We start from the raw sequence: 230,686 nt of genomic DNA, 5'->3' as shown, positions 1-230,686 counted from the left end.
TTTACGATCCAATCAAAAAAAGAATTATATCAAGTCGATGTCGATAAGCAAACGTTTAAGGTGCTTGAAGCAGAAAAGAAAAACCCGACCTCTAAAGAAAAGAAAATGACAAAAATCACGGTCGAAGAAGCCATCCGAATTGCAGTAAAAGAAGTCGGAGGGACAGTGGATGATGCCGATCTTGAAACATTTAGCGGTATGCTCGTATTTGAGGTGGAGCTGGATTTGCCTGATGGGCGAGAGGCAGAGGTGCTTGTGAACGCATATACAGGGGATATAGAAGGAATTACGTACGAAAACTAATCCTTTTCTCATGATTTTCTCATGTTTCTTTCCTTCCTTTATCATCTTGTTTCTTTAAGATAAAGGAGAAATCAAATAGAGGAGGACATGAACATGATGAAAAAAGTACTAGTAATTACAGCATTAACAGGAACTCTTGTCGCAGGTGGTTTCACACTTCAAGCGCAAAATACAAATCAAACAGCACACGCGGAGCAAGTGGTGCAAAAGAAATCTTCGTTTGTCTCAAAGAAACAAGCAGAAAAAGCAGCCCTAAAAGTGGTGAAAGGGTATGTGGACGATGTGGATCTTGAGCGTAAAAAAGGAAAATGGGTGTACGAGGTCGAGATTAAAAAAGGCGGCTTTGAATATAAAGTATATGTCGATGCCAAAACAGGAAAAGCGTTGAATGATCCAGTCAAAGAAAAGAAACAAAATGTGAAAATCACTAAAAAGCAGGCTGAACAAATTGCCCTTGCAAAAGTAAAAGGAACAGTCACAGATTCTGATTTAGATAAAGAAAATGGTGTGTACTTATATGAAGTCGAAATCACCACACCAAACGGCGAGGAAGTTGATTTTGAGATTTCCGCTAAAACAGGCAAAATCCTGAAGCAAGAATGGGATGATTAATACGCCAGCAATCCTAAGATAAATTTGTATGCGGTCTGAACCGATGGTTCAGACCGTTATTTTTGCCTAATTGATTGTATACAAGTACAAATGAATATCAAACTGAATAGCGTACTTCCATGTATCTGTACACCAAGCATGTTAATGCTTTCAGCGTGTAGACAAACCCTCGCATTCGGTGTCAGTCCTGCGTGCTGGTGCTCACGAATGTCAAATTCGCTCCGCTCCAGTACTCGTCCTTCCTAGACTTCAAAGGTTTTCTATCACGCTGAAAAGAAGACAAAGGGCTAAAATAAAGATCATTTTACCCTTTGTCAACAATCTGCAAGCATGTTAATGCTTTTTATATTGATTGCTTATCATTTCAGTTGTTCTTAAAAACGTCTCAATCTCTTGAATAGTATGACAATGGAGAGGTGATATTCTAATAGCCCCTTTCATTCCAAAGGAATCCAGCATCCTTTTAGAATAAATGCTTGTATTCAACCTTTCATATACGATCACACCGTGCTGTTCATATTGTCTTACTGCATCCTCATGGTTTGTTCCTTCTATCGATATGGCTACGATGAAATCTTTTTTTGATAAATCATGGTCATCAAGATGCACGGTAACTCCTTTGATTTCTCTTAGCCCTTTTACGTTGGGTGTCCCGTCTAGCATTATTTTTAATAAAGACCTTTCTTGTTTTCCGATAGCTTCCATACCTGCTGCGAATAACTGTCGTCTGGCATTCACTGTTGTAAAATGACCTCCAAGCCAGCACACATAATCAACAATTGCGCTAATAGCCGCATAATGAGCAGGTGCTGGAGTTCCTAGACCCCATTCAGTTTCTTTCTTTCCTTTTAACTTATGATGAGGGAGAAGAGCAGCTCTTTCCGATAAATAAGCAATCCCGCAGCCTCTAACACCAAAAAATTTATATGGGGCAAAATTTATCACATCCACAGGTGTTTTTTCAATATCAATTAAACCATGAGGTGCATGTTGAACGGCATCAACCATGATAAATAAGTTTGGTTTCTTTTTTCTTGCCTCTTGTACAATTTGTTCAATGTCTAAAATAGCACCAGAGATATTCGAAGCATAGATGACGCTTAGAAGAACAGTATCTTGATCGATTAATGCCAAGATGTCTTCTACGTTCACTCCACCTGTTAAAGGATTAGACTTGGCCACTCTCAGCTCTTTGTTTAATTTATTTGCATAAAAACTAGCTGCGTCATAGGCTGCTGGATGTTCTAAGGATGTTGTGACAATATTTGTTCCTTGAATATGTTCTGCAATGATACCCGTAGTTTGAAAGATAGCCTGTGATGCTGTCAGATATGTGGCGAAGCTTCCTTGTTTCACGTTAAAAATGGTTTGAAGATCAACAATCCCCTTTTTATGGATATCAATCAAGTGTTTTGCAGTTTTATGATTTCTTTCAGAACAATCTGGGATGCCATCAATGATTGAAAATATATGATTTGCCTGTTTTAAACGAAGAGAGCCACCTGCATTGTCAAAAAAAAGTCGTTCCTTTTTTAGGATAGGATCCTCATCAATATATAAAAATTGTTCTCTTACTTTTTTTAATAAATCATTTGAAAAGTGCATGTTCAGTGTAGTTTCGTTCATTATCATATCCCCCAATATTCAATTTTTATACTTAGTATTATACATTGTGTTATCAATCAATGGCTGTACCCTAATCAGAGAGATCTTTTTTTTGTAAACAATCATTCATTTTTAGCTATAGCGACGGTTATCAGTGCATTGCCAATGGTGACATTCGCCGCACCTTTATGAGTTCAGCCGTTTTGTACTAATCACTTCTTACACTTTCATGTGTAAGGTTTTTTCATTGGGACAAACTACGGGAAAGGAGGCGAGAGAATATGAAGAAAAAAGAAGAAGAGCAAACAATGGACCATGCGGAATATGTTCCGCATCCTGACGGAGAAGGATATGCTTTGTTTTTGCATGATTCCTTTCATCTCCTCTCCCAAGAGGATATGAATCAGCCAGAAGAGGAATAAAAGACATGAAAGGGCGATGGTCTACTTTGTCTATCGCTCTTTTTTTCAAAAGTAAGCGAATACATAAGGGAAATTGGCATCTTGCTTATTGACATCACTGCGCTTTTTCTGTAATCTCAGTGTGTCAACAATATGAGACTTCGTTAGGTGAGGCTCCTGTATGGAGATACGCTGCTGCCCAAAAATGTCCAAAGACGCCAATGGGTCAACAGAAATCATCGACATAAGGTGATTTTTAATGCAGCTGGATTTTTCCTATGCCATACAGTGCTAAAGCTCTACGATTGAAGGAGCAAGTGTTTATTTGTCATGCTTACAAAGCGCCTTCATTCGGTTGAAGGTGCTTTTTTATGAGAAAAGGAGGTGTGGGGATGGATCATCCCGATTCGAGACACATAGAGGATATGTCAAAAGATCAGATTGAGACATCAGATAGAGGAGATCCTGACCCCCGCACATTCTAAGGGATTCGGGTATCTCCTGACTTTGGGGAGGTAAGAGCGATGATACAAAATATTACGTATGATGAACTCATTTTACGCATCATTATTTTACTAAGAGATGGAAAACGAAAAGAATTTAAAAACATCATGGAAGAACTTCAGCCATATGATATGGCCTACTTATTTAAAGAACTTCCAGAGAAACACCGCGGCCGCTTCCTCAGCTTTTTACCAGTCGATGACGTGACAGAAATGATGGGTGAGCTGGAGCGGGAATATCAAGAAATTGTTCTTGAAAAAGTAGGGAAAGACAAAGCGACCTTCGTCACAAACAAAATGGATAACGATGATCTAGCCAACTTATTTGATGAGATGGAGGATGAGCTAAAGGATCAGCTTTTATCTAACATGGAAGCAGAGGAATCCAAGGCCGTCCAGCTTCTTATGAATTATCCTGCTGAGACAGCGGGACGGATCATGACCAACCGTTACGTTTGGATTCCTCAGCATTTTACAGTGCAGGATGCAGTTGTGAAGCTGAAAAGCTTTGCTGAAATTGCGGAATCAATCAACTATTTATATGTGATTAATGATCAAAAACAGCTTGTAGGCGTTCTCTCATACCGGGATCTCATTTTAGGTGAACCGGATGAAAAGGTACAGGATCTCATGTTTACAAGAGTCATTGCCGTTGGAGCCTTTCAGGATCAGGAGGAAATCGCAAAGCTGATTGAACGATATGATTTCCTTGCGATTCCTGTTGTGGAAGAGAACAATGTTCTAGTCGGAATTGTTACAGTCGATGATATCATTGATGTTGTGATTCAAGAGGCGGGCGAAGACTATGAAAAGTTTGCTGCCTCTGGTAAAGATATCACGTTCGATACGCCGGCATTTGTGGCGGCATACCGCCGTCTTCCGTGGCTCATTTTACTCTTGTTCATTGGGCTGATTTCAGGCAGTATTTTAAATTATTTTGAAGGTACCCTTCAGCAAGTCGTTGCTTTAGCGTTCTTCATGCCGATGATTGCCGGGATGACAGGGAATACAGGGACACAGTCTCTTGCCGTCGTCATTAGAGGGCTTTCAAAAGAAGAATTAACGAAAAAAACCATCATGCGTCTTATTTTTAGAGAGCTGAGAACGAGTATTTACATTGGGATTGTCTGTTCCATTATTATTACAGTCGTCGCAATGGTGTGGCAGGGCAATATGATTTTAGGTTTTGTTGTTGGTTCCTCGCTGCTTGCAACACTGATTATTGGGACTATGGCAGGTACGGTCGTACCGATTATTTTACACAGATTAAACGTGGACCCAGCTATTGCATCTGGGCCGCTGATCACAACATTGAATGATATTTTATCCTTACTGATCTATTTTGGAATTGCAACAGCATTCCTTCATACACTGATGTAGCAAAAAGACTGTAAAACGTGACGTTTTACAGTCTTTTTTGAATAAAGATTGCATATAGCGCTTCCATCCTTTACATTTTAAGGAGAAGGTGGGAGAGAAAAATGAAGAAGTTTTTATTCATTTTAATGTGCATTTTATTGCTAGGTGCATGTTCAAGGGAAGACGAGGGGAAAGACAGAAGACTGGTGGCAGCAGAGCATATGATTGAAGCGATTACCGAAGGAAATAAACAAAAAATAGAAAACATCTATGTTGAAGGCGCTGTCCCAAGCCCAAAAGACATTCTAAAAATGAAAAAAGAATGGGGAATAGATACACTTTCTTATGAAGATTTTCAATTGGAAGAAGCCAGCATTCACGTCTTTCATGCGAATTACGAAGATGAAAAAACAGGGGAGAAAAAGGCACTAGCCATGCGTGTCATAGAAGATCCTGAAAAAGGCGGTGTACAGATTGACTTTGTAGGGCTCGTTGAAGGAACTGATGCTTCCTCTCAATGAAAGTTAAAATGATTTTATTTAAAAAGGATAGAAGAGCTGAAAGAACTTTGCTCTATCTATCCTCTTTTTTACCACAAATGACCCGATCACATATGAGTTATGCCCAATAATTCCATAAACCGTGAGAGGGCACTGGTCATGTACGAATCGCGGCGCCTTATAAACACAGTGGGCACGATTCTATGTGGTTCCGGTAAAGGATGACAAGTAAATTTGCCTTGCACCCGAGATTCGACCATAGATTTTGGTAATACGGTAACCCCTATCCCGTTTTCAACGCATTTAAGCACGCCCTCTAAAGTGCCATATTCCATTACATTCATCGGAGCAAAGCCATTGCTCTCTAACCATCGTTGCCAACGCCCCAAATAGATGCAATGCGCAAATGACGAAAGCAATGGTTCATGCAAAATTGATTCTACCTGGAATTCCTCCTGGGAGTAGCTTGTAATGAGAACAAGAGATTCTTCCAATACCGGATATTCAATAATGTCGGGATGAAGAATAGGCCCATCAACCAATGCACCATCTACCTTGTAGTTGAGAATAGCATGAACCTGATCTACAGTAGGTGCCATATACAAGCTCAATTCTACTTGTGAAAATGTCTTGTGATATGCTGCGAAAATGCTGGGCAATCTTGTCGAAGCAGTAGACTCTATAGATCCAATGTGCAAAGTTCCCCGCGGAGTAGAGGAAAGCTTTACGGCCTCTATCGCTTCTTCAAAATCGTAGAGTAATTTGTTTGCATATGGCAACAATTCACGCCCTGCAGGCGTTAAGGATATCTTTTTGTGATATCGATAGAAAAGAGGAACACCTAATTCTTGTTCAAGACGCTGGATTCGTGCAGTGACATTGGACTGCACATAATTTAATTTCTCAGCAGCTTTTGTAACGCTTTGTTCAATAGCTACTGCTTTAAATATCTCCAAAGATTTAATATCCAAAATAATGCTCCTTTTGCATCACAATTTGTGATGAACTATACACTATTTTTTGATTTTACGTGATCCAACAGAATAAGTAAACTTAATAATATAAGAGGTTGATGCTCATTGTGTCCCTTGGTGTCTGATCATGAGGAGGAGAATGTTTTAGCTTAGGAAAGATAAAAAGACGTTTTCAAGTAAATGAGGAGGGAATCTATTGATTTCAAAGGTTAATATCCAAGAGAAATTTTCGCAAATAAATGATTATTGGAATCCAAAAATAAGCGGAGAGTTGAACGACTCATACATGAAGATGGTAAAAATTAAGGGTGAATTCATTTGGCATCACCATGATGACGAGGATGAAATGTTCTTTGTATGGAAAGGAAATCTAGTCATCCGTTTTAGGGATAGAGAAATAGAGCTTAATGAAGGGGAGTTTCTTGTGATTCCAAAAGGAATTGAACATCAGCCAATTGCTGAAGAAGAAGTTCATTTGCTCTTAATTGAACCAAAAACGACTCTAAACACGGGGAATGTGATCAATGAACGAACTGTTTCGATTCCTGAACGAATGGATAAACGCTAGATCGCCTGCACTTAACAATATACCTAAACGCTATTTGATATAGTGTTGTTTCTTAGAATGAAATGTTGTTGAACGCCGCCTGAAAAAAGTAAATTTAAATTGATGTCCTTGCTAATAGGATTTGGCATTGAATTCAAATTAAGATAATGCTTGAAAGAGTGTTGGAATGAGTAATAAATAAGGGGATAAAGCAGTGAATGAATTTTATAACGCGTTAACATATGTAAATAAAATGTTTTATGAACCGAATCGACTGTCCTTGAAAGCTGTCCGAGAAGAAGTCCAAAATTCGGATTATGGAGCTGGTGTGTTTCAGCTAAATTCAAAGTCGATTAGATTTAGAGTGGCAAAAATAACGCCTACTAAGATAGGACAGTTTGTTGCTTTTTGGGAAAAGGATGAGGAAAATAAAAACCAACCTTTTTCATATGAAAAAGCTACGGATTTATTGGTGATCAATACCTTTACTAGTGAAAATGATTTTGGTCAATTCGTTTTTCCAAAAGAAGTTCTTGTAAAACAACATATTCTTAAAACAGATACGACTAAAGGAAAAATGGCCATGAGGGTTTATCCTAGCTGGGATAAACCTGCTAGCAAACAAGCTATCCAAACGCAGAAATGGCAATTAGAATATTTTGTTGCCACGAACAATACAAATCGTTTGCCAGCACAAGAACTATTAAAGCTATACTCTCACTAAAATAGCTCTAAGCTGTAATTGGTTTCCAAGGGCTTTGGTTTGATAACGGAGACAGCAAAAAAAGCTGTCTCTTTTTCATTAAGCCATGACCAAAAATCAATTGCGAACAAAGCCTAAAAGAGTCAGCGATACTTTATTTGTTTATCGATTTTTGTACCGGAAGTGTGCGTTAATTTGACCTTCCAGCATTTTTTTCTTATATTGTCCGCTTTTTAAGGCCTGTTCTTTTTTCTTCATGTCTTTCAAAATCTCCGCTGTTTGCACACCGTCTTCTCGTTTGTTGGCGATGTCCATTAAACGTTCTACATCAGAAAAAGAATATTTACGCGTGCCTCTTGTTGAGCGCTGGGGGTAGATGAGTCTGCGTTCCTCATAATATCGGATTTGCCTGACGGATAGCCCTGTTAATTCACTGACAATCCCGATTGAAATGACTTTTTTATCTTTATAAGATACATCTTCCTGCGTCATATACTCACCCCTGCAAGTCTTTTCTTCATATTATACAAAATGACAACGAAAAAAACCTATCGTTTGTTAGAAAATATAACACAAAAACATAAAAATGAAAAAACGATGGAAGGAAAGTTGACAACGTATGTGAAGTGATTGCTACGCACGCATATAATGATGATGAGTTGAAATAGGAGGAGGAGCATATGATGGAGAAAACACGGATCATCTGTATGGCAAAGGAAATTATCGCATTAGATATGAAGAGGGATGAATTACTGGAGCGATTCATGCAGGCTGCAGGTCAGAATGCGCATGCTCTTCTAAGAGCTGTACAAAATGATTTGTATAAAAGGTCTTCATAAGCACCTGCTCCAGATCAATTGATAGGAGGGGATAATCGGTGCGGCGTATCTTAACAGAAGTTTTAGCAAAGGAAAGACATTATTATACGAAGCAGCTCTGTTCATTGGGAGTGTACAGCCCTAGTGCGGCCAAGAACATGACAATTAGTGACTTAAAAAAAGAGTATCACTTCTATTTCAACAAAACAGAGCGTGATTTGTGAAAATCCCTTGAAATGTGCGTATGTCACATAAAGGGTTCTTTTTTTGTGCTCAATATTATAGCAATATTGAATTTTGTAGAAATTTGACGAATACAGTGTAAAGAAACATAGAGTCTTTACAGATTATGTTAAACTGTGTCGTATCTTGATGGTTTGCTAAAAAACCTTTTTTTCGAGATGATTGTGAAAAATAAGAAGGATTTTAAAAGTTTATATCGAAATCTTATACATAACACGAATGGAGTCACTTATGTGGTTGAAAGGGTTTTCAAAAACGTACTTCTATTTTTTACGAAAGGCTCCAACTGCACCGCAAGAAAGCCTTGAAGTTAAAAAAATATTATAAGAGGTAGATATGTGATGAGACTATCGTTTAATGAAGAAGAAGTAGAACGTTCAATGACACTTTACAAGGTATTTGCAAGAGCATTTAAAAGCGTTTCAGAACACAGCATTAGAGACAGCAAAGAGCATGGATTTAATCCAACTGAATTTGCGGTTCTTGAATTGCTGTATACGAGAGGTGCTCAAAAACTTCAGCAAATCGGCTCAAGACTCCTGCTTGTCAGCGGGAATGTGACGTACGTAATTGACAAATTAGAACGAAATGGTTTCATTGAAAGAGAGCAGGACCCAAAGGATAAACGGTCGGTTTATGCCCATTTAACGGATAAAGGGCGCAGTTATCTTGATAAGATTTACCCGATTCATTCTCTCCGGATTGCGCGTGCCTTCTCTGGCCTCTCGCGAGAAGAACAAGAACAATTGATTAGTCTATTGAAAAAAGCAGGTATTCACAGTCAACATTTATTATTTAGATAGAACGAAAAGGTGCCATGATTGGCACCTTTTTTATGTGTCCAGCTGATGCGCTGGATAGGCAATGAATTTTCCGATATCTTTTGCTGGAAGGGGCTTCGCATAATAAAAGCCTTGCAAGTCGTCACATCCTTGCGCAGATAAAAGCTGCGCCTGCGCAAAGGTTTCAACACCTTCTGCTATGACCTCGAGAGATAGTTGATGTCCCATCGCGATAATGGCACCTGTAATCTGTTCAGATTTCGAATCATTTAAAATATCTTCAATGAAGGACTTGTCGATTTTTAGTCGATGAATGGGCAAATCCTTTAAATAGCTTAAGGAGCTATGCCCTGTACCAAAGTCATCAATACTAATGCGAACGCCCAGATGTTTCAGTGAGGTCAGCACTTGTTTTGATTGCTTGATATTGTCCATTGTCATACTTTCTGTGACTTCAAGCTCGAGCAGTGACGGTGTCATATCGTATTTTTTCAATGTCAGCTTAATCAAATCAATTAAGTCTTCAGAATTGAATTGTTTTGCAGATAAATTGACAGCCACGGGAATTCTCAGCCCGTTGTCATACCACGTTTTAGCCTGCCTGCATGCGGTATCAATCACCCATCTGCCAATATCAATGATCAGTCCTGATTCCTCTGCCAGCTCAATAAAAGCCTCGGGTGATTTTAACGAACCATCTGGTGCTTTCATTCTTAGAAGAGCTTCTACGCCAGTCATCTGTCTTGTTTTCGCACTCACTTGCGGCTGGTAGTGAAGCACAAACTGTTCTCTTTGAATGGCATCCCGTAACTCAATCTCTCGGTTCAACCTGTCTTCACTTGATCTTTCCATTGATTCGGTGAAAAACTCATAACGGCTTTGCTTATGTTTTTTGGATAAATACATCGCCATATCGGCTTTCCTCATTAACTCCATTCCATCTTTTCCATTTTGAGGTGAGATAGCGATTCCAATACTGATAGAAGTAATGAGCTGATGATTCTGGATGAAAAAAGGACGCTCAAATTGCCGAATGATATTTTGAGAAAGCTGTTCAATTTTCTGTGTGTCATGCCCCATGTCAGGGAAGGTCATTAAAAATTCATCCCCGCCTAGTCTGGCTATAAAGCCGTTGCCTGGTAAACATTGCGTTAGTCTGTTTGCAGCTGCTTTAAGAAGTAAGTCCCCTATGTTATGACCAAGTGCATCATTAATAATTTTAAAACGATTCAAATCAAGAAACAGAACAGCCGTCGATGTTCCTGTCTCTTCTTGAGCGGAGAGAACATCACTTAAATGGTTGATGGCGTGGCGCCGATTAGGAAGCTCAGTTAACGCATCATAATGTGCCATGACATGAATTTCTTTTTCTGCAATCCGCTGCTGCGTTAAATCTTTTAAGACAAGATAAATACTGTCAAGCGTATTGTTGACATGAACAGGTATGTAAGTGACATGATAATAATAAAAGCGATCTGCTGTTTTTAGTTCTGCTTCACGTGTGATGGCTTTTTTTGACTCGTAAATAAATTCTTCCCACATGTCAGTCGGCATGACGTATTGGCTGACATCATCACCAATCCAAGAATTGCACATTTTTAGGATTTGTTTACCTGAGTCGTTCGCAGAAAGCACCTTTCGATTGACCGATAACACGATAATGCCATCGATATTATGTTTGATGAGTGATTGGAACCGCTGTTCATTTTCCTTTAGCTTATCTGCCTGCTTCATGATTCGGTGATCTATATAGGCACCAAAAATCATCAGTGTTTGGACAATCAGTGTCATTAAGCCGATGAAAATCGACAAACTGAATGGTGATAATTCAAGAGAACCACCCCCAGAAGACTGTCCGTCTGAATGAAAAAACATAGTAGAAGCAGCCATACCGGTATAATGCATGCCAGAAACAGCTCCGCCCATCATGAGTGCACCAGCTATTTTTAACAGATGATTCGCCTGCTTTTTCCCGGTTCGATGGAGCCGAAAAAAGAGATGAAGCGAAAAGAAAGACGCTATCGCAGCAATGAAAAACGAAAGAAAAAAGAGGCCTGGATCATAGCTGATTGAGACATTGGCCATTGATTCCATTCCAAGATAATGCATGCTGCAAATAGCCGAGCCCATCGTGATTGAACTAATGAGCAGCCGCCTTGTGGAGAGCTGCTCTTGAATGCATATTGTGAATGCGATCAAGGACCCAACAAAAGATGCCAAAATCGATAAAATGAGCAAGGGTGTTTCATATGTGATACCAGCACGCACGTGAAATGCCATCATGCTGATAAAATGCATCGACCATATCCCCATTCCCATGATCAAGGCACCAACGATCAGCCATACCTTTTTCTTTGCACCGCTTGACTGTGCCACTCGGCTGGCTAAATGAAGAGCTGAGTAGGAGGCGACAGCGGCGACTGCGATTGACAGAAAGACAAGCCATCCATTGTAGCTTCCTGTTAAATGGGTCATGTAAGAAAACCTCCAGTATCTTAAAACAGACGTATACCTAATATATCGGATCGAATGGCTTCTGTGTTCACTTTTCCTTCACTTAAATACCACAATCAACTTTTTTTTCACCTGTCTTTTATAGTAAAATCAAATTTAATGTAAAAAAACGACGAAAAGTGAATCGTTTCTTCGGTTTTATTCGTTTAATATATGTGCGATTCTAAAAGAGATAGAATCAGTTAAACGATTATGTGTGAAAGGGATTGATAAACATCGAAGATTTTATTATTTCTTTAGCTGATGCCTTTAAGAACTTGTCGTACTTTGGCATCTTCCTTGCATTATGTATTGAATTTGTTCCTGCTGAAGTGGTTCTGCCTCTTGCGGGATACTGGGTCTCAGAAGGGGATATGGCCTTCATTGGTGTTGTGGCAGCCGGCTCTATTGGCGGCGTGGCTGGCCCTTTGACCTTGTACTGGTTAGGACGTTATGGCGGTAGACCCTTTTTAAATAAATATGGGAAGTACTTTTTTGTTAAACCGGAGTCGCTTGATAAATCGGATGCCTTCTTTGAAAAGCATGGTGGATTCGTCGCTTTTAGCGGCCGGTTTATTCCAGGAGTCAGAACGCTTATTTCCATCCCGTGCGGTATTGCCAAGATGAATGTGTGGGTCTTTTGCCTGTACACGTTTTTAGCGATTACGCCTATTACATTTGTATATGTGTATCTCGGATTTGTGCTCGGGGAGAACTGGAAAGAGGTTGGCGCAATGTTAGATCCATATCTTCTGCCGATTGGGATCGGGATTGTGTTGTTGTTCGTGATGTATATATGGCTGAAACGTAGAAAAAGAAAAGCAGAAACACCAACTGCCTAATCACTGAATCTAAGTGAAAGTCACCTGTTGACAATACAGTGTCTATTGATTATGATATAAGTAATCTAAATATTCTTAAATCCCACCAAAGGGGAGTAGCGTCCGGTTTTTACCGGAAACAAAGTCGTCATTACATGGACTTAAGTTCCATCGGCTTTGTTGGCATGATTCTACATATCACATGTCTAGCAAGACCTTTGCCATTACAGGCAAAGGTCTTTTTTGCATTCATAAGCCTTTGTCTGTTGTGGGACAATAGATAAAACAAGGAGGAATGATGATGGATGCAGCAATTATTTTAGAGTACGGGTGGGTTCTTCTCGTACTGATTGGATTAGAAGGGATTTTAGCCGCTGATAATGCGCTGGTCATGGCTGTGATGGTGAAACACCTTCCAGAAAAGCAAAGGAAAAAAGCATTGTTTTACGGACTTGCGGGTGCGTTTGTCATGCGATTTGGTTCCCTGTTTCTTATTTCGTTTTTAGTGGATGTGTGGCAAGTTCAAGCCATTGGTGCAATTTATCTTCTTTATATTTCCATTCACCATATTTTAAAATCGCACGTATTTAAGAAAAAGGAATCAGACACAAACATGAAGCAAAGCGGCTTCTGGGCAACAGTCGTAAAAGTCGAGCTTGCTGACATCGCTTTTGCTGTCGATTCCATCTTAGCGGCGGTCGCATTAGCCGTAACTTTGCCAACAACAAGTCTTCCGCAAATCGGTGGACTTGATGGCGGTCAATTTATTGTCATTCTTTTAGGTGGTATCATCGGTCTGATCATCATGAGATTTGCAGCGACTGTCTTTGTGAAACTGCTCAAAACAAGACCGAGCCTAGAAACAGCAGCCTTTGTCATTGTCGGATGGGTTGGTGTGAAGCTCACGCTTTACACACTGTCACATCCAGCCATTGGTATCGTGTCCTCTCATTTTATTCATTCAACATTATGGAAAGTGATTTTCTGGACAGTGCTTCTCGCAATTGCAGCATTTGGTTGGTTTTTATCAAGTCCATCAAGAAATGGCGGGCAACAAAACAAGGAAAAACAAGAGGGACGCCTAGAAGAGTAGGTTTTTTGAAAGAAATATCATTTCATTTTCATAACACGTATATTACAAATAAGGGGGAGATACCCCCTTATTTCTTTGCTTTTAGACGAAACATTGTAAAGTAGATGATGATATACATGTCATAATTGAGTAACAGGAAATGAATTCCTCATTTCTTCCTTTGCGCTTCCCTCATAAATTAGCTATCATAAATGAGTAATATAGGGAGAACTGAGGTGAAACCATTGCTTAGCCTTTTGTTTAAAAAAGGAAAGAAAAAGCAAACATTAGAGCAGTCGGCTATCAGTATTCAACAAGGTGATACCGAACTGCAAAATGCATTAATAGAGCAATACAAACCATTTGTCGCTAAGACGGTTTCATCCGTTTGTAAACGATATATAGATGAAAAAGATGATGAATTCAGCATAGGCTTAATTGCCTTTAATGAAGCGATAGAAAAATACTCTGCCGAAAAAGGAAACTCACTCCTTGCTTTCGCAGAATTAATTATTAAAAGAAAAGTGATCGACTATATTCGAAAAGAAGCAAGAAATGCGCCAACGGTTCAAATGGACCTGCAAGAAAGTGAAAATGGCGAGTACTCTCAAAGCATGATTGAAGCAGAGCTGTCTACAAATGAATATAGACGTTTAATTGAACAAGAACACAGAAGAGAAGAAATTGAACATTTTAAAGAACGATTGAAAGTATACGGCCTCACGTTTCAAGAGCTGCTTGAACATTCACCAAAGCATGCAGATGCAAGGCAAAATGCCATTAAAGTAGCTCACACACTCGTTGAACACGATGAGCTCAGAACCATTTTATTTCAGAAAAAACAATTGCCAGTCAAACAGCTTGAAAAGCTAGTGGAAGTCAGCCGCAAAACGATTGAGAGAAATAGAAAATATATCATTGCGATGGCGATCATTATGACGGGTGATTATGTGTATTTGAAAGATTACCTTAAAGGGGTGCTTAATTCATGAGAAGAGGCATTATAGTAGAGAAAAACAAAAAATATGTCACGCTGCTGACCCCTGATGGACAATTTCTGCGGACAAAATATGAACAGCAAGATTATGAAGTCGGTCAAGAAGTGACATTTCCGAATGAATCACGTCTCGAAAGAAAAAAAGCCGGTTTTTTTGACTTGCTTCGTTTACGTCCATTAAATGCAGGAATCCTATCAATCGCAGCGATTATTGTCGTGATTTTTACTATGATGCCATCTTTCTCAAGTCAAAAAGCATATGCATATATGACGATTGACATTAATCCAAGCTTTGAACTGAAGCTTGATCACAATTATCAAGTGATCGGTGTCACACCACTGAATAAAGATGCGAGACAAATACTGGCTAGTATGAAGGATTTAGAAAAAAACGACATGACCAAAGTCGTGCAGGAAATCATAGATGACTGTGACAAAAAAGGTTATGTGAACAACTCTAAGAGCATTTATATTTCAACGGTTTATGAAAACAAGCAGGATCATACATATAAAACCAACGTCAAAAGTAAAATTAACACCATCTCTGGTGAATATCAAAAGCGCGATTACAAGCTAGAGACTGTAGAAAGTGACCTGGAAACAAGAGAAAAAGCTCAAAAGGCAGGCATTTCAACAGGCACATATATCAGAAATCAAGAAATGCAAGATAAAGAACAAGAAGACATTCAAAAGGATGAAGACGCAGCAGAGAGTGACGCTGTTAAAGAAGAAGAGCCTAAAAAAGATGATGTAGATCAAGCAGACAAAGACAAACAAGAAGAAGTCAAGACAGAAGATAGCGAAGAGATGAAGCTAGATCAAGAGGCTCCTGAAGCTGAAGACAAAGAGCAGAAGGATCAAGAGAGGGAAGAGCAAGGATCTATTCAAAAGCCTCACCAAACAAAACCTGATGATAAAAACAAAGACAATCAAATAAAGGAAGAAAAGGATCGTTCTATCGATAAAGAACAAAAAAAAAATCACTCAACGGAACCTGGTGACAAAAGGAATCCAAACGGCACATCACGTGGTGGTGCTGAAAAGCACGCAAAAAAAAACGCCAGGGATCAGAAACAGCCGTTCACTGAACGAAAAAAAGACCATATGAAGAAGCAAGGAAAAGGTGCACCGTCCCCGTATCGTGAGAACCGGTATGAGCACACATATGAACAATAAAAAAACGCCAGAATAGCTCCGGCGTATTTCACCATGTTTTTATTTAGATTGATTGCCCATTTGTGATTGAGCCTGTTGAACGAGTCTTTTTGTAATTTCACCGCCAACAGAACCATTTGCACGTGCGACTGTATCTGAACCGAGAGTCACGCCAAATTCTTGAGCGATCTCGTATTTAAATTGATCTAATGCTTGTTCTACTCCAGGAACAAGAAGCTGATTTCGATTTGCCATGTCCATATTCCTCCTTTCACCTCATCTTTGTTGCGCCTTCTTATTTTGAAGAAAACGGCGTACAATTATGCTGGCAATTGCTGCACAAAAAAACCGAGGTGACCTCATCACCTCGGTTTTCTTTTATCCTTATTTAGCTACCTGCAGCGTATTAAACATCATTTCTTGCGCTGTACTTTGCAAGTGGGAAGTGAACACAGAGAAGACGGTAGAACTGATAATGCCTTTAATCAAATTCCATTGATTCTTCGTTAATTCTGTAAACTCTTCATGGAGCATGTCTATCTGCTCCTCAGTCATTTCTCGTAAATTAGTTTCCTTTAACGGGAAATGTGTATGGTGATAAATAAAATCTAGGACGTGCGCATATGCTTCATAAAAACGGATTGGACTAATAATATCATCTGTTCGATCTGTGATCGTGTTAAATAAGGCAGATAAGATCATGCGAATGGCATCAAAGTCAAAAACTGATTTTAAATCCCTGACAATTAATAAAATAACGACCTGATCAATGGAGTACTTCTTGCCAAGCTCTGGATGACCAATCATATCTTTAATATCACGCTTGATCCAATTTTGAATCGCCGTCGATTTAAGAGACGTTAGCTCACACAAGTTGCCAAGCTCAACAATTTCATTTGTAGAAAGACCGTGCTCTGATTTTTGCTTCCGCCGTTCGAGCTTTTCAAAAAACGAAGGGATCTTTAACTCATCATATTCATGATCCTTATCGCCCTTTACAGATAGATTCAAAAGCTGAAGCGGAGTCAGATCTCCCTCTCCTTTTAGAGAATATAGAAGTCTCGTCATGTCAATTCTCGTTAATTTAAAAGTCACCATGTTCCACCTCATTTGTACGTCAAAAACGTGATTATTGATCTAATTCAACATCATAATCTCTTTTTGATGAAAATGCAAAATAAACTAAAATCCAGAACGTAGCGTCACAATTTGTTCACTTTTCAGCTGTGACAAAGTCGTAAATATTGAAGTGACGGGGCTTAAGCCGTTATGATAAACAGAAGGAATGATTCCTTTTTCCTTGCAATTTAAGGCGTTTATTTTTATAATTTTATTAATAAGTTCAAATGAACTTAATATGACAGCGGAGGTTATGTATGGGTAAAAGAATATTTCTGTTTATATTAACGAACATTCTTGTTATCACTACGATTGGTATTGTACTATCGGTTATTAGTGCAGCAACTGGTGTTGGTTCTTATATAGGAGCAGACGGTGGAATTAATTTTGTGGCACTGCTAGTATTCAGTGCAGTTGTTGGTTTTGTTGGCTCGTTCATGTCACTAGCAATGTCTCGCTGGATGGCAAAAATGATGATGGGTGTGCGTGTGTTAAACCCTGAAAAGGATTCATTAACATATGATGAGCAGCAGCTTGTTGACCGCGTGCACAGGTTATCAAGAGCAGCAGGCCTTTCTAAAATGCCTGAGGTTGGTATTTATCAATCATCTGAAGTAAATGCTTTTGCGACAGGTCCTTCTAAGAGAAGATCACTTGTTGCCGTTTCAACTGGATTGCTTCATGAAATGGATGATGCAGCAGTTGAAGGTGTCATCGCTCATGAAGTTGCTCACGTTGCGAATGGTGATATGGTGACAATGACGCTGCTTCAAGGGATTGTCAACACGTTCGTTGTCTTCCTTTCAAGAATTGCGGCATGGATCGCAAGCCGCTTTGTTTCGCGTGAAGAGCTTGTTCCGATTGTTCATTTTATTGCAGTGATTGTTTTCCAAATCATTTTCTCTGTCCTAGGAAGCCTTGTCGTGTTTGCATATTCTAGACACCGTGAATTCCATGCAGACCGCGGCGGAGCTGACCTTGCCGGTAAAGATAAAATGGTTCATGCGCTTCGCTCACTTGAGGCGTATACGTCAAGAATCAAAGATGATGATCAAACAGCAGTTGCTACCCTTAAAATCAGTGGTAAACGAAAAGCTTCTCTTTTCTCAACACACCCTGATTTAAACGAAAGAATTAGAAGACTAGAAGCAAAATAAGAGAGACGAAAAGACATTCTGTTACAGGATGTCTTTTCTTTTTTGATGAAAAAGTAAATAAAGCATAAAATATCTTTAAAATCATGTCTCTTTTCATTAAAATGATAAAGTATTCGAAAAGATAGATAAAAGAAGGAATGACAATGAATCCTATCAAAAAGCTAATTGACCGGCTGTCAGCATTTCAGCTGATAGCCCTCTATTATTTTCTTGCTGTAACCGTATCACTTATTCTTCTCAGCCTCCCAGTGGCTCATCAAGAGGGAGTGAAATGGACATTTATTGATGCTTTATTTACGGCGGTGAGTGCGGTAAGTGTCACAGGACTCACTGTTGTTGATACCTCGCAAACATTTAGTGTGGCAGGTATGTGGATCCTTGCGTTTGTCCTGCAAATCGGAGGTATCGGCATTATGACGCTCGGTACCTTTGTGTGGATTGTCATGCGAAAAAGGATTGGGATTAAAGAAAGAAAGCTCATCATGGCAGATCAAAACCAGAGCAATTTATCAGGTATTGTGAAATTAATGAAGCAGGTCTTATATTTAATTTTGCTCATTGAGTTTGTAGGCGGTCTGATTTTAAGCATGTATTTTCTCAAATATTACGATGTGCAAGGAGCATTCTTACATGGCTTCTTCTCAAGTATTAGTGCGACCACCAATGGGGGCTTCGATATTACAGGGAACTCGCTCATCCCATACAAAGATGATTATTTCGTCCAATTTATTACGATGCTGCTAATCATCTTTGGAGCGATTGGCTTTCCTGTGCTCGTGGAAGTGAAGGATTATTTATTTAATCAGGACCGAAAGCACGCATCGTTCTCATTGTTTACAAAAATCACAACGATTACGTTTGGCGGTCTTGTCGTTGTTGGAGCGATTGGCATATATGCACTTGAAGCCGGGTTCAGTTTCCTAGGGAAAAGCTGGCACGAAATCTTGTTTTATTCTTTTTTCCAATCGACCGCAACAAGAAGTGGGGGTTTAACAACATTAGATATTACCCAGCTGACAGAACCGACCCTTTTATTTCTATGTATGCTTATGTTTATCGGGGCTTCCCCGAGCTCTGTGGGAGGCGGAATTCGAACAACTACGTTTGCCCTTAATTTACTCGCACTGTTTCATTTTGCTAGGGGAAATAAGTCCATTAAAATCTTCAAAAGAGAGCTTCATCAAGCGGATATTAACAAATCCTTGATGGTGACAATGATGGCCTTTATTTTGGTGTTTGGCGCTACGTTCCTGTTATCCTTATCTGAGCATAATACACTTCTAGAAAATTTATTTGAAGTTTGCTCTGCATTCGGAACAACAGGGCTATCGCTAGGAATCACCTCGGACCTTACGGTGTTCGGTAAGTGTATCATTATGATGGTCATGTTTATTGGGCGAATCGGCATTCCAAGCTTCTTATATTTAATTGGCCGAAGAGAAAGCGAAGCGAATTATCATTATCCGAAAGAGCGCGTCATCATCGGCTAAACAGCATTCCGAGCGAATGCTGTTTTTTTATTTCCATTATCTAACTGGCTAAATTATATGGGATGTTCGCAATCTATAGGTAAGAGGTGAACGAGACGTGCTGGATGTAATATGGAAAGCAATTGTCATGCTGCTAGTTGGTACCTTGCTGCTGAGAATAGCAGGGCCTAAATCCATTAGTCAATTAACTGTTCAACAAACAGTGATCATGATTTCAATCGGATCGATTATTATCCAACCCTTTATTGAGCACAATTTACTTGAAACGATTTATGCCGCCGCTACATTTATCATTGCACTCGTCATCATGGAAAAATTGTCTATCCAATCTGATTTCTTTGAAAAATTGGTTTCAGGGAAATCTGTGGTCATTTTGCAGGATGGAGAAATGCTTGATCACAAGCTGAAGAAAACGAGGCTCACAAGGGATGAATTCAAAATGCGCTTAAAGCAGCAAGGCATTACAGAGATCAGCAGTCTCAAAAAAGCCACCCTAGAAGCCAATGGACAAATCGGCTATGAGTTAAAGCCAGAGGAAAAGCCCGTGACGGTCAAACAAATGAAGGAACTCCTAGACCAATTAAGAGAAGAACTAAATATGTTAAAAAAGGACTGATTTCAGATGAAAAGAAAAGCAGCGAAAAATGAAGCACTGACAAATAATATGACACCGACAGAAAGCATGGCACATGATCAAGGACAAACGCAATTTGATGAACAATCAAGAGATCGTCAGGCAAACCGAAATTCTCATAAAGGGAAACAAGGGGGAGGATCTCGTGACTAAGAAGCATGTAAAAAGCAAGGACATGAAAGACCATAAAAAGCCAATGGACCCAGATATCTTAGAAGAGGAATTTGGCAGTGAGCTTGGAGATATCAACAGCAGCAAATGGATTGATACGCTTGTAAAGCCTAAGAAAGATGCTGAATGTGACAATGGACACATGAATGAAAAATAGAAAAAACGATCCGCGCGGGATCGTTTTTTATTTGCTATAACTGCCTTGTCTGCCGGTGATTGTACGCATGAGATTGGTCATTTTGAGCTCAATCACTGGCTGTGCAACGGTTTGAACAAAGGTGCTAGACAGGGTAAAGGTTAACAGAATGGTTAGCAGCAATAACATGAGCACACTTGCTGCATTCAGGGCCCAGTCATCAAACCAAGTCGTTCTAAGCAGCTTAATTACAAAGCCATGTAATAAATACACATATAACGTTCTTGTGCCCCATTTTGTAAAGAAGAAATGGCGTGTTGGCACTAAAGCAAAGAAGCTGAATGTAGCGCCAAATGCAAGCAGATACCATGCCATTCGTTTCATTGGCGCAATCACTCCCTCATCACCAAGAGAAGCATATGACTGTGATCCAAATAAGAAGGAATAATCAAATTCATAGAAATAGCAAAACAAGAATACAGCCATTAATACAAGAAGTGCTGCCAGCTTTCCTTTACTTGTACGGATGAATTCAAAATGCTGCTTTTTTAAATAGAAGCCTGCTAAAAACATTGGCAAAAAGACAAACGTACGTGATAAGCTCAGCGTATTGCTAATATTGTCCACGTAACCGACAAGTAACGCAATCGATAAACTGACGATCATCGCCCAGTGAAATGGCAGTTTAGAAAAAGGAATGAGCAGCAAATTCCAAAAGAATAAACTAATTAAGAACCATAAAGACCATTGCGGATCAATTGGATTTAAATTGGCCATGCTTTGATCCTGCAAGAGATAATAGTAAACGGAATAGATCACCTGAAAAATGAAATATGGGATGATCAGCTTAACAGCAACTTTTTTCATAAAACCTGGCTTTCTAAACCCTTTTGCAAAGAAACCGGAAACTAAAATAAAGGCAGGCATATGAAAAGTATAAATAAACTTGTATAAATAAAGCATCCAATCATTATCATGAATGAATGATCGTAACAAATGACCAAAAACAACTAGAAAAATCAGAAGAAACTTCGCATTATCAAAATAACTATCTCGTGAAGATGCCATAACATCACCTTTCCTGTTTGATTTCAAACATAAATGCTCTAAGTGCACTGTTCCCGTATTTGCCCCATTTTAAAATACATTTTGGCTCATTTCGCTATTTGATTTGAAATTGTAGAACGGCTGTAAAAGAAGCGTAAGAAAAGAGAATCGAAGTTCAATCCTGTCATCCAAATGAAATAAATGAGACAGTCTTCGTGCAAGAAGTTATCTTTTTTTATGAGTCGAATGAAGGAACAATGAAAATATTGTAGAAATATTGTAGAGGAATGAGGCTGGAAAAGGAGTGTAAGAAAATGACTGAAACGCTCGATGGCGCAGAAAATATCAGAAAATTAGAAAAAGAGAACGAATATTTGCGAACAGAGTTGATGCAGCAAAAAATGCTGTTAAATAAGACGTTAGATGCCATTTTCATATTTGATCAACACCTCAATATAATCCAAGCCAACGAAGCGACATGCAGGCTTGTACAGACATCGAAAGAAGACCTCCTCAATAAATCCGTTCTAGATTTCCTATATGGCATCCCGAAAGACAGAATTGAATGCTCCCTCGATTTATTTTTTCGAAAAGGAACGTTAAGAAGAGAAATTTCCATTCAGCTTGAAAACGGCGAAACAAAATACATTGAATTTGTTGCAGAGCATGACGTTTTGAATCAGCAATATATTGTCGTCATGCGAGATATTTCCTCAAAGAAAATACTAGAACGAGAAAGATCCATGAATGAGCAGCTGTTCAAAGATTTGTTTGACCGAGCCATTGACGGAATGGTCATTTTTGATCAGGATGGCTGCATGATCGACGCCAATCATTCTTTTTGTCAGAGCTTTGAGCTGCAAAAGACTGATTTAACCGATCGTTATTTAAATGAATTTGTCGAAGATGAAAATCTTCCAGCCTTGCAGCACCTTTTAACGTCACTTAAAGAAACAGGGAAAGCCAAGGGAGAACTTCCCGTTACCCTTCAATCTGGCCAGTACAAATTATTCGAGCTCACCATTACATCAAATGTGATGAGCGGTTTTTATATGTCCATCATGCGGGATATTACAGAAAAAAGGTTAATGGAAGAAAAGCTGTTAAAAAGTGAGGAACGCTTTAGAGAAATTTTTGAAAATGCAATGGATGCAATCATCATATGGGCAGATGATGGAGAGATTGTGAGGGCCAATGAATCAGCCTGTCGCATTTTTGAATTGCCTATGCACTCACTGATTGGCAAAAAACTCACAGACTTTCTCGTGAAATCTGATCAGAGATATAGACCGACTAGAAGACGATATATTCGGAATCATGAAATAAGGGAAGAGCTTTTGTTCAGAATGGCAAATGGTCAGTTTAAAGAGCTCGAGTTTACATCAAAGCATGCGGTATTAGAAGGACAGCACTTAACCATTTTACGTAATGTGAGTGATCGAAAAAGGATGGAGGAGGAGCTGCGCGAAAGTGAGCTCAAATTCCGTAAAGTATTTAATGGATCAATGGACGGCATTGTTCTTTTTGATAACCAATACCGCATTATTGAAGTCAATCCATCCGCAAGCGAGCTGCTCGGATTGAAAGATGATCATTTAACGGAAATGAACCTTTTCCATATCCTTGCGCCTTATCAAATTGAACATTTGGCACAGCCTGCCCAGGCGATGTCATTAGATGAAATGGACAATGAAGTGCCGTTTGTGCTGAACCACCCAGATCAGCGTATATTGGAATTCTCTTTTAAACGCAACATCATTCATAATATGAATTTGGCGATCTTTAGAGATGTGACAGAGCGGAAGGAATTAGAAGAGCGGGTGAGAAAATCAGATACCCTTCATGTGGTCGGAGAGCTTGCCGCTGGAATTGCGCATGAAATCAGAAACCCGATGACAGCATTAAAAGGCTTTATTCAGCTGTTAAAAGGAAATATAGAAGGGGAATATTCGCTCTATTTCAATGTCATCACTTCAGAGCTAAAAAGAATTGAATCGATCATCACCGAATTTTTGATTTTAGCGAAGCCGCAAGCCATCGTATATGAAGAAAAAAATGTGGTGCAAATTGTGAAGGACACGATGGATCTGCTGCACGCACAGGCGAATCTTGGCAACGTTCAAATGCATCTCAATGTGATGGATGAGATTCCGCTCATTTATTGTGAACAAAACCAATTAAAACAAGTCTTTATTAACATTTTAAAAAATGCAATTGAAGTCATGCCGAGAAAAGGAAATGTCTATGTGAGCATTCAGCGGAAGGGCGAAGAGCATATTGTCATTTCACTGCGGGATGAAGGCTGCGGAATGGCAGAGGACAAGCTAAGGCGTCTAGGGGAACCATTTTATACGACAAAAGAAAGAGGAACTGGACTTGGCTTAATGGTTAGTTATAAAATTATTGAAGAGCATCAAGGAACCATTGAGGTAGAAAGTGAGGAAGGGGTAGGAACTGTCTTCCATCTCACGCTGCCACTGAGGCAGAAGAAACAAGAAGGAGAGCATTAACGTGTATTATACCGTCTATCACGCACCAATTGGGGCATTATACATACTAGAAAAAGACGATGCCATCATCGAAGTGATGTTTGATGATGAGCCGTTTTTAGCAAAAAAGCAAGAATCTAATCTAAAAGAAGAAGAAACGTCAGTATTACAAGAAGCGAAAAAGCAGCTAGATGAATATTTCAAGGGGGAGCGCCAAGTATTCGATCTCCCGCTCAAGCAAAAGGGAACTTCGTTTCAAGAGCAAGTGTGGGAAGCACTTTCGACTATTCCGTATGGTGAATCAAAAAGCTATGCAGACATTGCAAAAGCGATTGGTCACCCAAAGGCAGTGAGGGCGATTGGACAAGCCAATAGACGCAATGCATTACCTATTTTTATTCCCTGTCACAGAGTGATTGGAAAAGACCGCTCTCTGACAGGCTATGCAGGAACGAAGACAGATATGAAAGCGGTTCTGCTTGAATTAGAAGGTATCCCATTTGTTCAAAAATAAATCGATTGACCTGTTCCAAATGTTTTCCAAGCGACATATCCTTTTATTAAGCTAAAAAAGTTGGTTGAGGGAAAAAGGAGGGCGCTAGGAAATGTTTTGGGACAAAAAGAATAAAATGTATGCCGTCACATCACTATGTGTCAAAATGAAGGTGTTGACAGAAGAACAGAAAAAAGAAATTTTAGCAAAAACGAATGAAATAAAAAAGCGCGGTGCTCTTAAATAATAAGTACACGGCGCTTTTTTTATGATCAGAGTGAGATGCTGTCAGTGAACAGAGCATCAATCTCTTCTGTATAGTTCGACGTAATAATCCCTTTCTCTGTAATGATCCCTGAAATGAGATGGTGAGGAGTGACATCAAAGGCGGGATTGAATACCTGAACATCAGGTGGTGCAATTTGGACGCCGTTTAATTCCTTTACTTCCAGCGGGTCGCGCTCTTCAATTGGAATATCTGCCCCGTCTTTGGTTGAGATATCAAAGGTAGAAAGCGGTGCAGCTATAAAAAACGGAATTTGAAAATGCTTGGCTAAAATGGCAAGACTTAACGTGCCAATCTTATTCGCCGCATCTCCATTACGGGCAATGCGATCAGCTCCAACAATGACAGCAGAAATTTGCTTTTCTTTCATCGTATGGGCTGCCATGTTATCTGTAATGAGCGTCACATCTACTCCGCCTTGCATGAGTTCCCATGTTGTCAGCCTAGCCCCTTGGAGAACAGGGCGTGTTTCACAGGCGTAAATGTGAAGATCGAGATTTTTCTTTTTGGCTAAATAAAATGGAGCAAGGGCTGTTCCGTACCGGCTCGTGGCGATGGAGCCTGCATTGCAAATGGTCATAATCCGATCACCCGATTTAAAGAGCTGGAGTGCATTTTGACCGATTTGTCTGCATGTTTCTTCATCTTCAATTTGAATTTGAATGGCCTCATGGACAAGGTCTGTTTTGGCTGCATTGACCGAAGCTGCACGATCAATGCGCTGCAACAATCGCTCTAATGCCCAGGCTAGATTCACAGCAGTTGGACGAGCACTGTTTAAATATTCTTTTATTTGAATGACTTCTTGTTTAAACACATCGATCTCTTCTGTCTCAATGTCTTGGGCACTGAGCGCCAGTCCAAAAGCTGCTGTGATGCCAATGGCAGGTGCTCCCCGCACTTTTAATGTGACAATGGCATCATACACGTCTTCTTTTGTATATAGATGCTCAAACACGGATTCTGCCGGTAATTTTTGCTGATTCAAAATGTTAATATGGTTTTCTTCCCATTCGACAGAACGGGGGACTTCAAATTCTTTAGACAAAACCCGTCACTCCTTTACAGATTGCTGGAATAATGCGACGAGGTCAGACGCTGTTTCCACTGCATGATATTGTTTGATGAATGTTTTTCCGAGCGTAAGTGCTGCTTTTTTCTGCTGAATCCGTTTAGATGGTGATGGAATCGCATCGAGATCAGCGGCATGAGCAAGGCCAATCGTTCGGCGGACAAGTTCACAGCCCGCAAAGCCTGTCGCTTCTTTTAAAATACGGTCAAAGGTTGTTTCTAAAAAGCTGTCAGATACACTAAACGCTTCAATGCTGTCTTCTTTCCAAGCTTTTGCGAACACTTCTTTGAAGGTCGCCCATACATTGACGACATGGTCAAAAAGGTGCTGCTGATCATGTTCATTCTCACGGGACAAAGCATTCAGGAACAGATTAGCGATAAAGTGACCGATATCGAATCCGAAGGGACCATAAAAAGCGAATTCTGGATCAATGATTTTTGTTTCCGTCTCACTTGCAAAAATACTACCTGTATGAAGATCTCCATGAACAAGTGTTTCGGCAGATGTCAGGAAAATACGCTTCAATTCAGCTGCTTTTGCCTGCACTCCAAGATCTGCCCAAAGCGCTTCGGCAGCTTCTCTTAATTCTTCTTCGAAATCATTTGTGCCGCTATCAAAGAAAGGATCTGTGAAGACGAGCTTTTCGGTAATGTCACAAAGGTCCGGATTCGTAAATTGCTTCACAAATTGTTTTTTGATTTTAGGATTTGTGGCAAAGTCAGAAGTGTAGAAAAGTGTTTTCCCTAAAAATTCTCCGACATGATCGGATAAATGCGGATATTGTTTTCCGGCAATTAGCCCTTTTCTGACGATTTCTAGGTGTGATAAATCCTCCATTGCCGTCACAGCAAGAGCTGTATCTGAATAATAGACTGCTGGTACGAGATGCGGTGTATACTCTGACTGCTTGATCAGGGCAGCACTTTCGATTCTCGCACGGTCTAATGTAAGCGGCCAGCTCTCTCCGACCACCTTGGCGTAAGGCAGTGCCTGCTTGATGATCAAACCTTTTTCTTGTTTATGATCAAAAATATGAAAGACGTAATTTAAATTCCCGTCACCGATTTCCGTACATGTCAAATGACGGCTTTCTTGGATCAAGCCAAGTCTAATTGCGAGTGCAACTGCCGAGCTTTCTGTTAATTCTTCATATGATGACGTAAGTGTAACCAATTGCTTCCCCTCCAAATCATATAAAAAAACCTCTTTCTCCTGAGAGAAAGAGGCTTGATGGTGTGTATGCTCAAAGCCTCTCTTATCTCTCAGCACATACGTCTGATGGAATTAGCACCGTGCCCTATAAGACAGTTGTCTTGGCGCTTACTTGCTGCGCCCCACTTCACAGTGGTATTAACGGTCGGTTGCTGTTGGGGTCAAAAGGCCAAATCCCTCGCCCAACTCTCGATAAGAGAAATCAATATGTAATTGTCTCGTGTCTGTTTGCATTTCTTAATTCAAGATATTATCAGAGCTGCGCTTTACATGTCAATCCTTTTTCGAAATTGCTTTACAATTCATAAAACAATCCATTACAGTGTTTGTATTGCTACGTAACTTGAATAGAAGGTGAAGATAAATGGAATTCCAGCAATCAGATGTATTGAAACAATTACCGACACAATTTTTTGCAACTCTTGTCCAAAAGGTGCAGAAAAAAGTGCAGGAAGGCGCAGATATTATTAATTTAGGGCAGGGAAATCCTGACCAGCCAACTCCCGCGCACATTGTAAAAGCCATGCAGGAAGCGGTATTAAAACCTGAAAATCATCAATACTCGTCATTCCGCGGAACAGCGAAATTAAAAAAGGCTGCCGCTGCCTTTTATGAAAGAGAATATGGTGTCACGCTTGATCCGATGACGGAAATTGCGATTTTATTTGGCGGAAAAGCGGGGCTTGTTGAGCTGCCGCAATGCCTGCTGAATCCGGGTGATACACTCCTTGTTCCAGACCCAGGTTATCCTGATTATTGGTCAGGTGCCGTGCTTGCTGGAGCTCAGATGGTGACGCTGCCGCTTCTTGAACAAAATGATTTTTTACCTGACTATGACCGGTTGCCTGAGGATGTTAAGAAAAAAGCAAAGTTGATGTATTTAAATTATCCCAACAATCCGACAGGTGCTACGGCAAGCCGTACATTTTTTGAAGAAACCGTTACATTCGCAAAAAATCACAAGCTCTGTGTTGTCCATGATTTTGCCTATGGCGGCATTGGGTTTGATGGTGAAAAGCCAATCAGCTTTTTGCAAACAGATGGAGCGAAAGAGACAGGAATTGAAATATACACATTGTCTAAAACGTATAATATGGCAGGCTGGAGAGTAGGTTTTGCAGCAGGAAATCCGTCTGTTATTGAAGCGATTGAGCTTTATCAGGATCACCTGTTTGTTTCACTGTTCAAAGCCACTCAAGATGCGGCAGCGGAAGCTTTGTTAAGCGACCAAACGTGCGTACAGGTGCAAAATGATCGATATGAGAATCGGCGAAATGTGTGGATTGCTGCCTGCAAGGAGATTGGCTGGGAGGTCACTGCACCAAAGGGGTCGTTTTTTGCTTGGCTAAAGGTGCCAGAAGGATATACATCTGAATCTTTTGCTGGCGTATTATTAGAGAGAGCACATGTGGTTGTGGCGCCAGGGAATGGGTTTGGTACTCACGGTGAAGGATACGTGAGAGTAGGACTTTTAACAAATGAGGAACGGTTAAAAGAAGCCGCTCGGCGAATCGATGCCTTGAATCTGTTTGAAAATAAGCCATTGACAACATGAATAAACGGTGCGATAATTCAGACAATATTTAAGAAAATTGAATATTCTTATCAAGAGTAGGCAGAGGGACTAGCCCAATGAAGCCCGGCAACCGACTTCCATGAAGCACGGTGCTAATTCTTGCAGCAAGCGCTGAGAGATAAGATTCGGATGAATGACACGAAACAACCTCTTTAAGGCGCTGATAAAGCACTTGAAGAGGTTTTTTTATTGACCATATGCATGACGCAATCGAAAGGGGATCCCTAGTGAGTGAATTACTGGCAACATACGTATTAACACATCGAGAGGATGAACAAGTGAATCAAAAAGCGGAGCAGATCGCGCTTGGTTTAACAGTTGGATCATGGACGGATTTGCCGCAGCTCAAAAAAGAGCAGCTTCAAAAGCATAAAGGCCGGGTGGAAAAGGTATCAGAAAAGTTTGCTCCAGCCGAAAATGGCCTATATCAATCTGAGGTGACCATTGCTTATCCTGAGGCTAACTTTTCAGCGGATATACCGGCTGTTTTGACGACGATCTTTGGAAAGCTTTCACTAGATGGAAAAGTGAAGCTAGTCGACATTCAATTCTCAGATAGATTTAAAAGAAGTCTGCCAGGACCGGTATTTGGAATTGATGGCATACGAAAAAAAGCAGGCGTGTTTGATCGACCTTTGTTGATGAGTATTTTTAAAGGTGTCATTGGCCGTGATATGGCAGATTTAAAAGAACAGCTCCGTTTACAAGCATTAGGCGGCGTTGACTTTATCAAAGACGATGAAATTTTATTTGAGAGCCCACTAGCCCCTTTTGAAGAACGAATCAAAGAAGGAAAAAAGATATTAAAAGAAACATATGAAGAGATAGGGCACCGCACGCTATATGCCGTTAATTTAACAGGCAGAACCTTTGAACTAAAGGATCGAGCAAGAAAGGCAGCTGAACTTGGAGCGGATGCACTCTTATTCAATGTCTTTGCCTATGGGCTAGATGTCATGCAAAGCTTAGCTGAGGATCCAGATATTCGATTGCCTATTATGGCCCATCCCGCAGTAAGCGGTGCTTTAACATCATCGCACGAATATGGATTCTCCCATTCTCTTCTTTTAGGTAAATTAAATCGATATGCTGGTGCTGATTTGAGTCTTTTTCCCTCACCGTATGGGTCGGTCGCACTTCCGAAAAAAGATGCCTTTGGAATCTATGAAGCTTGTGTAAAAGAGGATTCGGTTCAAAAAACGTTCCCTGTTCCGTCAGCAGGCATTCATCCTGGAATGGTACCAGTTTTGATGAAAGATTTTGGACTCGATCATGTGATAAATGCTGGTGGAGGAATTCACGGACATCCGCATGGAGCCATCGGGGGAGGGAAAGCATTTCGATCGATCATTGATGCGGTGACACATGGAGAGTCGATCCAAGAGAAGGCAGCTTCTTGCCAAGATTTAAAAGCAGCACTTGAACTATGGGGAAGGGTAGCAGAATAAATGAAAAAACCAATTGTATGTTGTGATTTTGATGGAACCATTACGAAAAATGATAATATCATTCGCATCATGAAACACTTTGCACCAAGTGAATGGACGGAGCTAAAGGACGATGTTCTCGCAAAGGAGATCACCATTCAAGAAGGCGTCGGGCAGATGTTTCAATTACTGACGAGTGATCAAAAAGAAGCCATTCAATCGTTTATTTTAGAAGATACAGAGATTCGAGAAGGATTCAAGCAATTTGTTGATCATGTGAAAAAGGCTGATATTCCCTTCTATGTGCTAAGCGGCGGGATGGACTTTTTTGTTCATCCCATACTCGAGGGCATTGTGGATCGAGCCGATATTTACTGCAATCATGCGTCATTTGGGGAAGAGCATATTCAGATTGAATGGCCGCATGCCTGCGATTCGCAATGTCAAAATGGCTGCGGATGCTGCAAGCCGTCAATCATTCGAGAGCTGACCTGTGAGAATGACTTCATTATCATGATTGGAGATTCAGTCACCGATGTGGAGGCGGCAAAGCATGCGGGTCTCACATTTGCGCGTGACTACTTACTAAACGAATGTAAAGAGCTCGGGCTTGTCCATCTAGAGTATGAAACATTTATTGATCTTAAAGCACAATTTGATCAAATAAAGGAAGTGAAGGAATGGCAGACGCAAAGAACAAGCGCTGGCAGGAGCTAGCAGACGTCAAACGTGAACTGGCACAAAGAGACTGGTTTTACGGAACAAGCGGCAATTTATCGATCAAGGTGTCGGATGATCCAATCACGTTTTTGGTGACGGCAAGCGGCAAAGATAAACGAAAAGAAACAGATGAAGACTTTGTTTTAGTAAATGCGGCAGGTAAGCCTGTTGATCTGAATGAACCGCTTAGACCATCAGCTGAAACACTGCTTCACAACTACGTGTATGAGCAGACGAATGCAGGCTGCTGTCTCCATGTCCATACAATCGATAATAATGTGATCTCTGAACTGTATGGGGATAAAGGCGAGGTTCGTTTCAAAGGAAACGAAATCATCAAAGCGCTTGGTTACTGGGAAGAGGATGCAGAAGTGTCGTTACCGATTATTGAAAATCCAGCCCATATCCCGCATCTTGCAGCACAATTTGCAAAGCATCTCACTGAAGAGTCGGAATCAGGTGCTGTGCTCATTCGGAATCACGGCATCACAGTCTGGGGAAAAACAGCCTCTGAAGCAAAACGAGTATTAGAGGCGTATGAATTTTTGTTTAGCTATCACTTAAAATTAACGCTTTATCAAAAGCAGCTTGTCACATAAAAAGGAGGAAAAGCACATGGCGACGATTTTGATTCATAATGAAGAGAACACATTACTTGAAAGCGAGCAAGAGGTGGCAACCTATTTAGAAAACCAAGGGGTCATTTATGAACATTGGGATATTGCAAAGCTGCCAAACCGTTTATCAGAAAAGTATGACTTAACAGATGAGGAAAAGAAAGAGATTTTGACTGTTTTCCAAAAGGAAATTGAGAGTATATCTGAAAAACGAGGATACAAAGCGCAGGACGTGATTTCATTATCTGATGCGACACCAAATCTTGACGACCTGCTCCAAAACTTTCAGCGTGAGCATCACCATACAGATGATGAAGTACGTTTTATTGTAAGCGGACATGGAATCTTTGCCATTCAAGGTAAGGATGGCGTCTTTTTTGATGTGAGACTGAATCCAGGCGATTTAATTTCTGTTCCGCCACATATTCGTCACTATTTTACACTTCAAGAGGATCGAAAAGTGGTTGCCGTTCGCATATTTGTCACAACAGAGGGCTGGGTGCCAATTTACGATGAAGAAAAGGTTTAATGACAAAAGCTGATCATTCCGCATGAGGCGGAAGATCAGCTTTTTTTTAGGGAAATAGACATAAAACGAGAAAGAAAATAGTTGATTTTGATCTTCTACATAGGATAAAATTCTGTTTAATCCATGTGTCAGTCCTGTCCAAATTTGAAGTTTACCCCCAAATATGATTGGGTAAGAGGTCTTTAGGCTGTAAAAAATTAAATAAAATTAGCATATTTAATTTAATTTACAAATAAAGTATAATTTTGGTGTCGGATCATTTTGAGCATAGACAGTCGAATTCATTGCGGGAGCTGAGATCATGAATAGTTATGTAAGGAAAGAACAATTGCTAATGTCAATTGATGAGAAGAGAAAACAGATGGTAGAAGCTGCTCAAGCAGAAGGCTACACTGGTGAGACGACAATTAAATATAGTCAAGAACTGGACAACCTGATGAATGAGTATCAGCATCTCCTTTTTCATGAGAAACAATCTGCCCCCTCTTTTCATGATCTTGTATCTCAAATGAATCTTCTATCTGTAAACCGTCCCTCTTATTGACATGAAAAAACCGGTCTTGCCTAAGCAAAACCGGCTGAATGTTTCAGCTATGCTGAGTGAGCAGAAGGAAGCATGATCATGACGGTTGTTCCTTTATTCACTTCGCTCTCGATATCAATTGTTCCGCCATACATCGAAATGATTCGTTTACACACGACAAGCCCAAGACCTGTCCCTTTTTCCTTCGACGTAATAAAAGGGAGGAAGATATGTTTTAACATTTCTTCTTGTATGCCTTCACCCGTATCTTTCACTTTAATAATGACATGTTCTTTTTCAGCCTCAATCAAAATCTTCAAATGACCGCCATTTGGCATCGCTTCTAATGAGTTCTTCGCTACATTTAATACGACTTGTTTAATGTGATCTTTTGTGCAATAAACACCAACATCTTGAATCGTATTAATTTGCAAATCAACCTCAACATTATAAAGGTTCGCCTCAGAGAAAACGATCGGCATGATCTCACTTACAATTTCTTTTACAGAGTTATTCTGCCATTTTTCTGCCGTTGGTTTCCCTAATACAAGAAACTCACTGACGATTTGGTTAATTCGTTTGATTTCTTCTTCAATGACAGAAAAATAGAGCTGATCTTCTTCAGAGTGATACTTCTTTTGCAAAAGCTGTATAAATCCACTAATCCCTGTTAATGGGTTGCGAATTTCATGTGCTGTACTTGCTGCGAGGGTCCCGATTAATTCAAGCTTTTGTGCCTCATTTTGATGACGCTCCTGCTGAGTTTGACGCCTTAAAATGACATATTGGACAAGTGTGAATAAAATATTTAATAAAATAAAAGCACTGGATAGAGGAACTAGCGTAACGGACAGTACTTCACTAGTTGAAGCACGCTGCGGAAAAACCTCTAGCTTCCAGCTATTTTCATCTAAATATGTAGACACGGTGCTATCATTTTCTGATGCTGGCTGCGGACCACTTGTAAACACGACATGTCCATTTTGATTCAGCATCTTAAAATGAAGATCAGGGTTCAATACATTCATAATATTTCTTAAATAATCAATTTGAATGGCGGCGACTAGCACATTGGTGACTTCTTCGTTTTCATCCAGCACAGGCACACAAATGGAAAGAATCCGTTGTTTTGTAATTCGGCTCACATAGTTATCTGTGATCACCGTCTGCTTGGTCACTTGAATGCGCTTAAAGTAATCTCTGAATGATAGGTTGATTTTTTCCTTTAACGGTGTCGTGCTTACTGTTACATTTCCTTTTTTGTCTAGGAGATACAGACCTGAAAAACGAGGTTCTTGTTTATAGATTTTCTCTAGGCTGTTTTGTACTTTTTTCGTCTCGAGAGGCTGGTCAAATCCCATGGCAAGTGAAGTTAATCTCGCTTCTGTTTCACTAATTAAATAATTCATTTGGTTTTTGTGAATATTTAACATAAGTGTAGCAGTTTGTTTGTTTTTTAAGTCGATTTTTTCCGTTTCTTTTTCGTAGATAAAATAACTAATGATTAGGGTTGGAATCATGACCAAAATAAGGTACAGCCTGATCTTCTTCCAAAACCCTTTCAATATACTCATCATTCATCGCTCCAACGTATTACCTAATAGACTTATTATAGCATTGAACCTATCTTTATTACGATGACTTGTGTGATTTTTAAAAAATTAGGTGATTCGTTCTGGTCTCATTTTCATGCTAAAGATGGATCAAGATGTTGACATTTTACTTATTGTTTATTAATGTCACATTAGTGGGTTGCATTTCATAAAGGATGATAAAAAAATGGAAAATCATAATGTTGAGAAATCTTTGAAATTATTTATTGTATTATCACGTGCCTATCGCTCGATTAATCATCACATGAACAAGCATATTGTGAAGCACGGGCTGAATCCGACTGAATTTGCAGTATTAGAATTGCTGTATCATAAAGGGGATCAGCCGCTTCAGCAAATCGGTGATAAGATTTTACTTGCAAGCGGCAGCATCACGTATGTGGTCGATAAATTGGAGAAGAAAGAACTCCTCAGTCGTAAGGCCTGTGCAGAAGACCGCAGGGTCACATTTGCGCATATTACCGAGCAGGGACGAGCTTTGCTTGATGATATCTTCCCAGATCATGCGAAAGAAATTCATGAGATGATCAGTGTCCTGAGCGAGGAAGAGAAGGATGCCTGCATTGACATGCTTAAACATGTGGGACTCCGTGCAAAACATTTATATGATCATAAAGAATAAATAAAAAAGGAAGCCGAGGGCTCCCTTTTTTATTTTGCTTTTTTCTCAATCGGTAAAATAAGTACTTCTACGCGTCGGTTTTTACTTCTGCCTTCTGCTGTATCATTTGAAGCGATTGGCTTAAATTCACCGAAACCTTTTGTACTAAAGTTCTCTTGGTTTAAATTGCTGTTCTCAAGAATAATACTCAAAAAGTTTACAGCACGTATGGCACTTAAATACCAGTTGGATTCAAATTCTGAATTTCTGATTGGTACATTATCAGTATGTCCGCTAATGACGATGTCACGAGCGGGATTAATGACGAGTAGTTTTGAGATTTCCTTTGCTAACGGGACATCTTGAGGGCGAATAACCGCCCGGCCAGAATCAAAGAAGATACTGTCTTCTATCGTAATGAGCAAACCTTCGTCCGTGAGCTTTGTTTCGAGCTTAGCTCCAAGTTTCTTATTGGCAATGAAGGAATCCACTTGCTTTTTGACCTTTGAGAGAACGGCATGATCTCGAGCTTTCGCTTTAGCTTCTTCATCTTCTTCTTCAGCAGCTTTCTTGGTCTGGTTGCTATTTTCAGTTTCTTCAGTGCTTTGCATGCTGGTCTGGTCCATGACACCAGTTCCGCCCGTAAAGACGACATTAAAAGACTTGGCCATCTGTTCATACTTTGCCGCATCAATCGAACTAGATGCAAAAAGCACAATGAAGAGAGCGAGTAGAAGCGTCAGAAGATCGGCATAAGGGATCAGCCAAGATTCATCTACATGGTCATCGTGATCATGTTTTTTACGTTTCCTAGCCATTTTGTTTTTCTCCTTCTTCAATGACAAGATTTGCACGTTCTTTCGCTGGTAAGTACATGAGAAGTTTTTGTTCAATCACTTTTGGAGATTGACCTTCAAGAACAGAAAGGATCCCTTCAATCATAATCAGACGAAGTTTTACTTCTTCCTTTGATTTACGCTTTAGCTTGTTGGCAAATGGATGCCATAACACATACCCGGTAAAAATCCCAAGCAGTGTGGCAACGAAGGCTGCACTGATTGCATGTCCAAGTGCTTCAATATCTCCCATGTTTGCCAGTGCGGCAATAAGTCCGACAACGGCGCCAAGTACACCAAGCGTCGGAGCGTATGTACCGGCTTGAGTAAAGATTAATGCGCCTGACTGATGTCTTTCAGACATGGCGTCAACCTCTTCTGTTAAGACGTCGCGAATAAATTCTGCACTTTGACCGTCAACCGCCATGCTTAAGCCGTTCTTAAGGAAATCGTCATCTACTTCCTCAATGCTAGCTTCTAATGCTAAAAGACCTTCACGACGCGCAATTTGTGCCCAGTTTGAAAAAAGAGGGATCATTTCTTGAATCGTTGGAAGCTTGTTGTCTTTGAAAATTTTGCCGAACAATTTTGGTGTTTTCTTAATTTCACTAGATGGGAATGCGATGACAACAGCTGCAATCGTCCCAACCACAATGATCAATATAGCCGCTGGGTTGATAAGAGCGGTTAGACTTACACCTTTCAGAACCATACCGACACTCAGTGCAATAAATGCTAAAATAATACCTATTAACGATGTTTTGTCCATTATCTCACCAAATCCTTTAACTATCTTTTTCTATAGTTAATATCGGTGTCTTCTAGAAGGGTTTTAGTCTGAATATCAAATTAAGGCAGTTTCTGTGAAGAATTTTTGACGAAAGCGCTTTCTATTACCTTAAAAAAGAAACTCCCTCTGATATAAAGGGAGTTTCTTTTTAATTTCTTTGAGCAGTTTCATTTAAAAGCAGCTCTTTTAATTTTTCTTCATACATGATTTTGACAAGATCATAGCTCCAATTCATCATGTGATCCACCTCTTTTTCTTTTATCTTAAAGGAAAAGAGGCGGGGGAGCGTCGGCGTGCAGATGGAACTTAGACACCGCAACATGATGGAGCTGTAGATCCTTCTTAAGATGTAACTATCCTTTTTTTACGACAATTTCGTTATCTTCAACATCTACAGTAAATCCTGAAAGCTTTTCTTCTTCAAGCAATATTTCCGTCATTTGATCTTCAACGTGCTCTTGAATGGTTCTTCGCAGTGGACGAGCACCAAATGCAGGGTGATATCCAAGTTCTGCAATTTTTTCTTTCGCTTCTTTTGTCACATGGACTGTTAAATTCTGCTCTTTTAATTGTTCTGACAGCTCATTGAGCAGAAGATCCACAATCTTCACTAAATCATCTCGATCTAATGAGTCAAACTGAATGATGCTGTCAAAACGGTTCAAAAATTCTGGTTTGAAATAGGCGCTGAGTGAATCAATGAGTGATTGTTCTTCAATCGCTTCTTCCTGATCAGACTGGAAGCCGACTTTGACCGTTTTATCTGTGCTGCCTGCGTTACTTGTCATGATGATGACTGTATCTTTAAAGCTGACGGTTCTGCCTTGGCTGTCTGTTAACCGGCCATCTTCCATGATTTGAAGGAACATATGCTGCACATCAGGATGTGCTTTTTCGATTTCATCCAGCAAAATGATGCTGTATGGTTTTCTGCGCACTTTTTCTGTCAGCTGGCCTGCTTCATCATGTCCAACGTAACCAGGAGGAGAACCGATGAGCTTAGATACTGAGTGTTTCTCCATGTACTCACTCATATCTAAACGGATGATCGCATCTCTTGAACCAAATAATTCTTCAGCTAGCGTTTTCGACAATTCGGTTTTCCCGACACCTGTTGGTCCAACGAAAAGGAAGGAGCCAGTTGGTCTATGTTTCGATTTTAAGCCGGCTCTGCTTCTTTTCACAGCTTTCGCTACCTTTTCAACCGCATGTTCCTGGCCGATTACTCGTGCTTTTAAGCGGACGTCAATTTCTTTCATTTTGGTTTGTTCGTCTGCTTGCAGTTTGCCGACAGGGATGCCTGTTTTTTGTTCCACAATGGCTTGAATGTCTTCTGCTGTGACGACATGTTCTTTGTCATTTGTTTTGTTTTGAAGTCTTGCTTCAATGGCTTCTTCTTCATCTCGAAGCTTCGCCGCTTTTTCATATTGTTCTTCTTTTAAAGCAGCTTGTTTTTCAGCAGCGATTTCTGTCAGACGATTCGTTAGTTCATCTTCACTTGCTGCATCAATGGAGAGGTTCGCTTTTGAACCTGCTTCATCCATTAAATCAATGGCTTTATCCGGCAAATGACGGTCTTGAATATACCGGGAAGATAATTGAACACACGCTTGAATGGCTTCCGCTGAATAGGTGACGCCATGATAGCTTTCGTACTTATCTTGAATGCCTTTTAAAATCTCGATCGCTTCAGCTTGTGTTGGCTCATCTACAATGACGGGCTGAAAGCGTCGTTCAAGTGCGGCATCTTTTTCAATTTGACGATATTCTTTTAATGTCGTCGCACCTACTAGCTGGAGCTCGCCTCGTGCAAGAGCTGGTTTTAAAATGTTGCCAGCATCCATTGACCCTTCAGCAGATCCTGCGCCTACGAGAAGATGGATTTCATCTACAAATAAGATAATATTTTTACGGCTTTGTAGTTCTTTAATTAACTGCTTCATTCTTTCCTCAAATTGACCACGTATCCCTGTATTCGCTACAAGGGAGGAGACATCTAATAAATAGATTTGTTTGTTCTTTAATTTATTTGGTACATCGCCACTTGCAATTTTCAGTGCAAGTCCTTCAGCGATCGCTGTTTTCCCAACACCTGGTTCACCAATGAGGACAGGATTGTTTTTATTTCTTCTATTTAAAATCTCGATGACTCTTGCGACTTCTTCATCACGGCCGATGACTGGATCAATTAAACCAGCATTTGCGCCATCTGTTAAATTGCGGCCAAGTTCATCGAGTAAGCCTTTTTGCTTTGGCTGCTCTACGTTTTGCGTATGTCCTGCTTGCTCTTGCCCAGAGAAGAATGAGCTTCCTCCGAACAATTGAGGTCCCATTTTCATTTTTGATTGCTCCATCAAAGAGGTGTAGCAGTCTTCACATAAAACCATTTGGCTCCGGGATGAATTCACTTGCATATTCAGGCGAATTGTTGCTTCATTTACTTGACAATGTTGACAACGCATTTGCCATGACCTCCTTATGATAAAAGTTTGACTTTATTTGACCAATGAATTTAAAGAAAATGGTCTGTTGTTTGACCATCTTTGACTATAGTATACTCTGACCTATTTTGACTTTCAACTGTTTTGCTCAAAGGCAGGTGAAAATCCTTTTTTGCATTTAATCATGGTTTGTCCTTCTTTTCAAGGAACTTGTCTCATAGGATAAAAAAAGACAATCGAAAGTGATGGGTGCGGAGGGGTCACATGAAACGTTCAAATGAATCCGCTTTTCAGCTTGCCTTTGTATATGTAGGAACAGTGGTTGGAGCTGGGTTTGCGACAGGAAAAGAAATCGTAGAATTTTTTGTTCGTTTTGGCTGGATTGGATTATTCGGAATCTTGATTAGCGGCGCTATTTTTACTGGACTTGGGGCAAAAATGATGCTCATTTCTAAACGAATTGAAGCGGAGTCTTATCAAGATATGAACCGGTTTCTATTTGGCGCAGCTGCAAGCAGGTATATTAATGTCGTCATGTTTTTTATTTTATTAGGCGTCACTTCAGTGATGATTTCTGGCGCAGGTGCTATATTTGAAGAACAGCTTGGCATATCGAAGGAATATGGGATTTTTTTAACGATCATTCTGAGCGTTATTGTGCTTTTGAAAGGATCAAAAGGGTTATTTGGTGTCAATGTTCTCGTCGTCCCAATGCTTATTTTCTTTTCATTGATCGTATTTCTTGATTCATTCGTATTTAGCAGTAGTGAAAGTTATGTTCTTGCGCTGCAAATGGGTGAGGGAGAGTGGATTTTATCAGCTATCTCATATGGTGCTTTTAATTTGGCACTTTCTCAAGCGGTATTAGTGCCCGTCGCAAATGAAATGACCTCTGAAGCGGTGATTAAAAAGGGAGCTGTGCTTGGGGGCGTCATGCTGACAGTTATTTTATTTGTATGCTTTTTATCTCTTTCTTCATTAGATATGCTGGAGGCGTTTGATATTCCAATGGCTCAGGTCGTGTATCAAGTAGCAAATTCCATTCACCTCATTTATTTATTTGTGATCTTCGGCGAAGTCTTTACATCCGTCATAGGCAATTTATATGGACTGGAGAGACAAGTGAGGGCGTATATACGAATGAACAGTGTCTTGACGATATCCCTTATTCTCTTATGCTGCTATGTGATTAGTAAAATTGGTTACGGTACATTGATATCAACGGTTTATCCTATTTTTGGATATGTGAGCATCTTTTTTATCCTTTTCCTTTGTCTAAAAAAAGTGCCCGCATCTTTTGATAAGTGAAGAAGGGATAGCCTGCATGAAAAATATGTGGTACACTATCCTCTGTGAAAATTGAACAAAAATCCGTGTAAACGGGAGAGGTTCTAGCAAAACCCTCTATAAAAAACTAAGGACTTGCCGTATCCTTGGATGTGGCATTTTTTATTTTTTATGGCTGGGACACCTCATACACATGTAAAGGTGTCTTTTCTTTTGAGAAAAATAGGGGTTTTCCAGAGCCTTTCAGATGCAGCTTTGTACGAGTGTATAGATCTGCAAAAGGAGGAGAACAGAAAATGAAAAATGAAAAAGCAGTTGTTGTCTTTAGCGGGGGACAAGATAGTACGACATGTTTATTATGGGCACTTCAACAATTCGAAGAGGTAGAAACTGTGACCTTTCATTATAATCAGCGTCATCAAGAAGAAATTGATGTCGCCAAAAGAATTGCTGACAAGTTAGGTGTGAAGAATCATCTATTAGATATGTCTCTTTTGAATCAGCTGGCACCAAATGCTTTAACAAGAGATGACATTGACATTGAGGAAAAAGAAGGAGAGCTGCCTTCCACATTTGTACCGGGAAGAAACTTAGTGTTCTTATCCTTCGCTTCTATTCTTGCGTATCAAATCGGTGCAAGACATATTATCACAGGTGTATGTGAAACAGACTTTAGCGGCTATCCAGATTGCCGTGACGAGTTTGTAAAGTCTTGTAATGTCACAGTGAATTTGGCGATGGAAAAACCATTTGTCATCCATACACCGCTCATGTGGCTCAATAAAGCAGAAACATGGAAGCTAGCGGACGAGCTGAATGCATTAGATTTTGTGAAAAATGAAACGCTCACTTGCTATAATGGCATCATTTCTGATGGCTGCGGGGAATGTCCTGCGTGTAAGCTTCGGAAAAATGGCTATGACACTTATATGGAAATGAAGGAGGCAAAATAAATGCTTTCTCAAATCTATCCACAAACGAATCATCCATACTCATTTGAATTGAACAAAGATATGCATATATCAGCTGCTCATTTCATTCCAAGAGAAGATGCAGGTGCTTGCAGCCGTGTACATGGTCACACGTACACCATCAATATAACCATTGCTGGAGATGACCTAGATGAATCGGGCTTCCTTGTCAATTTTAGTACACTGAAAAAACTTATTCATGGACAGTATGATCACACGCTGCTCAATGATCATGAGGAATTCTCATCAACTGATCCATACGCGATGCCTACTACAGAGGTTGTGGCAAAGACAGTCCATGACAAAGTCGCAGCATATTTATCGACTTTAGCAAATAAACCAGTATGTGTTCAGGTCTTTGTTAGGGAGACACCAACAAGCTACTGCATTTACCGGCCGAAACGAGTTGAACACAATGGCTAAGGCGATTCCTGTATTAGAAATTTTTGGTCCGACCATTCAAGGAGAAGGGATGGTCATTGGACAAAAAACCATGTTTGTCAGAACAGCTGGCTGTGACTACTCATGCAGCTGGTGTGATTCCTCCTTTACATGGGATGGCTCAGCAAAGCATGACATTCAGTGGCTTCACGCTGAAGACATTGTCAAAGAATTAAAAAGAATAGGTGGACAGGCTTTTTCCCATGTCACCATTTCAGGGGGAAACCCTGCGCTTTTAAAACAAATGGAATCACTTATTGATTTGCTTCACGAAGAAGGAATTGATACAGCGCTTGAAACACAAGGGACGATGTATCAGGACTGGTTTTTGAAAATTGATGATTTAACCATTTCTCCGAAGCCGCCAAGCTCTAATATGAAAACAGATTTTACGAAACTCACACGTATTATAGATGAGCTGAAAAACGGAAATAGATTACAGCATGCAAGCCTGAAGGTCGTGATTTTTGACGATCATGATCTAGCCTATGCAAAAGATGTTCATGCGAAATATCCAGAGCTTCCTTTTTATTTGCAGGTAGGAAATGATGACACGACGACAGGTGATGATGCGTACTTATTGACGCACTTATTAAAGAAGTATGAAGCGCTTGTCGATCAAGTAGCGCAAGACCCAGACTTAAATCGCGTAAGAGTGCTGCCGCAGCTGCACACATTATTGTGGGGAAATAAACGAGGCGTATAGAAAGGAAGAGACGACATGACGACAAGAAAACCAGAAGAATTAGAAGGTGTCACTTTACTAGGAAATCAAGGAACCAATTATTTGTTTGATTATGCACCACAAGTGCTTGAAACATTTCCGAATAAACATACAAATAGAGATTATTTTGTGAAATTTAACTGCCCAGAATTTACGTCACTTTGTCCGCAAACAGGTCAGCCGGATTTTGCGACAGTTTATATCAGCTATATCCCAAATGAAATCATGGTTGAAAGTAAATCATTAAAATTGTATTTGTTCAGCTTCCGTAACCATGGTGATTTCCATGAGGATTGTATGAATATTATTATGAATGATCTCATTGAATTGATGGACCCAAGATATATCGAAGTATGGGGCAAATTTACACCAAGAGGCGGTATTTCAATTGACCCGTACACGAACTACGGAAAACCTGGTACCAAATATGAAGAAATGGCTTCATATCGCATGATGAATCATGATATGTATCCTGAAACGATTGATAATCGCTAATAAAGGAAAAGACATGCCTAATGACATGTCTTTCAGCGTGTAGACAAACCCTCGCATTCTTTGTCAGTCCTGTGCGCTGGTGCTCACGAATTGCAAATTCGCTCTGCAAAAGTAGCTGGCCTTCCTAGACTTCAAAGGTTTTCAATCACGCTGAAAAGAAGACAAAGGGCTAAAATAAAGATCATTTTAGCCCTTTGTCAACAATCTGAAAGACATGCCTAATGACATGTCTTTTTTTATGGGTTTGAATGAGATGAATTAGACTAAAGTGATAAAAAAAGAGAAGAGTCATGTCGCTCTCCTCATACAAATGGGAATAGAACTTGCTAGGACGGCTGGGGGCTACCAGCTCGTAAATTTATTATACATGACAGAACGTATGTTTGTAAAGATAAATTGTGTTTTTTGCTTATCTTATTTGCTTTGAGATAAAATAGAGGCAATGAACGAATAACGGAGGCGTTTGAGTTGGCAAACAAAGAAGAAAAGACAGAGAAGCTGCTGATGGAGCTAAAAGAAGAGCTTCAAGTGCTCGAACATCAAAACAAAGAACGATATAAATGGAGTGCCTCCACATTGCTTGGAGTGATTGCACTTTTGATTGATAAAGGCGTTATCACCCCCGAGGAAGTGGACATGTACAAAACGAAAGCGGAAATGCAGACCTTTCATACGCAAAAAGACTGACACTTCTTCATATGGTGTCAGTCTTTTTCATATGTGATTGTCAAAGAGAGCTAAACTGTCAGAAAGTAGCTTTGCTTCGTATTTACGTATGTATCGATAGTCTGAATTGAGGATTGCAAATTAATGTACGGAGTCTTTGATGATTTTATAGTTTTTATGATTAACGACTGTTAGTGAATCCAGTTCTAAATCTCTATAGTTGTCCATAATGGTGACATCGACAATGACAGAGTTTTCATTCACTTTTTCAACTACACCTGTTAAACCATTTCTAAATTCGATCACATTTCCAATTTTTGCAATCTTCAACCGATCCCTCTCCTTTAAAAACAGATTTCATTCCCTATTAAAAAGTATTTTGCAATATTTTCATACCAATGTAAAGGATAAAGACGTTTTTGTTTTGTTTTCGTTGTATGCTTTCCTAACGGATGGTATATTTAATATTTGATGATGGCTGTAAAGGAGCGGTTTATTTGACGGAAGAACAAATCCTCACAATACTTGAATCGTTACGAAATGGGACAGAAAAGCAAGTGACCATTCAGAAAGATGATTTTTTAACGTTTCGTTCGATCTTAGTGAATCAAGATGATTTTAAGTATTTTCGCGGGATTGCGAAACATGGTGGAGATGTTATTTTTGAATATCTTACAGAAGCAAGAAGCTAAAGCTTTTTCTCATGAATGAGAGAAAGCTTTTTTATTTTAGTTCTTTTGTCACACTTCAAACGAGCTTGATACATCTGAAAAGAAAATGTAATAACCCATAATCAGGAGCATAAGGATGATGATAGGCGGAAAAGGAGCCTTTGTAAGCGCTAACAATTCCAGTTGATACGCAATTCAACTAGGACATGCCATTTAATGACGGAATTTGGACAAGCATGCAAATCTTTGTGCGTGAAAATAAAAGGAGCTCTTGTTAGAGTGGACAAGTATCTTACCGCCTATTTTGATAAAGGAGGAATGAGGCTAATGATGAAAATTCATACCGCTCTTTTTGTCATCCTTATGCTAATCGCAGCCATGAAGATGGACAACATACAAGAGCAGCAAGGCACACTAAGTCACGAACTTTCACAAGCACCTGTTAAGCATGAGCTTTCATATATAGATCAAGATGATCACGATCAAGTCATCCCAGCATTTTCAGAGGAGAAGCGTCAGCCGAAAGTCAAAATGCTAAGTACGTCTACAGAAAAAAAGTCTTCAAAAACGAAGCAAAAGAATAGAGTAAAATCAGAAACGACGAATGAGGAAAGCGCCAAACGCTATTCTAATGAGGAAATGGAGCTACTCTCACGATTGGTACATGCTGAAGCGAAAGGTGAATCTTACGCAGGTAAAAAAGCTGTGGCAAGCGTCGTCTTAAACAGGGTGGAGCATCGCTCTTTTCCTGACAGTGTCAAAGGTGTTATTTATCAGCGAAATGCTTTCCAGCCAGTATCGAATGGAAGTATTCACGATAAAGCAGATCAAGATTCTGTTAAAGCTGTGAAGCAAGTAGTGAAAGAACATGACAGAACAACAAAGGCCATTTATTTTTATAATCCCAAAACGGCAACAGATAACTGGATTCGTTCTCGCAAAATTGTAGAACGTATCGGTCGTCACGTATTTGCCGTATAAAGAAAGAAGCGATTTGATGGATCGCTTCTTTTTTTGTCTTCATTTATCAAAATATTTTCAGGACTTGTCTCATAGAATGTGAAAAGAATTTGCTTTAGATAAAGGGGAGGCTACATGAATCGATTTGTAAAAGGGGTCATTCTGCTATCTGTCGCAGCTTTCATTGCGGAGTGTATCGAGTTTTTAGTCAATATGATTTTAGCGAGAGAGCTTGGAGAACATGGAATGGGTCTATATATGAGTATCCTTCCAATCATTATGCTTGTCCTTGTGATTGCCAGCTTAGAGCTGCCAGTCTCCATTTCTAAATTCATTGCAGAATCGCATGAGCGGCTCCATAAAAGTATGCTCCGCCATGCGTTTAAAATGACGCTTGTGGTGACATGTACAACAACGGGGATTGCAGCGATTGTCCTGCCGTTCATTCCAGTGTTTCAGTCGTATCATCCGCTCATGAAAGGGCTTGTGCTGTCTCTTATTCCAATTATTGCGTTTACCTCGATCGCACGCGGCTATTTTATGGGAAAGCAGCAAATGGGCAGGATCGCTCTTGCCAATATGCTGAAGAAAACGATCCAGCTCATCTGCTTGTTTTTGTTCTTCCATTGGTATTCGTTTGATATTGAAACAGCGGTACTCATTGCCATCGGTGTCATTGTCGCGAGTGATCTCGTCGTCTTTATTTATTTATACTCCCAATACGTCATGGCGAAAAATGCTGTCAATGTCAGATCTGTTGAATTAAGAGGAATTGACGTGAGAAAGCGCCTATTAGCTGTCTCCATTCCGACAACGGGCATGCGGATTTTTCATGCGATCGCAAATGCCATAGAACCATTTTTAATCAAAGGAGCCCTTATTGCAGCAGGCATCTCTGGCACACTTGCTGTTGATCATTACGGCATGCTGGCTGGTGTCGCGATGTCGATCGGTTTTTTCCCTGCGTTTATCGCTCATTCCATCATGATTGTGATGATTCCGAGTGTATCTGAAGCCTATGCTTTACGTCAGTATGACCTTGTGAAAAAACGTGTCAGGCAGGCGATTCTCATTACATTTGGGTACGGGGTGCCGGCAGTGATGGTGATGTATTATTTTGCTTATCCGCTCACGCAGCTCTTTTTTGATTCACCGCAAGCTGCTGTCTACTTACAGCTGCTTTGGCCGTACTTTTTATGCCACCTGTTTGTGATGCCATTTCAAGCGTGCTTAATCGGTATGGGGCTCATTAAAGATGTGTTCCTACATAATATATGGGTGCATGTCGTCTCGTTTTCAATGGTGTATTTTCTCGGATCAATTGAAAGCTTAAATATGATGGGGGTTATATTAGGGATGAATACGGGCATGCTTCTGTTGACTGCACTGCATTATGCGACGATTTGTAAGGAGCTCGGCGTTTCCATGTTTCTTAGAGTGAAAAAAGCATGAATGTCCTCTTCGTCGAGCGGGCAAGCTATAAGAAAACTGGGAAGGAAGATCCTGATGAATCGTAAATATCTACCCGCCAGTCTTCTTATAATGACCTTGCTTCTATTACTCATAGGCAGCGAGGCTGAAGCGAAAGAGCCCGTTATGGCGCCAAAGATAGAGGCTCCTGCATTAACTGGTGAAACGCAGATGATTCCGGCTAAAGGAAAAAAGACCATTTTGCATTTTTGGACAACATGGTGCCCGTCCTGCAAAATGGAGCTGCCCGTATTTGACCAGATCGTGAAAGAAAATCAGAGTGATGTTGATATCTTAACGGTGAATTTACTAGGGGCAGAACAAAGTAAACATGCGGTTGCCCAATTTGTGAAAGACAGAAAGTTTACATTCCCGGTCATACTAGATGAGCGAGGGGAAATGATGAAGAAATACCAAATCATCACCATTCCAACCAGCTTTTTGATAAATGAAAAAGGGGAAATTGTGAAAAATCATGTAGGTCCACTGACGAAAAAACAAATCAAGGAGTGGACGGATTTTTAGAACGAAACATTATTTCAAGAACCAAGGATCATTCCTTTGGTTCTTTTTTGTGTTCAATTGCTTTTTATCTGAATAAACTGTGCTCAGAAGAGATGAAATGGTCTACATCAATAATGATAATTATTATCAAAAAGAAATTATAATAATTATTAATTGAAAATCGGTCAGAACCTGTTATAATGAATAACAGACCTATAAAAAGCTTGAAATAGCAGAAAATATAGATGAAAAAAGGAAACGGGCAACAATTGATGATGTGAAAATCATTATCAATTAGAGAGGAGAAAACAATCATGAATGAGAATACAGCACTTTATCAAACAACAAATCAAAAGGAATCGAAACGGTCCCTTCATCAATGGGCACAGCACGGAGAATTAATAGCAGCAGGTATCTCGGGGATTCTCATTTTGGTTGGATGGATGTTAAAGGATGAGAGCATGTGGAGTATTCCTTTATTTATCCTTGCGTTTATTATTGGAGGTTTTGCAAAGGCGAAGGAAGGAATTGAAGAAACCATTTCGTCTAAAAGCTTGAATGTTGAACTTTTAATGATTTTCGCAGCTATAGGCTCAGCAATCATTGGATATTGGGCAGAGGGCGCGATCTTAATTTTTATTTTCTCACTTAGTGGTGCGCTTGAAACGTATACTTCAAATAAAAGCAAGAAGGATTTAACAGCTTTAATGAGCATCGCACCAGATGAAGCGACTTTAATTGAAGAAGATGGCACGACCATTCAAGTCGCTGCTTCATCATTAACACCAGGTGACCGTATCATGATCAAAGCTGGGGAACGTATTGCAGCAGATGGTGTGATTCTAAGCGGCAGAACAAGTGTGGATGAATCTGCGCTTACGGGCGAGTCTGTGCCCCAGGAAAAAGGGCAAGGCGAAGATGTGTTTGCGGGAACAGTGAACTTAAATGGTTCCTTAACAGTAGAAGTGACAAAACATAATGAAGAAACGCTTTTCCATAAAATTATTAAACTTGTCGAATCGGCTCAAGAAAGTGTGTCACCAAGCCAGGCTTTTATTGAAAAATTCGAAGGTGTGTATGTAAAAGGTGTACTGATCACCGTTGCGATTTTAATGGTTCTGCCTCATTTTGTACTAGGCTGGAGTATGAGTGAAACCTTCTACCGGGCCATGGTGTTTATGGTTGTTGCATCACCTTGTGCGCTTGTTGCATCCATTATGCCAGCTGCTTTGTCACTGATCTCAAACGGCGCAAGAAACGGAATGCTCGTCAAAGGGAGCGTCTTTTTAGAAAAGCTAGGCACAAGCAGCATGATTGCTTTTGACAAAACGGGGACGATTACAAGCGGAAAGCCAGCTGTGGAGCAGGTGGTGATCGCTAAAGGACAAGAGGAAGCGGCCTTTTATCAGGCACTTTATCAAATTGAAAGTCAATCAAACCATCCGTTAGCGAAAGCGATCTCTGATATGGCGCAAGAGCAACAAATAGAAAGATCAGCTCATGTCACCATTGAAGAAACCTCTGGTTTTGGTGTAAAGGCACAATTGAATGGAGAAACGTGGCGGATTGGGAAGAAAGACTTTGCTGGCAAGGCTTCAATGGACCGCGAGATTGAAGAGGCAGGTGAGCATCTTTCTGAAAAAGGATATACAGTGGTGTATGTTCAGAAGGAGCAAGAAGTCGTTGGATGCCTTGGCCTTAAGGATCAAATTAGACCTGAAGCGAAGAAAATGATTCAAGAGCTGAATGATTTAGGCATCCAAACTGTCATGCTGACAGGAGATCAGCAAAAAACGGCTGAAGCCATTGCGCAGGAAGCCGGCATCCAAACGGTTGTTGCTGAGTGTCTGCCAGATGAAAAGGTCCATGAGGTCAATCAATTTAAAAAACAAGGGAACTCGATCATCATGGTAGGCGACGGAATCAATGATGCACCGGCACTCGCCACAGCAGATGTCGGGGTTGCGATGGGCGGAGGCACAGACGTAGCCTTAGAAACAGCAGATTTGATCTTAATGAAAAACAATTTAAATAACTTAACAAAGATGATCCGTCTTTCAAGAAAGATGAATCGAGTTATTAAGCAAAATATTATTTTCTCATTAACGGTGATTTGTTTGTTAATTTGTGCGAATTTCTTACAAGTGCTTGATTTGCCTTTTGGCGTCATCGGGCATGAAGGAAGTACGATTTTGGTCATTTTAAATGGATTGCGTCTGCTTCGTGCATCTTAAGCAAATCATCATAGCGCACTTGGCTTCTGCCAGTGCGCTTTTGTGCGAAATAAAGCAAAAACTGATACAATAGATCAGTAGTAAAACGTGTGAGGAGGATCACGATGAACCGAATGAAGAGCTTGTCTTCTTGGCTAAAGGAAAAAGACATCCAAGGTGCATTTATACATACAAAGGAAAATGTGTTTTATCTATCTGGATACTTCACAGAGCCGCATGAAAGAGTAATGGGGCTGTTTGTGTTTCAAGAGGCAGATCCATTTTTTATTTTGCCTAAAATGGAAGTGGAACAGGCGAAAAATGCTGGATGGTCAGGCGATATCATTGGTTATGAAGACCATGAGAATCCATTTGATTTCATTCAGTCAGCAGTAGAAAAACGCGGTGTAAGAGCAACTCGACTTGCAATTGAAAAAGAGTCGATTCCGCTTCAAAGAGCAGAACAGCTTCAAGCTGCCACTGGGGCAGAAACTTTTGTCCGGGCAGAAGAAGAGCTCAATCAGCTAAGGCTGATTAAAGATGAATCTGAAATTGCTACACTGAAAAAAGCAGCTCAATTGGCAGATGAAGGGGTAAAAATTGGGGTGAACGCCTTAAAAGAAGGAGTCACCGAAACAGAAGTGCTCGCTGTCATTGAATATGAGCTAAAGAAAAAAGGCATTCAAGGCATGTCCTTTTCGACGATGGTTCTCTTTGGCGAAAAATCAGGAGAGCCTCACGGAAATCCAGGACAGGCAGCCTTAAAAAAAGGCGACTTTGTGTTATTTGACCTTGGAGTCATTGTTGATGGGTACTGCTCAGACATTACAAGAACATTCATCTATCAGGAAGCTTCTGATCAGCAAAAGGACATCTATCAAACCGTTCTAAACGCAGAAATGGCAGCACTTGAAATGAGTAAGCCGGGTGTGAGAATTGGAGACCTGGACTTAAAAGCACGCGGGCTGATCACAGATGCTGGATATGGAGACTATTTCCCTCACCGCCTTGGACATGGTCTAGGGGTGTCTGTTCATGAGTTTCCTTCGATGAGCCAGGCAAATGATGATCTTCTCCAAGAAGGCATGGTGTATACGATCGAACCGGGGGTCTACGTCCCAGGAGTCGGCGGCGTCAGAATTGAAGATGATGTATTGATCACAGCAGACGGTCCAGTCACTTTAACTAATTATCCGAAAGAGCTGACGATCATCAAGTAATAAAAAAATCACGATGAACGTCCATGTCTTGGAAGTGTCATCGTGATTTTTTGTCACTCTTTTCGATCCTTATCAACAAAAAAATCATCAATTGATTCAAACGGTTTGATTTTATGTTCTTTTCCTAAAGGATGTAGTGCAAAACGAGCAGAAAACAAAACAGTCATACATAATATAATCCATATGATGAAACCCATCTTGAATTCCCCTTTCCATCCAGTGATTTGTTCAGCTCACATACATCTTAAAGTATGAAACGCTTACCATAGCAAGAGAAAGTAGGAGAAAAAATGGCAAACATAAGGGAGATTGCGAAAAGAGCGGGCGTATCTGTGACAACTGTATCACGTGTGTTGAATGATCATCCTTATGTCAAAGAGGAAAAACGAGAACGTGTTCTACATGCGATGAAAGAGCTTAAATATACGAGAAACATTCAAGCTGTCCATTTAGCAAAGGGCTATTCAAATATGCTTGGCATCGTTCTTCCGACGATTGAACACTCTTATTTCAGCGGACTTGTCACAGGTATTGCAGAAAAAGCACAGGCGTGCGGTATGCATTTTGCTTTATTTCAAACGGGGTATGATCCATTAAAAGAAAAAGAAGCGTTAATGAGTTTAAAAGAACGCCGTGTCGATGGTTTAATATTTTGTTCAAATGCGTTAAGTGATGGGCACCTTCTAAAGTGGCAGGAATCTGGGCCGATTATATTTTGTCATCCCACGCCGCATGATACATGCTCAACAGTGTCAATTGCGCATGATCAAGCATTTAAGGAAGGCCTGCATCATTTGGCAGCATGCGGCCATCAACGAATTGCGATTGTTCTCGCCAGAACAGAAGGAGCGAATAGCGAGTCGCGCCTTCAGGCTTATCAAGACATGATGAAATCGCTCGGGCAGGCCATTGATGAAGAGTGGATCATCGAAGGGAAGCTATCACTTCTTGATGGGAAACGATTGTTTGCAGAATGGAAGGAAATGAAAAATCGCCCAACGGCATTATTCATTACAAATGACGATGTCTCTGCAGGCTTTTTATTAGAGGCGCAGCGTCATGACATAAAAGTAGGAGAATTTCCAGCCATACTGAGCTTTCAATATAACCAATTAAGTGAGGCTTTGGGGATTTCCAGCATTGATATTCCGCTGAAACGAATGGGTCAGGAAGCGTTTGACTTGTTCGATCGGGCCATAAAGGGAGAGGTGCCAGAGAAAAGAATGCTGCCATTTCGCCTGATCGAGCGATCAACCACCGTTTTCAAAAACAATCGTTGACGCACGTTTCATCTGTTTTGTACGATAAGAGGGATTGAATAAGAAGGAGGTGGGGATGTTCATGGAATCCTTCACCGTTGATAAAGCGTTAAATAATAATGTCATCATTGCAAGACACCCTTCTTTGGGCGAAGTAGTTCTGATTGGGAAAGGAATCGGCTTCGGGAAAAAATCGGGTGATGTTCTCGATCAAGATACATTTGAAAAAATGTTTGTCCTTAAAAATACAAAGGAACAAACAGAATATAAACAACTGCTTCACCACATTGATGAGAACATGATCGAGCTTGCCAATGACGTCATTTATCATATACGAGAAAAAATGGGACACCGTTTGAATGAGCATATTCATATTGCCCTGACTGACCATATTGCCTTTAGTTTTAAGCGGGTGCAGCAAGGATATGATATCACCAATCCCTTTATGCTTGAGACGAAGTCGCTGTATCCGAAAGAATACGAGGTCGCAAAGGAAGTCGTTGAGCTAATTAACGAGCGTCCTGATGTCGAAACAAAGCTGCCAGAAGGAGAGATTGGCTTTATTGCGCTCCATATTCACTCAGCTTTAACGAATCGGCCATTATCTGAGGTGAACCGTCATTCGCAGCTCATCACTCAAATGGTCCAAGTCATAGAAGATTCATTTCATATGAAAGTAGACAGAGAAAGTATTCATTATTTACGCTTATTGCGCCATATTACGTTTTCGATTGAGCGTATTAAACGGGAAGAATCTTTAGAGGAGCCAGAAAAATTGCTTCATCTATTGAAAAATGAATATCCTTTATGCTACAATACTGCTTGGAAAATGATCAAAATATTACAACATGCATTGAAAAAGCCTGTACAAGATGCAGAGGCTGTCTACCTGACCCTTCATCTGTACAGATTGACAAATAAAATTTCATAGTTTCCTTGAAACGTGTAACTGATTCGATCAGGCATGAGTGACTTAAGGTAAATACAGGATAAGATCCTGTTATTTGCGCAACCTTATATCACCATGCCTTTTTTTGTGTTTGAAAGTGAAATGTAAACGGTTAACTATGAAATGTATGTCAGGGAGCGTCCCACATGTATGTTGTAAGGGAAAATAAAAGGAGGTTCAACTAGTGTTTAAATCACTTTTTGGTGTGTTGCAAAAAATTGGACGAGCACTTATGCTTCCAGTTGCGATCCTTCCTGCTGCTGGTATTTTACTAGCACTTGGGAATGCGATGCAAAATCCGCAGCTGATCGATGTGGCTCAATTTTTAAGCAATGATACAATTCAGCTTGTTGCAAGCGTCATGGAAAATGCGGGGAATATTGTCTTCTCGAATCTTCCGCTCTTATTTGCTGTAGGGGTTGCCATCGGTCTTGCTAATGGAGACGGTGTGGCAGGGATTGCCGCAATTATTGGTTATCTTGTCATGAACGTAACGATGAGTGCCGTATTAATGGCCAACGGATCCATTCCATCCGATTCAATCAAATTGGCTAAGTTCTTTAAGGAAAGCCATCCAGCATATGTTAATATGCTCGGCATACCGACCTTGTCTACCGGAGTTTTTGGCGGGATTATTGTCGGGGTATTAGCAGCTTATATGTTTAATAAATTTTACAAAATTGAGCTCCCGCAATATCTTGGCTTCTTTGCTGGTAAGCGTTTTGTTCCAATTGTTACATCTATTTCAGCACTTATTTTAGGGCTTTTGATGCTAGTCATTTGGCCGCCAATCCAAGGTGCACTGAACTCGTTCTCAACAGGACTGCTCGCAGCGAATGAGCCGCTTGCTGCCTTTGTATTCGGTGTCATTGAACGCTCATTAATTCCGTTTGGTCTGCACCACATATTCTACGCGCCATTCTGGTATGAGTTCTTTAGCTATAAGAGCTTATCAGGAGATATTATCCGTGGTGATCAGCGTATCTTCATGGCTCAAATCAAAGATGGTGTTCAGCTGACAGCTGGTACATTCATGACAGGGAAATATCCGTTCATGATGTTTGGTCTGCCAGCAGCAGCACTTGCGATTTACCATGAAGCAAAACCAAAGAATAAAAAGCTTGTCGCAGGAATTATGGGATCAGCAGCCCTGACTTCTTTCCTAACAGGGATTACTGAACCGCTTGAATTCTCATTCTTGTTTGTTGCACCAGTGTTATTTGCCATCCACTGTGTATTTGCTGGATTATCCTTTATGATAATGGATATTCTAAACGTGAAAATCGGTATGACCTTCTCAGGAGGATTAATCGATTTCTTCTTATTCGGTATCTTGCCAAACAGAACCGCTTGGTGGCTTGTGATTCCAGTTGGTCTCGCACTTGCTGCTATTTATTACTTCGGATTTAGATTCGCCATTCGCAAATTTAATCTGAAAACGCCAGGCCGTGAGGATGAAGCAGCTGACGGTGCAGATAGTGCTAAGTCTGAAAAGGGTAATGACTTACCTTATGAAATTCTTGAAGCAATGGGTGACCAAGAAAACATTAAACACCTTGATGCTTGTATTACGCGTTTACGTGTCACTGTTAACGATCAGAAGAAAGTGGACAAGGACCGCTTGAAAAAGCTTGGTGCTTCAGGAGTTCTCGAAGTAGGGAACAACATCCAGGCCATCTTCGGTCCTCGCTCTGATAATTTAAAAACACAAATGCAGGACATCATTGCAGGCCGCACGCCTCGTCCAGCGAAAGACCCTTCTGCAAAAGAAGAAGTCAGCCAGCAGGTCGAAGAAGTCATTGCAAAACCGCTTCAAAACGAACTAGGTGAAGAAATCTTTGCTTCACCAATTACAGGGGAGCTTCATCCGATTACAGATGTACCAGATCAAGTATTCTCAGGGAAAATGATGGGTGACGGTTTCGCCATCTTGCCAACAGATGGAACGGTGGTTTCACCGGTGAAAGGGAAGATCTTAAATGTATTCCCAACGAAACACGCAATTGGCCTGCAATCTGATGGTGGACTTGAAATTTTGATCCACTTCGGTATTGATACGGTCAGCCTCAAAGGAGAAGGATTTGAAGCATTTGTACAAGAGGGAGATCAAGTAGAAATCGGTCAAAAACTCTTAGAGGTTGATATTGATAAAATTAAGTCTGAAGTACCATCTTTGATGACACCAATTGTATTTACCAACTTAAGTGAAGGACAATTTATTGACCTTCAAGAATCCGGTGAAATCAAAGCTGGTCAAGAAAACATCATGAAAATTTCAAAATAATTTTCATAACTGCCGTTCTTGTTAGATGACAAGCTCGGCAGTATGATATAATATTGTGGATGTATTAATTGTATAAAAAGGAGATTGATAAAAATGGCTCAACAAACATTCAAAGTAACTGCAGATTCTGGAATTCACGCACGTCCTGCAACAGTACTTGTACAAACTGCTAGTAAATATGATGCTGATATCAACTTAGAATATAATGGTAAAACAGTGAACCTGAAATCTATTATGGGTGTAATGTCTCTAGGAATTGCGAAAGGTGCTACAATCACTATCTCTGCTTCTGGTTCTGATGAAAATGATGCACTTGCTGCGCTTAAAGACACAATGAAAAGTGAAGGCCTAGGCGAGTAATGCAACAACTGAAAGGAATCGGTGCTTCAGCAGGCGTTGCGATTGCAAAAGCATATCGTCTGGAAGAACCAGATTTAACAGTTCACCAAAAAGACATCAACGATCCAGAGACAGAAGTGAAGCGTTTTGAAGAAGCAATTCATGTTTCTAAACAAGAACTTGAAGCAATTAAAGAACATGCTCTAAAAGAGCTTGGCCAAGACAAAGCAGATATCTTTTCTGCACACCTTCTTGTGTTAAGTGATCCAGAGCTGCTAAACCCAGTAAAGGATAAAATCAACTCTGATAAAGTAAATGCTGAATTTGCTTTAAAAGAAACAGCGACAATGTTTGTTACGATGTTCGAAGCAATGGACAATGAATACATGAAGGAACGCGCAGCGGATATTCGCGACGTAACAAAACGTGTAACTGGACATTTGCTAGGCGTTGACATTCCGAATCCAAGCATGATTTCTGAAGAAGTGGTCATCATTGCTGAAGATTTAACTCCTTCTGATACTGCTCAGCTGAACAGACAATTCGTCAAAGGATTTGCGACAGATATCGGCGGTCGTACTTCTCACTCAGCGATTATGGCAAGATCAATGGAGATTCCAGCTGTTGTTGGAACAAAAGAAGCAACAAAAACGGTGAAAAACAATGATCTGATCATTGTTGATGGTATTAGCGGAGACGTCATCATTCAGCCTTCTGAAGATGAAGTGAAAGCGTATCAAAAAAAGCATGAAGACTATTTAGCTAAAAAAGTGGAATGGGCGAAACTGGTTGACCAGCCAACGGTCACAAAAGACGGCGTTCACGTAGAGCTAGCTGCAAATATCGGAACACCTGAAGATGTAAAAGGTGTGCTTGAAAATGGCGGCGAAGCAGTCGGATTGTACCGTACAGAATTTTTATACATGGGCAGAGATCAGCTTCCTACAGAAGAAGAGCAGTTCGATGCGTATAAAACTGTTTTAGAGAAAATGGAAGGCAAAGCAGTGGTTGTCCGCACACTAGATATTGGTGGGGATAAAGAACTCCCTTACTTGCAGCTTCCAAAAGAAATGAACCCGTTTCTTGGCTTTAGAGCGATCCGCCTTTGCCTCGAAGAACAGGAGATTTTCAGAACACAACTACGCGCCTTACTTCGTGCAAGTACATATGGAAACTTGAAAATCATGTTCCCTATGATCGCGACGTTATCAGAATTTAGAGAAGCAAAAGCCATTTTACTTGAAGAAAAAGAAGCATTGGTTGCCGCTGGTATAGACGTATCCGATTCCATTGAAATCGGTATAATGGTAGAAATTCCATCAACAGCTGTCATTGCAGACCAATTTGCAAAAGAAGTGGATTTCTTCAGTATTGGAACGAATGACTTGATTCAATACACAATGGCTGCTGATCGAATGAACGAACGAGTGTCTTATCTTTACCAGCCTTACAATCCAGCGATTTTACGTCTGATTACGCTTGTTATTGAAGCAGCGCATAAAGAAGGTAAATGGGTTGGCATGTGCGGAGAGATGGCAGGAGATGAAATCGCAATTCCTCTTCTTCTTGGATTAGGATTAGATGAATTCTCAATGAGTGCAACATCTATTCTTCCAGCAAGAACTCAGCTAAGCAAGCTTTCTAAGAAAGAAGCTGCATCATTTAAAGAGCATATTTTATCACTTAGCACTACAGAAGAAGTGGTTGATTTCGTGAAGAAAACGTTTCAACATCACTAAGTGAATTCAAACCAGACAGTAACCCTGTCTGGTTTTTTTGTCGAATTTTATCATATTGGGTCATATCCGTCAGAGAGAAGGGCATTCTATAAGAAAAATGGAGGTGTCCAGATTGCCTTTCTCAGACTATAAACCGGGTGATCAAGTATATGTGATTTATCGAAATCCACATGCAGCAAACGTAGCACAAATCAAAGAAGCAGAAATCGTTTCACATCCATACAACGAAGAGGAGCTTGCCCTATTTTTACTTGAAACGTACCATCCTTTAGCTCCAGATGATGCGGTCTTTCCGACATATGAAGAAGCAGAAGCTCTTTATCAAGATTTATTTGAATAAGGGAGATTTTAGAAAGGATAAAAGCCATCCTGCACGGTTAAAGTAACGGTATGAAAACCTATAAGGTAAGGATGTGCTAAATATGATCAAACCTTTTGTGCCCCAGCTTGTGTACATTGAACCACGGGCGTTAGAGTACCCGTTAGGACGAGAGCTGAAGGAAAAGTTCGAGGGGATGGGTATTGAAATAAGAGAAACGACTTCACATAACCAAGTAAGAAATATTCCGGGTAAAAATGACTTGCAAAAGTATCGTAATGCGAAATCAACGCTTGTCATTGGTGTGAGGAAAACGTTGAAGTTTGATACGTCTAAACCATCTGCGGAGTATGCGATCCCATTTGCAACAGGCTGTATGGGGCATTGCCATTATTGCTACCTGCAAACGACGATGGGAAGTAAGCCATACATTCGAACATATGTGAATGTTGAAGAAATATTAGATCAGGCGGAGCAGTACATGAACGAGCGTGCACCGGATATCACGAGATTCGAAGCTTCTTGTACGTCAGATATTGTAGGAATTGACCATTTGACACATACACTAAAGACAGCGATTGAATACTTCGGCCAGACTGATCTTGGTAAGCTTCGCTTTGTGACAAAATTTCATCATGTCGATCATTTACTTGATGCAAAACATAATGGCCGGACAAGATTCCGCTTTAGCATCAATGCGGATTATGTCATTAAATATTTCGAACCCGGTACATCACCGTTAGATCAGCGGGTTGAAGCGGCTGTCAAGGTTGCGAAAGCAGGTTATCCTCTTGGCTTTATTATTGCCCCAATCTACATTCATGAAGGCTGGCAGGAAGGATATAAAGTTCTTTTTGAAAAGCTCGATGCAGCTCTTCCTGAAGATGTGAGGCACGATATCACCTTTGAAATGATCCAGCATCGTTTTACAAAACCAGCGAAGCGTGTGATCCAAAAAAACTATCCGAAATCAAAATTAGAATTAGATGAAGAAAAAAGACGTTACAAGTGGGGTAGGTATGGAATTGGGAAATATATCTACCAAAAAGATGAGGAACAAGAACTAAGACAGACGTTAGAATCATATATTGATCAGTACTTTCCGTCTGCAAAAATTGAATATTTTACTTAAAGCAAGCCTTTTTGGCTTGTTTTTTTCTATTTAAATTTTCTTGCAACTATTGAATGCGGTACCAATTTTGCCGATATACAAAATAAGATACGAAAGTAGGATGTAGGGGTGATGAGATGTTTAAGAAACTTCAAGTGAGAATAGCTGTTTTTATCTCAGTTATTTTAATTTTAACCGTTGTGGCAGTTCAAGTGGGTTCCAACATAGTATTGACACCACTCATTGAACGGGATGCAAAAACGACTACAGCAGCAACAGCAGAAAGCATGAGAGATATTATTGCTCAAAAGCTTGATAATTACGGGGATACAATAAACAGACTGGCAACAAGTACACTGACAAAAGATTTTGCCCAAAAGCAAACAAAACAAACATTAACCTTTGAAAACGATGAACTAAAAGGCTTGCAGGAGCAGGATGAACTGATCTCACTTGCCTATATAGGAACAAGTGACGGCAAAATGTTTGCCTTCCCAGAATCTGATTTTGGCGAGGGATATGATCCAACAAAGAGAGATTGGTTTATTAATTCTGCTGAAAAGCCTGATGAAGTCATCTGGACAGATCCGTACATTGATAAAGCAACGAATGAAATGGTTGTCTCAGCCACCAAGGCAATTGTGCGAAATGGAAAAGTTGTTGGCGTCGCAGGACTTGATTTGAAGCTGTCTTCCATTCAATCATATATTAAGGAACAAAAGATTCCTTATATGGGAACTGCTTTCTTAGTTGATGGCAAAGGAACGATTTTGGCACATCCAACTGAGCAAGGAAAAAACATATCAAAAGTTGCTTCTGTAAAAAAAGCGATCGACAATTCCGGTATTGATGATAATAAAGAACTGACGGTCATTTCTAAAATCAAAGAGGCAGACTGGACAATAGGTGTCAGCTTTGAGAAAAAGAAACTGCTTTGGATCACAGAACAAATGAATCAGACGAGCATCATTATTTCAGTGATTGCCATTATTCTTGCGATCATTCTCAGTTTCTTATTAGCAAAAAGCATTACAACGCCAATCAAGCGTCTGATCGAGCATGTGCGTAAAGTATCTGAAGGTGATTTAACCAATTCACTTGAAACGAAATCTCAAGATGAGATTGGTATCCTCACAAAGAGCTTTAACCAAATGACTGAGGGAATCAGAGAGTTAATTGAAAAAGTGAAAGGGGCTTCAGACCAAGTAGTGACATCAACGGATGAAGTCACACAAATTTCAAATGAAACCTTGCTGTCGAGCGAACAGATTGCGACCGCCATTCAAGAGGTGGCAACAGGCGCGTCTAAACAGGCATCAGATGCAGAAACAATTAATGAGAAATCAGAGCAACTGTATGAGAAAGTGCGCCATATGGGTGAGCTTGCCACGCAAATGCAAACCAACTCAAAATCATCTGAAAATGCAAGCTATAAAGGGCTTGATGCACTTGGTGTGCTCGTTCAAAAATCAACACAAGCGAGCGAAGAATCGAAAAAGGTAGAGCAAATGCTGCTAGACCTTGAGCATAAAACGAAAAATATCGAAAACGTGGTGACAGCCATCTCTCAAATCTCGGATCAAACGAATTTACTTGCACTGAATGCAAGCATTGAAGCAGCGAGAGCTGGAGAAAGCGGACGAGGATTTGCTGTTGTTGCAGAAGAAGTCAGAAAGCTTGCTGAACAATCTGCGCAATCAACCAAACACATTAGTGAAACCGTCAAACTCATTCAAGATGAATCGAAGAAGGCGGCTGAAGCGATGACAGCAGCAAGCAAGATGAATGAGGAACAAGGTGACGCCATTAATGCAACAGGTGAGGCACTGAGCAGCATCACAATGGAAATGCAGGCACTTGTCGGTACAATTGACAGCATTCATACACAGATCAATGAAATGACAGAAGAACAGCAGAAGATGAGTGACTCTATTCAAAGCATTGCTGCAATTTCAGAAGAATCGGCGGCTTCAGCTGAGGAAGTGCATGCGTCTACAGATGAACAAGTCCAAGTTTTAGAAAGAACGAAAACCTCGACTGAAATGCTGAACGAATCAAGCAATGCATTACGTCAGGCAGTAGATCGGTTTAAGCTGTAATGAAGCGGAAAGGAACCTTGCGACGTGAGCAAGGTTCTTTTTGTATGATAAAATAAAGCAGAGGAGGTGTTGACATGAATGTCAATTTATCTGGAAAAAAAGCATTGGTCGCTGCAAGCAGTCAAGGTATCGGAAAAGCGATTGCCTTTGCTCTAGCAAAAGAGGGAGCAGATGTGATGCTTTCAGGAAGGCATGAGCACACGCTGAAAGAAACGGTGAAAGAATTATCTCCGCTTGTAAAAGGAAAGCTGACTTATCAAGTATGTGATGTGTCTGACGCGCAGCAAATCAAGGCGCTAGTTCAAGCGGCAGCTGGTGATGAGAAGTGTGTAGACATTCTTGTGAACAATACAGGCGGGCCTAAAACAGGGACGCTTGAAACCTTAACAGATGAAGACTGGATGGAATCATTTCAGCTTCATTTACTCAGCTATATTCGATTATTAAAAGAGGCCTTGCCTTATTTGAAAAAACACAGTGCACGCGTGTTAAACATTGCGTCTATGTCAGTAAAAGAACCGATCCCAGGCTTAATGCTGTCAAATACTTTTAGACCGGCTATTGCCGGCTGGACAAAAACAGCCGCTCAGGAGCTTGCAAAGGATGGTATTTTGATTAATACGTTAGCCCCAGGGAAAATTGAAACAGAGCGCGTCAAACAGCTAGATAAGCACCGCGCGCAGGTAGAGCACCAAACGGTTGAAGAAATCAAAGCACAGGCTGAACGTACGATTCCGCTTGGCCGTTATGGACAGCCAGAGGAATTTGCAGCATATGCAGCTTTTCTTTTATCTGAAGCCAATACATATATGACAGGTCAAACACTTATCATTGATGGTGGATTGACAAAGTCTCTTTAAGGAGGAACAAGTGATGACACAAATCAAAACAGTTGGTTTTATTGGAACTGGTGTAATGGGACGCAGTATGGCAGAACATTTAATGGATGCAGGTTATGAAGTTCTCGTTTATACAAGAACAAAAGCGAAAGCAGATGCACTCATTCAAAAAGGCGCATCATGGAAGCCGGAAGTGAAGGAAATTGCACAACATGCAGATGCTGTCATCACAATGGTAGGATATCCATCAGATGTAGAAGAAATCTATTTAGGTGAAGAGGGGCTTGTGGCACATGCTGCGCCTGGTACTTATCTGATAGATATGACGACATCGAAGCCTCAGCTGGCAAAAGAAATTGAAGTGAAAGCGAAAGAAAAAGGGCTGTTTGCATTAGATGCACCAGTTTCTGGCGGAGACGTAGGCGCAAAAAATGCAACGCTTGCGATCATGATTGGCGGAGAAAAATCAGCCTATGAAGCGTGTTTGCCCTTATTTGAGAAAATGGGCGAAAACATTCAATATCAAGGACCTGCAGGAAGCGGCCAGCATACCAAAATGTGTAACCAAATTGCGATTGCAGCAGGCATGGTAGGTGTCGCAGAGGCTATGGCCTATGCCGAAAAATCAGGACTTGATCCAGAGCACGTGCTCAAAAGCATCACAACGGGCGCGGCAGGAAGCTGGTCCTTGTCAAACCTTGCACCAAGAATGCTGAAAGGTGATTTCGAGCCAGGGTTCTACGTGAAGCATTTTATTAAAGATATGGGCATTGCACTTGAAGAAGCAGAGCTGATGGGAGAAGAAATGCCAGGACTCTCACTTGCAAAGTCACTTTATGAAAAGCTGAGTGAGCAGGGAGAAGAAAACAGCGGCACCCAAAGTATATATAAATTATGGATGAAATAAAAAATCTGTCCCATCTACGTGGGACAGATTGTAGCGTGTAAACAAACCCTCTCATTTTTTGAAGGTTTTCAATCACGCTAAAAAGAAGACAAATTGAAAACCTGCCCCAATGAGGGACAGGTTTTTTTGATATTATTTTCCAATAAATTGCTGCGTCCAGTAGTTGCCAGATTTCACATAACCAACACCGATATGTGTATAGTTTTTGTTTAAGATATTAGCTCTATGACCTTCACTGTTCATCCAAGCAGTCACCACTTCTTGAGGAGATCTTTGACCTTGGGCAATGTTTTCACCTGCTGTTTTGTAAGTGATCCCGAATTTCTTCATTTGATCAAATGGAGATCCGTAAGTTGGGCTTGTATGAGAGAAATAGTTTTTATCTTTCATATCTTGAGATTTTGCGCGAGCAGATTTGCTTAGCTTTGAATCAACAGAAAGTGCTTTTAATCCTTGCTTTGCACGCTCTTTGTTTGTAAGCTCAACGACTTCTTTTTCAAATGCATTCAAGCTGCTGTCTGCTTTTGCTGTCGTTGTGTCTTTTTGATCAGCTTTTGTATTGTTATTGTTGTTTGTATTTTGTTTTGCTGGCGCACTTGGTTTAGAAGCAGTAGGTTTTTTCACTGATTCTTGTTTTTGTTCATTTTTTGCTTTGTTTACTTCTTTCACCACTTTTGTGCCAGTAACAGGTTGACCGCTTTTAATCAGCTTGTTTAAAAGAGCTTCGATCTCTTTTTGATTCGACTTGCTTAGCTTGTTTACATCTGAAGAGATATGTAATTTTGTAGCTAATGTATGAAGATCAATGGTTTGATGCTGTACATGTATTACTTGTTTCAGGTTAAGCTCCTTCGCATCAGCTGAATGTCCCCCAGTGAATGTGATGAGTGCAGCAGCCGTTAGCGCTGAAAAAAAGAATGATTTCTTCTTCATATTGTAACTCCTCCTAAAATCTTTGTTTTGTTTTCTCACAGAAAATCATAACATGGACTTTTTGTTATAAACGTACCAGCATCCTCCATTGACAATGCCTGTTTGTCATTTTTGTTAAAGTGACAAAAAAACCCGCCTCATATCAAAGGATAGGGAATTCTTCCATTTAATGAAAACGACATAAACATACCAATATTTTAAAGTGTTAGTATATTTTTTTGCATAATAGGGATTGACAGCTTTTTTTCACTTGTTTCGCTGTAACAACTATTACAAAAGTGTTACAATAATGAGTGGTAATTGTAAAAGATTGAAAGGATGAGAGGAGCTACATAAGTGGGAGAGAAACAGCATCAAGGTGGTGCCGAGCAGAAAAAATTCAAGCGCCGGAACGCCTGGAGGATTAATCTCTTTTTCTTCGCTGTCTTTAGTTTGTTTGCTGTGCTTGTGATCAAGCTTGGTGTGCTGCAAATCGTCAATGGTGAGGATTATAAAAAGCAAGCAAACCGAACAGAGGTCAAAACAGCATCATACCCTTCTCCGAGAGGAAAAATGTATGACGCGAGAGGAAGAGTCGTCGTTGATAATGAAAGTGTACCTGCCATCGTTTATACATCAGAAAGCGGTGTGAAAGCGAAAGATAAGATTAAGGTAGTAAGGAAACTTGCAACTTATATAAAAATGGATACTGATTTTTTGAGAGAGCGTGACATTCGAGATTTTTGGCTGGCAAGCCATCCGAAAGAAGCGGATAAGCTCATTTCAAAAGCAGAGCAAAAGAATCTTAAAGCAAAAGATGTCTATCCGCTTCAAGTAGAGCGTGTGCCTAAGAAAGAAGTTAAGGCGATCGAAAAAGATGCAGAGGAAAAAGCAGTTGCAGCGATCTATCGTCGATTTACAGGCGGATATGCCTTTGAGCCTCAAATCGTGAAAGCAATGGACCCAAATGAAGAGAAAAAAGGGGACGAAAAAGTTGCTTTACTCGATGAAACAAAAGAGTCAAAGCAGACATCATCTGTGAGTTTGACCTATGAAGAGATTTCACTTGTGTCAGAGCATCTTGATGAACTGCCTGGTGTGAATGTCATCAATGATTGGACAAGAAAATATCCGTATGAGAAGACCCTTTATAATGTACTTGGCGGTGTGACCACACCAGAGCAAGGGATTATAAAAGAGCGTGAAGATTACTATATGGCAAGAGGCTACTCACGTAATGACCGAGTAGGGAAGAGCTATTTAGAGTATCAATACGAGGATTTTCTGAACCCGGAGAAAGCGACCGTTCAATATACTCAGGTTGGCGGGAAGCTGCTCGATGAAATCAAGCGGACAGAGGGACGAAGAGGACTTGATCTTGCACTGACATTTGATATGGAGCTGCAAAAGGAAGTCGACAAGATCGTCGAATCAGAGCTTAGATCCGCTAGTGCGAGAAACTATATGATGGACCGTGCATTTGTCGTGATGATGGACCCTAACACTGGGGATGTTCTTGCGATGTCTGGCAAGAAAATGGACGGCAGAGACGTCACTGATTATGCCATCGGAACATTTACGACCCAGTACGAAATGGGCTCTGTTGTCAAAGGAGCTACTGTCCTCTCTGGTTATCAAGACGGTATGTCGCACAACCAATCCTATATGGATACACCGCTCTATTTTGCAGGAAGTGGAAAGCCTAAGAAGTCTTACAACAATCTAGGATGGGTCAACGATCTGCGGGCACTCCAAAAAAGTTCGAACGTCTATATGTTTCATGTGGCGATGAGAATGGCAGGTATTAACTATCAAAAGAATGGTCCGTTACGAGCAAGACCTGAGCACTTGCAAAAAATGAGAAACTACTATGCGCAATTCGGTCTTGGTGTGAAAACAGGGATCGATTTGCCGCAGGAATCAAGCGGGATGCAGACACATCCGAAGACGGTCGGCGGACTTTTGCTCGATGAAGCAATTGGCCAGTATGACACGTATACACCGCTTCAAGTTGCCCAGTACATGTCGACGATCGCCAATGGAGGAAATCGCGTTCAGCCAAGAGTGGTGAAAAGCGTTCACCTTCCAACGAAGAAGAATGAAGTAGGCCCAGTCGTGAAAAAATATGAGCCGAAGGTGCTGAACACGATTAACAATTCAAAAGCAGATATTGACCGCGTCAAAATGGGGCTGAAAATGGTCACATCGACTGGCGGTACTGCCGCTGGCCGCTTTGGTCAGCATGATGTCGCAGGAAAAACAGGGACGGCCCAAACCTTTTACTATGGTGCTAACCGCAGCTGGTGGGGAAATGCCACGTACAATTTAACCTTTGGGGGATATTATCCATCGTCCAATCCGAAGGTGGCTTTTAGTGTCGTAACCCCTTATGTCTCAGACAAAGATTCCGTCATTAAAACCATCCCAAGTAAAATTATTGATAAGTACGTTGAATTACAAAAGAAATACGAAAAGCAGTAAACAGCAGAGAGCACAGCAAGAGAATGTGCTCTTTTTTGCTGAAAATATGGACGTTTCCCTCGATGACGGAAGGAAAATACGGGTTTTCTAGCGAATCTTTTTTATACATCAATCTAAGGACAACCCTAAAAAATGAAAAGGAGGGTCGGACGACGATGGAACAAAAAATGAAAGATTCGAATCAGCTTTATTCGAATATTGATTTACATGCCGTTCTTTCTTCTAATGGCCGCTTTCTCTACATTTCTTCTAACTGTAAGCAGCTTTTGCTCTATGAACAAAAGGATTTACTAGGGTGTTTTTTGAAAGACTTTGTTCATACCGAAGATCAATTTCTCGTCGAGAGTTATTTCTACAATCAGCACATGCTAGAGATTTCCCACTTTAGGCTGCTTAGAAGTGACCTAACAGCTGTATGGATTGAAGCTAGTATTGATTTTGTTGCTTGTGATGAGTTAGACAGTGAATTAAGTAGAGAAATGATCCTAAAAATGAGGGTGCTGGACGCTGAACCGCAAAAAGCAGCATTTCAAACAACATCAGAAGTGTCAGAACAGTCGTTAGGCAGTCTGCCGGCTTTCCAACATGTCAGTGAAGCTGAACAATTGATTGCCATGCTGCCAAATCCGTTATGTATTACGATTTTAGGGGAAATTGTTTATGCGAATGATGCGATGCTTCAATTAATGGGGGTAAGTACAAGAGATGACATGATCGGCAAAACTGCATTTGACTTTATTGCTGAGGAGTACCATGACATTGTGAGAAGTCGAATTACAAGGCTGCAGCAAGGTCTTCCAGTCGGAATGATTGAACAGATTTGGAAACGGAAAGATGGAAGCAGCATTCATATCGAAGTGAAGTCATCACCAACGATCTATCAAAATCAGCGGGCAGAGCTTTTGCTATTAGTAGACATCTCATCCCGTAAAAAATTTCAAACCGTTCTGCAAAAAAGCCGTGAGCGGTATCAGTTGCTCATCCAAAACTCCATTGATACGATTGCGGTTATTCATGATCACAAATGGGTGTTTATGAATGAATCAGGCATTAAATTATTTGAAGCCGAGCATTACGATAAATTAATAGGAAAAGATATTTTCCATCAAATCCATTCATGTGACCAGCAAAAAGTGAAAAAAAGCATATCACGTATTATTGAAAGAGCATCAGATTCTGAGATTGTCACGATGAGCTGTCATACGTTTAAACACAAGCTGATTTATACAGAAATGGTGTGTATCCCAACTACATTTTTTGGAGAAACAGCCGTTCAAATTATTTTAAGAGATATATCCGAACGTAAGCAGACAGAAGAGCTCATGCTCCGATCTGAAAAATTATCGATCGCAGGCCAATTGGCTGCGGGCATTGCACATGAGATCAGAAACCCATTGACTGCCATCAAAGGATTTTTACAGCTCATTAAACCGCAAACAAAAGATCGGGATCAATATTTCGAGATTGTTTTCTCTGAACTGAGCCGGATAGAAATTATTTTAAGTGAGCTGCTCATGCTGGCAAAACCGCAGCAAACGGCATCGATTCAGACACTAGATTTGAAAAAAATCATCAGCGAAGTCACGGCTTTATTAGAAACACAAGCGAACTTAAATGGCATTTTAATGAATACTAGTGAGATAGAAGAGGGTCTCCTGATGAACGGGGATCAAAATCAGCTCAAGCAGGTGTTTATCAATTTAATCAAAAATGCCGTAGAATCCATGCCGGACGGAGGGAAGGTTGACATTACGGCCAAAGCAGAAAGAGATGGAATCCACGTTACCATTCGTGATGAAGGGGTCGGTATTCCTGAATCGGTCATGAAGCGAATAGGAGAGCCCTTTTTAACGACAAAGGAAAAAGGGACTGGACTTGGCCTTATGGTGACATTTAATATTTTAGAAAATCACAACGGCACGATCCGTGTGGATAGTCATCCCGAAAAGGGCACCGCATTTCACATCATGTTTCCTGCAAAATAAAAACAACGGCAGGAGAGCCGTTGTTTCAGTCTGTTAAATGAATGGAACGTTTTTCAAGAACGAATTGTTCTAGGCGGTCAAGTCCTTCTTTCAGTGTTTCAAGTGAATAAGCATAGGATAGACGCACATACCCCTCGCCGAGTGGAGAGAAAGCAGACCCTGGTACGACAGCGAGTCTTGTACTTTCTAACAGCTCCATACAAAAATCAAAGGAACTCATCCCAAACGATTCAATGGATGGAAAAATATAAAAAGCGCCAGAAGGCTTAATGACCGGAAGCCCCATAGAAATGAGCCGATCATATACATAATCGAGCCTTTTCTTATATTGCTCTCTCATGATGAGTGCATCATCCACACCATTTGTCACAGCTTCAAGTGCCGCCTTTTGTGAGACAGCCGAGGCACAAGACACGTTATATTGATGTACTTTTAATACATGTTTAGCAATGGGAGCTGAAGCAAATAAAAAGCCAATTCTCCAACCGGTCATGCTATGAGACTTAGACAGTCCGTTAATCACAATGGTCTGTTCCTTTAAGAAAGAAGCGATTGAATGATGCGGCCGGTCAAATGTCAGCTCGCTATAGATTTCATCGGATAAAATAAAGATGTCTTTTCCTTCAAGGAGCTGGGCAATCTCTTTCAATTCTTCTTCTGAAAGCGTGACACCAGTTGGGTTTGAAGGATAAGGAAGCACAACACACTTTGTCTTTTCCGTTAATGCATCCTCAATCAGCTTGGCATTTAATTTAAAGCCAGCATTCGTTGTGTCGATATGTACGGGCTTCCCGCCACACATTCGAATGATCGGTTCATAGCCAGGGTAGACAGGTCCAGGTAAAATCACTTCATCACCCTCTGACAAAATGGTTCGAAACGCGGCATCAATCGCTTGACTTGCACCTGTCGTCACAATGATTTCTGACTCTGCATCATAATCAAGGTTGACTTTCTTCTTGATGTAGTGCTGGATTGCTTGTCTTAGCTCTAGGAAACCAGCATTATGAGTGTACGAAGTAAAATTCTCGTCAATGGCTGCTTTTGCAGCTGTTTTGACATGATGCGGCGTATAAAAATCGGGCTGGCCTATCGTCAAAGAAACGACATCCTCATATGACGATACGAGATTTGAAAATGTTCGAATGCCTGAAATTTCAATATCCTTTACTCTTGGATTCAGCAAATGCTCCATTTCTCATCACCTTAAAAATTTATGTTTTTATCCTATTTTACCATTCACTGCATAAATGTCACCTGCGAAAGGCACTGGATATCATTATCTGTAGTCTATTCTCCTATTCATCACAGCATGAGTGATATATTGAAGAAAGAGCAACATTTATTATAGCGTAACCTCACGAGAAAATACAGGCTGCGGTGAACATGATTAGAAAACGTCACAACTGCGTAAACTGAAAGAACGTGAGAATCAGGGTCATGGGAATTGCTTTCATAGACATACGATCTCCTAAAGGAGGACGATAAATGGAACAATCAGCGAAGACATCAAAAATAGCGTTTCTATCCGTGATAAGTAACACATTTGTTGTCATCTTAAAGATCATTGTGGGTCTGCTTACGGGATCTGTTGCGGTTTTATCAGAAGCCATTCATTCTTTTCTCGATTTAATGGCATCTTTTATTGCATTTATCTCTGTTCGTATTTCAAGAAAGCCAGCAGATTCTAAACATCCTTATGGACACGGAAAAGTCGAAAATATTTCTGGAACGATTGAGACCTTGCTGATTTTCGTTGCGGGCATTTGGATCATCTACGAATGTGTTCACAAACTAATGCATCCAGAGCCAGTCAAGCTGCCTGTGCTTGGCATTGTGGTGATGCTGATAGGCGCGCTCATCAATTTTATCGTATCGAAGGTTGTGAACAAAGAGGCAGAGCGAGTACATTCTGTCGCCATGAAATCGAATGCATTGCACCTGTTAACAGATGTGTATACGTCATTAGGGGTCGCATTCAGTTTATTGCTTGTCGCATTAACCGACTGGTATTTTTTAGATCCGATCATTGGAATGATACTTGCTCTCTTTATTATGCGTGAAGCATTTAAACTCATGAAAGAAGCCTTCCCGCCGCTCGTAGACGCCCGGCTAACGCCCGAGGAAGAACAATCGATCGAAGCAATCATTCAAGGATTCAGTCAAGAATTCATCGAATATCATGACTTTCGAACAAGACGATCCGGTGCAGAGGAATATATTGATTTTCATTTGATTGTAGATGGCAAGACAACGATAGAAGATGTTCATCAATTATGTGATCGAATTGAAGAGAAGATTTTGCAAGAATTTCCGCATGCACAAATCTTTATTCATGTAGAACCTGAAAGTGAAAGAAGCACGCAAACGTAAAAAGGCGATCAACCAACTTAGGTTGTATCGCCTTTTTTTTTCGCTTCATCTATGAAATGAAATCAATATCCATAAGCAGTATCGTAATCTTCATACCAAGAGATATAAGCTGCGTCATCATTTGACAAATCATGCTTCATGTCTAAAAAATCAGCTTCGCAAATATCTTCAATCACAGTCATTTCATTGTTATTTAATAGTACGACAGTTCCCATCATGAACACCTTTCTTTAAAAAATCCTTGACTATTGTACCATGTGAAGAACGATTGTCAACTGCAGAATGGAAACAAGACGAAAATATCACAAAATGTTAAAAAATCAGAGGTAAAAGAACTAGAAATGTCATGATTTTCACAAATTTTCAGTATTTATTCACATAAATCATTGAGGATGAACTGATCTAAAATATATGTAAAAATGTAAAGTTACATTGATCTTGCGATATTCATAAGATATAATAACGAATGATTATAAGAAATTTATAGAAAACATACATAATAAAGGAGAAATAGGATGGAAACAAACATAACAGAACCACACATTCAAGAAAAGAAACATCCTGAGCTAGCAGGCGTAGGCTATCGTTTTCTTGCACACCTTTTGGATGGTATCATCATCGGCGTACCATATTCTTTTATCATGTTTATTTTGGCAACACTCTTTTTTGTCTCAAGTCCAGAGGCAGCCTTGATGATGGATGACGACAGCTATTACTATTCAACAACCGTGATGACAGATGAAGAATGGGCAGTGATTATGGGACTTATCTTTTTCTATATAGGAGCGATCTTGATCGGTATCGTGGTGACATGGCTTTATTACGCCATTATGGAATCAACAAAACTGCAAGGAACGCTTGGTAAGATGGCTCTTGGGATTAAAGTGACAAGAGTAACGGGCGAAAAAGTGACATTCGGCCGTGCAACAGGCCGCTTCTTTGCAAAAGGCTTTTTGTCTCCAATCTTATATATTGGCTACATCATTGCCTTTTTCACAGAGAAAAAACAAGCACTTCACGATTTAATTGCAAGTACCATTGTTGTGAAGAAATAATGAAAAAAAGCACCTCTGCTCAATCGTAAGAGGTGCTTTTTGTATAGATTGCTTGTATGGAAGAGGGACGTATGACATAAAATAGAATGATAGTGAAAAATCAGGCAGGGAAGGGAGACAAACGATTGAAAACAGGGAAAAAGACCATGCAGAAAAAAGGGGCAGGCTTCGGGCTGTTTTTGACAGCACCCATTTTGGCCTGGGCATTGTATGACTTTGCAAATACGATATTTTCATCGAATATGATCACCATTTTCTTCCCGTTCTACTTGCAGGAAACGATCGGAGACAGTGCGAGAATGGATCAGATCGCTAGTACATTTATATCTTATGCAAACGCACTAGCTAGTTTTTTCCTCGTCATTTTCACACCATTATATGGAGTCCTGATTGATCGTACAGGAAAAAAGAAGCGCTACATCACAGTGTTTACTCTAATATGTATAGCTTGTACGTTTTTGATGGGGATCTTTGCTGGAATTGATTTCTCATCCGAATGGTTTGGGCTGCCTGTCTCTTTATTAGTAGTGGTCACCTTGTTTGTGATTGCAAAATTTTTCTATCACTCGAGCCTAGTGTTTTATGACACCATCCTGCCCGATCTTGGGACAAAGGATGAAATACCACTAATTTCTGGATTTGGCATTGCCGTTGGTTATTTAGGGACACTTGTTGGTCTCACAGTTTATTTACTTGTTGGCAATGACCAATTTCATGAAGCATTTATTCCGACAGCACTATTATTCTTTCTCTTTTTCCTGCCATTTCTCTTTTTTGTAAAAGACCCTCATCCACTGCCGCAGCCAGAGAAAAAGGCGTCATTTTTCAGCGGATATAAAGAAATTATTCGCACGTTTAAAGAGATGAAGCATTACAAGCCGGCTTTTATCTTTATGATTGCTTTCTTTTTTATGAATGATGCCTTACAGACAGCGATTGCGATGATGGCTGTGTATGCCAAAATCATCATTGGCTTTACTGCAGGACAATTTATTCTGCTTTATCTTGTGTCGACCATTTCAAGTATCATTGGCTCCTTTTTATTTGGATATATCACAAAAGCGATTGGGGCAAAGCGCTCAATTACAGTCGTGTATGTGATTTTGATCGTTGCCCTGATTCTGGCTGTGACAGCCACAACAGAATGGATCTTCTGGGTGGCTGGCAGTTTATTCGGTATTTCACTCGGCGCAAGCTGGGGGGCATCTCGAATATTGATTATTGAGCTGACACCAAAGGAAAAGAGAGGACAGTTTTTTGGTCTCTTTGCATTCTCAGGGAAGGTGTCTTCCATTATTGGACCCATCATTTATGGGTCAGTCACTCTGCTGTTTGCAGAGCACGGAAACCTCGCAAGCCGTCTTGCGCTAGGGTCTTTACTCATTCTCGCAGCGATAGGACTTGTGATTCATCAATTCGTACGAGAGAAAGCGTAAAGAAACGTCAACTTTTTACCTAGGCTGCCGATATAAAAAGTACAATCTTATATTGAAGAATAGAGGGATTTCCGTGGCTTTAAACAAACAAGAAATTTTACTTGATTCTGGTACAAATGAATTGGAAATTGTAAAGTTTGAAATTGGTTCAAATCAATTCGGCATTAACGTGATGAAAGTAAGAGAAATCATTCAGCCGGTAGAGTTGACTGTTGTACCGCACTCTCACAAAGACGTAGAAGGTATGATTAGTTTACGAGGCGAGATTTTGCCAGTCATCAATCTATTTTCCTTTTTTAATGTCGAGTCAGATCAGTCCGAACAAGAGAAGTATATCGTGACTGAATTCAACCAACGGAAATTTGTGTTCCATACAGGAACGGTTTCACAAATTCACCGCGTCAGCTGGGAAGAGATTGAAAAGCCAACTGCACTCAATCAAGGTATGGAACGTCATTTAACAGGCATTATTAAGCTTGATGGGAAAATGATGTTCCTTCCAGACTATGAAAAAATCATTTATGATATTGAATCGGCTTCTGGTGTAGAAACGTACCATATGTTTGACGGTGAGAAAGACGAAAGAAGAACAGGGAAGAAGCTATATGTCGTTGAAGATTCTCCGCTTCTCATGCGTTTATTATCAAATGAATTAACTGAAGCAGGCTATAAAAACATTGTGACCTTTGAAGATGGCAAACAGGCATATGATCACGTCATGGATCTTGTTAGCAAAGGAATCACTGTGACAGAAGAAATTGATATGATTATTACGGATATTGAAATGCCAAAAATGGATGGTCACCGATTAACAAAACTGCTAAAGGAAAACCCTTTAACGAGTTCCATACCGATTCTCATCTTCTCTTCGTTAATCACTGAAGATTTGCGGCATAAAGGGGAAACAATCGGTGCTGATGATCAAATTAGTAAACCAGAAATTCATCAGCTCATTGAAAAGGTTGATCATTTTATTATCTAAAGAAAAAACCACTCGTCATGAGTGGTTTTTTGTTTAAAAATAACTTTCCCCGAGTCGTTTGAAGACGGGCTTTGTATAATGTGATTTTTGTTTTGTGGCGGTAGGTTTTTCTTTTAAACCGACATACGTTTGAAGCAGTTGCTTTGCTCGGTTTAATGACATATTCGCTTTCGGATTGCGATATGATTGATTTAAATTTCCTAAGTGTGGCAAAAATTCGAAGTCTTCTTTGGTTGGTGGCAGGTGAAAATAATAATCTCCAATTTCAATCAGCACGTCGGACTGTTGTTGACTATATTTGGGATTGTTAGAGAAATGTAGGCCCACTTTTTTTCCTTTACCTTCTTGCAATAGTTTTTGCAGCGCACGTTTTTTCAAAAGATAAAGAAACTTGGGATTTGGTGCGGTTTTAGCATGACGGTTAACAGTATAAATGGCTTTTGCGATGTTTTCTGCTGTAGGTTCTATGTCTTTAGTATGAGCATAATCGTCCATTTTTTCTCTCCTTTGTCTTTCGTCTTCCTGTGCTTAGTATAAATTATACGTTTTTATTAGTAAATTGCAAATAGACTTATTGTAAAAAGAAAACCTTTGGTATAAAGGGATTAGGGGGGGTTAAAAATTTAATGTTTTAAAACCTCCCCCAATATCTCCCCCAATACTTCCTCAAATTATAAATTCATAACCTCTTCAAAAACTTCAACAGATTCTATTTCTAATTCTTCGAAAGTATGGCTATATATGTCATTAATCAATTTGAGGAGTATTTCCAAGACGATCAGCAATAACTTTGACTGGTATTCTTTTGCTTATCAGTATAGTCGCATGAGTATGTCTTAAACCATGAACGGTAATTTTCTTTAGTTTTTGTTTATCAGCAACAGCATTGACAGTGTAGTTAAGTGAGTTAGGTGATATAGGTTTTCCGTTAGTCCGACTAATTAGTATGAAATCTTCTTACGCCGTCAGTGCTAGGGGCACGTTTCCTCTAATTTTTCAAGTAAAGAATGGATTCTCCATAGGCGATTTCGATAATACCTAATGACTTCATCCTGCTGATCTAGTTCTCTTTGAATACGTTTAGACCAAATCCAAGCGTTGAATTTGCTGTATTTCACCACTGGAAGAATATCGTCCCACTCGAACATATCTAGCAACTTAGGACCCAATAATTCAATGGCTTCTTCTTTTGGCACTCCTGCCATAATCTCTTTCAAATTGGACTGCATGATTTTTTTAGCTCCGTGTGAATACATGCTTTCATACTTTTTAATAGCAGCGATTAAGAGCGGTTCAATTTCCTTTACCTCTCTGTAAACCTTCTTGAGTCTCTTATTCCATGTTGTGATTGTTGTCATTTGTCTTATCCTCCTGTTTAACAAATCCATTTTTGGATTGGTTCAATTTTTAGAAAATATTTCAATTCTATCTTTTTGCAAATCTATTACACTGGTATAATGTTCCTATCTGTTTAGATAGGGGGTGAAAAGATGAAATTCGACAAAAGTGATTTTGCATCATTTGAACAATTAGAAAATGATATGGAGATGATTCAAAAAGATGCTATGAATGCCGCAATAACTGCTTTACAAGATGGAATACAAAAGGTATTTGATGAAGCTGACAAGAAAAAATTATCCGATAAAGAGTACATCAAAGAAATTATTTCAGGTGCTTGTGGTTCTGCTCTTTTTGCTTCTTCTCTTCATACGACACATATGATTTCAAACTATTTTCCAATAATTTTGGAAATGGCTTATCAAACGACTGTTGAGCGTATTGAATCCCACCCAAATTTGGGGAATGAATATGACTACCATGTTGGTACTTGAGCACGGCTCAAATTTGAGCTATGCGATTAGATCAACGGTCTCCATGTGCCTATCCATGAAATAGCTTCCTCAAAGTCTAGCTTTCTTAAATCCTTGTATGTAGGCACTGCGAAAGCGTCCCTAAAATTTCGGTGAATGCTCGTGAACATACGACGTTTGACTTCTTCATCTTCTCCATATCGCTCGACAAGCTCATACACACGCTTGTTAATTCGTTTCTGAATGACTGTTTGTTGATACGCATTGATAGATAAATTGTTTTCTAGCTTACCGATCCGCTCATCTGTTTCGTTCTGTCTTTGCTCAAGTCGAATCATCTGTTGAAGCTGCGGGCTAAGATTAGAAAAGTTTTGTAGGTTCTGCTCCATTTCGTTGAACTGGGTCACATATGCAGCAGTGAATAATACGCCCTTCTCTCCTGTCATTTTGTTAGCAACCATGTCGCATCCTTTACGAGTAATAAAATAGCTAGGCTTATCTCGATTAAGTTTGTCTTTGTATGTGCTCGGGACAAAAAATCAGTTGGGCGGAAATTTCCGCCTATCAAATATTTCTCGTAACCTCTGATAGCCTCTAATAAATCCTTATGTCTTTTATCAACCATTTCAGCCACTTCTCGACTGTCTACCAAAAGTTGTCCGTTTTGTTCGATTACTTGTAAATTGTTATTCATATTGCTCCTCCTATTTTGACTCGGTGCCCCAGGCGGCTTTTTTTAATACTAATACAATTTTAAGGAGTAGATGAACAATGGTAAAAATCATTCAAGATTATATTTCAAAGAGTAACCGCAACAGACCAGGCAACTATATGAAGCCTTTATATATCACGGTTCATAACACCGCGAATACAGCCAAAGGCGCAAACGCAGCAAGTCACGCTAGTTTTGTGAAATGTTCAAACACAGCGGTAAGCTGGCATTACACTGTGGACGAAAATATGATCTATCAGCATTTACCGTTAAACAAAAACGGCTGGCACGCAGGGGATGGCAGAGGCACGGGAAACATGAAATCAATTGGAATTGAAATTTGTGAGAATGCTGACGGAAACTTTGAAAAGGCAATCGAGAACGCTCAATGGCTTATTAGACAGTTAATGCAGGAACAAGGCATTCCATTGTCAAACATTGTGCCGCATAAGCATTGGAGTGGAAAAGAATGTCCTCGTAAGTTGCTCAATCGTTGGGACAGCTTCAAAGCCGGGATCGCCGTTGCTAACACAAATAAAAAGCCGTCTGCTAAACCAACAAAAGCAGAACCATCCAAAACAGCAGCTTCCAAACCTCCTAAAAAGTCATATAGCTTGTCAATAGGTATTTTAAAAGTTACAAAGCCTCTTACAAAGGGGTCAGCAGTAAAAGCCGTACAAGAAGCCCTAGCCCCTGTGTATTACTACCCGGACAAAGGAGCGAAAAATAACGGTGTTGATGGTTATTATGGGCCAAAAACAGCGGATGCGGTCAAACGATTTCAGCTCATGCATGGGCTTGTTTCTGATTGCATTTATGGTCCAAAGACTAAAGCAGCTCTTCAAAAAGCATTAAAATAAGAAAGATCTCACATCAAATGAGGTCTTTTTCTATCCACAAGCATTAGAGGAGGTTTCCAGGTCATATTTTGCCCAAATCTCCTAGTGGTTATAACTCAAATTTGTAAATAATCACTTTTCCCATTCCACTTACATATAGTATACAGACCGCATGTTTACACCTTTGATGATTTAACCTCATATGGAAAAGAATCTTCTCCTATGGGGAGGTCTTTTCTTTTTTTTGTCTTTATCTTATTTTTCTTTTCTTTTGGAGGGGTATCATTTATTTTAATTTCCAACTATCGCTATTTTGAAAACTATATAAGAAAAAGAACATTATACATATTTATCAATAATAAAATGTCTAAATCAACATAATTAGGGTTAAATGATCAGAACCAAAATCAGATTATTGAATAGTATGTACTTGAGGTGATCTTATGAAAAGATGTAGACATTGTGGAAAATCATGTACATCTAATAAAAGAGGAAATTGGTATGACACGCATGAAGATTACGGCTGGGAGTGTGATAGCTGTAAGAGAGTAAGGAAAAACCCATGCTGTGGAAAGGATCCTTGTGTGTGTGTTATTCAAGGTCCGCCTGGAAGAAGAGGCCCAGCAGGCCCAGCAGGCCCAGCAGGTGCAGCAGGCCCAGCAGGTGCAGCAGGCCCAGCAGGTGCAGCAGGTGCAGCAGGCCCAGCAGGTCCAACAGGTGCAGCAGGTCCAGCAGGTGTCACAGGAGCGACCGGAGTAGGACTAACAGGAATTGTGCCATTCGATCCAGGAGCAGCACCAGGTTATCCAGTAGGTCAAGTGGTGACGAATAATGGTAGTACGTATATTGTAAACACGCCATCTCCAACTGGCACGCCAGGAACATCACCAGATTACACGTTGATAGCGGGTGCTGGTGCAACCGGAGTGACCGGTTCAAGCGGAGCGACAGGGGCCACCGGTTCTAATGGAGCGACTGGTGCAACAGGAGCAACGGGTCCAACCGGAGCGACCGGAGTAGGACTAACAGGAATTGTGCCATTCGATCCAGGAGCAGCACCAGGTTATCCAGTAGGTCAAGTGGTGACGAATAATGGTAGTACGTATATTGTAAACACGCCATCTCCAACTGGCACGCCAGGAACATCACCAGATTACACGTTGATAGCGGGTGCTGGTGCAACCGGAGTGACCGGTTCAAGCGGAGCGACAGGGGCCACCGGTTCTAATGGAGCGACTGGTGCAACAGGAGCAACGGGTCCAACCGGAGCGACCGGAGTAGGACTAACAGGAATTGTGCCATTCGATCCAGGAGCAGCACCAGGTTATCCAGTAGGTCAAGTGGTGACGAATAATGGTAGTACGTATATTGTAAACACGCCATCTCCAACTGGCACGCCAGGAACATCACCAGATTACACGTTGATAGCGGGTGCTGGTGCAACCGGAGTGACCGGTTCAAGCGGAGCGACAGGGGCCACCGGTTCTAATGGAGCGACTGGTGCAACAGGAGCAACGGGTCCAACCGGAGCGACCGGAGTAGGACTAACAGGAATTGTGCCATTCGATCCAGGAGCAGCACCAGGTTATCCAGTAGGTCAAGTGGTGACGAATAATGGTAGTACGTATATTGTAAACACGCCATCTCCAACTGGCACGCCAGGAACATCACCAGATTACACGTTGATAGCGGGTGCTGGTGCAACCGGAGTGACCGGTTCAAGCGGAGCGACAGGGGCCACCGGTTCTAATGGAGCGACTGGTGCAACAGGAGCAACGGGTCCAACCGGAGCGACCGGAGTAGGACTAACAGGAATTGTGCCATTCGATCCAGGAGCAGCACCAGGTTATCCAGTAGGTCAAGTGGTGACGAATAATGGTAGTACGTATATTGTAAACACGCCATCTCCAACTGGCACGCCAGGAACATCACCAGATTACACGTTGATAGCGGGTGCTGGTGCAACCGGAGTGACCGGTTCAAGCGGAGCGACAGGGGCCACCGGTTCTAATGGAGCGACTGGTGCAACAGGAGCAACGGGTCCAACCGGAGCGACCGGAGTAGGACTAACAGGAATTGTGCCATTCGATCCAGGAGCAGCACCAGGTTATCCAGTAGGTCAAGTGGTGACGAATAATGGTAGTACGTATATTGTAAACACGCCATCTCCAACTGGCACGCCAGGAACATCACCAGATTACACGTTGATAGCGGGTGCTGGTGCAACCGGAGTGACCGGTTCAAGCGGAGCGACAGGGGCCACCGGTTCTAATGGAGCGACTGGTGCAACAGGAGCAACGGGTCCAACCGGAGCGACCGGAGTAGGACTAACAGGAATTGTGCCATTCGATCCAGGAGCAGCACCAGGTTATCCAGTAGGTCAAGTGGTGACGAATAATGGTAGTACGTATATTGTAAACACGCCATCTCCAACTGGCACGCCAGGAACATCACCAGATTACACGTTGATAGCGGGTGCTGGTGCAACCGGAGTGACCGGTTCAAGCGGAGCGACAGGGGCCACCGGTTCTAATGGAGCGACTGGTGCAACAGGAGCAACGGGTCCAACCGGAGCGACCGGAGTAGGACTAACAGGAATTGTGCCATTCGATCCAGGAGCAGCACCAGGTTATCCAGTAGGTCAAGTGGTGACGAATAATGGTAGTACGTATATTGTAAACACGCCATCTCCAACTGGCACGCCAGGAACATCACCAGATTACACGTTGATAGCGGGTGCGGGAGCCACCGGAGCCACCGGTTCTAGTGGAGCAACAGGAGCCACGGGAGCCACGGGAGCCACGGGAGCCACGGGCGATGCAGGTGCAACGGGAGCCACGGGCGATGCAGGTGCAACGGGAGCCACGGGCGATGCAGGTGCAACCGGACCAACAGGAGCCACAGGCGCAACAGGAGCTACAGGTCCAACGGGAGCCACGGGCGATGCAGGTGCAACAGGAGCCACAGGAGCCACGGGAGCCACGGGAGCCACGGGAGCCACGGGAGCCACGGGAGCCACGGGAGCAACAGGAGTCACGGGAGCCACTGGGGGAACCGGAGCGACTGGAGCAACCGGAGCCACAGGAACAGGACCTTTTCTTAGTAGTGGAGTTATTGCAGCACAAGCCAACACTTCTGAAACTGTCCCAGCAGGTGGTTTAGTTAGTTTTGATTTAAATGGCATTATTGGAAATGACATTACCTTTAATGGAACAGATACTTTCACTCTTCAACCAGGTCTTTATCATGTGGAATATGATGTAAATACAGCAGAAAATACTGGGACTAGTGTTTTTAATTTGGTAGAAAATGGTGTAAGGATAACTGGTGTGGGTAATTCAGCAACAAGCGGAGGGAATATGGGAAGTGGGTCTATAATTAGAGTTCTTGAAGGAAGCACTACTACTATATCGCTGCAAAATAACTCAACTGGATCAAGGACTTTATCGTTAGTTCCGGGAAGAGTAGTTGGTGCTGATACTATACAAGGTGCTGCTGCTAATATACGATTTTCTAGATTTGCAGATGGTCCATCAGTTTAAAACATTATTGGAAATTAAATATAAAATAATTATTAGAGTTAATTCATTTAGTTTCCTATAAATAAAACTAGTATCTGTTTCGAAAAATCCATTAGAAAAAGCCCTTTTCGGGGGCTTCTTTTTTTATTTGAATATCTTTTTCATTAGCTTTCCGGATGCTTTACCCGCAGCACGTCGCATGATACGTTTGCCTATAGTACCCTTTTGAACGGCGTTTACGTCACCCAGGTATTTTGATGTTTTATAAAGGAATGATCTTATTTTGTTTATGTTCATTTTGCGCTCCTTTTACGTCTGTCCTTTTTAAACTTCCCCCAAATCCCCCCCAAACTTCCCTCAAAAGAATACTATCATATAGTTGACTTTAGAAAGGTGAAATTTAAGTGAATAAGAGGAAGACTGTCATATCAATGCTTAAATCGATTTGGAACGTACGTTTGGTAACCCGTTAGATTTTTATTAGTAAATTGCAAATAGACTTATTGTAAAAAGCGATAGGATTTACATTGTTCTTATTTACAATATACAATAGCCATTCATGACGGTTCTAAAACGTGTCTGTATATAAAAATACAGAATGGTGTGCAAAGACACTAGTATCTATCCATCATGATTTTTCTTCAATCTGTTTCAGTTACAAAGAATGCGGCGCTTTTAATTTTCTATATGCTAAAGGTGTCGTATTTTTTATTCTTTTAAACATACTAATAAAATAACTTGTGCTGTTGAAGCCGACTTTGTAAGCAATTTCTGTTATATTGAAGTCTGTTTCTTGAAGCAGGATGAGGCTTTGTTGAACTCTATATTCATTCACATAATGAAGAGGTGTCTTCTTTAGAATATCTTTGAAGTATCTGCAGCATTCAGATCGGCTTAGCTGACCTGCTCGAGCGATATCTTGAAGGTGCACCTTTTCATGATAATACTGGTGAATCCAATTCAGCATAGGTTTCATCCGTTCATTTTTATCATGCTGCCGTGCATCATATTTTATTTGAAAGCCATTTTGTAATAAACATTTCCACATGGTGATGAGTTGAATATTGAGTTCAAGCTCATAATATGCTGGAGTTTCATCAATTAATCGCTGAATGGTTTGAATACATTGATAGATATGATTTGGCCAGTGGTCTTTTCGGTTCAATAAAATATAAGGTGTCTGACTCGCATGCATATAAGGATGAACGAAAGTGGTAAATAATTCATTGGCTGTGATGAAATGTGGGGAAACGTTTAGACAAAGATATGTACATGTTGTCCCATTCGCATCTTTTGCCATATGCAGGCAGCCACTATTGATGAATACGCCATCTCCTTCCTTCAAACATATCGTCTCTTCATTGATGTGAAATTCAGCTTCCCCCTCTAAAATAAAAACAAATTGAAATTCGTCATGCCAGTGAAGAGGGATGTGGCCGCTTCTATGATCACAAATTTTCGTATGATAAAGAGCGATAGACCAGGTCGTAGTAGAATGCTCCGTTAATTCTTTCAAATTGTAGTCAATAAGAAAATGATGGTTGTTCATGTTTCTCCTCAATATTCTTTTATTTTTATGTTCAATTGATATATCAATATGTAACAAAGTGAACTACTATCAACTATATTATCATGATTGTTTGAGAGTTGAGGAGAATGAAATGGATAGAAATAAGGGAATTTTGCTTGTGCTGATTGGTGCCATCTGTTGGGGAGTAGGAGGAACTGTTTCACAAAAATTGTTTCAGCAATATGGGATTTATGTCAATTGGCTTGTGACTGTCAGGCTGCTTATTTCAGGTGGACTGCTTTTATTTGTTCATTTCATGACAAAAGAACGAGCGCAACTAATTGGTGTGTGGCAAAAGAAGAGGACGGCTATGCAAGTCCTTATATTTGGAGTAATGGGCATGCTAGCTGTTCAATATACTTATATGGCATCCATTCAACTTGGGAATGCAGCTGTGGCGACGCTTTTGCAGTATACGGCTCCTGTTATGATTATCATGTATTTAGTACTTCGCCGCCAATCTACTTTTACCAAAAGAGATATGTTGACGGTGTCATTGGCGTTCATGGGCATGTTTCTCTTATTGACGAATGGTTCTGTTTCAACATTAACCGTTCCATTTGTCGCAGTGGTTTGGGGAATACTGTCTGCTGTAGCGCTTTCGTTTTATACGCTATATCCAATCAATCTGTTAAAAGAATTTGATTCTCTAGTCGTTGTCGGCTGGGCGATGCTGATTGGGGGAACTGTCCTTAGCTTAGTCCATCCGCCATGGAAGATAAATCTGTCACATTTACCTGTTGAAGCGTATGTTTATTTATTGTTTGTTATCATATTTGGTACAATGATCGCTTTTTGGTTTTACATAGAAAGTTTGCAATATTTATCACCGAAAGAGTCAAGCTTAATTGGAAGTGTCGAGCCCCTTGCGGCAGTTGTCACGACTGTTTTTTGGTTAAAAGAGCCATTTGGTTTTTTTCAATGGGCTGGGACAGCTTGTATTGTATACATGATTTTATTCATGGCATTATATCAGCCGAAAAAATGAGAAGGAAGGGTGTTCAAAGAGAGATTTTCATTGCAAGAAGAATTGACTGGGTGAAATATATATGAAGTGAACTATTACTTCGTGATAACTACCTATTTTAAATAAATGGGTAGTTTCTCAATTTGTATTCATGTTGCGTTTGAAAATCTACCATATGCCAGACAACATGCCCGAACATATGGTTTAATCACATGGTCTATTTCTTATGACTTGAATAAGCGCAGTAGAAGCAACCATTAAAATCAGTTTCATTCGTCATTTGTTTAGCTTCATCAATGGCACTTTCGCCACTCATGTGCAGACCAATCAATTTACGGCTTGAAGCATCACCTAAAAATGCACAATCCTCTGTATGTACAACATACTGACCTTGATCATCTTTTGTATGAATAAAATAATAACTTTTTAGCATACCCCTCACCTCCAACCTGACTATACTACTATAAAACTTCCAGTGATGTAAATATTTTTAATTAAAAATATTGCGATTTTATACACATTCCTTTTATTTCATAAAAAGAAAAATATGTTATAAGATAAGAAGATCAAAGTGAATGAGAACAGAAAGGACTGTTTAGATTGAAAGAGATGTTAACTCCTTTATTGGTCGCATTTGTCGTTGGAGGCATTGTGTACGTGATAGATGATCGGTCGATACATCCTTTGCTTCTATTTCTCATCCTATTTATTAGCATTTATGCAGTTGAAAGAATCATTCATTTTGCTTCGAATCATTTCGATGAGCAGAAAAAATAAGCGCCGTTTCTGTTTCAGCCATGCAAAAAGGACTTTCTATAGAAGAAAGTCCTTTTTGCTTCATTTATTGCGCTCCCTGACCTTTTAGTTCACGCTGCACGTCTAAGTCGTCAGTTTCTCTGCTGAACTTTGGCAGTGTAAAGAAGTAAAAAAGGAAAACGAGTAAAATAATAACGCCCATTCCGTAATAAATATAAGAAACGTTTGTAATGAGTTTTGGAAATAGTACCGCAATCAAACCTAATGTCAAGGATTGAGCAAACATGGTAAGCGGATCAACCCATCCTGACACACGTCCCATCAGACGAGGATGGACGATTCTCGGCAGCCAGCCGCCAATGACAATGTTGACTGGGCCAATGCATGTACCAATGACAAATGATGTGACATAAAACAACCATAGTGTATGCGTGGAACCAAGTACAAAAATCAGAATGCCTGCAACCAAAATTGGAAGCGACATGAGATATTGCATCTTTACTTTTTTAGCGAGAACAGAGCCCATTAAGCTGCCAACAAGTAGACCGGCACCGATCGCGATTGTAAAGAATGAAGTATGCAGTTCAAAATGGTCCGGTGAAAGGCCATATTTCATTGTAAACATCGGAAGTACAGCAAATGCGCCATTGACTAGACCAAAAACAAAAAAGCCAAAAATTAAAGAAGCCAATAATTTATTTTTTATAATGTAAAGAATGCCTTCTTTAAAATCTTTTAGAGACGTTTTAATGGTCATGCCTCTCCAGCCTGCTTGTCCATTTGGCTGACGTGCTTCAATTGGAATGTTACATGTGCGAATCAGGATGCCTGACACAATAAAACTGATCAAATCAATGGTAATGGCACCGTGAAGTCCAATTGTCTTATACATAATCGCACCGATTCCAACACCAAATACCATGAATAAACTAAACAGCATTTGATTTAAGCCAGCGGCTTTTGCATATTGATCTTTATTTAAAATCGCCTGAACGAGAGAGGCTTCAGCTGGATAGAAGAACTTCGTAATGGCACTTCGTATAAACAAGATCAAGAAAATAAGTGGGAGTGAATTGAAATAAATAACAATGAATAAAACAATCGTCAGCCCAGCTCGTATCCAATCGCAATTCTCTGCGACTTTTTTACGATCAAAACGATCTGCTACGACACCGACCATAAAAAAGACAAAGATCGTTGGAAGTGAATACATGAGCTCTGCTAATGTGGCATAGGCGGGCTGATGACTAAAATGATCGAGCAAATAAAAGGCAAACGCCATATTGCCTACTGTTGTCCCCATTTGCGAAGCTAGTGCTGCAAAAAAGAGACGAACAAAATTTCTGTTTTTAAAAATATCCATAAATACGCTCCTTACCCTGAAGATCCCACTTTATATCATATAAAATTTTAAGCATTCATACAATTAATTTCTCCTACTGGCTAATGGTCACAGGTGTTCCATTTGGAACGATTGAAGCAAGTTCGATGACATTCTGATTATACATACGAATGCATCCCCTAGACACAGCTTTACCAATTGAAGACGGGTTATTCGTACCGTGGATGCCGTAATGAATTTTCGAGAGGCTCAGCCAATAGGCGCCAAAGGGACCTCCTGGGTTTGGCTGTCTGTTCACAATATAATAAGAACCTGTCGGTGTCATATTTAAAATTCTTCCTGTTGCAATCGGATACGACCGAATAAGCTCTGATCCAGAAAACAAGACGAGACGTTTCCTTGAAATCGAAACAGAGATGCGGTAAGGGATCGTATTAGGATCGGGCAGACCAGGAATGATGATGACCTCATTTTGTACCGGCTCTTGACCTTGAAGTGAAGGGTTTGCAGCCTTTAAAGCTTCTGTAGTTGTTCGAAAATCAAGCGCTATAGAAGCAAGCGTTTCTCCGCGTTTTACCGTATATCGCAGCATCAAAGGACACTCCTTTTGCTCAAATAAAAGAAGCCATGATGCCTGTCACTTGATATATATATGGACGGAATCAGGCTAAGGAAGGTTTCTCCTAACATTTGTCATGAGAAAGATCTTTGATTATACATATGCAAAAAGGAGCGGTTTGGCTTCTGTCTAAATGCGAGAAGAGAGGGTGAAAAAGGTTAATTCAGGTTTTGCTAAAAATCGAAGCGGCAGTCTTGTTGTCCCAAGTCCGCGGTTGACATAGATTCGGTGCTGATAACTTCCGTATAAACCTTCCACATATGTATGGCCAAAAGGTGCTGTGAGAATGGGTCCGTAGAAAGGAAGCTGCACCTGTCCGCCATGGGTATGTCCAGAAAGCTGCAAGTTAATGGGGGTTGTATCCAGCTCCAATGCTGCATCAGGCTCATGTACGAGCAGCAAGGTAAATAAATCAGATGATACTTCTCGCTTAATCAGGTCATAATCCGGCACACTCATCATCAGGTCATCCATTGTAGCAATCTGAATATGCGTCCCTTCTTTTTCTAATGGAAACACATCATTTTTACATATTGTAAAGCCGCAATCTTTCATCGTATTCTCATAAAGATCAATGCCAAATGGCCCGTAGTCATGATTACCGCATATCGCGAGCTTACCAAACGGGGCATGGAGCTTAGTCAAATAGGCTTTCGCTTTTTCATGCTCTTCAATCGATGCTTGAAAATCAACGAGATCACCTGTGAACACAATGAGGTCTGGAGACTCAGCGTTGATTTGCTGGACGACGGATTCTAATTCCTTCGCAGGAAATGTATCACTTAGATGAACATCACTAAATTGAGCGATTTTAAACTGGTCAAATGAAGCTGGAAGCTGAGCATCCCGAATGGTCATTGACACGGTATCGATCATGCGTGGTTCGATGTATCTGGCATATCCGTATCCACATGTTGTAGCTAAAAAACCGAGAATGCTCGCGCCAGCTGCTCCTTTTAAAAACTGTCTCCGAGAAAGTTGCTTCATATAAGACTCCTTTATAAATAAAATTAAGTATAGCATCATATTTAAAGAATCTCCCATATGGTGCATCTAGGGTCAATCATGATATGATAGAAAACAATGAATGAATAGTCATTCAAAACCAAAGAGGGGGAGAACAAATGACGAAACAAACAGTGATTGTCACAGGAGGATCAAGCGGAATGGGGAAGGCAATGGCTGTCCATTTGGCACATGAAGGCTGGAATGTCGTGATTACTGGAAGAACAGAAGAAACGTTAGAAAAGGTAGCAAATGAAATAAAACAAAATGGCGGCTCGATCGCTTACTTCCAAATGGATGTGCGAAACCCAAAAGATGCTGATCAAATGGTCAAATTTGCCGTAGATACATTTGGCGATGTGGATGCTCTGATTAACAATGCTGCAGGAAACTTTTTGGTTCCAGCAGAAAAACTATCTCCTAACGGCTGGAAGGCTGTCATTGATATTGTATTAAATGGAACATTTTTTTGCAGTCATGCAGTGGGCAATTACTGGATTCGTCAAAAGAAAAGGGGAAGTATGGTCAATATGGTGGCGACCTATGCATGGGGTGCTGGTGTAGGTGTGGCGCATTCAGCGGCAGCAAAGGCAGGTGTTTTATCTCTCACTCGAACGCTTGCAGTGGAATGGGGAAAGCAATATCGAATTCGCGTTAATGCCATCGCGCCAGGTCCAATCGAGAGAACAGGTGGTGCGGATAAACTATGGGAATCGGAAGAGGCAGCGCAAAGAACATTAGATAGTGTTCCTCTTGGCAGACTTGGCACACCAGAGGAAATTGCAAAGCTTGCAAGCTTTTTATTATCTGAACAAGCGTCTTATATAAATGGAGATTGTATCACAATGGATGGGGGGCAATGGCTCAACCAATCCCCATTTTGAATGACGATGTAAGACCTGCTTTTGATGTGTTATAATCACACAAAGAGAGAAGCAGGTGATGAAAATGGTCGATCCATTGGATATTTTAACGAATATTGAAGATGTTTTCCCGCACTATCAAGCGATATTCAGTGCGGAAGAGCAAAAAGTGATAGGCTATGAGATTTTAGGAAGAATGAAGCTTGAGTCTGAAACAGTTAGCCTAGGCTCCTTCTTTACGGATTCATCTATTCCTGACGAATATAAAGTGGAAGTAGATCATAAAGTACTGACGCAAGCACTCGATCTTTTCACAACAGCAGATGATGATTTGCTCATTTTTATTAATCATGATGCCAATATCCTGATGCTTGATCATGGTGAAAGCTTTTTAGAACTCTTGAAGCGATATGAAGCAAGGGGCATTCAGCTTAATCGGTTTGTTATCGAATTTACAGAGCATACGTTTAGCGGCGATATTGAACAGCTTTACCATACGTTAACGTATTTTCGTACATATGGTATTAAAATCGCCATCTCGAATATCGGAAAAGAAAGCAGCAATCTTGACCGGATTGCCTTGCTCTCACCCGATCTATTAAAAATAGATTTACACGCATTAAGGGCATCGGCGCCGTCTCCTTCCTATGAATATGTCTTGTACAGCATTTCATTGCTTGCGAGAAAAATAGGGGCGGCTTTAATTTATGAAGACATTGAAGCAAATTTTCAGCTGCAATATGCTTGGAGAAATGGTGGCAGATACTTTCAAGGGTTCTATCTTCACGAGCCGGCGGCGGAATTAATTGACCGCAATAAACGAAAAGATCAGCTGAGAGAAGAATTCCAGCAATTTATTGCCCATGAGAAAAAGAAACTTCAAACTGTCTACGAACATTCTGAAACATTTTATAAGCGAATTCACCAAGCTGTCACGCCCTTAAAAAAATCATGCAGTACAAATGATGAACTCATCCAAAAGCTGGCATTAGAATTAACGGATTGCAGCTTTCGAATTTATATGTGTAATGAAGAAGGCTTTCAAATCACTGGAAATGTGTTTAAAAAAGAAAAAGAATGGCTATTTCAGCCTGAATATATCGAGAAAAACTGGAGCTGGCGTCCTTATTTCCTAGCAAATATTCTCCAAATGAGAATGAGCGGGAAAGGATTTTTCAGTGATATATACAGCGATTTAGAAACTGGTGAGAGGATACGTACGTTTTCTTACCCGTTAGAGGGAGATATGTATTTATTTATAGATCTTCCGTATGCCTATTTATATGAGCAAGATGGATTAATTTAAAAGTAAAGTGTGAAGATCATATTATCCATTTATTAACAATCTGAGTAGCCTTTTAGGCTGCTTTTTTTGATTGAAAAAAAGAAATAAAAAATGGTTGACAATGAAACTGATAATCATTATCATTTAGTTATAGAGAGAAGCTACTCTCTGTTCCCCAACCCCTCTATCAGATCAAGATCCAAAAAACTTGGCGCTACCCCCGCCAAGTTTTTTTTGTGCTTTTCATCTTCGCCTCATGCATAGGACATCCCAATCCTTCCATACATCTTAAGTGATGACAGTTAGATAGTAGGAGGGAACGTCATGATCAAACGCGACAAGCGGCTGCTGATTGATTTGCCAAGACCAGATCACCCAGATGCAAATGGTGCTGCTGCTGTGCAAGAATTACTCGGCGGAAAATTCGGCGAAATGTCCACATTAAATAATTACATGTTTCAATCCTTTAACTTTCGAGGAAAACGAAAACTCAAGCCGTTTTATGACCTCGTATCCAGCATTACGGCTGAAGAATTCGGTCACGTAGAGCTAGTGACCACAGCTGTGAACCTCATGATTACAGGGACCACTCATGGTGGAGATCCAGATACGACACCGATGAAAGCGGCTGTCGATAAACGAAATACACAGCATTTTATTCAAACGGCTCAAACAGGCTATCCGTTTGATTCCATGGCAAAACCTTGGACTGGAGAGAACGTGTTTTCAAGCGGAAACCTGATTCTTGACCTCCTTCATAATTTCTTCCTTGAATGCGGGGCTCGTACGCACAAAATGCGCGTATATGAAATGACAGATCATCCTACAGCTAGAGAGATGATCGGTTATTTACTTGTGAGGGGCGGTGTGCATGTTGTGGCATATGCAAAGGCGCTTGAGGTAGCCACAGGAGTAGATGTAGGAAAGATGCTGCCGATCCCAAACCTCGACAACAAATACTTTGATTCAGCGAGGAAATTTGAAGACCAAAATGTTCATACAAAGCTGTACACATTTAGTGATACGGATTACAAGGATATCAATAAGATTTGGAAGGGCAGCCATCCGATTGATGGAAAGCCGCTGACAGTGATTGAGGGCACCCCGCAAGGAGCACCTGTGCCAGATTATAGAGAATTACCGGAAGAGTTTGCCCCAGGCATTTCCAAAGAGGATTTTGACGAAATTGCCAAACGGCTGATGAGATCTGCAGGTTTATAAAAACATGGTGCATGAGATCAGAAAAAAGACTCAAACTAAAAAAACAGATTCTTTTTCTTTTTTTGAATTCAAGAGGAAAAATATCATCTGAGAACACTTTATGGTATGATGCTTTGTAGGACTTGTGTATAATCAATACGGGTTCATCTTGAGTTGTTTTTTTGAAAGGAGTCTTTTTTTAGAATGTCACAATTAATGGGTATCATTACAAGGCTGCAAAGTCTTCAAGAGACAGCAGAAGCTGCAAACGAACCGGCACAGCGTTATTTCGAAGTGAACGGTGAGAAAATCTGCAGTGTTAAGTATTTCGAAAAGAATCAAACGTTTGAATTGACTGTTTTTCAACAAGGGGATAAGCCAAATACTTTCCCATTTGACAACATTGATATGATTTCGATTGAGATTTTTGAGCTTCTACAATCCTAAGCTGAATCGTATGAAATGTTTTTTCTAAGGATTCCTTCGTTTATTTGCGGCAATATACATGTGTCATTTTTGGCAGTGTAATGGAAGATGATCAATCAGCGCACATTTCGGATAAGAGACCATTAAAAAGGAGTTCCTTTCTGTGAGTGATTCTTTTTACTACAATCTTTCTGAAGATCATTTAGCGTTTTCTGATGTCGTCATGAGAATGAAAGACTTTATTCGAAAAGACCCTAGATCCGCCTATGTGTTATCAATTGGTACGGACTCTCAGGTCAATCAAAATGTCACAAGATTTATGACTGCAATTCATCTCCACCGGATTGGCAAAGGGGCTTGGGGTTGCCTCACGCAACAAGTGATCAGCAGGCCTGTGCAAAGCCTTAGAGAAAAAATTTCATTAGAGACAGCGTTTAGCCAAAAGGTATGTGCAGACATCCTTGAGGGGCCTTTAACAGAACTGATGGATTTGCTTCTTCCGTTTGCTGAGGAAGGGGCAGACCTCCGTTTTGAAGCCCATCTGGATATTGGCAAAAAAGGAAGTACAAAAGATCTGATTCAGGAAATGACCGGAATGATCACAGCTATGGGAATTGAAGCTAAAATAAAACCCGACTCATACGCAGCATTTTGCTATGCCAATCGATACACAAAATAAATTCCGTCATTTTTCTCCAAACCTTGTCGAAACGTGCGGTTGACGATTCGATTCTAGTTCCTTATTCTAGCTGTATAGAGAGGAAGCAGACATTCAAAAGCCTGCTAATCAATATAAAAGCATATATGAAACAGGGGGCCTGATGTTGGATGAGCGTCATCGAAAATCGTTTTAATGAAGAAGAGAAAAAGCTATTATTAAACGTATTGCTGAATCAGGAATATGCTGTCGAATTACTAAGCAGTGAGATCAATGATATAGAATGTGGAACAAAAAATGTCGATGACAATACGTATAAGCAATTGATCACATTGTATGACAGAGTAAGATTTGAGAATTAATATTGATTTAACATTCTATTAGATACTCGGGAGCTGAGTATCTTTTTTATGCAGAAAAAATCTTTCGACAAATTTCGTTTTAGTTTATGCTTAATGGTAAAGGGGAATGTATGATTGATGATTGATAGAAAAGGGGTCGAAGAAACATGATAGAGATAGAACCAACTCAATTGCTTGAGTCAACGGTAGCCGAGCATATGATTGATGCAGATAAAGTGGCACATGTTCAAATTGGAAATAACCTTGAGCATGCTCTATTGGTCCTTACAAAAACAGGATATACAGCCATCCCGGTATTAGATCCTTCTTATCACCTGCATGGGTTAATTGGAACGAATATGATCATGGATAAGATCTTTGGTTTAGAACGAATTGAATTCGAAAAGCTGGACCAACTGAAGGTAGAAGAGGTTATGCTTACTGATATCCCAAGGCTTAAAACGACGGATCCTGTGCTAAAAGGCGTTCACGCTGTAACGAATAATGGATTTGTTTGTGTCGTAAATGAGGAGCAAGTCTTTGAAGGAATATTTACACGACGTGTTGTATTAAAGCGCTTAAATGAAGTGATTCATGCCGCGAAAAAATGAGCTGAAACCCAGCTTATTTTTTTTTGCCTTCATAAGCTATAATTTATATAATGATCATATGGAATAAGAAAAACTTATAGAGAGAAGGGGGACGCCCATGCAGCTTCAGGAGTTACATATGCTTGTTGTGCTAAGTGAAGAATTGAATATGAGAAAGGCTTCGGAGCGGCTCTTTGTCTCTCAGCCTGCTTTATCTCAAAGATTGCAGACGATCGAAAAAGAGTGGGGAACCAAAATCTTTTTTCGTTCTCAGAAAGGGCTCACCGTAACTTCAGCAGGTGAACAGATCATTCAATTTGCAAAAGAGGTGACGGTTGAGCAAGATCGAGTGAGAGAACGAATCGATGAACTTGAAGGGGAAATTCACGGTACACTAAAGCTTGCGGTTGCATCCATTATTGGACAGCACTGGTTGCCAAAAGTGTTAAAGCGATATGTCGAAAAATACCCAAATGCGAAGGTATCACTTGTGACCGGCTGGAGTAGTGAAATGCTCAAAAGCTTATATGAGGACCATGTGCACATTGGGATCATTCGCGGAAACCCTGATTGGAAAGGAACAAAGGAATATTTGATGACAGATCATTTATATTTAGTCGATTCTGTTATCAAAGACGTGGACGAGTTAATCGAGACAGAACGCCCGTTTATTCAATTTAAAAGCGACAGCACGTATTATCAGGAAATCCAGCACTGGTGGCATCAAAAATTCAAAGTGTCTCCAAAGCAGACGATTCTAGTGGACCAGATTGAGACGTGTAAACAAATGGCCTACCACGGCATCGGCTACGCCATTTTGCCTTCGGTCACCTTATACGATCACGAAAAAAGTGTTCATAAAACACCGCTTGTTGACGTGAATGGAGAGCAAATCGGACGTGACACATGGCTGCTAGGCTATGAAGCTTCTTTTCAATTGAAACAGGTACAAGCATTTGTTGGTGTGGTCAAAGAAATGCTTGAAAGTGATGCGGTGTAAGCACCTTCTTGGAATAGGAGGTGCTTTTTTTAGTTGAATGATCATTTACTTATTGCACGATATCAAAGCAACAGATAGATGGAGCGAATCATAGAGGAGACTTCGATCTTATGAAAAACAATCAATTAATCAAAATCAACAAACCTGAATGGGGAGATCATTTGCGCGCGAGGTGGCGTGAACGTTTTGCTAGTCATCTTTCAATTAAAGAACAAAACGAGATATCAATAGATGATTTTTTATGGCATTTATGCAGTTTTGAAATGGTTACATGCCTTGAAAAGGCTGAAGCGATAGATGCATTTCTTCAACAATCAAAGGATAAATGTACTGTTTTTTATCAATTTGTTGACGATGCATATCTTTTCGAAAATGCCAGCTCTCTTTCCACCAATGATTTACCATATCAATCTCATAATATGGATTATAACGATATGTATGTGATGGATTGGAATGAAAAGTGGACATTTGTAATGACACACGAAACGGATTATGGACCATATTTTATTCGAATAGATGAAACGAACGAATGAGGAACCGATGATCTCTTCGATACGAAAAACCCGCCATCCAATTGGAATGAGCGGGTTTTTCATTGGGTTATAGTGTTGATTTGGTCAAAGCTTTTTTATGAAATCATTTGACAATGAAAATCATTATCATTTAAAGTGTACATATAATAATTGAAAATGATTATCATTTAGATGAGGTGACCGATAGATGAAAGCACTAATTGCATTTGCGAGTATGTCTGGTAATACAGAAGATATGGCAGCAATCATAAAGCAAACACTAGAAGGAAAAGGGATCGATACAGAGATGTTGGAATTTGATGATACAAGCGCAGAGGACCTTTCTTCATACGATTATGTGTTCATCGGTTCTTATACATGGGGCGATGGTGATTTACCTTATGAAGCTGAGGACTTTTATGAAGAGGTCTCCACGCTTGAACTAAATGACATCAAAGCAGCTGTGTTCGGATCTGGAGATTACAGCTACCCGAAGTTTTGTGAGGCTGTCCATACATTTCATGACATGCTTAAAGCAACCGGTGCAACTGTATTTCCTGAAACATTGAAAATGGAGCTTGCGCCTGATACCGATGAGGATGTGGCGTGCTGTCAGGAATTTGCGACAAGCTTTTTAACGTGGGCGGCGTTATCTGAGAAACGAGTTGAAAATCATGTTTCATAAAGGAGCGACAGCTGTTGCTGCATCTAAAAACGGTGGATACTTTGTTGCTGTAAAACGTGAAGGTATTTTTCACTACAGTGTGGAGCGCGGGTGACAGCAACTGTTTAAGCTCAAGCATAAAATTCATGCCATCAGCTATATTGGACCTTATTTATTCGGTGTTGGTGAAAATGGCACAGTGATTAGATCAGGAGATGAAGGCCATACATGGGCGCTATCATCATTTCCAACAAATGCAGTCGTTTGGTCTATTACAGGACGCAAAGATGGGTTTGTGTGTGCACATGGAAAACATAGTATTTATGTGTCAAATGATTTCGGGATTTCCTGGGAAATTACGAAGCCATTTGCTCACGTGAACCACCCGCCTGTCATTCGTTCTTTATGTGCTGCGGGTGATCACCTTTATATTGGAACACAGATTCATGAGGTTCACGGAGGAATATGGGTGTATGACTTGGAGAGTGAACAGGTTTTTCTCCTAAACAGAGAGGAACACCGAATGACAGCTTCTATGCTGCTCTGTCAGGAGCATCTACTTGTTTGCGCATTGGGGTCAAAAAAAGGTAAAAAGGGGTCTGTTCAAATTTTAGATTTACATACCAATATGCTGCATGATATTCAATCACAAGCCTTTGCTAGAGAGGAATCATTCTTGGATGTGTCAGAGGATAATGGCATTGTGTATGTGACGACTTCACAAGACGAACACGGGTTTTCTAAAGTGTATCAGCTTGATATTGAGCAAAAAGAGCTTAAATGGTTTGATACGATCAAAGGACACGGTTTTCGTGTAGCCAATCAAAATGAAAACTTTTTCTGTGCTGGTTTATATGAAAGCAAGTTTGTGAGGCCATATGAGGAGCCGGCATTGATTCATTGATAAGGAGGAAGAAAAAGTGACAGAAAAGGTTTTACTGGTGTATGCCACGATGTCTGGGAATACAGAAGCGATGGCAGATTTAATTGAAAAAGGAATAACAGAAGCAGGAGCTAGCGTGGACCGTCATGAAGCGATGGATATTGATGCAGAGCTTCTCAATGATTACACGCACATTATGTTAGGTGCGTACACATGGGGAGATGGTGACCTTCCTGATGATTTTATTGATTTATATGAAGAAATGGAAGAGCTTGATTTAACGGGAAAAGCATTTGCTGTATTCGGTTCCGGGGATACATCTTATGAGCATTTTTGCGGAGCTGTTGACCTAATCGAAGAAAAAGTGAAGGAGCTTGGCGGTGACATTGTCCTGCCATCCGTCAAGATCGAGCTAAATCCAGAAGGAGAAGAAGAGGAGAAATTGATTTCTTTTGGCAAGCAATTTGTTCATCTTCACCAGCAGGAAGCGGGGTAATCGGTCCCGCTTGTTTTATTTTCCATTGAAGAGTCAACTCTTTCACTTGTCATTAAAACTCTCCTTTGGTACAGTAATGAAGTATAAATTAAGAGGAGGACATACATACATGAAACAAATGGACGCTAATGAAATTATTTCATTTATTCAAAATAGTACAAAATCAACACCTGTCAAAGTCTACATTAAAGGTGATTTAGAAGGTATTGAGTTTGGTGAACATGCAAAAACGTTCATCACAGGAAACACTGGAGTTGTTTTCGGTGAGTGGAGCGACATTCAAGAAGCGCTAGAAACGAACAAAGACAAAATTGAAGATGTTGTCGTGGAAAATGACCGCCGCAACTCTGCAATCCCGATGTTAGATTTAAAGAATATTAAAGCACGTATTGAGCCAGGTGCGATCATTCGTGACCAAGTTGAAATCGGTGATAATGCAGTCATCATGATGGGGGCTTCTATTAATATCGGTTCTGTGATCGGCGAAGGTACGATGATTGACATGAACGTGGTGCTTGGTGGCCGTGCGACAGTAGGTAAGAACTGTCATATCGGTGCTGGATCTGTTCTTGCAGGTGTCATTGAGCCGCCGTCTGCTAAACCAGTTGTCGTAGAAGATGAAGTTGTCATCGGTGCGAACGCTGTTGTTCTAGAAGGTGTGACAATTGGTAAAGGTGCAGTCGTAGCTGCTGGTGCGATCGTTGTGAACGATGTAGAGCCTTACACAGTTGTAGCAGGTACACCTGCAAAGAAAATCAAAGACATTGATGAAAAAACAAAAGGTAAAACAGAAATTAAACAAGAACTGCGTCAGCTTTAATTCAAATAATTCGCAGCTGAAGACATAGACGTGGATGATATATCCACGTCTTATTCGTATAGAGGAAAGGAAGCGAGTTCACTTGTTAAATCGTGAGCAATTGATATCCATTCGAAGAGATTTACATCAAATCCCTGAGCTTGGTTTTAAGGAATTCAAAACACAAGCGTACCTCATCAATCATCTTGGTGCTTATTCAAAAGATCGAGTTGAGATAGAAACTTGGCGAACTGGACTTTTTGTCAAAGTAAAGGGAACAAATCCTGAGCGCGTATTTGCTTATCGTGCAGATATGGACGGTCTGTCTATTCCTGAGGACACAGGGTATCCATTTCAATCAGTACATGAAGGGAAGATGCATGCGTGTGGACATGACCTTCATATGACCATCGCACTTGGGGTCATTGATCATTTCGTTCATGAGCCAATCAAAGAAGATCTATTATTTATGTTCCAGCCGGCAGAAGAAGGTCCAGGCGGAGCTGAACCGATGCTTACAAGTGATGTGCTGAAAAAGTGGACGCCAGATTTTATTACAGCGCTGCATATTGCACCTGAGTATCCTGTCGGAACGATAGCCACAAAGCCAGGGCTGCTTTTTGCCAATACGAGTGAGCTTGTAATTGATCTTGAAGGAAAAGGCGGGCACGCTGCTTACCCTCATTTAGCGAATGATATGGTTGTGGCTGCGAGTGCACTTGTAGGTCAGCTGCAATCGGTTATTTCTCGTAATGTCGATCCTCTTGATAGTGCGGTCATTACGGTTGGCACGATTACAGGAGGAACGGCTCAAAATATCATTGCGCAGCATGCGAAGCTTGATGGCACCATTCGTACACTTTCACCAGAATCTATGGAAAAAGTGAGAAAGCGAATTGAAGCACTAGCAAAAGGGATTGAAATTGGCTACGAATGCAAGGCAACCGTGCGATATCCTTCATCTTATTACGAAGTGGACAATTCAAAGGAACTGACAGAGGAATTCATGTCATATGTTGCCGGAGAAGGGCTTGCGAATGTGGTTGAATGCAGAGAAGCCATGACAGGAGAAGATTTTGGCTACATGCTGAAAAAATACCCTGGATTCATGTTTTGGTTAGGGGTCGATTCAGAATATGGCCTGCATCATGCAAAGCTCATGCCTGATGAAAAAGCGATTGAAACAGCTGTAAACGTTATGACAGCTTATTTCAAAAAGCAAGCAGGGGAATGAATAATCAAGCTGCCTCCTGTACACCTTATGAACAGGAGGTGTTCTTGATTATGACAAGAATTGGTGTAGAACCATCTTTATCCGATGTAGAAGAACTACTGAAGCAAAAAGGATATGACGTCGTACGTATTCAAAATGAACAGCAAATGGATCAGTGTGACTGCTATGTTGTCACAGGACTAGATTCAAATGTTCTTGGCATCTCAGACACAACGACAAAAGCATCTGTGATTACCGCGTCAGGTATGACGGCTGATGAAATTTGTCAAGAAGTAGAACAGCGTGTTCAATAAAACAAATAAGAAAAAGAACCGGTAGATGATCATCCCGGTTCTTTTTGCTCTTTTTCTATATCGAGAACTTCTTTCATTTTTTTGCGCAAGATTCGTTCTACCCGCCATTGCTCCATTGTTTCGGTTTTTGCAATGATGCGCAGTACAAGGGAAGAGGATCCGAACGCCTCCACGCCGACAACTTGAGGGCCTTCGATAATTTGAGGAATGTCCTCCCGCACTTCATTACACGCAGCTTGAAGAGCTGTGATCATTTGATCCACATTCTCTTCTGGAGATAGCTCGATATCGACGAGTGCCTGCATAGTCCCTCTTGAATGATTGCTCACGTTCAATATGCTTCGATTTGGAATAAAATGAAGGGTGCCGTCAAAGCTTCGAAGCTGCGTGGTTCTAAGTCCAATTTGTTCTACGATCCCATCAAAGCCAGCAACTGTTATATATTCTCCCACATCGAATTGTTTCTCCAATAAGATAAAGAATCCTGTCACAATATCACTCACTAGCCCTTGAGCGCCAAAGCCGATTGCAAGCCCCACAACGCCTGCCCCAGCTAATAAAGCGGTCGGGTTATAATGAAATAAGTCGAGGATCATGACCACTAGAATAAAAACCAATAAGTAGGCGAAAATATTTAACGTAAGACTTTGCAGCGTTTGAGCTCTTGACAAAGAGACATCATGCTTTTCAGAGAATGTGGAATAGGCACGCTTAATCATCTTATTTCCGATGGCTCTAATGATAAAATAAATCGCGAAAATAGCGATTAGTTTTAGCAAAATCATACTGCTATTGAGGATAATGGAAACCCAATCTACTTGTTCAAATGCTTTCATGATCTTCAAAACCTTTCTATGTATGCTCTAATAGAGAAGCTAATCATTTGTTCCCTTCTGCAAGACATGTTAAACTTTTGTTAAGTGGAGTAAGAGATTGTGACAAATCGTTAATTAAATTTATTATTAATTAATATTGACTAAAAACCGCTTAAGTATTATAATTGTAATTGTGAAGTTATTAACTAAATGAGAATTTCAACTTTTGATTCTCATTTTATATACAGCTTAGAAGTCTGTATAAAGATATTATTTTTGGAGGGATTTACATATGGCAGAGCGTTTTGTAGGAAAACAAGCTCCACGTTTTGAAATGGAAGCAGTACTTGCTAACAAGGAATTTGGTAAAGTGAGTCTAGAAGAAAACATGAAGAATGACAAATGGACAGTTCTTTTCTTCTACCCAATGGATTTCACATTTGTTTGCCCAACTGAAATTACAGCAATGAGCGATCGTTATGATGAGTTCGAAGATTTAGATGCTGAAATCATTGGTGTATCTACTGATACAATCCATACGCATCTTGCTTGGATCAACACAGACCGTAAAGACAATGGTCTAGGTGAATTGAAATATCCGCTAGCTGCTGACACAAACCACACAGTATCTAGAGAATACGGCGTTTTAATTGAAGAAGAAGGAATTGCACTTCGCGGTTTATTCATTATCAACCCAGAAGGAGAACTTCAATATCAAACAGTATTCCACAACAATATCGGTCGTGATGTAGATGAGACATTACGTGTTCTTCAAGCATTACAAACTGGTGGACTTTGCCCAGCGAACTGGAAGCCTGGTCAAAAAACACTTTAATTGATAGCTGAAGAAACAGAAGGGTCTAACTAATGTTAGACCTTTTTGTTTCGACACATACAATGGATGGAGGCGCTTCATAATGAAATTACGTCAACCAATGCCAGAACTAACTGGTGCAAAAGAATGGTTAAATGGAGAAGTAACAAAAGAAGATCTAATTGGTGAGAAACCAACATTGATTCATTTCTGGTCAGTCAGCTGTCATCTTTGTAAAGAGGCAATGCCTCAAGTCAATCAATTCCGTGATGAATACAAGGATCAACTAAACGTGATAGCCGTTCATATGCCGCGTTCAGAGGATGACCTAGATCTGGATAAGATCAAGGAAGTTGCGAAAGAGCATGAAATCACGCAGCCAATTTTTGTGGACAGTGATCATAAATTAACAGAAGCCTTTGAAAATGAATATGTACCAGCATATTATGTATTTGATAAAACAGGTGCTCTGCGCCACTTCCAAGCTGGCGGAAGCGGAATGAAAATGCTTGAGAAACGTGTCAATCGAGTGCTTTCTGAGTCTGAAAAGGCTGCAGAATAGGCTTTCCCCCATAAATGGGGGTTTTTTCATGGACAAAAATAGGCGACCTATTGCACGGAATGGACTTCGCCTTCCTAAGAAAAGAGAAATTGAGGGAGTTTATAAAAAAATATTCCTGAAACAAAAAGGTATAACGACCTATTTACATTTTTGTTTTGAAATGAAAATGTAAAGATTTTAACTTTTTACTATTCAGAACGTTTTTGCACAAAAGAAATTTCAGTTTAGTAAATAACGATGTAAATCAAGTAGTATAAGTGTTTATTCAAATTTTTTACAATATTTTAAGGTTTGTCAAAAGCCTTTAGTGGCAATGAAATGGATGCCGATTGTTCCTCTTTGGCAAAATTTTAGTTGAAAATACCTATCTGATAACAAACTGTAAAATGATAAAAAAATAGTTGATAAAATTAGTTTTCTAATCTAATATTTACTATAGAATATTTTTTATATGATGAGGGGGAAATCCATTGTTTAATGAGAGGGAAGCGTTACGATTACGATTGGAACAATTAAACGAAGCAGAAGTAAAGGTCATCCGTGAATATCAAATTGAGCGAGATGCGATTTATGCAAAATTAAGAGAATTAGATCGTCAAGGAACAGGTCTAGTGTCAGATACAAAAAAAGAAGTGCGTACAGAAAGAAAAACGGATTCACTGCCTGTATTAGCTGAACTGGCTGCACAAGAAATGAGAAGCTACCAGCCGCCTGCACAATCACAATCAAATTCTGCATCAACTTTAGGAACAGGACAGCTAAACGGTGCACCTGTAGGTATTCCTGAAGGATCTACAAGACGCAGAAGAGGCACAGCCCGCCCTGGTTCAAAGGCAGCTAAGCTTCGTGAAGCTGCGATTAAAACGTTAAAGCGTCATAATGCAGCGATTAAAAGCTCTGAACTTCAAAAAGAAATTGAAAAAGAGAGCGGTCTTGAAATTCCAAATATGACAACGTTTATGCAAAGCTTAATTAAAATGTATCCTGAAGTGAAAAAGCCATATCGCGGACAGTATATTTTAGAAGGCGATATTCAAACAGAAGACGAATAAATAAAAAAGAAACTGCTGACGAAAAGCCAGCAGTTTTTTTATTGCGAGCATTACTTTTTTTGATCAACTGTATAGACAATTTTTCGTTCCTTTGACAGGTGATCACGCTGTTTTTTGAAGCCTTCAATCTTCACTGTCATGACTTCTCCATTTTGCTGCACCGCATCGACTTGTGCTTGGAGTGTTTGAACTTGTTCGTTCAGCTTTTTCAAGATGGGTTCGATTTCTTCCGTTGTTTGCAGGAGGCTGTCTCGAGAGAATGGCTGTGAATTTGTTTGGGCTGACTGGTCAATATCAGCAAAATGAGATGCGATCCATTCCTCACTTTCTGCTAACTGCTTTTGATAGCTTGTGAGTGTTTCATAAAAAATCGCTTCCTTTGCTTTTTCGATTTGCAGTAATTTCTCTTGTGTTTCAAAAAAACGCTCCTGCAGGTGTTTAACGCCTTCCTGTAATAGATTGAGCTCTGCGTTTTTATCACCTAATGTTTGCTGCAGTTTCTCAATCACAGCGGATAAAGTATTTCCTTTTTTCTCCTCTTTTGCAAGCCGTTTATCTTGATCCTGCATCCGTTCATTCAATTGTTGAGAGATTTCTTTATATTTGACTACTTTTAAATGCAGCCGGTGTTTTTCTTCCGTTTCTTTCCTTCTATGAAAGGTTTCCCTTTGGAGCATTTCATGAAGAAGGACTATTTTATGTAATAATTCAGATTTGCTTGAGGAGAGATCCTGTATTTTTGAGGCTGCATCGCCTTGATCAATGGTCATTTCATCCAATTGTTGTTTTAATTGCGTGTAATCCTTTTTCATCTCGTGATATTCTTGAGTTAACTTCTTATTTTTAGCATACGTATATGAGGACTGTAAATCAGAGATCATTTGTTGATATTTGGCTGTTTCCGCTTTTAAGTATAAATTCTCTTGAGATAGGTCATGGAATAGGGGAGAAGCATGGCGCCTTTTCATCGATAGACCCTCCTTATTCATGTTACCAATAAAGTATGCGAGATGAGTGCGATTAGAACAACCATATCAAAGGAGGGTGAGCGGATGGACGTAGTCAATGTCATTTTAGCTGGAGGAGCATCCAGACGTTTTGGAGAGCCAAAGGCAAGTTATATGTATCAAGGAAAACCACTATATGAGCATGTGAAAAAGCAGCTTTTGAAAGGACAGACAGTTATCATCAGCCATCCATCACTTCTGACTTTTTTTAAAGAAAGAGGTGAACGAGATGTGTGGTTGGATGATGATCAGGTACGCGGATGCGGGCCGCTTGCCGGCATGTATACGGCGATGCAAAAGCAAGAAGCAGCATGGTATTTAATGACGGCATGTGACATGCCTTTCATACGGAGGGAGGCCGCCGAAGCATTATCGTCCTATTGCAGCGATCATGCAGATGCTATCATCCCGCTTGTTCAGGGCAGATTACAGCCTTTATTTGCGCTTTATCACCGCCGCTGTCTGCCGTCCATTGATGCGTGTTTAAAAGAGAATCAATTAGCCATGAAAGAGTTGCTTCAAAGGCTTAAGGTGTGTATCGTCCCAGAGGAGGAACTGAACGCAACACCAAATGAATTTCGAAATATCAATAAAAGAAGCGATTTACCTGAAAACGGTATGATATGATACATAAAAATGGTGAGGAGAGAACAGCATTGAATGACCGATATTCAAGACAAATCTTGTTCCCTCCGGTTGGGGAAAAGGGTCAGCGTGCGCTTGCTGACAGTCATGTTCTAATTGTTGGAGCGGGTGCACTTGGAACGGCCTCTGCGGAAGGGCTTGTCCGGTCTGGGATCGGCAAGTTGACGATTGTTGATCGTGATTATGTAGAGTTTTCAAATTTACAGCGGCAGCAGCTGTACACAGAAGATGATGCAAAGGCACATGTGCCAAAAGCAGCTGCGGCAAAAAACGTCTCCAAGAGATCAATCATGAAGTGACCATACACGCCCTGATTGAAGATGCAGGGGTGGAGCTGTTAAGACCGTTATTTCAAAGCGCAAATATTGTCATTGATGCGACGGATAATTTTGAGACGAGAATGGTTATGAACGATTTATCGCAGGAAACGAAGACGCCGTGGATATATGGCGCTTGTGTGAGCAGTCAGGGGATGTATATGACCATTTTACCGGATAAAACGCCGTGTTTATCGTGTGTCTTTACAGAACTGCCTGTTGGCGGTTTGACGTGTGATACAGCGGGGATTATTTCTCCAGCAGTTCAGATGGTTTCTGCTTATCAGCAAACAGAGGCGCTAAAGTATTTAACAGGACATGAAGATCAAATCGAACGGAAATTTGTCACATTTGATCTTTGGCAGGCGACATCGTTTAAAATGGATTTGTCTCTTACTAAGCAGAAGGACTGTCCATCTTGCGGCAAAGATAGAACCTATCCTTATTTACACGAGCAGCGTAAAAAAACGACGATTCTTTGCGGGCGGGATACCGTACAAGTCGTATCTAAGGATTTAGCTAATCTATCATTTCAGCATGTGAAAGAGCGGCTGTCATCTATTTGTGAGGTGGAAGTGAATGACTTCTTAATCCATGTCCGCTATGAATCTTATCGTATTGTCTTTTTCAAAGGTGGACGTGCATTAATCCATGGGACAAATGATGAAAAAGCAGCCAATTCATTACTAGCAAAACTGCTAGGGATATAGGAGTGAAGTGTGATGGAAAGACGTCAGCCAATTCCAGTACAAGAAGCCATTCAGAAAGTCCATCAATATGAAAAGCATGGAGAAGCAGAATGGGTGCCCTTAAGAAATAGCCTTGAAAGGTTCATTGCAGAAGACATTTTGGCAGATCATGATGTGCCTGCATTTGATCGGTCCCCGTATGATGGTTTTGCACTTCGGGCAGAAGATACAAAAGAAGCGTCAAGCGAGCATCCGGTTGAATTTGAGGTCATTGATCATATTGGGGCAGGAGTGGTCTCAGCAAAAACCATCGGTCCCTTTCAAGCCATTCGTATCATGACAGGAGCAAAAATCCCGAATGGAGCAAATGTCGTCATCATGCTTGAGCTGACTAAAACCTTTGAAAAAGATGGAAAATCATACATGTCACTTAAAAGACCGCTGAAAAAAGGGGACAATATTTCTCGTCAAGGAGAAGAGGTACTTGAAGGGAATGTGATGCTCAAAAAAGGAACCAAAGTAACTCCGGGCGTTACGGCCTTATTGGCGACATTCGGATATGCGGTAGTTCCAGTTGTCAAAAAGCCAGTGATCGGCATCATCTCAACAGGTACAGAGCTTCTTCAAGTGAGTGATGCGATGGTGGACGGGAAGATTAGAAACAGTAACCTTAGTATGGTTTATGCCCAGATCCTTAAGGCTGGGGGAGAGCCGCTTGATTTAGGCGGTGTGTCCGATGAATTTGACAAAAGCTATCATGCAGTCAAAGCAGCCTTAAGCAAGGTAGACTTCTTAATCACAACAGGCGGAGTTTCTGTAGGTGATTTTGACTTTCTCCCCGCAATTTATGAAAAGCTGGGAGCTCAGGTGCTATTTAATAAAGTGGCCATGAGACCCGGCAGTGTGACGACGGTTGCTGTGATGCCAAATGGTCAACTGCTGTTTGGCCTGTCTGGAAATCCTGCTGCCTGTTTCGTTGGCTTTGAATTATTTGTGAAACCGATGATCTATAAATGGTCTTTCAAGACACAGTCGTTACCCGATTTTGCTGAGGCGAAGCTGACACACGATTTCCCAAAAGCCAATCCGTTTACTCGATTTGTTAGAGCGGCACTTGAGTTCACTGGCAGTCAGCTCAGTGTGACCCCAACAGGTCTCGATAAATCAAGTGCTGTGACCTCAATAGCAGAGGCTAACTGTTTCATTGTGCTGCCAGGTGGAACAAGAGGTTTTAAGGCTGGTGATCAGGTGCATGTTCTGCTGTTTCAGCACGAAGGTGAGGGTTCCCCATGCTGGATGACACATTAAGCATATTACAGGTGGTCGGTTATCAAAACAGCGGAAAGACGTCGTTGATTGAAAAGCTCTGTCAGCTGGCTGTACTTGATGGGCTGAAGCTAGGCTGTTTTAAACACCATGGACATGGCGGTAAACCAGATCGTCTTTTGAAAGAAAAAGACACCGATCGATATGTCGGGGCAGGTGCATTTGCCGCTGGCGTAGAAGGAGAGGGTGAATTTCACTTTTCAATGCAGCACATCACGTTAAAGCAATTGCTCAAAATGTGTAAGTATCTTCCATTAGACGCGGTCTTGATAGAAGGGTATAAACAGGCACCATACCGCAAAATCGTTTGTGTGAAGAATGAAGAGGAGCTCATTGATCTTTCAACACTTTCCGATATACAAGCAGCTATTTATTTTTCTCAAGAGTTTCAGTTAGCCAAAAATTACTCTTTTCCAGTGTTTTCAGCCTTTGAAAAGGATGCGCATACATTTTGTTATAACTTATTGAAGGGAGGTGGCTCTATTTGAGTGAACTTTTTAAAATAACAAAAGTGCCGATTGATGTGAATGAATTGATTCAGCATGTGACAAGGCGGAAGGCAGGGGCCATTACGACGTTTATCGGGACGGTCAGAGAGTGGACAAACGGTAAGAAAACGTTGTGCTTAACTTATGAAGCTTACATACCAATGGCTGAAAGCATGCTAAGTCAAATTGGACAAGAAATCAAGAAACGATGGCCTGATACTGAAGCAGCCATTGTGCACCGGATCGGGACACTTGATATAACGGATATTGCTGTTGCGATAGCCGTTTCATCTCCTCATAGGAAGGCTGCATACGAAGCGAACGAATATGCCATTGAGCGAATTAAGGAAATCGTTCCGATTTGGAAAAAAGAATATTGGGAAGACGGGGAAGCCTGGATAGGTGATCAGCTTGAAAAAGTTTCATATCCAGAGGGGAAACCTAGCGATCTTCAACTTGCAAAGAAAGAAGGTGATCAGCTTGATTAGTGTATTATTGTTCGCCGGCCTTGCTGAGAAGGCCGGTAAACAACAAATCATCATTCAAAAAGATCAAACAACGGTTGATGAGATTAAATTAGAATTACAGGAGGTATACGGTGTTGATGCTGCACAAAATGTGATGGTTGCAGTCAACGAACTATATACGAGGGGAAACGCTGAAGTGCGTAGCGGGGACACTGTTGCATTCATTCCTCCTGTAAGCGGTGGATAATAGATATTAGAGGATTTGGTTATGGCCAGCGGCTGTAACCAATTTTTTATGTGTGAAAAGATTGTAGAGGTATTTGGGTGTGATCTTCGTAAATAAAACATCCCCTTCGTGCTTTAGAAATGTGAGGATCGAGCTGCTGAATCAGATCATACAATTCACTAATTCGTCTCACATTGAAATCTGTCTGGGCTTGAAGCTGTTCTTTTAATTCTTTTGTGCTCACAATGCTACCCTTTTTCTCTTTAATAATATCTACACATCTGGCAGCGTAGTATATTTTGTCATTAGAGGGTCTGCTTTCTTTCATATCAAGTAATTTGAGCTCATGATAAATCAGTTCTCTTTCCTTTCGAAAGTATTGCCATGCTTCTTGTTCCTTTTCATAAAGTAAAATCAATTGCGTTTTCAATTTTTCTCTTAACATTCACTTGACTCCATTTCCACTATCATTTAACCTACCTCTATTTTACATTATATGAAAAAATAACTTTTGATCAAGTAAAATCATTATATTTTTAATTTTTTAATATGAAAGTATTGTTACTAAAGGCTCATTTGTTCTATAAAAGAAACCATTCGTAGTCCTATAAAGCCGGGATTTGTTGAAATTACTAGGATTATTTTAACAAAAAATTGTTGTGTCTCACGAAGACTATCCAAATTCAAAGGAAAAGGATATTTATTCCGAAAGACATGTGTTTTTTGATAAAATGTTTTTAGGTCAGTAAAACCTCTATTTTTTGATATGAATATGGTCTGGTCATGGTGTCATTTGGAGGTTGTCATTCATGATAATAGAATAATAGATCATTTTTTTCCGCAATGAAAATAAGAAAATCAAATCATCCATCACTTATTGGCAATCTTTTGATAAAATAGAAAGAATAAGAGAGAGCATGTGCGTTTGCATACTTGCATGACATAGAGAGGGTGACATTTGATGCAAGAAAATATGCAAAAGCCTACGATCATTGGAGTGAGCATAAGACCTTCAGAGCACCTGAAAAGAGTATGGGAAAATCCGGTGGTTTGGTGGCCTTTATCCTGTGTACTTCTTTTAACAGTGATTGTCACTTATTTGTCAGAGCTGGTGAATGAAGGAATGTGGGCAGATTTAAGCTTGCCGGTATCGGTCGTTTATGTGGTGACGCTAATTGGTCTACTTCTCGGGCTTGTGATTAATGCTGCAATATATAAGTTCATCGTATTTTTAGCAAAGGGTGATGCATCGTTTCAGCAGCTATTTTCAGCAGTCCTTTTTATTACACCAGTTACGATCGTTGGTACGATTATTTCTCATCTGTCCATCATTCTGTTCCATGTGCCAAAAAACATCACAATCACCTCATTAAATGCACTCATTCAAACGCCTGGTCCATGGCATGCTGTGCTTGCCAATATTGATCTATTTGTGATCTGGAACCTTGTTTTAACAGGCTTTTTATTGATGAAAGTTGGCCATATATCGCCAAGAATCGCTTGGACCATTATAGGAGTCTTTTATCTCTTATCTATCATTTTTCAATATGTAGGAACTGCAATCACCATATCAGTAAGCTGGGGGTAGAATGTCTTTATGAGAAAGAAAATCATCATCGGATCCATTTTTATTATTGTTATCGGTCTATTTATTGGCTTTAACATTGCGAAAAATCAATCAAAGCCTGCTTCGACAGCAGCTATCAAAACAGTAAAACCTACGCAAAAAGAAATCACCACTACGGTCATGACGCCAGGGACACTTTCATTCTCTGAAGAGCAGTTCATTTATGCAGAAGAGGAAAAGGGACACTTGAAGGGGATTTCTGTGAAAGAAGGAGAAAAGGTAAAGCCAGGAACGCCGCTTCTTACATATGAAAATAGAGAGCTGGAACTTGAAGAAGAGCAGCAAGCTCTTGCGGTTGAATCCAGTACGTTAAAACGCGAACAATTACAAAATAGATTGAGCGAATTAGAAAAAAAACAAGGAGGCGACTCCGCTGCCAATCCTAAAACCGAGCGAGACCAGCTTGAACTAGAGCTGAAAGCGGCTGAATTAGAACAAAAACAAGCAGAGATCAGCCAAGAAAAAGTAAAAACACAAATAGAAGATTTAATCGTACATAGTAAAATTGCCGGTACAGTCATTTCCATTGAGCAAGAAGGAGGGGCAGGAAAGCCGGAAGAAAGGCAGCCGATCATTCATATTGGCAATGAGAAAAAAATGATTGTGCGAGGATTGATTTCTGAGTATGACGCCATAAAAGTGAAAAAGAAACAAAAAGTAAAGATAACGTCTGATGTCATTCGCGGAAAGAGCTGGCAAGGGGTCGTGAAAAAAGTGGGGGTTGTACCTGCTCAGGCAGCATCTGAAACAACTGCAGGTGATCAAACGGTGCAATATCCAGTTGAAATCGAAATAAAGGGAAAAAAACCTGAAGCAAAACCTGGTTTTAAAATGATCATGGAAATTGAAACAGATAAGCGTCAAGCCCTAACGATTCCTGAATCAGCTGTAAAAAAAGAGGCTGATGGACAATATGTATATGTTGTCAAAAAGAATGTACTTAAAAAAGTAAAAGTGGAGCTAGGGGAAACGTCAGGTCATGATCTTGAAGTGACAAAAGGTGTCATAGCAGAGGATCAAATCATTTCTCATCCATCAGATGACATGTATGACGGAATGGAAGTGAATGCTGAATGATTCAGCTTTCAAACGTGACAAAAAGCTATGAGGTTGCCCAAGAATCATTTGATGTATTAAGTGAGGTGGATCTTGTCATCGAAAAAGGCGAGTATATGTCCATTATGGGCCCGTCCGGCTCTGGAAAATCGACGTTAATGAATATCATTGGCTGTTTAGACCGGCCAACTACAGGACAATATCATTTTCAAGGAAGAGAGCTGTCAGCAGCAAAGGATCAAGACCTCGCAGTGATTCGAAATCAATTCATTGGATTTGTCTTTCAGCAATTTCATCTGCTGCCGAGGTTAAATGCGAGGCGTAATGTTGAGCTTCCGATGATTTACGCTGGTATCAGTCAAAAGGAAAGAAAAGAACGCGCAGAGATGGCACTTGAAAAGGTTGGTTTGACAGACCGAATGAAACATATGCCAAGTGAGTTGTCGGGAGGACAAAAGCAAAGAGTGGCAATAGCCCGTGCAATTGTCAATAAGCCGCAGCTTATCTTAGCAGATGAACCGACAGGCGCTCTTGACTCAAAAACAAGCTTCTCAATCATGGAACAGTTTACTAAGCTGAATGAGGAAGGGACAACGATTGTGCTTGTCACCCATGAAGAAGAAATAGCTGCATATACAAATCGGACGGTCGTTGTAAGAGATGGCCGACTCGTTGAAGATAGATTGACACAAGGGGACGCTATGAATGAAACTCTTTGAAAATATCAAAATAGCGATGAATTCTGTTTTAGCTCATAAATTACGTTCTATTTTAACGATGCTTGGGATTATTATTGGTGTTGGATCAGTCATTGCGGTCGTGGCTATCGGTCAAGGCGGCGAGCAAATGCTAAAAGGGTCAATTTCAGGTCCAAACAATACCGTTGATATGACGTATACGCCGTCTGACGAAGAGTTAAATGCAAATCCCAACGCTTTATTCGATGCCACATTTACTGAGGAAGACATAAAAAGTATTAAGACAATCAATGGGGTGAATCAGGTTGCCTCTTCGACTGCGCAAGGAATGCAGCTGAGATTTCAAGATACAACAGTGGATGCGACAGTTAACGGTATAAATGAAGGGTATACGAATGTACATTCATTACAAATAGCAGAAGGGCAGAATTTAAGAGATATTGACTTTAGAAGCGGCAGAAGAGCCGCCCTCATCTCTGAAGGCTTACAAAAAGAATTATTTAATGGACAGAAGGCATTGGGCGAAATGATTTGGATGAACGGACAGCCGGTTGAAGTCATCGGTGTTTTAGCCAAACAAAAAGGGATGCTCTCATTCGATATGAATGAAATATATGTCCCTTTTGCAATGCTCACCTCCACATTTGGGATCAATGAATACGATAAGTTGTCAATTCAAGTCGCACATGCTGATCAAATGAAGGAAGTAGGAAAGAGTGCGGCTGCATTATTAAATGAAAATCATCATACAGAAGATGCTTATGAAATGATCAACATGGAAGAAATCGCAGAAGGCATCGGTCAAATCACGTCTGTTATGACCACAATCATTGGCTCAATAGCTGGAATTTCTTTACTTGTCGGCGGTATCGGCGTGATGAATATCATGCTTGTTTCTGTGACAGAGAGGACAAGGGAAATCGGTATTCGAAAAGCGATTGGAGCAACGAGGGCTCAAATACTCGTTCAATTTTTAATTGAGTCTGTCGTCTTAACCTTGATCGGCGGGTTGATGGGGATTGCACTAGGTATAGGCGGTGCCTCGTTAGTATCACTCATTGCCGGCTGGCCGTCCTTAGTATCTTGGCAAATCATCTGTGTAGGTGTGCTGTTTAGTATGTTTATTGGGATTGTTTTTGGGTTAATTCCTGCGAATAAAGCAGCAAGACTAGATCCGATTGATTCTCTTAGATATGAATAATTTCGAGAAGAACAAAAGTATACAAACAGTGTGAATTCCGCTGTAATCAAACATCAAAAGCTTTTATGCACATCGCATAAAAGCTTTTTTTAGTTCTATTGAATGAAATGAAAAATGATAGAAATGCTAAGATCATGACTTTCATCTTAATGTCACATATTTTTCAGTTTACAAATGGTACATATAAAGGTAAGATGACCATTGTGAAAGATTTTGATAGTTATTGAATGTATTTGATTGTTTTGTATTGATAATGTTGAAAAAAGCGATTACAATAAAGGTGCGCGCAAAATGAATGCGTTTTCAAAAGGGGGTGTTTTCATGTTAACACCGGAAAGACATCAACTCATTATCGACTGTTTAGAAGAAAATGATGTCATCAAAATACAGGACTTAACGATTATGACGGATGCGTCTGAATCTACTATTAGAAGAGATTTATCAGCCCTTGAAGAAAAAGGATTTCTTAAAAGAGTTCATGGGGGAGCAGCCAAGATATCAAGTATCCGTCTTGAACCAGATGTATTTGAGAAATCTGCCAAAAACCTTCAAGAAAAGTCATTGGTTGCAGAGGCAGCTGCTTCACTTTTAAAACAAGGTGATTGTATTTATTTAGACGCTGGTACGACCACACAGCAAATGATTGAATATATCGATCCAGAACAAGATATTGTTGTGGTGACAAACGGTGTTATGCACATTGAAGCACTCATGAGAAAAGGCATTTCTTTTTACCTGATAGGCGGATCAGTGAAACATCGAACAGGAGCCATGGTGGGAGCCGCAGCTTTGACGGCGATGGAAAATTACCGTTTTGACAAAAGCTTTGTTGGGACGAACGGCATTCATCCCGAGGCAGGGTTTACAACACCTGATCCAGAGGAAGCGCTCATGAAAAAAAGGGCCATGAAGCAGGCGAAAAAAACCTATATCTTAACAGATGCCTCTAAATTTGGCGAAATATCGTTTTCAACCTTTGCTAGTTTACAGGAAGCCACCATTATCACAAACGACGCAAAAGAGGATTCATTCGATAATTACCATGAAAAAACGGTTATAAAGGTAGTGAAAACATGATTTATACAGTTACTTTAAACCCATCAGTTGATTACATCGTACACGTGGAGGATTTCGCAGTCGGCGGTTTGAATCGTTCAACCTATGACAAAAAATATCCAGGCGGAAAAGGGATCAATGTCTCAAGGCTTTTAAAACGTCACGGTGTTGAATCAAAAGCGCTTGGATTCATAGGCGGATTTACAGGCAAATATATTCAAGACTTTTTACAAAACGAACAATTACAAACAGCCTTTCACGAGGTGTCAGAAGATACACGAATTAATGTGAAACTAAAAACAGGTGAAGAAACCGAAATCAACGGACTCGGCCCATTAATTACTGAAGCGCAATTTGAGTCGTTTCTGTCTCAATTTACCTCATTGATTGAAGGAGATGTCGTTGTGTTAGCTGGCAGCATTCCTTCTTCGTTGCCTCATAACACATATGAACGTATTGCTGAAGTGTGCGAAAAGCAAGGCGTTAGAGTTGTTCTTGATATTTCCGGGGAAGCCCTTAAAAAAGCAGCAGGCTTGAAACCGTTCTTAATGAAGCCAAACCATCATGAACTAGGTGAAATGTTTGAGACGAGCATCTCTACTGCAGAAGAAGCCATTCCTTATGGGAAGAAGCTGTTAGAACAAGGTGCTGAACATGTCATCGTATCCATGGCTGGAGATGGCGCTCTCTTATTCAGTAAGGAAGGGATTTATCAGTCCAATGTTCCAAAGGGTACGCTTGTTAATTCGGTTGGTGCAGGGGATTCAGTCGTTGCAGGATTTTTAGCCGGCGTTTCGAAAGGCCTTTCGATTGAAGAATCATTTAAGCTTGGCGTCACATCAGGCAGTGCTACAGCATTTTCTGAGGAGCTTGGGACAAAAGAGCTTGTCGACACACTATTACCACAAGTAAAAGTCACACGCATTTAAAGGAGGAGTCATCATGAAAATAACAGAACTACTCACAAAGCAGACCATTAAGCTTCAATTAGACAGCCAGCAGAAAGAAGCAGTCATTGAAGAACTAGTCACTGTTTTAGATACAGCTGGCAAGTTAAATGATAAAGAGGGCTACAAAGAAGCAGTGATCAACCGTGAAAAACAGAGCTCTACTGGTATTGGTGAAGGAATTGCTATCCCTCACGCTAAAACAGCAAGTGTCAAAGAGCCTGCCATTGCATTTGGCCGCTCGGTAGCTGGTGTAGATTATGAATCACTGGACGCGCAGCCGAGTCATCTTGTCTTTATGATTGCAGCAACTGAAGGCGCAAACAACACGCATTTAGAAGCACTTTCTCGTTTATCAACACTTCTGATGCGTGAAGAAATCAGAAAGCAGCTTCTTGAAGCGGCTACTGAAGATGAAATCATCGATATCATCAATACGCATGACAAGGACGATGAAGAAGAAGAGGAAGTTCAAGAGGAGCCGGCTGTATCAGGTAAACCAGCTAAGATTTTAGCAGTAACAGCTTGCCCAACAGGTATTGCACATACATTTATGGCAGCAGATGCTTTGAAAGAAAAAGCGAAAGAAATGGGCGTTGACATTAAAGTCGAAACAAACGGCTCTGGTGGTATTAAACACGCTCTTACGGCAAAAGAAATCGAAGAAGCACCAGCCATCATTGTGGCAGCGGACAAGCAAGTTGAAATGGAACGCTTTAAAGGCAAACATGTCATTGAAGTACCTGTGACAGCAGGAATTCGTCGTCCGCAGGAATTGATTGAAAAAGCAGTCAATCAAGATGCGCCGATCTATAAAGGCTCTGGCGGCAGTTCTTCAAAAGACGAACATGAGTCATCTGGCAAAGGGAGAAGTGGTTTCTACAAGCACTTAATGAGCGGTGTAAGCAACATGCTTCCATTTGTTGTCGGGGGCGGTATCCTTGTTGCAATTTCATTCTTCTGGGGCATTAAATCGGCTGACCCTAACGACCCTTCATTTAATTCATTTGCAGCTGTTTTAAAAGGAATTGGCGGAGATAATGCACTTGCCTTAATCGTGGCTGTATTAGCCGGATTTATTGCGATGAGTATTGCTGATCGTCCAGGTTTTGCGCCAGGTATGGTCGGTGGATTTATGGCGTCAGCAGCAGGTGCAGGATTCTTAGGCGGACTCATTGCTGGTTTCCTTGCTGGTTATGTCGTTGTGTTACTTAAAAAAGTATTCACATTCGTACCGCAGTCACTCGACGGAATTAAACCGGTTCTGCTCTATCCATTGTTCGGTATTTTCTTCACAGGTATCATTATGCATTACGTTGTTAACACACCAGTAAAAATGGTGATGGACGGATTAACTCATTGGCTTGAAACTTTAGGTACTGGAAACCTTGTCTTAATGGGCATTATTTTGGCAGGTATGATGGCGATTGATATGGGTGGGCCAATTAACAAAGCGGCTTACACATTTGGTCTTGCGATGATTGCTGCTGGAAATTATGCACCACACGCTGCCATTATGGCAGGCGGAATGGTACCACCATTAGGTATTGCACTTGCTACAACAATTTTTAGAAATAAATTCTCAAAACGTGACCGAGAAGCAGGGATTACATGTTACTTCATGGGAGCTGCCTTCATCACTGAAGGGGCGATCCCGTTTGCAGCGGCTGATCCTCTACGCGTGATTCCTTCAGCTGTCATTGGAGCAGCAGTGGCTGGCGGATTAACGGAATTCTTTAGAGTCACGCTTCCTGCACCGCACGGCGGACTATTCGTTTTCTGGGTAACAAATCATCCGATACTTTATATCATCAGCATCTTAATCGGTGCCGTTGTAACAGCGATTTTACTTGGTATTTTGAAAAAACCAGTGAAACTAGAAGCGTAAAGTAGAAGAGAAGCATCGTGAACAGCGGTGCTTCTTTTTGTTTAATTATGAACAAATTAGGAAAAAATATCTAATTGAATGGTTGTCTTGTGAATTTTTAAATGACATGTGATAAAGTAAAGTTATTCAATTCACGTTTCAAGTCTTTTAGCAGAAAGTCTTAGGAGGAAGCAGTATTTTGAACGAAGAAAACAAACAAAACGAAAATGATATTCAATCTGATGCAAAGCAAGCCAAAACAGAGAAGAAAAGTTCACTGTTTGAATGGATCAAAGCTATTTTAATTGCACTTGCACTCGTCTTGCTCATCCGTACGTTTATATTTGAGCCGTATGTGGTGGAAGGAGAGTCAATGGAACCGACCCTTCATGATGGGGAAAAGCTGTTTGTCAACAAAACCATTAACTATCTAGGTGGTGTCAAACGAGGTGACATCGTGATTATTAATGGAAAAGATGGCCAGAAAATTCATTATGTAAAACGATTGATCGGTCTTCCGGGAGACACGATTGAAATGAAGGATGATACGCTTTACATTAATGGTAAAAAAGTAGATGAGACTTATTTAAAAGAGAACAAGGCACATGCGAAAGAGTATGAAGTGCATTTGACAGGTGATTTTGGTCCAGTGAAAGTACCGAAAAACGATTACTTTGTGATGGGGGACAACAGACTCAATTCCATGGACAGCAGAAATGGACTTGGACTCATTGAAAAGGATCGGGTTGTCGGGACATCAGAATTTGTTTTCTTCCCATTTGGCGACATTCGGCAAACAAAATAAAAGCACCCTTCTCAGGTGTGTGAGAAAAGTGCTTGAATGGGCGACCCTTAAAAGAAGGGTCGCTTTTAATTTGGCGTGAGCACTGTAACAATGAGCACAATAGCCAACACAGAAGCGAAGACAGACCCAGTAATGGCTAAAACGGACCGAAACAATCCGATCTTATGATTTTCTTTCCCTCGCTTTTGTAAAAAGCGTTTCGAAAAGATGTGTACCAGTGTGTAAATAAGCACAAGCCCAATATAAAGGCCAAAATCCCTCGCATTAAAGCCTGTTGCAGATAAATAAATACCCATAAAGAAAATCAATAAACAGTATTCCATCAGTGTAAGTAATCTCAAATCGCACGAACTCCTTCAATAAATCATTCCCACTTATTATACCATATTGGACAATTTGCCTTCGTTCTTAGTGAGAGACGTTTCTATCAAACGTTATTCATGTTATACTTCATAATGATGAATGAGTGATGGAGGATTAATAAATGATTGCAGTAAATAATGTTAGTTTGCGATTTGCTGATCGTAAACTATTTGAAGAAGTAAATATTAAATTCACTCCTGGCAACTGCTACGGTTTAATTGGTGCCAATGGAGCTGGTAAATCAACGTTTCTAAAGATTCTTTCAGGTGAAATTGAGGCTCAGACGGGCGATATTCATATGAGCCCTGGTGAGCGTTTAGCGATTTTAAAACAGAACCACTTTGAATACGAAGAATTTGAAGTATTAAAAGTCGTCATGATGGGTCACAAGCGTTTATATGATGTGATGCAGGAGAAAGATGCGATCTATATGAAACCTGATTTCTCAGATGAAGACGGGATTCGTGCAGCAGAGCTTGAAGGTGAGTTTGCTGAGTTAAACGGCTGGGAAGCAGAAAGTGAAGCAGCGATCTTATTAAAAGGTCTTGGCATTCCAGAGAGCCTTCAATCGAAGAAAATGTCTGAGCTTGGTGGTTCTGAAAAGGTAAAAGTACTACTAGCCCAAGCGTTATTTGGCAAGCCTGACGTCCTTCTTCTGGATGAGCCAACGAACCACTTGGACTTACAAGCCATCCAGTGGCTAGAAGAGTTCCTTATTCATTTTGAAAATACCGTCATCGTCGTTTCGCATGACCGTCACTTCTTAAACAAAGTGTGTACACATATTGCGGACCTAGACTTCGGAAAAATTCAAGTATATGTCGGTAACTATGATTTCTGGTATGAGTCTAGCCAGCTAGCGCTGAAACTCAGCCAAGATGCAAATAAGAAAAAAGAAGAGCAAATTAAGCAGCTTCAAGAGTTCGTTGCCCGGTTCAGTGCGAACGCTTCTAAATCGAAGCAAGCGACCTCAAGAAAGAAATTGCTTGATAAAATCTCTTTAGACGATATTAAGCCCTCTTCACGTAAATATCCGTATGTTCATTTTGCGCCAGAGCGTGAAATCGGAAATGATGTCCTTCAAGTAGAAGGTCTATCGAAAACAATTGACGGTGTGAAAGTACTTGATAACGTCAGCTTTATCATGAATCGCGAGGATAAAATTGCGTTCCTAAGCCGTAATGAGCTTGCTGTGTCTACTTTATTTAAAATTCTTGCTGGTGAGATGGAGCCAGACAGCGGGACATATAAATGGGGCGTCACAACATCTCAAGCCTTTTTCCCGAAAGACAATAGTGAATACTTTGAAGGAAACGATGTCGATTTAGTGGATTGGCTTCGCCAATATTCTCCTAATGATCAAAGCGAAAGCTTCTTACGCGGATTCTTAGGACGTATGCTTTTCTCTGGGGAAGAAGTAAAGAAAAAAGCAAGCGTCTTATCAGGAGGAGAAAAGGTTCGTTGTATGTTATCGAAAATGATGCTGTCAGGAGCGAATGTACTGCTTCTGGATGAGCCGACGAACCACTTAGACCTAGAATCCATTACGGCGCTGAATAACGGTTTAATGAGCTTTAAAGGAGCGATGCTCTTCTCATCTCATGACCATCAGTTTGTTGAAACAGTGGCAAACCGTATTATCGAAGTGACGCCAAATGGCATCGTCGATAAACAAACAACATATGATGAGTTCTTATCAGATCAAGAGATTCAAAAGAGACTCGTTGAGCTTTATGCGTAAATAAGAAAAGACATCCAATTGTGGATGTCTTTTTTTTCGATTAAATCGCCCAATTCCCATTACGGAAGATCGGTTCACGTTTTCCGTCTTTTGTAATACCGTCAATATTCATTTCCTTTGAACCAATCATGAAATCGACGTGTGTGATACTGTTGTTTACACCAGCTGCATCCAATTCTTCACGATTCATCTCTTTTCCGCCTTCGATATTGAACGCATATCCGCTGCCGATGGCAAGGTGGTTCGATGCGTTTTCATCATAAAGGGTATTGTAATAGAGAATATTCGAGTTTGAGATTGGTGAATCATCTGGTACAAGAGCAACTTCACCTAGATAATGAGAGCCTTCATCTGTTTCAACGAGCGAAGTTAAAATGTCTTCGCCTTCCTTCGCTTTCACATCGACAATTCGGCCATTTTCAAATGTTAAAGTAAACTCATCAATGATATTTCCTGCATAGCTGAGCGGTTTTGTGCTTGAGACAGTCCCATTTACACCGTCTTTTTTAGGTACAGTAAAGACTTCTTCAGTCGGCATGTTAGCCATGAAAGAGACGCCGCGCTCACTCACGCTGCCGGCACCTACCCAAATGTGCTGCTCAGGGAGCTCAATCGTTAAATCAGTGCCAGGAGCATCATAATGAAGCTTCTGGTAGTGGCGCTCATTTAGGATTTTGACCTTTTCATTTAGCGACTCATCGTGCTTTTTCCAAGCCTCCACAGGATCTGCTTGATCAGCGCGAGCGACTTTAAAGATTTGATCCCATAATAAAGCGACAGCTTCTTCATTTGTCTGGTCAGGGAAAATCTTTTTCGCCCAATCTTTTGATGCAGCGCCTACAACCGTCCAAGCCACTTTGTCTGATTGAACGTATTGGCGATATGTATGAAGGGCGGATCCAGCGGCTTTTTGCTGTGCAGCGATTTTTTTCGAATCAATGCCTCGCAGAAGGTCAGGGCTTTCTGACAAGATCGTGATAAAAGCGCCGCCGCGTTTTGCGATGGTTTCCATCATCTGTGCTTCCCATTCTGGGAATTGCTCAAACACATCTTGCGGTGCATGTTCATATTTTAAACGAGCAAGAACACCGTCACTCCAGCGGATATGTATGTTTTTCGCCCCGCGCTCATACGCATGTTTCGCAACAAGACGAACAAGGTCTGCAGATTCAGTAGATGCAGATACGACGACTTCATGTTCTTTTTGAACATTCACACCGACTTCAACGATGGTCTTCGCATATTGATCTAGTTGTTTTTCAAATGAATTCATAAAAACCCTCCTTTAGTCATGTTCATCATATCAGATTTAAGACCGAAAAGGAAAATGGGGAGCACGCGAAAAGCCAAAATAAAAAAGCCGCTTTCATGCGGCTTTTTTAGCGGTTCAGTTGTTTCACAGGCTGTGCATTAGAAGGGGGCATATGTGAAAACGACAGGCTCATTCCTCCTAATATAATACCCGTTAAAATGACTGTGACAACGACCCGTTTACCTAAATCAAGCAACATGTTCTTCCTCCTTCACGTTTATCCATTCCTCACGATATGATCGAAATGATAAAAAAAGAAGTAGAACAAGAAGATTATTTTAATGTTTTTTGCAATTTATGAATGACTTCTAGTGAACGACCTGTTCCGATTGCGACAGATTCAAGTGGATTTGCTGCAATATGAACTGGAACGACAATCTCCTGTGAGAGCCATTCTTGAATCCCGTTTAACAAAGCGCCACCGCCAGTTAAGATCACGCCGCGGTCTACGATGTCACCACTAAGCTCTGGAGGGCTGTCCTCTAATGTGGCACGAATCGCCTCTAAAATATGAAGAAGTGACTCTCGCATGGCACCTTGAATTTCATGAGATTCAAGTGTGATCGTTTTTGGAAGACCTGTCACCAGATCACGTCCACGTACTTCTAATGACTCTGGCTCATGCTCAATGAGACCATAACCAATTTCCATTTTAACTTGCTCAGCTGTCCGCTCGCCGATTAATAGGTTATATTTCTTTCGCACAAATGTAATGATATCTTCATCCAGCTGATCTCCGCCAATTCGAATGGAATGACAAGAGACAACGCCGCCAAACGAAATGATGGCAACTTCCGTTGTTCCTCCGCCAATATCGACTACGACGTTTGCAACAGGCTCATCTACTGGGAGATCAGCGCCGATTGCGGCTGCAACTGGTTCTTCAATTAAATGCACGTGCTTTGCTCCGCAGTTTTTCACAGCATCACTGATGGCACGGCGCTCAACAGCTGTTGAACCAGAAGGTGTACATACGACGACCGTTGGTTTTCTGAAGGTAAACCCGATATTTTTTCCTGCTTTTTTCATGATTTGTTTGAGTAAATCTGTTGTCATATCATAATCAGCGATGACACCGTCTTTCATCGGACGGATCGCCACAATTTTCCCAGGTGTTTTCCCAATCATTTCTTTTGCTTCTGTTCCGACGGCAAGTACAGTTTTTGTTTCTGTATCGACTGCCACGACGGACGGTTCATTTAAAATAATTCCCTTATTTTTACTATAAACCAATATGTTAGCTGTTCCTAAATCAATTCCAATTTCGGCATTTTGAAACATATTTTCACCCAATCTCTATTTTTGCTGTTTTAAACAATTTTACATTTAAAAGTTCAGAGGGTTGAGGTCATTTGTGGGGGTTTGTGATGACCTTGAAATGAACTTGTAAAATTCAAGTATCATTTTGACAATCACAATAAATTTTCCCTTTGTTTTTTCTTTTGTGAAAAAAATTTTCAAGTTGGAGAAACCTTTCGTGAATCTCTTACGTCTACGATATATCAATTGGTGAAAAACAGATTGATCTTGAGCTAATGAAAGAAAGAGGGAACGAAATTGAAATCTATCGGAGTCGTAAGAAAAGTAGATGAACTAGGGCGTATTGTGATGCCAATCGAATTGAGAAGAGCACTTGATATTGCAATTAAAGACAGTATGGAATTTTTTATAGATGGAGATAAAATCGTCTTGAAAAAATATCAGCCTCAAGGTGTTTGTCTCATGACTGGTGAGATTACTTCTGAGAATCATGAATATGGAAATGGTAAAATTAATTTAAGCGCTGAAGGCGCAGAACTACTGCTAAAAGAGCTGCAAGAAGCCCTTCAACAGTAATGAAAATAGCCTGCTCTCTTTCTTTGTGCGGAGAACAGGCTATTTTTTATGAAAAAAGTTCCTTAAAAATGCCCCATCTCCCTCAAAAAATAAGTGGAAAATGGTACAATTGACAAAGAATCTCAGGGCGGCAGGTGGAATCATTTGAACAAAACATATCAAGTGCGGATCGTGTTATCTGTTCTTGCATTTATTTTAATATTAAGCTGGGGTTTCTTTTATTATCTAGGCGGCTATCAAATTAATTGGCCGCTCGATCTAGCCTTTACAGTCCTTGTTCTAACAGGGATCTGGGTTGTCTCAGGCTATGTAGACCGCTTAAATCTATTTGTGTCAGACTTAAATACGAGAGAGAAAGAAGCACACGAACTGACAGAGCGGCTGAATCGAATCACAGATAACTTGCAAGAAATCGTCTTTGAAACAAACGAAAAAGGTGAAATTATTTTTTTGAATCAAGCATGGACACAAATGACAGGCTATGACATTGATGAATGTCTAGGCACCATGTACAATCAGTACTTTGATCAAGAGGAACGCGTGGTGCAGCATTTGTTATCTGTGATCAAGGAGCATAAGGATGCGGGGCGGGTAGAACTGCAGCTTCTACATAAAGAGGGAAAGAAGGTATGGGGAGACGTTCATTACAAGCTCTATTTTGATGAGCATCACCAGTTTACCGGAGGAATTGGAACAGTAGCTGATATTACGAAACAAAAGCAGGCAAAGCTTGAGCTTGAAAGATCCAATCAGCAATTGCAAATGCAGGCGCAAAAGCTGGCCGTCGCTGGACAAATAGCCGCTGGAATCGCCCATGAAGTCAGAAATCCACTGACATCAGTAAATGGTTTTTTACAGCTGATGAAGACACAATATCCTGAAAGAACCGATTATTTTGACATTATCTTCTCTGAAATTAAACGAATTGATTTTGTTTTAAGTGAGCTACTTGTATTGGCTAAGCCTCAATCGGTCCATTTTCAAGAAGTTCAGCTTCATGAGCTTCTAGAACAAGTGATTACTTTATTAAAAACAAATGCCGTTCTTTCAAATATTGATCTCAAGCAGCCATTTAAAAGGCAGGATGCCGGCGCAATCCTAGCAGACGCTAACCAAATGAAGCAGCTGTTCATTAATTTAATCAAAAATGCGATTGAGGCAATGCCTGAAGGTGGCAGCATATACATATCTACAGAAAAAGTATTGAATGAATGGAAGATTACCATTCAAGATGAAGGAAAAGGGATGTCTGAAAAGGATATTCAAAAAATATATGATCCTTTCTTTTCAACGAAAAAAGAAGGGACAGGGCTTGGTCTGACCATCTGTGCGACGATTTTAAAAGATCATCACGGAACAATGGACGTATCCAGTGAGCTTGGAAAAGGCACAGCTTTTCATATTTATTTGCCTGTGTGTCAAAAAAGCAGACAGCAGCAAGTTGAGAGGACGTGAAGTCATGACGGTGAAAGCTTTATTTGTATATGGGACGCTATTGCAGCATGAAGAGCACCACGAAGCGTACATGAAAGAAAGCAGACTAATAGCTAAATCTGCTTGGATGAATGGAAGGATTTATGATACAAGTCAAGGATATCCAGCGTGTGTTCCCGCAGAAAAAGGCACTGTATACGGGGAATTGTACGAGGTAACCGCTGACACGTTGAATAAGATAGACGTACTAGAGGAAGGGTATGACAAGCAGGAAATCAATGTCATGACGGATCAAGGTCAGGTAGCAGCCGTGACATACACTTTGCCAGAGCAGAAGGCATCAGCGCTGAAAGAAATAAAGAGAGGGTGCTGGAAAGCTTATAAACTGTGGCAACAGAAGCCATCATCCTTCTATTATTTTGCCTATGGCTCCTGTATGGATGATGCTAGGTTTAAGCTAGCAGAAGTCGATCATCACTTCAGACAAATCATCGGCGGTGGTGTACTAAATGGTTTTACTACGAGATTTACATTGGTGAGGCCAGATGGATCAAGAGCTGATATGGTAGAAGACGGCGGCGAAACAGAGGGTGTATTATATGAAGTTCCTTTTGATGCCATTCGTTATTTGTATAAACGAGAGGGAGTATATGAAGGTACATATCGTCCAGCTTTTGTCGATGTCAAAATAGGTGATCAAATTTATGAGGACTGTTTAACCTTTCTTGTGCTTCAAAAGAGCGAAGAAATCGCTCCGCCAGCTCATTATCGAAGTGAAATCGAAAAAGGAGCAGACCTTTACTTAAGTGAAGCGTTCCGCAGAAAAATTCGTTCGCATATGGATTCATTAATCAAACCGTAGTAAAATGCATGGTAAGTGAGATAAAAGGAGTCTGAACATGAAAAAGGAATATGCAGTCATTGGTCTTGGACGCTTTGGCGGAAGTATTTGCAAGGCGCTGAGCGAAGAAGGACTTGAAGTCATGGCGATGGATATGAATGAAGATCGAGTAAACGAGTACGCGAAAATTGCCTCACATGCGGTCATTGGTGATTCGACGGACGAAAACGTTTTAAAAAATCTTGGTATTCGCAACTTTGATCATGTCATCGTTGCAATCGGTGAAAATATTCAGGCAAGTATTTTAACAACGATTATGTTGAAAGAGCTTGGCGTCAAAATGGTCACCGTGAAAGCGCAAAATGACTACCATGAAAAGGTGCTCAACAAAATTGGAGCGGATCGCATCGTTCATCCAGAGCGAGATATGGGCAGACGGATTGCACATAAAATCATTTCAAATAACGTGCTTGATTACCTCGAGCTGTCAGATGAGTACAGCCTGATTGAGATTGTGGCAAACAGCAGGCTTGCGGGACATTCTCTTTTAGATCTTGATATACGGGCAAGGTACGGCATCAACATCGTGGCCATTAAGCGCGGAAAAGAAGTCATTGTTTCCCCGCTGGCAGATGAAATGATTCAAAAAGAAGATATCCTCATTGTCATTGGGGCAGTAGCCGATATAGGACGCTTTGAAAAACGAGAAATGCAGAACGATTATTAAGCACTCCGATGACGGGGTGTTTTTTTTATATGAATGTGTTCATGGTAGGTGGACATTGAGACGGAAATATACACTGAAAAGGGTTGTTTTGTTCATGTATAACCGCAAAAATAAGTCATCCTATTTTTCATGCAATTATCACTATTCAGAAATAAAAATCAGTGTTTTGATATGGTTGATTTTCTCTAAATGTCATTGACTGGACAAACAGATTCGTTTACGATAAGAAACATTATATTGTTTACTTGGAGGAGGCAGTGTCGTTGGATAAGGAGCTTTTCAGACATCAAATTGAGGTAGCAGCAAAGAGAAAAAAAGCAGCCCTCGTGATTAAACATGCGAAAGTCATGGATGTGTTTAACCAGGAATGGATAGACGCAGATGTCGCTGTTGAAAATGGACAAATAGTCGGGATAGGAGAGTACGAGGGAGAACAGGAGCTTGATGCAGCAGGTCAAATGCTTGTGCCTGGTTTTATTGATGGCCACGTTCATATCGAGTCTTCTATGGTTACCCCTGCTGAATTCTCCAAAGCTGTCGTTCCGCGCGGTGTGACAACTGTCGTAACAGATCCTCATGAAATCGCCAATGTGTCAGGTATAACAGGCATCCGTTTTATGCTGGAAGAAGCGAGAAAAGCTGCCTTACATATTTATTTCATGCTGCCATCCTGTGTACCGGCAGTCAGTTTTGAACGATCAGGTGCTACATTAAAAGCGAAAGATTTAAAGCCTCTTTATCAAGAAAAGGAAGTGCTTGGTCTTGCTGAGGTGATGGACTATGTCGGTGTGGAGCAGGCAGAAGAAGATATGCTTCAAAAGCTGCTTGATGCTCAAAATGAGAATAAACTGATTGATGGCCATTTAGCAGGCTTAACAGATCGATTAATCAACGTCTACCGGACGGCCAATGTCCAAACAGACCATGAGGTGACAACTGCACAGGAAGCCCTTGAACGTGTGAAAAGGGGTATGTATGTGATGCTGAGAGAAGGATCTGTTGCCAAAAACGTGAAAAATGTTTTACCCGCTGTCAATGAAAAGAATGCGAGACGCTTTTTCTTTTGTACAGATGATAAACATTTGGATGATTTAATGGCACAGGGAAGTATTGATGAGCAAGTACGGATGTCCATAAAAGAAGGTTTAGATCCATTTTTAGCTTATCAAATGGGAAGCTTAAATGCCGCAGAGTGTTTTGGTCTTAAAACAAAGGGAGCCATTGCACCAGGCTATGATGCTGATTTTATGCTCGTTTCAGACTTTCATCATGTAGACATTACAAGCGTATTTATCGCAGGTGAATTGGTTGCACAGAACGGAGAGTACAAGCCGAGTGTCGAAAAGAGCGCACCGAGCCCAGCATTATTACAATCTGTTCATGCAGTAGATGTTCAAGAGGAAGACATTGCACTACCTATCACGGGCGATCAACATATGAATGTCATCCGTATTATTCCGAATCAGCTTGAAACAAAGTTAGAACAAGTCTCTCCTTCAGAAATGAACGGACAATTTACAAGTGATACAGGCAGAGATGTATTGAAAATGGTGCTTGTTGAACGTCATCAAGGTTTATCTGAAATGGGCGTAGGGATTGTCAGTGGCTTCGGCATCAAACAGGGCGCGATTGCAACAACGGTTGCACATGATTCACATAACTTAATTGCAGTTGGCACAAATGATGCTGATATCATCAAAGCGATTGAGGCGTTAAAAGAAGCAGGCGGCGGTTTGACTGTTGTTAAAGAAGGGCGTTCTCTTCATACGCTGCCATTACCGATCTCTGGTTTATTGTCAGATCAGCCGGCACATCTCGTCAATGAAAGCCTTCATACACTTCATGAAGCGCTTAAAGAAACAGGTTTTACCTTAGACTTTAATCCGTTTTTGACGCTGTCCTTCTTGGCACTTCCAGTCATTCCTGATGTGAAAATGACGACAAAGGGCTTGTTTGATGTCAGAAACTTTCAGCACCTCCCAATTCAATCATAAAAAGTGAGAAACCGCATGTGTACGATGTATATATGCGGCTTTTTTCAATACTTGATGAAAAAAAGAGACACAGCCAGTCGGCTCGTGTCTCTTTTTGTGATTACACTTCCATAATAATCGGTAAGATCATTGGGCGGCGTCTTGTTTTTTCGTAAAGGAAAGGTGCAAGTGTGTCCGTAATTTCGTTCTTAATTTCCGACCACTGAGTTGTCTTGCGTTCCATTACTTTTTCAAGATGCTTTGAAATGAGATCTTGTGCGTCGTTGATGAGATCTCCAGATTCTCTCATGTAGACAAAGCCTCTTGAGATGAGATCAGGACCAGCAGAGATTTTGAATTCTTTCATGTCCATGCTGACGACCACAATGACAAGACCTTCTTCTGAAAGAATGCGGCGGTCTCTTAAGACGATATTCCCGATATCGCCAATTCCGCTTCCGTCGATATACACGTTACCTGATGGAATTTTGCCAGCGACACTTGCTTCGTCACCTTTTAGTGCAAGTACTTCACCGTTATCCATGATAAAGCAGTTTTCCTCAGGAATTCCGCAATCATTCGCAAGTTTAATATGCGTTTTTTGCATGCGGTATTCGCCGTGAATCGGCATAAAGAATTTTGGTTTAATTAAACGGAGCATCAGCTTTTGTTCTTCTTGTCCGCCGTGACCAGATGTATGAATATTATTAAGTGAGCCATGAATGACCTCAGCGCCAGCACGGTAAAGCTGGTTAATGGTACGGCTTACGCTAATATTGTTACCCGGAATTGGTGAAGATGAGAAGACAACAGTGTCACCAGGATTAATCGAAATCTGGCGGTGAGTGCCGTTTGCAATACGAGAAAGAGCAGCCATCGGCTCACCTTGGCTCCCAGTACAAAGAATAGTCACTTTGTTTGCTGGTAGACGGTTGATTTCATTATGTTCAATGAACGTGTTTTTTGGACATTTAATGTAGCCAAGATCTTGTCCAATATCAATGGCAGACTCCATACTTCGTCCAAACACCGCAACTTTTCGGCCGTTGGCAACAGCGGACTCGATCACTTGCTGAAGTCTGTGAATGTTTGAAGCAAACGTAGCAAAGATGATACGTCCGTCGACTTTTCTAAAGATGTCATCAATGCTTTCGCCTACGCGTCTTTCAGACATCGTAAATTCTGGAATTTCACTGTTTGTACTATCGGATAAAAGACATAGAACGCCTTCTTTCCCGATTTCAGCCATTTTTGTTAAGTTGGCAGGTTCGCCAACAGGCGTAAAGTCAAACTTGAAATCACCTGTATGTACGATGTTACCAGGAGGTGTCTTCACGACAATTCCATAAGAATCTGGAATACTGTGTGTAGTTCTAAAGAAAGACACAGCTGTTTTTCTAAATTTAATGGTATCTTCTTCTTCATAAATGTGAAGTTTTGTTTGTCTCAAGAGACCGTGCTCTTCCAATTTATTACGAAGTAGGCCGATTGCGAGTTTGCCGCCGTAAACTGGAATATTCACTTGCTTGAGAAGGTAAGGGATACCGCCGATGTGGTCTTCATGTCCGTGAGTGATGAAAAGACCTTTGATTTTATCTTCGTTTTTAACTAAGTACGTATAGTCAGGGATGACGTAGTCAATTCCAAGAAGCTCATCTTCAGGGAACTTAATACCAGCATCAATTAAAATGATTTCATCTTGAAATTGAACGCCATACGTGTTTTTACCGATCTCGCCTAAACCGCCGAGCGCAAAAACTGCCGCCTGATCGTTTTTTACAAATTTCATTCCTCTCATAGCTCCAATACTTTAAAATTTTCACTTTCTCGTTCATAGTCTAAAAAAGCACCGTCTACAGGCTGAATGAATTCAATGTTGTAGCTATGTTTTTTCAACTTATCGCGTACGTCTCTTTCAGAAACCGCTTCAACGTATAGTGAATCTGTGTGTTCTCTTACAGGTACCTCAGTAGTACTTGCCTGAAAAAACACCTTATATATCATCCAAATCTCTCCTTAAATACCGTATGTTACACTCGCTATTTCTATTATATTAAAAAAACGCGCATAAGAAAAGTCTCTGAGAAAAAAGGACCTTCAGCAAATGTGCGGAAGATCCTTTTAAGCGATCGATTTTTTACGAAGCATGTCCTTCCATTGTCTTCTAATTTTCTTGCGCAGACGACGAAGCATCGCAGGTCGCCTCCTTTCGAATTGAAGTTAGATTAGACCTTGTATTCCGTTCTCTCTTTATACTTGTATTATATGACGTTTCCATTGAATGTTACATGGTTATATGTGGGAAATGGGCGTTTTCATAGGAAGTGGTTTCGAAAGCAGAAATCTTTCTGTATGATAAAAGGGAGTGGGTATACATAACAAGAGACAGGAGACGGGATATGAATAAAAAAGTCATCTTCTTTGATATCGACGGTACTTTATATGATCATGATAAAAAAATACCTGAATCAACAAAGCGAGCGGTTCGTTTATTAAAAGAAAAAGGCCATCATCTCTTCATTGCATCTGGGCGTTCGCCTTTTTTAATTAAGCCTATTTTAGAGGAATTGGGGCTTGACTCCTTTATAGCTTATAACGGTCAGTATGTCATGTATGAGGGAGAAGTCATTTACGGCAATCCGCTTAAACTGGAGCTAATGGAGCAAATTTATGAAACGGCGGATCGTCATGATCATCCGCTTGTTTTCATGGGGGAAAAAACGATGAAGGCTTCTGTGCCAAATCATCCGTTTATCCATGAGGGGATTGGGACTTTAAAAACAGAGCATCCTGAACATGATTTATCTTACTTTAAAGAAAATGAGATTTTTCAAATGCTGTTATTCTGTAAGGCAGAAGAGGAAGTCCAATACGAGGCGTTCCGCGAAGAAATTGATCTTGTCAGATGGCACGAGCTGTCAACAGATGTCTTGCCAAAAGGCGGATCGAAGGCTGAAGGCATTAAACGAGTTATCGAAAGACTGCCTTACGAGCAAAAGGATACCGTTGCCTTTGGAGACGGTCTGAACGATCGAGAGATGATTTCGTTTGCTGGTATAGGCGTCGCCATGGGAAATGCTGTGAATGAACTAAAAGATTTGGCTGATTTTGTGACAAAGCCGGTGGATGAAGACGGCATATTCCATGCAGTGACTCATTTAGGCTTGATTGAAGAATAGAAAAAAGAAGACCCTTAGGTGATTGGGTCTTCTCAGCGTGTAGACAAACCCTCGCATTCGTTGTCATGTCTGCGCGCTGGTGCTCACGAATGTTCAATTCGCTCCGCGCCAGTACTCGCCCTTCCTAGACTGCAAAGGTTTTCTATCACGCTGAAAAGAAGACAAAGTGCTAAAATAAACATCATTTTAGCACTTTGTCAACAATCTAAGAAGACCCTTAGGTTATTGGGTCTTCTTTTTATTTTATGATCTGCCGATCGCAACAGAGTTGTCAGGCTCAGCGAATGGCTGATCCTTTTGAATATGATCATAAAACATAATGCCGTTTAAATGGTCGATTTCATGCTGAAACACAATGGCCGGAAACCCTTTTAGGCGAATATCAATGTCTTCTCCTTCAAGCGTTGTGGCCTTCACCCTGATCTTTTGATATCGAGGGACAAATCCAGGAATGGCTTCATCAACAGATAAGCAGCCTTCACCAGTAGTTAAATAAGCTCTTTTGACGGAATGACTGACAATGCGCGGGTTGAAAAGGGCATAGCTGTATTCCTCTCCATCTTCATCCTCACAGTGAACAGCGATCATTCGCTTACTGACATTAATTTGCGGAGCCGCGAGTCCAACGCCGGGTCTGAGTCCATACGTTTCAGCTATGTCAGCATCCTGACTATTTTTAACGAATTCAATCATGTCAGCTAATTGCTGTTTTTCCTCTTCTGTCGGCGGGAGCTCGACCGCTTCAGCTGTTTGTCTTAAGACGGGATGTCCGTCCCGTACGATATCTTCCATGGTAATCACAAATCTTCACTCCTATTTCCTTTGTATGTAAAGTATATAAAATGATACACAACATATGCAATGAAATAAAGAAGACCGGTCCTATGAGACCGGTCAGAGGCTTAAACAGCCATTAGCAGCAGCCGCCACCGCCGCCTAAGAATGCTGCGCCAACGATGATTAATAGGATGAAAAGGACAACGATTAAAGCGAATGTCCGTCCACCGCCGTATCCGTATCCACCGCCATAACTTGGGTAACAACAGCCACCGCCATATCCACCACCGTGTCCATACCCGTAACCGCCGTATCCACCATACATACTTCCATGACTATAATTAGACATACTTTTGACCTCCTTTGGAAATACACTCGGCCTCTCATAAGTGAAGGCGAAGCGTGTAATATAAACTATGTATGAATGCACTATTTGTATAGTCATGCGCCTATCACTTGAAAAAAATCTTCTTTAGCTCATCAGAATGACCTCTTTCCTTGTCACAAACGCCTATAAAAATTATAGTGGTATGTGGAGATGTAAAGGGGGAACCTTGTGATGAAACAAATAAGAAGAAGCATGAAAGCAGGTGCTGCTTTAGCGGGGATATGTACCCTTTTGCTGGCGGGATGCGGAGGTCAAAGTTCATTTCATGACATGCAAGATGCGATGACGAAAATGAGCGAAAAAGAAGCATCCTTTGAAAAAGAGCAAGGCACACTGCAAAGCTATGAGAAAAAAGAGCAGCAGCTCTATAAAAAAATGATTCAAACCACAAAGGATCACACTAAAACAGTGACAAGCCTTTCTGATCAGGCGTTAGCATCTGCAGCGAAACGAGAAGAACATTTGAAAACAGAAAAAGACAGCATGGATGAATCGAAAAAAGAATTGAAAACGGTCAAGAAATCTGCGGGACGTATACAAGATACAGATTTAAAAGAAAAAGCAGATGAAACGGTCAAATCGCTTGAGAAAAGATATGCGTCGTATGACCAGCTTTACAAGGAGTATCAAAAGGCGTTGAAACAAGATCAGCATTTATATCAAACTTTAAAGAAAAAGGACTTAGGATATAAAGAGCTAAAGTCCAAGCTGAAGACGGTGAACCGTTCTTATAGCAAAGTCAGAAAAGAAGGTAAAAAGTTCAATCAATATACAAAGCAATTGAATGAGCATAAACAGGCTTTGTCTAAAGCGGCAGATCAAGAGTCCAAAAAGAGCTGAAAAAACAGCTCTTTTTTTATTTTTCGACAAAAACAAACATTTTCTATTGTAGTACAGTAGTATACTCTATACTAGTACAGTTCGATGTGTTTGTTAAACAGATTGATACAGCTCACCATAAAAAGTAAAGCGAATACATTTATTTAAATAAAGCCGTTAAATCAATTGACGGACTATTTTTCTTGTTGTAAACTAGTCCTTGTTAACAGAAGTTGTATTAGTTATTTGTGAACTATCGTTAATACAGTTAGAAGAACTCAAAAACGAGCGATCATCTCATGTTTCGACAACGATCCTAGTGGCTATTAAATACAGGAGTCATATGTGTATTTTGGGTTATCCTATATCTGTATGTATAAATGGATTCACGACAAATTGACTGTTAAAAGAAAGGAAGAGGTGACTTTAGAATGGCTGCAAAAACAAAAAAAGCAATTGTTGATAGCAAAAAGCAATTTGATGCCATCAAAAAGCAGTTTGAAACGTTTCAAATTTTAAACGAAAAAGGCGAAGTCGTAAACGAAGCGGCAATGCCAGATCTCTCAGATGACCAATTAAAAGAATTAATGCGCCGTATGGTGTTTACACGTGTATTAGATCAACGTTCAATTTCATTGAACCGTCAAGGACGTCTTGGTTTCTATGCGCCAACAGCTGGACAAGAGGCTTCTCAGCTTGCAACTCACTTTGCACTTGAGAAAGAAGATTTCATTCTTCCAGGATATCGTGATGTACCACAATTAATCTGGCATGGCCTGCCACTAACAAAAGCATTCTTGTTCTCTCGAGGACATTTTGTTGGTAACCAAATGCCTGAAGGTGTGAATGTACTTTCTCCACAAATCATTATCGGTGCACAAATCATTCAAGCTGCTGGTGTAGCTCTTGGTTTGAAAAAACGCGGTAAAAAAGCTGTTGCAATCACTTACACAGGTGATGGCGGAGCTTCACAAGGTGATTTCTACGAAGGTATTAACTTTGCAGGGGCTTACAAAGCGCCAGCGATTTTTGTTGTCCAAAACAACAGATATGCGATCTCTACACCTGTTGAAAAGCAATCTGCTGCGCAAACGATTGCACAAAAAGCAGCTGCAGCTGGTATCGTAGGCGTACAAGTTGACGGTATGGATGCATTAGCTGTATATGCAGTGACTGCTGAAGCTCGTGAGCGTGCTATAAATGGTGAAGGTCCAACATTAATCGAAACTCTTACATTCCGTTACGGCCCACATACAATGGCTGGTGACGATCCAACAAGATATCGTACAAAAGAAGATGAAAACGAGTGGGAGCAAAAAGATCCATTGGTACGCTACCGCAAATTCTTGGAAAACAAAGGCCTATGGTCTGAAGAAGAAGAGAATAAAGTCATCGAAGATGCAAAAGAACAAATCAAACAAGCAATCAAAGAAGCTGACGAACAGCCTAAGCAAAAAGTCACTGACTTGATTGAAAACATGTATGAAGTAAAACCATTCAACCTAGTTGAACAGCTTGAAATTTACAAACAGAAGGAGTCGAAGTAAGCCATGGCGCAAATGACAATGATTCAAGCGATCACTGATGCGTTACGCACAGAACTGAAAAATGACGAAAACGTTCTCGTTTTCGGAGAAGACGTTGGTAAAAACGGCGGCGTATTCCGTGCGACTGAAGGATTGCAAAAAGAGTTTGGTGAGGATCGCGTATTCGATACTCCACTTGCTGAATCTGGTATTGGCGGTCTTGCAATTGGCCTTGGACTACAAGAATTCCGCCCAGTAATGGAAATTCAATTCTTCGGATTCGTTTACGAAGTATTAGATTCTGTTTCTGGACAAATGGCTCGTATGCGCTACCGTTCTGGCGGACGCTGGCATTCTCCAGTGACAATCCGTTCTCCATTCGGCGGGGGAGTTCACACACCTGAGCTTCACGCTGACAGCTTAGAAGGTCTTATCGCACAACAGCCTGGTATCAAGGTGGTCATTCCTTCAACACCTTACGATGCAAAAGGACTATTAATTTCTGCAATCCGCGACAATGATCCGGTTGTATTCCTTGAGCATATGAAACTTTACCGCTCTTTCCGTCAGGAAGTTCCTGAAGAAGAGTACACAATTGAAATCGGTAAAGCTGACGTGAAACGTGAAGGTTCTGACCTTTCAATCATCACTTACGGTGCAATGGTTCACGAATCACTTAAAGCTGCTGAAGAACTTGAAAAAGAAGGCGTTTCTGCTGAAGTGATCGACCTTCGTACAGTAAGCCCGCTTGATATTGAAACAATCATCGCTTCTGTTGAAAAAACAGGCCGTGCGATCGTTGTTCAAGAAGCACAAAAACAAGCTGGTATTGCTGCAAACGTAGTAGCTGAAATCAATGACAGAGCAATCCTTAGCTTAGAAGCTCCAGTACTTCGTGTAGCTGCACCTGATACTGTATTTGCTTTCTCTCAAGCTGAAACTGTATGGCTTCCAAACCATAAAGACGTGCTTGAAACAGCTAAGAAAGTTCTTGAATTTTAATTAAATGACAAGGGGGGAAAAGAATTTATTTCTCTTCCCCTTTATCAATTACATGATCGTGTAATGTTTACACAACAAGGATTCAACAAAATCTAGGAGGCGAAAAACAGTGGCATTTGAATTTAAACTTCCGGACATCGGAGAAGGTATCCACGAAGGTGAGATCGTTAAGTGGTTTGTAAAACCAAACGACGAAATTAATGAAGATGACGTTTTAGCAGAGGTACAAAACGATAAAGCAGTTGTAGAAATTCCTTCACCTGTTAAAGGAAAAGTATTAGAATTAAAAGTTGAAGAGGGAACAGTTGCAACTGTAGGACAAACAATCATTACGTTTGATGCACCTGGTTACGAAAATCTTCAATTTAAAGGCAGTGAAGAAGAAGGCGAAGCAAAAACTGAAGCTCAAGTACAAGGTACTGCTGAAGCTGGTAACGAGCCAGAGAAGAAAGAAGTGGCACAAGAAGAAGCGGCAGCAGCAACTGGTGCAGGCGCACAAGAGCAAGTAGATGCTGATCCAAACAAACGCGTAATTGCTATGCCATCTGTACGTAAATATGCTCGTGAAAAAGGCATTGAAATTTACAAAGTTGCAGGTTCTGGTAAAAACGGTCGTGTGTTAAAAGAAGATATCGACAGCTTCGTTAATGGTGGTTCTGCAGCTCAAGAAGCAGCACCTCAAGCAGCTGAAAGTGCAAAAGAAGAAGCAGCTCCTAAAGCGGCAGCAGCTCCAGTTCTTGAAGGGGAATTCCCAGAAACTCGCGAGAAAATGAGCGGAATCCGCAAAGCGATCGCGAAAGCAATGGTGAACTCTAAGCATACAGCTCCTCACGTAACATTAATGGATGAAGTTGATGTAACGAACCTTGTTGCACATCGTAAACAATTCAAACAAGTTGCAGCTGATCAAGGAATCAAGTTAACTTACTTGCCTTACGTTGTAAAAGCTCTTACTTCTGCTTTGAAAAAGTACCCAGTACTTAACACTTCTATCGATGATAAAACAGATGAAGTTGTTCAAAAGCATTACTACAACATCGGAATTGCAGCTGATACTGAAAAAGGCCTGCTCGTTCCAGTTGTGAAAAATGCAGATCGCAAAGCAATTTTCGAAGTGTCTAACGAAATCAACGAGCTTGCAACAAAAGCACGTGATGGTAAATTGGCTCCAGCTGAAATGAAAGGTGCATCTTGCACAATCACAAACATCGGTTCTGCTGGTGGACAATGGTTTACTCCAGTCATCAACCACCCAGAAGTAGCGATCCTTGGTATTGGCCGTATCGCTGAAAAAGCGGTTGTTCGTGATGGCGAAATCGTTGCAGCTCCAGTCTTAGCTCTTTCCCTAAGCTTTGACCACCGTATGATCGACGGAGCTACTGCGCAAAATGCCCTTAACCACATCAAGCGTTTATTGAATGATCCACAATTAATTTTAATGGAGGCGTAATGTCATGGTAGTAGGAGATTTCCCAATCGAAACAGATACTCTTGTCATCGGTGCAGGTCCTGGTGGATATGTAGCTGCTATTCGTGCTGCACAGCTTGGACAAAAAGTAACAATTGTTGAAAAAGGAACTCTTGGCGGTGTATGTCTAAACGTTGGTTGTATTCCTTCCAAAGCATTAATCAATGCTGGCCATCGTTTCGAAAATGCTAAGCATTCTGAAGACATGGGTATCAAAGCTGAAAACGTAACAGTTGATTTCACAAAAGTTCAAGAGTGGAAAGCTTCTGTTGTAAACAAATTAACAGGTGGAGTTCAAGGTCTTCTTAAAGGAAATAAAGTAGACATCGTTAAAGGTGAAGCTTATTTCGTAGATAGCAACTCTGTACGTGTAATGGATGAAAATTCAGCACAGACTTACACTTTTAAAAATGCAATTCTTGCAACTGGATCTCGTCCAATTGAATTGCCTACTTTTAAATACACAGACCGCGTGATCAACTCAACTGGTGCTTTAGCGCTTAAAGAAGTACCTAAGAAGTTAGTTGTTATCGGTGGTGGATATATCGGTACTGAGCTTGGTACTGCTTATGCAAACTTTGGAACAGAAGTTGTCATCCTTGAAGGTGGAGACGAAATCCTTCCAGGTTTCGAAAAGCAAATGAGCTCATTGGTTAAACGTAACCTGAAGAAAAAAGGAAACGTTGAAATCCATACAAACGCTCTTGCTAAAGGCGTTGAAGAAAAATCTGATGGTGTCACTGTTACTTTCGAAGTAAAAGGTGAAGAAAAAACAGTTGATGCTGATTACGTACTTGTTACAGTTGGTCGTCGTCCAAACACAGATGAGCTTGGTCTTGAGCAAGTTGGTGTTGAATTGACTGACCGCGGAGTTGTCAAAACAGACAAACAATGCCGTACAAGCGTATCTAACATCTATGCAATTGGTGACATCGTTGATGGACCACCACTTGCACACAAAGCTTCTTACGAAGGTAAAATTGCAGCTGAAGCAATCGCTGGAGAGCCAGCTGAAATTGATTACCTTGGTATTCCTGCTGTTGTATTCTCTGAGCCAGAACTTGCAACTGTTGGATACACTGAAGCAGAAGCAAAAGAAGAAGGAATCGACATCGTTGCAGCGAAATTCCCATTCGCAGCAAACGGACGTGCACTTTCTCTTGACGCAACTGATGGCTTCATGAAGATGATCACTCGTAAAGAGGATGGTCTTGTGATTGGTGCACAAATCGCAGGTGTTGGCGCTTCTGATATGATTTCAGAGCTTAGCCTTGCAATCGAAGCTGGAGTGACTGCTGAAGATATCGCAATGACAATTCACGCTCACCCAACTTTAGGTGAAATTACAATGGAAACGGCTGAAGTAGCAATTGGAAGCCCAATCCATATCGTAAAATAATGAACTTATTAAAACCCTCTCCATCAAGGAGAGGGTTTTTTTGAGCGCTGCATGAGAAAGACCCCTCATGAAATGAGGGGCTTTTTCATATGGATATATAAGTGCAAGGTGAAGCCATTAATTTGTATTCACGCGGTCTAAAGCGTGGCATAAAGGCGATAAAATATCCTCTTTGCTGCTGACATTTCCTTCAACCTTCACAATGACTTTTTCATTATTTACAAGTAAAATAGCCGGTAATTCGTCTACTTCATTTTTCCAGCCTTTACGATCTTCTTTCACAATCATCTTTGACATTTCCTTCGGGTATTCATTCTTTAAATCGAGGACTGCATCATAATAAGGACTTTCTTTATCGAGATTTTCTGCATCTGTAAAAAAGAGAATTCTTGGTTTTTGAATATGACTGACTTGGTCTGTCTGATTCGGTATGATATACGCAAATGAGCATGAACTAAGTACAAAGAGCATGGGGAATATAATGAGAAGTGTCCTCATAAAATTCAATCTATTCACCTCAAAATCCTTTGGGGTTGTCCCAACATTTTTAGGAGCTGGTTACCTGTTAGTCACTCTAGTGTATCATGTCCTTTTTGACAATTTTCGATTGTTACTCAATTGTTACAGAATTGATATGAAGCAAAATACAATTGAAACGTTCTCTCAATATGATGAGAAAATAGCATATATTCATAAAAAATAATTAAATGTGTCATACAGTTAACCGTTGACAACTTAAATGTGACATCATATTATAGAAGTATGAAATAGATTAAACGCTTTCAAATATTGAATGAAGAAAAGGGGAATGTACGTGGGTACAATTATTTGTCAAGATTGCAATGAGACCATTGATCAATTTGAAAATGAAAAAGTGACAACACTATACGGAACGTGTGGTCACTGTCATTGCTGTGATGAAGCCTCTGAATAAATAAAAAAGCATGCAGCTCCATTTGGGGCTGCATGTTTCTTTTTTATAAAATTGCTTTCTGTTCTTTAATCACGCGGATCATTTCTAGCGTTGAATCTTCTGGTCCTTGGACAGGGAGACCAATTTCAATGTTTTTAAAGATATAGGAGATATTTTCTTCTGTGATAATCTCTCCTGGTATAAAAATAGGTATGCCTGGCGGGTACACCATGACAAACTCTGCGATGATGCGGCCAGCTGCTTCTTTTAACGGAACCACTTCAGTTGTGGAGTAAAAGGCATCACGCGGCGTCATGGCAAGCGATGGAATCTCAGGCAGCAGTACTTCTGTTACCGGTTGTGTGCCGCTCTCACTTGTAGAGGTTGCGGCAATGTCTTTCATAGCCGTTATAAGCGTATCGATTGTTTCATCAGAATCACCAGGGGTCACAATACATAAAATGTTGTAAAGGTCAGAAAGCTCCACTTCAATTCGGTAGCTTTCTCTCAACCATTTTTCGACATCATGGCCATTGAGGCCAAGGTCTTTAATTGAAATAATTAATTTCGTTGGATCATAATCATACGTAGAAGCTGAACTGAGTATTTCCTTGCCAATACACGTAATGCCATCAATTTGATTCAAACGGTTTCTCGCTGATTCAGCTAAACGGATGGCTTCATCTGCTAGTGCCTTTCCTTCAGTGGCTAATCGCTTTCGAGCGACATCAAGTGACGCCAAGAGCAAATAAGAAGTAGACGTTGTTGTCAGCATGCTCAAAATCGATTGCACGCGATCTTTTGAGATAAGCCCTTCCTTCATATTTAAAATAGAGCTTTGGGTCAGGGAACCGCCGAGTTTGTGGACACTTGTTGCTGCCATGTCGGCACCTGCCTGCATGGCAGATAGCGGGAGCTTATCGTGAAAATGAATATGCACGCCGTGTGCTTCATCGACAAGGACAGGCACATGAAATGAATGGGCAATGTCTACAATCGATTTTAAGTCTGCTGAAACGCCAAAATACGTCGGATTAATCACAAGCAGACCTTTTGCATCTGGGTGCTCCGTGAGTGCCTTTTTCGCTGATTCTGGTGTAATGCCGTGAGAGATGCCAAGCTCTTTGTCTATTTCTGGGTGAATAAAAACAGGAACTGCGCCAGAAAATACAATCGCGGACATAATCGATTTATGGACGTTACGCGGAACGATGATTTTATCCCCAGGTCCGCATACGGTCATCACCATTGTCATGATGGCGCCGCTTGTTCCTTGAATACAGAAAAACGTATGGTCAGCACCGAAGGCTTCAGCAGCTAAATCTTGTGCTTCTTTTATCATTCCTCGAGGTGAGTGTAAATCATCGAGAGGTTCTATATTAATGAGATCAATGCTGAGTGCATTGTCGCCAATGAATGCTCTAAATTCAGGGTCCATTCCGGCTCCTTTTTTATGGCCAGGAATGTGAAATTGAACTGGATTGGTTGCTGCGTGTTTTTTTAGTCCAGTGTATAAGGGTGTATCATGTTGTGACAATTGCTTTCCCACCTTCATCGAAATACCTGCTATTATTGTGCCAATAACGACAGATTTCATTGCATAAAACAAAAGAATTATATTATGAACTGATCGGAATGTAAAGCATAAAATCAATCGGTTTCTGATCGAACAGATGCTATAATAAAAGTTCAAATAAGAAATGAGTGTTAAAGTGAGGGACAAGTAAATGGAATATCAATATCCAATGGACGTCGACTGGACAACAGAGGAAAAAATTGCGGTTATTTCGTTTTTTCAAGCTGTTGAAAAAGCCTATGAAAAAGGAATAGCGAAACAGGAGTTATTAGATACTTATAAACGCTTTAAAGAGATTGTGCCATCAAAAGCAGAAGAAAAGACGCATTGTGCAGCGTTTGAAAAGGAAAGCGGGTATTCTCCTTATCGTACAGTGAAAACGGCAAGAGAGGCAGCAGAGTCCGCCATTATACGTATGTAAGAAAAAACGAGCCTAGATGGGCTCGTTTTTTTATACAGATTGTTTTTGTGTAAAGCGGTATAGATAAGTCAACGTGCGGAAGGCATCTTCGATTTTTGATAAAAATTCTTCATTATTCATTTGAACGACTTCTTCTCTAGGCAACTGAATGCCGCAAAGGAGCTCGGCTTTTTTCACCGTTTGGACACGTTCAAACAGCGTTTTCAACTGTTCTGCATCGAGCTCGCTGTGACGCATGACATCTGGTTTCATATGATCTTTAGACCAAACAAAATCTTGCGGTATTTTCTTCTGAATGGTGTCTAGTTCTTTTTCAAATAGCTGACCATATTCGCCTTTCACAGGAGATTCATAAATAAGAGCAAACCATACAAAGACATGTGTTTTCCAAAGCCCAATTTGAAAATGAGGGAGTTTTTTATACCCACGCTTGCTGTTTGCAAAAGCAACCCACGTATCATTTGGCGGATTGACTGATCTTCTAGCATGCTTTGCGACGTGTACAAACATTTCGTCTCCTGTAATAGAAGAAAGAAGTGGTGCAAAGTGTTCACCAAGCGCCTCAAGCTTTGGACGGACTCTTTCTTTTAATACGGCCATTCGTTCATCTAAACCGTCAACTGTAAATGTCTCAAAATCTTCATCTCTAAAACGCATTTCACTCATATTATGCCTCCTGTATTCTTTCGCTGATCATATTTTATCATAGCTTGGGTTAAGCTCAAAAAAAGATGCACCGTCGGATCAAAGATTGTAGAGGAAGAAGGGCAGCGTTTAAAAACAACGATTTTGTGGTACATAACAAATAGGTAAAAACACAATTTTCAGAATGTCGTTGCGGTTATGCGATCGCTTCATACGATATAAGCAAGAACCAATTCTCTTATCGATTGAATTCTTTATCAATGAAAACTGACAAGGAATGAATCATTCTCTGGAAGGGGCGTTGACCAAATGAAGCAAATCGTGAAGCAGGGGTATAGACAGGAGAAGAAGAATCGCATCGCTGTGTGGAGATTAGAGGTGGACTATGAGCTTTCTACGCTTCATGAAGCCATCGAGCAAAAAGATGACATCCAAATCGAACGCAGCAAACGAAAGCTTGAGCGCCTAAGAAAAGAATGGGAGCAGCTTAAAGGGTAAAACAAGGTGAGGTAAAAACGAACCAATTCATCGGTTCGTTTTTGTATGAAGCTGCTTTTTTCTTGCTTTTACGCACATAATATCAGTATGCTATTACAAATAGGTATTACATAGAAAAGAGGTTTACAGTCTGATGACAAACTGGGTGGAAATTGACCGTCTTGCAAAGCTTTGGGTAAAAGAAGCAGGAAGCCGTATTAAAGCATCCATGCAGGAAGGTCTATCAATTGAAACAAAATCAAATCCAAATGATCTTGTCACAAATATCGATAAAGAAACAGAACGTTTTTTCATTGAAAAGATACAATCGACATTTTCAGATCATTATATTTTAGGTGAAGAGGGACAAGGGGAAGAGGTGACCTCACTGGATGGGGTCGTGTGGATCATTGATCCAATCGATGGCACAATGAACTTTGTCCATCAAAAACGCAACTTTGCCATTTCAATCGGGATATTTGAAAATGGCATTGGGAAAATCGGTCTTATTTATGACGTTATTCATGACGAGCTTTACCATGCGGTCAAAGGAGAAGGGGCTTATATGAATGATACCCTGCTTCCGCCATTAAAAGATGTAGAGATTGAAAAAGCCATTGTCGGCATTAACCCGACCTGGGCGATCGAAAGCCCTTATTTTGATGCTAAACCGTTTGCCCGCCTTGTGCGTGATGTGAGAGGGACGAGAACGATTGGATCAGCTGCCTTGGAGCTCGCTTATATCGCAAGCGGCAGAAGTGACGCATACGTCACGTTAAGGCTTGCGCCGTGGGATTATGCAGCGGGCTGCGTACTGCTTGATGAAGTAGGGGCAGTCTACTCAAATATACACGGAGAACACCTAACGTTTCTAGACAAAAACAGTATCGTCGCCGGAAATCGATCCGTTTGTAAAAAAATCTTGCACGATTACATAAAAGGCAGTGGAAATAAAAAATAAACCAAATCACTTCATGAGAATGAAGTGATTTTTTGTATTTGATGAAACTTTTTGGAAAGAGAAATGTCTATACGAACGAGGCCTTAATTTGATGTAAAGGATTGTGTTTTAATGTTAGATTTGTTTAGTGATTTATCCCTCCATTTTGAAAGGTATTTTATTTTAAACGAGTACAGTATTCGCATCATTCAATGGTGTGTACTTGGACTATTTGTCCTTTTTATGACACTTCCTATATGGAAAGAAAAGAAAAGTGGTTATGTATTTTATGCTGGGCTTGTATTAAGAGTAGTCCTGCTAGGCGGAATGACACTTGAAATGAGCCACCAAGTTCTAGCTAGACAGTATACGATTGAAACATTTGAAGTGCTGACGGATTTCATGCAATTTCTTATCTATGGGTATGTCTTGCTTGCATCACTGTACTATGTTATTACTCTTCCTTATTTAAAAAATAAAGGTATGTTTTTTGCTTTTGATTTATCTGTATTACTTCTGCCTTTATGTCAAACAGTGTTTATTGTGTTTGCTGAAAGCAAAAAGTTCTTTCTTAGCGGTGATACGGGGCTAGTATGGAGAGATATGATCACCATTTTGGCTATGGCTTGCTTTGCCGCTTTGCTGCTGTACCTTTTCTTTCGCTTGTTTTGGCACTGGAAGTGGAAGGAATTGATTTTATTCTATGGTTTGATTTTTGCAGCCTTGCTTTATATATTTTATCCTTCTATTTCGAAGTATGAGCTTCAATCTACATTTAAATCGATTGTCATTTTAGTAGCAGCAGCAGGAACCTTTATGACGATTTATTTGTTATCTGCTTTACTACGGGACAAGGTGAGATTAAGGAAGTGGGGCGCTGGTTGTATAGCTGTCTTTTTTCTGCTATTACTCAATCCGATTGTCAATATTCCTCATACCATGTTCCAATTCACCAAAATGGAACTGGTAGATACATTTTCAGAAGAATATCGCCCTTTATCAGCAGTAAGTGCAAAAGCATTCGCTTCAAAATTTGTACCAGAGGATCAATCGCTGTATTTAAATGCTAGTCTTCAGCCTATCCCTTATTATTACGTGTTTGCAGATGATCAGTATGAAGTGAATATTTCTGCGTTTACAGGCGAATTAAGCGGTTATTCTTATCGAGGTCGTTTAGAGGGAAAGGAACTAACCGATAAAGAATATAGAAAAAAAACCATTGAATTTTTTGAAAGAAGCGGGCGGTCAATCGATCTACAGCGCATTCAATTAGCTGTAAAAAAAGAGGACGGAGAGACGGACGTTCTTCTTCTGCCAAAAATGTCTCAGAATGAAGAGGACAGTTTAGCGTTTGCCACCTGGAAAAAAGGGACGCTTCGACAAGCGCAATACGTAAACGCCATCTTTCAATTAAAGGATATAGACGGAATCCATTTAACAGAAATGGAGATAAAAAACAGGATCAACAGTATTTATAAACATTTAAACCTAAAGTCGCCAGCTTATCAAATCACAGGCATTGATGAATTTTATTTTGATTGGCAGCATGAAGTGAGGGTCACAACAAAAGATCAATCGGAGTTTCTGTTTAATGGCTCAACAAAAGAAGTTATCAGCTTTAAGCTGTCAAAAGCGATTCTTCAACAGAAAAAAGGGAACGTCAGCGATGAAGATTTGTTAAAGCTCATAGAGAAAAAGCCAGAAGACGTGAAGAAAAAGACAGGTACTAATGAAACCAAACAGTATACATTTAATCGATCCTCTCATCTACTGCGTGTGTTTAGAGATCATGATGGAATTGAACTGAGGCTGGAACCAGTGTCCTCTATACCGGATGTTGTATCGTATAAAGATCGTGATGAAGTCTATCAACAAGTATTGAAAAATGAGAAACCATCTATGATTTATAAAAAACAAATAAAACCAGTTAGAATGATCAACAAAGAAGGGGAAATGGACATTTCATGGCTAGTCATCATTCAAACCTTTGGATCAAATGAGCGTAAAATTTATGAAGTAAATGGACGAACAAAAGAGGTGCACCGTTTTGACAGATAAAGAAAAACAAGCCATCTTTCAAGACTTATATGAACTGTATCAAGAAGGGGAGCTGGGTGACGAAGCATACAGCTGGATGAAGTCACATGAGCAGCAATTTCAGCATGTTGTCATAGGGAATAAACAAGGTTCAGCACTGATTGAAGATCAGAATGACTATAATGAGTTAAAACGCATGAAGGGGTTTATTTACTCGTTATACTTCTTTTTCATTGTCTTATCGATTTGGATGACTGTGTGGTTTTATTTCTAATGTCCAGACCAGCTGATCAAATTGAAAAAATCTATGAAGAATATTTTCAGGAAATCACCAAATATCTATATCGGCGGACAGGGAATATGGAAACGGCCAAGGATCTTGCGCAAGATGTATTTATGAAGGCTCTACATGGTTTATCATCTTTTAAAGGACATTCTAGTGTGAAAACATGGCTTTATACCATTGCTTATCATACATTTGTGAATGACTATCGCCGGAAAATCAAATGGACAATTACGAATGTAGAAGAGGTTGATTACTTAGAGCAGCAGTCCTTTTTGACACCAGAGGACCACATCGAAACACAAGCTGACATTCAAAGGCTGTGGCATCATATCAATCAGCTGAAGGATTCATACCGAGAGGTCCTTATTTTAAGAGATATTCAGGAATTGTCATATGAAGAAGTAGCTGAAATTTTGAATTGGACTTTATCTAAAGTCAAAACAACCCTTCATCGAGCGAGATTAGAGCTGAAGCGAATGCTACATTGTGAGGAGTTCAATACATGAGCTGTTATTTGATCGAAGAATTGTTACCCCTTTATATAGAGGGAGACACAAGTGCGGGTACCAATAAAATAATAGCCGAGCATCTACAAACCTGCGAGAGCTGCCGGCAACTTTATCAAGAAATGAAAGAACCAATCACTCTTATCCAGCCACCTGACCTTATGCCATATATAGATGAAAAGGAAGAAAAAAGAAAGTTCGAGAAGCGCTATTATGGCAAGTTAATATACCGAGCAAGCATCGTGTTTGGTTTAGGGTATGTGATGATGATCATTCTTTATTGGCTGAAATAAAAAAACCCCCATCTGGGCGATCCAGATGGGGGTTTTCGAGCTTAGCTTAATTTTTCTTTAGCAATTTGAATTGCATCATAGACCGATTTTAATTGCTCTTGAGGAATTTTCTTCAGCATTTGGTTGAAAACAAGTAATTCAGTAGAGCTGAATCCAATACCTTTTGCGATTTTTGAATCAATGACAACATTACCTTTTTTGTCTAAAACAAGTGCATCACCAGCAAGATCAGCAATTCTGATCACTGATTTCAACAGCTTTTCAAATTTAGCTGCTTCTTCTTTTGTAAGACCAAGTTCAACAGCTTTCGCTGCATCAAAAACCAATTTTCCTTTTTCGTTTTTAGTGATGCTTTCACTGAAAACGATTGTCAGAACAGCTGCGCGATCTAAGAATTTCTCAGCAGTCGCCGCTTCTTCTTCAGTTAGTCCGAGCTCAACAGCTTTTTTCACATCAAATGTGTAGTTGTTGTCTTCCTCAACAAATGAGTTGATGAGAATGTTGATGACACGCTCGTTTTTCTCCAATAATTCTTTAATGACTTGCTGCTGCTCGAAAGGAATCCCTTTGAAAGTTGCAGCGCTTGCTTGCCCAGGAGCTACTGTTGTGAAAGTAAGAATAATAGCTAAAGCGAAAAATACAACAGAGCTGAGCGATTTGCTCAAAATCTTCTTCATGCTTCTTTTCTCTCCCTTTTCTGTTAAATTTTGTTGCAAGAACAGCATACCATGAGAAAGTTTGTGGAAGAATAGGAAAAATGTAACTTTGTGTTTGATTTTGGAGGACTATAAAAGTTCTTGTCGAAAAATGAAGAGGTTCAGATTGCTTATATTTGCCAAGTCTACATGCTATTTTCAGTCTGATTACTCGGGTTTTCATAGGTGGTTGGTCTTGTTTTTACTCGAAATAAAAAGCCTTCTACATGTAGAATGTAAAAGGCTTTTGAGAAATTTTATGATTGGACGTTTAATTTTCTTTTTAATGTAAATCCTGTACCCATGAAAATCATGGCAAACACAATACTTAGACAAATACCCAGCACGTTTTTTTCTGCAAGAGTTACCCCAATAAACGCCATACTGACAACCGCAAGTAATGCACATAATAATAGAAGCCATTTGATTTGTTTCATTTTTCTCCATCCCTTTTTTTAGAGTTAATATAAGTTTACAGAAAAACGATCGGCATTTAAAGGGGATTGTGATATAATATGAAAGTTATCTAATTATTTTAGGAGATGAAAATGTGAAACTTCGAAAAGATCTTCGCAACATCGCAATTATTGCCCACGTTGACCATGGTAAAACGACGCTTGTTGACCAATTGCTCCATCAAGCTGGTACTTTCCGTGCGAATGAAAATATCGCTGAGAGAGCCATGGATTCAAATGATTTAGAGCGAGAGCGCGGTATTACGATTTTAGCTAAAAATACTGCGATCCATTATAAAGATACACGCATTAATATTTTAGATACACCAGGACACGCCGATTTCGGTGGTGAGGTTGAGCGTATCATGAAAATGGTAGATGGTGTACTTCTCGTTGTGGATGCTTATGAAGGCTGTATGCCTCAAACACGCTTTGTGCTGAAAAAAGCACTTGAGCAAAACTTAACACCAATCGTTGTTGTCAACAAAATTGACCGCGACTTTGCTCGTCCGGCTGAAGTAGTCGATGAAGTAATTGACTTGTTCATTGAATTGGATGCAACAGAAGAACAGCTTGAATTCCCAGTTGTCTATGCATCAGCAATCAATGGTACAGCAAGTAACGATGCGAGCAAGCAAGATGAAAACATGGAATCTTTGTTTGAAGCCATTGTTAACCATATCCCTTGCCCAGTTGATAACCATGAAGAGCCGCTTCAATTCCAAGTGGCACTACTTGATTACAATGATTATGTTGGAAGAATTGGGATTGGTCGTGTATTCAGAGGAACAATGCAAGTAGGACAGCAAGTAGCCTTAATGAAAGTTGACGGCAGTGTGAAACAATTCCGTGTGACGAAGATTTTTGGTTTCCAAGGGTTAAAACGAGTGGAAATCAACGAAGCGAAAGCAGGAGATCTTGTTGCTGTTTCTGGAATGGAAGACATTAACGTAGGTGAAACGGTTTGTCCTGTTGAACACCAAGAGGCTTTGCCAATCCTTCGTATTGATGAGCCAACACTTCAAATGACGTTTGTTGTGAACAACAGCCCATTTGCAGGCCGTGAAGGGAAATACGTAACATCACGTAAAATTGAAGAGCGCTTAGAGCAGCAGCTTCAAACAGACGTTAGTCTTCGTGTCGATCCAACTGACTCGCCTGATGCTTGGGTTGTATCTGGACGCGGAGAGCTTCACTTATCCATTCTTATTGAGAATATGAGACGTGAAGGATTTGAATTACAAGTATCGAAGCCAGAAGTTATTGTAAAAGAAGTTGACGGTGTTCGATGTGAGCCTGTTGAACGCGTTCAAATTGATGTACCAGAAGAGCACACTGGCTCTATCATGGAATCAATGGGCGCACGAAAAGGTGAAATGATTGACATGATCAATAATGGGAATGGTCAAGTTCGCCTGATCTTTACAGTGCCTTCACGTGGTTTAATCGGATATACAACTGAATTTCTTTCATTAACTCGTGGTTTTGGTATTTTGAACCATACGTTTGACAGCTACCAGCCAATGCAGTCTGGTCAAGTCGGCGGACGCCGTCAAGGAGTACTTGTTTCGATGGAAACAGGTAAAGCGACTGCTTACGGAATACAAGGCGTTGAAGAGCGCGGTGTGATCTTTGTTGAGCCGGGTGTTGAAGTATACCAAGGAATGATTGTTGGTGAGCATAACCGTGAGAACGATCTTGTTGTCAACGTAAGCCGTATGAAACAACAAACAAACGTACGGTCAGCGACGAAAGATCAAACGGTGAGCATGAAAAAACCACGTATTATGTCACTTGAGGAATCTCTTGAGTACTTGAATGAGGACGAATACTGTGAGGTTACACCTGAATCAATTCGTTTAAGAAAGAAAATTTTAGATAAAAACGAACGTGAGAAATCAGCGAAGAAGAAAAAGCTAGCAGGATTATCTTAATTCCATGAAGAATTAAAGAGATAGAACCCTGAAAGATAAGGGGAGGGAATCTTTTTGAATGATCAGGAAGTAAGTGAAAATCTATCCTTTTTCGCGATGCTGTTTCGTGTCGATGAAAATCCGCAAACAGGGATGTGGCTCCTATATGGCACCATCCTTGTTTTAGCGATTATTGTTTTTAAGCTCGGCTTTGCTAGACGTTTACCGATTTTAAAAGCACTCGTGATTTACTTGTTTTTGATTTTTGGCTGCACGTTTCTTACATTTCTAGGAATTTTCCTGCCAGTAGCGGAAGGTCTAGTCGTGGCAGCTGTCATTTTGATTATTTATAAAATCAGGCTGCATCGTGCGAAAAAAGAAGGAACAGTGAATACGTAAAAAAAGACCTGAACTTGTGTCAGGTCTTTTTTTTATGTCTTTTGTTCTTTCTTTCCTTTTTTCTTCTTTTTCTCTTTTGTCGCAGGATCTTGATAAAGAGAGAATCTGCCAGTCTTGATGCGTGCTTCTGTCTTTACTTTAATACGTTCCTGACAGTCATCGCACATATATGTATGAATCGGTCGATTTCTTAACCGCTTAGCAACGAGTGTATCATCATCAATGGTTTCAAGCTTCTCACATATTGAGCACTTCACTCTCATCCTTTTCACCTCACTTATTGCATTTATTATAGCATGTTTTCCAGCTACTTAAAATTAGCGTAGAAAACGGCTTATATCACAGGAGATATAAGCTGTTCTCTTTATTTCTTCTGATTCATATGATGGTTTGATTGATCGTTTTGATGTTCGTCTAACTGCTTTTGATCATTTTGTTTGAGCTGATCATTCGGCTCATTTGTCGGATCTGTTTCGCGGCGATCAATTTCATTTCTCGGCATCTCTGGCATCACGCGGCCGACGATGGCGGCTAGTTCATCCATAATCCCACTGACAGGATGGCCTGCTTGTATTTCTTTGCCCATTTCTTTTAGCCGGCTGACTGTATCCGGATCAGCGACCACAACAGCATTCGCACCTTCTGGATCATTTTTCAGTGCTTTTGCAACTGAATATTTAATGTTTTCTACTTTGCTTCTATCTAAATCATCTTTTACATCAATACCAACAACAGCATAGCGGCCGATGACGATCGCCGTTGCATCATTGACATCTGCTACGTGCTCTGTCACTTTGACAAGATGCTGCGCAACATCTGTAGATGACCGGGCTTGATTGGTCTTTTTCTTCGTTGAGTCTGACACCCGTACTACGTGCTGGCGACCATCTTGCTTGTCTAGTGCCTCTCTCTTTTCCTGCTGCTGGCAAGCGCCCAACAGAATGATGGCTTGAATCATGAATAATGTTAAAAATAGTCGCATCTGTATTCCCTCCTTCACAAACTGCATGATTTATTTTATTGTTGAATTAACCTTCTAACTTTATTCATGAAAACATATATTTTAACAATCGTTTTGGGAAAGACAAGGATGAATGAAACCCCGATCAGGAGGCGAAGGACCTGAGTAAAATTTATGTATTAGACACAAATGTGTTATTACAGGATCCGAATTCAATCTTTTCATTTGAAGACAACGAGGTCGTCATACCAGCCGTTGTGTTAGAAGAAGTAGACTCAAAAAAGAGATATATGGACGAGGTTGGACAAAATGCTCGGCGCGTCTCACGCCTAATCGACGGTTTAAGATCGAAAGGGAAACTGCATGAAAAAATTACACTAGAGTCAAATGGGACGTTGCGCATTGAACTGAATCACCGCTCTTTTCATGAGCTTCAAGAAATTTTTATTGAAAAAACGAACGATAATCGAATTTTGGCAGTCGCGAAAAATTTAAGCTTAGAGGAAGAAACAAAGCCTCATGGCAGGCCTGTTATTTTGGTCAGCAAGGATGTGTTAGTGCGGGTAAAGGCAGATGCTATAGGGCTTCAAGCAGAAGACTTTTTAAGTGACCGTGTTTTGCAAAATGAAGACATCGATAATGGCTATCATGAGCTCTACATTCCGACTGAGCAATTGAATACATTTTATAAGCAAAATCAATTACCAATAAAAGAGGTCACAAGTGCACCATTCAACCCACATCAATTTGTCATCATGAAGGGAAATGAAGGCGGTTCTGCTTTAGGAATGCTTGATCAAAAGGCAGATCAAGTGAAACGTCTCGTTTATGATCAAGAGCATATTTGGGGAATCCGTCCAAAGAATGTCCAGCAGACGATGGCACTAGAGTTGCTTTTGCGCCGTGATATTCCGCTCGTGACACTGATTGGAAAAGCGGGGACTGGTAAAACATTGCTTGCACTTGCTGCCGGGTTAATGCAGACAGAGGACCTTGGTATGTTTAAAAAGTTGATCGTGGCGCGCTCCATCGTGCCTGTTGGGAAAGATATAGGATATTTGCCTGGAGAAAAGGAAGAAAAGCTCAGACCATGGATGCAGCCGATCTATGACAACCTAGAGTTTTTATTTAATACAAAAAAGCCGGGCGAGCTTGATGCGATTTTGGCGGGAATTGGATCTATTCAAGTCGAAGCATTGACATATATTCGGGGCAGAAGTATACCTGATCAATTTATTATCATTGATGAGGCGCAAAATTTAACTAAGCACGAGGTGAAAACATTATTAACGCGAGTCGGAGAGGGAAGTAAAATTGTGCTGATGGGAGATCCAGAGCAAATTGATCACCCTTATTTAGACAGCTTAAATAATGGGCTTACGTATGTGATTGAACGGTTCAAAGGGCAGCAAATATCTGGACATGTCAAGCTTGTCAAAGGAGAAAGGTCTGGACTTGCACAGCTTGCCGCTGATTTGCTATAGTCCAGACCCTCTGTTTCTTATGTAATGATGAGCTCTGTGACACCTTTTATCGGCTGAGTGAGGTTGGACTGATCCGCGAAATAGACGTGGATTGGTCCTTCTTCTGTGATTGGCTTACCATGTTGGCTGAAATGAGCAATGCTTTCCATTGCCTGAGAAAGCGGTACAGCAATTGTACCTGTTTCTGTGACAAATTCGCATGTATCCGCATGTTCAAGCGGCTCAGCATTTTTTAGCATATCGCCAAGCTTCATCCCGAAGCTACCTGTGACGAGTCTTTCCTTTTCGTACTTCTTCTCTGTTTTTAACGTGGGTGGAAGTGTTTGACCTTCTCTTATGACCCGCTCTTGGTCAAGCTCCTGATCTAGCTGCTTCTCTTCACTTGCTGCATTTTTTTCAAAGAATGAATCCATTAAAAATTTACGGTCATCAAAAATCCATACACTTGGATCAATGGTGATCTTGTACTGTACGTTCCCCTTGATTTGAATGATGCTCATGTTCAAGACAACCCCTTTCCAACATAAATTATAGAAGTTTTCTCCCGCTTTGTCACTTTCATAAACATGTTGCACCTTGTACACACTAATCGTACATGAACGATAGGGAGTGTATGAGGCATGGCATGTCGCGACAATGAAGAGCTTCAGCGATTTGTAGAAGAAGCAAAAAAAGTGGCCAAAGATGGTCAAGTAGCATCCTATATTCCCGCTCTCGGCAAAGCGGATCAGACGGATTTATCTGTGGCTGTGTATCATGTGAGCAATACGTGCCACTCAGCTGGAGATGTAGATAAACGATTTACCCTTCAAAGCATTTCAAAAGTATTAGCACTGGCGCTTGTGCTCTCAGAAGAAGGGCCAAAAAAAGTCTTTCAATTTGTTGGACAAGAACCAACAGGTGACCCGTTTAATTCAATGATCAAACTGGAAACAGCGAGTCCGAATAAACCGCTGAATCCAATGATTAATGCAGGGGCGCTCGCAGTCACGAGTTTAATCAGAGGAGCGACTCCGCAAGATCAGCTGGGCCGGTTGCTTAGCTTCATTAGAGAGCTTGCAAATGACAAAAGCATTACATACTGCAAGGAAACAGCAGCCTCCGAATTTGAGACATCCATGATTAACCGGGCGATGTGCTATTATATGAAGCAATATCATATTATTAGAGGGAACGTAGAGGAAGTCATGGACGTCTATACGAAACAATGTGCCATCATGATGAACAGCTTGGATTTGGCGAAAATTGCTTGTGTTTTTTCATTAGACGGCAGACATCCAGAAACGGGGAAGCAAATTCTTTCGAAAGATGTCGCTAGAATTTGTAAAACCTTTATGGTGACGTGCGGCATGTACAATGCGAGCGGAGAATTTGCCATTAACATCGGAATTCCTGCAAAAAGCGGTGTCTCAGGCGGGATTATGGGAGCTGCACCATATGATTTTGGAATCGGTATCTTCGGTCCGGCTCTGGATGAAAAAGGGAATAGTATTGCTGGGATTAAGCTGCTTGAGCTGATGAGTGAAAAATACGAAATGAGTATCTTTTAATGAAGGAGGGCTTCTTTTTATTTTTACAAAGCGAACTGTACAAATCTGCTTGCAATTTTGGGCGTTTCGCTTTATGATAAATAGAAGAATTAGGTACTCGCCTGGGGAACGGAGGGATACTTTTGGCGTCAGAAATTTTAGTCGATCATCGGCAAAAAGCACTGTCTTTATTAAAATTGGATGCAGATAAAATTTTAAAATTGATCCAAGTGCAAATGGACAACTTAACGATGCCGCAATGTCCTCTTTATGAAGAGGTTTTAGATACTCAAATGTTCGGATTATCGAGAGAAATTGATTTTGCTGTCCGGCTTGGATTAGTTGATCAACATGAAGGTAAGAAACTACTCGATAAACTTGAGAGAGAGCTTTCCGCACTTCATGATGCGTTCACAAAAAAATAATGATTGAAAACTCAAACTTCCTTAACATAAGTTTGAGTTTTTTTGTCCTCTATTTTCTTTTCATTGTTTCATGTCAAACGGACTTGATTCTTTCATGAATGACGAACAATATAAAAGAGGTAAAACGAGATCAAACAGAGAAAATGTAGTAGAATAAAAACAGCTAAGAGGATATCAAGCAGTAGAAACAGACGTTAGGAAGAGGATTATATGTTAAAGAGAATGCTAAAATCGTATGACTACTCATTATTGTTCGCCATTATTTTAATTAGCGCATTCGGTTTGGTCATGGTGTATAGCTCAAGTATGATTACATCTGTGATTAGATACGATGCCGCGCCAGATAATTTTTTTAAGAAACAGCTTTTATTTATGATCGTTGGAGCGGTCATCTTGCTCTTTACAGCATTAGTTCCATATCAGCTGTTTTCAAATAAGAAATTTCAAATCGGTATGCTGCTGCTATCCGTTTTTTCCCTCATCTATGTGTACTTTGGCGGTCATATTGCAGGGAACGCAAGAAGCTGGATTAAAGTAGGCCCATTCAGCCTTCAGCCGGCGGAATTTGTGAAGATTGTCGTTATTATCTATCTTGCTGCTGTGTATGCAAAAAAGCAGCATTATATTGATCATATTTTACGAGGAGTCACACCTCCAATCGTGATTGTTTCGATCTTATGCGGATTTATCATTTTGCAGCCAGACTATGGGACAGCCTTTATCATTGGCATGATTGCTCTTGCGATGATTTTATGCTCAGGGTTTAGCGGAAAAACTCTTGCGAAGCTGCTGGCGTTATTTAGTGCCGTGATGGTCATCGTAACCCCATTTATTATTCTGTTCTGGGATAAAATATTCACGCAAAATCGCCTCGGGCGTTTTGAGAGTTTCCAAGATCCCTTTAAAGATGCAGGGGATACTGGACATCAATTGATTAATTCCTATTACGCCATTGGATCAGGCGGCTTTTTTGGACTGGGTCTAGGAGAAAGCGTTCAAAAGTACGGGTATCTTCCAGAGCCGCATACAGATTTTATCATGGCAATCATTTCAGAAGAGCTTGGCTTTTTCGGCGTGTTTTTTGTACTCGCTCTCCTTGGCTTCATCGTCGTGAAAGGTTTTTATATTGCAAGAAAGTGTGAAGATCCATTTGGAAGTTTGCTTGCAATAGGAATTTCCTCCATGATTGCGATCCAAACATGCATTAATTTAGGCGGTGTTTCTGGTCTGATTCCGATTACTGGGGTCACTCTTCCGTTTATTAGCTACGGGGGATCGTCCATCATTTTACTGAGCGGTTGTATGGGAATATTGCTGAATATCAGCATGTTTACTGAATATAAAGAGCGTTACAAAAAGAAAAAATCAATGAGCAAGCCATCAGTTCAAAAAAATGGATTGCGGAAAACTTTGAATCTTTAGAAAACAAAAGTGTACAGTTTTCATTTCTTCCTTTATTATAGAGTACATATAAAATTTTAAGGGATATGGAGGAGTGAGAAATGTCACAGAGAACAATTCAAAAGGTTCTAGTTGCAAACAGAGGGGAAATTGCTATCAGAGTCTTCAGGGCCTGTACGGAGCTCAATTTACGTACAGTAGCCATTTATTCCAAAGAAGACTCGGGCTCTTATCATCGCTATAAAGCAGATGAAGCATATCTAGTTGGAGAAGGAAAAAAACCGATTGATGCCTACCTTGATATCGAGGGGATCATCGAAATTGCAAAACGAAATGATGTGGATGCGATCCATCCAGGTTACGGATTTTTATCTGAAAATATTCATTTTGCAAGACGATGCGAAGAGGAAGGCATTCAATTTATCGGTCCAACTTCTCAGCATTTAGATATGTTTGGAGATAAAGTAAAGGCAAGAGAAGAAGCGAAAAAAGCTGGAATTCCAGTCATTCCAGGAAGTGACGGACCAGTTGATTCGGTCAAAGAAGTCGAAAAATTCGGTGAAGAATACGGTTACCCGTTTATTATTAAAGCTTCACTAGGCGGCGGCGGCCGGGGTATGCGGATTGTCAGATCAAAAGAGGAGCTGAATGAAGGCTATGACCGTGCAAAGTCAGAGGCGAAAGCTGCTTTTGGAAATGACGAAGTATATGTTGAGAAACTGATTGAAAATCCGAAACATATTGAAGTGCAGGTGATTGGTGATAATCACGGCAATATCATTCATTTATATGAGCGTGACTGCTCTGTCCAAAGGCGTCATCAAAAAGTCATTGAAGTTGCGCCAAGTGTATCTCTTACAGATCAATTACGTGAGGACATCTGCGAAGCGGCTGTTAAGCTGGCTCGAAATGTGTCGTATATTAACGCTGGGACTGTAGAATTCCTAGTCGCAAATGGTGAGTTTTATTTTATTGAAGTCAATCCTAGGGTACAGGTGGAACACACGATCACAGAAATGATCACAGGTGTCGATATCGTACAAACCCAAATTCTTGTCGCAAAGGGTCATGATCTCCATAGCAATGAAGTCGGAATACCAAAGCAAGAAGATATCTTCACACATGGATTTGCCATTCAATCAAGGGTCACGACAGAGGATCCTTTAAATAACTTTATGCCGGACACAGGAAAAATTATGGCCTACCGTTCAGGTGGGGGATTTGGTGTACGCTTAGATGCTGGGAACAGCTTCCAAGGTGCGGTCATTACATCTTATTACGATTCATTATTGGTCAAGCTGTCCACATGGGCGCTCACATTTGATCAGGCTGCTGCTAAAATGGTCCGTAATTTGCAGGAATTCAGGATTCGCGGAATTAAAACAAACATTCCGTTTCTTGAAAACGTGGCAAAGCATGAGAAGTTTCTAAAAGGGGAATACGATACGTCGTTTATCGATTCAACCCCAGATCTATTTAATTTCCCTAAACAAAAAGACCGTGGAACGAAGATGCTTACTTATATTGGTAACGTGACCATTAATGGGTTCCCTGGTATTGCGGAGAAAAAGAAGCCTCAATTTGATAGACCAAATGTACCGAAGCTTCCTGTTCATGAAGAGGTTCCGTCTGGGACAAAACAATTGTTAGATACGCATGGACCTGAGGGGCTCGCCAATTGGGTAAAAGAACAAAAGAGCGTCCTTTTAACAGATACAACCTTTAGAGACGCGCATCAGTCTCTGCTTGCAACACGCTTTAGAACACATGACTTGAAGAAAATTGCCCAGCCAACAGCAGGTTTATGGCCAGAGCTATTCAGTATGGAAATGTGGGGCGGCGCTACATTTGATGTTGCGTATCGTTTCTTAAAAGAAGATCCTTGGGAAAGGCTGAAAGAGCTTCGTCAAGAAGTTCCGAACACCTTGTTCCAAATGCTTTTAAGATCATCAAACGCTGTCGGATATACAAACTATGCAGATAATTTAATTAAAGCATTTGTAAAGGAATCGGCTGAGGCAGGCATTGACGTGTTCCGTATTTTTGATAGCTTAAACTGGGTCAAAGGCATGACGCTTGCCATAGATTCTGTTCGTGAATCAGGCAAAGTGGCAGAGGCAGCCATTTGTTATACAGGGGACATTCTCGATCCATCTCGTCCGAAATATGATCTTAAGTATTATGTATCTCTTGCGAAAGAGCTTGAATCTGCCGGTGCACATATTTTAGGTATTAAAGATATGGCGGGATTATTAAAGCCGCAGGCAGCTTATGAGTTAGTCTCTGCTTTAAAAGATGAACTCACGATCCCTATCCATCTTCATACACATGATACGAGTGGAAATGGACTGTTCACCTATGCAAGGGCAATTGATGCAGGTGTTGATATTGTCGATGTGGCCGTTAGCTCTATGGCAGGACTTACATCGCAGCCAAGTGCGAGCTCACTGTACTATGCTTTAGATGGACATGAAAGAAAGCCAGACATGAACGTCCAATCTGTCGAACACCTTTCTCAATACTGGGATTCTGTCAGAAAATACTATCATGAGTTCGAAAGCGGCATGAATTCGCCGCATACAGAAATTTATGAGCATGAAATGCCTGGCGGTCAGTATAGTAACTTGCAGCAGCAGGCGAAAGGTGTCGGACTTGGCGACCGCTGGAACGAAGTAAAAGAAATGTACAGACGTGTGAATGACATGTTTGGTGATATTGTGAAGGTGACACCATCCTCTAAAGTAGTCGGAGACATGGCACTTTATATGGTGCAAAATGATTTAACAGAGGAAGATGTCTATGAAAAAGGAGCAACTTTAGACTTCCCGGATTCTGTTGTGGAACTATTTAAAGGCTATTTAGGCCAGCCGCATGGCGGTTTCCCTGAAAAATTGCAAAAGCTGATTTTAAAAGGAGAAGAACCGCTCACTGTCAGACCTGGTGAAAAGCTGAAGCCAGTTGACTTTGAAGCTATACAGCAGCAGTTCAAAGAATCTCATGACCTGACGCTGACAGAGCAAGACGCGATTGCGTATGCCTTATATCCAAAAGTCTTTTCTGAATTTGTCCAAACAGCAGAAAGCTACGGAGACATCTCTGTTCTTGACACACCAACGTTCTTCTACGGGATGAGGCTTGGTGAAGAGATAGAGGTAGAAATTGAAAAAGGAAAAACCCTCATTGTAAAACTCGTGTCAATTGGAGAACCGAATCCAGATGCCACAAGAGTTCTTTACTTTGAGCTAAATGGACAGCCGCGTGAAGTCGTGATTAAGGATGAAAGCATCAAATCATCCGTTCAAGAAAAAATGAAGGCGGACCGTTCAAATCCAAATCACATTGCCGCATCAATGCCAGGCACTGTCATCAAAGTGCTCGTGGAAAAAGGACAGAAAATCTCGCAAGGTGAGCATTTGATGATCAATGAAGCCATGAAAATGGAGACGACTGTACAAGCCCCATTCACTGCGGTCGTAGACGAAATACATGTGACAAATGGAGAACCGATTCAAACCGGAGATCTGCTGATTGTTTTAAAGCCTGAATAATAAGTGAGACACATCCATCGTGATGTGTCTTTTTTGAGCGCATTAAAATGTGCAGCAGCCTGCGAGAGTGATTACACTATAGAGTGAGGTGAAGAAAGTTGGAAATTGTCGTGATTTGGTTTCGCCGAGATATGCGATTAGATGATCATATCGCCTTATCAAAAGCGATCACATATGCAAAAAAACATGAGTACAAATTATTGGCTCTTTATCATCTAGATCCATTTTTTACTGAAATGGAAATGGATATAAATAACGAACATTTCTTTCAAAACTTGGCGCATTTCGTCAAGGAAGCGAGAGAATCTCAAGTGTATGTTCACCTTCTCCATGATGATGTCCCGCGCGCCTTTCAGCAGGTCATGGAAGTGTATGACATCAAAGCCGTCTTTTTTAATGAAGATGAAGTGGGTATGGGCCAAAGGCGTGACAAGCAAGTAACCGATTTTTTAGAAAAGAAGGGCATTCATGTGTCAACATGGCAAGATACACACCTTCACGGGGCGCGGGATATTTTAAAAGCAGATGGGTCACATTATCAAGTGTTTACCCCATACTATCAATCATGGCGGAAGCAAGAGAAGCAGCCTGTGATAAAAGTTGACAAATCATTTTTCAGCAGCGAGCATACGATTTGTGATGAGTCACTTTCGCAAAAAGGAAATGACAAACTGCGAGAATTGATAAAAGGCTGCTCAAGGAATTTTGATCAAATCGGCTCAGACAAAGCGATGAACACGCTTCATCACTTTATCCAAAAAAGATTAACGCGTTACCATGAGAAACGGGATATTCCGTCAGTTTTTGGAACGAGCAAGCTGTCGCGTTTTTTAAAAACAGGCACTATTTCGATTCGAATGATCTTCCATGCGATATATGAAGAAGCACTCTATGAAGACGAGGGCAGAGAGACTTTTATCAAAGAGCTGGCATGGCGCGATTTTTATCATATGATTTATGCGCATTATCCTGAGATGAAAGAAAAAGAAATCAATTCGGCGTTTCAAGGGATGAAATGGAATGAAGATGAGACGCTGTTTGAAGCTTGGTGTAAAGGAGAAACAGGCTTTCCGCTGGTTGATGCAGGGATGAGACAGTTAAATGAGGAGGGCTGGATGCATAACCGCTTGCGAATGGTTACAGCCTCATTTTTAACAAAGGATTATTTGATTGATTGGAGAAAAGGCGAAGCGTATTTTTCAAAAAAACTTGTCGATTATGATGAGGCGTCAAATATCGGAGGATTTCAGTGGGCAGCCTCGGTCGGAACAGATGCGGTGCCGTACTTCCGTATTTTCAACCCGACGACTCAGTCAAAGCGATTTGATCCGAGCGGGGAATTTATTAGAAAATATGTACCAGAGCTAGAGCATGTCGATGAAAAATGGATTCATGAACCAAGTAAAATGCCGATTGATGAGCAATTGAAATCGGGGTGTGTGCTAGGTGATACATATCCGCTGCCGGCAGTTGACCACCAGGAAAGACGCAAAAAAGCCATTTCGCTATTTGAAGAAGCAAAACAACAATAAAACAAATCCCCCATTCAGCAAGAAAGGGGGATACAAATTCTTATTTGAATGGTTCTTTGCTTTCATATTTAAACCGGGCAATGAGTAAGCAGAAGTAACAGAGTACTCCAAACAAACAGGAAATAAAGAATGAATGAGCCAGCGCATAACCTAGTGCGAGCTGAGAATACACAGACATCACACCTGAAATCGCTTGAAGTGTAATGAGAATGGCTGAAATGATCCATCCATAATACAACTGCTTCTGATCTTTATAATGTTTCATGGCATGGAACATCGCAACAAATATCCAGACGAATAAAAGAAGTGCTGCTGCTCGGTGAGACATTTGAACCCACTGATTAAAATAAGTCGGAAGTGCACCGTCTTTTGAACAAAACGGGAAGACAGAGCAAGCAAGGCTTGATTTTGTATGTCTCACATAAGCACCCGTATACACCACAATATACGTATATGTGATCAAGCCATAAATATGGAACTGCATTCTTTTCCCGATATGGAGCGGCTTCACAAGCTTTGTTTCAGATCTGGTTGCCTCAAACACAAGAAGGGCAAGCAGTAAGATTGAAGCAAAAGAAATCAGTGAAATACCGAAGTGCAGTGCCATCACAAGTGCGTTAGAACCAAACACAACGGCAAGAGCCCCTAACAGCGCTTGTAGAAGTAAGAATATAATCGACATGATGACCAAGAATTTGGTTTCACGGAATACTGGACTAATCTTTTTCCAGCATAAGATCGCCAGTGCCAGTACAAGAATGGTGGAAACCCCTGTTGACATGCGGTGACTCCATTCAATGATGGAAGCAGGGTTCATTTCAGGAAAGAAACGACCGTGACAAAGGGGCCACTGTCTACCGCAGCCAAGACCCGAGCCGGTTTTCGTCACAAGCGCACCACCAATCAAAACGATCAGCATCACAAACGTTGTGATCACGCTCAATAACCTTAAAGCAAATTTCATCAAATTATTTCACCTTCTCTAAAAAACTTCTGATCTAAATGAAAAACCTCACATGCTCTCAAGTTTAAGCCAAATGCGTGTTCTGTTGCAATTCATAATGACCAAAGTTCACAAAAAAATGATATGTTAGTTCACAAAGTTTACAGATTTAGAGTGCTTGATCTTTCTTTCACAGTCTGATAGAAATAGAGGAGAGAATAATTCATATTGCACCGCCTTCTGAACACACGTATATCCTAATAAATTCACGAAACGTTCACAAATAACTTCAAGTTTGTCGTTTATTATTTAATAGGATGTTTTTTTACAGCTCTTTATCTTGTATGATAGAGTTGTAACGATTTTACGTTTTATTGTTAGTTTGAAGGTTTGGGCAAGGGAGGTTATACACATTGGCAAATTCCAAAACAGCCGCGGAAGCAGCTATTCATGGACAAATAGAAGAAACCACAGCTTTGAAAGATTTTCTTGCACTTATTAAAATGGGCATCGTCAATTCCAACTTCATTACAACATTTACTGGAATGTGGCTTGCTTTTTATTTTACAGATATGAGTTTCCTTGGGAATCTTGATATTGTGCTGTTAACAATGATTGGTTCTTCTCTTATTATTGCAGGTTCATGCGCCATTAATAATGCGTTTGACCGTGATATTGATATAGTTATGGAAAGAACAAAAACAAGACCGACCGTCACAGGTAAAATTCAGCCGGGGCAAGCGTATGCATTTGGTATTTTGCTTGTTGTACTTGGACTCATCATGCTTCTGATGACAACTATCACATCAGCAGTGATTGGATTTATCGGAGTCTTTACTTATGCGGTTCTCTACACCATGTGGTCTAAACGCCATTACACCATCAATACTGTCATTGGAAGTGTATCTGGGGCGGTTCCGCCATTAATTGGCTGGACAGCTGTCACCGGCACAATTGACACAATGGCTTGGGTTTTGTTTATGATTTTGTTCATCTGGCAAATCCCGCACTTCCTGTCACTTGCGATTAAGAAAACGGAAGATTATCGCAAGGCAGGCATTCCAATGCTACCAGTTGTCTATGGCTTTGAAGTCACAAAGCGCCAAATTATCATTTGGACAGCATGTCTTCTTCCACTTCCATTTTTCTTAGGTGGATTAGGATGGCCGATTGTCGCACTTGGCACATTGCTGAATATTGGATGGCTTGCCATTGGCCTTATGGGCTTTAAAATGAAAGACGTCATGAAGTGGTCAACGCTCATGTTCGTTTATTCATTAAACTACTTAACCATCTTTTTCGTCGCGATGATTATTATTACACTATTCTAGAGTAAAATACACTTTGATCACATCAAAACAAGGCTATATCTTATAACACAACATTTTCTAACAACTATGAAAGCCGCCTGATATTCAGTTCTATTTAGGCGGCTTTCTGTTTATACATAGATGGTATTTTGAGTAAAAACATCATTTTTTTATGAAAAGAGGAAATGTAAGTGCTTTTATAAGAGGCGGGGGTTATGGATGGGTGAAAAGTGATTTTATAAATAAGAGGTAAAAAGCGAAAGGCAAAGGAGATCAAGCAAAAGGGGTTGGGACAAATTATGATAAGAAAATGGCGTGTTTATTCACTGTTTCTCTTATTGACGCTCGTTTTGGCGGGCTGTGGTGAACCATACTTATCAACACTCAAACCAGTTGGGGAAGTAGCAGATAAACAATTTTTCCTAACTGTACTGAGTACACTCATTATGGTTCTTGTCGTCATTGTTGTATCGATCATTTTCTTTTACGTCATCATTAAATTCAAACGTTCTAAAGTGGGAGAAGATACGATTCCAAAGCAGGTGGAAGGGAACCGTAACCTAGAAATTACGTGGACAGCGATTCCGATTCTTCTCCTCATTATTCTCGTTGTGCCTGTTGTGGCATACACGCTTGAGCTTGGGGATACAAGCGCTATGGATAAGAAAAAACGAGATCCTGAAAAGACACTTGTTGTCAATGTAAGAGCCAGTTTATATTGGTGGGAATTCGAATACCCTGATTATGGGATTGTCACAAGTCAGGAATTGATTGTACCGACAGATCAAAAGGTTTACTTTAAGTTGAAAGCATCTGATGTGAAACACTCTTTCTGGGTTCCATCGGCTGGCGGTAAAATTGATACAAACACAGACAATGAAAACAAGTTTTATTTAACCTTTGATTCAAAACGAACGAAAGATGCAGGAGAATATTTCTACGGGAAATGTGCGGAGCTTTGCGGTCCCTCACATGCTTTAATGGACTTTAAAGTTAAAACGCTTTCTCAAGATGAGTTTTTAGGATGGACGAAAAAAATGGCTGATTACAAGAAGCCTACATCCACAAAAGATCTCGCCCTTGAAGGTGAAAAATTATTTAAAGAGAAAAACTGCTTGAGCTGTCACGCAGTTGAGCCTGGGGATGAACGGCCGGAAGCGGCAAGGACAGCACCAAACCTTGCAACCTTCGGAGAGCGAACGAAAGTAGCTGGAATTAAAGACATGAACAAAGAAAACGTAAAAGCATGGCTGAAAGATCCAGAGAGCTTTAAACCAGGGAATAAAATGACAGGGACGTACCCTAAATTAAATGACTCAGAAGCAGATGCACTTTATGAGTATTTAAAAGGACTTAAAATCGAGTAATTTCTAATAAGCATGTGTAAGAGGGTATGTAATCGATGTGAAGTTTTTGTTAAAAGCTCCCGAATATGTCTCTACAACCAAGAAATAGCCATCTGTCAGACACAGTCTGTGTAAAGTTAAAATAGACATCTATATGAAAAGGGGCAAATGGGAGATAAGAGGGGGATTTCATGGTGAGTACTATAGCTAAAAAGCGGGGGTTTGGCGCTGTCTTATGGGATTACTTGACGACGGTTGACCACAAAAAAATTGCCGTACTATATTTAGTGGCAGGGGGATTTTTCTTTTTAATTGGCGGCCTGGAAGCGATGATTATCCGTATTCAGCTAGCCATCCCTGAAAATGATTTTGTAAGTGCAGGGTTTTACAATGAAGTCATGACGATGCATGGAACAACAATGATATTCCTTGCAGCAATGCCGCTTTTATTTGCATTAATGAATGCGGTTGTACCCATTCAAATTGGGGCACGTGACGTAGCGTTTCCATTTGTGAATTCACTTGGTTTTTGGCTGTTCTTTTTCGGAGGAATTTTCTTAAACCTTGGGTGGTTTATGGGCGGGGCACCTGATGCAGGCTGGACTGCATACGCTTCGCTCACGCTGAATTCAGAAGGACACGGCATGGATTTCTATATTTTAGGGTTGCAGATAGCGGGTATTGGTACGCTAATTGCCGGAATCAACTTTCTAGCAACGATTATTAATATGAGAACGCCTGGGATGACGTATATGAGAATGCCGCTCTTTACTTGGACGACATTTGTCGCCTCAGCACTGATTTTATTCGCATTCCCGCCACTTACAGCAGGGCTTGCGATGCTGATGCTTGATAGAATGTTTGATACGAGCTTTTTCAATCCAGAGCTCGGCGGTAATACAATCATCTGGGAGCATTTGTTCTGGATTTTTGGACACCCAGAAGTTTATATCTTAATCCTGCCAGCATTCGGAATATTTTCTGAAATCATTCCAGTGTTTGCAAGAAAAAGGTTGTTTGGCTATTCGTCCATGGTGTTTGCGACTGTATTGATTGGTTTCCTTGGATTCATGGTGTGGGCGCATCACATGTTCACAACAGGACTTGGTCCAATTGCCAATGCGATCTTTGCTGTAGCCACAATGGCGATTGCGGTGCCTACAGGAATTAAAGTATTTAACTGGCTGCTCACCATATGGGGCGGTAATGTGAAATTTACAACGCCGATGCTGTATTCCGTTGCCTTTATACCGTCGTTTTTACTTGGCGGGGTAACCGGAGTTATGCTTGCAGCAGCTGCAGCAGATTATCAGTTCCATGATACGTATTTTGTCGTGGCGCATTTCCACTACGTCATTATCGGCGGGGTCGTATTCGGTATTTTAGCTGGTGTGCATTACTGGTGGCCGAAGATGTTTGGAAAAATACTGAATGAGAAGCTTGGGAAAATTAGCTTTGTGCTATTTTTCATCGGTTTCCATTTAACTTTCTTTATTCAGCATTTCCTAGGTCTTTGGGGCATGCCGCGCCGAGTCTTTACATTCCTGCCAGGTCAGGGGTTAGACCTTGGGAACTTGGTCAGTACGATTGGGGCGCTGTTTATGTTTGTAGCTGTTGTCATTCTGCTGATTAACGTCATCTGGACGACAGCAAAAGGAGAGCGTGTATCGGGCGATCCTTGGGGAGACGGAAGAACGCTTGAATGGGCAGTGTCTTCACCTCCGCCAGAATATAACTTTAAACAGCTTCCACTTGTCAGAGGACTAGATCCATTATGGATTGAAAAAATGGATGGTAAAAAAGGAATGACAGCATCTGAACCGCTCGATGATATTCACATGCCGAATAATTCCATCTTACCTGTCATTATCTCATTCGGTCTATTTGTGTCAGCGTTTGGCTTCATGTATCGTCAAGAGCATAGCTGGGGGCTTCCAGTGATACTCATTGGTCTTGGCATTACATTTGCGACCATGCTGGTTCGCTCTCTTAAAGACGATCATGGGTACCATATTCACAAAGAAGATTTGACCGATGACGATGATAAAGGGGTGAAAGCATAATGGAACCACAAAAAATGACAGCAGAAACTTTTCCGGCTTCTCCTGAGAAAGCCACGTTAGAAGGAAAGAATAAGTTTGTCGGGTTCTGGTTGTTTCTTGGGGGAGAAACCGTTCTGTTTGCATCGCTATTTGCCACGTATTTGGCGCTGAAAAATTCTAATGCAGGCGGAGCAAAAACAACGGATATGTTTGATCTCACACTTGTCTTTATTGCCACGATGCTTCTTTTGACGAGCAGTTTAACGAGTGTGTATGCAATGTATCATATGAAAAACTTTGCCTTTAAAAAGATGCAGCTTTGGCTTGGCGTGACTGTGCTATTAGGTGCATCATTTCTAGGGGTTGAGATTTATGAGTTCTATCATTATGTGCATGCGTATGATTTTACCATTACCAGCTCAGCTCTTGGTTCCTCCTTCTATACACTTGTAGGAACTCACGGGGCTCACGTCGCCTTCGGACTTTGCTGGATTACCGCTCTTATGATTCGAAATATGAGACGCGGACTCGATTTATACAATGCGCCGAAATATTATGTGGCAAGTCTGTATTGGCACTTCATTGATGTTGTGTGGGTCTTCATCTTTACCGTTGTATATTTAATGGGAATGGTGGGATAAGAATGGGAAATAAAAGCACAAATCAGTCTAAAGTCGATCTTGTATACCGTAAAAAGAAAAATGCCGAAGAAATGAAGCATCAGCTCATTTCTTTCGGCTTGATGATTGGATTAACCTTTGTTGCCTTTTTAACAATCGCTTCTGAAGACGTAGGAAACTGGTTCGCAGTACCATTTATTTTACTGCTTGCCGTTATTCAGGTGGCTTTTCAGCTTTATTATTTTATGCACATGAACCAAAAAGGGCATGAAACACCCGCATTGTTTCTTTACTCAGGTGTGTTTGTCGCGTTTATTACCGTATTAGCCTTTTTGACCATTATTTGGTGGTAAGCCCGCTTTGCCCTTGAAGGAGGCGCAGCAATGGAGAACTTAGAAATATTCGGATTTCGGGCATTATGGAGCCCTTACTATTTGACTAGTATTGTCATAGCAGCTGCTCTTTATCTGCTTCTTGTGACAAAGGGGAAGCATCGTGCGACGGTAAAAGAGAAAACGTTGTTTCTGACGGGGCTTGTTCTGTTATACACCGTAAAAGGAAGCCCGATTGATTTAATGGGGCATATTATGTTTAGTGCACATATGGCGCAAATGGCGGTGCTCTATTTAGTCATTCCGCCTCTCCTTATTACAGGATTACCTGCGGTCATTTGGGAGCGGATCATACAAACACCAGGCATTCAGCAGATGTTTCGTTTGTTTTCCAAACCTTTAATTGCATTGCTTGGGTTTAACGGCTTGTTTTCGATGTACCATATTCCGCTTGTGTTTGACTTTGTGAAAACAGATCCGTTTTATCATGCGCTGATGACAGTGGTCATTTTTATCGCTGCCTTTTTCATGTGGTGGCCGCTCGTTCATAAAGTCCAAAGTCAGCCTCAGATTACAGGCATTTTAAAGCTTGGTTATATCATGGCAGACGGGATATTAATGACTCCTGCGTGTGCACTTATCATGTTTAGTGAGGCACCGATCTATGCAACCTATTCTGATGCTGGTGCTTGGATACAGGCGCTGCATCTATGCGTACCAAGTGATACACTGGCAGGTCTTGCGCTCACTGGTCCTGAAATGTTCCATACCTTGCCGCTGCTAGAAGACCAGCAGCTAGGCGCGATTTTGATGAAAATTATTCAGGAGATTGTGTACGGCTCGATCCTTGCTGTTGTCTTCTTTGACTGGGCAAGAAAAGAAAGAGCGAAAGATGCCGTACCAGATGCCCTGATTCCGAAATATGAATGAAAAAAGCACAGCCGGATGGCTGTGCTTTCGTTTATGCTTCTGCAGTCATTGCTTCTAGTTTTTCTTTCAGCTGTTCAAGCGTTTTTTTGCTTGATTGGATGAGAGACTTAGGGAAATCTTCGCCTTCGCCGTATTCAACACCGTGCGGATAATAATGTTTTCCGAGTAAAGGTGTGAGAAGCTGTATGTGTGCTCTTTTTGAACCAACATCCCCTTCGGTGGCGTAGCCGGAAATGCGTAAATAAAAGGTTCCCTCTACCATGTTAAACTTTCTGTCGTACGTCACACGCTCATAATCCCATTGATCGGCTCGTACAAATCCTTCACTTTCCATGATGAAATCTAATTTATTTAAGTCAGCAGCTACCTTTTCAATCCCCATACCTTCAAACTTCACCCAAAACCCCTCCTTATAAAAATTCCCTTTACTGACAATCATAGTATGAAAGCGTTAAACTTTCAACTGTGAAAGGTATGTTCTTTTATAACCTGGTTACAGTAATAAAGAAAATAACAGATGGAGGAATCAACGTGAAAACGAAAAAAATCAAAGATATTATGACAAAAAAAGTAGTGACATGTCAGCAAGATGACAATACGTATGAAGCGGCAGTCAAAATGAGAGACGCAGACATTGGAGCCATTCCCGTGGTTAACGGAGATCAGCTCGTTGGTATCGTGACAGACCGTGACCTTGTACTCAGAGGCATTGCAGAAAAAAAGCCAAACTCACAGGAAGTAGGCTCGCTGATGACGAAGGAAGTACTTACAGCAGAAGAAGATGCAACGCTTGAAGAAATTGTCCGGCTGATGTCAGAGCACCAGCTTCGCCGCATTCCTGTTGTGAAGAACGGTGCATTAACAGGGATTGTCGCTCTTGGAGATTTATCCGTCGAAGATTTATCGAATGATCGCGCAGGGGATGCACTGACAGAAATCTCTCAGCAGGATCAAGATCATGGGCAAGGATTTCTTCATTAAGAGGGGCATATTTTAAATTCGTGTTAAATAGGCTGTATTGTCGTTGATAAATAGAGCGAGTTTTGTTTAAATGACAGTAGAAGGTACTTTTTGTACCTTGCCAATTTAACGGAGGTGTTTATTTGAAAACTGTGCTCAAAACACTCCTCATCCTCCTGATTATATCTGGAACGTACGTTCTGTTTATTCAATATGGATCTTCACCAGAAAAAGAAAACAGCAATGAACCGAAGGTGTCTAATGAAGAAACATCTAGCGATAAGCCGATCAACATCCCGAAAAAGGGGCTCATGTCCTTTATGGGGAAATCTTCAAACGAAGTGCTTAAACAGCTGGGAGAACCAGATCGCATTGATCCTTCCGCATATGATTATGACTGGTGGATATACAATCAATCGAAGAAGCACTATATTCAAGTAGGGGTAAAGGATAGTAAAGTGGTGACATTGTTTGCAACAGGAGACGGGCTCAATGTTGAACCGTTTAAAATCGGTCAAGCCACAAGTGAGGTATTTAAAAAAACACAAATTGCACCTTATATTCATGTAGAGGATGAACAAAATTCATATCGCTTTGAATTCTCAGAAGATGATATGAATACAAGACCCACCGTGAAAGTGGACGATGATGTATATGTTCAGCTTTACATGGATAAGTTTGAAAGCACCCTTTCAAGTATCAGGGCGTTTAACGCAGATACATTTGTGAAACAAAAGCCATACGAAGTCGTCTATCGTGGTCAATTGATAGAACCAGAGGCAATATCGGGTGAAAAATGGAAAGAGATCGAAGCTTCCAGTCAAAAACAAATTTTTGATATGACCAATATTATTCGTCATAAGTACAAACTGCCGATCTTAAAGTGGGATGATGAAACCTCTGAAGTGGCATTCATGCATAGTGAGGACATGAAAGAGAATCATTATTTCTCCCATGAATCTAAAAAATACGGTACGCTGAAAGACCGATTAGAAAGAGGCGAGGTGGCATTTCAGCTTGCAGGTGAAAACATTGCCTATAATTATGTAGATGGACCTGCAGCGATAGAAGGCTGGCTCAATAGTGAAGGTCATAGGAAGGCGTTATTAAATAAAGATTACACACACCTTGGCGTCGGTGTGAAAGAAAAATACTACACCCAAAACTTCATCAAAAAAACATCTTAAACGAAAGCAGCTGCACCATCACAGCTGTTTTTTTTGATTGAAAAAGAGGCTCACCAAAATAACTGCTGATGTATATAGTATAGTAGGCATTTGTATGGGGGGTGAGGATATGACAAACAAGCAAAAACAAACATCCATTGATGAATTTAAACAATTCGTCAGACGCCATCCGAAGTTAATTCAAGAAGTGCAAACGCAAGAAAAAAGCTGGCAAAGTGTATACGAAAATTGGGTCATGTTTGGTGAAGAAGATGAGATGTGGTCTCCTTACCGGCAAACGCAATCTGAAGACGTGAAAGAAGAAAAAGCCTCTAAGCCAAGTGAAGCGGGAAAAGCCGATTTTATGTCTAAAATGGTTTCTGCTGTGAAAAAAATGGACGCTGATCAAATGAATGAACAAATCAACAAAATGAGCCAGTCTATTTCCTCTTTACAAAGCTTACTCGGACAATTTTCATCAAATGGCTCAAAGAAAGGTTCATCTGGAGGCAGTCAGCACCCATTCTCCTTCAGGAAAGATTAAGTGAAAGGGGATGCTTTTGGTGCGGAAAGAAGTACAGGAGTTTGTCATGGCCGAAGAGGATCGAATCAAATTCATCAGACAGCGTCCTCTCTGGTACAGACAGCTGACTCGACATCCTGATAAGCTATCGTCCTTTGAATTAGATAAAATGAATTTTTACGAAAAAACCATTCCTCATCGTGTGAGTCAGTTGAGTAACAGTGTCCAAATGGCTGAAATGATGATTCAAATGTTCCAAGCAATGCGTAATCAAAATGGAGCCGGATGAGGCTTTTTTGAGTTGATTAAGATGTCCATTTCCTGAGCATCCTATAAAAGTAGATGAAAGGAGAATCAGATGATGAAATGGATGCTGTCAATATGCGCATTGCTTTTTCTTGTCACCGGGTGTCAAAGTCAACATGAAGAGAAGCAAGTCATGAAGGAAGATCCAGCTGTACATGTGATGCAGCAAGCCCAGAGTGAAATGAAGCAGCAAGGCTTTTTAAAATACAAAGTGCAGGGGTCTTCTGTTTATATAGAAAGTACACTGCAAGATTTTCATCTTGAGCCTACGCGACTAAAAAAGGATGAGAAGGCGGGATATTTTACAGTGTATGTAGACGGAAAACGTGCAGGCAATGAATATACTGCTGCATTTGTGGTCAAGCATCTCTCAAAAGGAAAGCATAAAATGACCGTTGTGCTCAATTCTCGTCATCCAGAATATAGGCAGAAAAGAGAGACATGGGATGTATTTGTGACGTAAAAGCATTTTCTGATCCATAGGTTTCGTGGTAAACTATCAATTGGAGGTGCATCATTTATGTATGCGACAATCGAATCTGTGGAGCTCCAAGAGGAAGCGAATCAATTGGCTGCCATGATTCTTCAGTCGGAGGAGGCTGAACATTACCGCAACTGCTTTAAGCGTCTCCAGCAAGACGAAGAAGCCCAACAAATTATTGCCCATTTTACAAAAGTAAAAGAGCAATATGAGGATGTGCAGCGGTTCGGCAAATACCATCCGGACTATAGAACGATCTCAAAGGAAATGCGTGAGGTCAAAAGAAAGATAGATCTTCACGATACAGTGGTTGATTTCAAAAAAGCAGAAACAGCGATTCAATCCATCTTAGATGAGATTAGTATTGAAATCGGTCAAGCTGTATCAGCATATATCAAAGTTCCAACAGGGAACCCATATTTTGATGGTCTATCATCATGCGGCGGTGGCTGTGGATCTGGTGGCAGCTGTGGCTGTAAAGTATCTTGACGAGACTTGAATGTCTCGTCTTTTACATAATGACTGAAAAGAATTGAAAAAGCGGCAGGTGAAAAGATGGAAACCAAACGTCAAGGGATGGTCGTTTGGCTGCATTCGTTAAAGCAGTCAAAGGCGCTAAGAAAATTTGGAAATGTTCACTATATTTCAAGGAAAATGAAATATGCAGTGATCTATTGTGATATGAATGATCTCGAGCGCCATATGGCTAAGCTCAGCTCATTGCCATTTGTGAAGCGTGTTGAGCCTTCATATAAACCTTTTATTAAATTAGAGTACGAATCCAAATTGGACAAAGCAAAAGAGTATGATTATAAAGTGGGCTTTTAAAGACACAAAAAAACCCCCGCGGCATCACCCGCGGGGTCCTTCTATTCTTAATGATTCATTAAGGAGAAGGCAAAGGGAGAGGAGAAACCGGAGGAAGAACTTATGGGGAAACGTAAGTCTTCTCCGCGGTTGGCAACAGCACCACATCAGATGCTGTTATAAGTAGTATGACCCCGCTTTTCTTGATCTATACATAGAAAATGAATGAAAGTCCGCGCATTGTCCCCTGCGGAGTGTTGTGGTAAGATAATGTTGGATTTTTTGTCATACACAATAACCAATAGAAGCAAGCAGAAAAAGTGGTGGGAAAATGAGAGTCATCTCTGGAACGAGAAAAGGCCGCACACTTAAAGCGGTACCAGGTCAATCAACAAGACCGACGACAGATAAAGTAAAAGAATCGATATTTAATATGATCGGCCCGTATTTTGATGGCGGATGGGCCCTTGATTTATTTGCGGGAAGCGGTGGTTTAGGGATTGAAGCGCTTTCTAGAGGATTCGATCATTGCATATTCGTTGATCGAGATATGAAGGCGATTCAAACGATAAAAGGAAACCTCAATCAATTGGAGCTGATTGATCAAAGTGAAGTGTTTCGAAACGAGGCAAAGCGTGCACTCGCAGCCGTTGTGAAACGAGAGGAATCCTTTCAAGCGATTTTTCTTGATCCGCCTTATAAAGATCAACAGCTGAAAGCACTTCTTGACATGATTGACAAGCATGCCTTATTAACAGATGACGGCGTGATCGTGTGTGAGCATGATAAGGACGTTATACTGCCAGAGGAAGCTGGACAGCTTTACATATCAAGACAGGAACTGTACGGGTTGACTGGTATTACGATCTATAGAAAGCGGGGAAATTAAAGCATGGGGAACATAGCCGTTTGTCCGGGTAGCTTCGATCCAGTCACATTGGGCCATTTGGATATCATCAAAAGAGGTGCAAAGATCTTTGATGAAGTGTATGTATGTGTACTAAATAACTCATCCAAGAAACCGTTGTTTACCGTTGAAGAACGGTGTGAGCTCATTCGCCAAGCGACGAAGGATCTGCCAAATATCAAAGTTGAATCCTTTCACGGTCTGCTTGTTGATTATGCGAAACAAAAAGAAGCCAAAGTCATTTTACGCGGATTAAGAGCTGTGACAGACTTTGAATATGAAATGCAAGGCACATCAATGAATAAAGTGTTAAACGATGACATTGAAACGTTTTTCATGATGACCAACAATCAGTATTCCTTCTTAAGCTCCAGCATAGTCAAAGAAGTAGCGAAATATGATGGTTCAGTCAAAGACCTTGTGCCAAAAGAGGTAGAAGAAGCGCTGATAGAAAAATTTAAAGGATGAGTGCACCGTGTACTCATCCTTTTTTTAATTTCTGATAGTATAGCGCCGTATACAAGATCAAGCTGCATAGCGTGATCAAAGGGCCAGCTGTCACAAGCTGATTCCAAAGCACGCTGCTGTACATGACGACCTGCTGGCTTGCTTCAAAGGCACCTGCTGGGAGAGCCATGTCAGATCGAGAGACATAAAGAGGCTTGAACAATAAGAAGGCAAAAACAGCTGCATAAATCCCGTGAAGCAAACGAGCGAAGAAAAACGGTTTAAAGCGTATATCTGTTGCCGCCAGAATGCCAGCGACCTGAGCTTGAACAGAAAACCCGCTGAATCCTAATATAAAGCTGACGACAATCGTTTTAGCAAGAAGGGTGCCTTCCTGTGATCCTGTCAGCTGACTTCCTAATGTGATTTCAAATAAACCAGCAATCATCGCAAGATCTAATTCTGGCGGAAGATGCATCGTTTGTAGCATATATCCGATCCCTATGGATAAGAGGTCCGTCACATGAACAACTGACAGCATTTTGCTAAACACAGAAAATAAGATAATAAAGCCGCCAATCATAAAGAGTGTTTGGACTGATGACATGACCGCATCACTTAAAATTTGGCCGAGCGGTCTTTTCTCTGCGAGTCTTGCTGTATGAAGAGCGCTGAATGCCTCTTGAAACGGTGGGAATAAAAATCGCTTACGGCTCCTCAGATGTGCATCATGCCGTGCTTTATATCCCCGCATCGTCACCCCAACAGCGAGATTCCCTAAATAATGTGCGCAGGCCAAAACAATTCCTAAAGCTGGATGATGAAAAAAACCAACAGCCACCGCACCGAAAATAAACAATGGATTCGATGAATTTGTAAAAGAAACGAGGCGCTCTGCTTCGATTTGTGTCAGTTGTCCTTCCTGCCTGAGTCTTGTGGTTAATTTAGCACCAGAAGGAAAGCCTGATGCCATTCCCATCGCTAGGACAAATCCGCCTACACCAGGTACTCGAAAGATAGGGCGCATAAATGGTTCTAATAATACCCCGACAAATCTGACAATCCCGAAACTAATTAATAGCTCGGACAAAATAAAAAAAGGAAGCAATGATGGAAATACAACCTCCCACCACATTGCAAGTCCATTTTTAGACGCTTGCAAAGAGGCTTGTGGATGTGTAATCACAGTGGCTGTTAAAAAGATAAAAAAAGCAGCGATGAACAGAGTGTTCCATTTTTTCATGGAGATTTCGCCCCTTGCCGTTATGATCTATTGGCGAGCTCGTGATCAAAAAAGAAAGAAACTAGCCGAGCCTGTCTTCTATTACTATACGAGCAGAAGGGGCATGTTTAGACCAATAGATTCGTATATATGCATAGAAAAGAGGAGGGTGGATTTTCATGAGGCGACCAGTCATCGGGCTTGCGTTAGGCTCTGGGGGTGCGAGGGGAATGGCACATATCGGGGTTTTATCTAGTCTTAAGAAACAAGGTATTCAGGTAGATATGATCGCTGGCAGCAGTATTGGCGCACTTGTTGGGAGTTTTTATGCAGCAGGACAAGACGTAGAAAAAATGAAAAAACTTGCACTTGTCTTCAGAAGAAAGTATTATGCTGACTATACACTGCCAAAAATCGGTCTTTTAAAAGGAAATCGAATTTTGCAGCTGATTCACACGTTTACATATGGGAAAAAATTCGAAGAATTAAGAATGCCCCTTGCGGTGGTGGCCTGTGACCTCGAGACAGGGGAGAAGGTCGTGTTTAAAAAAGGGTCTGTCTCACAAGCAGTCAGAGCAAGCATCAGCATTCCAGGCGTGTTTGTTCCTCATGAAATGGGTGGCAGACAGTTAGTCGATGGAGCGGTTGTGGACCGCATTCCTGTGTCTGTTTTAAAAGATATGGGCGCAGACCTCATTATCGCCTCAGATGTATCAAGGGTGAAAAAAACAGAAAAGGCGACGAGATTATCGGATGTGATTATGCAAAGTTTGGACATCCTTCAAAATGAATTGGTCCGTCATCAAACCATTCACGCTGATGTCATGATCCGGCCGAAGCTTGAAACATTTAGCTCGAGTGCGTTCGCGCAGGTGCAGGAGATGATTGAAGCAGGTGAGCTTGCCGCAGATCAACTAACAGGTAAACTGAAAGATGTCATTGATAAATGGGAGTGTTAATCGAATGAAAAAATTAAATATTCGCTGGCTCAGCTTTTTTGTCGTTATCCTTGTATTATGTGGCTTAACCTTTGTCAAACTGCCATATTACGTGACAAAGCCGGGTGATGCAACCGAGATTGCTCCCCACATTCAAGTAGACGGCGGATATGGCGAGAAGGGCAGCTTCTCTCTTATGACAATTAAAGTAGGTCCAGCCAATCCGTATACGTATTTGCTTGCGAAAATGAATAAATATGACGAAATCGTCCCAGAAGAAAATATGAAAGCAGACGGGGAGTCGGATCAAGATTATATGAAAAGGCAGCTTCAGCTGATGAAAAGCTCTCAAGAAAATGCCATGATTGCAGCATATACAAAAGCAGGTAAAAAAGTAGATTATACGTTTAACGGCGTATATGCAAGCTACGTGATGAAAGGAATGCCTGCTTACGGCAAAATTGAAGTGGGCGACCGAATCAAAAGCGTTGATGGTAAGACCTATGATTCTGCTGATAAAATGGTTTCGTATATCAGTAGCAAAAAAGCAGGTACATCTGTCCGTTTTGTCCTTGAACGAAATGGCAAAGACATGACGGAGAAAGTGACGTTAAAACCATTTAAAGAAGAGCCGAATCGAGTTGGAATTGGCGTATCATTATTTACAGACCGAAATGTGAAAGTCTCACCTTCTATTAAGGTGGATATTGAAAATATCGGCGGACCGTCAGCGGGTCTTATGATGTCACTTGAAATTTATAACCAGCTGACAAAAGAAGACGAAACACATGGCTATGCGATTGCAGGAACGGGAACAATTGACGCCGATGGAACGGTCGGTCCAATTGGCGGAATCGATCAAAAGGTCGTGGCGGCAGATAAAGCCGGAAAAGATATATTCTTTGCACCGAATGATAAAGGTGATCCAAATTCAGACTATCGAAATGCTGTCAAAACAGCGAAAGATATTAAAAGTAATATGAAAATTGTGCCTGTAGATACAATGCAAGATGCGCTGAACTATTTAAACAAATTAAAAGAGAAAGCATCTTAATCAAAAAGAGCAGCCTTACGCAAGGCTGCTCTTTTTGCTAAGACTGGAAGAGACCAGTCTCTTCATCATATCGGATCGGTGAGGTTTTAAATTCCGCTTCCGTTAAGTTCGTTTGCATCGGCTCACTAACGGGCAGGCTGAAGACGCGGGATGCGCGAATATCAAGATCAAGTGCGGGATGTGAAAAGGCAGACAGTTTACTAACGAGCGGCACGTCCAATTCTTTTTTCACAAGAGATAAGTATTGCTGCCCTTTCTTTGACATACCAAGTAAACGAATATAAGGCGCTTTTTTCTCTTTCAGCAGCTCATGCATGGCACACTTTTTCACCCTCATTAAGAGATGTGTGTTCATCCGTTGCAGCCTTGTCCACGTATAGCGTTTTGTTTTCACAAGTGATAGATATTCCTCGTAGGAGGAGGCATGTGTAATCGCCTTTTGCATGCGGTGTTCGATGCCTTCTTCGATTTCATAGATGCCTTCTAGTTCTGCCGTATCCATTGTGTGAAAGACGTGTTTTAAGAAGCTAAAGTAGGCTTCTTGTGTATGTAGAAGACCATATGAAGAATGATAGTCATGTAATTGCTTGAGCGTAGCTTCTGGGAGATAAGGGGCGACTGTTTCAAATGTACCATGATCTTTTAACGCTTTTCGTATGCTTGTTGCGCTTGCGATTTTCTGATTTTTAGGTAGTTCTTCATCATGATAACCAGATGAAATCCTTTGAGAGGTAAAGGGCTGTATGTGAGGGGATCTCTCCAAGATGGCTTTGACATAATGGAAACCTAAAATGTTATTGGGCAGAGACAGATCCAGTAAGTGCTTAGGATCAATCACCTCTTGAAACGCAGCAGCAGCTGCAGCTGGATAACTAAGGCCCTCTTTTACTTTTCCTTTTGTGAAAAGGTCAATTTCTTCTTTTTTCTCATGCCAAGCACGAGCCGTTCGCTCAAATGCTTTGATGTCACCATCCTCGCTGCCGAAAAAAAGGGAGCGGCATTTTAAAGCATCTAGAATCGCCACAGCACCGTTTGCAAAGGTTTCTGCCTTTTGCACTGCGTATATGTATGGAAGCTCACACACAATGTCTACACCGTTTTGCAGTGCCATTTTTGTCCGCGCCCATTTTGAGACGATGGCAGGCTCACCGCGCTGGAGGAAGGAACCGCTCATGACGGCAATGGCAACATCTGAGGAGGTATGTGTTTTCGCCTGACGAACATGATAGGCATGTCCATAATGAAATGGATTATACTCGACAACGACTCCTGTTGCTTTCAATAGATGTTCCGCCTTTCTTGCTATGGTTAAATGGTCTATGCTACAGTAGCATAAGGGAAAAATGAAGCCCATTTTTTTCAGTGTAGGCATTCCGAGAACTGATGTCAAACAACGCTCTGACATCACAAAGGACTGTAAAGAAAAAATATTGACAAATAACATGAGGAAAGCTATAATCATGTTTGTTGCTCTTAGAGGTGATACAATTGAAATGGACAGTTTATCAGTTACATCAAAAAGCTAAAAACAGCTTCGATTTTCATGAGACGGTTGACTTAAATGAACTTACTAGCCTTCATTCAGATATACGTCGCATTTCACCGGTAGAGGTGAAAGGGACTGGAGTGATCGAATCAAAGCAAGTCGCATTTGATTTAACCATCACAGGTGAAATGACATTGCCTTGTTCAAGAACGCTTGTTGATGTAAATTATCCATTTGCGATTTCAACGAAAGAACTATTTGTACTTCATAAGACAGACGACATAGAAGATGAAGACGTTTCTATTGTAGAAGACGACATCATCGACTTAACGCCTTTAGTCAAGGAAGAAATTCTTCTTGAAGTGCCGATGCAAATCTTTTGCGACCAAACGGACGTAAAAGGTGCTGCACCACAAGAAGGGAATGACTGGGCGGTCATTTCGGAAGATGCACATCAAAACCGAATTGATCCGCGTCTGGAAGGCTTGAAGAAGCTCTTAGAAGAAAATAATGAATCTTAACTCTTTAAGGAGGTGGGAATAATGGCTGTACCTTTTAGAAGAACTTCTAAAATGAAAAAAAGATTGCGTCGTACGCATTTTAAACTACAAGTACCTGGTATGGTAGCTTGCCCAGAATGCGGTGAAATGAAAATTTCTCATCGTGTCTGCAAATCTTGCGGAACATACAAAGGCAAAGACGTAAAAAGCAACTAATGCTTGATAAAAAAACGTGAGGGAATCTTCCCTTGCGTTTTTTTATTTGTCTATTTTTTAGGTTTCTCCCCTGCAAATAGTCTATCTACTCTAGTAGGCGCATATGATGTGGTATTCAGATTCAGGGGGGATGATCAATTGACAATTACAAGGCAGGACGCATGGACACAAGATGAAGATTTACTTTTAGCAGAAGTCGTCTTAAGGCACATTCGAGATGGAGGGACGCAGCTTTCCGCATTTGAGGAAGTCGGGAAAGCATTGTCAAGAACAGCGGCAGCATGTGGTTTCAGGTGGAACTCATATGTTAGAAAACAATATCAGGCAGGCATAGAGCTGGCAAAAAAACAGCGGAAAGAATTGCGTAAAAAAATAGGTATTCATTCCTCTGGTTTACCACAGCATGCGTTAACCATAGAAGAGAAGACTTCTTCAAATCAGGCTGAATTGTCCCTTCGAGAAGTGATTCAGTTTTTAGAGCAGCTTGAAAAAGAACCTGATGGACCTGCTCATTTACGCGAAGAACTGGCAGATGCACAGCATCAATTGAAGTCACTTACAGAAGAAAATGAACACTTAAAGCGGCAATTAAAAATGACAGAAGAAGATTACCGGGCACTCATAAGTATTGTTGAAAGAGTCAAACAGAATATTAGCTTAAAAGAATATGCTAAATAAAGAGACGCCCCTCAAGAGAAAGGAGGGGCGTTTTGTGATCAGCCTTTAAGCGGACTCACCTGTATTTTTTTGAATATGTGCGGGCTCCCAGATGAGTGGATTTTCACCCTTATCGCGCTCCATATCATATTTGACTGCTTCAAAACCCATTTTATCCCAAAAACCGGCAGATTTGACGCGTGGATTGGTCCGAATTGGCAATCCGAACGATTTAGCGAATTCAACAAGTGCTTCGCCGTACCCTTTGCGCTGATACCCAGGAAGCACTTCCAGCTTCCACAGCTCTAAATAATCATGGTTGTGGTTAAAATACGTTGTCGTTGAGCCGTCCACTTGATAAAGGCTCATACGTGCCACTAGTTTATCTCCAAAATAAATCCCGTAAAATGGAGAGTTGCTGTCATTTTCAATCATATTGCTTTCAAGGTCTTCGAGCATGGATAGCTCTTGTATGCCGTATTCCTTAAATTGTTTAAATTCCTCTAATGTTTTGTAATTAATTAGAAGTCGTTTTACTTGTGCCATATGATCTTCCCCCTTACACACATAATGTCGACAGTGATGTCATTGAAGGCGTTTTCATCCCATCCGCCTCAAAAAAGTTTTTACACTTATTATTATAGTTTTTAAATTAAAAAAATTCAATTATAGCGCGTCATCTGCTTTTTGCATCACGACATGAACCTGTTAAAATAGTTGATATCATGAAGTAAACGAAAAAGGGATGTGCGGCAGTTGAACATTGGAATCATTGGCGGCGGTGCGATTGGTCTGCTTTGTGCTAGTTATTTAACGCAGCATCATGACGTCACAGTCTTTACAAGTAGAAACGAACAGGCAGAAGAGATTCGAGCAGTAGGCATAGAGCGAACAGTAAAAGGAGAAACATGCCAGGCGGCTGTTTATGCACAGACAGGAATAACAGGAGAATTTGATTTGCTCATCGTGACAGTGAAATATCATCATTTGCAAGATGTGCTTGGTGAACTATCGACATTACCTCCTCATCGTATCTTATTCTTACAGAACGGAATGGCTCACTTATTAGATTTGGAGAATTGGAAAACGGGACATTCATTATACATAGGTGTGGTAGAGCACGGAGCTATGAAGATGTCAGATCATGCAGTGAACCATACAGGTATCGGTGTCATCAAGTGGGGGGCATTTCAGCATGAAGAAGCAGCTGATATAAAAAAAGCATTGAATGAGACATCATCTCATTTTCAGATGATCTATACGGATGAATGGAAAAAGGTGCTGGAGGAAAAACTGCTTGTCAATGTCTGTATTAATCCGCTTACGGCTTTGCTGCATGTGAGAAACGGGGAATTGATCGCAAACCCTTCATATGAATACATGATGAAATGTGCATTTGAAGAAGCAGTTTCCATCTTGGGCTTACCTGAAAAAGAGCGGCTCTGGTCTTATGTAGTCTCTGTTTGTGAGAAAACAGCTGAGAATCAGTCGTCTATGCTTCAAGATATAGTGAAAGGCCGCCAAACCGAAAGAAAAGCCATCCTTGGCTATCTTTTAAAAAAGGCTCAAGCTCACGGCGTTGCGGCGCCACATCTCACTTTCTTTGATCGAAGCTTGGAAGTATTGGAAAAAAAGCAAACAAAATCTTTTGAGTGAGCTCATTTACATGCTATACTTTTTTCGGGAAACTAACTATTTATTGAAGAAAGGAAGTTCTAAACATGCAATTGACTGAACTTTCCATCCGAAGTCAGAATTTATTCATACGTGATTATATAGAAGAAAAAAAAGAGATGACGACTTTTTTTGATTATGATATACATTCTGAACACACATGGAAAAAGAGATACGACGATCTCATGGAAATGAGCTTCCCGCGCGGGGCTTTAGCGGATTATATGAGCGCGTACCATGCAAAGTTTGAATCAAAAGCGATGCGCCAGAACATTGAAAAGATCCGTGATGAACGGAGTGTCATGGTGGTCGGAGGACAGCAGGCTGGTCTATTAACAGGACCACTTTATACCATACATAAAATCATATCCATCATTCAGTTTGCAAAAGAAAAAGAAACAGAGCTTGGCGTCCCAGTGATTCCGGTCTTTTGGGTAGCCGGTGAGGATCATGACGTAGATGAAATTAATTTTGTGTACACATCTGGCGAAAAGGGGCCAGTGAAACAAAAGCTGTCATTACATAACGTCAAAAAAGCGGCTGCGAAAAGAATCCCGCTTGATCAGGAAAAAACTGAAAAATGGCTCCGTGATGTGTTTTCAACGTATGAAGAATCTGCATACACCAATGACTTGCTTGAACAGCTTCTTCGATGTTTACGCAAATCACAAACGTTTACTGATTTCTTTGAATGGATTGTATGTGACCTCTTTGAAGAAGATGGACTGCTTTTATTTAATTCAGGTGACTTAGGTGTCAAACCGCTTGAGCGTGCGTTATTCAAGCACATTGTCGAGACAAATGATGCGGTTACTGCTCGCTTAAATGAATCGCAGGCTGCTATGAAACGAGCAGGATATCAGCCAATTATTGAAGCTGGTGACAATCAGGCGAATCTGTTTTACGAGTATGATGAGGAACGTTTCCTGATTGAAAAAGAGAACGGCCGGTTTTCTATATCAGAAGTGGGGCTTACGTGGACGAAGGAAGAGCTTTTGCAGGAAGTCGAGGAGCACCCAGAACGGTTTAGCAACAATGTGGTGACGCGTCCCTTGATGCAGGAAACCCTTCTCCCGGCACTTGCCTTTATGGCAGGACACGGTGAGGTTAACTATTGGGGAGAGCTGAAAGGAATCTTTGAGCATTTTAAATTAAAGATGGCGCCTGTTCTTCCGAGACTGCATGTGACCATTCTTGAAAGGCACATTGACAAGAAACTGCCAGTTAGAGAACTGTCGGTAGAAGAAGTGCTGACAAATGGAGTGAAAGAAAAGAAAGAAGCGCACTTTCAGCAAAGTCTTCCAGACAGCTTTGTTCAAGCGGTTCAACACGCCAAACGAGAATTAGCAAATGCTCATGGTGTGATGAGACAAGAAGCACTGGAGATTGAACCAAACTTCGAGCAGCTGCTAGATAAAAATGCCAAATTTATTGAAGACCAGCTTCAATTTGTGTATCAAAAGGTGGCGCAGCGTGTGGAGGAGAAGGAAGGATACATCCTTCGGGACTTTGAACGGATTGAAAATAGTTTAAAACCACTAGATGCCCCGCAGGAAAGAATTTGGAATATCATGTACTTTTTAAACAAATATGGTCCAGAATTCTTCAAAACATTCAAAAATATGCCATTTTCATTTCAAAACAAGCAACAAATTGTCAAACTTTGAAATAAAGTTTTAATGAACCCTGACTAGTTCAGGGTTTTTTTTTATGTAGAAACAGTGTAGAATAAGGTTTGTGGAGAGAAGTGGTGGATAGTGGAGAGTATGGGTGAGAAAGTGGGGCTCTGATTATCATGTTCATGGGTGAATACCAACATACGATTGATACAAAAGGGCGCATGATCATCCCTGCTAAATTTAGAGACGGTCTCGGAGAACAGTTTGTGCTGACGAGAGGGCTTGATCAATGTTTATTTGGCTACCCTATGAGTGAGTGGAAACTAATCGAAGAGAAACTCAAAGCACTACCGCTAACGAAAAAAGATGCACGTGCGTTTACCCGGTTCTTCTTCTCTGGCGCAGTCGAATGCGATCTGGACAAGCAGGGGCGTATTAACATCGCATCAAACCTACTCCAATATGCAAAACTCGAAAAAGAATGTGTGGTCATCGGCGTTTCAAATCGAATTGAGTTGTGGAGTAAGTCGATCTGGGAACAATATACAGAAGAGCAAGAAGATTCTTTTGCTGAAATTGCTGAAAACATGATTGGATTTGATATATAATAATCCCTTGTGCAGCAAGCTTTCTACACATTCATTTCTATTTGAAAAAGGTGGGACCATAACATCATGTTTCAACATGAGACAGTATTATTAAAAGAAACAGTTGACGGTTTAAACGTAAAAGAAGACGGTACATATGTGGACTGCACGCTAGGCGGAGCAGGTCATAGCTCATATTTACTATCTCAATTATCAGAAAAAGGAACATTGATTGGATTTGACCAAGACGATGCTGCACTGGATCATGCACGAGAGAAGCTTGCGGATTCTAAAGCGAACATTCTTTTCATAAAAAGCAACTTCCGATATTTAAAAGAACGTCTGAATGAACAAGGTATTACAAGCGTAGACGGTGTGATTTTTGACCTTGGGGTATCATCTCCTCAGCTCGACACACCAGAGAGAGGCTTTAGTTATCACCATGATGCACCTCTTGACATGCGAATGGATCAATCAGCCGCATTGTCGGCAAAAAAAGTGGTAAATGAATGGCCATTTGAAGATCTAGTTCGGATTTTCTACAAATATGGGGAAGAAAAGTTCAGTAAGCAAATCGCACGCAAAATTGAAGAAGCAAGAAAAAAAGCGCCAATTGAAACAACGGGTGAGCTTGTTGACATTATCAAAGAAGGAATTCCGGCACCTGCAAGACGAACTGGCGGACATCCAGCGAAAAGAGTGTTTCAAGCGATCCGAATTGCCGTAAATGATGAATTGAAAGTATTTGAAGAAGCACTAGAACAAGCAATAGAGTTACTCAATCCGAAGGGGAGAATTTCTGTCATTACATTCCATTCACTTGAAGACCGGATTTGTAAAAGTACATTTAGAGAAATGTCTTCTCTTCCAGAACTTCCGCACGGACTACCAGTGATTCCAGAAGGACTTGAACCCAAGCTGAAGCTGATCACGAGAAAACCGATCGTTGCATCAGAACAAGAGCTGGAACATAACAACCGTGCCCGTTCAGCGAAGCTCCGAATTGCAGAAAAAAAGTAAAATGACACCATAGATGATGATAAAAAGGAGGTTTCTTATGAGTAATTTGGCTTATCAAAGAGAAGTGAAGCAACATCAAACAGAGCAGCAAGGCCAATCGGTTGTCATTAAAAGAAGAGGTTCTATCACACTTGGTGAAAAAATCTTACTTGTCATGTTTGTCATGGCTCTTATGTGCAGCTCGATTCTCATCATTTCTAAAGCCTTTGCTGTCTATCACGCCAATATCGAAGTGCAGAAGCTAGAACAGCAAGTATCTTTAGAATCGAAGAAGATCACTGAGCTACAAAAGGAAAAAGATTTGCTGAGTGAACCAGAAAGAATCATTGATGCTGCGAAAAAAGCAGGCTTAACTATTTCGAAAGATGTTAAGAAGGTCGATTAACATGGCGATGCCTAAAAAGAATAAAATGATGAACAGAGGCGCGGCAATTGCAAGTATTTGCTTCGCCCTGTTTTTCTTTATCATCCTAGCACGTTTTATCTATATTCAAATTACAGGAACAGTTGATGGACAAGTATTAGCTGCCAAGGCAAATGAACAATATCAATCGAAGAAAACACTTGAAGCCAAAAGAGGATCTATTTTAGACCGGAATGGGAATGTGATTGCTGAGGATACATCTGTGTATAAGCTCATTGCGGTCATGAGCAAGAAAATGACAGTGGACCCTAAGCATCCAATGCATGTCGTCGATAAAGAAAAGACAGCAAAAGAGCTCTCGAAAGTCATCGATATGAGTGAAAGCGAAATTTTAAAGCGTCTCAATACAAAAGATGCATTCCAAGTGGAGTTTGGTAAAGCGGGGAAGGATATTAGTTTTTCAACGAAGGAAAAAATTGAAAAGCTAAAGCTTCCAGGTGTTGCTTTTGAAAAAGACACGAAGCGATATTATCCAAACGGCATGTTTGCTTCTAACCTAATCGGTTATGCCAGATTAAATGAGGCGACAAAGGACATGTCAGGTGCAATGGGACTTGAGAAGGCACTGAACAAATTTTTAAAAGAAAAAGACGGTTATGTGACATATAACAGTGACAGAAGCGGATGGGCCTTACCGAATAGTAAAGAAGACATTGTCGCCCCGAAAGACGGGAAAAATGTCACGCTGACCATCGATCAGAAAATTCAAGCGTTCCTTGAAGAAAGTATGACGCAGGTTGCCAAAAAGTATAAGCCGAAGAAAATCATTGCCACAGTCGTTGATCCGAAAACTGGGAAGGTTCTCGCGATGGGGCAGCGGCCAAGCTTTAATTTAAATGAACTAGACATTACGAATTATAACAATGATGTGATTTCATATGCGTTTGAACCAGGTTCAACGATGAAGATCTTTACCCTCGCTGCGGCGATCCAAGAAGGGGTCTACCAAGGCAGTGAAAAATATCAATCTGGTACTTATAAAGTAGGCGGCGGCCTTGTGCGAGACCACAACAACGGAAATGGCTGGGGGAAAATTGACTTTCATCAAGGAGTTCTTCGCTCGTCAAATGTGGCCTTTGCAAAGCTGGCAAAAGAAAAACTAGGCTTCACACGATACGAACAATATTTGCAGAAGTTCCATTTCTATGACAAAACGGGGATTGATTTGCCGAACGAAGCGTCTAGCAAAATCAATTATAGATATGAATATGACAAAGCATCGACAGCTTATGGTCAAGCATCAGCCATCACACCGATTCAACAAATCGAAGCAGCCACTGCGATAGCAAACGGCGGAACAATGATGAAGCCATATGTCATTGACCATATTACAGACCCGAACACAAACAAAACGATTTTGCAGCACGAACCAACAGCAGCAGGAAAACCGATTTCATCTGATACAGCGAAGCAAGTTCGTGATATTTTAGGTGAGGTTGTTTCCTCGAAAATCGGAACAGGTCAGCCTTATCAAATCAAAGGCTTCGACGTTGCTGGAAAAACAGGAACGGGACAAATTGGCGGTGCCGGCGGTTACCTCCAAGGAAGAAACGATTACGTCTTTTCATTTATGGGAATGGCGCCAAAAGATGATCCGAAGCTGCTTGTGTATGTGGCTGTTCAGCAGCCGCAGCTGTCTGATACAGAAACAGGGTCTGCTCCGGTTTCTCAAATTTTTAACCCTGTCATGAAAAATAGTTTGCTATATTTAAATATTGCACCAACAAAAACAGACGATAAAAAATCAGGCGAACAAAAAGTGAAACAAGAAACGATGCCTTCATTCCTGGATTTAGAAGTGAAGCAGGCAGAAACAGAAGTCAAAAATAAACACTTAACACCTGTTGTCATCGGCGACGGTCTGTCCATTAAACGCCAGTGGCCGAGTGCGGGCTCTGAATTCTCTGAAAGCCAGAAAGTGTTCTTGAAAACAGCAGGGAAAACCATTAAGATGCCTGATATGACAGGCTGGTCCAGAAGGGAAGTCCTTCAATATGCTTCGATTGCCGGTGTGCATATAGAAACAAATGGACAAGGCTATGCTGTGAAACAAAGTGTCAAAAGTGGAGCGGAGATTTCAGACAAAGTCGTCACTGTAACATTTAAAAGCCCAAATTAACTGTAAACCTAGCAAATCACTTGCTAGGTTTTTTCTTTTGCTCCAGCAGAATATCACGGTGCGTTCTACAAAAGGACGGGCCTGCATATGATGAGAACAAGCCATATGTAAGGAGTGAACCGGGCGTGCGAGTGTCGAGTGTAACAGTGAGAAAACGATTGCTTTTCGTGCTGCTGTTTGGAGTGATCATTTTTTTCATCATAGATACTAGATTAGGATATGTGCAGTTTATTATGGGTGAGAAGCTGACAAGCTTAGCAAAAGATTCATGGAGCCGAAACCTTCCATTCGAACCGGAACGAGGAGATATTTTGGACCGGAATGGGGTAGAGCTTGCGACGAACAAAAGTGCTCCATCTATTTTGGTCGTCCCACGGCAAATTAAAGACCCCGCCGAAACAAGCAAGAAATTGGCAGCTGTGCTGAATATGTCTGAAGAGAAAGCGTACAAGCACGTCACGAAAAAAACATCGATTGAACGAATTTCTCCCGAGGGCAGAAAGGTATCTCATGAAAAAGCAAAAGAAGTAAGAGAGCTTGATTTAGAAGGCGTGTATGTAGCAGAAGACAGCATCAGACATTATCCATTTGGCAGCTTTCTTTCACATGTACTGGGCTTTGCTGGAATCGATAATCAAGGCTTACTTGGACTTGAAGCCTACTATGACGATGACCTAAAAGGCGAAAAAGGGTCTGTGAAGTTTTATTCTGATGCAAAAGGGCAGAAAATGCCAGATGAAGCAGACGATTATACACCGCCTAAAGATGGTCTTGATATGAAATTAACAGTCGATGCAAAAGTACAAACCATCATAGAACGGGAATTAGACAACGCGCAGGCAAAGTATAATCCAGATGGTATGATTGCGATTGCGATGAATCCGAAAAATGGTGAAGTGCTAGGAATGTCAAGCAGACCAGATTTTGATCCAGCTGACTATCAATCAGTTGACTCAAAAGTGTTTAACCGAAATCTTCCGGTGTGGAGCACATATGAGCCGGGTTCGACATTTAAAATTATTACACTTGCAGCAGCATTAGAAGAGAAGAAAGTGAATTTAAAACGCGATTCATTTTTTGACAGCGGATCTGTGGCAGTTGATGGTGCAAGACTCAGGTGCTGGAAAAAAGGCGGGCACGGATCACAGTCATTCTTGGAAGTAGTTCAAAATTCCTGTAACCCCGGCTTTGTAGAGCTAGGAGACCGTCTTGGTAAAGAAAAATTATTTTCTTATATCAAAAATTTCGGATTTGGCCAAAAAACCGGAATTGACCTTCAAGGAGAAGGACGGGGCATTTTGTTCCCGCTTGATCGTGTAGGTCCTGTAGAGCAGGCGACCACCGCCTTTGGTCAAGGTGTATCTGTTACGCCAATTCAGCAAGTAGCTGCAGTAGCAGCTGCAGTAAATGGCGGTACACTTTACACGCCTTATATTGCAAAAGAATGGATAGATCCAATCACAAAAGAGGTTGTGAAAAAGCAATCACCGATTGCCAAAAAGAAAGTGATTTCAGCAGAGACATCTAAAGAAATCAGGTATGCACTTGAAAGTGTAGTCGCTCAAGGAACTGGCCGAAATGCATTTGTTGAAGGGTATCGGGTTGGCGGAAAAACAGGAACAGCACAGAAGGTAAAGGACGGAAAGTATATGGAGAATAACCACATTGTGTCGTTTATCGGATTTGCGCCTGCAGATGACCCAAGTATCGTAGTCTATGTAGCTGTGGATAACCCAAAAGGCACCATTCAATTTGGTGGTACCGTTGCCGCACCAATTGTTGGTCATATTATGCGGGATAGCCTGCCTGAGATGGGTGTGAAAAAAAGAAAAGGCCAAATTGAAAAGAAGTATCAGTGGCTGGACACAAAAACCATTGAAGTACCGAATCTTGTAGGAGGATCTGTTTCAGATCTTGAATCCCTCTTGATCAACCTAAAGATCGATGCCTCAGGAACTGGCAGTAAAGTAGTGAAGCAATCACCTGCTGCTGGGACAAAGGTCAAAGAAGGCTCCACGATCAGATTATACTTAAACGATGAATAATAAAGAATGAACAGAGGGTAGCCGCACTCATTTGGCTGCCTCTTTTTGTTGAAAGAGAAGGACAGTTTGAAAAAAAGAGTCCAAAGTGTGTTTTTTCCAACAGAAACTTAAGGAATACGCTGGATGTATCCTTTTTTTTACGATAAAATATAGACTGTGTGTTTTTTTCACAAGACATGCACGTGAACGAATTTGAGAGGTTTGATATGAAAATGAAATTACAAGAACTGCTTACATACTTTAAAAGTGAAAACAACGAATTGATAAACGAAAATCCTGATATCACTTCCATTGAGATGGATTCAAGAGAGGTGAAAGAGGGAAGCCTTTTTGTCTGTATAAAAGGCTATACAGTAGATGGACACGATTATGCTGAAAAAGCGGTGAAAAGCGGGGCTGCAGCCATTGTAGCAGAACACCCTCTTAATATAACAGAGGTACCAGTCATTATTGTGAAACACTCTCAAAGAGCACTTGCAAGAATAGCTGATGCGTTTTATGAACAGCCCACTCATAAGCTGAATCTCATCGGGATCACAGGCACAAACGGAAAAACCTCAACAACACACATGATCGAACAAATGATGAGAAAAGCCGAGAAGAAAACAGGCTTAATCGGTACGATGTATATGAAGGTGAATGATGACATTCTCGACGTGAAAAACACCACACCTGAAAGTGTCACACTTCAAAAAACGTTTAAACAGATGCTTGATCAAGATGTAGACACAGCCATCATGGAAGTATCATCGCATGCCCTCCATCTTGGCAGGGTGCATGGATGTGACTATGATATTGCTGTTTTCACAAATCTTTCGCAGGACCATCTTGACTACCACAACACAATGGAAGAATATAAACATGCGAAAAGCTTACTGTTTTCTCAGCTCGGAAGTGCCTTTCATCATAATAAACCGAAGCATGCGATTTTAAATGCAGATGATGAGGCTTCGCGTTATTTTGAAAAAGTCACAGCTGCTGAAATCATGACGTATGCCCTAGAGCGAAAAGCAGATGTCATGGCAAAAAATATTCAAATCATGCCAAAGGGAACTCAATTTGATTTGGTCACTCCAATCGGCACCAAGAAACTGACGGTTGCTCTCGTCGGAAAGTTCAATGTGTATAATATCCTCGCAGCTGTATCAGTTGGGATCGTATCTGGCTTAACATTTGAGACGATCGTGAGTGCGATTGAAGAGCTGGAAGGAGTCAAGGGCAGATTTGAACTTGTAAACTGCGATCAAGACTTCCCTGTCATCGTCGATTACGCACATACACCTGATAGTTTAGAAAATGTCCTCACAACATGTAGAGAATTAACAGAGGGCAAAATTTTCTGTGTAATTGGCTGCGGCGGCGACCGTGATAAAACAAAGCGTCCTCAAATGGCTCAAATCGCTGTGAAATATGCAGATGAACCTGTATTTACATCAGACAACCCAAGAAGCGAAGATCCTTCAGCCATTTTAAAAGATATGGAACACGGGGTGCCAGACGCATATTATCATAGCTTTGTGAATCGGAAACAAGCGATCTTCTTTGCCATTGCCAATGCGAAAAAAGGCGATACAGTCTTAATAGCGGGTAAAGGCCATGAGACCTATCAAATTATTGGTGATCAAGTCTATGACTTTGATGATGCAAAGGTTGCTATTGACGCTATTTTAGATCTAAACAAATCTTAAAATGATGAAAAGAGTGTAATGAAATGAAGCATTTTGTACAAAAACAACATACGAAGAACGTGAATGAATACCATAATAATGAATGCAATTTTCTGATGGAAAACGGCTTTGGAAATTCGGAAGGAGTAAAGAACGATGCTTGAACAGGTGATATTGTTTACAATCATAATGGGATTTTTAATCAGTGTTCTTTTATCCCCGATTTTTATACCGTTTTTAAGAAGACTAAAATTTGGTCAAAGTATTAGAGAAGAGGGCCCGCAGTCCCACCAAAAGAAATCTGGGACACCGACAATGGGCGGCATCATGATTATCTTTTCTATCACTATTACAACAATTGTGATGATCAACAAATTTTCTGAGATTAGTCCAGAAATGTTTTTACTGTTATTTGTCACACTTGGTTACGGCCTATTAGGATTTTTAGATGATTATATTAAAGTAGCGATGAAACGAAATCTTGGATTAACATCGAAACAGAAATTAATCGGTCAAATTGTGATCGCTGTGATCTTTTATGCAGTTTTCCATTATTATCAGTTTGCAACAACGATTCGCATTCCAGGAACAGACGTCAGCTTTGATTTAGGATGGGCTTACTTTATCCTTGTTGTTTTCATGCTTGTCGGAGGTTCTAATGCTGTGAACTTAACGGATGGACTGGATGGTCTCTTATCTGGAACCGCTGCTATTGCTTTCGGAGCATTTGCTATACTGGCTTGGAATCAATCCCAGTATGATGTAGCGATCTTTTCAGTAGCTGTTGCAGGAGCCGTCCTTGGCTTCCTTGTGTTTAACGCACATCCTGCAAAAGTATTTATGGGTGATACAGGTTCTCTAGCATTAGGCGGAGCCATTGTAGCAATTGCGATTTTAACGAAGCTTGAAATTTTACTTGTCATTATTGGTGGAGTATTTGTTGTTGAGACGTTATCCGTTATTCTTCAAGTCATCTCCTTTAAAACAACCGGCAAAAGAATCTTTAAGATGAGTCCGCTTCACCACCACTATGAGTTAGTTGGCTGGTCAGAGTGGAGAGTAGTTGTCACCTTCTGGACAGCTGGTTTATTACTTGCTGTTTTAGGAATTTACATCGAGGTGTGGTTATAATTGAATAAGATGCAAATGTTAAAAAACGAACATGTACTAGTATTAGGTCTTGCTAAAAGCGGATATGCGGCAGCTTCAATTCTTCATGAACATGGAGTAAATGTGACGGTAAATGATCAAAAACCGTTTGAAGAAAATAAACCTGCTCAGCTACTTTCTGAAAAGGGGATTGATGTCATTTGTGGCAGTCATCCTCTTCGTATATTCGAAGATAAAGACATTACAATTTTAATTAAAAATCCAGGAATTCCATATGAAAATGTGATGGTTCAAGAAGCGCTTCGCCGCCAAATTCCAGTTTGGACGGAAATAGAATTAGCGTATCATTTAACCTCATCTCCTTTTATTGGGATTACTGGATCGAATGGAAAAACCACTACCACGACATTGATTTATGAAATGCTGAAAAAAGACAGCCAAAAAACATTAGTGGCGGGTAATATTGGAACAGTTGCCAGTGAAGTCGCTGCAAATGCAGCTGGCGATGAGTGGATCGTAACGGAACTGTCTTCTTTTCAGTTAATGGGAACAGTTGAATTTAGACCTAAAATCAGCTTAATATTAAATATTTTTGATGCACATTTAGACTATCACCACACTCGTGAAGAATATGAAAAAGCAAAGCAGAAAGTATTCGCACATCAACATGAAGATGACATTGCTGTAATTAACTTAGATGATCCTTCCGTTGTAAAACTAGCAGAAGGTTCAAAAGCAAAAAAAGTGTTTTTCTCAGTGAAAGAGCCAGTAGAACATGGTGCGTTTATTCAACATGGTGCAATTTACTACATGAATGAACATATCATTGATGTAAAGGATGTTGTCCTTCCTGGTGAGCATAACCAAGAAAACATTCTGGCAGCTATTTGTGTTGTAAAAAATGCAGGCTGCTCAAATGAAGCAATCGTTCACGTTCTCACGACATTTGGTGGAGTGAAGCATCGTCTGCAATTTGTAGATACAATTCAGAGTCGGAAATTTTATAACGATAGTAAAGCAACCAATATTTTGGCAACAAGTAAAGCATTGTCAGCCTTCGAACAACCAACTATTTTATTAGCAGGTGGACTTGATCGAGGCAATGAATTTGATGAGTTGAAACCTTTTATGAAACATGTAAAAGGAATTATCACATTTGGTGAGACTGCACCTAAGTTTGTGAAGCTTGGTGAAGAGCTTGGAATACATCACGTAAAACATGTCGATAATGTTGAACAAGCAGTACCTGCGGCGTTTAACATATCTGAAGAAGAAGACGTGATTTTATTATCTCCGGCTTGTGCAAGCTGGGATCAACATAAAACATTTGAAGAACGTGGAGACATGTTTGTAAACGCCGTGCATATGCTTAAATAAGGGCTTGTCTCTCATATGACTGACAGCCCAAATGAAATTATGCTTGGGGTGTCGGTCTCTTGACGAATAAGAAAACTTCTCCGGATTTTTTGCTTGTTGTCATTACGTTACTTTTATTGACGATTGGTTTAATTATGGTGTACAGCGCTAGTGCTGTGTGGGCATCGTATAAATTTGATGATTCGTTTTATTTTGCAAAAAGACAGCTGTTGTTTGCCGGAATCGGAGTTATCGCAATGTTTTTCATTATGCGAGTCGATTATTGGACGTGGCGGACTTGGTCAAAGATATTGATTGCTGTTTGTTTTCTCCTTTTGCTGCTTGTACTTATTCCTGGCATTGGTATGGAGAGAAATGGATCAAGAAGCTGGATCGGTGTCGGTGCGTTTAGTATTCAGCCCTCTGAATTTATGAAGCTTGCGATGATTGCGTTTCTTGCAAAATTCTTATCTGAAAAACAAAAAAATATCACATCCTTTCGCAAAGGTTTTGCCCCAGCTTTAGGCATTGTATTTTCTGCATTTGCCATCATCATGCTTCAGCCGGATCTGGGAACAGGAACGGTGATGGTTGGAACCTGTATTATTATGATATTTGTTTCAGGTGCGAGAATAACTCACTTTATATTTCTCGGTCTTATAGGGCTCAGCGGGTTTGCTGCACTTGTCTTATCAGCACCCTACCGAATAAAACGAATTACATCATACTTAAATCCTTGGGAAGATCCGCTAGGCAGTGGGTTTCAAATTATTCAATCCTTATACGCTTTAGGTCCAGGTGGTCTGTTCGGAATGGGACTTGGTCAAAGTAGACAAAAATTCTTCTATTTACCTGAGCCCCAAACGGACTTCATCTTTGCGATATTGTCTGAAGAGCTTGGCTTTATAGGGGGATCACTCATTTTACTCCTCTTTAGTGTTCTATTATGGAGAGGCATACGAATAGCACTTGGAGCCCCAGACTTATATGGGAGTTTCCTAGCAGTTGGTATTATTTCAATGGTTGCCATACAAGTAATGATTAACATCGCAGTTGTCACTGGACTTATTCCTGTGACAGGTATCACGCTCCCATTCCTTAGTTATGGCGGCTCATCATTGACATTAATGCTGATGGCGATTGGCGTACTTCTGAATGTAAGCAGGTACGCAAGATATTAGCGTGCTGAAGCTTATGAAACCATGTTGACGTTTATTTTGCAAAAGTATAAAAAAATGATTTGAAGAGTGAAAATGACAGTTTTTGTTTCGAAAACGTGTATTTTGACTCTTCTTTACAGGTTTTAATGGAGCCCTGTTGTTTAAAACAGGGTTTATACTTTGTTCAGAGCAGAAAAAAAATGAGGGGAAATGGTATAATGCGTATAGTAATCAGTGGAGGCGGAACAGGCGGACATATTTATCCGGCCTTAGCCTTTATTAAAGAAGTGAAAAGACTGCATCCTGATGTGGAATTTTTATATATCGGTACTGAAAATGGACTTGAAAAGAAAATTGTAGAAAGAGAAAATATCCCTTTCAAGGCGATAGAAATTTCAGGTTTTAAACGAAAGCTTTCCTTTGATAACGTCAAAACGGTGATGAGATTTTTGAAAGGCGTTCAAAAAAGCAAATCTTACTTAAAAGAATTCAAGCCTGATGCGGTTATTGGAACAGGCGGTTATGTGTGTGGGCCTGTTGTTTATGCGGCTTCTAAGCTGAAAATCCCGACTATTATACACGAACAAAACAGCCTGCCTGGTATTACAAATAAGTTCCTAGCGAGATATGTTAATAGGGTAGCCATATGCTTTGATGAAGCAAAGGCACATTTTCCTTCTGAAAAGGTTGTATTTACGGGAAACCCTAGAGCCTCTGAAGTCGTCTCTATAAAAGAGGGGAAATCTCTTAAAGAATTCGGGCTCGATGAAAAGAAAAAAACGGTTCTTATTTTCGGCGGGAGTCGAGGTGCTGCTCCTATCAATAGAGCAGTGATCGAAATGCAAGATGATTTAAAGGCTAAAAACTACCAGCTTTTATATATCACAGGTGAGGTTCATTATGAAAAAGTGTTGAATGAACTAAAGGAAAAAGGTGCAGCACCTAACATGATCACAAAACCTTTCTTGCATCAAATGCCAGAGTACCTGAAATCGATCGATGTGATTGTTGCAAGAGCAGGAGCAACAACAATTGCTGAAGTAACGGCTCTTGGAATCCCAACCATTTTTATTCCGAGCCCATACGTGACGGCAAATCATCAGGAAATCAATGCAAGATCACTTGAAAAACATGATGCTGCGATTGTTTTAAGAGAATCAGAGCTTTCAGGGGATCGTTTGCTGCATGCCATTGATGAAATTGCTGGTAATGAAGAAAAACTCAACCAAATGAGCCGTTTAACGAAAGAACTCGGAGTACCAGATGCGGCTACACGTTTATATAATGTGTTAAAAGAAATAACGACTACATGATGGAATGATATTAGGTAAGGCGGAGGGTAATATGGAGAACTTGAAGAATGAATTATTAGAAGCGCAAGTTGGTAAAGTACTTGAAAATGAGCCGCTTTCGAATCATACAACAATGAAAATAGGCGGACCAGCAGATCTTTTGATCATCCCAAAAGATATCGATGCAGTGAAAACGATCATGGATCATGTGAAAAAACACCATACAAATTGGACGGTCATTGGAAGAGGATCGAATTTACTTATCCTTGATAAAGGAATTCGAGGAGTTGTCCTAAAGCTAGGTGCTGGACTGGATCACCTAACTGTAAATGATGAAGAAATTGCAGTCGGCGGCGGCTACTCTGTCGTAAGACTCGCGACATCACTTAGTAAACAGGGTCTTTCAGGACTGGAATTCGCAGCTGGTATTCCGGGATCTATTGGCGGCGCTGTTTATATGAACGCAGGTGCACATGGATCTGATATCAGTAAGATTCTTGTGAAAGCCAGAATCTTATTTGAAGATGGAAGCATCGAGTGGCTCACAAATGAACAAATGAATTTTAGCTATCGAACGTCAGTCCTACAAAAGGAACGACCTGGCATTGTTCTAGAAGCTGTGTTTAAGCTCAAGCAGGATGACCGCGAGAAAATCACAAAGAAGATGCAGCAAAATAAAGATTATCGTAAAGAAACCCAGCCTTATAATCGGCCATGTGCTGGCAGTATTTTTCGAAATCCGCTGCCTGAATATGCAGGACAGCTTGTAGAAAAAGCGAATTTAAAAGGATACCAAATCGGCGGAGCTAGAATTTCTGATTTGCACGGCAACTTTATTGTCAACGCTGGTGGAGCCACTGCTCAAGACGTGTTGGACTTAATTCAGTTCATCCAAAAGAAAATTAAAGAAGACTACAACGTAGAGATGCATACAGAAGTAGAAATTATCGGTGAAGAAAATTAACAGGTAGTTTTTATGAATGATGACATCAGAGGAAAACAAACGGCATGAAAGAATGCCGTTTGTTTTCTCATCAAAATGATGACCCAAAGATGTGGACAAGCAGCTTTGAATGAGGTGAAGAGTATATATGCGGCCTGATCATGAAAATGAAAAGATCGTCAATATAGAAGAGCGAATTCCTAAAATTAAAGAACAAAGGAAGCAAAAAGCGAATCGGAGACTGATCTCTTTTATACTACTGTTTTTTATCATGGTTTTAATTATTATTTATTTGCAGACACCTATCAGCAAAATTTCTTCTTTAACCATCACAGGTAATGAGCATGTCTCAACAAAACAGCTTGTTAAACTTTCACAAATTAAAGAAGGCGAAACAGAGTTTTGGAATTTAAATAAAGATTTAACAGCAGATCATATTAAACAAAATAAACTGATTAAAAGTGTCAGTATCAAAAAGCATTTCCCAAATAAAGTGAGTATTGCTGTCAAAGAATATGCAAATATTGCGTATCTTCAAAAGGGAAATCTATATTATGAGCTTCTTGAAAATGGGACCGCTTTACCAGAAGAAGTGACACCGAGTCATGCAGGACCTATTTTTGTCGATTGGGACAATAAGGAGAAGCTGAAGCAAACTGTTAAATCTTTAAATCAACTGCCAGCCTCTATTCAGGAACTCATCTCAGAAGTATATTATGTGCCAACAAATTCAAACAATTGGCTAGTTAAATTTTATATGAATGACGGAAACACTGTGATTGCATCAATTAAAACGTTCGGTGATAAAATGAAAACCTATCCAGCCATTGTAAAAGAACTTTCATCATCTGAAAAAGGCACAATCCATATGGAAGTCGCTACGTATTTCGAAGCGTTTAAATCTAAGAAAAAGGAAGATGAGCGTTGAGAGGCAAAACAGTTATATTCTCGATTGTCATGCTTGTTCTTGGTTTTCTGATTTCTTTTTCATACCAATATACAAAGCATCATCAGGCAGACGTCATTCGAACAGAGCAATGGAAAAAAGAATACTCTCTGAAAAGTCAGCTCACAACGCAAGAAAAGGCGAATCAGAAACTCGAAAAAGAATTATATAGTCTTCAATCAAAGGTACAAGCAACAGAGTCCAATTTGAAAAATGAAAAAGAGCAGTATTTTAATGTGCTGGAAGATGTTGAGAAATATAGAATGTTTACAGGAGAGATCGGTGTAAAAGGAAAAGGGGTAAAAGTGTCTCTTGAAGATGCATCTTATATCCCGAGTGGACAAAATGTTAATAATTACATTGTGCATGAGAGCCACATTTTTCATGTGATAAACGAACTATTTATATCAGGGGCTTCAGCTGTATCTATTAATGGGCAAAGAATCACACACCAATCATACATACATTGTAACGGTCCAGTTGTCACAGTAGATGGTGTTCAGCATCCAGCACCATTTGTCATATCTGCTATTGGTGACCCTGCTGTGTTAATACCTGCTTTAAATATTGCAGGGGGAGTGGTCGATCAGCTGACAAGTGATCACATTTCAATGACGATCGAGAAAACGGATATTCGTATGAACCCTCTTTTAAGAAACAAAGATTAAAAGTGAAAAGGTGAGTGGTGTTGAGGAAAAAGAAGCCTTTACTTAGTTTAACAGCTTTAATGATCATATTTGGCATCATGGTTTCCATCCAATTTAATTCCTTACAAAAGCCCAAAGTTCGTGATACTCGTGATGTGTGGGAACTGAGAGAGGATTTATCTGCATCTAAAAGTAAGGAATTGGATTTGCTCAAAGAAATTGATAAATACGACGAGATGCTAAAAAAATATGGTCATCAAGGAGATCGATCAAAAGAAGCACAATTAACAAAAACGTTAAAGGATTTAAAAGAAAAGGCTGGTTTTACAGAAGTGGAAGGGGAGGGGATTGAAATTGAAATATCTCAGCTTTTTTCCAAGGACCTTACTGGAGAAGAAGTGAAAAATATCCCACCTGATCTTCTGAAAAAGTTAATTAATGAAGGCAATATGTTTGGGGCAAAACATATTTCCATCAATGATCGCCGTGTCATTAATACAAGTGTGATTCGAGATATTAATGGCACGACAAAAATGGATGGCTACAGCTTAGATAGTGATGAAGTCACCATTAAAATGATTAGTGAGCAGGCCGACAAATTATACAGCCGTTTAAATGTATCAGATATTGGTGATTTGTTTGCTCAGGAAAACTTCAGCTTGAGTATGAGCCAGCCGAAGAAAAAAATCCACTTAAAAGCATATGACGGTGCAATTCAAGTAAACGAATTGAAGCCTCTTGACGATGTAAAGGAGGAAAAATCTTAATGTGGCTTCCTGTACTTGGCTTAATCATAGGAGTTGCGATCGGTTTCTTAACTAATTTTACGATACCGAATGAGTATTCTAATTATCTTTCCCTCGCTGTACTTGCTGCACTTGATACATTGATTGGTGGAATCCGGGCACATCTGCAAGGGGCATACGATGAACTAGTGTTTGTATCAGGCTTCTTCTTTAATATTATACTGGCAATAAGTTTAGCTTTTCTGGGCGTCCATCTTGGTGTAGACTTGTACTTAGTCGGAATGTTTGCATTCGGCGTTAGATTGTTTCAAAATATAGCAGTGATTAGAAGAATTCTCCTAACAAAATGGACAATTTCTAGAGAAAAAAAGAAAAAAAGTGAGTCATAAAAAAGGATATACATATGATGTAACGAATATTTTTAGTAATCCTAATAAAAAATGTTGATTTTTTAAGTTTTGTTACACACTTGTAAAAACACATTCATTGTATTGTTGTTCAGCAAATAATAGAATAGAAAGTATTGATATGTGAGGAGGTGCCATAGAATGAACAACAATGAAATTTACGTCAGCCTTGACATCGGTACATCCAATATAAAAGTCATCGTCGGAGAAATGGCGGATGATTCGCTTAACATTATAGGTGTTGGAAATGTCCCTTCAGAGGGGTTAAAAAAAGGATCGATTGTTGATATAGATGAGACAGTTCATTCTATTAGACAAGCATTTGAACAGGCTGAGAGAATGGTAGGTTTTCCTTTACAAAAGGCGATTGTCGGAATTAACGGAAACCATATTCATATTCAGAATACGAGCGGCGTAGTCGCAGTATCTAGTGAAAACAAAGAAATACATGCTGAAGATGTGAGACGTGTCTTAGATGCTGCACAAGTAGTATCTATTCCTCAAGAACATCTCGTCGTAGACGTGATTCCGAGACAATTTATCGTCGACGGAAGAGATGAAATCACAGATCCGAAAAAAATGCTTGGTGTTCGGCTAGAGGTGGAAGGATCGTTAATTACAGGTTCTAAAACGATTCTACATAACTGGCTCCGATGTGTAGAAAGAGCTGGAATTGAAATAATGGATATATGCTTGCAGCCACTCGCATCGGGCTCGGCAGCATTATCGAAAGATGAAAAAAATCTTGGGGTAGCTCTTGTCGATATTGGCGGCGGATCTACAACGATTTCCGTATTTGAAAACGGGCATCTCTATTCTACTCACAGTATCCCTTTGGGCGGAGAGAACATAACAAAAGATTTGTCTATAGGACTTAGAACTTCCACTGAAGAAGCTGAACGAATCAAAAAACAATTTGGGCATGCGTTTTATGATGAGGCATCGACGGAGGAGACATTTGAAGTTTCTGTAATCGGTACCGATCAAAAACAAACGTATACACAGCTTGATGCAGCCAACATTATTGAAGCGCGGCTGGAAGAAATCTTGCTCTTTGTGGCGGAGGAATTAAGAAATATGGATGTGCATGATTTGCCTGGTGGATTCGTTCTAACAGGTGGACAAGCAGCTATTCCAGGTATCCTTTCTCTTGCACAAACGGTCTTGCAAAACAATGTTAGGATTGCAAGTCCGAATTATATAGGGGTGAGAGAGCCTCAATATATGACAGGAGTGGGTCTGATCCACTTTGCTTATCGCAATGCAAAGATTCAGGGCAGACAGGTTGGATTCCAAATGCCAGATGAGGCGTTTCATGAAGTAGGCGCATCCATGGAGCCGGTTTCTTCTGCACCACAAGTGAAAGAAGCGCAGCCAAGACCGAAAGTAAAACAAAAAGCACAACAAGAGACAAATAAAAAACCGGGCAAAATGAAAAAACTATTTAATATGTTCTGGGAATAGAATTAGATTTTCGACGGATTAGGAGGATTCAGCATGTTGGAGTTTGAAACAAATATAGACGGCCTAGCATCAATTAAAGTAATCGGAGTAGGTGGCGGCGGAAATAATGCTGTCAACCGAATGATCGAAAATGACGTACAAGGTGTCGATTTTATTGCAGTCAATACTGATGCACAAGCGTTAAATCTATCAAAAGCAGAAACTAAAATGCAAATCGGTGCTAAGCTGACAAGAGGGCTTGGAGCAGGTGCGAATCCTGAAGTCGGTAAAAAAGCTGCTGAGGAAAGCAAAGAGCAGATTGAAGAAGTATTAAAAGGCGCAGACATGGTCTTCGTTACAGCTGGTATGGGCGGTGGAACTGGTACGGGTGCTGCACCTGTCATTGCAAAAATCGCAAAAGATTCTGGTGCATTGACAGTTGGAGTTGTGACTCGTCCTTTCACATTTGAAGGAAGAAAGCGTCAGCTTCAAGCAGTAGAAGGAATTGCTTCTATGAAAGAAGCAGTTGACACATTAATTGTGATTCCAAACGATCGCTTGCTTGAAATTGTTGATAAAAACACGCCAATGCTGGAAGCATTCCGCGCGGCAGATAACGTGCTTAGACAAGGTGTTCAAGGGATTTCCGATTTAATTGCAACACCAGGTCTGATTAACCTTGACTTTGCTGACGTGAAAACAATCATGTCCAATAAAGGTTCGGCTCTAATGGGTATTGGCGTTGCAACAGGCGAAAATCGTGCTGCGGAAGCCGCGAAGAAAGCCATTTCCTCGCCACTTCTAGAAACAGCAATCGATGGTGCTCAAGGCGTCATCATGAACATTACGGGTGGTACAAACCTAAGTCTTTATGAAGTGCAAGAAGCGGCGGATATTGTGGCTTCTGCTTCTGACGAAGATGTAAACATGATTTTCGGGTCTGTCATCAATGATAACTTGAAGGATGAAATTGTGGTGACTGTGATCGCTACTGGATTCATTGAGCAAGAACCAGAAGTGACAAAATCACAAAGAAACCCATTAGGACAAGGATTAAAGCAAAATCAATCCATTCCTCAAAAACGTGAAGTAAAACGTGAGGAACATCAACAGCCATCATCTCAGTCAAGACAAAATACACAATCAAGTGATGATACGCTGGACATTCCAACGTTCTTACGCAACCGCAATAAACGCTAATCGAGTATAGCTTAACCCCTTCCAATGGAAGGGGTTTTTTCATGTCTCAACGTATAAGAGAATCTAATCAAAAAGTCTTAAATGAGTGAAAGTCACTTCAATTTCCATATGTAATTTGACTTATGGTGTTTAAGAAAAAAGAATCATTTTTACTCCCTCCTACAAAAAGCGACAAAATGATGAACTTTATTTGACTACATTAAATAGAACACCATGAATCTTGTCATGAACAACAGAATGAAAGGAGTGAGACCTATACTCTGTTTGGCCACTTGAGGAGGAGGGATTTGATTGAAATTGAAGTTTCGCAAGACCGCCGGCTATCGTTTGATGAGTCTTTTGGTGATTGGTACTTTAACGATGACAAGCTTTGGGACGGTTCAAGCAACATCGACTTCTACCTCATATCAGGAGGAAGCTGTCTCCTCTAAGACAACAAAAGCAAAGATCTCATCTAGATTAATGAAGCAGTTTGAGCAGGATGATCAGGTGACTTGCTTAATCAAAATGAAAGAGCAAACAAATACGCAAAAAGTGGCGAAGGAAGCGGTGTCCAAAGCCAAAAAACAGAAATTAACAGCGGCTAAAACGCAATACACAAAAAGATCAGCTGTCGTATCCGAATTAAGAGCAACGTCTGAGGAGACGCAGGAAGCGCTCCTTACGTATTTACAAAAGGAACAAAAGAAAAAGCAAGTGAAGGAGATTCATTCGTACTATATTGTGAATGGTATAGCGGTGACGGGAACGAAAGAAGTCATGGAAAAGGTGGCTGCCTTCCCAGAAGTAGATCAAGTGCTGCCAAATGAAACCCGTCAAATTCACCGGCCGGTTGATTTGAAGACGAAGCAGAAAAAACAAATGAAAGCAGTAGATGGAGTCGAGTGGAACATTTCTCAAGTTCATGCTCCAGAAGCGTGGGCTTTAGGTTATGACGGTACTGGTACAGTTGTGGCAAGTATTGATACAGGAGTGGAATGGGATCATCCTGCTTTAAAGGAAAAATACCGCGGATTTGATCCAGCACATCCGAATAAACCAACTCATGAATTCAATTGGTACGATGCTACGACAGGATCTGAAGCGCCATATGATGATTTAGAGCATGGTACACATGTAACGGGAACGATGGTTGGCTCTGAGCCAGATGGAAAGAATCAAATCGGAGTCGCACCGGGCGCAAAATGGATTGCGGTGAAAGCTTTCTCAGAAGATGGTGGTACAGATGCTGATCTGCTTGACGCAGGTGAGTGGATTTTAGCACCAAAAGATGAGGCCGGCAACCCACATCCAGAACAGGCACCAGATGTCGTCAATAATTCTTGGGGCGGTGGGCCTGGCCTTGATGATTGGTATAAAGATGTCGTCAATGCTTGGAGAGCGGCGGACATCTTCCCAGAGTTTTCAGCTGGCAATACCGATTTATTCAACCCTGGTGGTGAAGGATCCATTGCGAATCCTGCGAACTATCAAGAGGTCTTTGCAACGGGTGCTACGGATCAAGATAACAAATTGGGGTCTTTCTCGCTGCAAGGTCCGTCTCCATATGGTGTCATGAAACCAGACATTGCGGCCCCAGGGGTAAACATTCGTTCATCCATTCCTGGGAAAGGGTATGAGGGTGGCTGGAATGGGACGTCGATGGCTGGTCCGCATGTTTCAGCTGTTGTGGCTCTTCTTCGCCAAGTACAGTCAGATCTTTCTGTTGAAGAAATTGAACAAATTCTGATTAATACAGCGAAGCCGTTAACTGATCAGCAATTCCCGGAATCCCCAAACAATGGCTATGGGGCAGGTTTAGTTGATGCAAGAGAGGCGATTACGGCATTAACAGATGGAATTGGCATGATTGAAGGACAGGTGACAAACGAAGATGTTCATTTAGATGATATGAAAATAACAGATCAAGTCTTGCCTCAAAAAGATAAGGCTGTACACCCACTTAAGAAGCCTGCGAACATAAAAGAAATGAAAAAGGAAAAAAATCTAGCTGCTTCGTCCATCAAAGCTCTTCCTATGAAAGCGGAAATTAGTATTCTTGAAAGCGGCAAGTCAACGTACACAGATGAAGCGACAGGGAGATATCAGCTTCCTCACAGTGCAGGAGAATTCACAGTAAAAGCGGAAGCTTACGGATTTGAATCACGCACACAAACCGTCCATATTTCTTCAAATGAAACGGCAGAGGCGAATTTCGCCTTACAGCCACTAAAGAAACGAACGATATCTGGCACAATTGCCAACGAAACAACGGGTGAAAAAATAAAGGATGCCACGGTTTATCTTGTAGAAGATGCGAAAATTAAGCCGGTGAAAACAAATGAATCTGGCGAATTTTCTCTAAAGGCATTGAGCGGTGTCTATACCGTCAAAGTATTTGCCAAAGGGTTTAAAGGATATTCTTTTACAGCAGATGTGACAGAAAAGCCGGTGGAAAAAGCCATTCAGCTAGAGCCATTCATCGGCTTTGCTGGGGAAATTGGCTATGATGATGGAACAGCTGAAAATGCGAGAGCCTTCTATGATCCTGGCAATGGCTGGGCTGTGAAATTTTCATTAGAAAAGGGGAAGAAACAAGCGCAACTCACAGGAGGGCTTTTCCGTTTCTGGTCATCAGAGTGGCCAGCTCCTGGAGGGAATGAATTTGCAGTTGAAGTGTATGACGCTTCTTGGAAGAACGGAGCTCCAGGGAAGAAAATGGCAGGACCTCTAAAAGCGAAAGCGCTGCGTAATGGGGAATGGACAAAAGTAGATTTAGAAGATCAAGCCATTACGGTGGATGGAGATTTCTATCTTGTCTATATTCAAACGAAAAAAAATACGGAATCTCCAGGGCTTGCAACAGATGAAGATGGACCAAATGCTGAAAGAAGCTGGCAGCTGACAAGCGGTGCATTTTCTCCTTCTCCAAAAGAAGAGGGAAATTATATGATTCGTGCGCTTGTTGACTATGAAGCAGATGTGCCAGAGATTACATCTCCAAAGACAGGAGTTATTACGAGCAAAGATGAACTGGAGATCGAAGGAAAAGCCTCTCCTGGGCTCGATGTAGCGATCTATCAAAACGATGAAGAGATTGCCAAAGTGAAAACAGATCAGTCAGGCGCCTTCAAAGAAAAGCTTACAGTTTCAAGTGGAGAGCATGTATTCACGGCTGCAACTGTTACGGATAAAGGTGCAACAAAACGATCCAAACCAGTAAAGGTGATCATTGATCAAACAGCTCCGGTGCTCACCATCGATACACCGAAAAAAGGGGAAAAGACGAATAAAGAATCGCTCATTGTAGAAGGAAAGGTCACAGATGATCATCTTGATCAAGTCACTGTAAATGGAAAAAAGGCAACCATAAAAGGTGGAAAATATTCCGCAAGAATACTGCTTGAGAACGGGAAAAATACGATCAAAGTCACAGCGAAAGATGCAGCAGGAAACAAAACGACTAAAAAAATCAATATCGATGTCCAATACGAGGCACCTGAGATTTCTAAGCTGACTCCAGCAGAAAATGTCTATCTGGCATCAGGGGAGTCTGTTAAAATTTCATTTCACAGCAGAGAAAAGCTAGACGCAACATTTGTCATTCACATGCCGCTGACAAACGCGAGATCAAAGCTTCAAAATACTACAGAGCTGCCGCTTCGCGAAGTATCGAGCGGAACGTATGAAGGTTACTGGACTGCTACTTCTACCGCCAAAGCAAAAGGTGCGGTCATTGAGGTGATTGTGCGAGATGATTATGGAAATATCACAAGACAAAAAGCTTCAGGCACATTAAACATCAATGAAAAGTAACTTAAACAAAAGACACGACTTCTAGGAGCGTGTCTTTTTTCTTTCAACAATTGTTTGAAGGCTTGTCTAGAAGAATACTCTCTCTCATTCCTCGACAAAAACAATAACAATCCACCAAAAGTTCTCTATCATCCCCAACAAGAATTGACAGACTTCCATCTCATGACTGTTTTATACTGGTACAAACAAGTGCAAGTACTGCTTTTGATTCTTTGTTTCAGATGAAAGGAGCAGAAGGTGGTCATTTATTTAGATGTGATTTGGCTGTTAAACTTTTGTTTTGATCTATTGCTTCTCTTACTCACTGCATTTATTCTCAAACGACAAGTAAAAAAAAGGCGATATATGTTAGGAGCTCTCATTGGATCGAGCATTGTTCTCTTGCTCTTTACACCATTTGCAATGGTTGTGTCACACCCTTTAGGCAAACTACTTTTTTCTGTTTTCATCGTTCTTGCAACCTTTGGTTTTCAAAGATTTCGTTCCTTTTTTCAAAATCTGTTTGCTTTTTACTTTGTAACATTTTTGATGGGAGGAGGTATGATCGGGGTTCATTCATTTTTGCAAACCAATACAGTGATTCAAGAAGGCCTGCTGATTTCACAAAATGATGGCTTTGGTGATCCGATTAGTTGGCTTTTTGTTTTAACTGGGTTTCCTGCGATTTGGCTGTTTTCAAAGAAAAGATTAGGCGAGGTGGGTACGAAAAAAAGACAGGTTGATGAACAAGTGCTTGTGGAAATACACATTCATGGAGAGACCATCCGTTTAAAGGGACTCGTCGATTCTGGTAACCAGCTGTATGATCCTATGACAAAAACACCTGTCATGATCGTCCAGGCCGACCAGCTAACGGCCATTTGCGGAGAGCCATTTATAGAGCTCATGAAACAGTCTCATCCTGTTGAAGTCATGCAAAAGATCGATGATCAATTTCCTCTTCTTGATCGATTAAGACTTGTTCCATATCGAGCGGTCGGTCATGATCACGGCTTTCTACTATGCCTAAAACCAGATACAGTCTTCATTTATTCAAAGACGCACATGATTCAGCCAGCTAAGTGTTTTGTAGGGTTGAGTCTGAGCGGTTTATCGGCAGATCAGGAATTTCAATCCATCATTCATCCAGATATGTTAGACGGGAAAATCATCCAGGGGGTGTCGTAGTTTTTTGGTGATGTCTTTTATCTTACGAGGTCAACTTGACATTTAGAAGGGAGAAGAAGATGAAAAAATTAAAATTTAAACTCACTTACTACTGGTATAAACTCCTCATGAAGCTAGGTCTAAAGAGTGATGAAATTTATTATATTGGTGGAAGTGAAGCGCTGCCGCCTCCATTATCAAAGGATGAAGAGCAAGAGCTGCTTGTCAAATTACCAAAGGGTGATCAAACCGCAAGAGCGATTCTAATCGAAAGAAATTTGCGTTTAGTCGTTTACATCGCAAGAAAATTTGAAAACACAGGTATTAATATTGAGGATTTAATCAGTATCGGAACCATTGGTCTGATCAAAGCAGTCAATACATTTAACCCAGAAAAAAAGATCAAGCTTGCAACATATGCTTCGAGATGTATTGAAAATGAGATTTTGATGTACTTGCGTCGAAATAATAAAATCCGGTCAGAAGTTTCGTTTGATGAGCCGCTCAACATTGATTGGGACGGAAATGAACTGCTTTTATCAGACGTACTTGGAACAGATGATGATATTATCACGCGGGATATCGAAGCAAATGTAGATAAAAAATTGCTGAAAAAAGCGCTCGAGCAATTAAATGACCGCGAAAAGCAGATCATGGAACTAAGATTTGGCTTAGTTGGCGGTGAGGAAAAAACCCAAAAAGATGTCGCTGACATGCTTGGGATTTCACAGTCTTATATTTCGAGGCTTGAAAAAAGAATTATTAAACGATTACAAAAAGAATTTAATAAAATGGTCTAAAAAATTTTTTAAAAAAGCTCTGTTCCTGCACTGTCAAAGGAAACAACCTTTTTTCTCATAATTCTCGTCATCGCTCGTGCATATTTTTCCATCCCAAGGAGATACTGAACTTTGTACAACAGCTCCTGTAGGGAGGGAAAAAAGTGTCCAGAAATAAAGTGGAAATCTGCGGAGTCGACACCTCCAAGTTGCCTGTTCTGAAAAACGACGAGATGAGAAAATTGTTCAGACAGCTGCAAGATGAGGGTGACGATACAGCAAGAGAAAAGCTAGTCAATGGCAATTTACGGTTGGTTTTAAGTGTGATTCAGCGTTTTAACAACAGAGGCGAATATGTCGACGATCTCTTCCAAGTAGGCTGTATCGGATTAATGAAATCAATTGATAATTTTGATTTAAGCCACAATGTCAGATTTTCAACTTATGCGGTTCCTATGATCATAGGAGAAATCCGTCGATACTTGCGTGATAACAACCCGATTCGGGTGTCTCGCTCGCTAAGAGATATTGCCTATAAGGCACTTCAGGTCCGTGAGAGGCTGATTAGTGAGACAAGCAAGGAGCCAACAGCAGAAGACATTGCCAAAGTGCTGGAAGTGCCTCATGAGGAAATTGTCTTTGCCCTAGATGCGATTCAAGATCCTGTATCTTTGTTTGAACCGATCTATAATGACGGAGGAGATCCGATTTATGTGATGGATCAAATTAGTGATGAACGGAACAAAGACACACAATGGGTGGAAGAATTGGCCTTAAAAGAGGGCATGCGTAGGTTGAACGACAGGGAAAAAATGATTCTTCGCAAACGCTTCTTCCAGGGCAAAACGCAAATGGAAGTTGCCGAAGAGATCGGGATTTCTCAAGCACAAGTCTCTAGGCTTGAAAAAGCAGCCATTAAACAAATGAATAAAAACATCTTTTAAAGCCGCCGCTTCATGTGCGGCTTTTTTCATTCTTGTGAGAGAACACGCCTCTAGTATTGACTCTGTTATTTTTTTCATTTAATCTGTTTTTAACAAATGTTATTTTAGATAGCATTTGTTAGGGAACACTTAAGCGGAAAGAAGGGTTATTATGACATTCCATGATGAAAGAAGGCTGCTCATTAAGGTTGCGCATATGTATTATGAAGAAGGCGCCACTCAATCTAACATCGCAGAAGCGGTTGGGGTTAGTCGTTCGCTCATATCGAAATATTTGGCAAAAGCACGTGAAGCAGGAATCGTGGAAATCATTATTCATGATGAAGTCAACCAACAGTATGGATCGTTAGAAAGAAAAATAGAACGCAAATATGGGCTGCGAGAAGTCGTCTGTGTGGAAACACTCAGCAAAGACACAACCAAAAGCCGAATCGGTGCCGCGGCGGCAAGCTTTTTATTAAAAGTGATGAAGGATGGACAAGTTATTGGGTTTTCCTCAGGGACAACGCTGCATGAAATGGCAAAAGCGCTTACCTCTGTTCAGCACTATCCATCCGTGACATTTGTTCCGCTTGTCGGAGGTGTGGGAAATGAAGATGTCGATATCCACGCCAACTATATTATTGCGAGATGCACAGAGGCACTCAAATCTAAATGTGAGTTTTTACATGTACCTGTCATGCTTGATACGAAAGAAGCGAAAGATGTCCTGATCCGGCAGCCGTCGATCAAAAAAGTGATTGAACTAGGAGAATCATCAAATATCGCGGTTGTCGGAATTGGTGGTGTTCCGCAGCATTCAACGATGGTGAAATCCTATATGACAAGTGGCGAAGAGGACATCCTTCAAGCAAAGGATGTAGCAGGTGACATTTGCTATAACTTTATTGATCATCAAGGGGAAGTATATCCCCACCCATGGAACGACCGGGTGATGGGCATAAGCCCCCAAAAGCTAAAAGAAATTCCGCTTGTCATAGGTGTCGCTGGTGGCGAAGAGAAAATTGAAGCAATTCGGGCGGCATTAGCAGGTGGATTAATTCATGTATTAATTACCGATGAACGAACTGGAGATGCCTTATTAAAGTAACTACCTAATATCATTAGGTAGTTTTTTTGAGTCTTTAGACTCAAAAAGATTGAAAATTTTATCGATTTTAGCTTGACACAAAGTTGACACATCATATAAACTAAGTTCATAACAAATGATAAACAAAATAACAAATGTTACAAGAAACAGATTTTTGTTAATTTTTATAACATTTGTTAAAAGTTTCAGATTATATTTCTAGCAATCTATTGAGAAGCAAGAAAACCTGAAAGGATGATTTAAATGTCTATCTATCAACAATTGTTAGCTCGAGAACGCAGTGGAGATCCAATCAAAGTAGGGATTATTGGAGCAGGTCAAATGGGCTTTGGACTCATTTCACAAATTTCTAAAATTCCAGGCATGATTGTTGCTGGTGTTTGTGATATTCACCTTAGTGCAGCAGAGAAGGCAGCGAATTTTTACAAGCAGCATGCAAAGCCGCATCAAATGGTTGTCACAAATGATTACAGAGAAGTGATTCAATCAGATTCCGTAGAAGTTGTCGTAGATGCAACAGGTGTCCCAGAGGTCGGAGCAAACATTTCTTTGGAAGCGCTTAATTCGAAAAAACATCTCGTTCTTTTAAATGTAGAAGTTGATATTACCATCGGGTTGGTCATGCATAAGTTATTCACAAATGCAGGACTTGTTTACTCAGGATCAGCTGGAGACGAACCAGCAGCAACACTAGAATTATATGAATTCGCGAAAACAATGGGTCTTGAGGTACTCGTTGCAGGGAAAGGAAAGAACAACCCATTCTTCCCAGAAGCAAATCCAGATACGTGTAAAGCAGAAGCAGATAGTAAACATATGAGTGCACATATGCTGGCTGCATTCCAGGACGGAACAAAAACAATGGCGGAAATGAACTTATTAAGTAACGCGACAGGGCTTCTGCCAGATAAAGTCGGTATGCACGGAGTCGAAGCCAATTTAGAAAATGTAGCAGATAAATTGAATCAAAAACAGCAAGGCGGCGTACTCGATAACTTCGGAGTCGTTGAATATGTAAATGGACTTGCACCAGGTGTATTTGTCATCGTGAAGAGTGACCTTGAGCCAGTAGATGAAGAGCTGCGCTACTTAAAAGTTGGAAAAGGCCCACACTACACACTTTACCGTCCTTTCCACTTAGCGAGTCTTGAAACACCTGTTACCATCGCAAAAGCAGTTTTACAGCATGATTCATCCATCCACCCAATTGGTGTACCAGTATCAGAAACAGTCGCTGTGGCAAAAAGAGATATTAAAGCTGGAGAATCACTTGACGGGATTGGCGGATACTCCGTAAGAGGTGTTCTTGAAACACATCAAGACATGAAAACGAACGGCCACATTCCAATTGGTTTAATCAGCGGAAAAGTCGTAGCGAAAAAAGACATCAAACTAGGACAATTCCTGACTCATGATGATGTAGAGCTTGATTCAAACACAACGGTCTGGAAGCTGCGTTCATTACAAGATCATTTATTTCAATCATAAGGACGTGAAGCTGTGGAAAAATTAGCGATCGTACTTTGTATCATTCTCATTGTGCAGTACGGGTTATCTTTTATTCAAATCAAGTACTACCGCAAGAGCATGGATTCACTTATTGATGATTACAGAGGGAAGCAAGGCTACCACTTATTTTCAGGAATGGAGCGGCGCAAAGTTGGCCCTGGAGCCATTGCGCTCATCATTGTAGATGAATCGTATATCATACAAAAATGCCATGTGCTTGGCGGTGTGTCGATCTTATCTAAATTTAAAGAAGTCCCTTCATATGAAGGAAAGCATGTAGGGGCTGTGTTAGACGAACACCATATGATGAAGCAGACGTTGAAAAAACGCAAAAAGGGGCCAGCTGTCATGCACGCACTTTCCATGGCGGCTGAACAGGCACTTGTCTCGATTTCGAAAAAAAATATAACAAATGTGAACTAAAGAAAGGGGAGATGAAACATGGAATGGATTCAATGGTTTGGAGAGCACTTTATCGGAATGTTTGAAGCCGGCGGAAAGCAATTCATGGGTCTTGTTACAGGTATCGTTCCAACGCTTGTTGTGTTACTTACTTTCACTTATGCTGTCATGAAGTTTATTGGAGAAGAGCGAGTGAATAGAGCGATTCAGTTTGCTGCGAAATATACCATTTTGCGCTACACGTTAATGCCGATCTTATCCGTTCTTATTTTGACAAACCCAATGGCTTATACGTTTGGCCGCTTCTTACCCGAAAAACAAAAACCAGCATTCTATGATTCAGCTGTTTCATTTGTTCATCCGGTGACATCACTGTTTCCGTATGCCAACGCAGGAGAACTGTTTGTCTACTTAGGGATTGCGAACGGTATTAAAGAGGCAGGATACTCAATGTCAGAGCTTGCTGTTCGGTACTTCTTAGTCGGGATCGTCGTCATTTTACTTCGCGGTATTATTACTGAATGGATTACAAAGTACTTAGCAGGAAAAATGAAAGCGAATTCACAATAGGGGAGGGTTAGACATGACAAACCACAAAGTATTTGTTGCAAAAGGTGCTGGCGGATGGGGACAAGGCTTGGAGCTTGAACCAACCGGTAAAAAAAGAAAGGTTGTTTCCATTACAGGGGGAGGCATTCACCCAGTTGCACGTAAAATTGCAGAAATGACAGGGACAGAAGCATGTGATGGCTTTAAAAACTCGATACCAGAAGATGAAATGATGTGTGTTGTCATTGATTGCGGAGGAACCGCGCGAATCGGACTTTATCCAATGAAGCGCATTCCAACTGTAGACGTTTTGGCATCCTCTCCTTCTGGACCGCTTGCAAAACATATTACAGAGGATATCTTCGTATCAGGCGTTACAGAAAAAGATATTTCCTTTGCGGAAGCATCGGGTGGTGAGGCAAAAGTAGAAGGTCAGGAAAACAGTGAGCCGATTGACAAGGAGAATTTCAAAGAAACCTATTCAAAACTGAAAGAGGAAAATCTCGAGCGTCAGGAAAAAGGTAATTTCCTGATGAGGTTCTCAAGAGGAATTGGGAAAGTCACCGGTACGTTCTATCAGGCTGGTCGTGATTCCGTTGATATGCTTTTGAAAAACATTATTCCGTTCATGGCATTTGTCAGTATGTTAATTGGAATTATCAATTATACAAAAATTGGTGACTTGATTGCCCATTTTCTATCACCACTGGCAGGATCTATTTGGGGACTCTTACTGCTCGTTGTGGTCTGTACATTGCCATTCCTATCACCTGTCTTAGGACCTGGTGCAGTCATTGCACAAGTGATCGGTGTTCTGATTGGTAGTCAAATTGCACTAGGAAATATTCCGCCTCAATTTGCACTTCCTGCACTATTTGCCATCAACGGTCAAGTAGGGTGTGATTTCATTCCAGTTGGGCTATCACTTGGTGAAGCGAAGCCGGAAACGGTACAATATGGAGTACCAGCTGTTTTGTATAGCCGTCTCATTACAGGTGTTCTATCTGTTGTGATCGCATACGCTGCCAGCTTCGGTATGTATTAAACGTATTAAAGGAGGAATCGAGATACATGGTCACACAATCTGTTGTAAAAGAAATTGGGATCTTAGTCCCGCAATTTAAAGAAGATAAGCTGATTGTTTTATTTGGACCCGCAGCGCCGCAGGAATTAAGAGATATGTCCGTCATTCATGAGTTCGAACATTTAGAAGAAGAGCCGTTGAAACTGGGCGGTACCATTCAAGTGGGCGATCAAACGTACACGATCACAGCCCTTGGCAATAAAGCAAATGACAACTTTAAAGAACTCGGCCATATTTCGATCTACTTCCAAGAGCCGTTTGATGATGTATTACCGGGAGCTGTCTTTGCATCCCCGCACACGTTTCCTGATATAAAAGAAGGCGTGCGAATTGAAATTTCGTAGCTATGAAGAAAAGCTGTTCCGTAAAAGGAGCAGCTTTTTTTATGTGAGGTTTACCAGAAAGAGCAATTGCGATATGCTGTAAACATTCATTATTTGTTTATTCAGAATTTTTACTCAGGGGGAAATGATGGTGTCACTTGAATTGAAGAATGTTTCATTAAAACGAAATGGAAAATGGCTGCTTCAGTCTGTTGACTGGCATGTGAACAAAGAGGAGCACTGGGTGCTTTACGGTTTAAATGGTGCGGGGAAAACCGCTTTATTAAATATGCTCTGCTCATATTATTTCCCTTCATCAGGTGAGATGACCGTGCTGGGACATATCTTTGGCAAAGAGGCTCTTGGCGAAAAGCTCAGGAAGAAAATTGGCCTCATTTCTGCGGGACTTGAAAAGAAACTGCACAGAGACGACAATGCATTTGAAATTGTTCTCAGCGGGGCATTTGCCTCCATCGGGCTTTATGAAACTCCGACAGATGAGATAAGAGAGAAAGCCATTGATCTATTAAAAGCATTTGGTTCGTTCAAATATGCAAACCGGACATATGAAACCCTCTCACAAGGAGAAAAGCAGAAAGTCCTGATTGCGAGGGCTTTAATGAATGATCCCAAGCTCCTGATTTTAGATGAGCCTGTGACAGGTCTTGATTTTTTAGCAAGAGAACAGGTGCTGGAGACCATCTCATTCATTGCTTCAAAGCCTGATGCGCCTACTTTGCTTTACACGACCCATCATGCAGAAGAGATTTTGCCTGTTTTTCAGCATACCTTATTATTAAAAGATGGGACTGTTTTTGATCAAGGAGAAACAAAAGAGATGATGACAAGCGACTTGCTTTCTTCCTTCTTTGAATGTCCGGTAGATGTGATGTGGAGAAATGGCCGTCCTCACTTAAGTAAATTGTAGATAAAAGAAACTATTGGTCTGCGTCCCTGCTTTTCCATCATACATATTATAGTAGAAAACGAAAGGCGGGGAAGGACAGATGATCAGTATTTCTGAATTCCAAATCAAGGATGTTGTCGATGTGTCCAGCGGAAAAAAACTAGGCACCATTGGGGACATTGATATTAATGTCACGAGCGGTAAAATACAAGCAATCATTATCGGCGGCACAGGTAAAATGATGGGATTTTTCGGGAAAGAAGAGGAAATGATTGTCCCGTGGCGAAATATAGTAAAAATTGGCGAAGATGTGATACTTGTCCGATTGTCTTCTTAAAATTCGTATAACTCCTCAATGAATCATTTAATGATCCTTAACATAAGCTCTCCATTCTCAGCAAACAATGTCTTTTTCGGGTAAAAAGATTACGTTTTCATATCAATTTGCAAAAAAACCTGTAGAAAGGGCACATTTGAGTGTAATATTTAATGAATCCCACTAACTGTCTACGCATGTCTTGTGGTAAAATAGGAGCGATATAAAGAGAGATGAATGAAAGGTGGGAGGGCAGCTTTGACACACAATTATGACCCCTTTCAGCAGAAATCACCTTATGCAATGATGATTCATGATTGGACGAACATGACATGTTCTGGTAAAGAGGTATTGGCCGGATTTACGACAAAAAATGGCGGCTTCAGCCTTTCTCCATATCAATCATTGAACACTGGACTCCATGTAGGAGATGATGCTTCTAGTGTCCAACTGAATCGTCAAGTCATAGCAGATGCTATTGCTGTGCCGCTCTCTGATTGGGTGTTTGCAGACCAAACACACGAGGACCGCATCAAGAAAGTCACCAAGGAGCAAAGAGGAAGAGGAAGTCTTCATTATCATGAGGCACTGCCTGGAACAGACGGCTTATATACGTCTGAACCGAACATCATGCTCGCTCTTTGTTTCGCCGATTGTGTTCCGCTTTATTTTCTAGCTCCGCAACATGGACTCATCGGAACAGCCCATGCCGGGTGGAAAGGAACCGTCAAGCAAATTGGTGCAAAAATGATAGAACTATGGGTCAATCAAGAAGGTGCTAAGACCGATCAAATACAAGTCGTCATTGGACCATCCATTGGCAGCTGCTGCTACATAGTTGATGATGTGGTCTTGAATCAAGTGAAACAGCTTCCCTTTTTGACAGAGGATGTGTATTCCGAGATATCACAAGGACAATATAAATTAGACTTAAAAACATTAAACAAAAACGTATTGCTTCATGCAGGGATGAAAGAAGAAAACATACATGTCAGTTCGATGTGCACAAGCTGCAATGATCAGCTATTCTTCTCACACCGGCGTGACCAAGGAAAAACAGGACGTATGATGTCTTTTGTCGGGTTTAAGGAGGCATAAGAGCAATTGAATGTACGAGAGAATCTCAGACAAATAAATGAACAAATAAACGAAGCATGTAAAAGAGCCGGCCGGAACCCAGACGATATATCAGTCGTCGCTGTCACAAAATATGTCTCGATTGAGCGAGCACAAGAAGCCAAAGAAGCAGGAATTTTGCATTTTGGAGAAAATCGTGACCAAGGGTTACTTGAAAAACAAGCGGCCATAACCGATGAAAGCATTAGCTGGCACTTCATCGGCAGTTTACAAACACGAAAAGTAAAATCTGTCATTCAGAGCATTGACTACTTACATTCGCTCGACAGGATCTCTCTTGCGAATGAAATTGAAAAAAGAGTGGATCACACGGTTCGCTGTTTTGTACAGGTGAACACATCGCTGGAGGAGTCAAAACATGGCTTACAAAGTGAAGACGTGATTCCATTTGTGAAGCAGCTCGCCGATTTCAAAAAGATTGAAATTGCTGGACTGATGACGATGGCTCCATTTACAGACGATCACACTGTGATAAGAAACTGCTTTAAAACATTAAAAAACCTTCAAGAAGAAGTAAAACATCTTAACCAAGTAAATGCACCTTGTCAGCATTTATCGATGGGCATGTCAAATGATTTTGAAATCGCAATTGAAGAAGGTGCGACATTCGTTCGGATTGGCTCTTCACTTGTTGGAAATGAAACAGGAGGTGCGTGACATGAGCATAAAAAATAAGTTTAAAAGCTTTTTCACTCTCGACGATGAAGAGTATGAGTACGAATATATTGATGAAGAAAGAGAACCAGTCCAGGAAGAAAAAGGAACGAAGGACAAAGCGGCATTTCAAGAGCGTCCGCAGACAGGAAAACAAAATGTCGTCAGCTTGCAAAGCGTGCAGAAATCCTCTAAAGTGGTGTTAAGTGAGCCGCGTGTTTATGCAGAAGCGCAGGAGATTGCAGACCATATTAAAAACAGACGTGCAGTCGTCGTGAATTTGCAGCGCATTCAGCACGATCAAGCAAAGCGAATCATCGACTTCTTAAGCGGAACTGTTTATGCAATCGGTGGAGACATCCAGCGCATTGGCTCGAATATATTCCTCTGCACACCTGATAATGTGGATGTATCTGGCACAATATCAGAACTTTTGACAGAGGAAGAACCTCAGAGGTGGTAAATCATAGTGATTCTAAATTTCATTTTTAGTATTTTAGAAACGGTATTAACGATTTACTCATTCGCGATTATTATTTACATCTTTATGTCATGGGTGCCATCTGCAAGAGAAACAGCAATTGGGCGTTTTCTGACAAATATTTGCGAACCATATTTAGAACCATTTCGTAAAATTATTCCGCCAATTGGCATGATTGACATCTCGCCAATTGTGGCATTGCTTGTGATTCGTTTTGCATCAACATATGGACTAACTGGTCTTTACAATATGATTGCACGCTTCATGTAGACAGGCTGCTGGGCTTGGCGCTGCCAGGCTCTTTTACATAAGAGGGGAACAAAATGAGCGATATTTATCAACATTTTAGAAAAGACGAACAGCCATTTGTCGACCAAGTGTTAGGCTGGAAAAAAATCGCACTCGACCAGTATCGAATGAAATTAACAGACTTTCTTGATCCGCGTGAGCAGTTTATTACCGAGTCCATCATCCAGCATGCTGATGAGCTTGGAATCATGTTTTTTGGCGGGTATGAAGGAGCGGAGCGTAAAAGAGCGCTCATTTATCCTGAATATTTAGAACCGGCTACTCAGGATGCTGAGCTGTCTTATTTTCAGGTGAACTATGCGAAAAAATTTATTTCGCTAGAACACCCGAAGCTCCTTGGTTCACTTATTGGGACAGGCTTGAAGCGTCAAAAATTTGGAGATTTGTTATTTTCAGAGGAAGATGTGCAGTTTATTTGTACGAGTGATGTCGCCGATTTTGTTCGAGCGCAGCTGACGCATGTCGGCAGAGCCTCCGTTTCATTAGAGGAAATCACGCAAGCAGATTTAAAGCCGGTTATCAGCAAGACTGACATCAAAGAAGATACAATTTCTTCACTGCGGCTTGATGCGGTATGTGCTGCAATCAGCCGTCAGTCTCGGCAAAAGGCACAGCTTTTGGTCAAAAATGGGCTTGTCAAAGTTAACTGGAAAGTCACTGAGGACCCTTCCTTTACAATTGGCGAAGGCGATCAGCTCTCTGTCAGGGGGTTTGGCCGCTTTAGCCTCAAAACGATTGATGGGAAGACCAAAAAAGATAAATTTAAAGTAACATTTGAGCTTCTGACATAACGAACTTGAATCTGGAGGTGGCGAGGTTGCCATTAACACCTAATGATATTCATAATAAAACGTTCACAAAAAGCTTTCGCGGCTATGACGAAGATGAAGTAAACGAGTTTTTAAGCCAAGTACGTAAAGATTACGAAATCGTGCTTCGCAAAAAGAATGAACTCGAAGAAAAAGTAAACGAGCTTGACGAAAGACTAGGTCATTTTGCAATAATTGAAGAAACATTAAACAAATCAATTCTTGTGGCGCAGGAAGCAGCAGAAGACGTCAAACGTCATTCTGATAAAGAAGCGAAATTGATTATTCGTGAAGCGGAGAAAAATGCAGATCGTATTATCAACGAAGCGCTATCTAAATCACGAAAGATTGCGATGGAAATCGAAGAGCTGAAGAAGCAGTCGAAAGTCTTTAGAACTCGATTCCAAATGCTCATCGAAGCTCAGCTTGATCTTCTAAAAAATGACGATTGGGATCATTTACTGGAATATGAAGTTGACGCTGTCTTTGACGAAAAAGAATAAGCGCATCATCTTGACATGATGTGTGCAAGTTGCATATAATACCATCATAAATTAACAAGAGATAAACGTTTGAAAGGGACACTCGCAGTTGTCATATGCGTAATAAAGCGAATCAGGGATGGTGGAAGCCTGACATTACGAGACGCTGCAATGAGATCACCCCTTTAGTTCCTTTTCTGAAATGACCAGTAAGAAAAGGCGTCTGATCACGTTACGATTTTAGAGTGGATAAGCGGCTGTGTCATAGCGCTTGTCTAAAAGGGTGGTACCGCGAGACAAGCCTTCTCGTCCCTTATGGGATGAGAGGGCTTTTTTTATTGTTTTTTAATCAGAATTTGCATATGGAGGAATGGGTATGAACTACAAAGACACCTTATTAATGCCGAAAACAGAATTCCCAATGAGAGGGAACTTGCCGAACAAAGAGCCTGAAATCCAAGAGGAGTGGGCAGAAAAAGACATCTATCAAATGGTTTTAGAGCGTACAAAAGGACGCCCGACCTTTATTTTGCATGATGGACCTCCATATGCGAATGGTGACATTCATATGGGGCACGCACTCAATAAAATCCTAAAAGATTTTATTGTCCGTTTTAAATCAATGAATGGCTTCCATGCACCGTACGTACCGGGCTGGGATACACACGGCTTACCAATTGAAACAGCGCTCACTAAAAATAAAAAAGTCAAACGTAAAGAAATGTCGACAGCTGAATTCCGCAAACTATGCGAGGAGTATGCTTGGAAGCAAATCGAAGGTCAGCGCAATCAATTTAAGCGATTAGGCGTCAGAGCAGACTGGGACAATCCATATGTCACGTTAAAGCCTGAGTATGAAGCGCAGCAAATTCTTGTCTTCGGTGAAATGGCGAAGAGAGGCTATATTTACAAAGGACTAAAACCTGTTAACTGGTCTCCTTCAAGTGAGTCAGCTCTTGCTGAAGCGGAAATTGAATATAAAGACAAACGTTCACCATCCATTTACGTTTCATTTAAAGTGAAAGATGGAAAAGGCGTACTTGAAAACGGTGAACAATTCATCATCTGGACAACAACACCTTGGACACTTCCTGCAAACCTTGGCATTTGTGTTCATCCAAACCTAGAGTACAGCGTTCTTCAAGTAGGTGCTGAGCGATATGTTGTCGCATCTGAGCTTGTTGAACAAGTGGCAAAAACGCTTGGCTTTGAAGAGTATGAAGTCGTGAAAACATTAAAAGGAAAAGAATTAGATAACGTCGTTGCAGAGCATCCGATCTATGGTAGAGATTCACTTGTGATGCTTGGTGACCACGTGACAACGGATGCAGGTACAGGCTGTGTTCATACAGCACCAGGTCACGGGGAAGATGACTTTATTGTCAGCATGAAGTACGGTCTTGACGTACTATGTCCAGTAGACGAAAAAGGTGTCATGACAGAAGAGGCGCCTGGTTTTGAAGGACTATTCTACGAAGATGCCAATAAAGCCATCACAGAACAGCTTGAAGCAAAAGGCGCGCTGAAAAAGCTCGACTTTATCACGCACTCTTACCCGCATGACTGGAGAACGAAAAAACCAACGATTTATCGTGCAACCGCTCAGTGGTTTGCATCGATTAAAGACTTTAGAGAAGCGCTACTAGACAATATTAAAGAAACGAAATGGGTGCCAGCATGGGGCGAGACACGCCTATTCAATATGGTGCGTGACAGAGGTGACTGGTGCATTTCAAGACAGCGTGTATGGGGCGTTCCAATTCCGGTCTTTTATGCCGAAAATGGTGAGCCAATCATCACAGATGAAACCATTCAGCATGTCTCTCAATTATTTAGAGAACATGGCTCGAATATTTGGTTTGAAAAAGAAGCGAAAGAGCTCTTGCCAGAAGGCTTTACACATCCAGGCAGCCCGAACGGAGAATTCACAAAAGAGCAGGATATCATGGATGTATGGTTTGATTCCGGTTCTTCTCACCAAGCTGTTTTAGAAGAAAGAGATGACCTTGTTCGTCCGGCAGACCTTTACCTTGAAGGCTCTGACCAGTATCGTGGATGGTTCAACTCATCTTTATCTACTTCTGTAGCTATCACAGGAAAAGCACCTTACAAAGGAGTGGTTAGCCATGGAATGACTTTGGATAAAGAAGGACGTAAAATGAGTAAATCCTTAGGAAATACCATTGAACCTGACAAAGTAGCTAAACAACTAGGTGCTGAAATTCTTAGACTTTGGGTATCTTCTGTTAACTATCAAGCCGATCACCCGGTGTCTGATGATATCTTAAAACAAGTAGCAGAGGTCTATCGTAAAATCCGTAACACGTTCCGCTTCCTGCACGGTAACCTATTTGACTTTGACCCAGCAGTCAATGCAGTACCTGTAGAAGAGCTTCGCGAAGTGGACCAATATATTTTGATCAAATTAAACAAACTGATTGATAAAGTGAAAAAGGCTTATGATGATTACGAATTTGCGGTCGTGTATCATGCAATTCACAATTTCTGTACGATTGAGCTAAGCTCATTCTATCTCGACTTTGCAAAGGATGTCGTGTACATTGAGCATGCAGACCATCCGGACCGCCGCAGCATGCAGACGGTCTTCTACGAAACATTAATGGCATTAGTGAAGCTGACTGCACCAATTCTTCCGCATACAGCAGATGAATTATGGAGCCACTTAAGCTTTGTTGAAGAGCCAAGTGTTCAGTTAACAGATATGCCAGAAGGTGTGGCTGTTTCTCAAGCGGAAGCGACAGAAGCGAAGTTTGACCGCTTTATGGAAGTGCGTGACGATGTGCTAAAAGCGCTCGAAATTGCGCGTAACGAGAAAGTCATCGGACGTTCTCTTGAAGCAAGTGTGACCCTTTATGCGACAGAAGAAGTGAAAAACCTTCTTGCATCCATTAAAGAAGATGTGAAGCAGCTCTTTATCATCTCTGAACTAACGGTAGAAGATGAGCAAAATGCTGACACATCAGCACCTGAATACACTTCAGGAAGAATTTTGGTTCAAAAAGCAGAAGGAGAACTATGCGAACGTTCTCGTATTATTTCAAAAGATGTTGGTGCAAATCCGAAATACCCAACATTGTCACTTAAAAATGCTGAAATCGTGGAAAAATATTACCAGAATTAACAGTGTGATATGACCAACTAGCGCCCCGCCATAAGCGGGGCGTTTTCTATTCTGAGAAAATGACAGCGTTTAGAACGAAAGGAAAAATCTTATGGCTTTAAAGTGATCAGGCGGGGTAACAATATGATTATCACGACAGGGCAGGAGTTGAAATAGCGACATGAATGGCGATCTAGAGACGATTTACACGGAACTCCTTCAAATGAAAGAAGAGCTGCAAGCTAAACTGTTTGAATACGCATCATTTCGTTCACCCGCTGAGCATGTCTCAATGAACGAGGTCCAAACGACCACGCTTCTTTATCACATCAAAGAAGAGCTGCAAGATGTGTCTCTCGCTATTGCAAAAATTGAACAAGGAACCTATGGTATATGTGAGGCGACAGGTCATGTCATTCCGCTTGAACAAATGATTATTCTTCCTACCGCCCGCACGGCTGACGACTTTTTATATCATAAGCAATACGAGAAAAAAGCATTCACTCCTTATCCTCATGAATCAGATGATTCTCATTTTGAAGCCTTCCACATGTAGGGAGGTTTTTGTTTGTCAACTAAAGTTTCTTTACTCCTCCCTGTTTTCTTGATAAAATGCTTAAAGATCAAAGTATGAAAGTGGAGGAACGTGTGTGTTCTATTACATAATCGCATTCGTGATGATTTGTTTAGATCAATTAACAAAATGGCTCATTGTCAACAATATGATGCTCGGAGATTCTTATCCAGTGATTGATGGTTTCTTTTATATCACGTCACACCGAAATTCAGGCGCCGCATGGGGAATTCTCCAAGGACAAATGTGGTTTTTCTATGTGATCACACTCGTTGTTATTGCGGGAATTGTTTATTATTTGCAAAAGCATGGACAAAAGGACAAGCTGCTTGGAGTTGCGCTGGCCTTAATGCTTGGCGGAGCGATTGGGAATTTTATCGACCGCGTTTTCCGTCAGGAAGTGGTAGATTTTGCTCATTTCGTCTTTGGGAATTATCACTACCCAATCTTTAATATTGCAGATTCTTCTCTATGTGTAGGGGTTATTCTGCTCTTCATTCAAATGCTTTTAGATGGAAAGAAAACGAAGGAGTCAACTACATGAATCAAGTAAATATTGCCGTTTCAGAAGAACAAACGAGTGAACGGCTTGATAAATTTCTAAGCACGACAGAACCAGAATGGTCAAGAACCCAGGTCCAGCAGTGGGTAAAGGATGGGCTGATCGAAGTAAACGGGAAACAAGTGAAAGCCAATTACAAAGTACAACCTGGAGATCAGATTAAAGTCGAGATTCCAGACCCAGAAGTACTAGATGTAGAAGCAGAACCAATGGATCTTGATATTTATTATGAGGATGCAGATGTGCTAGTGGTGAATAAACCTCGAGGAATGGTTGTTCATCCAGCGCCAGGTCACGTCTCCGGAACACTTGTGAATGGCCTGATGGCACATTGCACGGACTTATCAGGCATTAATGGTGTGATGCGTCCTGGAATTGTCCACCGAATTGATAAAGACACGTCTGGACTGTTAATGGTCGCAAAAAACGATATGGCGCATGAATCACTCGTCAACCAGCTTGTGGCTAAGACCGTCACAAGAAAATATACGGCCGTTGTCCATGGCATTATCCAGCATGATACAGGCACAATTGATGCCCCAATTGGCAGAGACAAAAAAGACCGCCAAAGCATGACGGTGACAAAAGAAAGTGCAAAACAAGCCGTCACTCACTTTGATGTGATTGAACGCTTTGAGGACTTCACGGTGGTGGAGTGCCGACTTGAAACAGGAAGAACACACCAGATTCGTGTTCATATGAAATATATCGGCTATCCGCTTGCAGGAGATCCGAAATATGGACCGAGAAAGACAGTCGATTTCAATGGTCAGCTGCTTCATGCAGGTGTTTTAGGATTTGATCATCCTAGAACAGGAGAATATATCGAGTTCACAGCACCGATTCCTGCTGATATGCAAGCTTTTATCGATTCATTAAGAAATAACGATTGACAGGCCGTTCTTTTTTTGAAATAATAAACGAAGAAATGAAGATTCTTTAAAACAGTCCAGAGAGGCTGAGAAGGATAACGGATCAATTTGTGCACGTGTATGCACAAATGAACGCCCCTCTCTGCCCTTTGCAGAAGGGGCTTTTTATTTGTCAAAAAGAGGTGTAAAAGATGGAACAAAAAGCAGTCATTCTTGATGAACAAGCGATCAGACGAGCGCTTACCCGAATTGCACATGAAATGATTGAGCGCAACAAAGGGATGAAAGATGTCATCCTTGCGGGGATCAAGACAAGAGGCATTCATCTTGCAAAGCGCCTTGCAGAGCGCATCGAGCAAATTGAAGGAAATCCAGTCATAGTGGGTGAACTTGATATTACGCTATACCGTGATGACCTGACAAAAAAGACAGACAACCAAGACCCGCTTGTAAAGGGTGCAGACATCCCAGCTGACATTAATGACAAAACACTGATTGTCGTTGACGATGTCCTGTTTACAGGCAGAACCGTCAGAGCGGCCATGGATGCCCTTGTGGATGTAGGAAGACCATCTTCCATTCAGCTTGCTGTTCTCGTCGACCGGGGACATCGGGAGCTGCCGATTCGAGCGGATTATATCGGGAAGAACATTCCGACATCAAAAGCAGAGACAGTTATGGTTCAGTTGAATGAAGTAGATCAAAACGACCTTGTCGCTATATATGAAAAATAACCTTTTTAAATGCATTCCAGAGAGTTTGCAAAGAGGGCAATAACAGAGATACCGAGCACGGCAAACATGACGTGTACGGTTTTTCTAGGCCTCTTTGCGCATACTCGCAAAGAGGCTTTTTTAATGAAGAAGGACACATCTAGGAGGAAAAATCATGAGTCAGCAAAAAGCCAATTTAGGCATTCGAGATATCCCAAAACCGTTCACATGGCTATCACTTAGCCTTCAGCATTTGTTTGCCATGTTTGGTGCGACCATACTTGTACCAAAGATTATTGATATGAGTCCAGCAGTCGCGCTCATCTCAAGTGGTGTTGGAACCATTGTTTACTTAATCATCACAAGAGGCCAAATTCCGGCGTATCTTGGATCGTCCTTTGCCTTTATCGCCCCCATACTGAATGTGAAAGCCACAGGAGGCCCTGGAGCCGCAATGGTCGGTGCCTTCATGGCGGGTGTGGCTTATGCACTCATTGCACTATTTATTAAATGGCTCGGCACAGGCTGGCTGATGAAGCTTCTACCGCCTGTCGTCGTAGGACCGGTCATTATGGTCATCGGACTCGGACTCGCTGGAACAGCTGTCAACATGGCGATGTATGTTGATCCGAATGCAACCGAGCTTGTTTACAGCCTGAAGCACTTAATGGTCGCCGGCTTCACACTGGCTGTCACGATTATCAGCATGATTTTCCTAAGAGGATTCCTTAGCTTGATCCCAGTATTAATCGGCATTATCAGCGGTTATCTCTTTGCTTTAACACAAGGTATTGTAATCTTTCAACCGGTCATTGATGCAAAATGGTTTGCTGTACCAGACTTCGTCGTACCATTTGCCAATTACACACCTGCTGTGACTTTAAGCATTCTCACCGTGATGGTGCCGGTTGCCTTTGTGACAATGTCTGAGCATATCGGTCACCAAGTGGTGTTAAGTAAAGTTGTAGGGCAAGACTTCATTAAAAAACCTGGTCTTCACCGCTCCATTTTAGGAGACAGTGCGGCGACAATCTTCGCTTCACTCATTGGCGGACCGCCGACAACAACGTATGGAGAGAACATCGGCGTCCTTGCCATCACAAGAGTGTTCAGTATCTTCGTCATCGGCGGAGCAGCAGTATTTGCAATCTGCTTCGGCTTTGTCGGAAAAATTTCAGCATTAATCAGTACAGTGCCGTCCGCGGTCATGGGAGGCGTTTCGTTCCTGCTCTTTGGGATCATTGCCTCAAGCGGTCTGAGAATCCTGATTGATCATAAAGTGAATTTTGAAGAAAAGCGTAATCTCATTATCGCATCAGTCATCTTAGTCATCGGAATTGGCGGGGCATTCATTGAGGTGAAACAAATCAACCTCACACTATCTGGAATGGCACTTGCTGCCATCACGGGTGTCCTGTTAAACCTGATCCTGCCGCAGCAAAAAGCGGATGATGACGAGTCAAATGAATCGAATACAGAAAACCTTTTAAAAGAAGTCCAGTGAGGCTGACAAGGGTTCTAAAATGAGCAGAATGCACGAACGTGCCGCTGCTTCTTTTGGAGAACCCTAAGCTGCTGAGGCTTAGGGTTTTTTTGAACCTGAAAGTGATGAAAAACTAGAGGGGGAAGAAAAAATGAATGATCTATCGACAATGAGCAGCTTGTCTACAGAAGAGATTTTACAGCTGATTGAAGAAGCAACGGCTCTCAAAAAGGGGAAGCAAGAGCTTGGCTTAGCGGGAGAATTTGTAGCAAACCTCTTCTTTGAACCAAGCACAAGAACACGATTTAGCTTCGAAGTCGCCGAAAAGAAACTGGGGATGAATGTACTGAGCTTAGATGCGGCAAGCACCTCCGTTCAAAAAGGCGAAACCCTATACGATACGGTAAAAACGCTTGAATCCATCGGTGTGAAAGCTTGTGTGATCAGAGACAGCACTGATGAATATTACAATGAGCTAATCGGGAAGGTTGGGATTCCCATCATCAATGCTGGAGATGGCTGCGGGCAGCACCCAACCCAATCACTGCTTGACCTAATGACCATCTATGAAGAGTTTGGCGGCTTTGAGGGCTTAACGATTTCGATTCATGGAGACATCAAGCACAGCAGGGTGGCAAGGTCGAATGCGGAAGTACTCTCAAGGCTCGGAGCGACAGTCCTTTTCTCAGGACCTGCTTCCTTCCAAGATGAGCAAAATCCTCACGGAACGTATGTCCAAGTAGACGAAGCCATTAGACAATCTGATGTGGTGATGCTGCTTAGAATCCAGCATGAACGGCACGCTGAAAAAATGGGCAATGAAGATTACTTATCGACTTATGGATTAACAGTAAACAGGGCAAACAACATGAAAGAACGAGCCATTATCATGCATCCAGCACCAGTAAACAGAGGTGTGGAGATAGATGATTCTTTAGTGGAATCAAAGCAGTCACGAATTTTCAAGCAAATGGAAAATGGCGTTTATGTCCGAATGGCGGTATTAAAAAGAGCTTTTCAAAATAGTAGACTACATCAAAAAGGGAGAGATTCTGTCTATGTCGTATCTCATTAAAAACGGTTTTATCTTAACAAGCACAGGTGAAAAAATGCAGCAGGATATTAGGGTAGAAGGAGAAGTGATTCAAGCGATTGGTCACTTAGAAAGAGAAGATGGAGAAGAGGTCATTGATGCTAAAGGGCTATTTGTTTCACCAGGCTTAATTGATCTGCATGTACATTTAAGAGAGCCAGGTGGAGAGAAAAAGGAAACGATTGAAACAGGCTCTAAAGCAGCAGCAAGAGGCGGCTATACAACGATTGCAGCGATGCCGAATACACGCCCAGTTCCGGATACAAAAGAGCAAATGGAGTGGCTCATGAATCGGATCGAAGAGACCTCTTCTGTCAGAGTACTGCCATACGCCTCCATCACAACTAGGCAAATTGGGGAAGAGATGACAGACTTTGCAGCACTAAAAGAAGCAGGCGCCTTCGCTTTCACAGATGACGGGGTTGGCATCCAAACAGCAGGCATGATGTACGAAGCGATGAAAAAGGCAGCAAGTCTTGATCAAGCGATTGTGGCACACTGTGAAGATAACTCGCTCATTTACGGAGGATGCGTTCATGAAGGAGAATTTTCAAAAGCAAATGAATTAAACGGAATACCGTCCATTTGTGAATCGGTGCATATTGCAAGAGATGTTCTTTTAGCAGAAGCAGCGAACTGTCATTATCATGTATGTCATATCAGTACGAAAGAATCTGTGCGAGTCGTTCGCGATGCAAAAAAAGCAGGCATCCGTGTGACGGCAGAGGTGTCACCGCATCACCTGCTCTTATGTGATGCAGACATCCCAGGACTTGACACAAACTATAAAATGAACCCGCCGCTCAGAGGAAAAGAGGATCGCGAGGCACTAATTGAGGGACTGTTAGATGGAACGATTGATTTCATCGCAACAGACCATGCGCCGCATACAGAAGAAGAAAAGAACGAAACGATGCAGCGCGCACCTTTTGGAATAGTCGGACTTGAAACAGCGTTCCCGCTTCTGTACACACGATTTGTCAAAACGGGCGAATGGACATTAAAAGAACTCGTTGATTATATGACGATCAAGCCAGCAGAAGCTTTCTCCCTTCCTTATGGAAAGCTGGAAGAAGGACAAACAGCTGATATTACACTCATTGATTTAAACAAAGAAATGGCAATCGATAAAAAAAGCTTCTTATCTAAAGGACAAAATACACCGTTTGACAAATTGACTGTATCAGGATGGCCGGTCATGACACTTGCATCTGGGAAAGTCGTGTATGAAGAGGGGAGACTAGTAAAATGAAGAGACGCTTAGTGCTAGAAAACGGAACAGTATTCGAAGGAACAGGCTTTGGCAGCTTAGAATCGTCAGTCGGAGAAGTCGTCTTTAATACAGGGATGACGGGCTATCAAGAAATTTTGTCTGATCCATCATACTGCGGACAAATTGTCACACTCACTTACCCGCTTATCGGCAACTATGGCATCAACCGTGATGATTTTGAGTCGATCACACCGTTTGTAAAAGGGCTGATTGTGAAGGAGCTTTGTGAAAAGCCCTCAAACTGGCGCTCTTCATACTCGCTTGATGAGTATTTGAAAATGAAAAACATTCCAGGCCTTAGCGGAATCGATACACGGAAGCTGACGAGAATGATTCGAAGTGCAGGTACTTTAAGAGGGGCATTTGCAGGACCGGATGAACAAGTGGAAGATGTGGTCCGCCGCCTTCAAACAATGCAGCTGCCAACTGATCAAGTGAGTCAAGTATCTGTGAAAAATGCGTATCCAAGCCCAGGAAGAGGAAAAAGAATTGTCCTTGTCGATTTCGGCATGAAGCACGGCATTTTGCGCGAACTCAATAAACGTGACTGTGATGTCATCGTGGTGCCGTACAATATCACGGCAGATGAAGTACTGCAGTTAAAGCCTGATGGAATCATGCTTTCAAACGGCCCCGGGGATCCTGCTGATGTACCAGAAGCAGTCGAGATGATTCAGCACTTGATTGGAAAGGTTCCACTCTTTGGCATTTGCCTTGGACATCAATTATTCGCGCTTGCATGCGGCGCAAGTACTGAAAAAATGAAATTCGGTCACAGAGGATCGAATCACCCAGTGAAAGAGCTAGCAACTGGCAAGGTGACACTGACATCTCAAAACCACGGCTACACAGTCAGTGCGATTAACGAGGACGTGCTTGAAGTCACACATATCGCACTAAACGACAATACGATTGAAGGGTTAAAACATAAAGAAGCACCAGCATTCACTGTCCAGTACCACCCAGAAGCATCACCAGGTCCAGAAGATGCGAACTACTTATTCGACCAGTTCATGGACATGATTCATACAACTGAGAAAGAAGGGGAAGAAGTATGCCAAAACGCGTAGACATCAAAAAGATTTTAGTTATCGGTTCAGGTCCAATCATCATTGGTCAGGCAGCGGAGTTTGACTATGCAGGCACACAGGCTTGCTTAGCACTAAAAGAAGAAGGCTATGAAGTCGTTCTTGTGAATTCCAATCCAGCGACCATCATGACAGATACAGAAATGGCCGATAAGGTATACATCGAACCACTGACACCAGAATTCTTAACACGAATTATTCGAAAAGAACGTCCTGATGCGATCTTGCCAACACTTGGCGGACAAACTGGACTTAACCTTGCTGTTGAATTATCAGACCTTGGTGTATTAGCTGAATGCGGCGTTGAAGTACTCGGTACAAAGCTGTCAGCAATCCAAAAAGCAGAAGACAGAGATCTATTCCGTAATCTGATGAATGAACTAAATGAGCCTGTACCAGAAAGTGCAATCATCCATAACCTAGAAGAAGCGATGGCGTTTACGAATCAAATCGGTTTCCCTGTCATTGTGAGACCAGCTTATACATTAGGCGGAACAGGCGGCGGAATTTGTACAAACGAGCAAGAGCTGAAGGAAATCGTCGAAAACGGTTTGAAGCTAAGCCCAGTCACACAATGCTTACTTGAAAAAAGTATTGCAGGCTTTAAAGAAATTGAATATGAAGTCATGCGTGATAGCGGTGATACTGCGATCGTTGTTTGTAACATGGAAAACTTTGATCCAGTCGGTATCCACACAGGTGACAGTATCGTTGTGGCGCCAAGCCAAACGTTAAGTGACCGTGAATATCAGCTGCTTCGCAATGTGTCGCTCAAGCTAATCCGAGCACTTGGGATTGAAGGCGGATGTAACGTACAGCTGGCGATTGACCCAGACAGCTTTCAATACTATATCATCGAAGTAAACCCGCGCGTGAGTCGTTCTTCAGCACTTGCGTCGAAAGCAACAGGTTATCCAATTGCCAAACTTGCAGCGAAAATTGCTGTCGGCTTAACGCTTGATGAAATGATGAACCCAGTCACAGGTAAAACCTATGCCGCCTTCGAACCGGCACTCGACTATATTGTGTCTAAAATCCCGCGCTGGCCGTTTGATAAATTCGAATCTGCCAACAGACGTCTTGGCACGCAAATGAAAGCAACGGGTGAAGTAATGGCGATCGGTCGTACGTTAGAAGAGTCTCTTCTAAAGGCTGTCCGTTCACTTGAAGCTGATGTGCATCACATTGAATTAAAAGATGAAGCAGATATCACAAACGAAGTGCTTGAAAAGCGGATTATCAAGGCGGGAGATGAACGATTATTCTATATCGCCGAGGCCCTTAGAAGAGGCTATACGGTTGAACAAATACATGAATTCTCAAAAATTGATTACTTCTTCCTTCATAAACTGGAAGGCATCATCGCTTTTGAAAAGACATTAAAAGAAAACAAAGGCAATACAGACGTATTAAAAGAAGCGAAAGAAAAAGGCTTCTCAGACATCTATATTAGCCGCGAGTGGAATATGAATGAAGCGGACGTCTACACGCTAAGACAAGAAGCAGGCATCGTACCTGTTTACAAAATGGTAGATACTTGTGCGGCTGAATTTGAATCCGAGACGCCATATTTCTACAGCACGTATGAAGATGAAAATGAATCAGAACGTACAGACAAGAAAAGTGTCATCGTATTAGGCTCAGGTCCTATCAGAATCGGTCAAGGAGTAGAATTTGATTATGCGACCGTTCATTCTGTGTGGGCAATCAAACAAGCAGGCTATGAAGCAATCATTATTAACAACAACCCTGAAACGGTCTCAACAGACTTTAGTATTTCAGACAAGCTCTACTTTGAACCACTCACTGTAGAAGATGTGATGCACATTATCGATCTAGAGCAGCCTGAAGGAGTGGTTGTCCAGTTCGGCGGACAAACGGCGATCAACCTAGCAGATGAACTATCAAATAGAGGCGTGAAGATTCTCGGCACTTCTCTTGAAGACCTAGACCGAGCCGAAAACAGGGACAAGTTTGAACAAACATTAGAAGCACTCGGCGTGCCGCAGCCTAAAGGGAAAACGGCTACGTCTGTGCCAGAAGCTGTAGCGATTGCCAATCAGATCGGCTACCCAGTCCTTGTCCGCCCTTCCTATGTATTAGGCGGTCGCGCAATGGAAATCGTTTATCAGGAAGCTGAGCTTCTTCACTATATGGAGAACGCGGTGAAAGTCAATCCGCAGCACCCAGTGCTCATTGACAAGTATTTGACAGGAAAAGAAATCGAAGTAGATGCCGTGTCTGATGGCGAAACAGTCGTAATCCTGGGCATTATGGAACACATTGAAAGAGCCGGGGTTCACTCTGGTGACTCGATTGCGGTTTACCCGCCGCAAACATTGTCTGAAGAGATCAAAGCAAAGATTGCTGAATACACGATCAAGCTTGCAAAAGGACTCAACATTATTGGGCTGCTAAACATCCAATTTGTTCTCTCAAAAGGTGAAGTGTTCGTACTTGAAGTGAACCCGCGTTCAAGCCGGACAGTTCCTTTCTTAAGTAAAATCACAGGCATTCCGATGGCAAACCTGGCGACAAAAGTCATCTTAGGAGAAAAACTGAAAAACTATGGCTACGAAGAAGGACTTCATACAGAGCAAGAAGGGGTGTACGTCAAAGTTCCAGTCTTCTCTTTTGCAAAACTAAGAAGAGTCGATATTACACTCGGACCTGAAATGAAATCAACAGGTGAAGTCATGGGGAAAGATGTCACAATCGAAAAAGCTCTTTACAAAGGGTTAATTGCATCAGGCATTCAAA

The 230,686-nt window shown here is 40.9% G+C and carries 238 protein-coding genes, 2 pseudogenes, 5 riboswitches and 1 other annotated feature (2 of these 246 only partly in view); of the genes and pseudogenes, 189 read left to right on the top strand and 51 right to left on the bottom strand.

What is annotated here, in order from left to right; genetic code table 11:
• Both MHI11_RS13155 and MHI11_RS13150 read left to right on the top strand, forming a co-directional pair.
• On the top strand, positions 1–303 hold the end of the coding sequence (locus tag MHI11_RS13155) for a PepSY domain-containing protein (protein WP_340961204.1). It extends 384 nt beyond the left edge of the window; 303 of the gene's 687 nt are visible here — the last part of the coding sequence; its start codon lies off the left edge, out of view; its stop codon occupies positions 301–303.
• Between the two features lie 93 nt (positions 304–396).
• Entirely contained in the window at positions 397–915 is a 519-nt protein-coding gene (locus MHI11_RS13150) for a PepSY domain-containing protein (protein WP_003211816.1), read from the top strand.
• Between the two features lie 333 nt (positions 916–1,248).
• Here the strand turns inward: MHI11_RS13150 and MHI11_RS13145 are convergent, their stop codons facing one another.
• Positions 1,249–2,541, bottom strand: a complete 1,293-nt coding sequence (locus tag MHI11_RS13145; RefSeq protein WP_185106978.1) for an aminotransferase class V-fold PLP-dependent enzyme — start codon at positions 2,539–2,541, stop codon at positions 1,249–1,251.
• A gap of 260 nt (positions 2,542–2,801) precedes the next feature.
• On the opposite strand from MHI11_RS13145, the gene MHI11_RS13140 reads away from it, so the two are divergent.
• From MHI11_RS13140 to MHI11_RS13130, 3 genes are all read left to right on the top strand, one after another.
• Complete coding sequence (locus tag MHI11_RS13140) at positions 2,802–2,942, top strand: hypothetical protein (protein ID WP_003212346.1); 141 nt, start codon at positions 2,802–2,804, stop codon at positions 2,940–2,942.
• Between the two features lie 132 nt (positions 2,943–3,074).
• A riboswitch (M-box (ykoK) riboswitch) is annotated at positions 3,075–3,238 on the top strand.
• Between the two features lie 207 nt (positions 3,239–3,445).
• Positions 3,446–4,804, top strand: a complete 1,359-nt coding sequence (gene mgtE, locus MHI11_RS13135; RefSeq protein ID WP_003212108.1) for a magnesium transporter — start codon at positions 3,446–3,448, stop codon at positions 4,802–4,804.
• Positions 4,805–4,905: 101 nt separating this feature from the next.
• The gene (locus MHI11_RS13130) at positions 4,906–5,304 is read left to right on the top strand and encodes a hypothetical protein (protein WP_340910491.1); all 399 of its coding nucleotides are present in this window, start codon (positions 4,906–4,908) and stop codon (positions 5,302–5,304) included.
• Between the two features lie 86 nt (positions 5,305–5,390).
• Here MHI11_RS13130 and MHI11_RS13125 read toward each other — a convergent pair whose 3' ends face one another.
• Positions 5,391–6,254, bottom strand: coding sequence for a LysR family transcriptional regulator (locus MHI11_RS13125; protein ID WP_340961203.1), 864 nt, complete (start codon positions 6,252–6,254; stop codon positions 5,391–5,393).
• Between the two features lie 199 nt (positions 6,255–6,453).
• Between MHI11_RS13125 and MHI11_RS13120 the strand changes: the two genes are divergently transcribed.
• Both MHI11_RS13120 and MHI11_RS13115 read left to right on the top strand, forming a co-directional pair.
• On the top strand, positions 6,454–6,825 hold the full coding sequence (locus tag MHI11_RS13120) for a cupin domain-containing protein (RefSeq protein WP_111912583.1): 372 nt from the start codon (positions 6,454–6,456) through the stop codon (positions 6,823–6,825).
• 193 nt (positions 6,826–7,018) lie between these two features.
• Positions 7,019–7,528, top strand: a complete 510-nt coding sequence (locus tag MHI11_RS13115; protein WP_340961202.1) for a MepB family protein — start codon at positions 7,019–7,021, stop codon at positions 7,526–7,528.
• Between the two features lie 141 nt (positions 7,529–7,669).
• Here MHI11_RS13115 and MHI11_RS13110 read toward each other — a convergent pair whose 3' ends face one another.
• Complete coding sequence (locus MHI11_RS13110) at positions 7,670–7,999, bottom strand: MerR family transcriptional regulator (protein WP_012009715.1); 330 nt, start codon at positions 7,997–7,999, stop codon at positions 7,670–7,672.
• Positions 8,000–8,187: 188 nt separating this feature from the next.
• Between MHI11_RS13110 and MHI11_RS13105 the strand changes: the two genes are divergently transcribed.
• From MHI11_RS13105 to MHI11_RS13095, 3 genes are all read left to right on the top strand, one after another.
• On the top strand, positions 8,188–8,346 hold the full coding sequence (locus MHI11_RS13105) for a hypothetical protein (protein WP_165840229.1): 159 nt from the start codon (positions 8,188–8,190) through the stop codon (positions 8,344–8,346).
• A 38-nt stretch (positions 8,347–8,384) separates the two neighbouring features.
• Positions 8,385–8,549, top strand: a complete 165-nt coding sequence (locus MHI11_RS13100) for a stress protein (RefSeq protein ID WP_340961201.1) — start codon at positions 8,385–8,387, stop codon at positions 8,547–8,549.
• A gap of 357 nt (positions 8,550–8,906) precedes the next feature.
• A complete protein-coding gene (locus MHI11_RS13095; RefSeq protein ID WP_088004396.1) occupies positions 8,907–9,371 on the top strand; it encodes a MarR family winged helix-turn-helix transcriptional regulator in 465 nt (154 codons plus the stop codon).
• Between the two features lie 30 nt (positions 9,372–9,401).
• Here the strand turns inward: MHI11_RS13095 and MHI11_RS13090 are convergent, their stop codons facing one another.
• The gene (locus MHI11_RS13090; protein WP_340961200.1) at positions 9,402–11,825 is read right to left on the bottom strand and encodes a bifunctional diguanylate cyclase/phosphodiesterase; all 2,424 of its coding nucleotides are present in this window, start codon (positions 11,823–11,825) and stop codon (positions 9,402–9,404) included.
• Between the two features lie 245 nt (positions 11,826–12,070).
• On the opposite strand from MHI11_RS13090, the gene MHI11_RS13085 reads away from it, so the two are divergent.
• The 4 genes from MHI11_RS13085 (at position 12,071) to MHI11_RS13070 (ending at position 15,909) form a co-directional block, all read left to right on the top strand.
• Positions 12,071–12,685 carry a DedA family protein gene (locus tag MHI11_RS13085; RefSeq protein ID WP_003210834.1) on the top strand — a complete coding sequence of 205 codons (615 nt, stop codon included), beginning with the start codon at positions 12,071–12,073 and terminating at the stop codon, positions 12,683–12,685.
• Between the two features lie 78 nt (positions 12,686–12,763).
• Positions 12,764–12,935, top strand: a riboswitch (yybP-ykoY riboswitch).
• Positions 12,936–12,965: 30 nt separating this feature from the next.
• Entirely contained in the window at positions 12,966–13,757 is a 792-nt protein-coding gene (locus MHI11_RS13080) for a TerC family protein (protein ID WP_340961199.1), read from the top strand.
• Positions 13,758–13,972: 215 nt separating this feature from the next.
• Entirely contained in the window at positions 13,973–14,728 is a 756-nt protein-coding gene (gene sigI, locus MHI11_RS13075) for an RNA polymerase sigma factor SigI (RefSeq protein WP_012009721.1), read from the top strand.
• Positions 14,725–15,909, top strand: coding sequence for an anti-sigma factor domain-containing protein (locus MHI11_RS13070; RefSeq protein ID WP_340961198.1), 1,185 nt, complete (start codon positions 14,725–14,727; stop codon positions 15,907–15,909). The genes sigI and MHI11_RS13070 overlap by 4 nt, the downstream gene beginning before the upstream one ends.
• A 39-nt stretch (positions 15,910–15,948) precedes the next feature.
• Here MHI11_RS13070 and MHI11_RS13065 read toward each other — a convergent pair whose 3' ends face one another.
• Together MHI11_RS13065 and MHI11_RS13060 are read right to left on the bottom strand one after the other, a co-directional pair.
• Complete coding sequence (locus tag MHI11_RS13065) at positions 15,949–16,143, bottom strand: alpha/beta-type small acid-soluble spore protein (protein WP_003211343.1); 195 nt, start codon at positions 16,141–16,143, stop codon at positions 15,949–15,951.
• A 129-nt stretch (positions 16,144–16,272) separates the two neighbouring features.
• Positions 16,273–16,986: a DUF1836 domain-containing protein gene (locus MHI11_RS13060; RefSeq protein ID WP_340961197.1), complete on the bottom strand. Its 714-nt coding sequence runs from the start codon at positions 16,984–16,986 to the stop codon at positions 16,273–16,275.
• Between the two features lie 278 nt (positions 16,987–17,264).
• Between MHI11_RS13060 and htpX the strand changes: the two genes are divergently transcribed.
• The 5 genes from htpX to MHI11_RS13035 all read left to right on the top strand — a co-directional run bounded on the left by htpX (position 17,265) and on the right by MHI11_RS13035 (position 20,616).
• The gene (gene htpX / locus MHI11_RS13055; RefSeq protein WP_061407544.1) at positions 17,265–18,164 is read left to right on the top strand and encodes a protease HtpX; all 900 of its coding nucleotides are present in this window, start codon (positions 17,265–17,267) and stop codon (positions 18,162–18,164) included.
• A gap of 143 nt (positions 18,165–18,307) precedes the next feature.
• Positions 18,308–19,654 carry a TrkH family potassium uptake protein gene (locus tag MHI11_RS13050; protein ID WP_340961196.1) on the top strand — a complete coding sequence of 449 codons (1,347 nt, stop codon included), beginning with the start codon at positions 18,308–18,310 and terminating at the stop codon, positions 19,652–19,654.
• Between the two features lie 97 nt (positions 19,655–19,751).
• Entirely contained in the window at positions 19,752–20,270 is a 519-nt protein-coding gene (locus tag MHI11_RS13045; protein ID WP_044139769.1) for a DUF421 domain-containing protein, read from the top strand.
• A gap of 6 nt (positions 20,271–20,276) precedes the next feature.
• Positions 20,277–20,441, top strand: coding sequence for a hypothetical protein (locus tag MHI11_RS13040; protein ID WP_012009727.1), 165 nt, complete (start codon positions 20,277–20,279; stop codon positions 20,439–20,441).
• Positions 20,434–20,616: a hypothetical protein gene (locus MHI11_RS13035; protein ID WP_044139771.1), complete on the top strand. Its 183-nt coding sequence runs from the start codon at positions 20,434–20,436 to the stop codon at positions 20,614–20,616. The genes MHI11_RS13040 and MHI11_RS13035 overlap by 8 nt, the downstream gene beginning before the upstream one ends.
• Positions 20,617–20,643: 27 nt before the next feature.
• Here the strand turns inward: MHI11_RS13035 and MHI11_RS13030 are convergent, their stop codons facing one another.
• Positions 20,644–21,663, bottom strand: coding sequence for an acyltransferase family protein (locus MHI11_RS13030; RefSeq protein ID WP_340961195.1), 1,020 nt, complete (start codon positions 21,661–21,663; stop codon positions 20,644–20,646).
• Positions 21,664–21,956: 293 nt separating this feature from the next.
• Here MHI11_RS13030 and MHI11_RS13025 point away from each other — a divergent pair, with 293 nt between their 5' ends.
• The 3 genes from MHI11_RS13025 (at position 21,957) to MHI11_RS13015 (ending at position 24,871) form a co-directional block, all read left to right on the top strand.
• Positions 21,957–24,152, top strand: coding sequence for a PAS domain-containing sensor histidine kinase (locus tag MHI11_RS13025; protein ID WP_044139773.1), 2,196 nt, complete (start codon positions 21,957–21,959; stop codon positions 24,150–24,152).
• 1 nt (position 24,153) lies between these two features.
• Positions 24,154–24,645: a methylated-DNA--[protein]-cysteine S-methyltransferase gene (locus tag MHI11_RS13020; RefSeq protein WP_106065177.1), complete on the top strand. Its 492-nt coding sequence runs from the start codon at positions 24,154–24,156 to the stop codon at positions 24,643–24,645.
• 91 nt (positions 24,646–24,736) lie between these two features.
• Complete coding sequence (locus MHI11_RS13015; RefSeq protein ID WP_003211599.1) at positions 24,737–24,871, top strand: hypothetical protein; 135 nt, start codon at positions 24,737–24,739, stop codon at positions 24,869–24,871.
• A gap of 25 nt (positions 24,872–24,896) precedes the next feature.
• Here the strand turns inward: MHI11_RS13015 and mtnA are convergent, their stop codons facing one another.
• Both mtnA and mtnK read right to left on the bottom strand, forming a co-directional pair.
• Positions 24,897–25,958, bottom strand: a complete 1,062-nt coding sequence (gene mtnA / locus MHI11_RS13010) for an S-methyl-5-thioribose-1-phosphate isomerase (protein WP_340961194.1) — start codon at positions 25,956–25,958, stop codon at positions 24,897–24,899.
• A gap of 6 nt (positions 25,959–25,964) precedes the next feature.
• Entirely contained in the window at positions 25,965–27,158 is a 1,194-nt protein-coding gene (gene mtnK, locus MHI11_RS13005) for an S-methyl-5-thioribose kinase (protein WP_340961193.1), read from the bottom strand.
• A gap of 79 nt (positions 27,159–27,237) precedes the next feature.
• Positions 27,238–27,396, bottom strand: a riboswitch (SAM riboswitch).
• A gap of 165 nt (positions 27,397–27,561) precedes the next feature.
• Here mtnK and MHI11_RS13000 point away from each other — a divergent pair.
• The 6 genes from MHI11_RS13000 to MHI11_RS12975 all read left to right on the top strand — a co-directional run bounded on the left by MHI11_RS13000 (position 27,562) and on the right by MHI11_RS12975 (position 32,610).
• Positions 27,562–28,752: a pyridoxal phosphate-dependent aminotransferase gene (locus tag MHI11_RS13000; RefSeq protein ID WP_340961192.1), complete on the top strand. Its 1,191-nt coding sequence runs from the start codon at positions 27,562–27,564 to the stop codon at positions 28,750–28,752.
• 44 nt (positions 28,753–28,796) lie between these two features.
• Positions 28,797–28,898, top strand: a riboswitch (SAM riboswitch).
• A 102-nt stretch (positions 28,899–29,000) separates the two neighbouring features.
• Entirely contained in the window at positions 29,001–30,221 is a 1,221-nt protein-coding gene (gene mtnW / locus MHI11_RS12995) for a 2,3-diketo-5-methylthiopentyl-1-phosphate enolase (RefSeq protein WP_340961191.1), read from the top strand.
• On the top strand, positions 30,222–30,917 hold the full coding sequence (locus MHI11_RS12990) for a 2-hydroxy-3-keto-5-methylthiopentenyl-1-phosphate phosphatase (RefSeq protein ID WP_340961190.1): 696 nt from the start codon (positions 30,222–30,224) through the stop codon (positions 30,915–30,917). It abuts the gene before it with no gap.
• On the top strand, positions 30,881–31,519 hold the full coding sequence (locus MHI11_RS12985) for a methylthioribulose 1-phosphate dehydratase (protein WP_340961189.1): 639 nt from the start codon (positions 30,881–30,883) through the stop codon (positions 31,517–31,519). The genes MHI11_RS12990 and MHI11_RS12985 overlap by 37 nt, the downstream gene beginning before the upstream one ends.
• 16 nt (positions 31,520–31,535) lie before the next feature.
• The gene (locus MHI11_RS12980; RefSeq protein WP_111912595.1) at positions 31,536–32,066 is read left to right on the top strand and encodes a 1,2-dihydroxy-3-keto-5-methylthiopentene dioxygenase; all 531 of its coding nucleotides are present in this window, start codon (positions 31,536–31,538) and stop codon (positions 32,064–32,066) included.
• 301 nt (positions 32,067–32,367) lie between these two features.
• Complete coding sequence (locus tag MHI11_RS12975; protein ID WP_044139783.1) at positions 32,368–32,610, top strand: aspartyl-phosphate phosphatase Spo0E family protein; 243 nt, start codon at positions 32,368–32,370, stop codon at positions 32,608–32,610.
• A gap of 47 nt (positions 32,611–32,657) precedes the next feature.
• On the opposite strand, the gene MHI11_RS12970 is transcribed toward MHI11_RS12975, so the two are convergent.
• Positions 32,658–34,163, bottom strand: coding sequence for an ATP-binding protein (locus MHI11_RS12970; protein ID WP_111912597.1), 1,506 nt, complete (start codon positions 34,161–34,163; stop codon positions 32,658–32,660).
• Between the two features lie 205 nt (positions 34,164–34,368).
• Between MHI11_RS12970 and MHI11_RS12965 the strand changes: the two genes are divergently transcribed.
• On the top strand, positions 34,369–34,824 hold the full coding sequence (locus MHI11_RS12965; RefSeq protein WP_003211701.1) for a MarR family winged helix-turn-helix transcriptional regulator: 456 nt from the start codon (positions 34,369–34,371) through the stop codon (positions 34,822–34,824).
• A 29-nt stretch (positions 34,825–34,853) separates the two neighbouring features.
• Here MHI11_RS12965 and motB read toward each other — a convergent pair whose 3' ends face one another.
• The 3 genes from motB to MHI11_RS12950 form a co-directional block, all read right to left on the bottom strand.
• Positions 34,854–35,621 carry a flagellar motor protein MotB gene (motB, locus tag MHI11_RS12960; protein WP_044139785.1) on the bottom strand — a complete coding sequence of 256 codons (768 nt, stop codon included), beginning with the start codon at positions 35,619–35,621 and terminating at the stop codon, positions 34,854–34,856.
• Entirely contained in the window at positions 35,614–36,408 is a 795-nt protein-coding gene (motA, locus tag MHI11_RS12955) for a flagellar motor stator protein MotA (RefSeq protein ID WP_003212085.1), read from the bottom strand. Before motA ends, motB begins: the two co-directional genes overlap by 8 nt.
• Before the next feature lie 374 nt (positions 36,409–36,782).
• Positions 36,783–38,891, bottom strand: coding sequence for an ATP-dependent Clp protease ATP-binding subunit (locus tag MHI11_RS12950; RefSeq protein ID WP_044139786.1), 2,109 nt, complete (start codon positions 38,889–38,891; stop codon positions 36,783–36,785).
• Between the two features lie 243 nt (positions 38,892–39,134).
• Between MHI11_RS12950 and MHI11_RS12945 the strand changes: the two genes are divergently transcribed.
• From MHI11_RS12945 to MHI11_RS12920, 6 genes are all read left to right on the top strand, one after another.
• A complete protein-coding gene (locus MHI11_RS12945; RefSeq protein ID WP_044139788.1) occupies positions 39,135–40,178 on the top strand; it encodes a YkvI family membrane protein in 1,044 nt (347 codons plus the stop codon).
• Positions 40,179–40,249: 71 nt separating this feature from the next.
• Positions 40,250–40,294: riboswitch (PreQ1 riboswitch) on the top strand.
• A 159-nt stretch (positions 40,295–40,453) separates the two neighbouring features.
• Positions 40,454–41,110 (top strand): 7-cyano-7-deazaguanine synthase QueC, encoded by a 657-nt coding sequence (queC, locus tag MHI11_RS12940; RefSeq protein ID WP_024424683.1) that lies wholly within the window; start codon positions 40,454–40,456, stop codon positions 41,108–41,110.
• Positions 41,111–41,551, top strand: coding sequence for a 6-carboxytetrahydropterin synthase QueD (gene queD / locus MHI11_RS12935; protein WP_003211826.1), 441 nt, complete (start codon positions 41,111–41,113; stop codon positions 41,549–41,551).
• Positions 41,544–42,275 (top strand): 7-carboxy-7-deazaguanine synthase QueE, encoded by a 732-nt coding sequence (gene queE / locus MHI11_RS12930; RefSeq protein ID WP_065097161.1) that lies wholly within the window; start codon positions 41,544–41,546, stop codon positions 42,273–42,275. The genes queD and queE overlap by 8 nt, the downstream gene beginning before the upstream one ends.
• Positions 42,276–42,290: 15 nt before the next feature.
• Positions 42,291–42,788: a preQ(1) synthase gene (gene queF / locus MHI11_RS12925; protein WP_003211403.1), complete on the top strand. Its 498-nt coding sequence runs from the start codon at positions 42,291–42,293 to the stop codon at positions 42,786–42,788.
• A 468-nt stretch (positions 42,789–43,256) separates the two neighbouring features.
• Positions 43,257–43,475: a hypothetical protein gene (locus MHI11_RS12920; RefSeq protein ID WP_340910535.1), complete on the top strand. Its 219-nt coding sequence runs from the start codon at positions 43,257–43,259 to the stop codon at positions 43,473–43,475.
• A gap of 120 nt (positions 43,476–43,595) precedes the next feature.
• Here MHI11_RS12920 and MHI11_RS12915 read toward each other — a convergent pair whose 3' ends face one another.
• Entirely contained in the window at positions 43,596–43,784 is a 189-nt protein-coding gene (locus MHI11_RS12915; protein ID WP_003211747.1) for a YkvS family protein, read from the bottom strand.
• A 167-nt stretch (positions 43,785–43,951) separates the two neighbouring features.
• On the opposite strand from MHI11_RS12915, the gene MHI11_RS12910 reads away from it, so the two are divergent.
• The 6 genes from MHI11_RS12910 to MHI11_RS12885 all read left to right on the top strand — a co-directional run bounded on the left by MHI11_RS12910 (position 43,952) and on the right by MHI11_RS12885 (position 50,492).
• Entirely contained in the window at positions 43,952–44,146 is a 195-nt protein-coding gene (locus MHI11_RS12910; protein WP_044139794.1) for a hypothetical protein, read from the top strand.
• 306 nt (positions 44,147–44,452) lie between these two features.
• Positions 44,453–45,106, top strand: coding sequence for a cell wall hydrolase (locus tag MHI11_RS12905; RefSeq protein WP_340910537.1), 654 nt, complete (start codon positions 44,453–44,455; stop codon positions 45,104–45,106).
• A 114-nt stretch (positions 45,107–45,220) separates the two neighbouring features.
• Positions 45,221–46,537, top strand: a complete 1,317-nt coding sequence (locus MHI11_RS12900; protein WP_044139796.1) for a polysaccharide biosynthesis protein — start codon at positions 45,221–45,223, stop codon at positions 46,535–46,537.
• Between the two features lie 54 nt (positions 46,538–46,591).
• Positions 46,592–47,080 carry an endospore biogenesis thiol-disulfide oxidoreductase StoA gene (gene stoA, locus MHI11_RS12895; protein ID WP_044139797.1) on the top strand — a complete coding sequence of 163 codons (489 nt, stop codon included), beginning with the start codon at positions 46,592–46,594 and terminating at the stop codon, positions 47,078–47,080.
• Positions 47,081–47,373: 293 nt separating this feature from the next.
• Positions 47,374–49,293, top strand: a complete 1,920-nt coding sequence (locus MHI11_RS12890; RefSeq protein ID WP_340910542.1) for a heavy metal translocating P-type ATPase — start codon at positions 47,374–47,376, stop codon at positions 49,291–49,293.
• A gap of 104 nt (positions 49,294–49,397) precedes the next feature.
• On the top strand, positions 49,398–50,492 hold the full coding sequence (locus MHI11_RS12885; RefSeq protein WP_106065187.1) for a M24 family metallopeptidase: 1,095 nt from the start codon (positions 49,398–49,400) through the stop codon (positions 50,490–50,492).
• Positions 50,493–50,545: 53 nt separating this feature from the next.
• Here MHI11_RS12885 and MHI11_RS12880 read toward each other — a convergent pair whose 3' ends face one another.
• Positions 50,546–50,689 (bottom strand): hypothetical protein, encoded by a 144-nt coding sequence (locus MHI11_RS12880; protein ID WP_003211556.1) that lies wholly within the window; start codon positions 50,687–50,689, stop codon positions 50,546–50,548.
• A 93-nt stretch (positions 50,690–50,782) separates the two neighbouring features.
• Between MHI11_RS12880 and MHI11_RS12875 the strand changes: the two genes are divergently transcribed.
• The 10 genes from MHI11_RS12875 (at position 50,783) to MHI11_RS12830 (ending at position 62,337) form a co-directional block, all read left to right on the top strand.
• The gene (locus MHI11_RS12875) at positions 50,783–51,772 is read left to right on the top strand and encodes a LacI family DNA-binding transcriptional regulator (RefSeq protein ID WP_268508012.1); all 990 of its coding nucleotides are present in this window, start codon (positions 50,783–50,785) and stop codon (positions 51,770–51,772) included.
• A gap of 55 nt (positions 51,773–51,827) precedes the next feature.
• Positions 51,828–52,682 (top strand): glucose PTS transporter transcription antiterminator GlcT, encoded by an 855-nt coding sequence (gene glcT, locus MHI11_RS12870; protein WP_003212366.1) that lies wholly within the window; start codon positions 51,828–51,830, stop codon positions 52,680–52,682.
• 202 nt (positions 52,683–52,884) lie between these two features.
• Complete coding sequence (ptsG, locus tag MHI11_RS12865) at positions 52,885–54,984, top strand: glucose-specific PTS transporter subunit IIBC (RefSeq protein ID WP_106067350.1); 2,100 nt, start codon at positions 52,885–52,887, stop codon at positions 54,982–54,984.
• Positions 54,985–55,077: 93 nt separating this feature from the next.
• On the top strand, positions 55,078–55,344 hold the full coding sequence (locus MHI11_RS12860; RefSeq protein ID WP_003211078.1) for a phosphocarrier protein HPr: 267 nt from the start codon (positions 55,078–55,080) through the stop codon (positions 55,342–55,344).
• Positions 55,344–57,062 (top strand): phosphoenolpyruvate--protein phosphotransferase, encoded by a 1,719-nt coding sequence (gene ptsP, locus MHI11_RS12855; RefSeq protein ID WP_106067351.1) that lies wholly within the window; start codon positions 55,344–55,346, stop codon positions 57,060–57,062. The genes MHI11_RS12860 and ptsP overlap by 1 nt, the downstream gene beginning before the upstream one ends.
• A gap of 112 nt (positions 57,063–57,174) precedes the next feature.
• Entirely contained in the window at positions 57,175–57,402 is a 228-nt protein-coding gene (locus MHI11_RS12850; RefSeq protein ID WP_003211490.1) for a transcriptional regulator SplA domain-containing protein, read from the top strand.
• A gap of 82 nt (positions 57,403–57,484) precedes the next feature.
• Positions 57,485–58,513: a spore photoproduct lyase gene (gene splB, locus MHI11_RS12845; RefSeq protein WP_065097169.1), complete on the top strand. Its 1,029-nt coding sequence runs from the start codon at positions 57,485–57,487 to the stop codon at positions 58,511–58,513.
• Between the two features lie 116 nt (positions 58,514–58,629).
• On the top strand, positions 58,630–60,591 hold the full coding sequence (locus MHI11_RS12840; protein ID WP_126741512.1) for a methyl-accepting chemotaxis protein: 1,962 nt from the start codon (positions 58,630–58,632) through the stop codon (positions 60,589–60,591).
• 74 nt (positions 60,592–60,665) lie between these two features.
• Entirely contained in the window at positions 60,666–61,451 is a 786-nt protein-coding gene (locus MHI11_RS12835) for an SDR family oxidoreductase (protein WP_217012924.1), read from the top strand.
• Positions 61,452–61,464: 13 nt separating this feature from the next.
• The gene (locus tag MHI11_RS12830; protein ID WP_065097172.1) at positions 61,465–62,337 is read left to right on the top strand and encodes an NAD(P)-dependent oxidoreductase; all 873 of its coding nucleotides are present in this window, start codon (positions 61,465–61,467) and stop codon (positions 62,335–62,337) included.
• A 132-nt stretch (positions 62,338–62,469) separates the two neighbouring features.
• Here MHI11_RS12830 and MHI11_RS12825 read toward each other — a convergent pair whose 3' ends face one another.
• On the bottom strand, positions 62,470–63,270 hold the full coding sequence (locus MHI11_RS12825; RefSeq protein WP_044139808.1) for a CAP domain-containing protein: 801 nt from the start codon (positions 63,268–63,270) through the stop codon (positions 62,470–62,472).
• Between the two features lie 336 nt (positions 63,271–63,606).
• On the opposite strand from MHI11_RS12825, the gene MHI11_RS12820 reads away from it, so the two are divergent.
• Both MHI11_RS12820 and MHI11_RS12815 read left to right on the top strand, forming a co-directional pair.
• A complete protein-coding gene (locus tag MHI11_RS12820) occupies positions 63,607–65,730 on the top strand; it encodes a peptidoglycan D,D-transpeptidase FtsI family protein (protein WP_340961186.1) in 2,124 nt (707 codons plus the stop codon).
• A 155-nt stretch (positions 65,731–65,885) separates the two neighbouring features.
• Entirely contained in the window at positions 65,886–67,715 is a 1,830-nt protein-coding gene (locus MHI11_RS12815) for a PAS domain-containing protein (RefSeq protein ID WP_340961185.1), read from the top strand.
• A 25-nt stretch (positions 67,716–67,740) separates the two neighbouring features.
• On the opposite strand, the gene MHI11_RS12810 is transcribed toward MHI11_RS12815, so the two are convergent.
• Positions 67,741–68,910 (bottom strand): aminotransferase A, encoded by a 1,170-nt coding sequence (locus tag MHI11_RS12810; RefSeq protein WP_003210942.1) that lies wholly within the window; start codon positions 68,908–68,910, stop codon positions 67,741–67,743.
• Between the two features lie 293 nt (positions 68,911–69,203).
• Here MHI11_RS12810 and MHI11_RS12805 point away from each other — a divergent pair, with 293 nt between their 5' ends.
• The gene (locus tag MHI11_RS12805) at positions 69,204–70,088 is read left to right on the top strand and encodes a cation diffusion facilitator family transporter (RefSeq protein WP_340961184.1); all 885 of its coding nucleotides are present in this window, start codon (positions 69,204–69,206) and stop codon (positions 70,086–70,088) included.
• 62 nt (positions 70,089–70,150) lie between these two features.
• Here MHI11_RS12805 and MHI11_RS12800 read toward each other — a convergent pair whose 3' ends face one another.
• Positions 70,151–70,303: a hypothetical protein gene (locus MHI11_RS12800; protein WP_170965990.1), complete on the bottom strand. Its 153-nt coding sequence runs from the start codon at positions 70,301–70,303 to the stop codon at positions 70,151–70,153.
• Between the two features lie 300 nt (positions 70,304–70,603).
• On the opposite strand from MHI11_RS12800, the gene MHI11_RS12795 reads away from it, so the two are divergent.
• The 3 genes from MHI11_RS12795 (at position 70,604) to MHI11_RS12785 (ending at position 73,561) form a co-directional block, all read left to right on the top strand.
• Positions 70,604–71,143 (top strand): RDD family protein, encoded by a 540-nt coding sequence (locus MHI11_RS12795; protein ID WP_065097176.1) that lies wholly within the window; start codon positions 70,604–70,606, stop codon positions 71,141–71,143.
• 125 nt (positions 71,144–71,268) lie between these two features.
• Positions 71,269–72,579: an MFS transporter gene (locus MHI11_RS12790; RefSeq protein ID WP_034620047.1), complete on the top strand. Its 1,311-nt coding sequence runs from the start codon at positions 71,269–71,271 to the stop codon at positions 72,577–72,579.
• A gap of 73 nt (positions 72,580–72,652) precedes the next feature.
• Positions 72,653–73,561 (top strand): chemotaxis protein, encoded by a 909-nt coding sequence (locus MHI11_RS12785; protein WP_044139813.1) that lies wholly within the window; start codon positions 72,653–72,655, stop codon positions 73,559–73,561.
• Between the two features lie 33 nt (positions 73,562–73,594).
• Here the strand turns inward: MHI11_RS12785 and MHI11_RS12780 are convergent, their stop codons facing one another.
• The 3 genes from MHI11_RS12780 to MHI11_RS12770 all read right to left on the bottom strand — a co-directional run bounded on the left by MHI11_RS12780 (position 73,595) and on the right by MHI11_RS12770 (position 74,919).
• Positions 73,595–74,056 carry a YkyB family protein gene (locus MHI11_RS12780; RefSeq protein ID WP_003211256.1) on the bottom strand — a complete coding sequence of 154 codons (462 nt, stop codon included), beginning with the start codon at positions 74,054–74,056 and terminating at the stop codon, positions 73,595–73,597.
• A gap of 252 nt (positions 74,057–74,308) precedes the next feature.
• Complete coding sequence (locus tag MHI11_RS12775; RefSeq protein WP_340962326.1) at positions 74,309–74,479, bottom strand: tyrosine-type recombinase/integrase; 171 nt, start codon at positions 74,477–74,479, stop codon at positions 74,309–74,311.
• 53 nt (positions 74,480–74,532) lie between these two features.
• Positions 74,533–74,919 (bottom strand): hypothetical protein, encoded by a 387-nt coding sequence (locus tag MHI11_RS12770; RefSeq protein ID WP_340910570.1) that lies wholly within the window; start codon positions 74,917–74,919, stop codon positions 74,533–74,535.
• A 132-nt stretch (positions 74,920–75,051) separates the two neighbouring features.
• Between MHI11_RS12770 and MHI11_RS12765 the strand changes: the two genes are divergently transcribed.
• Positions 75,052–75,393 (top strand): hypothetical protein, encoded by a 342-nt coding sequence (locus tag MHI11_RS12765; protein ID WP_340910572.1) that lies wholly within the window; start codon positions 75,052–75,054, stop codon positions 75,391–75,393.
• Between the two features lie 26 nt (positions 75,394–75,419).
• Here MHI11_RS12765 and MHI11_RS12760 read toward each other — a convergent pair.
• Positions 75,420–76,066: pseudogene (locus MHI11_RS12760) on the bottom strand (Rha family transcriptional regulator).
• Positions 76,067–76,143: 77 nt separating this feature from the next.
• On the opposite strand from MHI11_RS12760, the gene MHI11_RS12750 reads away from it, so the two are divergent.
• Both MHI11_RS12750 and MHI11_RS12745 read left to right on the top strand, forming a co-directional pair.
• Entirely contained in the window at positions 76,144–76,944 is an 801-nt protein-coding gene (locus MHI11_RS12750) for a peptidoglycan recognition protein family protein (protein ID WP_340910577.1), read from the top strand.
• 563 nt (positions 76,945–77,507) lie between these two features.
• The gene (locus MHI11_RS12745; protein WP_340961183.1) at positions 77,508–80,465 is read left to right on the top strand and encodes a beta strand repeat-containing protein; all 2,958 of its coding nucleotides are present in this window, start codon (positions 77,508–77,510) and stop codon (positions 80,463–80,465) included.
• A 634-nt stretch (positions 80,466–81,099) separates the two neighbouring features.
• On the opposite strand, the gene MHI11_RS12740 is transcribed toward MHI11_RS12745, so the two are convergent.
• Positions 81,100–81,993 carry an AraC family transcriptional regulator gene (locus tag MHI11_RS12740; protein WP_065097177.1) on the bottom strand — a complete coding sequence of 298 codons (894 nt, stop codon included), beginning with the start codon at positions 81,991–81,993 and terminating at the stop codon, positions 81,100–81,102.
• 112 nt (positions 81,994–82,105) lie between these two features.
• Here MHI11_RS12740 and MHI11_RS12735 point away from each other — a divergent pair, with 112 nt between their 5' ends.
• A complete protein-coding gene (locus MHI11_RS12735) occupies positions 82,106–83,002 on the top strand; it encodes a DMT family transporter (RefSeq protein ID WP_113767603.1) in 897 nt (298 codons plus the stop codon).
• Between the two features lie 196 nt (positions 83,003–83,198).
• On the opposite strand, the gene MHI11_RS12730 is transcribed toward MHI11_RS12735, so the two are convergent.
• On the bottom strand, positions 83,199–83,414 hold the full coding sequence (locus MHI11_RS12730; RefSeq protein ID WP_050945147.1) for a hypothetical protein: 216 nt from the start codon (positions 83,412–83,414) through the stop codon (positions 83,199–83,201).
• Between the two features lie 167 nt (positions 83,415–83,581).
• On the opposite strand from MHI11_RS12730, the gene MHI11_RS12725 reads away from it, so the two are divergent.
• Positions 83,582–83,758, top strand: coding sequence for a hypothetical protein (locus tag MHI11_RS12725; protein WP_185847334.1), 177 nt, complete (start codon positions 83,582–83,584; stop codon positions 83,756–83,758).
• A 64-nt stretch (positions 83,759–83,822) separates the two neighbouring features.
• Here MHI11_RS12725 and MHI11_RS12720 read toward each other — a convergent pair whose 3' ends face one another.
• The 3 genes from MHI11_RS12720 to MHI11_RS12710 all read right to left on the bottom strand — a co-directional run bounded on the left by MHI11_RS12720 (position 83,823) and on the right by MHI11_RS12710 (position 86,685).
• Positions 83,823–85,100 carry an MFS transporter gene (locus tag MHI11_RS12720; protein ID WP_044142063.1) on the bottom strand — a complete coding sequence of 426 codons (1,278 nt, stop codon included), beginning with the start codon at positions 85,098–85,100 and terminating at the stop codon, positions 83,823–83,825.
• Between the two features lie 73 nt (positions 85,101–85,173).
• A complete protein-coding gene (locus MHI11_RS12715; protein ID WP_044142062.1) occupies positions 85,174–85,671 on the bottom strand; it encodes a L,D-transpeptidase family protein in 498 nt (165 codons plus the stop codon).
• Between the two features lie 156 nt (positions 85,672–85,827).
• A complete protein-coding gene (locus MHI11_RS12710) occupies positions 85,828–86,685 on the bottom strand; it encodes a metallophosphoesterase (RefSeq protein ID WP_065097180.1) in 858 nt (285 codons plus the stop codon).
• Positions 86,686–86,822: 137 nt separating this feature from the next.
• On the opposite strand from MHI11_RS12710, the gene fadH reads away from it, so the two are divergent.
• From fadH to MHI11_RS12635, 15 genes are all read left to right on the top strand, one after another.
• Positions 86,823–87,587, top strand: a complete 765-nt coding sequence (gene fadH / locus MHI11_RS12705; protein ID WP_340961182.1) for a 2,4-dienoyl-CoA reductase — start codon at positions 86,823–86,825, stop codon at positions 87,585–87,587.
• A 64-nt stretch (positions 87,588–87,651) separates the two neighbouring features.
• Entirely contained in the window at positions 87,652–88,872 is a 1,221-nt protein-coding gene (locus MHI11_RS12700; protein WP_106065829.1) for an EAL domain-containing protein, read from the top strand.
• A gap of 303 nt (positions 88,873–89,175) precedes the next feature.
• Positions 89,176–90,072: a manganese catalase family protein gene (locus tag MHI11_RS12695; protein WP_003210823.1), complete on the top strand. Its 897-nt coding sequence runs from the start codon at positions 89,176–89,178 to the stop codon at positions 90,070–90,072.
• Positions 90,073–90,255: 183 nt separating this feature from the next.
• Positions 90,256–90,498: a YkuJ family protein gene (locus MHI11_RS12690; RefSeq protein ID WP_003212254.1), complete on the top strand. Its 243-nt coding sequence runs from the start codon at positions 90,256–90,258 to the stop codon at positions 90,496–90,498.
• A 142-nt stretch (positions 90,499–90,640) separates the two neighbouring features.
• Complete coding sequence (locus tag MHI11_RS12685) at positions 90,641–91,156, top strand: ribonuclease H-like YkuK family protein (protein WP_003212504.1); 516 nt, start codon at positions 90,641–90,643, stop codon at positions 91,154–91,156.
• Between the two features lie 149 nt (positions 91,157–91,305).
• Positions 91,306–91,497 carry an antirepressor AbbA gene (gene abbA, locus MHI11_RS12680; RefSeq protein WP_003210802.1) on the top strand — a complete coding sequence of 64 codons (192 nt, stop codon included), beginning with the start codon at positions 91,306–91,308 and terminating at the stop codon, positions 91,495–91,497.
• 146 nt (positions 91,498–91,643) lie between these two features.
• Positions 91,644–92,087: a cyclic-di-AMP-binding protein CbpB gene (cbpB, locus tag MHI11_RS12675; RefSeq protein ID WP_003210874.1), complete on the top strand. Its 444-nt coding sequence runs from the start codon at positions 91,644–91,646 to the stop codon at positions 92,085–92,087.
• Between the two features lie 97 nt (positions 92,088–92,184).
• Positions 92,185–93,066, top strand: a complete 882-nt coding sequence (locus MHI11_RS12670) for a LysR family transcriptional regulator (RefSeq protein ID WP_003211236.1) — start codon at positions 92,185–92,187, stop codon at positions 93,064–93,066.
• 110 nt (positions 93,067–93,176) lie between these two features.
• Entirely contained in the window at positions 93,177–93,599 is a 423-nt protein-coding gene (locus MHI11_RS12665; RefSeq protein ID WP_340910592.1) for a DUF4275 family protein, read from the top strand.
• Positions 93,600–93,786: 187 nt separating this feature from the next.
• Positions 93,787–94,263: a flavodoxin gene (locus MHI11_RS12660; protein WP_044142059.1), complete on the top strand. Its 477-nt coding sequence runs from the start codon at positions 93,787–93,789 to the stop codon at positions 94,261–94,263.
• A 100-nt stretch (positions 94,264–94,363) separates the two neighbouring features.
• Positions 94,364–95,146 carry a WD40/YVTN/BNR-like repeat-containing protein gene (locus tag MHI11_RS12655; RefSeq protein ID WP_340962324.1) on the top strand — a complete coding sequence of 261 codons (783 nt, stop codon included), beginning with the start codon at positions 94,364–94,366 and terminating at the stop codon, positions 95,144–95,146.
• A 16-nt stretch (positions 95,147–95,162) separates the two neighbouring features.
• Positions 95,163–95,621, top strand: a complete 459-nt coding sequence (locus tag MHI11_RS12650; protein ID WP_034662756.1) for a flavodoxin — start codon at positions 95,163–95,165, stop codon at positions 95,619–95,621.
• Positions 95,622–95,730: 109 nt separating this feature from the next.
• Positions 95,731–96,441, top strand: a complete 711-nt coding sequence (gene dapD / locus MHI11_RS12645; protein WP_044142056.1) for a 2,3,4,5-tetrahydropyridine-2,6-dicarboxylate N-acetyltransferase — start codon at positions 95,731–95,733, stop codon at positions 96,439–96,441.
• Positions 96,442–96,475: 34 nt separating this feature from the next.
• Positions 96,476–97,654 (top strand): N-acetyldiaminopimelate deacetylase, encoded by a 1,179-nt coding sequence (locus tag MHI11_RS12640; RefSeq protein ID WP_111912637.1) that lies wholly within the window; start codon positions 96,476–96,478, stop codon positions 97,652–97,654.
• 50 nt (positions 97,655–97,704) lie between these two features.
• Entirely contained in the window at positions 97,705–97,947 is a 243-nt protein-coding gene (locus MHI11_RS12635) for a YkuS family protein (RefSeq protein ID WP_003211408.1), read from the top strand.
• 29 nt (positions 97,948–97,976) lie between these two features.
• On the opposite strand, the gene MHI11_RS12630 is transcribed toward MHI11_RS12635, so the two are convergent.
• A complete protein-coding gene (locus MHI11_RS12630) occupies positions 97,977–98,783 on the bottom strand; it encodes a mechanosensitive ion channel family protein (RefSeq protein ID WP_340910598.1) in 807 nt (268 codons plus the stop codon).
• Positions 98,784–99,054: 271 nt separating this feature from the next.
• Here MHI11_RS12630 and ahpA point away from each other — a divergent pair, with 271 nt between their 5' ends.
• The 3 genes from ahpA (at position 99,055) to rok (ending at position 101,190) form a co-directional block, all read left to right on the top strand.
• On the top strand, positions 99,055–99,597 hold the full coding sequence (ahpA, locus tag MHI11_RS12625) for a biofilm-specific peroxidase AhpA (RefSeq protein ID WP_003211758.1): 543 nt from the start codon (positions 99,055–99,057) through the stop codon (positions 99,595–99,597).
• A gap of 82 nt (positions 99,598–99,679) precedes the next feature.
• Entirely contained in the window at positions 99,680–100,138 is a 459-nt protein-coding gene (locus MHI11_RS12620) for a TlpA family protein disulfide reductase (protein WP_050945138.1), read from the top strand.
• 470 nt (positions 100,139–100,608) lie between these two features.
• A complete protein-coding gene (rok, locus tag MHI11_RS12615; protein ID WP_044142051.1) occupies positions 100,609–101,190 on the top strand; it encodes a transcriptional regulator Rok in 582 nt (193 codons plus the stop codon).
• Positions 101,191–101,240: 50 nt separating this feature from the next.
• On the opposite strand, the gene MHI11_RS12610 is transcribed toward rok, so the two are convergent.
• Positions 101,241–102,158 (bottom strand): hypothetical protein, encoded by a 918-nt coding sequence (locus MHI11_RS12610; RefSeq protein ID WP_044142050.1) that lies wholly within the window; start codon positions 102,156–102,158, stop codon positions 101,241–101,243.
• An 84-nt stretch (positions 102,159–102,242) separates the two neighbouring features.
• Here MHI11_RS12610 and MHI11_RS12605 point away from each other — a divergent pair, with 84 nt between their 5' ends.
• The 6 genes and pseudogenes from MHI11_RS12605 (at position 102,243) to moaD (ending at position 106,376) form a co-directional block, all read left to right on the top strand.
• Positions 102,243–102,824, top strand: a complete 582-nt coding sequence (locus MHI11_RS12605; RefSeq protein ID WP_340961181.1) for a molybdenum cofactor guanylyltransferase — start codon at positions 102,243–102,245, stop codon at positions 102,822–102,824.
• 29 nt (positions 102,825–102,853) lie between these two features.
• A pseudogene (locus MHI11_RS12600) lies at positions 102,854–103,869 on the top strand (thiazole biosynthesis adenylyltransferase ThiF).
• A 9-nt stretch (positions 103,870–103,878) separates the two neighbouring features.
• Positions 103,879–105,156 carry a molybdopterin molybdotransferase MoeA gene (locus tag MHI11_RS12595; RefSeq protein WP_065097191.1) on the top strand — a complete coding sequence of 426 codons (1,278 nt, stop codon included), beginning with the start codon at positions 103,879–103,881 and terminating at the stop codon, positions 105,154–105,156.
• Positions 105,138–105,662 (top strand): molybdopterin-guanine dinucleotide biosynthesis protein B, encoded by a 525-nt coding sequence (gene mobB / locus MHI11_RS12590; protein WP_217013112.1) that lies wholly within the window; start codon positions 105,138–105,140, stop codon positions 105,660–105,662. The genes MHI11_RS12595 and mobB overlap by 19 nt, the downstream gene beginning before the upstream one ends.
• The gene (locus tag MHI11_RS12585; protein WP_113767611.1) at positions 105,659–106,150 is read left to right on the top strand and encodes a molybdenum cofactor biosynthesis protein MoaE; all 492 of its coding nucleotides are present in this window, start codon (positions 105,659–105,661) and stop codon (positions 106,148–106,150) included. Before mobB ends, MHI11_RS12585 begins: the two co-directional genes overlap by 4 nt.
• On the top strand, positions 106,143–106,376 hold the full coding sequence (gene moaD, locus MHI11_RS12580; protein ID WP_065097192.1) for a molybdopterin converting factor subunit 1: 234 nt from the start codon (positions 106,143–106,145) through the stop codon (positions 106,374–106,376). The genes MHI11_RS12585 and moaD overlap by 8 nt, the downstream gene beginning before the upstream one ends.
• A gap of 46 nt (positions 106,377–106,422) precedes the next feature.
• Here the strand turns inward: moaD and MHI11_RS12575 are convergent, their stop codons facing one another.
• Entirely contained in the window at positions 106,423–106,800 is a 378-nt protein-coding gene (locus tag MHI11_RS12575) for a Rok-like winged helix domain-containing protein (RefSeq protein ID WP_003211488.1), read from the bottom strand.
• Positions 106,801–107,316: 516 nt separating this feature from the next.
• Between MHI11_RS12575 and MHI11_RS12570 the strand changes: the two genes are divergently transcribed.
• The 8 genes from MHI11_RS12570 to lepB all read left to right on the top strand — a co-directional run bounded on the left by MHI11_RS12570 (position 107,317) and on the right by lepB (position 115,612).
• A complete protein-coding gene (locus tag MHI11_RS12570; protein WP_113767612.1) occupies positions 107,317–107,943 on the top strand; it encodes a YIP1 family protein in 627 nt (208 codons plus the stop codon).
• Between the two features lie 9 nt (positions 107,944–107,952).
• Positions 107,953–109,059: an efflux RND transporter periplasmic adaptor subunit gene (locus MHI11_RS12565; RefSeq protein WP_340961179.1), complete on the top strand. Its 1,107-nt coding sequence runs from the start codon at positions 107,953–107,955 to the stop codon at positions 109,057–109,059.
• Positions 109,056–109,757 carry an ABC transporter ATP-binding protein gene (locus MHI11_RS12560; protein ID WP_126741240.1) on the top strand — a complete coding sequence of 234 codons (702 nt, stop codon included), beginning with the start codon at positions 109,056–109,058 and terminating at the stop codon, positions 109,755–109,757. The genes MHI11_RS12565 and MHI11_RS12560 overlap by 4 nt, the downstream gene beginning before the upstream one ends.
• On the top strand, positions 109,744–110,937 hold the full coding sequence (locus MHI11_RS12555; RefSeq protein ID WP_044142039.1) for an ABC transporter permease: 1,194 nt from the start codon (positions 109,744–109,746) through the stop codon (positions 110,935–110,937). The genes MHI11_RS12560 and MHI11_RS12555 overlap by 14 nt, the downstream gene beginning before the upstream one ends.
• Positions 110,938–111,258: 321 nt before the next feature.
• Positions 111,259–112,014, top strand: a complete 756-nt coding sequence (locus tag MHI11_RS12550; RefSeq protein ID WP_003211999.1) for a DeoR/GlpR family DNA-binding transcription regulator — start codon at positions 111,259–111,261, stop codon at positions 112,012–112,014.
• A complete protein-coding gene (gene pfkB / locus MHI11_RS12545; RefSeq protein ID WP_065097198.1) occupies positions 112,011–112,922 on the top strand; it encodes a 1-phosphofructokinase in 912 nt (303 codons plus the stop codon). The genes MHI11_RS12550 and pfkB overlap by 4 nt, the downstream gene beginning before the upstream one ends.
• Before the next feature lie 13 nt (positions 112,923–112,935).
• Entirely contained in the window at positions 112,936–114,828 is a 1,893-nt protein-coding gene (locus tag MHI11_RS12540; RefSeq protein WP_106067366.1) for a PTS fructose transporter subunit IIABC, read from the top strand.
• A 211-nt stretch (positions 114,829–115,039) separates the two neighbouring features.
• Positions 115,040–115,612, top strand: coding sequence for a signal peptidase I (gene lepB, locus MHI11_RS12535; protein ID WP_034620046.1), 573 nt, complete (start codon positions 115,040–115,042; stop codon positions 115,610–115,612).
• A gap of 65 nt (positions 115,613–115,677) precedes the next feature.
• On the opposite strand, the gene MHI11_RS12530 is transcribed toward lepB, so the two are convergent.
• Positions 115,678–115,953 carry a hypothetical protein gene (locus tag MHI11_RS12530; RefSeq protein WP_034619939.1) on the bottom strand — a complete coding sequence of 92 codons (276 nt, stop codon included), beginning with the start codon at positions 115,951–115,953 and terminating at the stop codon, positions 115,678–115,680.
• Positions 115,954–116,096: 143 nt separating this feature from the next.
• Here MHI11_RS12530 and MHI11_RS12525 point away from each other — a divergent pair, with 143 nt between their 5' ends.
• On the top strand, positions 116,097–117,716 hold the full coding sequence (locus MHI11_RS12525) for an ABC-F family ATP-binding cassette domain-containing protein (RefSeq protein WP_065097200.1): 1,620 nt from the start codon (positions 116,097–116,099) through the stop codon (positions 117,714–117,716).
• Positions 117,717–117,756: 40 nt separating this feature from the next.
• Here the strand turns inward: MHI11_RS12525 and MHI11_RS12520 are convergent, their stop codons facing one another.
• From MHI11_RS12520 to mreBH, 3 genes are all read right to left on the bottom strand, one after another.
• A complete protein-coding gene (locus MHI11_RS12520) occupies positions 117,757–118,989 on the bottom strand; it encodes an aminopeptidase (RefSeq protein ID WP_340910621.1) in 1,233 nt (410 codons plus the stop codon).
• Between the two features lie 106 nt (positions 118,990–119,095).
• A complete protein-coding gene (locus tag MHI11_RS12515; protein ID WP_003210922.1) occupies positions 119,096–119,227 on the bottom strand; it encodes a protein YkpC in 132 nt (43 codons plus the stop codon).
• A gap of 74 nt (positions 119,228–119,301) precedes the next feature.
• Positions 119,302–120,309 carry a rod-share determining protein MreBH gene (mreBH, locus tag MHI11_RS12510; RefSeq protein ID WP_012009812.1) on the bottom strand — a complete coding sequence of 336 codons (1,008 nt, stop codon included), beginning with the start codon at positions 120,307–120,309 and terminating at the stop codon, positions 119,302–119,304.
• A 276-nt stretch (positions 120,310–120,585) separates the two neighbouring features.
• On the opposite strand from mreBH, the gene MHI11_RS12505 reads away from it, so the two are divergent.
• From MHI11_RS12505 to ade, 5 genes are all read left to right on the top strand, one after another.
• Positions 120,586–120,864 (top strand): AbrB/MazE/SpoVT family DNA-binding domain-containing protein, encoded by a 279-nt coding sequence (locus tag MHI11_RS12505; RefSeq protein WP_034325036.1) that lies wholly within the window; start codon positions 120,586–120,588, stop codon positions 120,862–120,864.
• Between the two features lie 144 nt (positions 120,865–121,008).
• Positions 121,009–122,319, top strand: a complete 1,311-nt coding sequence (locus MHI11_RS12500; protein WP_340961178.1) for an ATP-binding protein — start codon at positions 121,009–121,011, stop codon at positions 122,317–122,319.
• A 4-nt stretch (positions 122,320–122,323) separates the two neighbouring features.
• Positions 122,324–123,160, top strand: a complete 837-nt coding sequence (locus MHI11_RS12495) for a gamma-glutamylcyclotransferase (protein ID WP_065097204.1) — start codon at positions 122,324–122,326, stop codon at positions 123,158–123,160.
• A gap of 37 nt (positions 123,161–123,197) precedes the next feature.
• A complete protein-coding gene (locus tag MHI11_RS12490; protein ID WP_044142031.1) occupies positions 123,198–123,866 on the top strand; it encodes a potassium channel family protein in 669 nt (222 codons plus the stop codon).
• Between the two features lie 263 nt (positions 123,867–124,129).
• Positions 124,130–125,860 (top strand): adenine deaminase, encoded by a 1,731-nt coding sequence (gene ade, locus MHI11_RS12485; RefSeq protein WP_065097205.1) that lies wholly within the window; start codon positions 124,130–124,132, stop codon positions 125,858–125,860.
• Between the two features lie 100 nt (positions 125,861–125,960).
• Here ade and rnjA read toward each other — a convergent pair whose 3' ends face one another.
• Positions 125,961–127,628 carry a ribonuclease J1 gene (gene rnjA / locus MHI11_RS12480; protein WP_003212511.1) on the bottom strand — a complete coding sequence of 556 codons (1,668 nt, stop codon included), beginning with the start codon at positions 127,626–127,628 and terminating at the stop codon, positions 125,961–125,963.
• 5 nt (positions 127,629–127,633) lie between these two features.
• Entirely contained in the window at positions 127,634–127,843 is a 210-nt protein-coding gene (locus tag MHI11_RS12475; RefSeq protein WP_003211882.1) for a DNA-dependent RNA polymerase subunit epsilon, read from the bottom strand.
• A 395-nt stretch (positions 127,844–128,238) separates the two neighbouring features.
• On the opposite strand from MHI11_RS12475, the gene MHI11_RS12470 reads away from it, so the two are divergent.
• A complete protein-coding gene (locus tag MHI11_RS12470; protein ID WP_126741236.1) occupies positions 128,239–129,018 on the top strand; it encodes a Cof-type HAD-IIB family hydrolase in 780 nt (259 codons plus the stop codon).
• A gap of 243 nt (positions 129,019–129,261) precedes the next feature.
• On the opposite strand, the gene def is transcribed toward MHI11_RS12470, so the two are convergent.
• Together def and MHI11_RS12460 are read right to left on the bottom strand one after the other, a co-directional pair.
• Positions 129,262–129,819: a peptide deformylase gene (def, locus tag MHI11_RS12465; RefSeq protein ID WP_065097207.1), complete on the bottom strand. Its 558-nt coding sequence runs from the start codon at positions 129,817–129,819 to the stop codon at positions 129,262–129,264.
• Between the two features lie 112 nt (positions 129,820–129,931).
• Entirely contained in the window at positions 129,932–130,120 is a 189-nt protein-coding gene (locus MHI11_RS12460; RefSeq protein ID WP_106067392.1) for a YjcZ family sporulation protein, read from the bottom strand.
• A gap of 234 nt (positions 130,121–130,354) precedes the next feature.
• Between MHI11_RS12460 and MHI11_RS12455 the strand changes: the two genes are divergently transcribed.
• From MHI11_RS12455 to lpdA, 5 genes are all read left to right on the top strand, one after another.
• Entirely contained in the window at positions 130,355–131,023 is a 669-nt protein-coding gene (locus tag MHI11_RS12455; protein WP_065097209.1) for a YkyA family protein, read from the top strand.
• Between the two features lie 410 nt (positions 131,024–131,433).
• Positions 131,434–132,549, top strand: coding sequence for a pyruvate dehydrogenase (acetyl-transferring) E1 component subunit alpha (gene pdhA, locus MHI11_RS12450; protein WP_044142026.1), 1,116 nt, complete (start codon positions 131,434–131,436; stop codon positions 132,547–132,549).
• A gap of 3 nt (positions 132,550–132,552) precedes the next feature.
• Entirely contained in the window at positions 132,553–133,530 is a 978-nt protein-coding gene (gene pdhB, locus MHI11_RS12445) for a pyruvate dehydrogenase complex E1 component subunit beta (protein ID WP_003211433.1), read from the top strand.
• Between the two features lie 109 nt (positions 133,531–133,639).
• The gene (locus MHI11_RS12440) at positions 133,640–134,980 is read left to right on the top strand and encodes a dihydrolipoamide acetyltransferase family protein (RefSeq protein ID WP_003211261.1); all 1,341 of its coding nucleotides are present in this window, start codon (positions 133,640–133,642) and stop codon (positions 134,978–134,980) included.
• A gap of 4 nt (positions 134,981–134,984) precedes the next feature.
• Entirely contained in the window at positions 134,985–136,397 is a 1,413-nt protein-coding gene (lpdA, locus tag MHI11_RS12435; RefSeq protein ID WP_003211097.1) for a dihydrolipoyl dehydrogenase, read from the top strand.
• 117 nt (positions 136,398–136,514) lie between these two features.
• Here lpdA and MHI11_RS12430 read toward each other — a convergent pair whose 3' ends face one another.
• Positions 136,515–136,895, bottom strand: coding sequence for a hypothetical protein (locus MHI11_RS12430; RefSeq protein WP_223250645.1), 381 nt, complete (start codon positions 136,893–136,895; stop codon positions 136,515–136,517).
• 316 nt (positions 136,896–137,211) lie between these two features.
• Here MHI11_RS12430 and MHI11_RS12425 point away from each other — a divergent pair, with 316 nt between their 5' ends.
• Entirely contained in the window at positions 137,212–137,331 is a 120-nt protein-coding gene (locus MHI11_RS12425; protein ID WP_003212464.1) for a GapA-binding peptide SR1P, read from the top strand.
• Between the two features lie 43 nt (positions 137,332–137,374).
• Here MHI11_RS12425 and MHI11_RS12420 read toward each other — a convergent pair whose 3' ends face one another.
• Positions 137,375–138,847, bottom strand: coding sequence for an aminotransferase class I/II-fold pyridoxal phosphate-dependent enzyme (locus MHI11_RS12420; RefSeq protein WP_340910640.1), 1,473 nt, complete (start codon positions 138,845–138,847; stop codon positions 137,375–137,377).
• A 190-nt stretch (positions 138,848–139,037) separates the two neighbouring features.
• Here MHI11_RS12420 and MHI11_RS12415 point away from each other — a divergent pair, with 190 nt between their 5' ends.
• On the top strand, positions 139,038–139,307 hold the full coding sequence (locus MHI11_RS12415; RefSeq protein WP_340961177.1) for a UPF0223 family protein: 270 nt from the start codon (positions 139,038–139,040) through the stop codon (positions 139,305–139,307).
• A 30-nt stretch (positions 139,308–139,337) separates the two neighbouring features.
• Here MHI11_RS12415 and MHI11_RS12410 read toward each other — a convergent pair whose 3' ends face one another.
• Positions 139,338–139,973 (bottom strand): DUF1054 domain-containing protein, encoded by a 636-nt coding sequence (locus tag MHI11_RS12410; protein WP_268486038.1) that lies wholly within the window; start codon positions 139,971–139,973, stop codon positions 139,338–139,340.
• Between the two features lie 288 nt (positions 139,974–140,261).
• On the opposite strand from MHI11_RS12410, the gene MHI11_RS12405 reads away from it, so the two are divergent.
• The 6 genes from MHI11_RS12405 to MHI11_RS12380 all read left to right on the top strand — a co-directional run bounded on the left by MHI11_RS12405 (position 140,262) and on the right by MHI11_RS12380 (position 144,491).
• The gene (locus MHI11_RS12405; RefSeq protein WP_003211901.1) at positions 140,262–140,450 is read left to right on the top strand and encodes a hypothetical protein; all 189 of its coding nucleotides are present in this window, start codon (positions 140,262–140,264) and stop codon (positions 140,448–140,450) included.
• 133 nt (positions 140,451–140,583) lie between these two features.
• The gene (locus tag MHI11_RS12400) at positions 140,584–141,390 is read left to right on the top strand and encodes an inositol monophosphatase family protein (protein WP_340961176.1); all 807 of its coding nucleotides are present in this window, start codon (positions 140,584–140,586) and stop codon (positions 141,388–141,390) included.
• 111 nt (positions 141,391–141,501) lie between these two features.
• Positions 141,502–143,427: a hypothetical protein gene (locus MHI11_RS12395; protein WP_340961174.1), complete on the top strand. Its 1,926-nt coding sequence runs from the start codon at positions 141,502–141,504 to the stop codon at positions 143,425–143,427.
• On the top strand, positions 143,417–143,680 hold the full coding sequence (locus MHI11_RS12390) for a hypothetical protein (protein ID WP_126741232.1): 264 nt from the start codon (positions 143,417–143,419) through the stop codon (positions 143,678–143,680). The genes MHI11_RS12395 and MHI11_RS12390 overlap by 11 nt, the downstream gene beginning before the upstream one ends.
• The gene (locus MHI11_RS12385) at positions 143,680–144,198 is read left to right on the top strand and encodes a sigma-70 family RNA polymerase sigma factor (protein WP_221885085.1); all 519 of its coding nucleotides are present in this window, start codon (positions 143,680–143,682) and stop codon (positions 144,196–144,198) included. The genes MHI11_RS12390 and MHI11_RS12385 overlap by 1 nt, the downstream gene beginning before the upstream one ends.
• Positions 144,195–144,491: an anti-sigma factor family protein gene (locus MHI11_RS12380; protein WP_340961173.1), complete on the top strand. Its 297-nt coding sequence runs from the start codon at positions 144,195–144,197 to the stop codon at positions 144,489–144,491. The genes MHI11_RS12385 and MHI11_RS12380 overlap by 4 nt, the downstream gene beginning before the upstream one ends.
• 41 nt (positions 144,492–144,532) lie before the next feature.
• On the opposite strand, the gene MHI11_RS12375 is transcribed toward MHI11_RS12380, so the two are convergent.
• Together MHI11_RS12375 and MHI11_RS12370 are read right to left on the bottom strand one after the other, a co-directional pair.
• Positions 144,533–145,168 (bottom strand): hypothetical protein, encoded by a 636-nt coding sequence (locus MHI11_RS12375; RefSeq protein WP_044142020.1) that lies wholly within the window; start codon positions 145,166–145,168, stop codon positions 144,533–144,535.
• A 275-nt stretch (positions 145,169–145,443) separates the two neighbouring features.
• Entirely contained in the window at positions 145,444–145,623 is a 180-nt protein-coding gene (locus tag MHI11_RS12370; RefSeq protein ID WP_003211596.1) for a DUF5325 family protein, read from the bottom strand.
• A gap of 113 nt (positions 145,624–145,736) precedes the next feature.
• On the opposite strand from MHI11_RS12370, the gene typA reads away from it, so the two are divergent.
• Positions 145,737–147,575, top strand: a complete 1,839-nt coding sequence (typA, locus tag MHI11_RS12365; protein WP_044142019.1) for a translational GTPase TypA — start codon at positions 145,737–145,739, stop codon at positions 147,573–147,575.
• Positions 147,576–147,671: 96 nt separating this feature from the next.
• Positions 147,672–147,953, top strand: a complete 282-nt coding sequence (locus MHI11_RS12360) for a YlaH-like family protein (protein ID WP_044142104.1) — start codon at positions 147,672–147,674, stop codon at positions 147,951–147,953.
• Between the two features lie 32 nt (positions 147,954–147,985).
• Here the strand turns inward: MHI11_RS12360 and MHI11_RS12355 are convergent, their stop codons facing one another.
• Both MHI11_RS12355 and MHI11_RS12350 read right to left on the bottom strand, forming a co-directional pair.
• Positions 147,986–148,216 (bottom strand): YlaI family protein, encoded by a 231-nt coding sequence (locus MHI11_RS12355; RefSeq protein WP_003210787.1) that lies wholly within the window; start codon positions 148,214–148,216, stop codon positions 147,986–147,988.
• Positions 148,217–148,317: 101 nt separating this feature from the next.
• Positions 148,318–148,935, bottom strand: a complete 618-nt coding sequence (locus MHI11_RS12350) for a YhcN/YlaJ family sporulation lipoprotein (RefSeq protein WP_340961172.1) — start codon at positions 148,933–148,935, stop codon at positions 148,318–148,320.
• Positions 148,936–149,075: 140 nt separating this feature from the next.
• Between MHI11_RS12350 and MHI11_RS12345 the strand changes: the two genes are divergently transcribed.
• Positions 149,076–150,398, top strand: coding sequence for a PhoH family protein (locus tag MHI11_RS12345; RefSeq protein ID WP_044142017.1), 1,323 nt, complete (start codon positions 149,076–149,078; stop codon positions 150,396–150,398).
• 17 nt (positions 150,399–150,415) lie between these two features.
• Here the strand turns inward: MHI11_RS12345 and MHI11_RS12340 are convergent, their stop codons facing one another.
• Positions 150,416–150,898: a hypothetical protein gene (locus MHI11_RS12340; protein ID WP_044142016.1), complete on the bottom strand. Its 483-nt coding sequence runs from the start codon at positions 150,896–150,898 to the stop codon at positions 150,416–150,418.
• Between the two features lie 120 nt (positions 150,899–151,018).
• Here MHI11_RS12340 and glsA point away from each other — a divergent pair, with 120 nt between their 5' ends.
• The 5 genes from glsA (at position 151,019) to MHI11_RS12315 (ending at position 158,833) form a co-directional block, all read left to right on the top strand.
• On the top strand, positions 151,019–151,948 hold the full coding sequence (gene glsA, locus MHI11_RS12335; protein WP_003211229.1) for a glutaminase A: 930 nt from the start codon (positions 151,019–151,021) through the stop codon (positions 151,946–151,948).
• Between the two features lie 122 nt (positions 151,949–152,070).
• Entirely contained in the window at positions 152,071–152,352 is a 282-nt protein-coding gene (locus MHI11_RS12330; RefSeq protein WP_034318078.1) for a YlaN family protein, read from the top strand.
• 210 nt (positions 152,353–152,562) lie between these two features.
• Positions 152,563–153,774 (top strand): putative lipid II flippase FtsW, encoded by a 1,212-nt coding sequence (ftsW, locus tag MHI11_RS12325; RefSeq protein ID WP_340961171.1) that lies wholly within the window; start codon positions 152,563–152,565, stop codon positions 153,772–153,774.
• An 80-nt stretch (positions 153,775–153,854) separates the two neighbouring features.
• Positions 153,855–157,301, top strand: coding sequence for a pyruvate carboxylase (gene pyc / locus MHI11_RS12320; RefSeq protein ID WP_340961170.1), 3,447 nt, complete (start codon positions 153,855–153,857; stop codon positions 157,299–157,301).
• A gap of 98 nt (positions 157,302–157,399) precedes the next feature.
• Positions 157,400–158,833, top strand: coding sequence for a cryptochrome/photolyase family protein (locus MHI11_RS12315; protein ID WP_340961169.1), 1,434 nt, complete (start codon positions 157,400–157,402; stop codon positions 158,831–158,833).
• Positions 158,834–158,873: 40 nt separating this feature from the next.
• Here MHI11_RS12315 and MHI11_RS12310 read toward each other — a convergent pair whose 3' ends face one another.
• Positions 158,874–159,797, bottom strand: coding sequence for a COX15/CtaA family protein (locus MHI11_RS12310; RefSeq protein WP_044142012.1), 924 nt, complete (start codon positions 159,795–159,797; stop codon positions 158,874–158,876).
• 392 nt (positions 159,798–160,189) lie between these two features.
• On the opposite strand from MHI11_RS12310, the gene cyoE reads away from it, so the two are divergent.
• The 6 genes from cyoE (at position 160,190) to ctaG (ending at position 166,356) form a co-directional block, all read left to right on the top strand.
• Positions 160,190–161,107, top strand: coding sequence for a heme o synthase (cyoE, locus tag MHI11_RS12305; protein ID WP_044142011.1), 918 nt, complete (start codon positions 160,190–160,192; stop codon positions 161,105–161,107).
• A gap of 278 nt (positions 161,108–161,385) precedes the next feature.
• On the top strand, positions 161,386–162,453 hold the full coding sequence (coxB, locus tag MHI11_RS12300) for a cytochrome c oxidase subunit II (protein ID WP_003212202.1): 1,068 nt from the start codon (positions 161,386–161,388) through the stop codon (positions 162,451–162,453).
• A gap of 170 nt (positions 162,454–162,623) precedes the next feature.
• Complete coding sequence (ctaD, locus tag MHI11_RS12295; protein ID WP_044142010.1) at positions 162,624–164,495, top strand: cytochrome c oxidase subunit I; 1,872 nt, start codon at positions 162,624–162,626, stop codon at positions 164,493–164,495.
• A complete protein-coding gene (ctaE, locus tag MHI11_RS12290) occupies positions 164,495–165,115 on the top strand; it encodes a cytochrome c oxidase subunit III (RefSeq protein ID WP_003210862.1) in 621 nt (206 codons plus the stop codon). The genes ctaD and ctaE overlap by 1 nt, the downstream gene beginning before the upstream one ends.
• A 2-nt stretch (positions 165,116–165,117) precedes the next feature.
• Entirely contained in the window at positions 165,118–165,447 is a 330-nt protein-coding gene (gene ctaF / locus MHI11_RS12285) for a cytochrome c oxidase subunit IVB (protein WP_044142009.1), read from the top strand.
• Positions 165,448–165,477: 30 nt separating this feature from the next.
• Positions 165,478–166,356, top strand: coding sequence for a cytochrome c oxidase assembly factor CtaG (gene ctaG / locus MHI11_RS12280; protein ID WP_106065229.1), 879 nt, complete (start codon positions 165,478–165,480; stop codon positions 166,354–166,356).
• A gap of 31 nt (positions 166,357–166,387) precedes the next feature.
• Here ctaG and MHI11_RS12275 read toward each other — a convergent pair whose 3' ends face one another.
• On the bottom strand, positions 166,388–166,753 hold the full coding sequence (locus MHI11_RS12275) for a YugN family protein (protein WP_044142007.1): 366 nt from the start codon (positions 166,751–166,753) through the stop codon (positions 166,388–166,390).
• Between the two features lie 161 nt (positions 166,754–166,914).
• Between MHI11_RS12275 and MHI11_RS12270 the strand changes: the two genes are divergently transcribed.
• The 9 genes from MHI11_RS12270 (at position 166,915) to coaD (ending at position 171,974) form a co-directional block, all read left to right on the top strand.
• On the top strand, positions 166,915–167,337 hold the full coding sequence (locus tag MHI11_RS12270) for a CBS domain-containing protein (RefSeq protein ID WP_044142103.1): 423 nt from the start codon (positions 166,915–166,917) through the stop codon (positions 167,335–167,337).
• A gap of 122 nt (positions 167,338–167,459) precedes the next feature.
• Positions 167,460–168,503, top strand: a complete 1,044-nt coding sequence (locus tag MHI11_RS12265; RefSeq protein ID WP_044142006.1) for a CAP domain-containing protein — start codon at positions 167,460–167,462, stop codon at positions 168,501–168,503.
• 109 nt (positions 168,504–168,612) lie between these two features.
• Entirely contained in the window at positions 168,613–169,026 is a 414-nt protein-coding gene (locus MHI11_RS12260; protein ID WP_044142005.1) for a YlbD family protein, read from the top strand.
• Between the two features lie 19 nt (positions 169,027–169,045).
• Positions 169,046–169,294: a YlbE-like family protein gene (locus MHI11_RS12255; RefSeq protein ID WP_044142004.1), complete on the top strand. Its 249-nt coding sequence runs from the start codon at positions 169,046–169,048 to the stop codon at positions 169,292–169,294.
• A 72-nt stretch (positions 169,295–169,366) separates the two neighbouring features.
• Complete coding sequence (locus tag MHI11_RS12250; RefSeq protein ID WP_044142002.1) at positions 169,367–169,774, top strand: hypothetical protein; 408 nt, start codon at positions 169,367–169,369, stop codon at positions 169,772–169,774.
• Positions 169,775–169,831: 57 nt separating this feature from the next.
• Complete coding sequence (locus MHI11_RS12245; RefSeq protein WP_003211139.1) at positions 169,832–170,281, top strand: YlbF family regulator; 450 nt, start codon at positions 169,832–169,834, stop codon at positions 170,279–170,281.
• Positions 170,282–170,347: 66 nt separating this feature from the next.
• Positions 170,348–170,620: a YlbG family protein gene (locus MHI11_RS12240; protein ID WP_003212137.1), complete on the top strand. Its 273-nt coding sequence runs from the start codon at positions 170,348–170,350 to the stop codon at positions 170,618–170,620.
• A gap of 310 nt (positions 170,621–170,930) precedes the next feature.
• Positions 170,931–171,488, top strand: a complete 558-nt coding sequence (gene rsmD / locus MHI11_RS12235; RefSeq protein WP_106065233.1) for a 16S rRNA (guanine(966)-N(2))-methyltransferase RsmD — start codon at positions 170,931–170,933, stop codon at positions 171,486–171,488.
• Positions 171,489–171,491: 3 nt separating this feature from the next.
• On the top strand, positions 171,492–171,974 hold the full coding sequence (gene coaD, locus MHI11_RS12230) for a pantetheine-phosphate adenylyltransferase (RefSeq protein ID WP_044142001.1): 483 nt from the start codon (positions 171,492–171,494) through the stop codon (positions 171,972–171,974).
• Positions 171,975–171,987: 13 nt separating this feature from the next.
• On the opposite strand, the gene ylbJ is transcribed toward coaD, so the two are convergent.
• The gene (ylbJ, locus tag MHI11_RS12225; RefSeq protein WP_340961167.1) at positions 171,988–173,196 is read right to left on the bottom strand and encodes a sporulation integral membrane protein YlbJ; all 1,209 of its coding nucleotides are present in this window, start codon (positions 173,194–173,196) and stop codon (positions 171,988–171,990) included.
• Between the two features lie 158 nt (positions 173,197–173,354).
• Between ylbJ and MHI11_RS12220 the strand changes: the two genes are divergently transcribed.
• Positions 173,355–174,134: a patatin-like phospholipase family protein gene (locus MHI11_RS12220; RefSeq protein WP_340961166.1), complete on the top strand. Its 780-nt coding sequence runs from the start codon at positions 173,355–173,357 to the stop codon at positions 174,132–174,134.
• A 4-nt stretch (positions 174,135–174,138) separates the two neighbouring features.
• Positions 174,139–175,167 carry a SepM family pheromone-processing serine protease gene (locus MHI11_RS12215; protein ID WP_044141998.1) on the top strand — a complete coding sequence of 343 codons (1,029 nt, stop codon included), beginning with the start codon at positions 174,139–174,141 and terminating at the stop codon, positions 175,165–175,167.
• Between the two features lie 37 nt (positions 175,168–175,204).
• Here MHI11_RS12215 and MHI11_RS12210 read toward each other — a convergent pair whose 3' ends face one another.
• Positions 175,205–176,449, bottom strand: a complete 1,245-nt coding sequence (locus MHI11_RS12210; RefSeq protein ID WP_340961165.1) for a nucleotidyltransferase — start codon at positions 176,447–176,449, stop codon at positions 175,205–175,207.
• A 206-nt stretch (positions 176,450–176,655) separates the two neighbouring features.
• On the opposite strand from MHI11_RS12210, the gene MHI11_RS12205 reads away from it, so the two are divergent.
• The 3 genes from MHI11_RS12205 to gerR all read left to right on the top strand — a co-directional run bounded on the left by MHI11_RS12205 (position 176,656) and on the right by gerR (position 178,047).
• Positions 176,656–177,174: a YceD family protein gene (locus MHI11_RS12205; RefSeq protein ID WP_003210956.1), complete on the top strand. Its 519-nt coding sequence runs from the start codon at positions 176,656–176,658 to the stop codon at positions 177,172–177,174.
• Between the two features lie 21 nt (positions 177,175–177,195).
• Entirely contained in the window at positions 177,196–177,369 is a 174-nt protein-coding gene (gene rpmF, locus MHI11_RS12200; protein ID WP_008354700.1) for a 50S ribosomal protein L32, read from the top strand.
• A gap of 138 nt (positions 177,370–177,507) precedes the next feature.
• Positions 177,508–178,047, top strand: a complete 540-nt coding sequence (gene gerR, locus MHI11_RS12195; RefSeq protein ID WP_044141997.1) for a sporulation-specific transcriptional regulator GerR — start codon at positions 177,508–177,510, stop codon at positions 178,045–178,047.
• Positions 178,048–178,092: 45 nt separating this feature from the next.
• Here the strand turns inward: gerR and MHI11_RS12190 are convergent, their stop codons facing one another.
• Complete coding sequence (locus MHI11_RS12190; RefSeq protein WP_003211702.1) at positions 178,093–178,572, bottom strand: N-acetyltransferase; 480 nt, start codon at positions 178,570–178,572, stop codon at positions 178,093–178,095.
• Positions 178,573–178,782: 210 nt separating this feature from the next.
• Here MHI11_RS12190 and MHI11_RS12185 point away from each other — a divergent pair, with 210 nt between their 5' ends.
• The 47 genes from MHI11_RS12185 to carB all read left to right on the top strand — a co-directional run.
• Positions 178,783–179,682, top strand: coding sequence for a 2-dehydropantoate 2-reductase (locus MHI11_RS12185; protein WP_340961164.1), 900 nt, complete (start codon positions 178,783–178,785; stop codon positions 179,680–179,682).
• 65 nt (positions 179,683–179,747) lie between these two features.
• Entirely contained in the window at positions 179,748–181,367 is a 1,620-nt protein-coding gene (gene bshC, locus MHI11_RS12180; protein ID WP_044141995.1) for a bacillithiol biosynthesis cysteine-adding enzyme BshC, read from the top strand.
• A 128-nt stretch (positions 181,368–181,495) separates the two neighbouring features.
• Positions 181,496–181,927 carry a division/cell wall cluster transcriptional repressor MraZ gene (gene mraZ, locus MHI11_RS12175; RefSeq protein WP_003211163.1) on the top strand — a complete coding sequence of 144 codons (432 nt, stop codon included), beginning with the start codon at positions 181,496–181,498 and terminating at the stop codon, positions 181,925–181,927.
• A gap of 66 nt (positions 181,928–181,993) precedes the next feature.
• A complete protein-coding gene (gene rsmH, locus MHI11_RS12170; protein WP_003210993.1) occupies positions 181,994–182,926 on the top strand; it encodes a 16S rRNA (cytosine(1402)-N(4))-methyltransferase RsmH in 933 nt (310 codons plus the stop codon).
• A gap of 37 nt (positions 182,927–182,963) precedes the next feature.
• A complete protein-coding gene (gene ftsL, locus MHI11_RS12165; protein ID WP_044141994.1) occupies positions 182,964–183,311 on the top strand; it encodes a cell division protein FtsL in 348 nt (115 codons plus the stop codon).
• A 7-nt stretch (positions 183,312–183,318) separates the two neighbouring features.
• Positions 183,319–185,469 carry a penicillin-binding protein gene (locus MHI11_RS12160; RefSeq protein WP_268507363.1) on the top strand — a complete coding sequence of 717 codons (2,151 nt, stop codon included), beginning with the start codon at positions 183,319–183,321 and terminating at the stop codon, positions 185,467–185,469.
• 125 nt (positions 185,470–185,594) lie between these two features.
• Positions 185,595–187,514, top strand: coding sequence for a stage V sporulation protein D (locus MHI11_RS12155; protein WP_034619930.1), 1,920 nt, complete (start codon positions 185,595–185,597; stop codon positions 187,512–187,514).
• A gap of 212 nt (positions 187,515–187,726) precedes the next feature.
• Positions 187,727–189,202, top strand: coding sequence for a UDP-N-acetylmuramoyl-L-alanyl-D-glutamate--2,6-diaminopimelate ligase (locus MHI11_RS12150; RefSeq protein ID WP_044142100.1), 1,476 nt, complete (start codon positions 187,727–187,729; stop codon positions 189,200–189,202).
• Positions 189,203–189,337: 135 nt separating this feature from the next.
• Entirely contained in the window at positions 189,338–190,312 is a 975-nt protein-coding gene (gene mraY, locus MHI11_RS12145; protein ID WP_003211854.1) for a phospho-N-acetylmuramoyl-pentapeptide-transferase, read from the top strand.
• A gap of 9 nt (positions 190,313–190,321) precedes the next feature.
• Entirely contained in the window at positions 190,322–191,668 is a 1,347-nt protein-coding gene (gene murD, locus MHI11_RS12140; RefSeq protein WP_445661787.1) for a UDP-N-acetylmuramoyl-L-alanine--D-glutamate ligase, read from the top strand.
• Between the two features lie 59 nt (positions 191,669–191,727).
• Positions 191,728–192,828, top strand: coding sequence for a stage V sporulation protein E (gene spoVE, locus MHI11_RS12135; protein ID WP_340961163.1), 1,101 nt, complete (start codon positions 191,728–191,730; stop codon positions 192,826–192,828).
• A 197-nt stretch (positions 192,829–193,025) separates the two neighbouring features.
• Entirely contained in the window at positions 193,026–194,120 is a 1,095-nt protein-coding gene (murG, locus tag MHI11_RS12130) for an undecaprenyldiphospho-muramoylpentapeptide beta-N-acetylglucosaminyltransferase (protein ID WP_003212323.1), read from the top strand.
• Positions 194,121–194,151: 31 nt separating this feature from the next.
• On the top strand, positions 194,152–195,063 hold the full coding sequence (gene murB, locus MHI11_RS12125; protein ID WP_340961161.1) for a UDP-N-acetylmuramate dehydrogenase: 912 nt from the start codon (positions 194,152–194,154) through the stop codon (positions 195,061–195,063).
• 127 nt (positions 195,064–195,190) lie between these two features.
• Positions 195,191–195,970: a cell division protein FtsQ/DivIB gene (locus tag MHI11_RS12120; protein ID WP_044141991.1), complete on the top strand. Its 780-nt coding sequence runs from the start codon at positions 195,191–195,193 to the stop codon at positions 195,968–195,970.
• Positions 195,967–196,656 (top strand): DUF881 domain-containing protein, encoded by a 690-nt coding sequence (locus tag MHI11_RS12115; protein ID WP_044141990.1) that lies wholly within the window; start codon positions 195,967–195,969, stop codon positions 196,654–196,656. The genes MHI11_RS12120 and MHI11_RS12115 overlap by 4 nt, the downstream gene beginning before the upstream one ends.
• 20 nt (positions 196,657–196,676) lie before the next feature.
• On the top strand, positions 196,677–197,402 hold the full coding sequence (locus MHI11_RS12110) for a DUF881 domain-containing protein (RefSeq protein ID WP_340961160.1): 726 nt from the start codon (positions 196,677–196,679) through the stop codon (positions 197,400–197,402).
• Entirely contained in the window at positions 197,402–197,770 is a 369-nt protein-coding gene (locus MHI11_RS12105; RefSeq protein ID WP_003210988.1) for a small basic family protein, read from the top strand. The genes MHI11_RS12110 and MHI11_RS12105 overlap by 1 nt, the downstream gene beginning before the upstream one ends.
• A gap of 159 nt (positions 197,771–197,929) precedes the next feature.
• Positions 197,930–199,252: a cell division protein FtsA gene (gene ftsA / locus MHI11_RS12100; RefSeq protein ID WP_044141988.1), complete on the top strand. Its 1,323-nt coding sequence runs from the start codon at positions 197,930–197,932 to the stop codon at positions 199,250–199,252.
• A gap of 33 nt (positions 199,253–199,285) precedes the next feature.
• Positions 199,286–200,431, top strand: a complete 1,146-nt coding sequence (gene ftsZ / locus MHI11_RS12095) for a cell division protein FtsZ (RefSeq protein ID WP_106065245.1) — start codon at positions 199,286–199,288, stop codon at positions 200,429–200,431.
• A 291-nt stretch (positions 200,432–200,722) separates the two neighbouring features.
• A complete protein-coding gene (locus MHI11_RS12090; protein ID WP_340961158.1) occupies positions 200,723–204,226 on the top strand; it encodes a S8 family serine peptidase in 3,504 nt (1,167 codons plus the stop codon).
• A gap of 237 nt (positions 204,227–204,463) precedes the next feature.
• A complete protein-coding gene (gene spoIIGA / locus MHI11_RS12085; RefSeq protein ID WP_340961157.1) occupies positions 204,464–205,393 on the top strand; it encodes a sigma-E processing peptidase SpoIIGA in 930 nt (309 codons plus the stop codon).
• Positions 205,394–205,452: 59 nt separating this feature from the next.
• Positions 205,453–206,172, top strand: a complete 720-nt coding sequence (gene sigE / locus MHI11_RS12080) for an RNA polymerase sporulation sigma factor SigE (RefSeq protein ID WP_007499746.1) — start codon at positions 205,453–205,455, stop codon at positions 206,170–206,172.
• Between the two features lie 143 nt (positions 206,173–206,315).
• On the top strand, positions 206,316–207,095 hold the full coding sequence (gene sigG, locus MHI11_RS12075) for an RNA polymerase sporulation sigma factor SigG (protein WP_003211879.1): 780 nt from the start codon (positions 206,316–206,318) through the stop codon (positions 207,093–207,095).
• Positions 207,096–207,246: 151 nt separating this feature from the next.
• Positions 207,247–208,185: a sugar-binding transcriptional regulator gene (locus tag MHI11_RS12070; protein WP_034662535.1), complete on the top strand. Its 939-nt coding sequence runs from the start codon at positions 207,247–207,249 to the stop codon at positions 208,183–208,185.
• A gap of 243 nt (positions 208,186–208,428) precedes the next feature.
• Positions 208,429–209,673, top strand: coding sequence for an NAD(P)H-dependent oxidoreductase (locus MHI11_RS12065; protein WP_012009880.1), 1,245 nt, complete (start codon positions 208,429–208,431; stop codon positions 209,671–209,673).
• A 12-nt stretch (positions 209,674–209,685) separates the two neighbouring features.
• Complete coding sequence (locus tag MHI11_RS12060; protein ID WP_003212289.1) at positions 209,686–210,117, top strand: transcriptional regulator GutM; 432 nt, start codon at positions 209,686–209,688, stop codon at positions 210,115–210,117.
• 18 nt (positions 210,118–210,135) lie between these two features.
• Positions 210,136–210,666 (top strand): PTS glucitol/sorbitol transporter subunit IIC, encoded by a 531-nt coding sequence (gene srlA / locus MHI11_RS12055; RefSeq protein WP_003210918.1) that lies wholly within the window; start codon positions 210,136–210,138, stop codon positions 210,664–210,666.
• Between the two features lie 13 nt (positions 210,667–210,679).
• A complete protein-coding gene (srlE, locus tag MHI11_RS12050; protein ID WP_044141984.1) occupies positions 210,680–211,690 on the top strand; it encodes a PTS glucitol/sorbitol transporter subunit IIB in 1,011 nt (336 codons plus the stop codon).
• 26 nt (positions 211,691–211,716) lie between these two features.
• Positions 211,717–212,073, top strand: a complete 357-nt coding sequence (locus MHI11_RS12045; protein ID WP_007499733.1) for a PTS glucitol/sorbitol transporter subunit IIA — start codon at positions 211,717–211,719, stop codon at positions 212,071–212,073.
• Between the two features lie 130 nt (positions 212,074–212,203).
• Positions 212,204–212,980: an ABC transporter ATP-binding protein gene (locus MHI11_RS12040; protein WP_044142098.1), complete on the top strand. Its 777-nt coding sequence runs from the start codon at positions 212,204–212,206 to the stop codon at positions 212,978–212,980.
• Between the two features lie 79 nt (positions 212,981–213,059).
• Entirely contained in the window at positions 213,060–213,296 is a 237-nt protein-coding gene (locus MHI11_RS12035) for a YlmC/YmxH family sporulation protein (RefSeq protein WP_008344958.1), read from the top strand.
• 285 nt (positions 213,297–213,581) lie between these two features.
• Positions 213,582–214,373, top strand: coding sequence for a peptidoglycan editing factor PgeF (gene pgeF / locus MHI11_RS12030; RefSeq protein ID WP_445661867.1), 792 nt, complete (start codon positions 213,582–213,584; stop codon positions 214,371–214,373).
• A 6-nt stretch (positions 214,374–214,379) separates the two neighbouring features.
• A complete protein-coding gene (locus MHI11_RS12025) occupies positions 214,380–215,069 on the top strand; it encodes a YggS family pyridoxal phosphate-dependent enzyme (RefSeq protein ID WP_044141983.1) in 690 nt (229 codons plus the stop codon).
• Between the two features lies 1 nt (position 215,070).
• Complete coding sequence (sepF, locus tag MHI11_RS12020) at positions 215,071–215,529, top strand: cell division protein SepF (RefSeq protein ID WP_003212271.1); 459 nt, start codon at positions 215,071–215,073, stop codon at positions 215,527–215,529.
• A 6-nt stretch (positions 215,530–215,535) separates the two neighbouring features.
• The gene (locus MHI11_RS12015) at positions 215,536–215,817 is read left to right on the top strand and encodes a YggT family protein (protein ID WP_217013039.1); all 282 of its coding nucleotides are present in this window, start codon (positions 215,536–215,538) and stop codon (positions 215,815–215,817) included.
• A gap of 53 nt (positions 215,818–215,870) precedes the next feature.
• Positions 215,871–216,647 (top strand): YlmH family RNA-binding protein, encoded by a 777-nt coding sequence (locus tag MHI11_RS12010; RefSeq protein ID WP_340961155.1) that lies wholly within the window; start codon positions 215,871–215,873, stop codon positions 216,645–216,647.
• A 26-nt stretch (positions 216,648–216,673) separates the two neighbouring features.
• Positions 216,674–217,168: a DivIVA domain-containing protein gene (locus MHI11_RS12005; protein ID WP_044141980.1), complete on the top strand. Its 495-nt coding sequence runs from the start codon at positions 216,674–216,676 to the stop codon at positions 217,166–217,168.
• 59 nt (positions 217,169–217,227) lie between these two features.
• Positions 217,228–217,464 (top strand) — a binding site (T-box leader).
• Between the two features lie 59 nt (positions 217,465–217,523).
• On the top strand, positions 217,524–220,289 hold the full coding sequence (gene ileS, locus MHI11_RS12000) for an isoleucine--tRNA ligase (protein WP_340961154.1): 2,766 nt from the start codon (positions 217,524–217,526) through the stop codon (positions 220,287–220,289).
• Between the two features lie 160 nt (positions 220,290–220,449).
• On the top strand, positions 220,450–220,824 hold the full coding sequence (locus tag MHI11_RS11995; RefSeq protein ID WP_265208337.1) for a TraR/DksA family transcriptional regulator: 375 nt from the start codon (positions 220,450–220,452) through the stop codon (positions 220,822–220,824).
• Between the two features lie 94 nt (positions 220,825–220,918).
• The gene (gene lspA / locus MHI11_RS11990) at positions 220,919–221,386 is read left to right on the top strand and encodes a signal peptidase II (protein ID WP_340961153.1); all 468 of its coding nucleotides are present in this window, start codon (positions 220,919–220,921) and stop codon (positions 221,384–221,386) included.
• The gene (locus MHI11_RS11985; protein WP_044141977.1) at positions 221,383–222,297 is read left to right on the top strand and encodes an RluA family pseudouridine synthase; all 915 of its coding nucleotides are present in this window, start codon (positions 221,383–221,385) and stop codon (positions 222,295–222,297) included. Before lspA ends, MHI11_RS11985 begins: the two co-directional genes overlap by 4 nt.
• A gap of 170 nt (positions 222,298–222,467) precedes the next feature.
• Positions 222,468–223,010: a bifunctional pyr operon transcriptional regulator/uracil phosphoribosyltransferase PyrR gene (gene pyrR / locus MHI11_RS11980; protein ID WP_012009892.1), complete on the top strand. Its 543-nt coding sequence runs from the start codon at positions 222,468–222,470 to the stop codon at positions 223,008–223,010.
• A gap of 154 nt (positions 223,011–223,164) precedes the next feature.
• Complete coding sequence (locus tag MHI11_RS11975; protein WP_106065253.1) at positions 223,165–224,493, top strand: solute carrier family 23 protein; 1,329 nt, start codon at positions 223,165–223,167, stop codon at positions 224,491–224,493.
• 130 nt (positions 224,494–224,623) lie between these two features.
• Positions 224,624–225,547, top strand: a complete 924-nt coding sequence (locus tag MHI11_RS11970; protein WP_044141975.1) for an aspartate carbamoyltransferase catalytic subunit — start codon at positions 224,624–224,626, stop codon at positions 225,545–225,547.
• On the top strand, positions 225,531–226,817 hold the full coding sequence (locus tag MHI11_RS11965) for a dihydroorotase (RefSeq protein ID WP_340961152.1): 1,287 nt from the start codon (positions 225,531–225,533) through the stop codon (positions 226,815–226,817). Before MHI11_RS11970 ends, MHI11_RS11965 begins: the two co-directional genes overlap by 17 nt.
• Complete coding sequence (locus tag MHI11_RS11960; RefSeq protein WP_340961151.1) at positions 226,814–227,908, top strand: carbamoyl phosphate synthase small subunit; 1,095 nt, start codon at positions 226,814–226,816, stop codon at positions 227,906–227,908. Before MHI11_RS11965 ends, MHI11_RS11960 begins: the two co-directional genes overlap by 4 nt.
• A protein-coding gene (gene carB / locus MHI11_RS11955; protein WP_340961150.1) for a carbamoyl-phosphate synthase (glutamine-hydrolyzing) large subunit crosses the window boundary here: on the top strand, positions 227,893–230,686 show its 5' portion. 422 nt of this gene lie beyond the right edge of the window; only the first 2,794 of its 3,216 coding nucleotides appear in the window; the start codon lies at positions 227,893–227,895; its stop codon lies off the right edge, out of view. The genes MHI11_RS11960 and carB overlap by 16 nt, the downstream gene beginning before the upstream one ends.

Origin of the sequence: Bacillus sp. FSL K6-3312 (genome assembly GCF_038007485.1) — a bacterium.
Taxonomy (GTDB): domain Bacteria; phylum Bacillota; class Bacilli; order Bacillales; family Bacillaceae; genus Bacillus; species Bacillus pumilus.
The sequence above is the reverse complement of the archived record's forward strand: the minus strand, read 5'-3'. Positions and strand labels throughout refer to the sequence as shown.

Bases quoted from the DNA above. Each gene is read 5' to 3' on its own strand.
- MHI11_RS12495 (WP_065097204.1), top strand. From the start codon at position 122,324: ATGACGGTGAAAGCTTTATTTGTATATGGGACGCTATTGCAGCATGAA.
- abbA (WP_003210802.1), top strand. From the start codon at position 91,306: ATGAGCGTCATCGAAAATCGTTTTAATGAAGAAGAGAAAAAGCTATTA.
- bshC (WP_044141995.1), top strand. From the start codon at position 179,748: ATGCAATTGACTGAACTTTCCATCCGAAGTCAGAATTTATTCATACGT.
- MHI11_RS12890 (WP_340910542.1), top strand. From the start codon at position 47,374: ATGAATGAGAATACAGCACTTTATCAAACAACAAATCAAAAGGAATCG.
- ahpA (WP_003211758.1), top strand. From the start codon at position 99,055: ATGGCAGAGCGTTTTGTAGGAAAACAAGCTCCACGTTTTGAAATGGAA.
- MHI11_RS12350 (WP_340961172.1), bottom strand. From the start codon at position 148,935: ATGCGACTATTTTTAACATTATTCATGATTCAAGCCATCATTCTGTTG.
- MHI11_RS12610 (WP_044142050.1), bottom strand. From the start codon at position 102,158: ATGAAAAGGCGCCATGCTTCTCCCCTATTCCATGACCTATCTCAAGAG.
- coxB (WP_003212202.1), top strand. From the start codon at position 161,386: ATGATAAGAAAATGGCGTGTTTATTCACTGTTTCTCTTATTGACGCTC.
- MHI11_RS12770 (WP_340910570.1), bottom strand. From the start codon at position 74,919: ATGACAACAATCACAACATGGAATAAGAGACTCAAGAAGGTTTACAGA.
- pyrR (WP_012009892.1), top strand. From the start codon at position 222,468: ATGGAACAAAAAGCAGTCATTCTTGATGAACAAGCGATCAGACGAGCG.
- rsmH (WP_003210993.1), top strand. From the start codon at position 181,994: ATGTTTCAACATGAGACAGTATTATTAAAAGAAACAGTTGACGGTTTA.
- MHI11_RS12605 (WP_340961181.1), top strand. From the start codon at position 102,243: ATGGACGTAGTCAATGTCATTTTAGCTGGAGGAGCATCCAGACGTTTT.
- MHI11_RS12270 (WP_044142103.1), top strand. From the start codon at position 166,915: ATGACAAAAAAAGTAGTGACATGTCAGCAAGATGACAATACGTATGAA.
- MHI11_RS12965 (WP_003211701.1), top strand. From the start codon at position 34,369: ATGGAAAATCATAATGTTGAGAAATCTTTGAAATTATTTATTGTATTA.
- ctaG (WP_106065229.1), top strand. From the start codon at position 165,478: ATGGAGAACTTAGAAATATTCGGATTTCGGGCATTATGGAGCCCTTAC.
- ileS (WP_340961154.1), top strand. From the start codon at position 217,524: ATGAACTACAAAGACACCTTATTAATGCCGAAAACAGAATTCCCAATG.
- MHI11_RS13050 (WP_340961196.1), top strand. From the start codon at position 18,308: ATGAATCCTATCAAAAAGCTAATTGACCGGCTGTCAGCATTTCAGCTG.
- MHI11_RS12690 (WP_003212254.1), top strand. From the start codon at position 90,256: ATGTCACAATTAATGGGTATCATTACAAGGCTGCAAAGTCTTCAAGAG.
- glcT (WP_003212366.1), top strand. From the start codon at position 51,828: ATGTTCATGGAATCCTTCACCGTTGATAAAGCGTTAAATAATAATGTC.
- MHI11_RS12620 (WP_050945138.1), top strand. From the start codon at position 99,680: ATGAAATTACGTCAACCAATGCCAGAACTAACTGGTGCAAAAGAATGG.
- MHI11_RS12710 (WP_065097180.1), bottom strand. From the start codon at position 86,685: ATGAAGCAACTTTCTCGGAGACAGTTTTTAAAAGGAGCAGCTGGCGCG.
- MHI11_RS12805 (WP_340961184.1), top strand. From the start codon at position 69,204: ATGGAACAATCAGCGAAGACATCAAAAATAGCGTTTCTATCCGTGATA.
- MHI11_RS11975 (WP_106065253.1), top strand. From the start codon at position 223,165: ATGAGTCAGCAAAAAGCCAATTTAGGCATTCGAGATATCCCAAAACCG.
- splB (WP_065097169.1), top strand. From the start codon at position 57,485: ATGATCAAACCTTTTGTGCCCCAGCTTGTGTACATTGAACCACGGGCG.
- srlE (WP_044141984.1), top strand. From the start codon at position 210,680: ATGACAAACCACAAAGTATTTGTTGCAAAAGGTGCTGGCGGATGGGGA.
- MHI11_RS13105 (WP_165840229.1), top strand. From the start codon at position 8,188: ATGATGGAGAAAACACGGATCATCTGTATGGCAAAGGAAATTATCGCA.
- MHI11_RS13090 (WP_340961200.1), bottom strand. From the start codon at position 11,825: ATGACCCATTTAACAGGAAGCTACAATGGATGGCTTGTCTTTCTGTCA.
- ftsZ (WP_106065245.1), top strand. From the start codon at position 199,286: ATGTTGGAGTTTGAAACAAATATAGACGGCCTAGCATCAATTAAAGTA.
- MHI11_RS12665 (WP_340910592.1), top strand. From the start codon at position 93,177: ATGAAAAACAATCAATTAATCAAAATCAACAAACCTGAATGGGGAGAT.
- murG (WP_003212323.1), top strand. From the start codon at position 193,026: ATGCGTATAGTAATCAGTGGAGGCGGAACAGGCGGACATATTTATCCG.
- ctaF (WP_044142009.1), top strand. From the start codon at position 165,118: ATGGGAAATAAAAGCACAAATCAGTCTAAAGTCGATCTTGTATACCGT.
- MHI11_RS12105 (WP_003210988.1), top strand. From the start codon at position 197,402: ATGTGGCTTCCTGTACTTGGCTTAATCATAGGAGTTGCGATCGGTTTC.
- MHI11_RS12260 (WP_044142005.1), top strand. From the start codon at position 168,613: ATGACAAACAAGCAAAAACAAACATCCATTGATGAATTTAAACAATTC.
- MHI11_RS12980 (WP_111912595.1), top strand. From the start codon at position 31,536: ATGGCGACGATTTTGATTCATAATGAAGAGAACACATTACTTGAAAGC.
- fadH (WP_340961182.1), top strand. From the start codon at position 86,823: ATGACGAAACAAACAGTGATTGTCACAGGAGGATCAAGCGGAATGGGG.
- MHI11_RS12520 (WP_340910621.1), bottom strand. From the start codon at position 118,989: ATGAATTCATTTGAAAAACAACTAGATCAATATGCGAAGACCATCGTT.
- ftsL (WP_044141994.1), top strand. From the start codon at position 182,964: ATGAGTAATTTGGCTTATCAAAGAGAAGTGAAGCAACATCAAACAGAG.
- pyc (WP_340961170.1), top strand. From the start codon at position 153,855: ATGTCACAGAGAACAATTCAAAAGGTTCTAGTTGCAAACAGAGGGGAA.
- MHI11_RS13140 (WP_003212346.1), top strand. From the start codon at position 2,802: ATGAAGAAAAAAGAAGAAGAGCAAACAATGGACCATGCGGAATATGTT.
- MHI11_RS12810 (WP_003210942.1), bottom strand. From the start codon at position 68,910: ATGGAGCATTTGCTGAATCCAAGAGTAAAGGATATTGAAATTTCAGGC.
- MHI11_RS13070 (WP_340961198.1), top strand. From the start codon at position 14,725: ATGAGAAGAGGCATTATAGTAGAGAAAAACAAAAAATATGTCACGCTG.
- MHI11_RS12565 (WP_340961179.1), top strand. From the start codon at position 107,953: ATGAGAAAGAAAATCATCATCGGATCCATTTTTATTATTGTTATCGGT.
- MHI11_RS12070 (WP_034662535.1), top strand. From the start codon at position 207,247: ATGACATTCCATGATGAAAGAAGGCTGCTCATTAAGGTTGCGCATATG.
- MHI11_RS12395 (WP_340961174.1), top strand. From the start codon at position 141,502: ATGTTAGATTTGTTTAGTGATTTATCCCTCCATTTTGAAAGGTATTTT.
- MHI11_RS12355 (WP_003210787.1), bottom strand. From the start codon at position 148,216: ATGAGAGTGAAGTGCTCAATATGTGAGAAGCTTGAAACCATTGATGAT.
- MHI11_RS12310 (WP_044142012.1), bottom strand. From the start codon at position 159,797: ATGAAATTTGCTTTAAGGTTATTGAGCGTGATCACAACGTTTGTGATG.
- MHI11_RS12715 (WP_044142062.1), bottom strand. From the start codon at position 85,671: ATGCTGCGATATACGGTAAAACGCGGAGAAACGCTTGCTTCTATAGCG.
- MHI11_RS12455 (WP_065097209.1), top strand. From the start codon at position 130,355: ATGAAACAAATAAGAAGAAGCATGAAAGCAGGTGCTGCTTTAGCGGGG.
- ylbJ (WP_340961167.1), bottom strand. From the start codon at position 173,196: ATGAAAAAATGGAACACTCTGTTCATCGCTGCTTTTTTTATCTTTTTA.
- ptsP (WP_106067351.1), top strand. From the start codon at position 55,344: ATGCAACAACTGAAAGGAATCGGTGCTTCAGCAGGCGTTGCGATTGCA.
- glsA (WP_003211229.1), top strand. From the start codon at position 151,019: ATGGCATGTCGCGACAATGAAGAGCTTCAGCGATTTGTAGAAGAAGCA.
- MHI11_RS12550 (WP_003211999.1), top strand. From the start codon at position 111,259: ATGTTAACACCGGAAAGACATCAACTCATTATCGACTGTTTAGAAGAA.
- MHI11_RS12570 (WP_113767612.1), top strand. From the start codon at position 107,317: ATGCAAGAAAATATGCAAAAGCCTACGATCATTGGAGTGAGCATAAGA.
- MHI11_RS12700 (WP_106065829.1), top strand. From the start codon at position 87,652: ATGGTCGATCCATTGGATATTTTAACGAATATTGAAGATGTTTTCCCG.
- MHI11_RS13130 (WP_340910491.1), top strand. From the start codon at position 4,906: ATGAAGAAGTTTTTATTCATTTTAATGTGCATTTTATTGCTAGGTGCA.
- MHI11_RS12250 (WP_044142002.1), top strand. From the start codon at position 169,367: ATGAAATGGATGCTGTCAATATGCGCATTGCTTTTTCTTGTCACCGGG.
- MHI11_RS12860 (WP_003211078.1), top strand. From the start codon at position 55,078: ATGGCTCAACAAACATTCAAAGTAACTGCAGATTCTGGAATTCACGCA.
- MHI11_RS13065 (WP_003211343.1), bottom strand. From the start codon at position 16,143: ATGGCAAATCGAAATCAGCTTCTTGTTCCTGGAGTAGAACAAGCATTA.
- MHI11_RS12400 (WP_340961176.1), top strand. From the start codon at position 140,584: ATGACAAACTGGGTGGAAATTGACCGTCTTGCAAAGCTTTGGGTAAAA.
- MHI11_RS12640 (WP_111912637.1), top strand. From the start codon at position 96,476: ATGATATATCCACGTCTTATTCGTATAGAGGAAAGGAAGCGAGTTCAC.
- MHI11_RS13015 (WP_003211599.1), top strand. From the start codon at position 24,737: ATGTTTTGGGACAAAAAGAATAAAATGTATGCCGTCACATCACTATGT.
- MHI11_RS12385 (WP_221885085.1), top strand. From the start codon at position 143,680: ATGTCCAGACCAGCTGATCAAATTGAAAAAATCTATGAAGAATATTTT.
- MHI11_RS12370 (WP_003211596.1), bottom strand. From the start codon at position 145,623: ATGAAACAAATCAAATGGCTTCTATTATTATGTGCATTACTTGCGGTT.
- MHI11_RS11960 (WP_340961151.1), top strand. From the start codon at position 226,814: ATGAAGAGACGCTTAGTGCTAGAAAACGGAACAGTATTCGAAGGAACA.
- MHI11_RS12825 (WP_044139808.1), bottom strand. From the start codon at position 63,270: ATGAAGAAGAAATCATTCTTTTTTTCAGCGCTAACGGCTGCTGCACTC.
- MHI11_RS12035 (WP_008344958.1), top strand. From the start codon at position 213,060: ATGATCAGTATTTCTGAATTCCAAATCAAGGATGTTGTCGATGTGTCC.
- MHI11_RS13145 (WP_185106978.1), bottom strand. From the start codon at position 2,541: ATGAACGAAACTACACTGAACATGCACTTTTCAAATGATTTATTAAAA.
- MHI11_RS12635 (WP_003211408.1), top strand. From the start codon at position 97,705: ATGACAAGAATTGGTGTAGAACCATCTTTATCCGATGTAGAAGAACTA.
- mreBH (WP_012009812.1), bottom strand. From the start codon at position 120,309: ATGTTTCAAAATGCCGAAATTGGAATTGATTTAGGAACAGCTAACATA.
- MHI11_RS12695 (WP_003210823.1), top strand. From the start codon at position 89,176: ATGATCAAACGCGACAAGCGGCTGCTGATTGATTTGCCAAGACCAGAT.
- MHI11_RS12990 (WP_340961190.1), top strand. From the start codon at position 30,222: ATGAAAAAACCAATTGTATGTTGTGATTTTGATGGAACCATTACGAAA.
- htpX (WP_061407544.1), top strand. From the start codon at position 17,265: ATGGGTAAAAGAATATTTCTGTTTATATTAACGAACATTCTTGTTATC.
- MHI11_RS12010 (WP_340961155.1), top strand. From the start codon at position 215,871: ATGAGCGATATTTATCAACATTTTAGAAAAGACGAACAGCCATTTGTC.
- MHI11_RS12150 (WP_044142100.1), top strand. From the start codon at position 187,727: ATGAAATTACAAGAACTGCTTACATACTTTAAAAGTGAAAACAACGAA.
- MHI11_RS13030 (WP_340961195.1), bottom strand. From the start codon at position 21,663: ATGGCATCTTCACGAGATAGTTATTTTGATAATGCGAAGTTTCTTCTG.
- dapD (WP_044142056.1), top strand. From the start codon at position 95,731: ATGAAACAAATGGACGCTAATGAAATTATTTCATTTATTCAAAATAGT.
- MHI11_RS12065 (WP_012009880.1), top strand. From the start codon at position 208,429: ATGTCTATCTATCAACAATTGTTAGCTCGAGAACGCAGTGGAGATCCA.
- MHI11_RS12885 (WP_106065187.1), top strand. From the start codon at position 49,398: ATGAACCGAATGAAGAGCTTGTCTTCTTGGCTAAAGGAAAAAGACATC.
- srlA (WP_003210918.1), top strand. From the start codon at position 210,136: ATGGAATGGATTCAATGGTTTGGAGAGCACTTTATCGGAATGTTTGAA.
- lpdA (WP_003211097.1), top strand. From the start codon at position 134,985: ATGGTAGTAGGAGATTTCCCAATCGAAACAGATACTCTTGTCATCGGT.
- MHI11_RS13150 (WP_003211816.1), top strand. From the start codon at position 397: ATGATGAAAAAAGTACTAGTAATTACAGCATTAACAGGAACTCTTGTC.
- MHI11_RS12735 (WP_113767603.1), top strand. From the start codon at position 82,106: ATGGATAGAAATAAGGGAATTTTGCTTGTGCTGATTGGTGCCATCTGT.
- MHI11_RS12780 (WP_003211256.1), bottom strand. From the start codon at position 74,056: ATGGACGATTATGCTCATACTAAAGACATAGAACCTACAGCAGAAAAC.
- MHI11_RS12765 (WP_340910572.1), top strand. From the start codon at position 75,052: ATGAAATTCGACAAAAGTGATTTTGCATCATTTGAACAATTAGAAAAT.
- MHI11_RS12880 (WP_003211556.1), bottom strand. From the start codon at position 50,689: ATGGGTTTCATCATATGGATTATATTATGTATGACTGTTTTGTTTTCT.
- rsmD (WP_106065233.1), top strand. From the start codon at position 170,931: ATGAGAGTCATCTCTGGAACGAGAAAAGGCCGCACACTTAAAGCGGTA.
- MHI11_RS12730 (WP_050945147.1), bottom strand. From the start codon at position 83,414: ATGCTAAAAAGTTATTATTTTATTCATACAAAAGATGATCAAGGTCAG.
- MHI11_RS12240 (WP_003212137.1), top strand. From the start codon at position 170,348: ATGGAAACCAAACGTCAAGGGATGGTCGTTTGGCTGCATTCGTTAAAG.
- murB (WP_340961161.1), top strand. From the start codon at position 194,152: ATGGAGAACTTGAAGAATGAATTATTAGAAGCGCAAGTTGGTAAAGTA.
- ftsA (WP_044141988.1), top strand. From the start codon at position 197,930: ATGAACAACAATGAAATTTACGTCAGCCTTGACATCGGTACATCCAAT.
- MHI11_RS12160 (WP_268507363.1), top strand. From the start codon at position 183,319: ATGCCTAAAAAGAATAAAATGATGAACAGAGGCGCGGCAATTGCAAGT.
- MHI11_RS12720 (WP_044142063.1), bottom strand. From the start codon at position 85,100: ATGGATATTTTTAAAAACAGAAATTTTGTTCGTCTCTTTTTTGCAGCA.
- MHI11_RS12360 (WP_044142104.1), top strand. From the start codon at position 147,672: ATGCTGTTTCGTGTCGATGAAAATCCGCAAACAGGGATGTGGCTCCTA.
- MHI11_RS12190 (WP_003211702.1), bottom strand. From the start codon at position 178,572: ATGGCACAAGTAAAACGACTTCTAATTAATTACAAAACATTAGAGGAA.
- MHI11_RS13000 (WP_340961192.1), top strand. From the start codon at position 27,562: ATGGAATTCCAGCAATCAGATGTATTGAAACAATTACCGACACAATTT.
- MHI11_RS12670 (WP_003211236.1), top strand. From the start codon at position 92,185: ATGCAGCTTCAGGAGTTACATATGCTTGTTGTGCTAAGTGAAGAATTG.
- murD (WP_445661787.1), top strand. From the start codon at position 190,322: ATGCAAATGTTAAAAAACGAACATGTACTAGTATTAGGTCTTGCTAAA.
- rpmF (WP_008354700.1), top strand. From the start codon at position 177,196: ATGGCTGTACCTTTTAGAAGAACTTCTAAAATGAAAAAAAGATTGCGT.
- MHI11_RS12945 (WP_044139788.1), top strand. From the start codon at position 39,135: ATGAAACGTTCAAATGAATCCGCTTTTCAGCTTGCCTTTGTATATGTA.
- queF (WP_003211403.1), top strand. From the start codon at position 42,291: ATGACGACAAGAAAACCAGAAGAATTAGAAGGTGTCACTTTACTAGGA.
- MHI11_RS12470 (WP_126741236.1), top strand. From the start codon at position 128,239: ATGAATAAAAAAGTCATCTTCTTTGATATCGACGGTACTTTATATGAT.
- MHI11_RS12900 (WP_044139796.1), top strand. From the start codon at position 45,221: ATGAATCGATTTGTAAAAGGGGTCATTCTGCTATCTGTCGCAGCTTTC.
- ftsW (WP_340961171.1), top strand. From the start codon at position 152,563: ATGTTAAAGAGAATGCTAAAATCGTATGACTACTCATTATTGTTCGCC.
- rnjA (WP_003212511.1), bottom strand. From the start codon at position 127,628: ATGAAATTTGTAAAAAACGATCAGGCGGCAGTTTTTGCGCTCGGCGGT.
- MHI11_RS12815 (WP_340961185.1), top strand. From the start codon at position 65,886: ATGGAACAAAAAATGAAAGATTCGAATCAGCTTTATTCGAATATTGAT.
- MHI11_RS12380 (WP_340961173.1), top strand. From the start codon at position 144,195: ATGAGCTGTTATTTGATCGAAGAATTGTTACCCCTTTATATAGAGGGA.
- MHI11_RS12985 (WP_340961189.1), top strand. From the start codon at position 30,881: ATGGCAGACGCAAAGAACAAGCGCTGGCAGGAGCTAGCAGACGTCAAA.
- MHI11_RS12220 (WP_340961166.1), top strand. From the start codon at position 173,355: ATGAGGCGACCAGTCATCGGGCTTGCGTTAGGCTCTGGGGGTGCGAGG.
- MHI11_RS12905 (WP_340910537.1), top strand. From the start codon at position 44,453: ATGATGAAAATTCATACCGCTCTTTTTGTCATCCTTATGCTAATCGCA.
- ctaD (WP_044142010.1), top strand. From the start codon at position 162,624: ATGGTGAGTACTATAGCTAAAAAGCGGGGGTTTGGCGCTGTCTTATGG.
- motB (WP_044139785.1), bottom strand. From the start codon at position 35,621: ATGGCTAGGAAACGTAAAAAACATGATCACGATGACCATGTAGATGAA.
- MHI11_RS11985 (WP_044141977.1), top strand. From the start codon at position 221,383: ATGAATCAAGTAAATATTGCCGTTTCAGAAGAACAAACGAGTGAACGG.
- MHI11_RS12515 (WP_003210922.1), bottom strand. From the start codon at position 119,227: ATGTTGCTTGATTTAGGTAAACGGGTCGTTGTCACAGTCATTTTAACG.
- MHI11_RS12540 (WP_106067366.1), top strand. From the start codon at position 112,936: ATGAAAATAACAGAACTACTCACAAAGCAGACCATTAAGCTTCAATTA.
- queC (WP_024424683.1), top strand. From the start codon at position 40,454: ATGAAAAATGAAAAAGCAGTTGTTGTCTTTAGCGGGGGACAAGATAGT.
- pgeF (WP_445661867.1), top strand. From the start codon at position 213,582: ATGATTCATGATTGGACGAACATGACATGTTCTGGTAAAGAGGTATTG.
- sigE (WP_007499746.1), top strand. From the start codon at position 205,453: ATGAAAAAATTAAAATTTAAACTCACTTACTACTGGTATAAACTCCTC.
- MHI11_RS12430 (WP_223250645.1), bottom strand. From the start codon at position 136,895: ATGAGGACACTTCTCATTATATTCCCCATGCTCTTTGTACTTAGTTCA.
- sepF (WP_003212271.1), top strand. From the start codon at position 215,071: ATGAGCATAAAAAATAAGTTTAAAAGCTTTTTCACTCTCGACGATGAA.
- queE (WP_065097161.1), top strand. From the start codon at position 41,544: ATGGCTAAGGCGATTCCTGTATTAGAAATTTTTGGTCCGACCATTCAA.
- MHI11_RS12415 (WP_340961177.1), top strand. From the start codon at position 139,038: ATGGAATATCAATATCCAATGGACGTCGACTGGACAACAGAGGAAAAA.
- motA (WP_003212085.1), bottom strand. From the start codon at position 36,408: ATGGACAAAACATCGTTAATAGGTATTATTTTAGCATTTATTGCACTG.
- MHI11_RS12800 (WP_170965990.1), bottom strand. From the start codon at position 70,303: ATGGGAACTGTCGTACTATTAAATAACAATGAAATGACTGTGATTGAA.
- MHI11_RS12405 (WP_003211901.1), top strand. From the start codon at position 140,262: ATGAAGCAAATCGTGAAGCAGGGGTATAGACAGGAGAAGAAGAATCGC.
- MHI11_RS12660 (WP_044142059.1), top strand. From the start codon at position 93,787: ATGAAAGCACTAATTGCATTTGCGAGTATGTCTGGTAATACAGAAGAT.
- MHI11_RS12245 (WP_003211139.1), top strand. From the start codon at position 169,832: ATGTATGCGACAATCGAATCTGTGGAGCTCCAAGAGGAAGCGAATCAA.
- MHI11_RS11965 (WP_340961152.1), top strand. From the start codon at position 225,531: ATGTCGTATCTCATTAAAAACGGTTTTATCTTAACAAGCACAGGTGAA.
- mraZ (WP_003211163.1), top strand. From the start codon at position 181,496: ATGTTCATGGGTGAATACCAACATACGATTGATACAAAAGGGCGCATG.
- MHI11_RS12410 (WP_268486038.1), bottom strand. From the start codon at position 139,973: ATGAGTGAAATGCGTTTTAGAGATGAAGATTTTGAGACATTTACAGTT.
- MHI11_RS12555 (WP_044142039.1), top strand. From the start codon at position 109,744: ATGAAACTCTTTGAAAATATCAAAATAGCGATGAATTCTGTTTTAGCT.
- MHI11_RS13080 (WP_340961199.1), top strand. From the start codon at position 12,966: ATGGATGCAGCAATTATTTTAGAGTACGGGTGGGTTCTTCTCGTACTG.
- MHI11_RS12875 (WP_268508012.1), top strand. From the start codon at position 50,783: ATGGCAAACATAAGGGAGATTGCGAAAAGAGCGGGCGTATCTGTGACA.
- queD (WP_003211826.1), top strand. From the start codon at position 41,111: ATGCTTTCTCAAATCTATCCACAAACGAATCATCCATACTCATTTGAA.
- MHI11_RS12950 (WP_044139786.1), bottom strand. From the start codon at position 38,891: ATGCGTTGTCAACATTGTCAAGTAAATGAAGCAACAATTCGCCTGAAT.
- MHI11_RS12840 (WP_126741512.1), top strand. From the start codon at position 58,630: ATGTTTAAGAAACTTCAAGTGAGAATAGCTGTTTTTATCTCAGTTATT.
- mobB (WP_217013112.1), top strand. From the start codon at position 105,138: ATGCTGGATGACACATTAAGCATATTACAGGTGGTCGGTTATCAAAAC.
- MHI11_RS12830 (WP_065097172.1), top strand. From the start codon at position 61,465: ATGACACAAATCAAAACAGTTGGTTTTATTGGAACTGGTGTAATGGGA.
- MHI11_RS12750 (WP_340910577.1), top strand. From the start codon at position 76,144: ATGGTAAAAATCATTCAAGATTATATTTCAAAGAGTAACCGCAACAGA.
- ctaE (WP_003210862.1), top strand. From the start codon at position 164,495: ATGGAACCACAAAAAATGACAGCAGAAACTTTTCCGGCTTCTCCTGAG.
- pdhB (WP_003211433.1), top strand. From the start codon at position 132,553: ATGGCGCAAATGACAATGATTCAAGCGATCACTGATGCGTTACGCACA.
- MHI11_RS12575 (WP_003211488.1), bottom strand. From the start codon at position 106,800: ATGTTAAGAGAAAAATTGAAAACGCAATTGATTTTACTTTATGAAAAG.
- MHI11_RS12835 (WP_217012924.1), top strand. From the start codon at position 60,666: ATGAATGTCAATTTATCTGGAAAAAAAGCATTGGTCGCTGCAAGCAGT.
- MHI11_RS12560 (WP_126741240.1), top strand. From the start codon at position 109,056: ATGATTCAGCTTTCAAACGTGACAAAAAGCTATGAGGTTGCCCAAGAA.
- pfkB (WP_065097198.1), top strand. From the start codon at position 112,011: ATGATTTATACAGTTACTTTAAACCCATCAGTTGATTACATCGTACAC.
- MHI11_RS12340 (WP_044142016.1), bottom strand. From the start codon at position 150,898: ATGAGCATCATTCAAATCAAGGGGAACGTACAGTACAAGATCACCATT.
- MHI11_RS12045 (WP_007499733.1), top strand. From the start codon at position 211,717: ATGGTCACACAATCTGTTGTAAAAGAAATTGGGATCTTAGTCCCGCAA.
- MHI11_RS12475 (WP_003211882.1), bottom strand. From the start codon at position 127,843: ATGATATATAAGGTGTTTTTTCAGGCAAGTACTACTGAGGTACCTGTA.
- MHI11_RS13110 (WP_012009715.1), bottom strand. From the start codon at position 7,999: ATGACGCAGGAAGATGTATCTTATAAAGATAAAAAAGTCATTTCAATC.
- MHI11_RS13025 (WP_044139773.1), top strand. From the start codon at position 21,957: ATGACTGAAACGCTCGATGGCGCAGAAAATATCAGAAAATTAGAAAAA.
- MHI11_RS12975 (WP_044139783.1), top strand. From the start codon at position 32,368: ATGAATAGTTATGTAAGGAAAGAACAATTGCTAATGTCAATTGATGAG.
- mgtE (WP_003212108.1), top strand. From the start codon at position 3,446: ATGATACAAAATATTACGTATGATGAACTCATTTTACGCATCATTATT.
- MHI11_RS13040 (WP_012009727.1), top strand. From the start codon at position 20,277: ATGAAAAGAAAAGCAGCGAAAAATGAAGCACTGACAAATAATATGACA.
- MHI11_RS12795 (WP_065097176.1), top strand. From the start codon at position 70,604: ATGGAAACAAACATAACAGAACCACACATTCAAGAAAAGAAACATCCT.
- MHI11_RS12525 (WP_065097200.1), top strand. From the start codon at position 116,097: ATGATTGCAGTAAATAATGTTAGTTTGCGATTTGCTGATCGTAAACTA.
- MHI11_RS12970 (WP_111912597.1), bottom strand. From the start codon at position 34,163: ATGAGTATATTGAAAGGGTTTTGGAAGAAGATCAGGCTGTACCTTATT.
- mraY (WP_003211854.1), top strand. From the start codon at position 189,338: ATGCTTGAACAGGTGATATTGTTTACAATCATAATGGGATTTTTAATC.
- MHI11_RS13060 (WP_340961197.1), bottom strand. From the start codon at position 16,986: ATGGTGACTTTTAAATTAACGAGAATTGACATGACGAGACTTCTATAT.
- stoA (WP_044139797.1), top strand. From the start codon at position 46,592: ATGAATCGTAAATATCTACCCGCCAGTCTTCTTATAATGACCTTGCTT.
- pdhA (WP_044142026.1), top strand. From the start codon at position 131,434: ATGGCTGCAAAAACAAAAAAAGCAATTGTTGATAGCAAAAAGCAATTT.
- MHI11_RS11970 (WP_044141975.1), top strand. From the start codon at position 224,624: ATGAATGATCTATCGACAATGAGCAGCTTGTCTACAGAAGAGATTTTA.
- MHI11_RS12630 (WP_340910598.1), bottom strand. From the start codon at position 98,783: ATGAAAGCATTTGAACAAGTAGATTGGGTTTCCATTATCCTCAATAGC.
- MHI11_RS12740 (WP_065097177.1), bottom strand. From the start codon at position 81,993: ATGAACAACCATCATTTTCTTATTGACTACAATTTGAAAGAATTAACG.
- MHI11_RS12460 (WP_106067392.1), bottom strand. From the start codon at position 130,120: ATGTATGGTGGATACGGCGGTTACGGGTATGGACACGGTGGTGGATAT.
- MHI11_RS12120 (WP_044141991.1), top strand. From the start codon at position 195,191: ATGCGGCCTGATCATGAAAATGAAAAGATCGTCAATATAGAAGAGCGA.
- coaD (WP_044142001.1), top strand. From the start codon at position 171,492: ATGGGGAACATAGCCGTTTGTCCGGGTAGCTTCGATCCAGTCACATTG.
- cbpB (WP_003210874.1), top strand. From the start codon at position 91,644: ATGATAGAGATAGAACCAACTCAATTGCTTGAGTCAACGGTAGCCGAG.
- MHI11_RS11995 (WP_265208337.1), top strand. From the start codon at position 220,450: ATGAATGGCGATCTAGAGACGATTTACACGGAACTCCTTCAAATGAAA.
- MHI11_RS12215 (WP_044141998.1), top strand. From the start codon at position 174,139: ATGAAAAAATTAAATATTCGCTGGCTCAGCTTTTTTGTCGTTATCCTT.
- MHI11_RS12490 (WP_044142031.1), top strand. From the start codon at position 123,198: ATGAAAAAGGAATATGCAGTCATTGGTCTTGGACGCTTTGGCGGAAGT.
- MHI11_RS12375 (WP_044142020.1), bottom strand. From the start codon at position 145,168: ATGAAGAAGATTTTGAGCAAATCGCTCAGCTCTGTTGTATTTTTCGCT.